Source organism: Martinezella sp. CNPSo 3957 (assembly GCF_057784395.1).
Genome location: NZ_JBXSOU010000001.1, coordinates 571,016 through 801,701, shown reverse-complemented (window position 1 = coordinate 801,701; position 230,686 = coordinate 571,016). Strand labels below are relative to the sequence as shown.

The window sequence follows — 230,686 nt, the reverse complement described above, 5'->3', positions numbered from 1 at the left end:
CAGAGCGAGATCGCCGCTGCCCCGTACTCTCCAATCAGTGACGAGCGGTCCTGACAGGCTGACGTCGAATTTGGAGTTGGACCAACCCGGATTGCAATCCATGCTCAGCCTTCCGCCCTCCAGTCGCACATGATTGAGCTGCGCTGGATCACCGCTCACGACGGCCTCCGCCTTTCCGCCCGGCTGATAGTGAACAGAGGCCGGGATATCGATCGTCAGGCTGCCATTGGAGCTGAAGGGCAGGATAACCTGCTGTCCGCCGGATGCCGCAGATCCGCAACTGGATTGCGTACCACCCCACCAATGCCCTGCGTTTGCCCAATCCGGCCCGGAAAGCCCGATGCCGAGGGCCAGAAAAACGAATGCACAAATCAGTCCGGTCGTCGCGATAGTCGCCAATTTCCCGTTCATTGTTCATTTCCTCCAACGATGCGGCCAGCGTTCAAGCGCGGCTTTCGTCTACCTGCGCCAAGCGGAAATGCAGGCGGGCATATTGCCCGAGCATGCGGATGCCCAAACTCAACCCCATCAGCAGCAAGGCCCCGCCGCCCACGAAGCAACTCACCAGCCCGGCGCCAACAAGCAGACGAGCCAGCATGCCGACGGAGGGCAAGCCGACGTGAAACAGCACGGTCGTCACGACAATCTTCAGACCGACGGCGCCAACGGCTACCAAAGCGATCGCAAGGCCGAACGTCACGAACATCGCCGCAAACAGCAAAGGTAGCAGGAAGAAGATATCGACGACGGCAAGACCCGCCAGCGCCATCATGGCGGCCAAGAGGTTCGGTACGCTCCACTGCGCCTCGAAACGACGCAGCCCGACATCTGCACGCAATTCCCTTGCGATCCTGGCGGGGTCGCCGAGAGCGGCGCAAACCTCCTCCTCGCTTCGGCCTGACGCCTCGGATTCGGAGAAATGGGCAGAATAGTCGGCCACGATATCATCGATCTCGTGCGGAGGCAGGCCTGCAAGCCCCAATCTCAGCGTGCGCAAAAAGGCTTCCCTGCTCATGGCAAATCCTCAAGTAGCTTGTCGACGGAGCCTGCTAACGTGCGCCAATCGCGGCGATGCGCTTCGAAAATCGAACGCCCCAACGGCGTGAGCCGATAATATTTACGCGGCGGCCCGTTGCTCGACTCGACGATGCGGGTCGCGACCAAGCCGTCATTCTGCATTCTGCGCATCAGCGGATAGATCGTTCCTTCACCCATGCCGACCGCCGCCACAAGTGTGCTCGCAATTTCATAGCCGTAGCTTTCACCCCGGGAGAGTACGGCCAGGACGCAAAGATCGAGCACGCCCTTCCGCAATTGAACTTGGATCGAGTCAGTCATGAACGCCTCAGCTTCAAGGGGAGGATATAACAAGCTATCTGTTTATACAAGATAGCTCGTGCGTCGGCTTCCCTCGCACTGCATTCCACAAGAATCTCAATGCCGCACTCACCACATTTTTTCGGCAGCATCTGATGCGCCGTAACGATGAACATTCCCGGGAGCGAGGCATGTCGCATGGCACCATGCGCGGACATCGTGGTTATTGAAATCCGTTTGCGAATCCGCTCAGATCACGACATGGCAAAAACGATACGCATAGCAGCGGCCCTGATGCTTCGCCTGGATGGAAAGACGCTGCTCGTACGCAAGCGCGGCACGATTGCCTTCATGCAACCGGGAGGCAAGATCGAGTCGCAGGAAACGGCAGAGGCAGCCCTTGTCAGAGAACTCTTGGAAGAGCTGGGCCTCACCGTAAACACAAGCGATTTGACTTTCCTCGGCCGCTTCCAGGCGCCGGCCGCCAACGAGCCGGAGCATATCGTCATCGCAGATATATTCGAGCTGCACGTGGACGATGCCGGGATCATGGCAACGGCCGAGATCGAGGAGATTCGCTGGATTTCACCACAAAATCCGCCTGATATCGTCATGGCGCCGCTTACCGAATATCATGTCCTGCCATTTCACCGACAATATAGTCTATCCGCCGGCAACTAACATTCGACTCCGGCAGAGCTAAAGCACGATATGGCTTACCTCGTGGAAATCTATCGATTTTCGGCCAAGCGGCAGAGATCGTGATTTCGAAAACGCGCATGCAGAGCAAATAACAATTTGTAGATCCTAAACCCCTCATATTTACTATAGCAATAACCTATGAAAATAATCTCCAAAATCGCTCAATCTTCTATTGAAAGCCGAAACCATATTGCATAAATAATTAAATAATCGTGGGAGGCGGGAAATGAAAACAGGAAATACTGTCGCTGGCGAAAGGTTTCTTGAGCTGACGGGCAAGATCGTCTCCGCCTACGTCCTTAACAATACGCTCGCGATGAAAGATTTGTCGAGGCTCATTGCGGAAACCTATTCCGCACTTGTAGGCTCTCAGCAACTTGTGCCGTCGGCAGCGCCGACGGAAAGATCTCAGAAGCCAGCAGTCCCGATCAAGAAATCCATCACGGATCATTATCTTGTGTGCCTGGAAGACGGTGGGAAATACAAATCCCTAAAACGGCACTTGAACAGCAAGTATGGTCTCACGCCCGAAGAATACAGAAGGAAATGGGGCTTGCCTGCGGACTATCCAATGGTGTGTGCTTCCTATGCCGCCGCGAGATCTACGCTGGCCAAGAAGGCTCTCCTTGGCCACGCCAAGGGCACGACCGAGATTCCTCCGGTGGTTGAGCCGCCCCGCCGGCAACGCAAGATCGGATAACCCCAGTCGCTTCCTCACCCATCGCTCTGCAAACGACCAGCACTCATTCCATCATGGGGTTTCGATTGTCCTCGCATTGACGGTGATCGCGCGGCCGGCAAACCAGCCGTTGATCGCAGCCCCGAGACCGAGCAGCACGAACAACACTGCGCACCAGGCAAAGCTTCCCGTCCAGCCATGAATCATGCCGACGACGAGCGGGCCAATTGCAGCGAGCAAATAACCGACGAATTGCGCCATGCCGGAGAGATGCGCCGCCACATGTGCATCAGGCGAACGCAACACAATGACCGTCAGCGCCACCGCGATCAATCCACCCTGACCGATGCCCTGAAGCACGGCCCAGAACCAGACCGTCCAAAGCGGAGCGAAAAGCAGGCCCAGCAAGGCGATGACGGCGATCGCGCACAGGCTGACATTGATGGCGCGCTGATCCTTACCCTTAACGGCGATATGTGGGGCCACCAGGCAGGCGGCGGCCTGCACCATGACCGAGACCGACACGATGACGCCAGCCGTCACGCCGTCGAGACCACGCTCGCGCAGAATGGGCACGAGCCAGCCGAAGACGCAGTAGGCGAGCGCCGATTGCAGCCCCATGAAAAGCGTCACCTGCCAGGCGATGCGGTCACTCCATAAGCCCGAGACACGAAAGCCGGTACGCCGCGCCTGGCTGTGCGCTCTGATCACCTGCGGCAACCAGAGAAGTCCGACTGCGAAGGCAGGCACGGCCCAGATGGCGAGCGCGCCGCCCAGCGAACCGCCGAGAGCATGCTCGACGGGAAGCGTGAACCCGGCCGCACTCGCAGCTCCCGCGCATAGCGCCATCGTATAGCAACCCGTCATGAGCGCCGCCCTGTCGGGGAAATCCCGCTTGACCACGCCCGGCAGCAGCACATTGCCGATCGCAATGCAGGCACCGGCCAAGCCCGTTCCCAAGAACAGCAGCGTTATCGAGGAAACGCCCCGCAGCGCCGTACCGAGCGCAAGAAGGAAAACGACGCCGAGCAGAACACGCTCGGTGCCCATGCGTTGTGCGAGCCTTGGTGCAAGTGGTGAAAACAGTCCCATGCAGATGACGGGCAAGGTCGTGAGAATGCTGGTGCCGAAGGCGGAGAGACCAAGTCCGGCCCGTATTTCCGGCAAGAGCGTCGATGCGCTGGAAAAGACCGGCCTCAGATTAAAAGCGATGAGAACAAGGCTCGCACCCAGCAGAAACCTGCCGATCGGCGATTTGCCCCCATGCGGCAACGGTGCCGGAATTTCATCGGCCTCGGCATCGATCAATTCGACCGAGGCGGGATTTTGCGAGGGCATGGTCATGACATAAGCAACCGATCGAGAGTAGCGACGATGGGGGCCATGAAGTGGCGCACGGCTCCGTCGGCCGCTTCGGGACTGCCGCTTTCGATGGCATCGACGATGGCGATATGCGCCTGCATATCAGGCTCGGGAATATCCTCACCGAGCGTCGCCTCAATGGTTTCGGCGATCGAGAAAGAGAAGAACTCGTAGATTTCGATCATGGCCCTGTTCTGCGAAGCTGCGACGACCGCCCTGTGAAAGGCAAGATCGCGCTCGACGAATGCAGCCTTATCGCCGCCCGTATAATTGCCGCGGGCAACCAGCAAGGCGCGCAACTGTGAAACGACGTCCGGTGAGTGGCGCAGCGCGGCAAGCCGTGCGGCCTCGACCTCCAGCGCAAGCCGGGCCTCGAACTGATCCCTCAATCCAGCGCGGCGCGCCATATCCAGGGGGAGACTGACATCCTTGTTCGACCGAACATAGGTCCCGGATCCCTGCCTGGTTTCGAGATAGCCCTGGGAGACGAGCACCCTCACGGCCTCGCGGATCGTGCCGCGGCTGACCGACAGTATGGATGAGAGAGAGGCTTCGTTCGGCAGCTTTTCCCCCACCAGCCAACGTCGGGCGGTGATTTCGCTGCGGATTGCTTCAACGGCTGTATCCGCAAGCGTCGTTTTTGTCAGAGCGCGCATGGCTGAACTTTCATCAAGTCATCGGATGACTTTATCACTTAGGCAATACTCGATGCCTCGTCAATGATTTTCACCAGACGAACGACCGCCTAGCTATGCCGTCTCACCCTTTCGAAGAAGAGCAGCAAGCCGAGCCCCAGCAAACCGGCAGCGGCCCCGATAAGCGCCGTTCCGGAATAATTGCTGACGGCCGTGCCGATCGCGAAAAGAAGGGCGCTGAGACCTGCGCTCAGAAAGATATTGACCGAGATCAGGGCGCTGCCCAAACCCGGGCGCTCGGCAATCAGATCCTGCAGGTAGGTGATCGGAATACTGATCAGGGCAGCCGCCCCGACCCCGCTGATGAGGGTCAGCGCATAGACATGCCAGGGCGCAGACGCCAATCCGAGCAGGACCAGATAGACGATATAGATCACCGTACCGATCGCCAGCGCCACGACGTGGCTCATAATCCGCTGCGCACGTCCCCAAACGACGATGAAGATGATTTCGAGAAGGGCAACGATCCCAACCAAAATGCCGATATCAGTCACGGTTCCGTGTGCCGCACCAGTGACGATGAGCGGCAGGATGGCGCCGTTGACATGCAGCGTGCTGCTGATCAGCGCGACGGCGATCAGGCGCAGGAAGACCGGTGGCGAAATGACCTCACCCAGCGCCGCAAGATAGGAAAGGTGATGGGCAGCCGCCTTGTCTATGCCATCCTGGCGCGGCAGGAAAATCGCGATCAATCCGAAACAGGCGACGCAGGCGAGACCTGCGAACAGATAGGCCGGCAGCATGGTCGCCGAGTTTGCAAGCAGCGCTCCGGTTATCCCAGGCACCAGCACCCAGGAAAGGGAGATCATCGCCCGCACGCCGGAATTGACCGTGGCGATATCGTTGCGCTCCATTCCCCTCGTCGCAACGCGGACATTGGCAAAGAGCAGCGAGTTGAGCGAGCCATAGACCGGCAGGATGAACAAGGCGCTGAGCATGAAAGTCGCCTGTGCCGGCACGATATAGACGGCGCCATAGCCCAGCACGCCGAAAGTGGCGACCGTCAGCATCATCACTCTATATTGGCCGAGCCTGTCCGCCAGATTTCCAAGTAGAATACTGACGACGACATTCACCGCCGCCGCGCAGAAGATCAGCGTCGAATAGAGCCCGTTGCTGAGGCCGAGCTCGCGGATGCCGACGACCGATTGATAGGGCGACGTCGCAGCTCCGGCAAAACCAAAGGCAAAGATCGCAAGCATGCTCACCCGTATGGTCGGGTCGCGGAAAACGTCGGGAAGAAGGCGGGTCATTGGCGGGATCGAGGATGTTGCAAATCACGCCTTCATCCGAGGCGCGGGATATCCTTCCGTCAAAGCTGATCGAGACGCAAATGGTTGCATTGCGCTTGCCTCCGTCGGACGTCGATTGTCCACATCATTCATCATATCAATGGCAGAAACTGGGTGTTCAGCCAGGCATCGCTCGCGAATAGGCAGCCAGAATGAAGCGTTCGGCCTGGAACAGGTATTTTTCCAGTGCGTCGGCGGCGCTCGCCGGCGCCCCCTCCTCCAGATGCGCAAGAATGGTCGCGTTCTGGCCGACATAGGGAGCGTGCAGATATTCGGGATCGCGGATTAGCCCAAAGACGAGGCGCAGCTCCAGCGAGATCTGCGCATAGAAGGCCGAAAGCCTGGGACTATCGGAAAGCTCGACGATCGCCGCATGAAACGCGATATCGGCGCTGCCGACCTCCAGCCATTCGCCACGCTCACGATGCTGGACGGCGGCATCGATGGCAGCCCGCATCTTGTCGACGCTTGGGTGGCGGTGATGTGCGTTGGCGAGTGCCGAACACTCGATCAGGCGACGAATCTGGAAGATGTCCATGATCGTCGAAATGCTCGGCGTGGAGACGAAAACGCCGCGATTGGCTTCATGACGTAGTACGCCCTCTTTCGTCAGCAGCCGGAAGACTTCGCGCAGCGTATTGCGCGAGACCTGCAACTCCTCGCAAAGAGCCGCCTCCGATAAATGGCTGCCGGGCGAGAGCGTGCCGCTGATCACGCGCTCTCGGATGCGGGCGGCGGTCAGTTCTGCAACCGTCTGCCCCGTCTCCGCGACGGTCGCCGGCTCGATGCTGGCAAGATTTGTCTGCTTCATTCGCTCTCCCGGCATCTGCATTCAATCGTCTCGAACGCCCGCAATATCAGGCGCCGGCTGGAAAGCGAGCGGGTATTCCGCTTGCCTGGGGCTGGCGGCCTGTCGACGGCCAGATCCGGTGGAAGATTTTGCGCAGATTTGTCCCCATTTTTGATTGGCAACACGAAAATTGTTGAACAATATAGACCAGATTGTCGTTTGATGCTATCTCACGCCCTAACAAATATAATGGGAACGCAGATACAGATGTTCATGAGACGCCCGTCTTGTAGAAAAACATCGCCTGATTTTGTCAGGATGCAACAGGTGCCGGCATGAGCATGCTGCGGTCCGAACTTGGTGGCGATCCCAGCGAGTGCGCCTGCATCATCGATGCAAGGAACAACACGGCTATCATCCCGGATGCCATGAACGACGACCTGCCCAATACCGAGGTAAGCGCATGACCAAGGCCGCTGGCGACAACAAACCGCTTCTGTCCGTAACGGATCTGACTGTGCGGTTCGGCGAAAACCGCGTGGTCGAAGGGCTTTCCTTTTCGGTCGAGCCAGGCAGAACGCTCGCAGTCGTCGGCGAATCCGGCTCCGGCAAATCGGTGACCTCGCTTTCGGTCATGCGCCTTGCCGACATGATGGGCGCGCGCTTCGAGACCGGTAGCATCCTTTTTAACGGCAAGGACCTGCTGAAGCTCTCGCAGAAGGACATGCGCGCAGCTCGCGGCAAGGAGATCGCCATGATCTTCCAGGAGCCGATGACCTCGCTCAATCCCGTCTTCACCATCGGCGACCAGATCTGCGAGGTCCTTCTCCTGCATGAGAAACTCGGCAAATCCGCCGCCATGGCGGAAGCCCGTCGCCTTCTGGAGATGGTACGCCTACCGGATGCGGCGGCCCTTTTGAACCGCTATCCGCATCAGCTTTCCGGCGGCATGCGCCAGCGCGTGATGATCGCCATGGCGCTTGCCTGCCGCCCGAAGCTCTTGATTGCCGATGAGCCGACGACGGCGCTTGATGTGACGATCCAGGCGCAGATTCTCAACATCATGCGGGACCTGCAGAAGGATCTCGGCATGGGTATGATCTTCATCACCCACGACATGGGCGTGGTTGCCGAAATGGCAGATGATGTCGTGGTCATGTGGAAGGGCAAGAAGGTCGAAGAGGGTCCGGTTCGCGAGATATTCGCCAATCCTAGGCACCCTTATACGAAGGCGCTCCTCGCCGCAGTTCCCAAACTTGGCAGCATGACCGGTGAAGATTTTCCGAAACGCATGCCTTTGACCGTGCTGGACGGCGGCACGCCGAAAGTCGTCGGCGAGGAGCGGGTGCAGAATACCGCCCGCTACGACCAGCAACCGCTCCTGTCGGTGCGCGATCTCTTTGTGCGCTTCGATATCAAGAAGAACATATTCGGCCAGGTCACGCATCGCTGCAGTGCCGTCCAGAAGGTCGCTTTCGACATACATCCCGGCGAGACGCTGGCCCTCGTCGGCGAATCCGGCTCCGGCAAGTCGACGATCGGACGCACGATCCAGCAGTTGCAGAAGGCACGCTCGGGCGAAATCACCTTCAATGGCAAGAGCTTTGCCGGCATGTCGGCGCTGGAGAGGTTCCGCCTGCGCCGCGACGTGCAGTATATCTTCCAGGATCCCTTCGCCTCGCTCGACCCTCGCAAGACTGTGGGATTCTCGATTGCGGAACCGATCAATACCCACGGCATCATTTCCGGATCGAAAGAGGTTCGCCGCCGGGTGGACGAGCTACTGGAACGCGTCGGGCTGACGTCTGTCCATGCCGGTCGCTATCCGCACGAGTTCTCCGGCGGCCAACGCCAGCGCGTCTGCATCGCCCGCGCCCTTGCCTCCGATCCGAAACTCATCATTGCCGATGAGGCGCTTTCCGCTCTCGATGTTTCGATCCAGGCCCAGATCATCAATCTCTTGATGGATCTCCAGGCCGAACGGGGGCTCGCCTATCTGTTCATCAGCCATGACATGGCTGTCGTGGAGAAGATCAGCCACCGCGTCGCCGTCCTTTATCTCGGCCAGATCATGGAGATCGGCAGCCGGCGCCAGGTCTTCGAAACACCGATGCACGCCTATACGCAGCGCCTGATCTCGGCCGTGCCAATCGCCGATCCGACGCAGCAGCGCCGAACCGCGCTCATCGAGGGCGAGATCCCCAATCCCGTTCGCCGCGTCGGCGACGAGCCGCCGATCCTGGCTCACGAGGAAATCACCGCAGGCCACTTCATCGCCAAGAGCGCCTGAACGACCACCAACCATCGCATCGATCTGAAGAGGAAACAGGTTCAATGAAAAGAATGAAATGGGGATTGAAGACCGCTCTGACCGCACTCGTCATGTCGAGCGTCGCGGTCACCGCCGCTCCCGCTTTCGCGGCCGGCAAGCTGACCGTGTCGTCGTCGCAGGATCCCGGCAGCTGGGACCCGATCGACACCTTCCTGGTGGCATGGGCCGCCGTTTCGACCAACATCTTCGACGGCCTCACCTATCGCGGCCCCGATCTCAAGCTGGTGCCGGGCCTTGCCGAATCCTGGGAAGAACTGGACCAGGGCAAGCGCATCCGCTTCAAGCTGCGTCACAACGTGAAGTTCCATGACGGTGAGCCCTTCAATGCCGAAGCAGTGAAGTTCACCTTCGATCGCCTGCTCGGCGAGCAGGGCGCCAAGGGACCGCAGCGCTCGAACTACACCGCGATCGAAAGCGTCGATATCATCGACGACTACACGGTCGACATGAAGTTGAAGACGCCTGACCCCGTGCTCCTGACGAAGCTTGCCGGCTATGGCGCGATGATCGTTCCGCCGAAATACATCAAGGAAAAGGGCGAGGATTATTTCAATCTCAACCCGGTCGGCACCGGCGCCTTCAAGTTCGTTTCTTATACGCCGAAGGTGAACATCAAGCTCGAGGCCAATCCGGATTACTGGGGCGGCGCACCGAAACTCTCCGAGCTTGAATACCGCTTCATCAGCGAGCCGGCGACGGCCGTTGCCGAGCTTCAGGCAGGCCGCGTCGATCTCGTCATCCCCCCGACCATACCGATCGGTATGCTGCCGGTCATCCAGGGCGATTCCAAGCTGGAAGTCGCCAGCGTTCCCGGTCCGACGGTCGATGCGCTGCGCTTCAACACCCGCGACGGCATCACCGCCGATCCGCGCGTGCGCAAGGCGATCATCATGGCCGTCGACCGCGACACGATCGTCAAGTCGATCCTCGCTGGACAGGGAACCGAAATCGTCAGCTTCCAGAATTCTCTGTCCTTCGGCTACGATGCCGATCTGAAGCCACTTCCCTATGATCCGGCAGGCGCCAAGAAGCTGCTTGCCGAGGCCGGCGTGAAGCCGGGCGCGGCATTGCAGATCGACATTCGTGGCAATGATGCGACGATGAACGAGGTGGCGCAGGTCGTCGCAAGCTATCTGCAGATGGTCGGCCTCACCGCCACCATCAAGCCGTATGAAACCAACGTTCTGCTGAACGACATCATCCCGCAGGGCAAGACCGGCGCGATGTTCCAGCAGAAATGGGGCGGCTGGACCTTCGACTACGACAACACCGCCTATTCGATGTACCACTCCGGCGAAAAGTGGAATCCCTACGAAAAGGATGCGACGCTGGACAAGCTGTTGGAATCGCAGCGCCCGCTCACCGATCGCGCCGAGCGCGAAAAGGTGCTGAAGGACATCGGCAAGTATGTCGCCGACAAGGCGCTCGAACTGCCCCTCTACAACAGCAACGCGATCTACGGCGTCAGCAAGCGGGTCAAGGGCTTCGTGCCTGCACCCGATACCCGCATCAAGCTGAACGAAGTCACCGTCGACTAATCATCCAGCAGGACGCCGCCGGCTCGGTCGGCGGCGTCGTCCGAAAGCTCCCGGGGTAAGAACGTGGCCGGTTTTCTCATCAAGCGATTGCTGCAGGCGATTTTCGTCGTGATCGCCATCACTCTTCTCGTCTCATTTGCCATCCGCCTCACCGGCGACCCTGCCGTGATGATGTTTCAGGGCGGCGGCAGCATGACGGAAGACGATCTTGCGCGTATCCGCACAGCCCTCGGCACGGATCAGCCCTTCCTCGTGCAGTATTTCAGCTTCCTGAAGGGACTGCTGACGCTCAATTTCGGCCGCAGCTTCACTGGCGGTACGCCAGTCTCGCAACTGATCGCCAATGCCTTGCCCGCCACGCTGCTGCTTGCTTTCATTTCCATGGTGGTCTCGATTGCGCTCTCCATCCCGCTCGGTATCAAGGCGGCGACGGCGCGTGGAAAGACGGCAGACCAGGTCATCCGCGTTCTCTCGCTGCTCGGCCTTTCCTTCCCAAATTTCTGGCTGGCACTGATGATGGTGCTGTTGTTTTCCATCACGCTCGGCTGGCTGCCGCCGAGCGGCATGGTCGGGATTTCGAGCTACGTCATGCCGGCAGTGACGATGGGCGTCATCCTGACGGCGACGAATGTTCGCCTGGTGCGCACCGCCATGCTGGAGACGCTGCAATCGCAATATATCATGGTCGCGCGGGCGAAGGGCCTCAGCGAGAGCAAGGTGCTCTACAAGCACGCACTGCGCAATTGCGCGATACCGCTCATCACCTATTTCGGCATCCAGTTCGGAGGCCTGCTCGGCGGCATCGTCGTCATCGAGCGTGTCTTCAACTGGCCCGGCCTCGGCACCCTCGCATTCGACGCCGTCGGCGCCCGCGACTACCCGGTCTTGCAGGGCGTGATCACCGTGCTGGCGCTATTCATCGTCGGCGTCAACCTCCTCGTCGATATCGCCTATGGCCTCGTCGATCCCCGCATTCGCACGGAGTAATGCTGATGGCCGCCACGATTTCACGCCGTTCGCGTTTCTACAGCTTCGAATTCATCGCTGGAGCCCTGATCACCGTCATCATCTGCCTCGCCGTGCTTCTCTCCGATGTGCTCTTTCCGGGCGGCGCCGAAAAAATCGATCTGATGGCAAGGCTTGCAAAACCCTTCGCCAGCCTCGCCCATCCCTTCGGCACAGACCCGCTCGGGCGCGATGTGCTGGCCCGCGTCGTCGCAGGTGGCAAGATATCGCTGACGGTCGGCCTCACCTCCGTGATCGGCGGCGTGGTGCTCGGCGTGCTGGTCGGCCTTGCCGCGGGTTACTATCGCGGCATCTGGGACATGCTGCTTATGCGCTTTGCCGATATTCAGCTCGCCATGCCCTTCATTCTGCTGGCAATTACCTTCATCGCCATCGTCGGCGGCAGTCTCACCAATACGATCATCCTCTTGATCGTCTCGCAATGGGTGCAATATGCACGCCTCGTGCGCGGTTCCGTGCTGAGCCTGCGCGAGCGGGAATTCATTCTCTCGGCACGCGCGATCGGCGTCAAAGACTGGCGCATTATCTTCCAGCATCTGCTGCCGAACCTCATCGGCCCGGTGATCGTGCTGATGACGCTGAACATTGCCAACAACATCCTTCTGGAAAGCAGCCTCACCTTCCTTGGCATGGGTGTCGACCCGACAATTCCGAGCTGGGGCGGCATGCTGGCCGATGGCCGCACCTATCTGCAGACGGCGTGGTGGGTGAGCCTCTTCCCTGGCCTTGCAATCCTTTTGACGGTGCTCGGTCTCAATCTCCTCGGCGATTGGCTGCGCGACAGCCTCGATCCGACCGGCAGAACGACAAGGTAAGACATCATGACTCTGATTTTCGAAAGAAGCTTCGAACGGACGCTTTCACAGCTCGTCGTGAATGCCAATGCCGGCCAGAATTTCGAGGCATGGACCTTCGATGACCGAGAAAGCCGCCAGCAGACCGAACGCATGCTCGCGGAAAAGGGCATAAAGGCCCGTATTCGCAGCGCCTACAAGCCGCTGGTCAATGCCTTCATCGAGGAAATCGACCTGCAGGATGTGAATGCGATCGAAATCCGCTATCCGGTTCATCCCAACGCACCGGAAAACCGCTTTCGCCTTGAAGCATATCCGCTCGCTGCAATGGTGGGAAATCGCGAGATCACCTTTGTCGCAAGAGCCGACAGCGACTTTCATTATGACGTTCTGCTGAAAGGCAATACCGGCCAGGGACGCCGATTGCAGGTGTTGGCGCCCAATCGCGTCCATATTGATGCCGCCGGCGAAACGAGCGTTTCCCCGACCGGTTGGCTCATGAGGAACGGCAATGCGACGGGCGAACGGCTCGCCACGGACTATGAACAGCTGTTCGAAGAGAGCATCAATGCGGTCACGCACTTCGACTGGGGCGCAAGCGAACCCTATTTCGAGGAACTGAACATTCGCGTTGCCCTGCCGGCGTTGGATGAGGCCTTGCCTATCGGCGACGAAGTCATGAGCCTTCGCGAGGCGCTGCATGAGGATTTCTATTTTTCCTTGCTCGAATTCTTCCAGAAAAAGTCAGGCCGCCCGCTCGGCGACCGCGGCTTGAAGCCGGGGCAGATCGTTCCGCAGATTCTGCCCTCCTCCGGCGATATTTTCGTCCGAGTGGAAACGCAGCCGCTGACGTCTCGCTATTGGGATGGAGCCGAACAGCAGATCGAGACAGCAACAGAACCTCTGGCCGTGCAGCAGATCGAGGCCGAGCTTGACAAGATTGGCGGCGAAGCATTTGAGGCCCTTACTCGCTCCGGCCGCACCGTCAGAGCCCGCTATATCAAGGGCCGCGATGCAGCCGTGATGATCAGCGGCGGACAGCACGCCAACGAGACGACCGGCGGCGCGGGAGCTCTGCGTGCCGCGCGTCGGCTTGCCAAGCTCGAAGGCGCGCATTTCACTATTTCGCCCCTCGAAAATCCCGACGGTTACGCCCTTCATCAGCGCCTGCGCAACGACAGCCCGCGGCACATGTATCATGCCGCCCGCTACACCGCGCTCGGCGACGATCTCGAATATCGGACCGAAGAGACTGCAGGCTCATATCTCTTTGAAAAGAAAATCCGCTTCCAGGCGGAAAAGCTGAGCGGCGCACGGCTGCACATCAACCTACATGGCTATCCCGCGCATGAGTGGACGCGCCCGCTCTCCGGCTATGTCCCGCGCAATTTCGCCATGTGGACACTGCCCAAGGGCTTTTTCCTGATTGCTCGCTATCATTCCGGCTGGGCCGCTCAGGCGGAGCGGCTTCTCGACAAGGTCACCCGGCACCTCGGCGCCATACCGGGTCTACTGGATTACAACGACCGTCAGATCGCACTCTACGAAATCCATGCCGGCGAAACAGGCTTCAGCATCATCAACGGCTTCCCCTGCCTCGCCAATATCGATGATCGCCATACGGTGCCTATGACCTTGATCACCGAATATCCGGACGAGACCATTTATGGCGACGCATTCATCGCCGGCCATACCGCGCAGATGGAAACAGTGCTTTCCGCCTATAGCGCCTGGCAGGAAATCATGGCTTCGAGCTAGGCCGTACGCGTCAAACCGAGCATATCGAGAAGCGCGGTCATGGCGCTCGTCGTATAGGCGTCCGATCGGCGTATGAAGAGCGTATCCACCAGCGACCGTTCCGGCGAGAGCTCGTGGATTGCAACCCTGCCCTCCCGGACAGCGGCAGCGACGACGCCTCTCGGCAGAAGAGTGATGCCGACGCCGGCCGCTACGCAGCTTATGATCGTGTCGAGAGAACCGAATTCCAGCGGCTTCGACGTGACGATACCCATATCGGCAAGAAGCGACTCCAGCCGCTGCCGATAAGAACATCCGATCTGGAAGACGATAGTCTTCAGATCGACAATGCCGGCCAGATCTTCCACTCCACGAATGGCAGGCGTCGTAACGAGAACAAGCTCTTCCTGAAAGATCACCTCGTGATCGAGATCGGGGTGGTTGACGGGACCCGCCACGAAGGCCCCCTCGACCCGGCATGAAACGACATCGTCGATCAGCCGGCGGGTCGTGCCTGTTGTCACGACAAGACGCACCTGCGGATAGGTCTTGGCAAATTGGCCCAAAAGCGGTGACAATCGCAACGCCGTGGTTGTTTCCAGGCTGCCGAGTGAAAGCGTCCCGCCCGGCTCGCCATCATCCTTGGCGGCGGTGCGGGCATCGGCCAGAAGCCTGGTGATGCGACCGACAAATGGCAGAATTCGTTGTCCTGCCGGCGTGGTCGACACGCCTCTTGCATGCCGCTGGAACAGGCTGACGCCCAGCTCTTCTTCCAGTGCCCGGATCCGCGCCGTCACATTCGATTGAACAGTGTGCAGCTCCTGCGCCGCCCGGTTCATGCTGCCATGCCGCGATACCGCTTCGAATACCCTAAGATCGGATACGTCCATCTTCGTCTTATCTCCAATAGAGATAACTGCTCTCATAATAATTCAGTTTTTATGATATAATACGCGGCGTACTCTCTCAAGCACAGATCGCTGAGAGAGTTCCCATGACCGACACCGCCGCGCATGAAACTGACCGGAACCATCAGAATGCCCGGATGGCATGGCGTGCCATCCTGTCGGCATTCTGCGCTTGCCTGATCGGCATTGGCCTTGCCCGCTTCGCCTATACGCCGCTTCTGCCTGCTATCGTCGATGCCCACTGGTTCGAAGCCCCGGCAGCCGCCTATCTCGGTGCCGCAAATCTTTCCGGTTATCTGGTCGGCGCATTGCTCGGGCGAACGATCGCCGCACGTGCTTCCACCGTCCTGACGGTCAGGGTCATGATGCTTGCCGCAACGGCAGCCTTCTTTGCCTGCGCCTTTCCCATCAGCTTTCTATGGTTCTTCGCATGGCGTTTCGCAGCCGGCCTTGCCGGTGGCGCCCTGATGGTACTCGCGGCGCCGACCGTCCTGCCACTGATCGCACCGTCTCGCCGAGGGCTTGCTAGCGGTATAATCTTTATGGGCATCGGCGCTGGCGTCGCACTATCGGGCACATTGGTTCCCCTGCTGCTGCAACAGGGGCTGGGCGAGACATGGCTTGGCCTCGGCGCCCTATCGCTACTGCTCACGACCATTGCCTGGGCCGGATGGCCGCGTGATGTCGTCGGCCACACCGCCACAAGCCATAATCCCATGCGTGTCCCGAAACGCTGGACGCTGCGTGCGCTCTACATCGAATATGCGCTGAATGCCGCCGGCTGGGTTCCGCACATGATCTTCCTCGTGGATTTCGTTGCCCGCGGATTGGGAGAGGGCTTGCAGGTCGGCGCGGAATACTGGGTGCTGTTTGGCCTCGGCGCCACCATCGGCCCGATCCTTGCCGGTCATCTGGCTGATCGCACCGGTTTTGCCGCAGCGCTGCGGTTCGCCTTTCTTCTCGAGGCAGTCGCAGTCGCCATTCCCGCCTCTGACCTCGGGCAGGCGTGGCTCGTCGCCTCGAGCCTGATCGTCGGCGCCTTCGTAACCGGCACGGTTCCCTTGATGCTCGGCAGGATCTCAGAACTACTGCCACACCATCAGGCGCAACAGAAAGTCGCCTGGAGCCTGGCAACCGTATTCTTCGCCCTGTTTCAGGCGGCAGCCGCCTACGGACTTTCCTTCGTCTTTGCCCGAACCGGCGGAAACTACGGCATGCTCTTCTTGATCGGGGCCGGTGCCATGGTTCTTGCCCTGGCGATCGACCTCTCCATCGCAGTGTTTATCCGCTCGGAAGCACGCCCAGGATCATGATTCATAACAGCAGGAGAATTGGACATGGCAGAACTTTTGACTGAGATTACCGGCAGCGAAAACATGTTTGGCGAAGGCGACGCACTCGATGCCCTTATCGGCTTCTATCGCGCCTTCAATGCCGGCGACCTGGAAGCACTCGCTGCCAACTGGGCCGATGGCGACAAGCCAAGCATGGACAATCCGATCGGAGGCATCCGGCGCGGATGGCCGTCGATCCGTGAGGGCTATGCGAAGCTGTTTGGTGGAAAGGCGAAAGTCCAGGTCGCATTCCACGATTTTACCAGCCAGGGCGGCGATGACTGGCACCTGTTCGTCGGGCGTGAGAGGGGAAGTTGCGTCACGGCCGGCAGGAGTATCGAGCTTCGCATTCGAACGACACGCTGGTTCACCCGGATCGACGGCGTCTGGCGTCAGCTTCACCATCACGGCTCCATCGAGGAACCTGCCCTGCTTGCTGCCTATCAGGAAATCATCTTCGGCGCACCATTGGAGCAACCGACGTAGATGTTGTCACGAGACTTTGGCCCTCTGCGCGCTACCTTGCCCACATGGCGCCAAAGTTTCACGCGAGTTGGGATTCATGAGGCATTTTCTGCTGTTGCTCGCCGGCCTGTCCATTATCTGCCTGGGGTCATTTGCACCGCCGGCATATGCCGAGGGATTCGTTCGCGCCGATCATCAGCGGATCGTCGACGGCAAGGGCAATCCGCTGATCCTGCGCGGTATCGGCCTCGGCGGCTGGATGGTGCAGGAAGGCTACATGATGGGCCTTGCCAATCTCAAGGCGCAGCACATCATTCGCCGCCGCATTTCCGAAATCATCGGCGAGAAAAGGACCGAGCAATTCTATCGATCCTGGCTCGATAATGCCGTGACGAAAGCCGATATCGACGCGATGGCCAAATGGGGCTTCAACAGTGTGCGCCTGCCAATGCACTGGAACCTGTTCATCGAGGACAAGCACGGCAGGAACACGTCCAAGAACATTGTCTGGAACGAAGAGGGCTTTCGGCGGATCGATCTTCTGATTCGCTGGCTGAAAGCCAAGGACATGTACTTGATCCTCGACCTGCATGCGGCACCTGGCGGCCAGGGTCACGACATCGCCATTTCCGATCGCAATCCGAACAAGCCGTCGCTCTGGCACAGCGATGAGAACCAGGCAATGATGATCGCGCTGTGGAGCGAGATCGCGCGCCGCTACAAGGACGAACCGACAATCGCGGGTTACGATCTCCTCAATGAGCCGAACTGGGGCTTTCAGGACAAGAAGGACAAAGGCGGCTGCCGCGAGACCGAAAACCGGCCACTGCGTGACATCTATCAGAGCACCATCCGCGCCATCCGCGCGATCGACACCAACCACATGCTTATTATCGAGGGCAATTGCTGGGGCAACAATTATGCCGGCGTGCTGCCGATCGATGACCGCAACACGACGCTCAGCTTTCACAAATACTGGACACCGACGACGCAGGAATCGATCGAGCCTTTCCTGAAGCTGCGCGAACAATATGACATGCCGCTATGGAATGGCGAATCCGGCGAAAACAATACTGAATGGTATGCCCGCGCCGCCGCATTGCAGGAAAAAAACGGCATCGGCTGGTCATGGTGGCCACTGAAGAAAATGGGCGCTGGCAATCCGCTGGAGATCAAGACGAATGCAAATTATCGCCGCCTGATTGCCTATCTCAACGGCGAGGGCAAGAAACCTTCCGCCAGGAGCGCCTTTTCCGGATTGATGCAGCTTGCGACAGACAGCCGCTATGACAGGAATATCCATCATCAAGCCGTGGTCGACGCCTTGATGGGACCATCACGCAAGTCAGGCAAGGCCGAATAGGATCAATGCCATTCTTTCGCGCGACGCACTCTAGGTCTCCCGGACCCGCTATCCCATCGCATGTCTTATGGTCTTCGAGAGACGCAAAAGGAACCGAGGCCTCGATGAGGCAACGAGCTTCCATGACAGAATAGTCCTTGCCATATCCCTGGGCAGGACACCGACGGAAAGAAACCATCCGGCCAGCATCAGCCGGCGCTTTCGCGACGCATTCATCTTGAGACTGGCAGCCGCGCCGGCCGCGGCTAGGGAGAGTCTGGAATCATTCGCGACAGGATGCTGGTCCCTGTCGATGCAAAGTGATGCCAGCCGCTCTTCCAGATGCACGGGATCGTGGAGGCCGGCATTGTCACGCATGTTCAGTCCGATCTCGCTTGCCCGATCCGACAGGGCCTCCAGCCGGCGGAAATCATGTTTTATCCGCCAGCGCGCGCGCTGTCCGAGCTTTTCGGCGAAGACAGAATGATTTGCACCATGAATACGATAGGCACCGAGGCAATCTTCGATGGAGGTTACCTCACCATGAAGCGGCGCAACCGTGGCAAGATATCCATCCGCTCCCTGCCGAAACTCCGGCTCGGGCACCGGCATGACCTTGTCCAGCACCGAACGCTTGAATGCCAAACCGCTGGTGACCGTCGTCTGATAGCGGCCTTTCCGCAGTAGTTCCGGAGTGACGTCGCCGGAATCGAAGGGCAATTCGACAGGCGGGAATACATCCTTCACCTGCATTTGCTCGTCAACGATATGCAGTCTGAACTGCACCTGTGCTGTCCTGTCCTCCCAGGCTTCGACAACTTCCGATACTGCATTCGGATAAAGATAATCATCTGCATCGAGAAACAGCACGATCTCGCCGTGGCTGGATGCGAAGCCTGTGTTGAACGCGGCAGCATGTCCACCGTTCACCTCACGCAGACATGTCTTTATTCGAGAGCCATAGGAGGCAATGACATCAGCGGTCGCATCGGTCGATGCATCATCGACGACGATGACCTCAGCATCGTCGTAATCCTGCTCCAAGGCGCTGTCGATACTACGCCTCAGAAAGTGCCCGTAGTTATAGTTCGCAATGACGATGGAAACGGGAACGCGGTCTTGGATGGAATGCATCGCATTGAACCTCGCAGATTTGCTTTGGTTGCGGCGAACCTTCTCACTCAGGTCCTTTGGATGAGCACGCTGCAAACAGGGATATGCGGTGATGCAGGCTGATGCCTCACGAACATATCAAGCAACGGCTATTGGATCATACCGATCCATCTTGCCGTTCCAAGCCTCACCAGTTTTATGGCTTTTGAATGACCGCCACACATGATGGAAATTTCATCGATCCACTCATGCGATAAAGACCGAAGTGCCAGCTATGCCTATCGCGATCCGAGTATTCTTTCTTGTCCGTGAAACGGCATCTGCAACATAGATGCTGCGTCTCACCTCAACTGACGCATAATCCTCCATGCAGAAGGAAGACAAAATGAAGCCCGCACGAGGCGGGCTTCTTCAACTTTATTCTGCTGCGCCGGCAGCCTTCGTCCTGCGAGTGCGCTTCGGCTTTGCCGCTTCTGCGGCAGCCGGTGCGGGAGCTGCCACAGCAGCCTTTGCCCGGGTAGCTCTCGTCGACGTCTTGGCGGCAGCGGGCTTGGCGGCAGCCGGTTTTGCCGCTGCGGGCTTTGCCTTGGCTTTCGCTTTGGACGTTGTTGCCTTGCCTCCCGTCTTTGCCGCGTTCAGGAGTGCGACACGACGCTGGCGGTTCTGCTCGAGAGCCTGCTGGAAACCAGCATCGTGTTCCGCATGATAGGCGAGATCATCGAGAAACTCAGCCACGTCCTTGATGGTATCGACGACGACATAGCTCAAGCCGCGGCCGGCATTGATCGAGTCACGACCGACCGTTACACCATATCCGCCTGGAACGCGCTGGAACCAGGTGGAGCGCCACTTCCTGAAACCAGCCGCGTCGCGCTCGTACTCCTCCAGATATGCCTTCTGCTCCGCTACTCTGGCACGAAATGTATCAACCACGTTCCGCGCACCAGCCTTCGGCTTGTCAGCCTTTTTGGAAGTCCATTTCTCAAGAAAGTTTGCCATTGATCCGATCTCTTCAGGTTAGCGTTCCTTGTCACGCCGCCATCGCTTCAAAAAGCTGACGGAGCTCCTCCACAGGGATGCCCGCATATATGTAAAGGATAGATGTATAATGGCAACATAATCCGTTATTATCGCGGGGAAAATCGCCATTTCGGCCGTTCTATTGCCGCCTTTTCGACCCCGAAGCGCAAATTTCTTATCTTTTCCTTCGCTGAGACAGGCCACTCTCGTTCCGATCTGGAACTTCGACACCCTCGTGCTGCTGCGCATACTCGCTTCGAAGTAACCCGCGACAGTATAAAACTTGTGCCGTATCGACAATTTATTGATAGCAGCTAGCGCTGACCGCTATTTTGTTGTCCGGCAAATTCATAGGTGTTCATCGATGCGACCACCTTCGTCAGGTCGCCATGCCGATCGAACAAGAACTTTGTTGCAGCATCTTGATCGAAGCTATCATGTCCGTATGCCGCATCTTCAATGCGAATATGATTGAGCAGACGTTCTGGAAACAATCGACGAAGACGTCATGGACGCGAGTACCGGCAGCGCCGTCGCGCTGCCTCAATGAAGGCTACGCGCACGGCCTCAGCGGTCGGCGGGAAGACGCGGCGATAAAGGACCGGACCGCGAAAGGGGGTTCGCCCCTCGTAAACGGAACGCTCTCACGGCCGGTCCCACATCCCCGCAGGCCAGGCCCGCAAGAGGCGGCGCTTTTGCGCGCCCATTGCGGCAATATATTGGCTAAAACTAAAAAACGGCAGCCTAACAAAATTGCTTCCCATCGTCATCTCGCGCAGAGATGGTAAACTCAGGAGCCCTCACCGCACATCGCCATCTTTCTACGGGCAAGACACTTCCATGATGACAGCAAAATCAATCCAGCGCTCTTCCATCGAGACGGCGCGCCTCCGCTTGCGCCCTACGTCGGCCATCGACGCTACACGCGCATTCGAAATCCAGAGCGACTGGGCCGTGACACGTATGCTGAGCAACGCCTCATACCCTCCGGACGAAAGCGATATCAGAAATTGGTTTTCCAGCCATGAGCGCGAATGGGCAGAAGGCTCCGCTTATCGTTTCGCCATCGAACAAAAGGAAAGAATGATCGGCATCGTCGACGTCGATGGCATTACCGGGAGTGAGGGCAGCCTTGGCTATTGGCTGGAAAGGCAAGCCTGGGGAAAGGGCTATGCCTTCGAGGCAGCGCGAGCACTGATCGGCTTTGCCTTCCAAACGATCGGCTTGTCCAGGCTCGAATCCGGTCACGCATCCGACAACCCCGCCTCGGGACGGGTGCTGACCAAACTAGGCTTCCGCCAAGCCAGCTACAGGGAGCTCTTTTCGCGGGCACGTCGCGAAATCATCGTCCAGTGCTGCTATATGCTTGAGCGTTAGGTACCGCGATCCATAGAAGACGCAGCGCCGCATCTTCATGCGGCAGTAGTCGTTGGTCGTTTATGACTGACGCCCCTCGGCTGGCTTCTGCTCAGGCGAGTGTTTTGGCGGAACATTGCCGTTCTGCTCGGCACGATCGCGATGCAGAGCCGCGCGGGCGAGCAGCATGAAGGTGATCGGCGTCGTCACCGTGATGAAAACACCGATCAGCAGTTCATGAATGACGAGGGACCGCGTCGCGGTCGAAAAGAAGATCATCGACGCGATCATGATCGCGCCGATGCCGCCGCTCGTTCCCAATGTCGGCGCGTGAATGCGCTCGTAGAATGTTCCAAGCCTTAAGAACCCGATGGCGCCGACGAGCGCCAGGAAAGCGCCGATCACGAGAAGGCCGCCGACGGGGATCGCGGCCCACAGAGGTATGTTTTCAAATGGCGCGCTCATTCGATCACCTCCCCGCGCATCAGGAATTTCGCCAAGGCAACCGTTGCGACAAAGCCCAGCATGCCGATGACGAGTGCCGCCTCGAAATAGACGACGCGGCCGGTTCCAATGCCGAAAGTCAACAGGAGCAGCATGGCGTTCACATAAAGCGTGTCGAGTGCAATGATGCGATCCTGCGCGCGCGGTCCTCGGAACATACGAATGGAGGCGATCGCCATTGCCGCGACGATCATCAGCTGCGCGGCCGCCACGGATATCTGGATGATCATGGCGCTCATGCAAATATCTCCATCAGCAGACTCTCGTAGCGATTGGCGACCGTATCGCGCCATTGCGCCTCGTTTTCGAGATCGAGGACATGCAGCAGCACAGTGTTGTCGTTAGAATCATATTCCAGCCACGCGGATCCCGGCGTGCTGGTCAGGATAACCGCAAGCAGCGCCAGCGGGATCTGGTCCCGCACCCTGAGCTCAAGAACCACAAAACCCGGCGTCGTCTTGCGCGAGCGCCCTCTCAGGATGATCCAGGCCACCTGTCCATTCGATTTCACCACATCGAAAACGACCCGGAAGAAGAGTTTGGGCAGCAGATACCATTTCCGGAGCCGCGGCTTTTCAGGCCGTAGCGATGCCATCCCCCAGGAGGCAAAGACCGCGACGATGATGCCGAGGATAAGCTGACCGAGCGTGAAGCCGTTCAGCAGCAGCCACATCAGGATCAGGCTCAGCGCGAGGAACGGATAAGGCAGCATCACAGGCCTCCCGTCTTTGCCGGCGCGACCACGGCATTGCGGACCGCATCGACATAGAGATTGGGATCGCTGAGCGTGCGGATGGTCGCATCCATGTACTGCATGACGGGGCCGGCCCAGATGGTCAATGCAAGAGTCAAGGCGAGCAGGCCCATGACCGGGAATATCTCGATGACAAGCACGCGGGGAACCGTGCCCTCCAGCGAACTCCAGAACGTGCGTATGCCGGCCCGCGTCATGGCGATCAAAGCGGCAATGCCGGAGAGAATGACCAGCAGGATCAACGCCCATACCGCAGTGCTCGGCGGAATGCCGATCGCGCCGGTCCCCATCATGGCCGAGAGCATGGCGAACTTGGAGACGAAGCCGGAAAGCGGCGGCAGGCCGGCCAACAGGATGCCGCAGGCGGCAAAGCAGATGCCGAGCATAGCCATCGTGCCCGGCATCGTCACGCCATCGCCTTCTGCCGGCTCCTTCTCCTCGGCATCGCCATAGGCCTCCATCGTGACCGCGAGAACGCTGGCACCCGCGTCTTGTCCGCGCTCCACGAGTTCGATCAGCATGAAGAATGCGCTGATCGTCAGCGTCGAGCTGACGAGATACATCAGCGCGCCGGACGAGATCGAACCATCATTGATACCGATCACCATCAGCAGCGTACCGGAGGAGACCAGCACCGAGAAGCCGGCCAGCCGGCCAAGTGCCTGCGACGCCAGCACACCGACCGTTCCGAAGATCAGGGTTGCCATCCCGCCATAGAGAAGCACGGTCGCGCCGAAGCCGGCGGACGGGCCGGCGCTGAACAGGAGCATGGTCAGCCGTAGGATGACATAGATGCCAAGCTTGCTGAGGATCGCGAATATGCCGGCAACCGGCGCCGACGCCGCGCTATAGGCCGTCGGCAGCCAGAAGCAGAGCGGCCACATGCCGGCCTTGATGAGGAATGCGATGCCGAGCACGCCGGCGCCAGCCTGCATCAACATGCGGCGATCTGCCGACATTTCCGGGATGCGCATGGCAAGATCCGCCATGTTCAGCGTTCCCGCCGTGCCATAGATCAGGCTGACGCCGATAAGGAAGAGCAGCGCGGCTGCGAGATTGACGGCAATGTAATGCATGCCCGCCTTGACGCGCAGCGGCCCAGAGCCATGCAGCAGAAGGCCGTAGGACGCAGCCAGCATGACCTCAAAGAAGACGAAGAGATTGAAGAGATCACCCGTCAGGAAAGCACCGTTGACCCCCATCAGCAGCAACTGGAACATGGTGTGGAAATGCGCACCGACCGCATGCCAACGCGCCAACGAAAATATCAATGCGGCGGCGGCGACAATGGATGTCAGCAGAAGCATGAGTGCCGACAAACCATCGAGCACAAGCACGGTACCAAAGGGCGCGCTCCAGTTTCCCAGCAGATAGGCACGTTCCTGACCAGGCGATCCACCTTCTGCACCGAAGAGCGCAAGTGCAATGCCCACCAGCAACAGCGTTGCAACGAGGCTGATGAGCGCCTTGAGCGCGCGCGAACGCTCATCGATGAAGACAAGCAACGCACCAGCGACAAGGGGAATTAGGATCGGGGCGATGATAAGATGATGCAACCAACCCGTCATTTGCGGTCACTCCTGCCATCGACATGGTCCGTACCGGTCAGGCCGCGCGAGGCAAGCAATACGACCAGGAACAGAGCCGTTGTGGCAAAACCGATAACGATCGCAGTCAGCACCAGAGCCTGCGGTACCGGATCTGCCAAGGCGTGCGTTGCCGTGCCATCGCCAAGCAGCGGCGGCACATTCGTTTTCACACCGCCGACGCCGAAGATGAAGAGATTGACCGCATAGGAGAGCAAGGACAGGCCGATGATGACCTGATAGGTGCGCGGGCGCAGGATCAGCCAGACCCCGCAAGCCGTCATTACACCGATTGCAATGGACAAGATGAGTTCCATCAGTCCCCCTTTGCCTTGTCGGCGTCGAGCGCACGCAGGCGGTTTATACGGATCGACTGGTGCGCAAGCGCGACGAGGATCAGAACAGTGGAGCCGACAACCAATAGGAAAACGCCGAGATCGAAGAGCAGCGCGCTTGCCGCCGGAACCTTACCGAGCAACGGCAGGTCCAGATACTGGAAATGAGAGGTGAGGAATGGATAGCCGAAGAACCAGGCGCCGATGCCCGTCGCCGTCGCGATCAGAAGCCCGGCCCCCATCCACCGCAGCGGCAGGATGCGGATGCGATCCTCCGCCCAACGCGTACCGCCGGCAAGATATTGCAGCAGGAAGGCGATCGAGAGTGTGAGGCCGGCCGAGAAGCCGCCGCCCGGCGCGTCGTGCCCCCGCATGAAGATATAGACCGAAAGGGCGATCACGAAGGGGAACATCCATTGCATGATGACGGATGGCACGAGCAGATAGTCGCGCACGGTATCGCCGGCCGAGCGCTCCGGCCGTTCCTCGTCGAAACGGTTCTGTATCCGCTGCTGTTCCGGCATTTCCATGCTGTCGGGCGCCGGGCGGAAACGACGCAGCAACGCATAGACGGTCAAGGCGACGACACCGAGGACGGCGATTTCGCCAAGCGTATCGAAGCCACGGAAATCGACCAGGATGACGTTGACGACATTGCGGCCGCCGCCCTTCGAATAGGCGTTTTCCAGGAAGTAATTCGCGATGGCGTCAGGCACCGGCATGGTCATGACGGCATAGGAAATGAACATCATGCCGACGCCGCAGATGACGGCGAGCGCCAGATCGCGGAAGCGTCGGAAACGGGCGCGCAAATTTACCGTATCGTCAATCCCTTCCGTTCGCTTCGGCAGCCAGCGCAAGCCCAGCAGGATGAGCACCGTCGTGACGATCTCGACGAGAAGCTGGGTAATCGCAAGATCCGGTGCCGACAGCCAGATGAACGTCATGCAGACGATCAATCCGACCCCGCCCAGCATCACGAGCGCGACAAGCCGGTGATATTTTGCAAAGAAGGCAGTGCCGATCGCCAGGCAAATCCCGATCGCCCAAATGGAGGCAAAGACCGGATCGGCGCCTGAAAAGGCAAAATGCTTCGCCTCGAAGCCCGACAGATAGAGCGGCAGCAGGCCGGCTGCAAACCCTGTCACAACGACCCAGCGAAGCTGCGGCTGCAGCTTGCGCGTGCCGATCCGCTTTTCAGCTATTCGCGCCCAGTGCCAGGAAACCTCGACCAGCACCCGCTCGAAGATGCGCTGCCCCTTCAGGCGGCGAAAGAGGGGCGGACCGTCGTCACATCGCGAAAAATAGTCCTTGAAGGCGAAATAGAACACCGTCCCGCCGACCAATGCGACAATGCTCATGATAACAGGCAGATTGAAGCCGTGCCAGAGCGAGAGGCTGTATTGCGGCGTATCGGCGTTGAGAACGCTGACGACAGCCGCATGCAGGAAAGGCGCCACCGAAAGCGCCGGAACGATGCCGACGACCAAGCATACCACGACCAGAAGCTCGATAGGGAAGCGCATCCAGCGCGGCGGCTCATGCGGCTTGGCGATCGGCAGATCGGTCGGCGCCGGCCCGAAAAACACCGTCTGAATGAAGCGCAGCGAATAGGCGACGCTGAAGGCGCTTGCGAGCGTCGCCACATAGGGAAGCATACGATCGAGGATGGAATCCGCATGGGTTTCGATCGCTTCGGCGAAGAACATTTCCTTGGATAGAAAGCCATTGAGCAGCGGCACGCCGGCCATGGCGGCACTCGCGACGATCGCAAGCGCCCCGGTGAACGGCATATAGCGGAACAGGCCACTCAAACGGCGCATATCACGCGTGCCGGTCTCGTGATCGATGATGCCGGCCGCCATGAACAGCGACGCCTTGAAGGTCGCGTGGTTCAGCATGTGGAAGATGGCAGCAACCGTCGCAAGTGGGCTGCCGAGGCTGAGCAAGGTGGTGATGAGACCAAGATGACTGATCGTCGAATAGGCCAGCAACCCTTTGAGATCCTGCTGGAACATCGCGAAATAGGCGCCGAGCAGCAGCGTGATGATACCGGCGGCCCCGACGATGTAGAACCACTCATTCGTACCGGAGAGAACCGGCCAGAAGCGCGCCAGCAAGAAGACACCGGCCTTCACCAGCGTGGCGGAATGCAGATAGGCGGAGACGGGCGTCGGCGCCGCCATCGCATTCGGAAGCCAGAAATGGAAGGGAAACTGCGCACTCTTCGTCAGCGCGCCGAGCAGGATGAGGATCAGCGCGGGCAGATAGAGCGGATGATTGCGGATGATATCGCCCGATGCCAGGATCTTATCCAGATCATAGCTCCCGACGATATGGCCGAGCAGGATCAGCCCGACCAGCAGGCAGAACCCGCCAATCCCGGTGATCGTCAGCGCCATGCGGGCACCATCGCGCGCCGCGGCGGTATTGTGCCAATAGCTGATCAGCAGGAAGGAGAAGATGCTGGTCAGCTCCCAGAATATCGAGAGCAGGATGACATTGCCCGACAGCACAATGCCGAGCATCGCGCCCATGAAGGCAAGCAGGAAAGAGAAGAAGCGCGGAACCGGGTCCTCCTCCGACATGTAGTAACGAGCATAGACAATGACAAGAAAACCGATGGCGGTGATGACAAGCGAAAACAGCCACGCAAAACCATCCAGCCTGAGACTGAAATCAAGCCCCAACTGCGGCAGCCATTCTATGCTGTAACGGACAACGCCGCCGTTTTTGACGGCAGGATAGAAGCTTGCGGAAATCAACAGCGCCAGAAATGTAACGATGCCGGCAATCCAGGCCGGGCCACGCCGTGACTGCGTGCGCAAGAGGCATACGGAAAGAAGACTTCCGATAAACGGCAGAGCCAAAAGTGCTAAAATAAAAATAGGCCCGCTCGTTATCCCAAAACGTTGCTCCTTCGCTTGGCCGGATCATGCCAGTCGGCAAAACCCCTGGAAATCCGCTATATTATGCCCTATATGATAGATATCGCCCAATATGGGCAGCTTGAAACCCTGCGTCAAGGTAAGATGGCGATGATTTTGACACCAGCGCTCTGCCGGGCGGCCCGCGGCTTCCTCGATTGGACGCAGATGGACCTTGCCGACCGTTCGGGCGTGTCGCGTAGCACGATCCGCGATTACGAGGGCAATCGCCATAGCCTGCATCGGGCGACGGAAGCGCAACTGCGACTGGCGCTCGAGACCGGAGGCATCGCCTTCTTCCGGATCCAGGGGCACGAGATCGGCATCTGTACCAAGGCTCTCGCCACGGAAGGCCAAGCGCCGTCCCATACCGAGAGCTGCGAGATCCTGTCTACCGCCGGCGACAGGGGCCAAATCCTCCCTCCGAAGGCAGACCGATAGGATCGGCGACCGGCACTAGCACGAGCAAAGCGCCGGGCGGCAGGCCTGTTCTATATGACGCAACGGACAACCCATTTAGCCGCCTTGGGAAGCCTTGCCGGCTGTCGATCCGACTCTGCTCGCAAGAAGGTGAATGAATAGGCCCTCAAATCAGCCACATTCGCGCCGATCACCGCATCCGCGCCGTACCCCAGGACGACCGGAGAAACATATGTCCATCACTAACGAAGCATCAACCGCGGTTCCAACAGCCCGCTACCGGCCATCGCAACGGCTCCTGCATTGGCTAATGGCTGTCATCATCATTTCCGCGCTCCTCATCGGTCTCTATTGTTCTTATCTCACACCCGGCACGCCTCTGCGCCGCGCCCTCCTCGATGTACATAAATCGCTCGGCATGACGGCGCTTGTCCTCATCGCCATCCGACTGCCGCTGAGACTTTCGTTTGGCGAACCCGCCCATCGGCGTCCGCTGGACGTCTTCAACCACTACGCGGCGCGCGGCGCGCATATCCTGCTGTACGCCCTGATGATCTTGATGCCGCTTGCCGGCTACACCACCTCCGCTGCTGGGGGGCATGATCTGCCATGGTTCGGTCTCTTCCAATGGCCCAACCTGCTGTCGCCCGATAGGGGCTTGGAAAGAATCGCCGCTCAGATCCACGAATACGGTGCTTACTGCCTCTATGTTCTTGTCAGCCTGCATATACTGGCAGCCCTCTGGCACCATTTCATTCGAAGGGATGAGGTGTTGCAGAGAATGCTTGGATTTTGACGTATCGATAGTGTCGATATCCATTGTCTCGACCACGGTGGGCGGCGGCAGCCGTTTTGGGTGGGAGATTTGGCACAGCATTCTCAAATCTGTCATATCGTGTCACTAGAAGCACGTGCTGGAAATCAGCCGCCACATGGCTGCGATTCCCGCCCTCGTCACGTTGCGAAACAGGCCGCCCATGCACCACAATTCTCCCATTCTCATCGAGGGCGCCACCGTTGTCTTCGGCGACCGTCTGCAACCAGCATCGATACGGATCGAAGAGGGACGTATCACTGATATCGACGGTGCGCGCGACGGAGCCGCCGTTATCGACGGGCGCGGTCATCTTCTCGGGCCAGCTTTCGTGGATGTCCACGGCGACGCTTTCGAGCGACAGCTCATGCCGCGTCCGGGCACGATGTTGCCTGTTGCGCCGGCGCTGCTCGAAACGGATCGACAGCTTGCTGCCAATGGCATTGCCACAGCCTTCCACGCACTGACGTTGAGTTGGGAGCCGGGGCTGCGTTCGGTCGACAACGGCCGCGCGGTGGTTTCCTCCCTCGATACGCTGGCTTCCAGGTTGATGGTCGACAACCGGGTCCAATTGCGCTGGGAAACATTTTGTTTTGAGGCGATCGATCTTATTCGCGATGCGTTATCAGGTCCTCGCCGGCCCTCCATTGCCTTCAACGATCACACATCGATGCTGCTGCTTGATCCCTCGATATCGCTGCAGGAACGGCCGTTCGATCTCGACCCGAATTTCCCAGCTCTCGATCCGGGCTCACCGGTTTTTGCGGACAAGATGGCCGAACGGGCGAGGAGAGCGAAGCTGCCTGTCTCAGACATGATCGCCATGGCACGCGCCATGTGGGAGCGCCGGCCGCAAGTGCTGGCGGCTATCAACGAGGTCTCAGCGCTTGGCAAGGCTGCCGGCGCTCCGATGCTTTCACATGACGACAGCCAGATTGAGACGCGTGATTTCTATCGCGCACGCGGCGCACGTATCTGCGAATTCCCCATGAACCGCCGCGTGGCGCGTGCCGCCCGAGACGCGGGTGATTTTATTGTCTTCGGCGCGCCGAATGCGACGCGCGGTGGCAGTCATCTCGCCTCGATCGGGGCCGCCGACATGATCCGCGAGGGCCTCTGCGATATCCTTGCCTCGGATTATTATTATCCCGCCATGCTGCTCGGACTCGCGCGCCTGAAGGCGGATGGCGTGGGATCGCTGCAAGATCTGTGGCCGCTGGTCTCCGGCAATCCCGCACGCGCATCGGGCCTTCACGATCGCGGTACGATCAAGGTGGGCAGCCGAGCCGACCTCATCCTGGTCGAATGGCCCGAGGGCGATGTACCCGTCGTCCGGCGCACCTGGGTCGCCGGCCGCGAGGCCTATCGAACCATTGCCGCTGGGCACTAGCGGCGCATCAAAGCACGGCGTCACAGGCCGTATTTTGTGGTCCGGGATGGTCCCATTCATTGCAGGAGGGAGGCTAAACCGACACCGATCATGCAAGTCAGCAATCCCGCGCAGATGAAAAAAAGCGCCAGAGGCGTGTATCTGGACATGCGGCCTCCCTTCAACATGACTCCAGGGATCGTCGTACAATGAAATTCGCCCTTTCTGGGCACGACACGAAGCACCGCGCTGCGCGCTCGCCAGGACCCAGCAAAGCTTGTCACATAAGTCTACGCAGACGTGGGCCACTGGTTCCGAAAAATATCGAGGTGTTCGCGCAAATGGATCCCGGCCGAAAGCCTGCCCGTGGCCGAAGACCTCGAATTATCTGAGCCGCTATTGCTTATGGAGGCGCTGTGCTGAACACCGGTAAGGCAGCGCCAAACGCGGCTCTCTCCCTTAAAAGAGACGCTATATCCATCAAAGCATCGGCAGCGGTTGCTCCCACCGATTGCGGAAAATCGCGATCTATTTGGATCCAAGATCAATCAGCAGTGGCTGGATTGTGCAAAGTTTGAGTTGACCGTTTCCAATGGTGAGGCGACACTTCCAACCTGGAGCGAGACAGGAGGAATAATGATGCACGAGCCAGATCGCTGGCGCCAAATGGCAAGCGCGCCGAAAGACGGCAGCAGAATTCTCGTTACGATCCGGCCCTCCGAGCAAGGGCCGGCAGAAGTCGACCTTGCCTATTGGTCGAGTGGGGACCGCTTCGGGTCGGAAGGGTGGCGCGCTTCCGATTCTGCGCCGGGGTGTATCATCGAATATGCCGAGCCGGAATTGAAGTGCTGGATGCCGCTTCCCTCGGCCAATCTCAATCGGACCTCGATGCCCTCCCCCTGGGAGGGCGACGACGCTGAACAGCTTGACGGAGCAGGAATTTAACAGCTCCAGCCGGCAATCGAGGCGTTCGACAATAAAAACGGTATCTCTATAGATGCAGGGCGCCATCGGATGCCCAATTCAGCTCGCGCCATAGTCCTCCTGGCGATTTCTGCCGATCGGCTTGTCGGGATTTGCAGGCGCTTCCAAATCTGCCGCAATATCTTCATTATCGACTGTATCTAGCACCTGACTGTGAGACTTTCAGCCGTTTTGCCACAATTACGCCCGCCGTTTCCGGAATTGTCGGCGCAAGCTGCCCACCCTCGCGGGGCACAATTTCGGGAAATATGGTTGTGACATGAAGACTATGAGACTGATTCTTTTGCCCGCTGTGGCAGTGCTGATGACAAGCGTCGCCGCACATGCACAGGAATGGAGATACTTGCCGGATTATGGCGACGACTACGCTGCTCCACGGTATTTCCGTGAAGCGCCACCGCGCTATCGCGACGATCGGCGTCTCGACGATGGCTATTACTATCGCGGCGACGCCTATGACTATTATGATGACGAGGACGGCGACTTCCCGCCTCCTCCCCGGCGGCTACCGCGGCAGGCTTCGATCGATCCGCGCGAGACTTCCCCGCAGTTCAACCCGGGCATCAAGGATGACCAGCGTGCGGCCATGGCGCGATCACCGATCCCGCGCACGGTGGTCCCCTTCTCCGGCTACGAACCGGGCACGATCGTGATCTCCACGAAGGAAAAACGCCTCTATCTGGTTCAGGATGACGGAACCGCACTCAAATACGGCATCGGCGTCGGCAAGCAGGGGTTTTCCTGGAAGGGCACGGAAACGGTCAGCCGCAAGGCGGAGTGGCCGGATTGGACACCGCCTAAGGAAATGATCGCTCGTCGGCCGGAACTACCCGATCACATGGAGGGCGGTCTCAATAATCCCCTTGGGGCACGCGCGCTCTATCTCGGTTCCACCCTCTATCGCATCCATGGCACCAATGAGCCCAATTCGATCGGCAAGGCCGTATCTTCCGGCTGCATCCGCATGGCAAATCCGGATGTAATGGATCTTTACAGCCGGGTCAGCGTAGGAGCGAAGGTCGTGGTGCTCTGATTACGACCTCAACGATCGCCGATCTCTTCATCTCAACCCAAGGGAAACTGCGTAAACGACGGTATGGGAGAGTGCGGCGCCGAAGCGAGTTTCTCCGGCGCCGATCAGATTTGGTTCACGAAATCGCCGTCATTGGCACCGATGCGTCAGCTGAAGGCAAGTTCATCCGCCTCCCGCCATCTGCGCAGCAAAGAGAACAATTCTTCGCGATCCTTCTCGTCAAGGCGTGGCACGCCCGGAACGCGGACAGGGCCGACATCGAGGCCGGAATAGGTCACGGCCTCCTTGACGACGGTAACATTTGTTCCGTTGCGGAACTTGGTGCGCATGCGTTCGAAGGGCTCAAGCTTGTTGACGATGGCGCGGGCAGCGGCGAAATCGCCTTTCCCCAAGGCAGCATGAACGGCAAGCGACAGCTTCGGCGCAACATTGACGAGGCCTGAGGTGAAGCCTCTTGCGCCGGCCGCCGCAAATGTCGGAGCCCAGCTTTCGGCCAGGCCGCAGACGAAGAGCGCGCCTTTTGGGTCGGAACTCGCAATCGCTCGCGAAAGCAGCATCAGATCCGTCGTCGCAAACTTGATGCCGACAATGTTGCCGTGACCGGCCAGGCGGACCATGTCGTCGACGCTGAAGCCCTCGGCACGGACATAGGCGACGAGCGGCAGGGGCGAAGCTTCCGCAAGATCGCGAAAATAGTCGATCTGCGAGCCGGGCGCGGCGAAAGGATCCACCGGTTGATGGGACATGACGGCGGAGGCGCCGATCGAGGCAGCATCCTTCGCCATCTGGATCGCCTCGCGCAATGAACGGCCAATCGCCGCCGTCACCGGCGCCTTGCTGTCGACGCCCTTGATCGCAGCTTCGTGGACGCGGCGGATTTCCCCCGGCGTCAGCGCATAGAATTCGCCCGTATTGCCCGCTGCGACGATGTTATGAATCCCGGCAGCCGCTACCCGCTGATAGATCTGGGCGGTGACGCGCGGTTCCACCTCGCCACTTCCATCATAGGCCGTGACCGGAACACCGGAGACGCCGTTCAGCACCTGCCGCATGGTTTCAATGCTCATCTTCCTACCCTGACCCTTTATCATCCATCGAGACGCAAACGAGGAGACGTAAAGAAGCCATCACCTCGCCTTCACCTCATCCAATTCTCTATACGCCCTGGAACATGCGGGCGCGTGCATTCAAGATATGTCGCTTCATGGCATCGTGAGCCTCGGTCTCCTGCCGCTCGAAGATCGCCTGTACGATCGCCGCGTGCTCATCCTGAACGCTGCGGATCTGCTTCGGAGTACGCTTGAGGCTGAGGCTGCGGGTCACGGAATGACCGATGGCGAAATGCGGCCGGAACAATTCGCGGACAGTGACATGGAACTGGTTGTTGGTCGCGATCGCGATCGCATCGTGCAATTCCTGATCCTCTTCAGCGCCGAGCCGGTCCTCACGAAGACATTGCTCGATCTTCTGAAGCGCTAGTGTGATCCGCTCCTTGTCATCAGCCTGCCAGTTGCGCGCAGCAAGCTCGGCTGCCTCCGCCTCAAGTCCAGCGCGAAATTCGAAAAAGCGCTGGACGTCGGCCAGCGATCCTACAGGCACCATTTTCAGGACCGAGGAATCCGGCCTTTGCCTGACATAGGAACCCGACCCCTTGCTCGAAATGACCAAACCATCTGCACGCAGCCGCTCCAGAGCGTCGCGCACAACAGGCCGTGACGCGCCGAACATTTCCGCGAGCTTGGCTTCCGCAGGCAGGCGCTCGTTCACCGGAAAGGTTCCATCCGCAATCATCGCGACGATCCTCTCATAGATGATGTCGCCGAAGCGCGTCGCGCCCACACCGGAATCGTTGGCGACAGAGAGCTTCATCATCGTCCTTCATGAAGGCTGGCCAGCGACAGCCACAGCGCATTTCCTACGCGACAGAGCTACTAAATCTGTAAAAATCTGTCAACTCTTGTAATTATCTGGGAACATAATAAAGTTTCGACGCTGCGCCAGACAAGTGCATCAGACGGGTTGGAAGCCGGTCGCATCGACCTTGAGCAAAGCCCCACGGCGTGAGCAGACGCGTCGTCCTCGGCGGCATGGTGAGAATGGCGGCCCTGTCTCTGGCAGGCCGCGTCGCTGGAAGCTCGAATTTATCGAGGTACTGTAGAACCTCGCCGAGCGTTGGGACGTCAATGCCGACGCCTTCCAGGAACGGCCGTCAGGCCGCCCCTATCATCCGAAGAATGTTCTCAGATGAGCGCAATCATTTGACTCGGGCTGCGCCTGAGTTGCCGAGATCTTCCGGGCGTGGCGTGCGCGGCACCATGCGCCCCACCACTAGAACCAAAAGTGCCGCTGCCAGAAGGCAGGCCGCTAGGAAGAACATGGGCGCGATCGTGCTCCCCGTGGAATCCTTGATCCAGGGGACGACGTTCTGGGCGATAAAGCCGCCGAGATTGCCAACGGAGTTTATCGCGGCAAGACCCGCGGCAGCCCCTGCCCCCTGCAGGAAGCGCGACGGCAGGCTCCAGAACACCGGCTGCCCCGCAAAAATGCCGGCTGCCGCAATGGAGAGGAAAACAAACTGTAGTGTATGGTCCGGAATAACGGCTGATAAAACCAGGCTTGCGGCACCGATAAGCGCCGGAATGACGATATAGGGCGTCTTGGTCTCCGCCTTGTCCGCTGCCGCGGGCACGGCATAAAGAGCGATGGCGACGAGAATCCAAGGAATGATGTTCAGGAAGCCGTTGGTCGTGTTGCTGACGCCGAAATTCTTGACGATGGTCGGCAGCCAATAGCTGAGACCGTAAGCGGCGAGCGGGAAACCGATATAGCAAAGCGCCATCAGCAGTACACGCGGATTGATCAGCGCCTTGAAGCCATCGGCGGCGTTCTGCTCCATGCCCGAATTTTCCACCGCGAGCCGGTCCTTCAGCCATTTCTTTTCCGTATCGTCAAGAAACGGCGCCTTGGACGGCAGGTCCGGTAGATAAAACAGGGTGATGAAGCCGGCAAGGATGGCGGGAACACCCGTCACCAGGAAGACCCATTGCCAGCCGGCAATACCATAGAGCCCGTTCAAATCCAGCAGCACGCCGCCGAGCGGCGCACCGATCGCGTTGGCAAAGGCGCTGAAGATCATGAAAAGCCCGACCATCCTGCCGCGATAGGCAGACGGATACCAGAGGGTCAGCAGATAGAGAACGCCTGGAAAGAAGCCGGCTTCACAGGCGCCGAGCAGGAAACGGAGAATGTAGAACATGGTCGCATTCTGCGTATAGGCGAGCGCGACCGTGACTGCGCCCCAGGATATCAGAATGCGCGCAAACCACCTGCTGGCGCCGAATCTGTCGAGAAGCAGGTTGCTCGGCACCTCGAAGATGAAATAACCGATGAAGAACAGCGACGCGCCGAGACCATAGGCATATTCGCTCATGCCGAGATCGCCGACCATCTGCAGCTTTGCGTAACTGACGTTCTGGCGATCGATATAGGCGATCAGATAAAGGATCCCCAGGAAGGGCATAATCCTCCAGGTGATCTTGGATATAAGCTGCTTTTCATCAATCACGCCGCGTCCTCCCTGAGAGATGGTTCTGATCGATGTAGATAGCGCAACTCAGCGTTTATCAATGCGCTGAGACGTAAAGCTCGTTCGACTTCGTGACGGAAGACGAACGAGCTGGCACTTTCAAAGCGAAAATGCCAGTCAGCGTGTAGGCTGCGTTTCAGGCGACGCGTTCGAATTTCGTGCGAATATGCTCGATATAGTGCTGGCCGGGCGACGGCGCCTTTACCATGGCAATCGCTGCCTTTTGCGGAACGCCGGTGAATTGACGTTCCTCACCATTTTTAAAGCGAATATAAAGCCGTCCGTCATCCGGACGGAAATAGACTGATTTGATGATTTTTGACGAAACCGGAAGCTCTTGCATGGGTCACCTTACCTCTGCCGGCTTTGTCGCATGAAAAGCGAAATATTGGGTGAAGCGACCTAGTTAATCAAAGATAGAGTTGTATTGCTCGATTTTATCGATTGGGCTCAACACCTTACTGGCCCGGCGGCAAGGCACTCTCGGCATAAAGAGCTGCGAACTCGGCGCGTGGCGGTATCGGCTTGATGATGTCGATCAGGACGCCATTCGGATCGGACGTTATGAAATGTCGCTGACCGAAATCTTCGTCGCGGATCGCTAGCAAAATAGGCAATCCAGCTTCCCGTACGTGGTCGTAGACCATATCGACGTCTTCCACTTCGAAGTTGAGCAACAGCCCGGCTACCCGGCCACGCCCTTGCGACGGGATCGTCTCATGCCGGCCATCCAGAATGGCGAGATTGATACTGCTGTCTTCAGCCCATTGCAGATGGACATACCAATCGCTCGCGAAGTTTTCCCGAAACCCAAAATGCGCGATGTAGAAAGCGGCCGTCTCCTCCACCCGCTCGGTCATGATGACAGGATAATAGCTTGTCACCTTCATGCTTCACATCTCCCCAAAAAAGACATACAATCTGCCTGTATTTTTCAAATAACATACAGGCTGCATGCATGCAAGATTCGCGCACCAATCGCGAAAGAACCGAGAAGACCAAGGCTGCCCTCATCGCCGCGGCACGAGCCCTGTTCGTGGAGAAAGGCTATGCTGAAACATCGACGCCGGAGATCGTAGCAGCAGCCGGCATCACCCGCGGCGCACTTTATCATCACTATGAAGACAAACGCGCGCTCTTTCGCGCCGTCGTCAGAGAGGAGGCACTGGCAGTCACCCGCGCCATCGAGCAAGCGACGCCGGAGCAGCTTCCCGCTCACGACGCGTTGATTGCCGGCAGCAACGCCTATCTCGATGCCATGCGGGTTAATGGTCGCACTCGACTTCTGCTGATTGAAGGACCGACGGTGCTGGGCTTTACGGAGATGAAAAAACTGGACGAGGAGACGACTAGCCTCACTCTCAAACAGGGATTGCAAGCAGCCCTCCGTCACGGCCGCAAATCTGGCATTCCGGTCGACGCGCTCGCCGATATTCTATCGGCCGCCTTCGATCGGGCCGCCCTTGCGATCGATGCCTGCGGTGATGCTGACCGCTACCGTCAGGCGATCAGCCATATGATCGAACGGATCGCCAACTGACGCGCTACTCGTCAAGCCCTGTCAGACCATCAGGCGTAAAGCGATGAAATGACGATTCCACCGGCGGCTTGGAGCCACTGGCAACAGGCGGATAACGACTACCAGCATATTATTTGAGCACCCGGATCGCTTGACACATTTTTAGCCTCCCCATATGATTTTTACCAATTGATCAAAAAGCTGGGGAACTAAAAATGACCAATGAAATCATACTGTCACGCCGTGCCGTCATTGCATCGGGCATCGCTCTCGGCGTCAGCGCTCTTGCGCCGGCTGCCCGCGCGGCCGCGCCGCTCAAAGTGGCAGGCATTCACGCCTCGCCAGTCGAAAACGCCTGGAATTCCTGCCTTCACAAGGCACTTCAAGATGCGGCCAAGGAAGGCGTTATCGAATACGTCTTTTCCGAAGGCGTTTCCGGCACGGACTATCCCCGCGCGATGCGCGAATATGCCGAACAGGGCAACAAGCTGATCATTGGTGAAGCCTATGCCGTGGAAAAGGAAGCACGTCAGGTCGCTGCGGACTACCCGGATACAGCCTTCGTTCTCGGCTCCAGCGGCGAGGCTGCCGGCAACAATTTCGGCGTCTTCGGCACCTGGAACTATGACGGCGCCTATCTCGCCGGCATGCTGGCGGGCAAGATGACCAAGTCGAATGTCGTCGGCTCGGTCGGTGCCATCCCGATCCCGGAAGTCAACATGCTGATCAACGCCTTTGTTGCCGGCGTCAAAGCGGTCAATCCTGATTGCAAGCATCTCGTCTCCTTCATCGGCACCTTCTTCGACCCGCCGAAGGCACGCGAAGCCGGTCTCGCGCAGATCGACGCCGGCGCCGACATTCTCTTCGGTGAGCGCATCGGCACCGCGGATGCCGCCAAGGAGCGGCATATCAAATCGGTGGGATCGCTGATCGACTACACGCCACGCTATCCCGATACCGTCTTTGCCAATGCCATGTGGTACTTCCGTCCCATTCTCAATGCCGCAATCGCCGATGTCGCCGCCGGCAAGCCGGTCGGCCGCAACTACACGGCCTATGGCCTTATGAAGGAAGGCGGCAGCGACATCGTCTATGTGAAGGGCACAGCACCAGCAGAGGCCGAAGCTGCAATGGAGAAGGTCCGCGCCGACATCAAGGCTGGCACCTTCGAAGTGCCGAAGATAGCGGATCAGCCGAAGTAGCCCTCCGGCTCGATCATGGGCAGCCCGTCATTCGCCGATGCCACGGAGCTGGCCGGCGCCATCAAATCCGGCACGCTTACCTGCGTGGATGCCATGCAGGCCGCGCTTGATGCTTGCGCCAAGCAAGATGAGCTTGGCGCCATTACCTATGTCAATCCTGAAGCCGGGCTTGCGGCAGCGCGCGCCCTGGATCAGGAGGCATCCGTACATCCAGACCGCTTTGCGGAGCGCGCCTTTGCCGGTGTGCCGACGGTCGCCAAGGATCTCGGCGGCCCCTTCGCGGGGCTGCCGGTGACCGCTGGCTCTCGCTTGTTCGCCCGCGCCGGCAAAGGCGCGGACAGCGATTTAGCAGAGCGCTTTCGCGATGCCGGCCTCTGCGCCTTCGGCTTAAGCACCAGCCCGGAATTCGGCTTCTCACTCGCATCCGAACCTGCGATCGGCCCGATCAGCCGAAATCCGTTGGATCCAAACAGAACCGCCGGCGGCTCGTCGGGTGGTGCCGCGGCCGCAGTCTCCGCCGGTATCGTGGCGATCGCGCATGCGACAGACGCGGGCGGCTCGATCCGGGTGCCGGCCGCCTGCTGCGGCCTTGTCGGATTGAAGCCGACGCGCGGAGCGGTGCCCGCCGGGCCTTCCTTCGGAAATCATCTTGGCGGCATCGCCAGCGAACTTGCGGTCACCCGCTCCGTGCGCGACACCGCAGCGATCTTCGATGTTGTCCGGGGAAAGACAAGGGGGCCGTACGCGGACATTGCTCAACACCCGGCCAAGACGGGCAAACTTCGCGTCGGCCTTCTTACCGATACCGGACGGCAGTACGCTACCGAGTCGGATCGGGCCCAAGCGGTGGAGGCAGCGGCCAGGTTCCTGGAAAGCCAAGGAAACGAGCTGATATCCATCCGTTGGGATGAGATGGAGAGTGCCATCCAGGCCAGCGCCCATGCCTTTGGCGATATCATCTCCGTGAATATCGCCGGCCTCATTGACGATCTCAAACTGGACGTGCGCCTCGTGGAGACGATGACGCAAGCCTTCATCATGCGTGGACGCGCCATGCCGGCAACAGTCCTTTGGCGCTCCCTTAATGGTGCCGTCAGGGCAAGCCGCACTCTTTGGGAAATCTTCGACAGGGTCGATGTCATCGTCATGCCCATGCTTGCCGCGGCGCCACCGCCGATTGGCTCTTTCCCCACGGATCATTCGGACACGGAATTGCACCTCGAGCGCATGGCCTCCTTTGCGCCTCTTGCCTCGCTCGCCAACATATCCGGCTTTCCGGCAATCACGCTTCCCTTCGGTGAAGATACGCACGGATTGCCGCTGCCGATCCAGATGATGGCGCCCATGAGCGAGGATAAGCTGTTGCTGCGGCTTGCATCTGCGCTCGAGGCCGAGCAACGGTGGCAACACCGCTTCCCGATTGCAGGCTTCGCGACATGACCACAGCCGTTCTCACCATCGAAGGTGTCAGCAAGCGCTTCGGCAGCACCCTCGCCAATGACAATATCTCGCTATCCTTGGCAAAGGGCGAGATCGTTGCTCTGCTCGGAGAAAACGGCGCCGGCAAGACGACGCTGATGAGCATCCTCTTCGGCCATTATGTGCCCGATACCGGCCGCATCCTGATCGATAATGTGGAGTTGCCACAGGGCAAGCCGCGCGCCGCAATTCGGGCTGGCGTCGGTATGGTGCATCAGCATTTCTCGCTGGCGCCGAACCTGACAGTGCTCGAAAACATCATGACGGGGACTGAGAGGTTGTGGTCGCTCACATCTCAAATGACGGCGGCCCGCAATAAGCTTCTGGCGATCTCCGAGCGTTTCGGCCTGAAGGTCGACCCCGATGCCCGCCTCGGCGATCTCTCGGTCGGCGAGCAGCAGCGGGTGGAAATCCTGAAAGCGCTCTACAACGACGCGCGCATCCTGATCCTCGACGAGCCGACCGCCGTTCTCACCCAGATCGAGGCAGAAAAGCTCTTCTCGACGCTGAAACAGATGGCCGCACAAGGTCTATCCTTGATCTTCATCTCCCATAAGCTCGATGAAGTCATGGCCACGGCCGACCGTATCGTCGTCCTGCGCGGCGGCAAGGTTGCAGCCGAAAGACAGGCATCTCAGACCAGCAAGGCCGAGCTTGCGGAACTTATGGTCGGACATCGCGTCACGCGCCCAATCCGCGAAGCGTCAACGCCGGGCGACATCGTGCTCGAAGCTCGCGATATCACCGTCAGGACCGGTGGCGTCGAGCGCTTGAAGAAGATCAGCTTTCATGTCCGCGCCGGTGAAGTTCTGGGCATTATCGGCGTGTCGGGCAACGGCCAGGCGAGCCTGGGGCAAATCCTGTCCGGCACCGCAAGCCGTTCCTCCGGTGAGCTTCTTCTGTTCGGCAAGCCCGTCGGCGATCTTGATGTGGCTGCGGTCATCGATGCAGGCATCGGTCGCATTCCGGAAGACCGAAATCGTGATGGTGCGATCGGCGAAATGGCGATCTGGGAGAATGCCGTGCTCGAGCGCCTGTCTTCCTATTCGAAGCATGGTCTGGTCGACCGCAGTGCCGGCATGGCCTTCGCGCAGGAGATCATCGAAGCATTCGATGTGCGCGGCGGCATTGCGGCAAGCCGCACCCGGCTGCTGTCTGGCGGCAACATGCAGAAGCTGATCCTTGGCCGCAATCTCCATGAACGCCCGCGTATCCTCATCGCCGCCCAGCCGGCGCGCGGACTGGATGAAGGGGCCGTGGCCGCCGTTCACGGACGCATTCTAGAAGCGCGCCGACAGGGCACCGCCGTTCTATTGATCTCGGAGGATTTGGACGAAGTGATCGCCTTGGCCGATCGCATCCAGGCCATCGTCGGCGGTCACCTTTCGGCACCGATCGATGCCGGTGAGGCCGATGCACGCCTGCTGGGATTGATGATGGCTGGTGAGTGGAAGGAAAGAAGCGGGGCCGAACATGCGATTTGAACGGCGCGAACACCGCCCCCTGTCTATGATGATCTTTGCTCCGGTGCTTGCGGTCGTCGCGGCCCTGGCGCTCGCCGGCATCCTGATCGCGATTGCCGGCGCGCCGGTCTTCGAAGCCTATCGGCGGATCCTGCTCGGTGCCTTCGGCTCCAGGCTTTCGGCAACGGAGACGCTGACCCGCGCAACACCGCTGATCCTGACGGGATTGGCCGCCGCGGTCGCCTTTCGTGCCCGCCTCTGGAACATCGGCGCCGAGGGACAATTCTATTTCGGCGCCATTGCCGTTGCGGCCTTCGGGTCGAAGATGCTTGCCGGGCTGCCCGGCCCGATCCTCATTCCGCTGTTGATGATCGTCGGCGCCCTCGCCGGGATGATATTGATCCTCGTGCCGCTATGGCTGCGGCTGCGCTTCTCCGTCGACGAGGTTGTGACGAGCCTTATCCTGAATTTCATCGCCGTTCTCTTCGTTTCCATGCTGATCGATGGCGCGCTGAAGGACCCGACGGCATTCGGCTGGCCGCAATCCCAGGCTCTTGGCGATCACGCCATGCTGCCGAAGCTGATCGCCCGATCGCGCCTTCATATCGGTTTTGCAATTGCGATCGTCATTGCGGCGATCGTCTACTTCGTCCAGTCGCGCACGGTCTTCGGCATGCAGTCGCGAGCAGCCGGCCTCAATCCGTCAGGCGCCGTCTTCGCCGGTGTTCGCCTCGGCTCGACGCTCGTCAAAGTCGCCTGTCTCTCCGGCGGGCTTGCCGGCCTTGCCGGCGCGATCGAAGTGATGGGCGTTAAAGGCTATGTCACGACAGATCTGTCGCCCGGCTTCGGCTATGCCGGCATCGTCGTTGCCATGCTTGCAAACCTCAACCCGCTCGGCGTCGTTCTTGCGGCGATCTTCACCGCAACCATGTTCGTCGGCGCCGACGGTATGAGCCGCAGCCTCGGCATCCCCACGTACATCGCCGACGTCACGGTCGCCCTGTCGCTGTTGACCATGCTGATCGCCTTGTTCTTCACGCAGTACAGGATCCGCCGATGAGCACGCTGGTCGATATCATTGCTTCAGCCGGACTTTGGGCTGCCGTGCTGCGGATTGCGACGCCCTTGATCTTCGGCACGCTTGGCGCGTTGCTTTGCGAACGGGCCGGCGTCCTCAATCTCGGCATTGAGGGCATCATGACGTTCGGTGCAATGATCGGCTGGCTCTCTGTCTATCACGGCGCCGATTTATGGACCGGCCTACTGATCGCGGCAATCACCGGCGGCATTTTCGGACTTCTGCATTCGGCCCTGACGGTGACGCTCGGGCTGTCGCAGCATGTTTCAGGTCTCGGTGTGACGTTGTTTGCATCCAGTTTCAGTTACTACGTCTTCCGGCTGATCGTTCCCGTCGCCGGGACGCCGCCGACCATCACGCCGTTCCAGCCGATCGCCATTCCCGGGCTTTCCACCCTGCCTTTCATCGGCCCTGCTCTCTTCACGCAGACGACGCCGACCTATCTCGCAATCCTGGTCGCGCTGGTCATGGCCTACCTCATCTTCCGCACACCGGTTGGGCTTGCGATCCGCATGACGGGTGAGAACCCGCATGCAGCCGAGGCTCAAGGCCTCAACCCGATGAAGATCCGCTATGGCGCCATCATTGCCGGCAGCGCGCTGATGGGCATGGGCGGCGCTTTCCTGACGCTTTCCGCCTTCAACAGCTTCTTTCCGACGATGGTGCAGGGCCGCGGCTGGATCTGCATCGCGCTTGTCGTCTTTTCGTCCTGGCGGCCGGGCCGGGCGCTGTTCGGCGCCCTGCTCTTCGCCTTCTTCGACGCATTCCAGCTGCGCTTGCAGACGGCGGTGCAGGGTGTGCCCTATCAGATCTTCCTGATGACGCCTTATATTCTATCCATCGTCGCCCTTGCCGTCATGAGCCGGCGTGCCCGCGTGCCGCAGGCGCTGATGCAACCCTATCGCCGTGGCGAAAGATAATCCGAGGAGCCTTCCATGTTCGATCTGATCATTCGCAATGCCAATCTGCCTGATGGCCGCAAGGGCATCGACATTGCGGTCAAGGACGGCAAGATCGCAGCAATCGAGGCCTCGATCGCGGCCGAGGCAAGGGAAGAAATCGATGCAACCAACCGGCTGGTGAGCCCGCCCTTCGTGGATCCGCATTTCCATATGGACGCGACGCTTTCGCTTGGCCTGCCGCGCATGAATATTTCCGGCACGCTTCTGGAAGGCATCGCGCTTTGGGGGGAGCTGCGCCCGATCGTGACGAAGGAGGAGCTTGTCGATCGCGCATTGCGCTACTGCGATCTCGCAGTCACCCAAGGCTTGCTCTTCATCCGCAGCCATGTCGACACTTCCGATCCGAAGCTGGTGACGGCCGAGGCGCTTCTGGAGGTGAAGGACAGGGTCAAGCCCTATATCGACCTGCAGCTCGTCGCCTTCCCGCAGGATGGATACTACCGCGCCAAGGACGGTGTTGCCTCCCTCTCACGCGCACTCGATATGGGCGTCGATATCGTCGGCGGCATTCCGCATTTCGAGCGCACGATGGATGAGGGCAGAGCCTCGGTCGAAGCGCTTTGCAGGATCGCCGCAGATCGCGGTCTTCCCGTCGACATGCATTGCGACGAAACCGACGACCCGATGTCGCGTCACATCGAGACGCTGGCGGCAGAAACCATCCGCTTCGGGCTACAGGGCCGCGTCGCCGGCTCGCACCTGACCTCGATGCATTCGATGGACAATTACTATGTCTCCAAGCTTATCCCATTGATGGCAGAGGCGAAGATCAACGTCATCCCCAACCCGCTCATCAATATCATGCTGCAAGGCCGGCATGACACCTATCCCAAACGGCGCGGCATGACGCGCGTGCGCGAACTGATGGATGCCGGCCTCAATGTTTCCTTCGGCCATGATTGCGTGATGGACCCCTGGTATTCGATGGGCTCGGGCGACATGCTCGAGGTCGGCCATATGGCCATCCACGTCGCACAGATGGCCGGCATCGAAGACAAGAAGAAGATCTTCGACGCGCTCACCGTCAACTCCGCCAAGACGCTCGGCCTTAAAGGCTACGGCCTGGAAAAGGGCTGCAATGCCGATTTCGTCGTGCTGCAGGCCGTCGATACGCCGGAAGCGCTGCGGCTGAAACCCAACCGCCTTGCCGTCATCAAGCGCGGCAAGGTCATCGCCCGCTCCGCGCCGCGCATCGGCGAGCTTTTCCTCGATGGCAGGCCTTCAAAAATCGATGGCGGGCTCGATTACGTGCCTATGCGGAAATAGCTCTGGCTGTTTACAGTCGGAACCATTGCGAACGAACAGGCGGTCGTCATAACGCCCATCGCATCGGCAAATGACGCCTCTCCACACTCATAACATCAGTTATCCACGACTGAATAAAACTGTACTTTACAACTAACATGTCAGTATGATACGCACTCATCCCATAAGATCGGGAGGATCGGATGAGTGAGAATTTTGGCCTGTCGGCCGCCCTGGCAACACCCTTCGATGCGGATGGCGAGATTGCGATCCCGGGAGTGATCGAGCAGGCGAAGCATTGCCTTGCCAATGGCTGCAAGAGCGTCACCCTTTTCGGCACCACGGGCGAAGGCGCGTCGATCGGCATGCAGGAGCGCAAACAGGTTCTGGCCGCTATGCTCGCCGCCGGTATCGCGCCCAAACAGATCGTCATGGGCGTACTGGTCGATGCCGCCGAGGACGCCGCTGCCCAGGCTGGACAGGCGCTGGCGCAAGGTGTCCGCAACATTCTCCTCGCCCCACCCTCCTACTTCAAGAATGTCAGCGACGACGGCCTCTTCAAATGGTTTTCCGCCGTTTTCACCATGCTCGGCACCCATGCGCGCGACGTGATCGTCTATAATATTCCATCGGTGACGATGGTGCCGCTCTCGATCTCGCTGGTCGGCCGCTTGCGCGCCGCATTTCCGGATGTCGTTGTCGGCGTCAAGGACTCCTCCGGCGATTGGCCCTATACCGAGGAGTTGCTGAAGACGCATGGCGATCTCATCATTCTGATCGGCGACGAGCGGCATCTGGCCCGCGGCGTTCGGCTCGGCGGACAGGGAGCAATCTCCGGCATGGCAAATCTCCTTCCTCGCGAAGTTCAGGCCATGGCGGAAAAGGGCATCGACGACGCCAATGTGGAGCGCTTCGTCGGGCAACTGCTGAACTATCCGGTCATCCCCTCGATCAAGGCCATTCTCGCCCGTTTGACTGACAATGGTAGCTGGCTCGCCGTACGTCCGCCGCTCGTGGCATTGAACAGCCAAGATACCGACACGCTCTTTGCTGCTTTCGGCGCACTGTTTCGCGCCAAGGCAGCCTAACCGACCAGCCCGGAGCTGCCGATGGACGGACCAGGCGAACAGACGACGTTGAGAGAGAAAGCCTATGAGAGCTTCACGCGCCATCTCCTGGCGCGCGACGTTCGCCCCGGGCAGTTCATCTCGCAGCGGCGGCTCGTCGAATTGACGGGACTGACGCTCGGCGCGATCCGCGAATTGATCCCGCGCCTGGAGGCCGAAGGGCTGATCAAGACGGTGCCGCAGCGCGGATTGCAGATCGCCCATATCGATCTGGACCTGATCCGCGAGGCCTTCCAACTGCGCCTCTTTCTGGAAAAGGAAGCCGTCGCGTTGTTCACCTATTCGGCATCCGACGAGACGATTGCCAAGCTTTTGAAGGATCATCGCGATATCGCGGATGCCATCCGAGCCGGCGACGGCTCGCAGGAGCTCGAACTTCACGCGCAGTCGGTGGACTGGGGCATGCACGATGCCTTCATCGATGCGCTCGGCAACACGATCATTTCGAATGCCTATCGCGTCAATTCGATCAAGATGCGGCTGATCAGCCAGGACAGGTTCCGCATCAACGGCCATGTCGGGCCGGTCATGGAAGAGCATTTGAAGGTGCTTGAAGCAATCGAGCGACGATCGGCCGATGAGGCCGTTGCCGCTCTCGTATCGCACATTGGCGGAGCACGGGATCGCGCGCTGAAGATGTGAAGAGGTTCGAATAACAAGGCCGCGAATGAGGAGATTTTCGGCCACAGGAGGAGGAACGCAATGTCATCGTCATTTTTCAATCCGACACGTCGCGGCTTCATGGCCGGCACGGCCGCACTAGGCGCAACGAGCCTTCTGGGTGTGCGCACCGCCTCGGCCGCGGTAGACTGGAAGCGCTTTGCCGGCACGACGCTCGAGGTCAATCTGGTCAAGAGCCCGCGCAGCGAGACGATCCTCAAATACTTAAGCGAGTTCGAAGCCCTGACCGGCATCAAGGTCAATGCCGAGGCGACGCCCGAGCAGCAGCAGCGCCAGAAGACCACGATCGAGCTCAGCTCCGGCAAGCCAAGCTTCGACGTCGTCCATCTGAGCTATCACGTCCAGAAACGTCAATTCGAAAAAGGTGGCTGGCTCGCTGATATCAGCGGCTTCATGAAGGATCCGTCGCTCACCGATCCCTCGTTGACGGAGAGCGATTTCGCCGAGGCAGGCCTGAAGTTCGCCAAGGATTCCGCAGGCGTCATGCGCTCGCTGCCCTTCTCGGTGGACTACTGGATCGTCTACTGGAACAAGGCCCTGTTCGAGAAGAAGGGCCTCGCCTATCCGCAAACCTTCGAAGATATGGCAAAAGCCGCCGAGGCGCTGACGGATAAATCGACCAATACCTATGGGTTCGTCGCCCGCGGCCTGAAGAATGCCAACGCGCCGGTGTGGACGACCTTCATGCTCGGCTATGGCACGACGCCGCTTTCGGCTGACGGCAAGCTGCAGACGGAATCGCAGGGGGCAGTAGATGCCGCCAAGCTCTACCAGCGCCTGATGACGAAATCGGCACCTCCCGGTGTTTCCGGCTTCAACTGGGCGGAAGCACAATCGGCCTTCCTGCAGGGCAAGATCGGCATGTGGGTCGATGGCGTCGGCTTTGCGCCGCCGATCGAAAATCCGGAAAAATCCCGCGTCGTCGGCCAGGTCGGCTACGGCGTCATGCCGAAAGGACCGAATGCGCAGGCAGCGGCGACGACCGGCGACGGCCTAGGCGTGACGGCGGCCAGCCAGAAAAAGGAAGCCGCCTATCTCTTCTGCCAATGGGCGATCTCGCACGACATGGGCGCGCGCCTCCTGCAGGCCGGCGCCGGTGTTCCCTTCCGCCAGTCCATCTTGGAGGATCAGAAGGTGCGCGAGGGCGTGAAAATGCCGGGTGCCTGGCTCGATGCCGTCGCCGGCTCCGCCAAGGTCTCTCAGCTCGCTCTGCCCGTCATCATCCCGGTCACCGAGTTCCGCGACATCTATGGTGTCGCGCTGACGAACATGATCGGCGGCGCAGATCCTGCAGCCGAACTGAAGACGGCAACCGCCCAATTCGAGCCGGTTCTGGCACGAAGCGAGGGATAATGGCCTCCGTGAGCATCGAAGATACCGCCGCGAAGGCAACCAAAGGAAGGAGCAAGCCGCAACGGCTTGCTCCCAACTACTGGCCCTTCGTCATCCCCGCGCTGATCGTGATTGCCGCTGTCATCGTATTCCCCTGGGTCTTCACCGTGTGGATGAGCGTGAACAAGTGGACGCTCGGTCAATCGCAGAGTTTCGTCGGCTGGGACAACTATGTCCGTCTTGCGACCGATATGCGTTTCTGGGAATCGCTATGGCACACGGTTCTCTATACCGTGCTCTCCGTCGTCGGCCCCTTGATCTTCGGAACGCTGGCGGCACTGATCTTCGATGCGAACTTTCCGCTGCGCGGGTTCCTGCGCGGCATCTTCGTCATGCCGATGATGGCGACGCCTGTTGCCGTCGCGCTCGTCTGGACGATGATGTTCCATCCGCAACTCGGTGTGCTCAACTACCTGCTATCGTTTGTGGACATCGGACCGCAGGAGTGGATCTACAATCAGGCGAGCGTCATCCCCTCCCTCGTGCTGGTCGAGGTGTGGCAATGGACGCCGCTGGTCATGCTGATCGTGCTCGGCGGCCTCGCCTCCGTGCCGCGCGAACCTTATGAGAGCGCCGAAATCGACGGCGCCAACGCCTGGCAGAAGTTCCGCTACCTGACGCTGCCGATGATCTCGCCTTTCCTGATGATCGCCGTCATTATCCGTGGCATCGATGCGATCAAGAGCTTCGACATCATCTATGCGATGACGCAAGGCGGCCCGGGAACGGCGTCCGAGACCATCAACATCTATCTCTACAACACCGCCTTTTCCTATTACGACATCGGCTACGGCTCGGCCATGGCGGTGGTGTTCTTCATCATCATCGTCGCGCTTTCCTTCATCCTCCTGATGATGCGGCAGCGGACGAGATGGACCGACGCGGAGGGACATTGAGATGAAACGCTCGACACTCAACCGTATCGGCCTGTTCTTCGTGGCCCTGGTCATCGTCTCGCCCGTTATTCTGTTCTTCCTCTGGATGATCTCGCTGTCGCTGAAATACGAGATCGATAACGGCGCCTACCCGCCGATCCTCATTCCGGATCGCATAGCCTGGGCGAACTACCTCAATGTCTTCCAGGAAAACAATTTCTTCCTCTATTTCTGGAACTCCATTCTCGTGACCGGGGCAGCGACCCTGCTCGCCCTCGTTATCGGTGTGCCGGCAGGCTATGGCATCGCGCGGCTGAAGGCAGAGAAGTCAGCCATCGTCATCATGATCGCTCGCATGACGCCGGGCCTTTCCTTCCTCATCCCGCTATTTCTGCTGTTCCAATGGCTCAATCTGCTCGGAACGCTCTGGCCGCAGATCATCATTCATCTCGTCGTCACCGTGCCGATCGTCGTCTGGATCATGATCGGTTATTTCGAGACGACGCCGATGGAACTGGAGGAGGCGGCAAGCATAGATGGCGCAACGCCATGGCAGGTTTTCCGCCTTGTCGCCCTACCGATCGCCCGGCCCGGCATCGTCGTCGCCTTCATTCTCTCGGTGATCTTCTCGTGGAACAATTTCGTCTTCGGCATCGTGCTTGCGAGCCGCGAAACCCGCACGCTGCCAGTGGCCGTCTATAACATGCTCTCCTTCGAGCAGGTGAGCTGGGGACCGCTTGCAGCGGCTGCCTTGATCGTGACGCTGCCGGTGCTCGTGCTGACGATGTTCGCGCAACGGCAGATCATCGCCGGTCTGACGGCCGGCGCCGTCAAGTGACGCAGCCTTTATCTTTTGGATAGGATCACATTCATGGCACCCGTCAATATACAGAGCATCCAGAAGCGCTACGGCCAGGTGAAGGTCATTCATGACATCAGCGTCGATATCGCCGATGGCGAATTCGTCGTCCTTGTCGGCCCTTCGGGCTGCGGCAAGTCCACGCTGCTGCGCATGATCGCCGGGCTCGAAGAGGTGAGCGACGGCGAGATCCACATCGGCCGGCGCGAAGTCAGCCATTTGCCGGCGCGCGACCGCGACATCGCCATGGTCTTCCAGAACTACGCGCTCTATCCGCATATGACGGTCGCTGAAAACATGGGCTTTGCGCTGAAACTGAAAAAGGCAAACGCTTCGGAAATCGCAGCCAAGGTACAGAAGGCGGCATCCATCCTCGGCCTGGAAAATCTGCTGGATCGCCTGCCTCGTCAGCTTTCCGGCGGCCAGCGCCAGCGCGTCGCCATGGGCCGCGCACTGGTGCGCGATCCTCAGGTCTTCCTGTTCGACGAGCCGCTCTCCAATCTCGATGCAAAGCTGCGCGTGCAGATGCGCGGCGAAATCAAGTCCATGCATCAGCGCATCGGCACGACGACGATCTACGTGACGCATGACCAGGTCGAGGCGATGACCATGGCCGACAAGATCGTCGTGCTGCATGGTGGCTTTATCGAACAGGTCGGCGCGCCGCTCGATCTTTACGACCGGCCAGCCAATCTCTTTGTCGCCGGGTTCATCGGCTCGCCCTCGATGAATTTCATCGACGGCAGGATCGAGGAAGGCGTCTTCCGCAGCGACAAGGGCCTCATCCTACCCTTGCCGAAAAACTTTGCCATCGCAGAGCACGGTGGACGTCCGCTTGTCTATGGCATCCGGCCCGAACATATCCGCGCAGCGGCAAGTGGCCTGCCGGCCCGGGTCGGCATTGTCGAAGGCACGGGATCTGAGATCTACGCCAAGCTCGATTGCGGCGGCGAGGAAATCTCCTGCCTGTTCCGCGAACGTCTGAACATTCGCTTCGGCGACAAGATCGAAATCGGCATCGATCCGGCCAGCATCCATCTTTTCGACAAGGCGAGCGGAAAGCGCCTTTGACCGTTCCATCCGTCTTCGATCCGCCCTTCGGCACGCCCAGGCATATTCTTTGCGTCGGCGCTGCCGTTCTGGATACGCTCTTCCGCGTCCGCACCCTTCCGCAGGGTCAGGGAAAGGTTCTGCCCTATGACATGCTGCAGATCGCGGAAGGCATGGCCTCCAGCGCGGCCTATGCCGTTACGCGCCTCGGTGGCGAGGCGAGCCTATGGGGTGCCGTTGGCGGCGACGATACCGGCGAGCGCATTATCCGCGATCTCGGTGCTTCCGGCATCGATGTGGACGGCATGCTGCGCGTGGATGGCGCACGCTCTGCCGTCTCGACCATTCTTGTGGACGATGACGGCGAAAGGCTGATCGTTCCCTTCTACGATCCGAAGCTGCATCATACGGTGAAGAAATTCACCGCGGAGGATATCGCCGTATTCGATGCCGTTCTCGTCGATGTTCGCTGGCCGGCGCTGGCGCTGCAGGTTCTCAAAACTATCAGAGCGATGGGCAAGCCTGCCATTCTCGACGGCGATGTGGCGCCAGATGGCGTCATCGAACAACTGGCATCGGAAGCAACCCATATCGTTTTCTCCGAACCGGCCGCGCAGCGTCTGACGGGAACAAGCGATGTGTCCGCGATGACGCAGCTTCTGAAACAGCGCTTTGATCATGCTTTCGTCTGCGTGACAGCAGGAGCGGACGGCAGCTACTGGTTCGACGAGCAAAACAACGCCATCGCGCATTGCCCGACCATTTCCGTCAAGGCTGTAGATACGCTCGCCGCCGGCGACATCTTCCACGGCGCCTTCGCTCTCGCAATGGCAGAAGGCATGCCGCCGGCAGACGCAATCCGCTTTTCCTCTATCGCCGCCGCCATCAAATGCGAGTCCTTTGGGGGACGATCCGGGGCACCGACGCGGGCCGAGGTGATCCGCCGATCCCATTTGGGTTGAAAGCTCGGACGAGCTGGATTCCTATCAGTACATGCAGCGAGTTTATGGTTGCCGGCCGAGACTTATCGTTGAGCGGCTCACCACGTCTTTTCGGCTCCAAACCACAGTCCTCCCCACGGCAGCGATTGCTTACCATTTTGGAGGTGACAAGACTGCACGCGCCGGTTATACCAATCGCGCGACTCAAGCAGGAGGATCGCCAGATGAGAAATTTCAGCACAAATTGACGCTGAACGGCAACGCCGAATGTGGCTGCTGACCGGCCCATTCTCATCTATCGACATCCTCTTCGATGCCCATGGAGGGCATTCATGCTACGTCGCTTCTTTTCCTATTACGCCCGCTATAAGACGTTGTTCTTCCTCGATTTCGGCTGTGCCGTGCTTGCCGGCCTTCTCGAGCTTGGCTTTCCGCTGGCAGTCAAGATCTTCGTCGACCAGCTGCTGCCCGGCCGGGACTGGGGTCTGATCTTTGCAACGGCTGCTCTCCTGCTCGTCGTCTATGCCGTGGCGACGGGCCTGTCAGCGATCGTCAACTATTGGGGCCACGCGCTTGGAATCTCGATCGAGTCCGACATGCGCCGCCAGGCCTTCGATCATATCCAGAAGCTCTCCTTCCGGTATTTCGACAATAACCGCACCGGTCATCTGATTACCCACGTCACCAAGGATCTCGAGGAAGTGGGCGAGATCGCCCACCATGGCCCTGAGGACCTGTTCATCGCGATCATGACCTTCATCGGCGCTTTCCTGCTGATGTTCAGCGTTCATTGGAAGCTGGCGCTACTGACGACGACCATCGTGCCGTTCATGACCTGGCTCGTCAGCCGCTACGGCTCGAAGATGACGCTGAACTCACGCAGCTTGTTCGGTAAGGTCGGCAACTTCAACACGCGCATGCAAGAAACGGTCGGCGGCATCCGTGTGGTCAAGGCTTTCGCCAACGAGACATACGAAAGCCAGCTGTTTGCCAGCGACAACGAGGACTACAAGGCGACCAAGCTCGATGGCTATGCCTATATGACGGCAAGCATCGCGCTCAGCTATTTCAGCACGCGTCTGGTACAGCTGATCGTGATGATGGCGGGAACGTGGTTCGTCATATCGGGCGAGTTGAGCTATGGCGGCTTCATCAGCTTCCTGCTGCTCATCAATGTCTTCTTCCGCCCGATCGACAAGATCACCTCTGTCATCGAGACCTATCCGAAGGGCATTGCCGGCTTCAAACGCTTCCTGTCGCTGATCGATATGGAACCCGATCTTGCCGACCGGCCGAATGCGATCGCGGTCGATCATCTGAAAGGTAATATCGCCTACAACCATGTCGGTTTCGGCTATTCCGACCAAGTTGCGATCTTTAGCGATCTTTCTCTCACGATCGCGCCCGGCGAGACCGTCGCTTTCGTCGGCGCTTCAGGTACCGGCAAGACGACGATCTGCTCGCTGCTACCCCGCTTCTATGACGTAACCGCCGGCAGCATCACGATCGACGGCATCGATATCCGCGACATGACCCAAGCGTCGCTGCGCAGTCAGATCGGTATCGTGCAACAGGACGTCTTCCTGTTCGGTTCGACCATCCGCGAGAACATCGGCTATGGAAAGCTCGGCGCGACGGACGACGACATCATGAAAGCGCTGCAGCGCGCTTCGCTCGACGAATTCGTCCGCTCCCTGCCCGCCGGCCTCGATACGCCAACGGGCGAGCGCGGCGTCAAGCTGTCGGGCGGGCAGAAGCAGCGCCTAGCGATCGCCCGCATCTTCCTGAAAGATCCGCCGATCCTCATTCTCGATGAGGCCACGTCCGCGCTCGATACCGCGACCGAATACGCAATCCAGCAGGCTCTATTGGAGCTTGCGAAAGGGCGCACAACCCTGGTCGTCGCTCATAGGCTATCGACGATCCGCAATGCGGACCGTATCATCGTCATGGGCAATAATGGCATTGTCGAACAGGGCTCGCATGACGAGCTGCTTGCCCGTCGCGGCCCTTATGCGCGGCTGCATAATGCACAGTTCGGGCTTTATGCCTGATTTGGCTGCAAGATCAGAGAAAAGAGGAGCTAGGCTCGGCATCCCGGCCTTCTTTCGAGCGGTGACAATCAATGCAGTCACTGAAAATCAAACACACTGAGACCGGCCGCCACTTCATCGAGGCCAAGGGGACGCGTGACCGGCGGTTCTGCTCTCGCCAGGCAGCCCTGACGCTCGCATAGGCGACAAGCAGGACCGATCATGACGTGATTGGTGCCGAGCGCCTTGCCATAGACCACCTCGTCGCGATGGGCGATATCGCAACCGATGAGAAGTGCCGTGCGGCGCACTCTTTCTCCGAAGTCGGCCCGCGGTCCCTCGATCGTTCTCGATACGGTCAGAAAACCAGCACCGTCAGGCATCTGGGTAGCGTCCACCAATATCTGTCCGGGCTGAGCGAAGGCGGCGTGGATATTGAGCTTCGGACAGGCGCCGCCGAAGCGCGCCTGCGGAAAGCCTTGTGCCCCCGCCTTGCGCAGGCGATGGCCGGCATTGTCGATCTCCATCAGGAAAAACGGGATGCCGGATGCACCCGGACGCTGCAGGCTGCTCAGCCGCGTGGCGGCTTGCTCATAGGAGACGCCGAAGCGAGCGCCAAGACCTTCGATATCATAATGCAGTCGCTGCGCTGCCGAGAGATAGGCGCCATAGGGCATCAGAAGCGCATGGGACGCGTAGCGCGCTAGCTCGAAACGAGCGATGCGGTTGGCTTCTGGTGTCGAAAGCGTGAGGGAGCTCAGCTCGGCGGCGATTTCCTCGCGCAGGGCCAAAAGAGAGACTTCTGTCGCAATCTCACGGATCTGATCGAAGGGCGACAGACGCTCCGACAGGAAAAGCCGCATCGAATGCCGGTCATAGCGCCGACGCAAGCCAGGCATGGCGTGCACCGGCAACAGGCGTACCGCGATGCCATGCTCAGCTTTCAGCCGTGCCTTCAACGCGCCCGCCAGGTCGTCCCCGGGCGACAGGCGTTCATGGAAGGTCTCCGCAGCATCTTCGATGCGGGCAAAGAAATTCGGACGCGACTGCAGGCGATCGTGAACCTCGTCGAGCGGCAGGCGCGGTCCGGCGACCTCGGCAACCCTCCCCTCGCGGCCTAGAAGCTCGGCGAGATCGGACAGTCTTGCGGCCTGCTCGCGATAGGCGCGATAAAGCCGGATCATGCCATTTGCCGCATTCGGCGCTGCTTCGGCGAGCTCGATCAGTTCCTGATCGCCGGGGATCTCGCCTGCCAGCAACGGATCGGCAAAGATTTCACGCAATTGCCCTGCGCTGCCGCCCTGCTCGCCCTGCAATTCGTCGAGATCAACCTTGTAGACCGCCGACAGCTTCAACAACAGCTGCACGGTTAGTGGCCGCTGATTGCGCTCGATGAGATTGAGATAGGACGGCGAGATATCAAGCGCCTGCGCCATCGTCGTCTGCGTCAAACCGAGGCCCATGCGGATGCGTCGAACCTTCGGTCCGGCAAAGATTTTGCGCTCAACCATGAGTCATACCTTTTACAATTCTCGAGTCGGCAATATTTTACAAGATTTACAACTTTACTGAAGCCCAATGTCAACAATAACACATCATAACCCTTTTATCTAACGGCGCTTTCTAGTTTTCCTCGCTCTTGCAGCATCGATGTTGTAAAAATAGTCGTGCAATCGAGATCGATCGGAGGATCGAGAGGAAGTATCGGGAGAATCGCATGACAGATTTTTACAAACTGGTTCCCAACGCACCCGCCGGCCGTTTCGACGGTATCGAGCGCCCCTATCAGGCCGCGGATGTGAAGCGGTTGCGCGGCTCGATTACCATCCGGCATTCATTGGCCGAGATGGGCGCGAACCGCCTCTGGCAGCTCATTCACGAGGAGGATTTCGTCAATGCGCTCGGCGCGCTCTCGGGCAACCAGGCCATGCAGATGGTTCGCGCCGGTCTGAAGGCGATCTATCTCTCGGGATGGCAGGTTGCCGCCGACGCCAATACGGCCTCGGCCATGTACCCCGACCAATCGCTCTATCCTGCCAATGCAGGACCGGAGCTGGCCAAGCGCATCAATCGCACGCTGCAACGCGCCGACCAGATCGAGACTGCCGAAGGCAAAGGGCTTTCCGTCGACACCTGGTTCGCACCGATTGTCGCCGATGCTGAGGCAGGCTTCGGAGGTCCGCTGAACGCCTTCGAGATCATGAAGGCCTATATCGAGGCGGGTGCCGCGGGCGTCCATTTCGAGGACCAACTGGCATCGGAGAAGAAATGCGGTCACCTTGGCGGCAAGGTCCTCATTCCGACGGCGGCGCATATCCGCAATCTCAACGCGGCACGGCTTGCTGCCGACGTCATGGGTGTGCCGACCCTCGTGGTTGCGCGTACCGACGCCGAGGCCGCCAAACTTCTGACCTCGGACATCGATGAACGCGACCAGCCCTTCGTCGATTGCGACGCCGGCCGGACGGTCGAAGGCTTCTATCAGGTCAGGAACGGCATCGAGCCCTGCATCGCCCGTGCCGTCGCCTATGCGCCGCATTGCGACCTCATCTGGTGCGAGACATCGAAGCCGGATCTGGAGCAGGCGCGTAAATTTGCCGAGGGCGTGCATCGGGTCCATCCCGGCAAGCTGCTGGCTTACAATTGCTCGCCGTCCTTCAACTGGAAAAAGAACCTAGATGACGCGACGATCGCGAAGTTCCAGCGCGAGCTGGGTGCGATGGGCTACAAGTTCCAGTTCATAACGCTTGCCGGCTTCCACCAGCTGAATTTCGGCATGTTCGAGCTCGCCCGCGGTTACAAGGCTCGCCAGATGGCGGCTTACTCCGAGCTGCAGCAAGTCGAATTCGCAGCCGAGGCCAATGGCTACACCGCCACCAAGCATCAGCGCGAAGTGGGCACCGGCTATTTCGATGCGGTCTCGCTGGCGATCACCGGCGGCCAGTCATCGACAACGGCCATGCACGGATCGACCGAGCACGCCCAATTCAAACCGGCAGCAGAGTGATATCAGGATCTTAGGAGGAGAATGACATGGCATCGATAGCACGCGTTCGCGAGAGAGCCGAGGAGCAATCTCTCACCATGAATGCCGATCAGCAGGCGGTCATCCGCATGCTGGCCAATGAGCTGCATCGCCTCAACCAGACCGTCATGAATGCGGTCGAGGCTGGCGTTTCGGTCGAACTGGTTCGCTCGGCCCGCCACCACGGCGGCAACGGCAACTGGGGCGATCTCCTGATCCCTGTCGTCGTCGCCAAGGCAACGCAAACGGCATAACGGAGACAGATTCAGCGAATAATCGGGCCGCGCCGTCAATCGAGGGGGCGGCCCGTTTTCGTGACTGCAATCAGGGCGTCGCGTCGCTGACGAAATCTGCAAACGCGCGTTCGATCGCCTCCTCACTCGCGCCGGACGCGACGAGGGCTGCCAGCAAAATTCTCGCCTGCCCCGGGCGTAGCGTCGAGGAATGGATTGCACCGGCCGCAGCAAGATCATGTCCGCCACCGCCACCGCCATAGCTGGAAACGAGCAATCCATCCGGTACGCGGCTGGAAACCACGACGGGTACACCGACATCGGCACACCGCCTGACGGCTTCGACCAGACGCGAATTGGCATTGCCGGAACCGAGGGCAGCCAGAACGATGCCATGGGCGTCGGCCCTGAGGCTCGCATCCACATGTACGGAGTCACAGCCAGGGTAGATTGCAACGACATCAATCCGCACGTTATCAAGTGCCGCCGCAAGGCGCGGGCTTGGCGGATTTTCAAGCGGCCTCGCTTGCCGGAAAGCGTCGGCAACATCAGAAGAGTGCTTATAAAGTCCCCAGGCAGGCAGCAGACGGCCGCCAAAACAGACGAGCACGCCGCGGCCCGCATTGGTCGGATCGATGGCGGCGGCAACGGCAGCGGCAAGATTGCCAGGCCCGTCGGCCTTGGGATGATCAGCGGTAAATTGCGCGCCGGTAAACACAACGGGCTTATTCAGGCCATGCTGCAGATGGACGAGCAGCGCCGTCTCTTCCATAGCGTCCGTGCCGTGCAGGATGACGATGCCGTTGATGACATCATCCGCAAGCAACTCGCCAACCTTGTCGCTGATCTCCTGCATGTGGGCAAGCGTCAGGCTCGCCGAATCCTTTGCCATCAGCTCGATGGGTTTGAGATCGACAGGCATCTCCGGGAGCAGTGCCAGCAGGCTCTCCCCCGTCAGTGAAGGGATGCTGGCGCCGCTCTCGGTGCGTTCGCTTGCAATGGTGCCGCCGGTGGCAATGACTGCCACCAGCGGGTTGGCTTGCCCTGCCGTCACGACTGACCCCGCTCGGCCGCCAGCGAATAGATGCGGTCACGCAGCAGATACCAGCCGATGACCAGAGCCGGTGCGATCAGGATGAGGGAGGCAATCGTCCACGTGCCGACGGGATAGTCGAGCGCCATCAGCACCAGCACCGCGAAGAGGAAAACGAGCGTCAGGATACCGGTGTAGGGCGCGCCGAACATGCGGAAATCCGGGCGGGCCATCTCGCCGCGCTGCGACAACTTCCAGAGCTTCAGCTGGCACAATACGATCACGCCCCAGGCGGAGATGATACCGAGCGCCGAGATATTGAGGGCAATCTCAAAAGCGGCCGACGGCACGACCGCGTTCAACGCCACACCGATGACGGTCACGACAGCCGTCACGGCGATACCGACATAGGGCACGCCGGCCTTGTTCATCTTGGCGAGCGCTGCCGGTGCCGAGCCCGAAACCGCCATCGAATGCAAGATACGACCCGTCGAATAAAGGCCGGCATTGAGCGAGGACAGAACGGCCGTCAGCACGACGAGGTTCATGATGATATCGGCACCTTGGATACCGATCGTCCCGAAGAAGGTGACGAACGGGCTCTCACCGGCCTTGTAGGCCGTATAGGGCAGAAGCAGCGACAGTAGCAGCACCGAGCCGACATAGAAGATCAGCAGACGGGCGACTACTGTGCGGATCGCACCCGGCATCACCTTGCGCGGATCTTCGGTTTCGCCGGCGGTCGTGCCGATCAGCTCGATCGATGCATAGGCAAAGACCACGCCTTGTATGATGACGAAGGCCGGCAAGATGCCATTGGGGAAGAAACCGCCGCTATCGCTGATAATGCTGAAACCAGCGGAATGACCGGCAATCGGCGTACCTGACACGACGAAATAGATACCGATGGCGAGGAAGCTGACCAACGCCAGGACCTTGATCAGGCTGAACCAGAATTCGAGCTCGCCGAAGACCTTCACCGACAGAAGGTTCATGGCGAGCACCACCATCAGCGCGATCAGCGCGAAGACCCACTGGTCGATGCCGGCAAGCCAGGGAACGTAGTGCTTGAAGAAGTTCATATAGAGGGCAACAGCCGTCACATCTGCAACCGATGTCATGGCCCAGTTCAGCCAGTACATCCAGCCGACAGCAAAGGCCATCTTCTCGCCGTAGAACTCGCGGGCGTAAGAAACGAAGGAGCCGGAACTCGGGCGGTGCATGATGAGCTCGCCAAGCGCGCGCAGCACCAAAAAGGCAAAGAAACCGCAGAGCGCATAGACGAAGATGAGAGCCGGGCCTGCCGCGGCAAGGCGTCCGCCTGCGCCAAGGAAGAGACCTGTGCCGATCGCGCCGCCAATGGCGATCATCTGGATCTGCCGCGGCTTCAAAGCCTTGTGATAGCCAAGGTCCTCATTGACCGGCGGCCGGCGATCTGCCGGAATATTCTGAATAGGTTCGACTGACATTGCTCCTCCCTCGAGCCGTTTGTCCATGAGCGGATCCGGGGTGCTGATGTTGCACCCGACCGGATGCCGTTGCCTTAATCTGGCCGTCGATCGAGCTTAACGATCGCCGGTCATGCTGTAATGCTGTATGACAGATTTCCTCTTAGACACAGAAATAACGACGGGTCAAGCCAAACGACACTTATTGACGGGGCGTGAGCGAAGGGATAACAGATTTCTAAATCTGTCATACAGCTTGACAGATTTAGCTTGATTTCCATGTAGGAGGATAATGTGGTCAAGACGCGAAGCGAGTATGACCTGCTGGGCGAGAAGGATATTCCCGCCGAGGTTTATTGGGGGGTGCACACGGCAAGAGCCGTGGAGAATTTCCAGGTCACGGGAACACCGATCGGCCGCTATGCGCATCTCATCCGAGGCTTGGCCTTCGTCAAGGAAGCAGCCGCTCTTGCCAATCACGAGCTGGGTTTGCTGAGCGAAGACAAACTCGATGCAATCGTGCGCGCCTGCCACGAAATCCGCGCCGGCGAGCTTCACGACCAGTTCGTCGTCGACGTTATTCAAGGCGGCGCCGGCACCTCCACCAATATGAATGCCAATGAGGTCATCGCCAACCGCGCGCTCGAATTGCTCGGCCATGCCAAAGGCGACTATGCTCACCTTCATCCGAACGATCACGTCAATCTCAGCCAATCCACCAACGACGCCTACCCGACAGCCGTCAATGTCGCGCTCATCGAAGCGATCGACAATCTCGCGGCGGCAATGGAAACGCTGCAGGAAGCCTTCGAGCGCAAGGCCAAGGGATTCGACGGCATTCTAAAGATCGGCCGCACGCAGCTGCAGGACGCCGTGCCGATGACGCTTGGTCAGGAATTCAGAACCTTTGCCGTCATGCTCGGGGAAGATCGATCCCGCCTGATCGAATCGGCCGCCCTTCTGCATGAGGTCAACCTCGGCGCTACTGCCATCGGCACCGGCCTCAATGCGCCTGTCGGCTATGCCGCCCTTGCCTGCACCCATCTTGCCCGGCTGACGGGCCGCCCGCTGGTCACCGCAAGCGACCTCATCGAAGCAACGCAGGACCCTGGCGCCTTCGTCCATCTTTCCGGCGTACTGAAGCGCGTCGCGGTCAAGCTGTCGAAGACCTGCAACGATCTGCGCCTGCTCTCTTCCGGTCCTCGCGCCGGCATCGGCGAGATCACGCTGCCGGCGATGCAGGCGGGCTCGAGCATCATGCCCGGCAAAGTCAATCCCGTGATCCCGGAAATGGTCAATCAGGTGGCCTTCTCGGTCATCGGCAACGACATCACCGTGACGATGGCGGCGGAAGCGGGACAGCTGCAGCTCAATGCCTTCGAACCGATCATCGTGCGCTCACTGTCGGAAAGCATCATGCATCTGACCGCCGCCTGCCATATCCTCGCCGAGCGCTGCGTTGACGGCATCACGGCCAATCCGGCTCTCATGGCGCAGCGCCTGCAGGAGTCAATCGGCCTTGCGACGGCACTCAATCCGCTGATCGGCTATCAGGCGGCAACCAAGGTTGCTCGGGAGGCGCTGGCAACCGGACGCACAGTGCCGGAAATCGTGCTGGACCATGGATACCTGACCGCAGAGGAGCTCTTCGAGGCACTACGGCCGGAGCGCCTCGCCAACTTGCCCGCTGTTCTCAACGATGCGGCTGATCCTCGCCGATGATCGTGGTCACCACGCGTTTGACCTGACCGAGATGGGCCTCCATGGCCGCGATGGCCCCCTCCTCCGATGCCGCCGCAATCGCCTCGACGATGCGGCGGTGCTCGACATTCGAGGCCACGCGGCGCTGCGCCATCATGTTGACCAGCTCCGATTGGCGCATCAGTGCATCGCGGGCGTCGGAAACGATCTTGGCAAAGACGGCGTTTCCGGAAGATTCGGCAATCATCGAATGGAATTCCGAGTCCAGAGTTACCCACTTCAAAGGGTCTTCTTCCCGGTCCATCTCATCGCAAAGTTCAAGCAATCGCGCCAATTGCTGCTCTGTGCGCCGCAGCGCCGCCCAGCCGGCGGCAGGAACTTCGATGAAGGGACGCGCTTCGATCAAGTCGCGCGCGGAATAGCCGCCATAGCGGAGCTCCGGACCTGGCGTCGCGGTGACGACATAGGTGCCGCTGCCGGTACGTGTCTGGGTTAGGCCGAGCGTTTGAAGCGACCGGAGTGCTTCGCGGATGATCGGGCGGCTGACACCATAACGCGTGGCAAGCTGCGACTCGGCGGGCAGCCGCATCCCTACCGCCAACCGTCCCGATGTTATCGCCGAACGAATATCATCAAACACTGCTTCGGCAGCGTTTTTCCGACTGATCGGACTTGTATAAGATAACCAATCAGCCACCTCACTCATGACAGTCAAACTTCACAAACATTCCGCGCTTGTCAAGGATCGGCTCACGAAATGGCGCTTGCTCGCCGGGCAGCAACACAATTCGAAAAGCCGACTTTATGTTGATAACGCCATCGGCAACAACTTGCACTTGATACCGCTTTCGCCGGCGATATAAAGAAATCCCTATTCCTTTATGTGGAACGTCATCGTGCCCTTACCCCTCTTCGCTTTGTTTCTGGCCGCCTTTGCTTTCGGCACGACCGAGTTCGTCATCGCGGGTATTCTTCCGGACGTGGCGCAGGGTCTCGATGTCTCGATCCCTTTTGCCGGCTATCTGGTATCGGGTTACGCACTGGGAATCGCACTCGGCGGACCACTCCTAACGATGGCGACACGACAGGTTTCGCGCCGGACCATTCTGGTCGCTCTGATGATCGCCTTTTGCCTGGGTCAGATCGCCTGCGCGCTTGCGCCCGATTTCGCCGCCATGCTCCTCTTCCGCGTCGCGACCGCAATTGCCCACGGCGCTTATTTCGGGATTGCCATGGTGGTCGCGGTCGGCCTCGTCCCACCGGAATTTCGAGGACGTGCGGTTTCCGTGATCCTGGCAGGACTGACGGTCTCCAATATTGTCGGCGTTCCTCTGGGCGCGGCGATCGGTGGACTTTGGGGATGGCGAACCACGTTTTGGGCGATGACCTTGGTTGGCGTCCTCGCATTGGTCGCAATATGGGTCTTGATCCCACAGACGAAGGCAGAAACTCAGCAATCCGGCCATTTGAGCGGAGAGGTGCGTGTTCTCGGCCGCCAGCAGGTCTGGACATCTCTCATCATGATGCTCGCATTGATGATCGGCCAGATGGTGCCGTTCACCTACATAACGCCGCTGCTGCGTGAAGTGACCGGCCTTGATGCCATGCTTATTCCCTGGGTTCTCCTGCTCAATGGCGTCGGGGCGACATTGGGAGTTGTGATCGGTGGCAGACTTTCGGATTGGAAGCTGATGCCCTCGCTTATCGCGATGCTCGCCATTCAATCCGCGATACTCGTCGTCCTTTATCTGGTCAGCCCCTACCCCTTGCCGATGAGTGTGGCGATCTTCGTTTGGGGCGCGCTTAATTTTGCCATCGGCACCCCTATCCAGGCTCGCATCCTGATGTGGACCGCCGATGCACCAGGCCTTGCTTCCTCGCTCATTCCGTCCGGGTTCAATATCGGGATCGCGATCGCAGCAAGCGTCGGTGCTGTACTGCTCGAGAGCGGATATGGCTATCGCAGTTTGCCGGTGCTCGGCGCGATCACCCTTGCCTTGGCCTGCGTGGTTGCCATCCTCTCGGCTACGAGCGAAAGGCGAAGCGGCGCCGTTCCTCCAAATGCCGCTCTCACGTAATTTCTATTGGAAGGCCGCGGTCCTTAACAACGACCGCCGGCATACAAGTCAGGCGATCAGCCCTTTCATGGGCAGGACGTGATCGGAGCCCGGGAAAACATCGCGCGTCAATAGCGCCGGTGACGCGCCAAGCAGATCGACCGCGATACCCTTGACGACAGCGCGCAGATCCGTCGTGGCGGCAAGATCGCGGCCATCACGCAATTGCGCCGGCTTGAGACCGGGCCAATCGGCGATGACCCGACCACCCCTGATCGCGCCGCCGGCGAGGAAGGCGGCCGTTCCAGTGCCGTGGTCGGTGCCCTGTGTACCGTTGACCTGCGCCGTTCGCCCGAATTCGGTTGCGACAAGAATGGCCGTATCCTTCCAGGCCGGACCAAGCTCCTGCTGGAAAGCGGCAAAGGAATTGTCGAGCCCGACGAGCAATTTGTTCAGCCGATCGACCTCTCCGGCATGGGTATCCCATCCTTCGAAGGCCAGTGCTGCGACGCGAGGGCCATCGTCTTGGGCCAACAGGCGCGCGGCCCCTCTCGCCATCTGTGCCATGCCAGTGGGATCGCCGGGCCCTCCCTTCGCCTTGACATCGAGGCCGGCGGCGATCTTGCCGGTCGAAATGCCCTCAGTGAGGATTTTCGCAAAGAGCGGGTCGGTGTGGTTGTAGAGATCCATCAGCCGCGGCGGTAGATCATCGCTCACCGGCTGGAGGGTCGACGGCGACCAGCCGAGTACCGGCGCCCTGCCGCGAATGACGAGCGGTGCATTGGCACCAACCGAGAGACCTCGGATCTCCGAAGCTCCCGGTGAAACCTTGTCGCCCTTCGGAAGGCCCTCCAGCATCCGGTTCAGCCATCCGGATTCGACGCGGCCGGGCATTTCGTAACCGGACTCCAGCACGTCCTGACCGTCGAAATGGGACCGATCGCGATAGGGCGTCGCACTGGCATGCACGACGGCCGCCTGCCCCGCGCGATAGAGCCTGTTGAAATTCGGCATCGACGGGTGCAAGGCAAAGAAGCTATCCAGCGGCAACGCCGCGTCTGGGCCGCTCGTCGTCAGGGCGATCGCTTGCCGCAATGCCGCGTAGTCCGGATCGCCGACGGGCGGGACAGCTGTCAGACCATCGAGCGCGCCGCGCAGGATAATGGTGATGAAACGCGGGTCGCGTCCGCCGGCGGCATGGGCGAAGCGCGGGATGAAAGCCCAGGCAAACAAGGCGCCGGAAGCGCCAAGCACGGCACGACGGGTGGGGGTCATGAGTTCGCAGGTCATGGTCAGCGCCTTTGAAATTCGGGAGAAAGATAAGCGATCGTCAGGCCCTGCTTGCGGGTTTCCGCACGCGATACCGCCTGCAGCGTTTCGCTCGAAAGAAGCGGTCCCAGGCTGTCGGATACGAAACTCCGGGGATCGATCTGGGGTGGCACCGCATTCGCGATCATGTTGGCAACATCCATGCGCATGCTCAGGCTCTCGCTGGAAGCCCAGACATCGGCGGTGTCGGCAAAGCCGTTAGGGCCGGCTGGCGCCCAGAAAGGCTGGCCCATGGCGGTCAACGCGCCGAGGATGACATTCGGCTTCGGTGTCTCGCCGCTTGCCCGCAAAAGTGCGGTCATGAATTCGAGCGGAGAGCGAACCTTCGACAGTGTCGGGTTCCATGCATCCTCGGAGCCGACGAGCGCCCGATAGACGGCGGAAAGATCACCATCCGTCTTGCTGAAGGTCGCCGTAACAGTCTGGACAAGTCCTGGCGGCGGGGTATCGGCGACGAAATGGCGAACGAGCTTGGTGGCGATATGCTGTGCCGTTGCCGGGTGGCGGGAAAGATCGCGCAGCGCCTCCCGCCCCTGCCCCACGCCGTTGTCCGCATAGGTGAGACCGAGCAGCGTCTGATCGCCAGGCTCGTGCGCGCCGGCATTGAAGACGAAGGTGCCCGGCGTCCCGAGTTTGCCGTCGGCGCGTGCCACCGTCCAGCCGGTGATGATCCTGGCAAGCGTCGTCACATCGGCCTGCGTGTAGCCGCCATTGACGCCGAGTGTGTGGAGTTCCAGCGTCTCGCGGGCGAGATTCTCGTTCAAGCCACGCTTCTTGTTGGCATTGGCTTTCGAGTTCGGCCCGATCGATTGCTGATTATCGAGATAGGCAAGCATGGCCGGGTGGGTCTCGACGGCAAATAGCATATCAGCGAAACGACCGAAGACGTGCGGCCGGATCGCTTCCCGCTCGAAGGCGCCGGCAACGATATGAACTTCCTCGCTCTTCGAGACGGCCACAGCGAAGTGATTTGCCCAGAACATGGCAAGCCGCTCGCCAAAACCGATCAATGGCTGCCGGATCGTGCCGTTGAAGCGGGCATCCACTTCCGCCAGTAGGACCTGCTGTGGAAGGTAAGGCGTTGCGGGTTTTTCCAGCTTCTCGACTGCCTTGCCGATGGCAGCCCCCATAGCTTGGGTATTCCGCTGGGCCTGATTATTCGGTTGAGTGGCCATTGCCTGATTGTTCTGCTGCCCTGGCATGGCACCCGGAGGCTGCACCGATGGCTTCTGCGGCGGCGGGCCTTGCATCTGCTTGTCCTGCGGCACAGCGGCTGCCGCCTGCTGCCTGGCCTGCTTGCGCTCTTCCTGGAACGCATAGAGAGAAACGAGAAGATCGGCCGTGGATTGCAGCTGCGGCCCGACTGGAACCGGGACGTAACGCTCGGTGATTTCTTCCAGCAATGCACCGCGCGGATCGGCTGCGATCGAAGCGGTGCCGTTGTGGTCTGCCCCTAACCCGAAACGGGAAAGAGCGAGCGCGGCGTAAACATCATTGGACTGCTGTGCCATGGCCTTGCCAACTCCTGCTTCAGACATGCTCCTTTAACGCAGGCTTGGTTTCGATCCGTCGCTCGGCAAGTGTGATCATTTTGTGGCAGCGGCAGCCTTGGGCATGCTGCGGCGGACCAGACTTTCCGATAGCGCCCGACGCTCGTCGTAGGAAAGCGTTGCCGCAAAATCGACGGCACGTTGTTCGACCTTCGCCCTCAGGGCCATATCGGCATCGCGCGCCCTTGCCAGCGCCGCCGAAAGCGCCGCCGTATCGAGCGTGGGTTGACCGAGGATGGAGGCTGCATCGATCTTTGCCTGCTGCGCCTCGAGAATGGTCTGGCGCTCGCCCTTGCGTGCCTCGCTGAGCGCGGCACGCAAGGCCTTCTTCTGGGCCGATGGCAATTGCTCGCCGGCGAGCGGCATCATTTCGGAACGCGCCTGTGTCTTGCGGATCCATGTCAGGCCGCCACCGGCCAACGCTCCGATCAGGAACGTATTCAGCACCAGCAGAGAGATAACCACTATTCGAAAGCTTCGGTCCGTCATTGGCTATCCTGCTGCGCTACGCCTGCGTCGGGGCCGATATCCCCGAACATCGTCGCGGTTCCATCGGAGACGATCGAGGTATCGGATGTCAGACTCGGAACCAAGACGGCGATTGCAATGCTGCCGGCAAGCGCGCCGGCGATACCGATCCCCACAAGGCCGATCCCGGCCGACCCGAAGCGGAACCAGTTTCGTATCGTCAGGCGCCGCACGAGCTTTGCGAGGATTCGCTCTTCCAGGCCGGTGTGACGGGGTCTTACGACGTAGGTGTCAAGCAGCGCATCCAGATCGGCGGCGCGCGCAAGTGTTTGCGCGGCGGCGGTACCCTTGGCAAAATCCCGCGCGGCCGCGCGCTCGGCCTGCGGCCATCGGCCGATATCACCGCCATAGGCCGCAGTCAGCGCTTCGAACCGCTCGGCATTCATCGGACCCGCGATATTTTCAACCATCGCCCTCATCCTTCAACAAAAGTCCCTGCAAGGAGCGCCTTCCACGCGCAAGCAGGCTTTCCAGTGCATCGACACTGACATCCATGACCTCAGCCGCCTCGACATTCGACAGCGCCTGATAATAAACCAGAATGATCGCCTCGCGCTGCCGGGGCGCAATCATCTGCAAGGCCCGTTCGACGCGTCTCGACGGATCGTCCTCGCTCATCAAGTCCGCATCCGGCGCCGGCCCTTCATATTCGATGTCAGGCGGATGTTCGGCAAGAACGTCCTTGCGGCGGCGCAGGCGATCATAGCAAAGGTTGATCGCCACACGATGCACCCAGGTGCTGAAGCGCGCATTGCGCTGGCGCCAGCCGCCGGCATTTCGCCAGATGCGCAAAAACGTCTCCTGCGCCACATCTTCGGCCTCGGCCGCATCGCCAAGCATGCGGGTCGCGACGGCGACGATGCGCGGTAATTGCCGCGCGACCATCATGCGCATTGCCGAAACATCGCCCGCAGCGATTCGGCCAAGCAGATCCTCATCCTGGTCGCCACTCTTGGGCGCGCGATCCCACTTCATCGACAATCGCCACCGCTCCAGTTCACTGCGATAGTTGCATGGCACCTCGGCCTCAGCCTTATAGCCGGCAAACAGTGCCACTTGGATCGCAGCATCTCGGTCAGCGTATCATCCTTCGACATCAAACGCGGGTTCACGAGAATTGAACGCGGCGCTTATGCAAATCCGTCGCTCTTATCCCAGGAATTTTCGAATTCTCTTTCCACGCTGAAAGACGATTTGCGCTCGAGCTATCGTCAGCTTGCAAGAAGACAGACGAAAGCTCAAGCTAGGTCGGAACAGCAGCGGATCGCTTGACGATCGGTCCACCAGTGTTCGACCAAAGCCATGGCGATCAGACCCGCCGCATGACGGGGGGATCAAGACCTCGATGATCGATATGAGCTGACGGATCTGCGGACGCCGCAGGCTAAATGCATCATAGGTTTCACCTTGAATACCACATCGCTTCCGGAACAAGCGGACCGGGGATCGCCGGCCAATATATTTCGCATCAGGGCTATATCAGCACCTACACTTTCCGATTCTCACTTCACAAGATGGGGGAAATTGCTCACGCAAACTTGCGCATGGCTTATAGCGCTTGACAGGATATATTCTGTTACGATTTGCTTGCTCAATTTTTGAGGATAGATAAATACCTCCACTCCGTTGAGCATCGCTGGTATATGGGCTCCAGCACTGAACGGTATGATGGAAGAAGAATATCAATAAGAGGGGCGCAGCTTGAACATCGGTTTCTGTGGAGAGGTGAATGAGGCGAACTAAGGAGGAGGCGGCAGAAACGAGGAACGAGATTTTGCAATCCGCAAAAGCTCTGTTTCTCGACAAGGGCTACGAGAATGTCAGCCTGGAAGAGATAGCCGTAGCCGCCGGTGTCACGCGGGGGGCAGTGCATTGGCATTTCAAGAACAAGCAAGGGCTGATGTTTGCGATTCGCGACGAGGCCCAGCAGCCGTTCAAGGATCTCGCGGAGCGGATGTCGAAGGAACTGCCGCCCAACCCGCTTGATCTCATCGCCGATACCATTGCCGCGATATTTGACGATATTCATAGCGACCCGCGCAAGCGCAGCATGCTGAAAGTTATGATGCATCTCGACATGGCGTTTTGCGACGGCACCACGAGCCGGGCGAGTTCGTTTCGGCACGACATGCATGAAAATTTCGAACGCATATTCACCCTTATGGATGAAAAGACGAAACTTCCGGCTCCCTGGACGCCGGATACCGCCTCTTCCGCATTGACAGCGGTCATCGGCGGCCTGATCACCGAATGGACCCTCGACCGAGGCAGCTTCGAATTGGTCCCGTGTGGACAGATGTTCATAAAGATGGTGCTGAAGACCTGGTTCCCGCTGGCACAGGCGCAGGAGCTGGCGATTGCCGCGATGATACCGGAAAAAGCCTAGAACGGTTTTCCCTTCGGAATTGAAGAGAACCAACGATGGCGGTTTTAAGCCTCTGCCGGGAGCTGAACCGATTTCCCAAAGCTGGAAATAAAAAAGGATCCGGAGGGAAAGCCAGATCCTTTGCTTTGATCGGAGGTCAACCGATCGATGAAAGAAGCCTGACGGATTGGAACGTCAGGCTTCTCTTACCCGGCATTGAGCCGGGTAATTCAATATTAGAAGCTACGCTCGAAGCGCAGGATACCAGCCCACTGATCCTGGTTCACAGAATCGAAGTTGGTGTAGGAGACTTCCGGCTCGATGAGCAGGTTCTTGACCGGGTTCCACTTGACGTTGGTGGTTGCGGCAAAGATCTTCGAGTCGGTGTAGGCGAGCTGCAGGTTCCACTTCAGCTTTTCGTTGATCGGAACGCCAACGCCGCCCCAAACAGCCCAGTCACCCCAGCCGCACTTCGATGCATCGTTAACCGGGCAAGCCGAACGATCGAGGTTGGTGCCGGCATACTTGTTCAGCTTGTCGCCGTCGGTGTTCCAGCCGCCCATCAAGAAGGCCGAGAAGGTACCGAAGTCAGCATCGACACGAGCCTTGATGGCGCCTTCTTCGACGATCGAGTCGTAACCGCCAACGACCTTGAAGCCCCATGCACCGGACTTGAAGCCAGCACCGGCAACGACGTCGGGAGCGTAGTGGTTGCCCTTGTCGTCAGACCACCAGCTGGAGCCATAGGAAGCGCCAGAACCGCTGGAGTTCGAGTCTTCGACCGAGATCACAGCCGTGAAGCCGTTGCCGGCGTCGTAGTTGTAGGTCAACTGGTTGAGTTCGTACGGACCGTCATAGATCACGTCGTCGTTGATGACGTCGCCGGCATAACCGATGTACGAGTTGTACTGCGAGTCAGCCTTACCGACGAGGAAACCGCCGAGGCTGATGTTTGCGAACAGCAGCTTCGTGGAGGTTGAGTTGCCGTCATTCCAATCCCAACGGATGACCGTGTTGGTCTTCAGCGGGCCGTATTCGGTGTCGGTTGCCGTGTCGACGCTCAGCTCCGCACGGGTGTGCCACAGCGTACCGTTATGGCTGTTCGGGTTGTAGGCATCGTACCACTCGCCTTCGGTACGGACGCGGCCGCCGATCTTGAGGCAGGTTTCAGTGCCTGGAATGAAGAAGTAGCCAGCGCCGTAGGCGTCGCAGATGCGAACGTATTCCAGCGGCTCGGGCTCAGCAGCGACGATCGCGTCAGCCGCATGGGCGCCAGAAACTGCTGCCAGTGCAGCAGCGGAGCCGATAAGGAGGCTCTTGATGTTCATTTTAAACTCCTGGTTGCAATATGCATTCCAATTTACCGCGAGTACAAAGCTGGAATACCACCCTGAGGATTACGTCGGCTTGAACGCAACCGGGCAGTCCGGCAGATACGCACCTGATGTCGGCTTGAGTCCCCTCTAACCTCCATAATTCACCCCGCGGCAAAGGTTTTGAAATGCCTCTACCGATCCGGCCGATTGCTCGTCCGTAAGACAGTTTATGTCCTATATTTTGTTTACAAACAGCCCGTATGTTTGTCAATTCTGTGAAACCTGCCCCGGCATTAGACTTGATTGCTGTTGCTTAAATGCAACTGGCGACTGGCTGGGCCTTTTACTGCCGGAATAGTCAGCGTCGCCAAGGTTCAAGAATTCGCCCCAAATCGAGACAGCCTTCCCCAATCGGGCTCGCGATCCAGAGTTTTCATGGGTACCATTTATGCGCGAACGGGCATGGATCAAGAGCAGCGTCATCGAAGATAATGATCGCGCCTATCGGAGGCTCGCCCCATATAGAATCCACGCGCCACACTGGTCAATCGATTGAGAAAACGCGACCAGTGTGGCGCGGGGTTGACAGAGAACAAGGGTAAGGCATAGCCTTTCCGTATTCACCAGGGGGGTCCCGGCAAGGGGCTGAGATACTGCTGGACAATGAGGCTTTGCCTCCTGTGGCGCAGTGACCCGTTGAACCTGATCCAGTTCATACTGGCGTAGGGACGGTGCGAGCGCTTGAAGGCTTCGGATTCCCGCGTGGATTCCATGCCGGCGTCTTTCCATCATTCCGGCTGATTGACTGGGTCTCCAACTGCAACTTGGAGCCTCAAACCATGAATATTGCCGCAAAGAACCTCACTCCGACCGTCACCACTGGGCCGCTGCCGGCATCCACGAAAATCTATGTTCCCGGAGAGATCCACCCGGACATCCGCGTGCCGATGCGCGAAATCAGCGTCCATCCGACCTCGGGCGAGCCGCCTGTCATTGTCTATGATTCTTCCGGCCCCTATACGATCGAGGGCGCAGATATCCGCATCGAGGAGGGTCTATCTCAGCTGCGCCGCGACTGGGTTCTCGGCCGCGGCGATGTCGAGGCTTATGAAGGCCGGCATGTGCGCCCTGAAGACAACGGTTTCGTCACCGGCGAACGGCTGACACCGGAGTTTCCGGCCAAGCGCCAGCCCCTGCGGGCAAAAGACGGCAAGGCGGTCACCCAACTCGCCTATGCGCGCGCCGGCATCATCACGCCGGAAATGGAATTCATCGCCATCCGCGAAAATCTCGGCCGCAAGGCGAAGGCAGAAGCCCTGATTCGCGATGGCGAAAGCTTCGGCGCCCATATTCCGGATCATGTCACCCCCGAATTCGTCCGCCAGGAAGTCGCCACCGGCCGGGCGATCATTCCGGCCAACATCAATCACTCCGAAAGCGAGCCGATGATCATCGGCCGGAATTTCCTGGTGAAGATCAACGCCAATATCGGCAATTCCGCCGTCACCTCCTCCATGGCGGAGGAAGTCGAGAAGATGGTCTGGGCCGCGCGCTGGGGCGCCGATACCGTCATGGACCTTTCGACCGGCCGCAACATCCACAACATCCGCGAATGGATCATCCGCAATTCGCCGCTGCCGATCGGCACTGTGCCGCTCTATCAGGCGCTGGAAAAGGTCGGCGGCATTGCCGAGGAACTGACCTGGGAAATCTATCGCGACACGCTGATCGAGCAGGCCGAACAGGGCGTCGATTATTTCACCATCCATGCCGGTGTGCGGCTGCATTACATCCCGCTTACCGTCAATCGCGTCACCGGCATCGTCTCGCGCGGCGGCTCGATCATGGCCAAGTGGTGTCTGCATCACCATCGCGAGAGCTTCCTTTACGAGCATTTCGAGGAAATCTGCGATATCTGCCGTGCCTATGACGTCTCCTTCTCGCTCGGCGACGGCCTGCGCCCCGGCTCGATAGCTGACGCCAACGACGCCGCGCAGTTCGCCGAACTGGAGACACTCGGCGAGTTGACGAAGATCGCCTGGGCTAAGGATTGCCAGGTGATGATCGAAGGCCCCGGCCATGTGCCGATGCACAAGATCAAGGAAAACATGGACAAGCAGCTTTCCGTCTGCGGCGAGGCGCCCTTTTACACGCTCGGGCCGCTGACGACGGATATCGCGCCCGGCTATGACCACATCACATCGGGCATCGGCGCTGCCATGATCGGCTGGTTCGGGACGGCGATGCTCTGCTACGTCACGCCGAAGGAGCACCTTGGTCTGCCCGATCGCAACGACGTCAAAACAGGCGTCATCACCTACAAGATCGCGGCGCATGCGGCGGATCTCGCCAAAGGTCATCCGGCCGCGCAGGTTCGTGACGATGCTCTGTCGCGCGCCCGGTTCGAATTCCGCTGGGAGGATCAGTTCAACCTGTCGCTCGACCCGGACACGGCTCGCAGCTTCCACGACGAAACCTTGCCGAAGGAAGCTCATAAGGTGGCCCATTTCTGCTCGATGTGCGGCCCGAAATTCTGCTCGATGCGGATTTCGCACGACATCCGCGCCGAAGCACAGAAGGAAGGGCTGGAAGCCATGGCGGCCAAGTATCGAGAGGGCGGAGACCTTTATATGCCGATCGAAACCCCTGCACAGCCGGCCGAGTAACATGCGCATCCTCGTTAAAGGGGCCGGCGTTGCCGGCCTCACTGTCGCTCACGAGCTGATCCGGCGCGGAGCGGAGGTCACGATCTCAGATCCAGGCCGGAATTTTCATCGCGCCGCCTCCTGGCTTGCCGGCGGCATGCTGGCGCCATGGTGCGAGCGGGAAAGCGCCGATGAGGCTGTACTGACGCTCGGCCGTGATTCCGCCGATCGATGGGACGCGATTCTGCCGGGCAAGATCGTCCGCAATGGAACGCTCGTCGTTGCGCCCAACCGCGATCAAAACGAGCTGAAGCGATTCGCCAGCCGCACGACGGATTACCGCTGGGTAGACGAAGACGAAATCGCCATCCTTGAGCCTTCGCTTGCCGGCCGATTCCGCCAGGGCCTGTTCTTTCGGCGGGAAGCGCATCTCGATCCCCGCGAGGTCCTGCAATCGTTGAAGGACGATCTATCTGCAAAAGGCGTCACCTTTATCGACGTGCTCGTGGATGATGGTGGCTTCTCTGAAATCGTCGACTGTACCGGGGCCGCTCCTATCGGCCAAATCCGAGACTTGCGTGGGGTTCGCGGCGAAATGCTCTATCTGCAGAGCGATGAAATCGCGCTTTCGCGGCCCGTCCGCCTGCTGCATCCACGTTTTCCGGTCTATATCGTGCCGCGCGGCGAAGGCCTGTTCATGGTCGGCGCGACGATGATCGAGACCGACTTCAAAGGGCCGATCACCGCCCGTTCGCTGATGGAACTCTTGAACGCAGCCTATTCGCTGCACCCGGCCTTTGCCGAAGCTGCCGTGGTCGAAACCGGCGCCGGCATCCGCCCTGCCTTTCCCGACAACCTTCCGCGCGTGACGCGGCAGGGCAAAGCCATCCTTGTCAACGGTCTCTATCGCCATGGCTTCCTGCTCGCACCCGCCATGGCCGAGAAAGCCGCCGATCTCGTCTTTTCTGGACACGACGAAAGGAGCCGCCAATGCGCCTGATCATCAATGGCGAAGCGCAGATTGTCGAAGCAACGACGCTTTCGCAACTTCTCACGGCTCTCGAATATGAGGGCGAGTGGCTGGCAACCGCCGTCAACGGCGAACTCGTCCATAGCGAGGAACGCGGCGACCATATCCTAACCGACGATGACAGGATCGAGATCCTGACGCCAATGCAGGGAGGCTGACCATGCTTGAACTCTACGGAACCCAAATTACATCGCGCCTTCTTCTCGGCACGGCGCGCTACCCCTCCCCAGCCGTACTGGCGGAAGCCGTCAAACGTTCGCAAACCGGGATCGTGACCGTATCCCTGCGCCGGGAAACGGCAGGCGGGCGTAATGGCGGCGCATTCTTCGAGATGATTCGCGAACTCGGCGTTCGCGTCCTTCCCAATACAGCAGGCTGCCACGGCGTATCCGAAGCGGTTCTGACCGCGAAAATGGCGCGCGAGGTCTTTCAGACCAACTGGATCAAGCTCGAGGTGATCGGCAATCACGATACGCTGCAGCCCGACGTCTTCGCGCTGGTGGAGGCGGCGAGAATCCTCACCGATGACGGCTTCGAGGTCTTTCCCTACACGACGGACGATCTCATCGTCGCCGAGCGGCTGCTGGAAGCCGGATGCAAGATGCTGATGCCCTGGTGCGCGCCGATTGGAACGGCGGCCGGACCGCTCAATCTCTCCGCTCTGCGATCGATGCGGGCACATTTTCCTGAGGTTCCGCTGATCGTGGATGCCGGCATCGGCAGACCTTCGCATGCAGCAACCGTCATGGAGCTCGGCTTCGATGCCGTGCTACTCAACACGGCGGTTGCCGGGGCCGGCGATCCGGTCGCGATGGCGGAAGCCTTCGCCAAGGCCATCGATGCCGGCAGGCAGGCATACGGCGCCGGCATGCTGGAGCCGCGCGATATGGCGGTGCCATCGACACCAGTGATCGGAAAGGCGGTGTTCGCATGACGCTCGATCCCTTCTACCTCATCGTCGATAGCGCCGCCTGGATCAGGCGGTTGGTGCCGCTCGGCGTCAAGCTGGTACAGTTGCGCATCAAGGATCGCTCAACGCCTGAGATCCGCGCCGAAATTCGCGAAGCGAAGGCAATTTGCGCCGCGCATGAGTGCCAAATGATCGTCAACGACTATTGGCAGCTGGCAATCGAGGAGGGTTGCGATTTCATCCATCTCGGCCAGGAGGATCTTGCTTCTGCCGATCTCTCCGCCATACGGGATGCCGGATTGAAGTTGGGGCTTTCGACACATGACGAGGCGGAGCTGGAGACGGCACTTGCTGCCGAACCCGATTATATAGCGCTGGGGCCGATCTATCCGACCGTCCTCAAGGTTATGCCCTGGGCACCCCAAGGCCTCGATCGGATCGGCGCGTGGAAGGCGCGCATCGGCAATCGGCCTCTCGTTGCGATCGGCGGCCTGACAGTCGAACGCCTTGCGGGTGTATTCGAGCATGGCGCCGATATCGCCGCGGTCGTAACGGATATCACCCGCAATCTTGACCCCGAATCGCGAACGCTCGAATGGGTGGCGGCGACCCGGCAGATGCCTCCAAATTGACAAGATAGCCCCTCAGGAGCCCATGCAAGGGGCTATTTTCAGCCGCTATTGCCCGATGAACGGGCCATTCATTGAATATTCAGCTGAACATAATCATGCTGAAGGCGTTAATTAGATGACTCGCGTATTCGCTGAGCACAAAGACTGCTTTGGAGGTAGTCATGATAAAGAAGACGGTTCTTACGGTTTTGCTGGCCGCTACGGTCGTAGGCGGCGCATTGGCGCCCGTCAGCAGCGCACAGGCACAGTATTACGACGGCCATCGCGGTGATTGGCGCGGCCATGACGATTGGCGTCGTCATCACCACCATGGCAATGGAGGCGCGATCGCCGGCGGCGTTGCTGCCGGTCTTCTCGGCGGCCTGCTTGTTGGCGGCGCTCTTGGCAACAGGGGTCCGGTTTACGAAGTCGCCCCGCCGCCGCCCAGATGCTGGTACGAGGATCGCCGCGTCCAGAACGAGTATGACTATGGCTGGCATTACGAGCGCATTCGCGTTTGTAACTAGGCAATTGTAACTAGGCAATAAACGATGCGTCCGCCCGAATGGACGCATCGTTTGATGGATGATTCGGATTCGCCGGCGGCCGGAACCGCCGGCAAATTTATTTTATGCGGCAAATTATAGTCCGTGCGTCCTCGGATAGGCAGTGCGCTCCGGGAATGTTCGCCCGACGAGGCTTTCTGGCTCAGGCCGCCAGATTTCGACCAGCAACGGATAACAGGGCTCCGTATCGCTCGAATGTTCGCTGCCACAGTCGCCACCGGGGCAGGCCGAGAGCGCACCGAGCAGATCGATCTCCGCGAAGAACTCGAGGAAGTCGCCCGGCCGAACGGGGCTCGCCTTCATGAAATACTGGTGGGTATCGCGCGTAAATCCGGTACACATGAACACGTTCAGCACGTCGTGAACGTGAAACTCGGCCTCCTGGACAGGGATGTTCATTTCCCTGGCGAGCGCGCGTGACAGGTTCGAATGGCAGCAATGGTGATAGTCGTTGCCTTTCAGCAGCCGGTTCGTATAGGGATCGCAGCGCGTGCCGATGACATCGTGGACGCCGGCTCCATCCCTGTCCCAACCATACCAGCCAAGCGTATCATGTGTGATCGTCGCCATTGGCCGCAGATAGGGCAGCGTGCTCCACAGTCGATCGCCGACACCGACATGGGTGGCGTGCAAAGCCCTCGTCTTGCCGCTGAAAAAGCGCTCGGAAAGATCGGCAGCATTCCATAGATTGAGATCGCCCACCTGCGCGCCCTCGACGCTGACAATCCGGAAGAAATGTCCCTTCGGCACGCGAAAACTGCCGCCTTCACGCGGGGGCACGACGGTTTCGCCAATCTTGGTCATTGTTTGCCTTGCCGCGCGCAGCACATCCATATCGACCGGCGGCAGCGTTCCGTTCGGGTAGACGACAACGGGGGGCTTGCCGCGCCGCTCCTCGGCATCGGCGGGTGCGGGCATATCGAAAATACTGTTCATGGCGGCTTTCATTCCTTACCGACTGACAAAAAGACATTCGTTTCGGCAGCACTGTAAGGATACCGGCTCCTTGCGCAACGGTGATCGCGCTTGCGCTTTGGCTAAGTTTTACTTAGCCTGGCGGAATGCAACATGTCCCGCTTGCCTCCCTTCGCGCCTTCGAGGCAGCCATTCGCCATGAGAGCTTTGCCAAGGCGGCAGCTGAGCTCAATCTCACGGCCGCGGGCGTTAGCCAGCATGTGCGTACCTTGGAGGAATGGCTCGGCATCAAGCTCTTTACGCGCCATGCCCGTGGTGTCACGGCGACGATGGCCGGCCGTGAATTCGGGGCTGCCGTGGCAAACGGCCTCGGACATATCGATATCGCCGCCCGGCAGCTGCGGTTTGCCACCAACAGTCGGCCGGTCAGCGTGGCCTGTATTGCTTCTGTCGCCACGCGTTGGCTGATACCCCGGCTGACCGCATTTAAGAAAGAATACCCCGAAATCCAGATCAATATCGTCTACGCGCTCGATGCGAGGACGCCGGAGGAGGCAAGCGTCGATCTTCTGATCCGTCACGGACCAAGACCTTCGACGCATGCCACCTCGCTATTGACGGCCGAAACGCGGCCGACCTGTTCGAGAGAATATGAGCGCCGTCACGGACCGATCAGGACGCCAGCCGATCTCCTTAATCTCGACCTCCTGCACGATGAAACGACGGCCGCATGGACACGCTGGTTCGCCCTCGAAGGTAGCCACCAGCCTCCAAGAGCCGGCCCGATCTTTGCCGATTTCGGCTTGATGATCGGGTCGGTCATCGGCGGTCAAGGTGTGGGCCTCTGCCCCTCGGCCTTGATCTCGGATGAATTGGCCAATGGAACGTTGATCACCCTGTTCGACACGCCGTCGGATATGGACAAATTCTATTGGTTGCTGCCGGCGGGCCGACTTTCCAGCGAAGCGGAGACATTTCGCGACTGGCTGGTTTCCATTAGCAAGTAGAATACGGAGAAGCGATGGCTAAGGTCATTTGCAAACCGATATTCGCAGCCTGGCACGTCTCGATACACACATGCCCTGATCACCTTTACCCAATTGCAACCAGAGGGAGTTAAACCCTAACGTTTACCGGCGCGGAGATTTCAACATGCAAGATATCACTCGTTCCCGAGTTCTATTAACGGTGGGTACCGCGTCATCTTACTGTCTTGTCCCATTATTGGCATACATCACCACCCTCAAGCTCAAATTAGATGGAGCCTGGAACGCGATTCTGCTCGTAGCGTTCTTCACCTGCGTACTAAGCGTCGTTGCGTCACGATTCAAATGGGTGACCCTTCGTGCCACCATTGAATGTCTGGGCTGCGGATTTCTGCTCATTATACCAATTACGATTTCAACCTACATAGCCGCGAAGCTTAACTTCCCGCTTGCAGATGCGCAGCTAGCGCGATGGGACAGCATGCTCGGCGTCGATTGGCCTTTCATAATGAGATGGGTGGATGAGCACAGCCTTGCGGCCGATGTCTTTAATCGCGCCTATAGAACCTTCAGCTATCAGCTGATTTTATACCCAATTGTGCTGATTGTGTTTAACAAGATCAACCAGGCATACCAGATGGTATCTGTCTATGGTTTGCTCTGCTTCCTGGCTAGCGCCATTTCTATCTTTTGGCCAGCTCTTGGCACGTATACATTTTATCAGTTCGATGCCAGCACGCTGAAGAACCTGGATGCGACCTACGGATACTTCTTTCTTGAACAATTCCAAGCCGTCCGGGATAATCCAGATTTCATCTGGAGCATTGAGCAAAGCGCGGGAATCGTGACCTTTCCCTCAGTTCATGCAGCAGTCGCGATACTATGTGCATGGGCGATATGGCCTATGCGCCTGTTACGCTATCCCGTCTTGGTTTTGAACATCGCTATGGCTTTATCGGCTGTACCCGCTGCCAATCACTACTTTATCGACGTGATTGCCGGCTGTTTGGTGGCACTTGTCTCCATCATCCTCGTCAGGTTCGTCACCCAATCTCGCGAGGGGATCTTCCCTGAATTAATGAGACTTCGGCTTAGCACGAAGAAGGTCAACCTTTCACCTGAGTAATTCTGAAAGCGATCGCACCTCGTTGCCGCAATGCGCAATGAAGGAATATAGACCGCATTGAATTGGCCTATACTGCTGACATTCCGAAAGAAAGATCCTGAGATTCAAATTAATATCGTCTGCGCGCCCAATACGGAAAAGCGGCCGCGACATGCCTTCCTCAGAGGCCTTCGGCCGTAACGGTCAGAAAACGCACCGGCTCGAGATCGACGTCGGTATCGATCAGGCCCAACCGCTTCAGCGTCAGATCGATGGCACGCCGGGCCTGAACTTCCGGAGCCTGATCGAGAACGATCGTCATCAAACCCTCCCTCAGATAGCCGCGCGTCGCATCGGACAATTCATGCCCGACCCAGAATACCGGCCGCTGGCGATACCGGCGCAGAACCGTCGCAATCGCGGCATTGTCGCCGCCGGCGCTATAAAGGCCGATAATATCGGGATACCGTGCGAAGGCGTCGGTCAGCAGCTCGATCGTCTTCATTTCATCGTCCTCATCGAACATGACTTCAACGAAGCGATGCGAGGGGTTTGCATGATCAAGCAGATAGTTGGAAAAGCCGCGGATACGCGCCTTATGGTTCTCATAAGCGCCGCTGTGGCAGAGCGCGACGAAAGTGCCCGGGATATTTGCCTGCATACGCGCCATGTAGAAGGCGGCGGTGCGGCCGGCCGCCTCGTTGTCGATGCCGACGTAAGGCAGCTCCAGTGCTGGCCGCGTCATGATCTGCACGACAGGAATGCCGCCGCTGGCAGCCTTGCGGATGCTGCCGACCACATCGGGATGATCGGGCGCAACGACGATCAGGGCGGAGCGCCGTGCCTGTGGATTGGCGATATGACGCGAAAAATCGGCAGGATCGTCTTCTCTGGCGAAAGTCCGCTGGATCTGGATATCCTTGTCGAGCAAGGCGGCGATGCGCTCGAAGGCGCGATTGAGCCTTGAATAGAAATAGGTTTCAGGCCGGAGCAGCACGACCTCGATGCGCACCAGACCGTGCCTGATCCCCGCAGGCGGCGTGCGGTAACCGAGCCGCTTGGCGGCGATGAAGATCTTTTCCGCCGTTTCCGGCAAAACATTGCCGCGGCCATTGAGCGCACGCTCGACGGTGGCTGCTCCCACACCCGCGGCCGCCGCCACATCCTTCAACGTAACCTTGGCCACGCTTTCCTCATTTTCCAAACCGATGATCAGATTTGATCATGGATTCGCAGCAGATGAAAGAGGGAGAATCTCAACCGAAGCGAGCGACAAGAAAATCGATGACGCTGCGCAGCATGGCCGTCGGACGCCGGTCCGGCGCATAGACAAGGTGCATCGGCGTCGGCTGGTACGACCATAGAGGTAGTACCGGCTCAAGCCGGCCGGCATCCAGGTCGGCCGCCAAAAGCAGTTCCGGCTGCAGCACGATGCCGGCTCCGTGCAGAGCGGCAACGCGCAAAGCCCCGCCCTGATTGGTGGCGAACCTGCCCTTGATGGCGATCTCTCGCGTTTCCCCACCTGGACCGACGAGATGCCAGCGCCCCTGCAGCCGCCAGTAGGAATGGCCGAGGCACATATGATTGGCGAGGTCCTCGGGGCTTTGCGGCCTGCCGCACCGATCCAGATAATCCGGCGACGCCGCAAGAATGCGCCGATAGGGTTTTAACGGACGCGCCACGAGATTGGTGTCCGTCAGATCGCCGATATGAATGCCGAGTTCGTAGCCTTCGCCGATCATATCATGCGGATTGTTGTCGAGCGCCAGATCGACGCTGACCTCAAGATTCTCATGCAGATAGTCGACAAGCGCCGGCACGAGGCTTTGCGTTCCGAAACTGACGGGGGCGACGAGCCGCAGGCGCCCGCGCGGCGCCGATTGCAGTTCGGAGGCCGATTGCTCGGCGAGCTCCACCTCCGCCAGCGCCGTCTTGCAGCGCTCGAAATAAAGCTTGCCGACCTCGGTCAGCTGATGACGGCGTGTGGTGCGGTGGAGGAGGCGCGCACCGAGCCGCTGTTCGATCGTCCTCACATGTTTAGCAACCATGGCCGGCGACACCTGGCTTATATCGGCAGCGGCGGCAAAACTGCCCTGTTCGACCACTCTGACGAACATCGCCATTCCCGCCAACTTGTCCATGATTGCATACCCACAGGTTCGGAATGAAGCAAATGGAAGCGTATTTATCGCCAAATGGTTTTGCAAGATAGTCCGTGGGCGCCGAACATCCGGCGATAATTGCTCAAGGAGTTGCCATGCCCATCCTGCGCTTGGAAATGCATCCCGGCCGCACGCAAGACCAGAAGCGCGCTTTCGTTCGCGAAGCGACCAAAGCCGCTGTGGAAACACTCGTCTGCCCGCCGGAATCGGTGGAAATCATCATTACCGAGATTTCGAAAGAGTCCTGGGCGACAGCAGGAAAGCTGAAATCGGATAGCTGAAACGACTCGATTTCGTGATCGCGGCCTGGCGGTTTTTATTCGACCGTCAGGCCTCGTTTGGCGCCAGGCTCTGCCGCCCCCAGGCTTCGGCCCAATCCATAAGACGCGCCATCTCCTGCTTGAGAGCATGCGAACGGATAATATCGGCGGCGTGGCTCAGATTGCTGCGCGGATTGTAGAATGCGTCGATCTCTTTGCCGCTCTCTCGCCTTGCCGCCTCCAGACGAAGCTTCATTTCCTCGACTTCGGCCTTCACCGCAAAATACCGTTTCATGACCTCGACAAGGTCACGGTCGCCTGCACTGGTCTCCATGCGTACTCCATCCTACTTATTTTAGCGTCTCGCAATGATCCGATTCGAATGGCGAAATCTAGGTCATTGTTTAGCCGGCAAGATAGATCGGGTGGCGAAGCCCTACGCGGCGGATGGAAAGGCGGATGAAATGAGAAACGGAATTACGACCAGTTTTCCTTGACCGACTGCATCACCACATTGGTCGAAGTGCTTGCGACGAAAGGCAGGCTGGAAATTTTCTCGCCAAGAACGATGCGGTAGCGGCGAATATCCGAGGTTCGCACCTTGAGGAGATAATCGAAGCGGCCGGCGATCATGTGGCACTCTTCGATCTCCTTGATTTTCTTGATGGCATTGTTGAAGCTGAGCAAGGCCTCCTCACGGGTATCCGTGAGTTTCACTTCGGCAAAGGCGACGTGATCGAGACCAAGCTTGATCGGGTTGAGGATGGCCTTGAAGCCGTCGATATAACCGGAATCGATCAGTTTCTTGAGGCGTGCCTGGCAGGGAGTCTTGGAAAGGCCGACCCGCTCGGAAAGCTCCGTGATCGACATGCGGCCGTCTTCGACGAGGGCGTCGAGGATCTTTTGGTCGAACTGGTCAATTTCACTGGATTTGGTCATTTTCGCAGGCATTCCTATTTGAAATAAGTGCTATTGAAGTTCAATATGACTGGAAAGCCGCAGTTTCAAGGCGGAACGCTTTTTTGGAATGAAGTATGTTCTCGTCGAAGCAACGGGAGGGCTACGGGTGGCGATATCGCTGACCTCAGCTCAAACCATTGGGTCCCTTGCACCTTGAGGTTATCATGACTGTCTCTGCCAAGCTTGCCACTGAAGAACCAGCTCCAGATGCTGCCCCATTTTCGCATTTTGCACCGCCCATTCGTGAGCAGAGCCCGCTTCGCCAGGCGATCACTGCCGCCTACCGGCGTCCCGAAACCGAATGCCTGCCTGCCCTGCTCGAGGCGGCCACCCTGCCGGAAACGACTCGCGAGGCGACAAGGAAAACGGCCAAGAAACTGATCGAAGCGCTGCGCGCCAAGCACAAGGGCGACGGCGTCGAAGGACTAGTGCACGAATATTCGCTGTCGAGCCAGGAAGGTGTGGCGCTGATGTGCCTTGCCGAGGCACTGCTGCGAATCCCGGACACCGCAACGCGCGATGCGCTGATCCGTGACAAGATCGCCGGCGGCGACTGGAAGTCGCATATCGGCGGTGGCCGCTCGATGTTCGTCAATGCCGCGACCTGGGGCCTCGTCGTGACAGGCAAATTGACCTCGACGGTCAACGAAGGCGGCCTTTCCGCCGCATTGACAAAGCTGATCGCCCGCGCCGGCGAGCCGGTCATCCGGCGTGGCGTCGACATGGCCATGCGCATGATGGGCGAGCAATTCGTCACCGGCGAGACCATCGATGAAGCATTGAAGCGAGCACGTGCGCTCGAAGCAAAGGGCTTCCGCTATTCTTACGACATGCTCGGCGAAGCCGCGACGACCCACGCCGATGCCGAGCGCTATTATCGCGACTATGAAAACGCCATCCATGCGATCGGCAAGGCCTCGGCTGGCCGCGGCATCTATGAAGGCCCCGGCATCTCCATCAAGCTCTCCGCACTGCACCCGCGCTATTCGCGTTCGCAGGCCGACAGGGTGATGGGCGAACTTCTGCCGAAGGTGAAGGCGTTGGCGCTGCTCTCCAAGCGTTATGATATCGGCCTGAACATCGACGCCGAGGAAGCCGACAGGCTGGAGCTGTCGCTCGACCTTCTGGAAGAACTGTGCCTCGATCCGGATCTGTCCGGCTGGGATGGCATCGGCTTCGTGGTGCAGGCCTACGGCAAGCGCTGCCCCTTCGTCCTCGATTTCATCATCAATCTTGCCCGCCGCTCCGGGCATCGCCTCATGGTCCGTCTCGTCAAGGGCGCTTATTGGGACGCCGAGATCAAGCGCGCGCAGTTGGACGGCCTGGAAGGTTTCCCCGTCTATACCCGCAAGATCTACACCGACGTTTCCTATGTCGCCTGCGCCAAGAAGCTCCTGGCCGCGACGGACGTGGTCTTCCCGCAATTTGCCACCCACAACGCCCAGAGCCTGGCCACCATCTACCATATGGCTGGCGACGACTTTGCGGTCGGCAAATACGAATTCCAGTGCCTGCACGGCATGGGCGAGCCGCTCTATGAAGAGGTCGTGGGAGCCGAAAATCTCAATCGCCCCTGCCGGATCTACGCGCCAGTCGGCACCCATGAAACGTTGCTCGCCTATCTTGTCCGCCGCCTGCTCGAAAACGGCGCCAACTCCTCGTTCGTCAACAAGATCGCCGACCCTGCCGTCCCGGTATCCGAGCTGATCGCCGATCCCGCCGAGATCGTGCGCACCATGACCGTTGTCGGCGCGCAGCACGAGAAGATCGCTCTCCCGGCCGATTTGTTCGGCGGCGCGCGACGGAATTCCGCTGGTGTCGATCTCTCAAATGAAACGGCGCTCAACGATCTCTCTGCGCAGCTGCAAGCCTCCGCAGCCAAAGACTGGACCGCCAAGCCACTTCTCGCCGACCGCTCCGAACGTGGCGTGACCCGTGCAGTTCTCAATCCTGCCGACCATGCGGACCTCGTTGGCCATGTCACCGAACTGGAGCCGGAAGATGCGCCCGACGTCATGCGGCTTGCCGCCGCGGCAGCCGAGGGTTGGGCCGCGGTGAGCCCCGCAGAGCGGGCCGCCATCCTTGAACGCGCCGCCGAGCTCATGCAGAGCGAGATGCCTGCTCTCGTCGGCCTGACCATCCGCGAAGCCGGCAAATCGGCCGCAAACGCCGTCGGTGAAATCCGGGAAGCTATCGACTTCCTTCGCTATTATGCCGCGCAGGCACGCCAGGTGCTGAAGCCGAAGAGCGTGCCGCTCGGCCCTGTCGTCTGCATCAGCCCATGGAACTTCCCGCTGGCGATCTTCACCGGTCAGGTTGCGGCCGCGCTGGTCGCCGGCAATCCGGTCGTCGCCAAGCCGGCCGGCAATACGCCGCTGATTGCGGCGCAGGGCGGCCGCATCCTGCACGAGGCCGGCATCCCGCGCGATGTCCTGCAATTTGTCCCCGGCGGCGGCAGAACGGGCGCAGCCCTCGTCGGCTCACCCGAAACGGCCGGCGTGATGTTCACGGGCTCGACCGAGGTCGCCCGCCTGATCCAGGCACAGCTTGCCGAGCGCCTCTCCAAATTCGGCAAACCGATCCCTTTGATCGCTGAAACCGGCGGCCAGAATGGCATGATCGTCGACTCCTCCGCCCTTGCCGAACAGGTCGTCGGCGATGTCATCGCCTCGGCCTTCGACAGTGCGGGCCAGCGCTGCTCGGCCCTGCGCGTCCTTTGCCTGCAGGAGGAAGTGGCCGATCGTACGCTGACCATGCTGCGCGGCGCCCTTCGCGAGCTCTCGGTCGGCCGGACCGATCGGCTTGCCGTCGATATCGGCCCCGTCATCGACGACAACGCCAAGCGCGGCATCGATGAGCATATCGAACGCATGCGCAAGCTCGGCTGCAATGTCGAACAGCTCGACCTTCCCGAAAGCGCTGCCAAGGGTACCTTCGTCGCTCCCACCATCATCGAGCTGAAGAAGCTGAGCGATCTGAAGCGCGAGGTGTTCGGCCCGGTCCTTCACATCATGCGCTATCAGCGCAAGGGGCTGGATAAGCTCATCGCCGACATCAACGCCTCCGGCTACGGCCTGACCTTCGGCCTGCATACCCGGCTTGACGATACGATCGCCTATGTGACCGAGCGCGTGCGGGCTGGCAACCTCTATGTCAACCGCAACATCATCGGCGCCGTCGTCGGCGTCCAGCCCTTCGGCGGGCGCGGCCTTTCCGGCACGGGCCCGAAGGCAGGCGGCCCGATGTATCTGCGTCGTCTCGTCGCTTCCTCCACCGAAGCGCTGCGCGATGCCTCGGTGCAAACTGATCCGGCTGCGCAGCTGTTCATCGCGTGGCTCGAAAGCAAGCGTGCTGTGGACGCAGCCAAACAGGCCCGTGCCGTCGCCAGCCAGTCGTCGCTCGGCTTCAATACCGAACTGCAAGGCCCAGTCGGCGAGCTGAATCTCTATGCTCTGCATCCGCGCGGAAGAATCCTGCTTGCTCCGCAGACAGCACTTGGCTTGCATGTCCAAATCGCCGCAGCGCTAGCGACAGGCAATTCGATGGTCATCGATGCGGCATCGGACCTGCAGGAAGAGCTTCATGGCCTGCCTGCGCAGGTCGCAAATCGCATTTCCTGGACGAAAGACTGGGCGGCGGATGGACCATTTGCCGGCGCCTTGATCGAGGGCGATGCCGAGCGGATACAGCAGGCGATCAAGGTGATTTCGGCAATTCCAGGTCCGCTGGTTCTCGCCCAGGCGGCCTCGAGCGAAGAAATCGCTAAAAACGCCGACGCCTATTGCCTCAACTGGCTGCTTGAAGAGGTGACGACATCGATCAACACCGCGGCTGCCGGCGGCAATGCCAGCCTGATGACGATCGGCTGAAACCAATGGCGATCTAGAACGCGGCGGCCGGACCGGCAGGTCTCGGCCGCCGCTTCGTTTCATGGCGTGCATTCGATGTGCATTCTGCAGTGACCCGCCAATTCGCTGCGGCCCTCGCCCAGCTTCTCGGCCTCCTTCTTTTCCGTGCAGAAATTTTTGAGAAAAGCTTTTCTCTAGTTGACTCCTGCGCTGAGAAAAGCTTTTCTCATGAAAATTGATTGGGAGAAGACATCTGGAAAATCAGCGTGCGAAAAGCGGACGCGCAACGATTCACGACGTTGCAGCGGCTGCAGGCGTGAGCATTTCAACGGCATCCAAGGCCTTGAACAATACCGGCCGCATGGGCGACGACACACGCGAAAGGGTCAAGCGCGCCGCCGCCGAAATCGGCTTCCGTCCGAATGCCTTGGCCAAGGGATTGCTCAGCAATCGCACCTTCACGATCGGTCTTCTGACCAACGATACATATGGTCGCTTCACGCTGCCGGTCATGGCCGGCATCACAGAGGCGCTCGTCGATCACGGCGTCTCGGTCTTTCTTTGCACGATCGAGGACGATCCGGCACTTGGAAAGGTTCATGTGGACGCCATGTTGGACAAGCATGTGGATGGTATCATCGCGTCGGGGAAGCGGATCGACCGCCGTCTGCCGGTGGATCTGTCCAATCTACCGGTCCCGGTCATCTATGCCTTCACTGAAGGCGCACCGGGAAGCGTCACCTTCTGCGCCGACGACTATCAGGGGGCGGCCCTTGCGGTCGAATGGTTGCAGGGACTCGGCCGATACCGGATCGCCCATGTGACCGGCCCGGAAAGCTTCGTTTCGGTGCGTGAGCGCGCCAAGGCCTATCGCGACCTCGCCGGAGACGAGCTGCCGGTCATGTACGGTACATGGTCCGAGGCCTGGGGACACGACGCCGTCGCACAGCTTTGGAGCGTGGCTGGAGCGAAGCCGGATGCGATCTTCTGCGGCAACGACCAGATTGCCCGCGCGGTCGTCGATGCGCTGCGTGAGCGCGGCATAAGGGTGCCTGAGGATGTGTCGGTGGTTGGTTTCGACAATTGGGAGATTGTCGCTGCCCAGACCCGGCCGCCGCTGACGACGGTCGACATGAATCTCAAGGCGCTTGGCCGCGAGGCCGGGCTGACGGTTCTCGCGCTTGCGGAGGGACGCAGCGTCGAACCGGGTATCAAAACTTTGCCGTGCGAACTTATCGTCCGGCAATCATGCGGGGGAAGCCCCGGTCGTTGATTAAAGGAAAAGGGGCTGACGGGAGTAGCCCCATGGGAGGAGAACATGATGAAGCGATTTCTGGCCGCAACTGGCCTTATATCCTTGTGCCTTGCATCCGCCGCATCCGCCGAAAACATCTCCATGTGGGTTCGAAGCGGCATCGGCGATTCCTTCAAGAAGGTCGTCGAGGCCTATAATGCCGGCCATGAAGACAAGGTCACGCTGACCGAAGTGCCCTTTGCCGAACTCGTGCAGAAATATGCGACGGCCATTGCCGGCGGCCAGGCGCCCGACGCTCTGTCGATGGACCTCATCTATACGCCGGCTTTCGCCGCCGCCGGTCAGCTCGAGGATCTGACGGACTGGGCAAAGAGCCTGCCCTATTTCAATTCGCTGTCGCCCTCGCATGTGAAGCTCGGCACCTATGACGGTCACATCTATGGCCTGCCCCTATCCGTCGAAACCTCGGTTTTCGCCTGGAACAAGGATCTCTACAAGAAGGCCGGCCTCGACCCTGAAAAGGCTCCGACCACATGGGAGGAGATTACGAACAACGCCGAAAAGATCCGCGCGCTCGGTGGCGATACCTATGGGTTCTATTTCTCCGGCGGCGGCTGTGGCGGCTGCATGATCTTCACCTTCACGCCGCTCGTCTGGGGTGCCGGCGCCAACATTCTCTCGGAAGACGGCAAGAAGGCGACGCTCGACACGCCGCAGATGCGCAAGGCGGTCGACATCTACCGCAACATGGTCAAGAAGGATCTGGTGCCGGCGGGTGCCGCAAGCGACACAGGCGCCAATTTCCTCAGCATCAGCAACGGCAAGATCGGCCAGCAGAGCATCGGCGCCTTTTCGATCGGCACGCTGATTACGCAATATCCCGATATCCATTTCGGCGTGACGCTGATCCCCGGCGTCGACGGCAAGCCGTCCTCTTTTGCCGGCGGCGACAATTTCGTCATCTCCAAGGGCACGAAGAAGCTCGATGCCGTGAAGAAGTTCCTCGAATACACCTATTCGCTCGACGGACAGAAGATCATGGCGAAGTACGGCAGCCTGCCGACGCGCGGCGATATCGCCGACCAGGTGCTTCAGGGCCTGGATCCGCGTATGCAGGTCGGGCTGAAGGCGATCGCCGTCGCCAAGACGCCCTATACGCTGCAGTTCAACGACCTGATCAACAGCGCCAACGGACCATGGGCCGGTTTTACCAACGCAGCCATCTTCGGAAGCGACGTCGATGGCGCATTCTCCAATGCCCAATCGGAGATGCAGTCGATCATCGACAATGCCCAACAATAGTAAACTCACCCGCGCCGGGGAGCTTTGACGCTCCCCGGTTCCTCCATCGCAATATCGGGAGCATTCCATGGCTGGCCCTGGAGCTATCGCAACCGCACGTCCCCGAAAACGACGACGGCGTGCCGGCTGGCACGGGTTTCTCTATATCGCGCCGGCCATGGCGCTCGTGATCGTCTTCTTCGTGCTACCCGTGGTCTTTACCTTCTGGATGAGCTTCCACAACTGGCCGTTGCTCGGCAATCCCCGCTGGATCGGCTTCGGTAATTATATCCGCATGGTCTCGGACGTGCGCTTCATGGCGGCGTTGCGCTTCACCGCCTATTACACCGTCATCGTCACCATCGCGATCTTCGCAGTCGCCTTCCCGCTCGCCTTCTTCGTCGAGAAGCATCGGCCGTTCGTCGGCTTCTACCGCACGATCATCTTCCTTCCCGTCGTCGTCGGACTTGCAACGGCATCGCTGCTCTGGGTCTGGCTCGCCAATGTCGACGCCGGCTTCTTCGCACCGGTCGCTCTGGCGCTCGGTCTCGTCGACAAGAGGCCGAACCTCCTTGCCGATTTCGACATGGCATTCGCGACCATCATCGTCATGGTGGTGTGGAAGATCGCCGGCTTCACCATGATCATCCTGCTGACAGGCCTGCAGGCAATCCCCTCCGAACTGACCGAGGCCGCCCGGATCGATGGTGCGAAGCGCTGGCAGCGCTTCCGGCATCTGACCCTGCCGCTGATGCGCCGCACGATCGCACTCGCGCTGATCATCTCCATCACCGGCTCGGTGCTTGCCTTCGATCAGTTCTACATCATGACATCAGGCGGCCCGCAGAACCGCATGATTTCGGTGGTCTATTACATCTTCAACCAGTCCTTTGTGTCCTTCAACCTCGGCTATGGCGCGGCGCTCTCGATCGCGCTCCTCGTCATCCTGGTACTGATCAGCATCGTCCAGCTCTGGCTGCTGCGTGTCGGGGAGGACAAGCCATGACCCAAACCATAACTACGGCAAAAGAGCGCCGCGCAAGGCGCAAGCTCTGGGGCGGCATCGGCTATCACGGCATCGGCGTCATCATTGTCATCTTCTTCTTCGCGCCGTTCGCCATCGCGCTGCTATCGTCGTTCCGGCACGGAACCGAGGCGAGCCTTCCGCCGCTGCCGCCATGGCCGACGACTGGCTTCAGCTTCGACGCCTATCGCTCGCTCGACGGCTTTGGCGCCGGGGTCATCCAGCATACGCTGAACTCACTCTTCGTCTCGGTCGCGACCGTGCTTCTGACCGTCATCGTCAGCTTGCTCGCCGGCTACGGCTTCTCGCGCTACCATTTCCCCTTCAAGGGCGCGCTCTTCATTCTCATCATCGCGACGCTGATGATCCCGTTCCAGTCGATCCTGACGCCGCTCTTCATCATCCTGGCAAGGCTCGGCCTCAACAATTCGCTGATCGGGCTGACGCTCGTCTATGTGACGCTGCAGCTTCCCTTTTCGGTCTTCATGATGCGCAACGCCTTCGACGCCGTGCCGAAGGAAATCGAGGAAGCGGCACGCATCGACGGCGCACGCGATTTGAAACTTCTCTTTCGCGTCCTCTTCCCATTGGTGCTGCCTGGCGTTGCGACCGTCGCGATCTTCGCCTTCCTTAATGCCTGGAACGAGTTCCTGGCCGCATTGGTGCTCCTGTCGAGCAACGAGAAATTCACCCTGCCGGTGCTGATGATCGCCGTCAGGACGGGTCGCCTCGGCGCCGTCAACTGGGGCGCAGTCCAGGCCGGCATCGCCGTCATGACTATCCCCTGCGTCATCGTCTTCCTGCTTCTGCAACGCTACTACATGCGCGGGCTGATGGCCGGCGCGGTGAAATAACCCTTGCAACAACGGATCAAAGCCATGTCTGACAAAGAAAACCGCCAGTTCCGCCCCCTGCCCGTTCCGAATGTCGAGCTCGCAGGCCTCTTCGGCGCTCGCCAGGATGCCATCTGCAACTCCACTGCAGCGACCCTTCTCGACCGCTGCGTCGAAGCGGGCATGATCCAGGCGATCGACGTCAGCCAGCCAAGCCCCGGCATCGTCATCCCCTTGCAGACCTGGTCGGGCTCGACGCAGATGTTCTGGGACAGCGATCTCGGCAAGTCGATCGAAACCATCGCCTATTCCCTCTATCGCCGCCCCAATGCCGAACTGGAGGCGCGCGCGGACGCCATCATCGACATGTATGAAAAGCTGCAGCAGGAAGACGGCTACCTGAACGCCTGGTTCCAGCGCGTCCAGCCCGGCCGTCGCTGGACCAACCTGCGCGACCATCACGAACTTTATTGCGCCGGTCATCTGATCGAGGCGGCCGTCGCCTACTATCAGGCAACGGGCAAGCGCAAACTGCTCGACATCATGAGCCGTTTTGCCGATTACATGATCACCGTATTCGGCCATGGCGAAGGCCAGCTGCGCGGCTATTGCGGCCATGAAGAGGTGGAACTCGCGCTCGTCAAGCTCGGTCGCGTCACCGGCGAGAAGAAATATCTCGATCTCGCGAAATACTTCATCGACGAGCGCGGCCAGGAACCGCATTTCTTCACTGAGGAAGCCATTCGCGACGGCCGCGACCCGAAGAATTTCGTACAGAAGACCTATGAATACAGTCAATCGCATCTGCCGGTGCGCAAACAGACCAAGGTCGTCGGCCATGCCGTGCGCGCCATGTACCTCTATTCCGGCATGGCCGATATCGCCACGGAATATAACGACGATACGCTGACCTCGGCCCTCGAGACGCTCTGGGACGACCTGACGACGAAGCAGATGTATGTGACCGGCGGTATCGGACCGGCTGCCTCCAACGAGGGCTTTACCGACTATTACGACCTGCCGAACGAGAGCGCCTATGCCGAGACTTGCGCCTCCGTCGGTCTGGTCTTCTGGGCCAACCGCATGCTCGGCCGCGGTCCGAACCGTCGCTATGCCGATATCATGGAAGTAGCGCTCTATAACAGTGCAATGGCGGGCCTGTCGCAAGACGGCAAGACCTTCTTCTATGAAAATCCTCTGGAAAGCGCCGGCAAGCATCACCGCTGGACCTGGCACCATTGCCCCTGCTGCCCGCCCAACATCGCGCGCCTGCTCGCCTCGGTCGGCTCCTATATGTATGCCGCAGCCGACAACGAGATCGCCGTTCATCTCTACGGCGAGAGCAAAGCCCGCGTGCCACTCGCCGGTGGCGCGACCGTGCAGCTTTCCCAGGAGACACGCTATCCCTGGGACGGTGCAATCCGCTTCGAGGTCAATCCCGATCGCGCAGCGAAATTTGTGCTGTCACTGCGCATTCCCGAATGGGCCGGGGGCGCGACGCTCGCAGTCAATGGCGCACCGGTCGATCTGGCAACGATCACCGTCGACGGCTATGCCCGCATCGAGCGGGAATGGAAGGCAGGCGATAGCGTCGACGTTACCCTTCCGCTGATCCCCCGCACGCTGTTTGCCAACCCAAAGGTCCGCCAGGATGCCGGGCGTGCGGCCCTGATGCGCGGCCCGCTCGTCTATTGCGTCGAAACTACCGACAATGGTCACGACCTCAACAGCATTTCGCTTTCCAGCGATCCGGCCTCCGCCAAGGCGACGGAAATTGCCGCATTGGAGGGAGCAGTGGCGCTCGATGTTTCAGTCACGCGAGATGAGGCGGACTGGGGCTCCGACCTTTACCGGACCACACCGCCGAAAAGCACTGCCTCCACCGCGCGTTTCGTGCCCTACCATCTCTGGGACAATCGCGATCCGGGCGAGATGCTCGTCTGGATCCGCGCCGATCAGATGCAGCGCGGAGCCTGACATGACGAAGAACGGCATGCGCCTGACCGGCGTCCGCAAGAGTTTTGGCGGACTGGAGGTCATTCACGGCATCGATCTTGACATACCGGAAGGCGCCTTTGTCGTCTTCGTCGGCCCCTCCGGCTGCGGCAAGTCCACGCTGCTGCGCATGATTGCCGGGCTGGAGGAAGTCACCGACGGCGAGATCGCCATCAAGGGCCGAGACGTCACCGATCTCGATCCGTCCGAGCGCGGCATCGCCATGGTCTTCCAGTCCTATGCGCTCTATCCGCATATGAGCGTTCGCGACAATCTTGGTTTCGGGCTGAAAATGGCGCGGATCGAGGCGTCAGAAATCGAAAGACGCGTGCGCTCCGCCGCCTCGATCCTCAAGATCGATCATCTCCTGGACCGCCGGCCGGGGCAGCTTTCCGGCGGCCAGCGCCAGCGTGTCGCCATCGGCCGTGCTATCGTTCGCGAACCGGATGTCTTCCTCTTCGACGAGCCCCTTTCCAACCTCGACGCGGAGCTGCGCGTCTCGATGCGGATCGAAATTGCCCGGCTGCATCGCGAACTCGGCAATACGATGATCTATGTCACCCATGATCAGACCGAGGCCATGACGCTCGCCGACAGGATCGTCGTGCTGAGGGACGGCCGGATCGAGCAGGTCGGCAGCCCGCGCGAGGTCTATGAAGATCCGGCCAACAGTTTCGTCGCCGGCTTCATCGGCTCGCCGAGGATGAACATGATCGAAGCGACATGGTCCGGCGACGGGACGGCAAAGGTCGGAAACGGCAGTATCAAGGTCGACCTTTCACAGACCAAGCCATCAGCGGGCGAAAAGATCCTGCTTGGCATGCGCCCCGAACATTTCGTCGTCGTTTCAAATGCGGAGGATGCCGTGCGGGTAACAGTCGACGTCACCGAATATCTGGGCGGCACCCGCTATCTCTATTGCCAGACAGAGGATGGTCAATCCGTTATTGCCGAGTATCGTGATGGGCCGGAGATCGAGCGCGGCGACACGCTCCATCTGCATTGCCCACCCGAACGGCGACGCTATTTCGACAAACAAGGAGAGCGGTTGCGGTAGACGCTTTACCCAGCCAACGCGGTAGCAAACGGTGGCTGGATGATCGCGTGAAAATCAAGCCGCCTTGCTGACCCGTACCGGAACGGACTTATACGAAGGAGTGCCACTTTCCTTGTCCTGGTAGTCGATCGGGATCAGACAATTTGCCTCGGGATAGTAGGCTGCGACGGAGCCCTCGGAAATATCGTAGGAAATAGCCGTCAGCTTCAAGAGTCGCTTACCACCGGATGGAAGTGCGGTCTCGATCTCGACGAGATCGCCGTGTTCCAGCCCCTTTGCCTTCAAATCCTTATCGTTCATGAACAGCACGTCACGGCGGCCGAAGACGCCGCGATAACGGTCGTCGAGACCGTAGATCGTCGTGTTGTACTGATCATGGCTGCGGATCGTAGCGAGCTTGAGAATAGTCCCGTCCGAAAGCGCGATGTCCTCGTTGAGGCCGGAAAACAGCTTGAACTCCGCCTTGCCGGAAGGCGTCTTCCAGACGCGCTCCGTCGGTCCGATCGGCAGGCGGAAGCCGCCCGGCACGCGGATGCGCTCATTGTAATCGGCAAAATCCGGATAGACGATTTCGATCTTGTCGCGGATCAGATCGTAGTCCGTGACGAGCTCCATCCAGGCGACCTTGCTGTTCGGCAGGGTGGCCTGCGCCATAGCGGCAACGATGGCCGGCTCCGAACGCAGCTGGTCGGAGGCCGGCTTCAGCCGCCCGCGCGACGCATGCACCATCGACATCGAATCCTCGATCGTCACCGATTGCGCACCGGTTGCCTGAACGTCCTGCTCGGTACGGCCGAGCACGGGGAACAGGAAGGATTCCTTGCCGATCAGCAGATTGGAGCGATTGAGCTTGGTGTTCATATGGACGGCGAGATCGAGCTTACGCATCGCCTGCGCGCAGAGTTCCGGATCGGGAAGCGCAATCGAGAAATTGCCGCCGAGGCAAAGCAGCACCTTGGAGCGCCCCTCCGCCATCGCCTGCATGGCGGCAACGGCATCGTGACCATGATGAGCCGGCGAGGTGAAACCGAAGGCCCGTTCGATGCCTTCGATCAGCGCAGGAGTGGGCTTCTCGGTAATCCCGACGGTACGATTGCCTTGCACGTTGGAATGGCCGCGCAGCGGGCAGATGCCGGCACCTGGCTTGCCGAAATTGCCGCGCAATAGCAAGAGATTGGCGATCTGCTGGACATTAGCCGTTCCCTTGGCATGCTGGGTGATGCCCATGCCATAGGCGACGATCGTTGCCTTCGACTTGGCATAGATCTCTGCTACCTGCTCCAGATCAGCGCGGGCAAGACCAGAGACACGCTCGATATCGGCCCACTCCGTCTGATTGATATCGGCAACAAGCGCGTCGAAGCCGGTGGTGTGTTCGGCAATGAAGGCGTGATCGAGAACATCTGACGAGATCTCGGCCAGTGCGAGAACCGCCTTCATGATGCCCTTGAGCGCGGCGGCATCGCCGCCGATCTTCACCTGATAATAGGACGAGGCGATCGGGGTCGAGCTGAAGGTTCCCATCTCGATCGGATCCTGCGGATCGGCAAAACGCTCCAGCGCCCGCTCCTTCAGCGGGTTGAAGACGATGATCGGCACGCCTCGGCGCGAGCACTCATGCAGCGTACCCATCATGCGCGGATGATTCGTGCCGGGATTGTGCCCCATGGAGATGATCAGATCGCATTCGTCGAAGTCATCGAGCGAGACGGTGCCCTTGCCGATGCCGATCGATTGCGGCAGGCCGACGCTGGTCGCCTCGTGGCACATGTTCGAGCAATCGGGGAAATTGTTGGTGCCGTATTCGCGGGCAAAGATCTGGAATAGGAAGGCAGCTTCATTGGAAGCACGGCCCGAGGTGTAGAACTCGACCATATCCGGATCGGGCTGGCTGCGCATGACCTCGCCGATGCGGGCAAAGGCGTCTTCCCAGGCAATCGGCCGGTAGGTGTCGGATGCCCGGTCGTAGACCATCGGATGCGTCAACCGTCCGGAATTTTCCAGCTCGTAGTCGCTCCAGGTCAGAAGTTCGCTGACCGTGTGCTCGGCGAAGAATTCCGGCGTTACGCGCTTGTTCGTCGCCTCCCAGGTAACGGCCTTGGCGCCGTTTTCGCAGAATTGGAAGGTGGAGGTATGCTCCTTGTCTGGCCATGCGCAGCCGGGACAATCAAAACCCGTGGGCTTGTTGGTGCGCAGGAGAAGACCAGGCGCCTCAGTGACATCCATCTGGTCGCGGACAGCCTTTGCCGTAGCTTTCAACGCGCCCCAACCGCCGGCCGGGCTGTTATAGGGACGAATACCGGGGACTTCACGCTTTTGCGCCATCATACGCTCCTTTAGCAACCCAAACGGCTTCCTCCCAAAGGTCGGGCTTGCAAGAAATAAGCTTGCGACATCAGGGAGTAAAGCACAATCAAGCGCCAGAGAATCAAACAATCACCAAGCATGCCGGAGCTATGCGCTTGCATTAGTTCTTGAAGACCAGGCAGGAGCCGCCCTGCTGCCGGACTTGCGTGCAAACGGCGTCCGCTTCCTCCCGCGTTTGCCGCGGAATGCGCGCCGCATAGCGGACACGGCGGCCAAAGTCGGCATTGCGCTGCCGCACGATCAACGGCTTCTCCGTATTCAGCGGAGTCGGCAGTTTTCTTATGTTTGTGGTAAACAGACGCCGGGCGGCATCCACCTGAAAATGTTCGGCGAGTTGCGCGCCCCAGGGCGCCCAGGGCCGCTCCTGCTCCAAGGGAATGGGCTTCAGGCGACGGCTCTGCGCAAGCGCGACACAGGAATCAACGAACGGCTTGCTCTTATCCAGCACGGGCGCTGCGATATCGGGCGGATCGTCGCGCCATTCCTCAACGCTGTGCGCGGTGATCGCGCTCACATAATTGCGCGTCTCATAGGGAAGCCCGCCGGAATTCAGGAAATTGGCAAGACCGGCTTCACCCGCATTATAGGCAGCGGCAGCCAATCCCAAATTGCCGAAGCGGTCCCGCAATTCATCAAGATAAGTCGCCGCCTTGCCAAGTGCTTCCAGCGCATCGTAGCTGTCGCGCACGCCACGCAGCTTCGCAGTTCCCGGCATGAACTGCGCGATGCCGCGAGCGCCCTTGGGGCTGACGGCATCGGAGCGAAACAGGCTTTCGCGCCAGACCAGCCGTGCGAGATAGTCCGGCGGCAGATGGTTGGCATGTGCGAAATATTCGATGGCGGTGCAAAGATCGCGATTGTAGCTGTCCTTGCGCAGGCAAAGCGTCTGGCCCGTCTGCGTCGTCAGCGGTCCGGAAACGCAGACAAGTGGTGCGACACTCCATTCCGGTTGAGCTCGCGCGGGTCTGGCAGCAGAGCCGTCAATGGCAAATGCGATCGCAAAAGCAACGATGATGCCGACGAAGCCTGCCCGGTAATGCCTGCCTGCCATATAAGCGATATCCGTCCGAGACCAACCGATCGCAAATTCGCGGCTCCTTCATATCATCGATGGACGGAAGCGAAAACCTCTCACGCGACAGCTGGTTCGCGGGCGGCTACTGCGCGAGGCGGCCACCGCGCATCGGCGCCGGCACGCCCGTCGTGCCGGGAAAGCTGATCGGCAGGCCCCGCAGCACGCGCACCGCGAGAAACGCAAAGCACTCCGCCTCCACCGCATCGCCGCGCCAGCCGAGATCTTCGGCAAAGATCGGTTCGACGCCAGCCCGGCTCTTCAGCATCGACATGATCGTCGGATTGTGCCGGCCGCCGCCGCTGACGACGACCTTGGTGGGCCGGCGAGGAAGGAGATCCAGCGCCTTGCCGACGGCGCTTGCCGTGAAGGCCGAAAGTGTTGCGGCACCATCCTCGGGGCTGAGGCCATCCGCCATCGAGGCGCCGAAATCGAAACGATCCAGCGATTTCGGATAGGGTGCCGTGAGATAGGGATGCTGCAGCAGCCGCTCGAGCCGCGCCTCATCGACCTTGCCGGCAGCCCCAAGCGCACCGTCGCGGTCCATCTCGCCAAGCCCGCAGGACTTGATGAAGTCGTTGAGCGGCGCATTGGCCGGGCCGGTATCGAAAGCAACGAAATTGCCTTCTCCGTCCCACCAGGTGACATTGGCAACGCCGCCGAGATTGAGAATAGCCGCCTCGCCCGCAGCACCCGCACCGCGCAACAGCGCGGTATGGTAGGCGGCAGCAAGCGGTGCGCCCTGCCCGCCGGCGCGCATGTCGGCCGAGCGGAAATCATAGGCGACCTTCGTGCCGAGAATGGAGCGCATCAGCTCGCCATCGCCAAGCTGGCGTGTCTGGCCGAGACGATCCTTCTGTGGCGCGCGATGCAGGACGGTCTGGCCGTGGAAGCCGACGACGCCGATATCGGCCATCGTCATGCCGTTCCCTTCAACCAGTTCCCTCACCGCCTCCGACTGGGCTCGCGTCAAAGCCTCTTCGGCCGCCTTGAAGATCGCCGGTTCCGGCCCTTCGAAATTCCATACGCGCGCCTGCCGCAGCGTCTCTTCCAGCAACTCCCGAATCCAGCTGGGATAGGGAGCCAGAACATAGGGGCCGAACTCCTCGATCCGCTCGCCGTCCGTCTTCAGCATGGCAACATCGATATTGCCGTCGAGGACGGTCCCGGTCATCAGACCGACTGCCCAGATTGGTTCCATGGTCAGGCTCCTATGCTGCGTTGACGAGATCGCTGACGGACTGACGAAGCGCCAGAATGCCACTGTCGAAGTGGCGCGTCGGATGAATGCGGTTGGTGAGGAGGGTCCAGGCACGGCCCTGGTCGAAATCGATCCAGAGGGCCACGCCTGTAAACCCCGTATGGCCGATCGTGCCGGGCGAGCAGAGAGTGCCGCCATGCCAACCGTCATGAGGCCGCTCCCAGCCATGCGTGCGAGTGGCGGAAAGCGGTGTTCGCATCAGGGCGATCGAGCGGGCCGGTGCGCCGCTACCGTCAAGCAATCCCTTAGCAAAATCGAGAATCGCGTCCGCTGTTCCGAACAGGCCAGCATGACCGGCACCCTGCAATGCCGAACAATTGTCGTCATGAACCTCGCCCGATAGAACGCGGTGGCGCCAGGTGCAGTCTTCCGTTGCAGCGGCCAATTCCGGCGGCGCAGAAAAGGCAAATCCCGGCCCCGGATCCATGGCGCGGATTGTCTTTCTGTTCAGCCGCTCCAGCGCGAAGCCGAGCAGGATGAAGTTGATATCGGAATAGACGGGCGGGCCGGCGCGCCATTCGCGTTGCAGGATGAAGGTGCGGAGAAGATCGGGGTCACGGCCATAGGTGTAGATCGGCTCGACCGCCGGAAATGGTGTCTGATGACCGAGACATTGGCGGAACGTCACATTCCGTTCCCAGGCCTCGGCGCTGTATTGGCGCAGATCGGGCAGGAGTTCGATCAAGGGAGCATCGAGGTCGATCGTGCCGGCCTCGGCCAGGGCCAGGATGCGCGGCGTGGTGAAAATGACCTTGGTAAGCGACGCAAGATCGAACCAGGTATCGGCCAGCATCGGCCTGATATCAGGCATCTTCTGTGCCGAGCCGACGGCGCGGACCTGCCTGATGCCGTCGAGATCGACCATGCCAAGCACGCCGCCGGGGATGCGCGCCGCCGAAACCGATTGCTCGATCGGCGCGAAAGCTCGATCAAAACGCTCTTGAAACTGCATGCTCCCCCTGCTCGCCATCTCGCCTCTCCTCGGCCTCGCTCAAGCTTCCGCCAGCGCGATGTGATCCGGCGCAAAGCGGCGCCACTCGGGAACGGCGGGCTCGAAGCCCAAAGGACGCACCAGGGACGGAACCTGGCGAGTATCGAGCGTGAAGTTTTCCTTGCGCCGCGCAACCGTCGGAACCGCCGCGATCAACCGCCTGGTATAGGAATGCTTGGGCTCCGACAAGACCGAGGCGGCATCGCCGATCTCGACGATCTGCCCGGCATAGATCACCGCGATGCGATGGGCGATACGCTCCACGACCGCCATGTCATGCGAGATGAAGAGATAGGCAAGACCGTATTCGCGCTGCAGTTCGATCAGCAATTCCAGGACCTGCGCCTGAACGGAGACGTCGAGCGCGGACACCGCTTCGTCCAGCACCAGCACGGACGGATTGAGCATCAGGGCGCGCGCGATGCAAAGCCGCTGACGCTGGCCGCCGGAAAATTCGTGCGGATAGCGATCCAGCGCATTTTCCGGCAAACCCACGCGATTCAAAAGCATGACCATCCGGTCTCGTGTCTCAGCTGAGACGCGGCCGCCCGCGGCGATCACCGGCTCGGCAAGGATGTTATCGATGCGCAGTCTCGGATTGAGCGAAGCGTATGGATTCTGAAAGACCATCTGCACCGCGCTCGTACGATCAGCGGCCTTGCCGTCATTGGTCGTAAACGTGCCGCGGATCGCCTTCACCAATCCGAGGATCGCGCGGGCGGTGGTGGATTTGCCTGAGCCGCTTTCGCCTACAATCGCCAGCGTCTCGCCGGGCATCAGGTCGAACCCGACGCCTTCGACGGCATGAACGGCACCGGTCGATCGACGCAGGAAACTCCCCTTGACCGGAAAGCGGACCGTCAAGCCATCAACCTTTAATGCCGGCTTGGACGACGCCTCATCCCTTTGAAAATCGGTGCGTGCAGCCTGTCCCGAGGCAAAATGCGGAACGGAATGCAATAGATGCTGGGTATAGGGATGGGTTGGATGATCGAGTATCCGATTAAGCTCGCCCTGCTCGACTGCTTGGCCAGCCTGCATCACCATCACCTTGTCGGCAATGCCGGCGACAAGCCCGATATCGTGCGTGATGAAGATCATCGACATGCCGGTCTCGCGCTTCAGCTCTGCAAGCAGAGCCATGATCTGCGCTTGCACAGTGACATCGAGCGCCGTCGTCGGCTCATCGGCAATCAATAGACGAGGATTGCAGGCAAGCGCCGTTGCGATCATCACGCGCTGCAGCATGCCGCCGGAAAGCTGGTTCGGGCAATAGGTCAGCCGCCGCGCCGCATCGGGAATACGCACGCGATCCAGCGCATCCTTGGCCGCCGCTTTCGCCTGCTTGCCGGTCAGGCCACGATGCAGCCGGAAGGATTCTTCAATCTGCGTGCCGATGGTCAAAACGGGATTGAGCGAGGTCATCGGCTCCTGGAAGATCATGCCGATCTCCGCGCCGCGGATCTTTGTCAGCTCCGCTTCGCTGGCCTTGGTAAGATCAAGGATGCTGTTGTCGGCACGCTTGAGCCGGATCGAGCCGCCGGTAATGCGACCGCCGCCGAAATCGACCAGGCGATTGATCGAAAGTGCGGTGACGGATTTGCCCGAGCCACTCTCGCCGACGATGGCCAGCGTTTCGCCGGCGTCGAGGTCGAAGCTGACGCCGCGCACGATGGGGTTCGCATCGGGATTGCGGCCGAAGCCGACACGCAGATCGGAGACAGAAAGCAGCGGTGTCATACCGTCGCCCTCCGCATCTTCGGATCAAGGATATCGCGCAGGGCATCGCCGAGCAGGTTGAAGCCGAGAATGGAGATCATGATGGTTACGCCAGGGAAGATCAGCAGCCAGGGTGCCGTCTCCATGAGATTGCGGCTGTCACTCAGCATCAAGCCTAGTGAGGAGGCCGGCGGCTGCGTTCCCAGGCCGAGGAAGCTGAGACCCGCCTCGGTCAGCAACGACCAGGCAAGCGCCAGCGTCACCTGCACGGTCAGGGGTGCGACGAGATTGAGCAGGAGATGCCGCGTCAGGATGTAGGAGCGGCTGCTGCCGAAGGTGCGGGCGGCATCGACGAAATCGCGTGCCTTCAGCGAAAGGGCCGGGCCTCGCACCACGCGGGTAAAAATCGGCGTATAGACGATAGCGATTGCGGCAACGCTGGTCCAGGTGCCAGGCCCGACAATGGCGATGATCAGGAGTGCCAGCAGGATCGCCGGGAAGGCTAAAAGCACATCCATCAAACGCATGATGACGCCATCCCAGCGCTTGCCGGACCATGCCGCCGTCAAGCCAAGCAACGTACCGAGCAAGGTCGCAAAGGCAACGGAGAAGAAGGCTACGGTGAAGGATTCGCCGATGCCATGCATCAGGCGGCTCGCGACATCGCGGCCAAAAAGATCGGTGCCCATCCAATAGGTGAGGCTCGGAGCGTGCAAGCGGTCGATGCGGTTCTGCGTCAGGGGATCATGCGGCGTGACACCGAGCGTACCGAGAATGGCAAGCAGGATATAAATGAGAACGATGATACCGCCGATCCGGCCGCTCATATGTCCGAAGATGGCTTTGACGATGCCCATCAGCCTTCTCCGAGCCGAACGCGCGGATCGAGCGCGACATAGGCGAGATCGACCAGCAGATTGACGATCATGAAGTTGAAGGCAATGAACAGCACGCTGCCCTGCACCAGCGCATAATCGCGCTGCAGGATGGCATCGAGCACCATGCGACCGAGCCCCGGCAGGGCATAGATCTGTTCGACTAATACGGCGCCGCCGAGCAGGTAGCCGAATTCGACGCCGCTCAGCGTCACCACCGGGATCAACGCGTTCGGCAGGGCATGCCGCCAGATGACGCCACGCGCCGGCACGCCGCGGCTGCGGGCTGTGCGCACATAATCATCGCTCAGGACATCGAGCATGGCGGAACGCACCACGCGCGTCACCGAGGCAGCGAAGGCAAAACCAAGCGTCAGTGCTGGCAGGATCATCTGGCCGAGATTCTCGAGTGGATTCTGCCAAAGAGGTGTAAATGCACCCATGGTCGGCAGCACGCCGAAACCGGCCGACAAGGCATAGATGAGCAGAAGCCCGAGAACGAAGTTCGGCGTTGACTGCCCGATCATGGCGACGATGCGCACGGCAAGATCGGACAGTTTTTCGTTGCGCGTGGCGGCAAACACGCCGGCCGGCAGGCCAATGGCAAGCGCGATCACCATGGAAAGCAAGGCAAGCTCGAGCGTCAACGGAAAGCGCTCCAAGATGATATCGAGCACCGGCTTGCCATAGGTGACTGATATGCCGAGATTGCCCTGGAATACGCCGAGCAGCCAATGCCAGTATTGGATGGGCCAGGACTGGTCGATGCCGAAATAGGCGGCAAGGGCCTGCCGTTGCTCCGGCGTCAGCAGGCCCGCATTGGTTCCGAGCATCGCCGTGATAGCATCGCCCGGCACGAGCCGGATGGCGACGAAGACGAAGACGGATACGCCCAGCATGATCAGCGGGAATGTCATCAGCCGGCGCGTCAAGTATGCCATTGCAATTCCTCTTGAGCAATTTCAGCTAAACCAAGATGTGATCTTTCCGCTGAAATTGCGTAGAAACAAAGAGATAGAGCGCTTCCGTGATGTGAGCTGGAAGGACGCGCCCTAGATCCTGGTCATCGCTACTTGATCGTCACCTTGCTCAGACCGAACAGCGAGCCGGTCGGCGTCGGTACGAAGCCCTCCACGTTCTTTTGCTCGGCCGTGTAGCCATAAGCCGTATAGAGCCAGATCCAGGGCGACACTTCGGCAAGATGCTTTTCGAACTCGGCGAAGATCTCCTTGCGCTTGGCAGGATCGGTTTCGGCGCGGCCCTTCTGCATCAGGCTGTCGAGCGTGTCGTCGATATAGTTGGCGACCTTCTGCAGGTTGCCCGTCTTGGTCCAATAACGGTTGTACATGGAATAGGGATCGGCACTGCCGCCGTTCAGCGCAACGGCCATGTCGAAATTACCCTTCAGCCAGGTGTCGACATAGACGTTGAGTTCCATCACCTTGATATCGAGCTTGATGCCGATTTCGGCAAGCTGCGACTGGATGACCTGCGCCTCGGCCGTGGCGGTCGGCGGCTCACCGGTTGCGGCAATCACCGTCGCCGAGAAGCCGTTGGCAAAGCCGGCATCGGCCATCAGCTTCTTCGCCTTGGCAACATCGCGCGTGTAACAGAAGAGCTTGCTGGGATCGGTCGCATAGAGCGGCATCGTCAGCGGCCCGGTCACCTTGCCTTCGCCGAGGGCTGCCGTATCCATCACGTCCTTGCGGTCGATGGCGCAAGAGATTGCCTGGCGCACGGCCAGCTGATCCATCGGCTTGCGAGAGGGATTGAGCTGCAGGACGTTGTAGGAGAGGACTGGCGTGCGGGTGAGCTGCAGTTTCGGCTCCTTCGGCACCAGCGTTGCGACAAGCGGATCGTTGAGCAGCGCGAAATCGATCTGACCGGTGCGGAGCGACGCAAGGATCGCGGTTTCATCCGGCAGCACGCTGATATTGATGCCCTCGACGCCGGTGGCGCCGCCTGCCCAATCCTTATTCGCGCTCAAGACTTCCTTGGAATTCGGAACCCAGCTGTCGAGCTTGAAGGGGCCGGAACCGATCGCTTTGGTGCCGATGGTGCCGGCGGTGATTTCGCTGGCCGACACGACGGCAGCATTGAGGCTGGTCATCGCCGTCAAAAGGGGAACGTCGGGCTGCGACAGATTGAAGACAACGGTATTGGCATCGGGCGTGTCGATGCTTGCGATCGACAGGAAGTTGGCGCGGGCAACCGCGCCGGTCGCCTGGTCGAGAATACGCTGGAAGGAGGCCTTGACGTCAGCCGAAGTCACCGGCGCGCCGTTCTGGAATTTGGCCTTGGCATTGAGCTTAAAGGTCAGCTGCTTGCCGTCGGCGGAGAATTGCCAGCTCTCGGCCACACCGGGCGCGATCTGCAGATTGCTGTCGAGGCGAACGAGCGGCTCATAGATCAGTTCCAGCAGGCGAATGGACGAGAAGGCCGTCTGCTTATGCGGATCAAGCCCGGTCGCGTCCTGCGACCATGCCATACGCAGCGTCGCTGCCTGCGCCGGAATCGCGACGGTCGCCAAACCAACCCCAACGGCCAGCGCTATTCCCGAAATCAGCGTCTTTGCAAAATTCCCTTTCACTTTCAGTCCTCCAAATTTTTTTAAATGTCCCCGGCCGATTTTAGCCTATTGATTGTCTCAAGCAGTCCTGGCGTTGATGGCCTTACGCAGGAATCCATCAGCGTTTTGCAATGCCGTGCGGGCTTCTTCAATGCCCATCCCGGTAATTTCGATCAGAATGGCAAGCTTGACGTCATTGCCGGTCAGATCAAGCACGCGGCGCGCTTCCTGCTGGGTACAGCCGGTCGCCTGCATGACGATGCGCGAGGCGCGCGCCACGAGCTTCTTGTTGCTGGCACTGACATCGACCATCAGGTTCTGATAGCTCTTGCCGATGCGGATCATGCTTGCCGTCGTCAGCATGTTGAGAATGAGTTTCTGCGCGGTGCCCGACTTTAGCCTAGTCGAACCGGTCAGGATTTCCGGACCAACGACCGGCGAGATCGCCAGATCCGCAATACCGGCGATGATGGAGTTCGGGTTACAGGAGAGCGCAACCGTAAAGGCACCGATGCTCTTGGCGTAATTCAGGCCACCGATCACATAGGGCGTGCGGCCGCTGACGGCGATGCCGACGACCACGTCATCCTTGCTCAGCTTGATCCCCTCCAGCGCCTGGCGCCCCTGCGCCGGATCGTCCTCCGCCCCCTCGATCGAGCGCCGTAGCGCATCCGGACCACCGGCAATAAGGCCGACGACCATGTCCGGCGGCACGCTGAAAGTCGGTGGGCATTCGGAAGCGTCGAGAACGCCGAGACGACCGCTCGTGCCGGCACCCATATAGATCAGCCGTCCGCCCTTCTGGAAGGCGGCGACGATCTGATTGACGGCGGCGGCGATCGCCGGAATGACCTTCTCGACGGCGAGCGGCACCGTCTGATCCTCATAGTTCATTTCACGCAGGATATCGAAGGTCGGCAGCAGATCGATATGCATCGTATTCGGATTGCGCCCTTCGGAAACCAACTGCTCCAGTTCGGATATCAACGTCTGCTCTGTCATGGGCCTGCTCGCGAAATAACGCTTCGATATCAATAGGTCACAGTGGCAAGCTCGATCACTTCAAGATCGAGTTCACGGCCGCAAAATCGGTTTCAGTCAGCGGGACGCAGGATGGCCTTTTCGGCTTCGTTCCCCGTCCATTCCCTGTTTACCTTGGTTAACACTATGTCTGTTTATTCCTTTCGTCAATCTAAAAAGGAATAAAATATTCCATTTCGATCGTGCGAAATTCAGCCTCCACAGATCCCTCTTCAGCTTTTGCGAATGGCTCTCTTGGCCAGAATGATCGCACCTGACACCGCATCGCCGTCGATCGGCTTCAGGCGCCGCCGCACATCGGGCGAGAGCCAAGGCTCGAGCGGACTTGCGAGACCGCCAAGCAGGCAGACGCGCGGCGCACCTTTTTCGAACAGGGTACGAACCAGCGTATCGATATGGGCGGCTGCACTTTGCACAATCCGCCGCGCGGCGGCATCGCCCTGATCGGCATGGCGGAGGACCATCGGTGCAAGGGCCGCATAATCCGTGGCCGAAGCCCGGTCCATCCAGGCGACCGCCTCCATCGGATCATTCTGGAAGCGCTGTATGATTTCAGCCAGCAGCGCCGTCTTCTGTTCGCGGCCATCATGGGCGCGTAGCGCAAGCTGGACTGCCTTCAGCCCGAGATAGGCACCGCTGCCCTCATCCGAAATCGGAAAACCATAGCCGCCGACCCGCAACTGCCGTCCTTCGACGAGGCCGAGACCGATCGAGCCCGTCCCGGCAATGACGATGGCACCATCGCGACCGGAATGCGCGCCGAGGCAGGCGCCCTCCCCGTCGCTAATGAACTCGATGCTGGCAAATGGATGCTCTATCGCCTTCAACGCATCGAGCGCGCCCTTGCGGCCGATGCCTGCCAGCCCGACGCCGACGTGGATGCGCCCGATATCGTCGGCACTCAACCCGGCTTCTTCTATTGCTGCGTCAAAGGCACGCGAAATCGACGCCCATGCTTCGGCGATCCCGAGCCTGGTCGTTGCCGGGCCGGACAATCCCTGCCCTAAAATCGTGCCTTCAGCATCCTCAATGCGGGCCCGGCAGCCAGTACCGCCGCCATCGATGCCGAGGAAATAAGGAGCGTTTTCCGATACGGCGGTCATGACGTCAGCCGTTCAATATCGGCGCCGCAGAGACGCAATTTGCGATCGAGCTGCTCGTAGCCGCGGTCGAGATGATAGACGCGGTTGACGATGGTTTCGCCCTTGGACACGAGGGCGGCGAGAACTAGCGACACCGAGGCGCGCAGATCCGTCGCCATCACCTGCGCGCCCTTGAGCGGCGCTCCGCCGCGCACCAGTGCCGTCGTACCCTGCAGGGTGATATTGGCGCCGAGGCGCGTCAGCTCCGGCACATGCATGAAGCGATTTTCGAATACCGTCTCACGGATCAGCGACGCGCCTTCCGCACAGCAGGCCAGAGCCATGAACTGTGCCTGCAGATCCGTCGGGAAGCCGGGATAGGGTTCGGTGGTGATATCGGCTCCCCTAAGCGGACCGTCCCTGGAGACGACCAGTCCGCGATCGCTCGGCCAGACGCTGACGCCCATGGCCTCGAGCGCCTGGACGACGGAAGCGAGATTTTCCAGCCTAGCATGAATAAGCTCGAGCTGACCGCCGGTGATCGCCGCCGCCACGGCATAGGTGCCGGCTTCTATGCGGTCAGGGATGCCGTGATGCTTGGCCGGACGCCAGTCGGTGTCACCATCGATGAGGATGCGATGGGTTCCGGCCCCTTCGATCCGAGCACCCATAGCGCTAAGGCAGGCCGCGAGATCCGCCACCTCCGGCTCGCGGGCGGCATTCAAGATCTCGGTTTCTCCCTTGGCGGCGCAGGCGGCCATCACGGCCGTTTCCGTCGCACCTACGGATGGCGAACTCAGCACGATCCGCGCGCCCTTCAGCCCATTTGACGCCGATGCGACGATCAGGCCGCTTTCGATCGCAATATCGGCGCCCAGCGTCGCAAGGGCCTTGATGTGCATATCGACGGGCCGCGCCCCGATGGCGCAGCCGCCGGGAAGGGAAACACGTGCGTGACCGAAGCGGGCGAGCAGCGGCGCAAGCACCAGCACGGTCGCCCGCATGCGGCGGACCGTATCGTAAGACGTCTCCTTCGAGACGATGTTATTCGCATCGATCGTGGTGCCATGCGGCCTGCGCTCAACTCTGGCACCGTGAAGGACAATGACATCGAGCATGTTCTCGACATCGCTGACTGCGGGCAGGTTCGTCAGTTCCAGCGGATGCGGGCTCAAGAGCGCCGCTGCGATTTGCGGCAAGGCGGCATTCTTGGCGCCGGCGATGGTCACCGCGCCCTGCAACCGTCTGCCGCCGGAGATGCGAAGTCTGTCCATGATGAGTATCCGTCGAGGAAAGGTGAGGACACCGCGAGTCCTTCACGCATTTCTTCCAAAGACTAATCGGCCATTCCAGAGTGTCAACCAGATTTGGAATTTTTTATTCCAATTTGCTGTGATAATGTCCGATCGCACGAAGCGAGATTGCCGAGCTTGAATCGAATGCTATTTTCGGTGCGCTCGTGTCGGCGGGAGAAGCGGCCTCGATGGCTCGAAGGGACAAATGTCGATCTTAAAGAAAATCAGCGCGCAGCTCGAAACCATGGCGCCCGCCGATCGCCAGATCGGACAGTTCATCATCGACAATCCCGACCAGATGCTGCGCCTGTCTTCAGCTGCGCTCGCGGTCGAAACGGGCCGCAGCCAGTCGAGCGTCGTCAAGTTCAGCCAGAAGCTCGGCTATGCCGGCTATCAGGAACTGAAACTTGCCGTCAGCGAGGCGAAAGCGCAGGAATGGCAGGCGCCGGCCGGTATGATCCACGGCACGATCGAGGTAGGCGACAGCTATCTCACGATCCTGCAGAAGCTGCTCGGCAGCAAGATGCAGGCGATGCAGCAAACGATCTCGGTCAACAACGAAGCGGATATCGAAAAGGCTCTCGAGGCGCTTCATGACGCGCGGCGCATCCATCTGGCAGGTGTCGGCGCCTCGTCGCTGGTCGCACGCGACTTTTCCTACAAGCTGATGAAGCTCGGCCGCAATGTGCTGCATGACAGCGACAGCCATGTGCAGATGGCCAATGCATCGACGCTTGGGCCGGACGACCTGCTCTTTGCGCTTTCCTATTCCGGCGCCAGTATTGAAACCCTCAGGATCGCTGAACTGGCTAGCCAGCGCCAGGCGACGGTCATTGCCGTCACCGGGCTGCAGGACAATCCGCTCGCCCGCGTCGCCGATATCTGCCTTCATACCGTCGGCGATGAGGATCGCGTCCGCTCCTCGGCAATCACCGCCCGCGATGCGCAGCTGATGCTGACCGATCTGCTGTTCATTCTGCTGGTGCAACGTCAGCCTGACGCCAATGACTATGTCCACAATAGCGAGACGGCCGTTTCCGTGCTGAAGGCAAAGCGTCTCTCATAAGATCGCGCTCCAGTAACCAAGCTGTGACGACCGCGACCCTGTACGGTGATGATTTCGGGACGTAGCTTGGCGATCCAAGCAAATCATACCGGAGATATTCCATGGACCTTGGCCTCAAGGATAAAGTCGTTCTGATCACCGGCGGCTCGAAGGGCATCGGCTATGCCTGTGCCGAACTCTTCCTGCAGGAAGGCGCACGGGTCGCGATCTGCTCGCGCTCACAGTCCAATATCGATGCCGCCCTCTCCAGGCTTCCCGGCACACGCGGCTACGCCGCCGACCTGATTTCCGACGAGCAGGCACTTGCCGTGGTGAACAAGGTCGAGTCCGACGTCGGCCCGATCGATATCCTCGTCAACAGCGCCGGTGCAGCGGCCCGCACGCCGGCGGATGAGTTGACCCCTGCCATCTGGCGGGCTGCAATGGACGCGAAATACTTTTCCTACATCAACGTGATCGATCCCGTCATCAAGCGCATGGGCACACGCGGCTCAGGTGTCGTCATCAATATCATCGGCAACGGCGGCAAGGTCGCCTCCCCCGTCCATTTGGCGGGCGGATCGGCCAATGCCGCCCTGATGCTCGCAAGTGTTGGGCTCGCCAATGCCTATGCCGGCAAGGGCGTGCGTGTCGTCGGCCTCAATCCCGGCCTCACCGAGACGGATCGCGTTGCTGAAGGCCTGAAGGCGGCGGCGAAGATCTCAGGCTCGACCGAAGAGGAAGCGCTCGCCGACGCCGTGAAGCGCATCCCGATCGGCCGCATGGCCGATCCAGCCGACATCGCCAATGTCGTCGCTTTCCTGAGTTCGGCCAAAGCAAGCTATGTCACCGGCGTCGTGATCAGCATGGATGGCGCGCAGGTGCCGGTGGTCGTTTGACCCGGGATCGGCGGCTCTAAGCCGCCGCCTTCCAGTCCAACCCGATATCGAGCGTCGGCGCGCTATGCGTCAGCCAGCCGACGGAGATGAGATCGACGCCGGAGGCGGCGATTGCGACAGCCGTTGCCGGCGTGATGCGGCCCGACGCCTCGGTGATGGCTCGGCCGCCGACGATATCGACCGCCTCGCTCAGCTGATCCGGCGTCATGTTGTCGAGCAGCACGGCGTCGACGCCTTCCTGCATCGCTTCGCGAAGCTGCGCCAGCGTATCCACCTCGACTTCGATCTTGACCATATGACCCACACCCGCCTTGGCTCGGCGGATGGCTTCGGCGATGCCCCCGGCAATTGCGACATGATTGTCCTTGATCAACACCGCATCATAAAGCGCGAAGCGATGGTTCATACCGCCGCCGGCGCGCACCGCATATTTTTCCAGAGCCCTGAGACCCGGCGTCGTCTTGCGCGTGCAGACGATCGAAGCCTTCGTGCCGGCGATCGCCTCGACGATGCCGGCGGTCACGGAGGCAATACCGGAGAGATGGCCGAGGAAATTGAGCGCGGTGCGCTCTGCTGTCAGCAGGCCGCGAGACGGTCCTTCGATTGTCGCGATGACATCGCCTGCTTCTACCTTCGTGCCGTCGGGCACGTGACGGGTTATGGCGATGGCAGAATCCACGAGCTGGAAAGCCAGCTTGGAGGCATCGAGGCCCGCGACCACGCCCGGCTGGCGGGTGACCATAGCAACGCGGGACCGATGATCCGCCGGGATGACGGCCGTGGATGTGACATCGCCGGCAAGGCCGAGATCTTCGACCAGCGCATTGCGCACCAGCGGCTCGACGATCAGGCGCGGGAGGGGAGCAAGTGTCATATCAGGCACTCCTTGCCATGGAATAGGGGACGACGGACCGGGCGATATCCAGCGCATCGGAGAGATGCATCATGCGGCGTTGCTCATGTTGCAGTTTCAGCGGAAAATCCGTGCGGGCATGGGCGCCGCGCGATTCCATCCGGAGACTTGCGAAGACGGCGATCAGCAAGGCCACCAGCGCAGGGTCGGTTGCCGTGCTTTCGTTCTCGCAAAGCGGCAGGAGGGCGGCAATGGCGCCATGGATAGCGCCGGCATTGCGCAGCACGCCGAGATGCCGCGAGACGATCGGCCGAACGAGCGTCAGGTCTGGCACGAATGTCTCGGGGAAATGTTTCGGCAAGCTTGCAGGGCTCGCACCGCTACTTGCAATATCGTGCGCCGCCCGCATGCCCATGACAGCCGCCTCCAGCAACGAATTGCTGGCAAGACGGTTGGCGCCGTGCAGGCCGGTGGAAGCCGCCTCGCCCACGACCCAAAGGCCAGGAACGGAACTGCGGCCGTTCTCGTCGGTGGCAACGCCGCCCATGTGATAGTGAACGGCAGGACGTACTGGAATGAGGTCGCTCGCCGGATCGACGCCTGCCTCGTTGCAAAGCGCTTCGATCACCGGAAAGCGGCTGGCGAAACGGTTGCCGAGCGCAGCTCGCGCATCGAGAAAAACCCGTCCGCCGCGGGCAATTTGCGCGCTAATGGCGCGCGCGACGACATCGCGCGGCGCAAGCTCGGCACCTTCGACGTCAGCCATGAAGCGCTCACCGCTTTCATTGATGAGAAGCGCGCCTTCCCCACGGACGGCTTCGCTGACAAGCGCCAGCGGGCGCCTGCGGCTGTCGAGCGCCGTCGGATGAAATTGCACGAACTCCATATCGGCAAGCCGCGCGCCGGCCCGTGCCGCAAGCGCAATCCCCTGCCCGAAATTGCCGACCGGATTGGTCGTGGCATCGAACAGGCCGCCGATACCGCCCGTAGCGATAACGACGCGCGACGACTGTAGAACGACACTGCCCTTGCCGGTGAGACACAGAAGGCCGGCGACACGATCGCCGTCCAGCAACAGGCGTTGCGCCTGACTGCCCTCAAGCACCGTGATCGACGGCGTACGGGCAACCGCCTCGGCAAGCGCGCGTACGATGGCGGCCCCCGAACCATCACCCTTGGAATGCACGATGCGCCGAAACGAATGTGCAGCTTCGAGGCCGAGGGACAATTCGCCGGCATCGTTGCGGTCGAACTCAACACCGAAGCACTCCAGTGCCGCGATGGCGGCAGGTGCTTCGGCGACGATCCTTGCCGCCACCTTCGCGTCGCAGAGCCCGTCACCGGCGGCAAGCGTATCCGCGAGATGCAGGGCGGCACTATCGCCCTTGCCGATGCTGGCGGCGATACCGCCCTGAGCCCAGGCGCTCGACGTTTCCGCGCCGATCAGAGCACGGGTGACGATCACGGTCGGCTCAGGCGCCAGCGTCAGCGCCGTTATTAATCCGGCAAGGCCGCTGCCAACGATGACGATGCGGCCGCTTAGCTCTTCGAGGGTCTCGCTCATATCGCCAGCATCCTTTCAACCGCCCGACGGGCATCGGCCGCAATCGCCGGGTCGACTGTCACCTCATGCCGTCCCTCTTCCAAAGCCTTGCGGATATTGCCGAGGGTAATGCGTTTCATATGCGGGCAAAGATTGCAGGGCCGGATGAACTCGACGTCCGGAAGATGCACGGCGACATTGTCGCTCATCGAACATTCGGTCAGGAGAACGACGCGCGACGGGCGCTTCTTGCCGACATAATCGGACATCACGGCGGTCGAGCCGGCGAAGTCTGCTGCGGCAACGACGTCGGGCGGGCATTCCGGATGCGCAAGCACGGTTACGCCAGGATAATTCTCGCGAAGCTGTCGTATATCGTCTGCCGTGAAGAGTTCATGAACCTCGCAATGCCCATGCCAGGCAATGAGCTCGACATTGGTTTCGCGCGCGACATTGCGCGCCAGATATTCGTCCGGCAGCATCAGCACCTTCGGCACGCCGAGCGACTCCACCACCTGCCGCGCATTGCCCGAAGTGCAGCAGATATCGGAAGCCGCCTTCACGGCCGCCGACGTATTGACGTAGGTGACGACGGGAACGCCGGGATGAGCCTGACGTAGCAAGGCGATATCCTCCGGCGTAATGGATTCCGCGAGGGAGCATCCAGCTTCCATGTCGGGGATCAGAACCGTCTTTTCCGGGTTCAGCAATTTGGCGGTCTCCGCCATGAAATGCACGCCGGCAAGGACGATGATGTCCGCATCCACTTCCACGGCCTTGCGGGCGAGCGCGAGACTGTCGCCGACGATATCGGCAACGCCATGGAATATCTCCGGCGTCTGATAGTTGTGGGCCAGAATAACGGCGTTGCGGCGTCGCTTCAATTCGAGGATCGCCTCGACGTCATCCTGGAACGACAGCCATTCGGCTTTGGGGATAACGCGGCTGACACGATCGTAGAGGGAGGATGCGGATATGGGAAGATTCATGGCCGGCTCCTTATTATACTCATCTTGAGTATATTGTGAGCAAATAGATATTCTCAATATGAGTATATGTCAATTGCGGGAGAGCGGTAATTTCGTTCCGGCGAATTCGCGTTCTTCGAGGACTGCGCGGCGGAAGCGGAAGAGCTTGGCTGGACGGCCGCCGGTCTCGCTTTCGGTGCCGCCGGTTTCCTCCACCAGCTCCTGCTGCTCGATCAGCCGGCGAAAATTCTGCTTATGTAGCGTCAGGCCGGCCAGCGCCTCGACGGTTTTCTGCAATTGCAGCAGCGTGAAATTTTCCGGCATGAGTTCGAAGACGACGGGCCGATATTTGATCTTGGCCCTAAGCCGCGCCATGCCGGTCGCAAGGATGCGGCGATGATCGGCAAACATCGATCGGCCAAAATTGTGCTTGAGATCGCAGCCTGCCTCGGCGACGAGACGCGCCTCATAGAGCAATTCATAACGCTGCAGGACGAGATCCTCGTTCCAGGCCGCACCATTCAGCCCGAAGTCGAAATCGGCACGCCGCCGGCGCTGATCGCGGCGCATCGCATCCTCCTCGATCCATGGCGCAAGCCGGGCGGCGATATCGTCGAGAATAGCTGGAGGACCGTTTCGGTGATCCTCCCAAGGGAGATATTCGTACCAACCATGCCAGCCCGGCATGCCGCCGCCGGGTGCAGCCTGCTCGCGCACGAGCCCGAGATAGCTGATCGAAATCGTGCGACCGCCGAGAATGTCATTGTTTCGATCGCGATCGGCAAACGTATAAAGCTGCTCCAGATAGCCGACGGGATGGGCAGTCTGATCCTGAACCCATTCGCGCAATCCGCTCTGCAAGGTGCGATGTCCGAGCTCAAACGGACCGGACGGCAAGGCATCGCCCGACCGCACCGTCATTACTCTCGGATCACTACCCGTAACGGCCGTCAGAACCGCGATCAGCTCCGCATGCGCAAGCCCGATGGTCAAGCGAACTCCATGATTTGTTTCCCTATAACTTTGTCGCATGAAGCGAGGCGCAAGCCAATGCGGGTGCTGGCACGCTCCACATCTACTGGCAAAATGAAGCGTATCGAATCAATCGTGGAAACAGCGATCTTTACTGACGAGATTCCAACAGGTTTCTCCCCGCATCGGTCAGCACGATAAAACCTTGGCCCCGCTCAACGAGACCAAGATCCATTGCATCCTCCCAGATGGGCAATCGGGGACAACTCGTCCGCCACGCATCCATGACCTCGCGATAAGGTCGCGGACCAGCTTTCAAAAAAACCAGGAGATCAATGACAAGGCTATTGGGCGCTTCCAATATCACCTCCCTAAGTGGTGAAGCGAAAACATAAACCCTCAGGCCATCATTGTCATGATGCGCTCGATGAGTTTTGGAGGCAGTTAGATTGCCGGCGACATCGATCCTTTGTCGGTGCCACCGCAACCCTACCGGGCAGTCAAGCAAATTTCGGGTCTAGCGGCTCACATAATCCGGATATTGCTCACAAATGAGATCGACGATCGACAAGGTGCCCGACAAATGCCGGCGCAAAGCGGCGACGGCGGCCTCCGCATCGGCCGAGCGGACGGCATCGACCACGGCTTGATGATCGACAATGATCTGCTCCAGCTTGCCGGGCATCGGCAGGTTGAGCATGCGCAGCCGGTCGAGATGCACGCTCTGGCGCCGGACCGTCGACCACAGGCCGAGAATGCCGGCCCGCTCATAGAGAACGCGATGGAAATCCTTATCGAGCATATCGAAGAGATCATAGGTTTCCTGTGACATCACATGCTTCTGGCGAGCCAGGATGCCTTCGAGGATCGCTGCCGTTTCTACAGGTGATTCAACAGCCAGCCTGCGGACCGCCTCGAGTTCGATCGACAATCGCAGAAAATGCGCCTCTGTCGCGTTACGGATATCGATCCTCGCAACAACCGTCGCATATTGCGGATAGACCTCCACTAACCCCTCCTCCTCAAGCCGGATCAGGGCATCGCGCACGGGGGTTTGGCTGACATTGAATTCGCTTTGCAGCGAGATGCGCGACAGGACCGTCGTTGGCGGCAGGCTCATCGAAAGAATGCGCGATCGCAGGATCTCCAGGATCTGAGGCCCCACCTGACGGGAGCGATCGAGGGCAAATTCCTTCGGATTGAGCTTCACTGGCGGCCTTTCTGATCAAGAGCATCTGCTCATTAAACACAGTTCGGGGCTTGATGCACTGATACATTAGTGCTTTAGTGAACCGGCGCCAACCTCTTTCTCAAAGGGTTGGATCAATTGGGAGGAGCAAATGAGAGGATTTCTTCACTGTCTGACTGCGGTCGGCATGGTGATTGCCGGCACCTTTTCAGCCGGTGCTGCCGAAAAGACCGACATCTCGATCACGCGTCAGCCGGGCATTCTTTATCTCGCCAGCCACGTGATGGAGACGCAGAAACTGATCGAGAAACATGCCGCCGCCGATGGCCTTCAGGGCGTCAAGGTCGAATGGCGCACCTTCAGTGGCGGTGGCGCGCAGACTGACGCGCTGCTCTCCGGCAACGTCGACATCGTCAATACCGGCACCGGCAATCTGCTGCTGCTTTGGGACCGCACCCGAGGCAAGGTGAAGGGTATCGTCACCAATTCGGCCCAGCCGGTTATCATGGTCTCGCGCGATGCGCGCATCCAGTCGCTGAAGGATATTCAGCCAGGCGACAAGATCGCCGTGCCGACGGTCGGCGTCTCGACGCAGGCAATCCTGCTGCAAATGGCGGCCGCACAAATGTATGGCGACGACCAGGTGCACAAGTTCGACACCAACACGGTGCAGCTCGGTCACCCCGACGCGATGGCAGCACTTGCGAACCAGACCCATGAGGTCAAGAACCACTTCTCCGCCCCACCCTTCCAATATCTCGAGCTGAAGCAGCCGGACGTTCACAAGGTCATCGATTCCCGCGACATCATCGGCGGCGATTTGACCCAGGGCACCTTTTTCACCACGACGCAGTTCGCAGCCGCCAATCCAACCATCATCAAGGCCGTGCGCGAGGCGACGGCTGAGGCCATTGATTTCATCAAGAAGGATCCGAAATCGGCCGTGGAAGCCTACAAGACCGTCAGCGGCGACAAGACCAGCGTCGAGGATCTCGTGGCGATCCTGAACGAGCCGCACATGATGGAATTCCGCATGGATCCGCAGGGAACCATGAAGTTCGCGACCCATCTCCATAAAATCGGCACGCTGAAGACCATGCCCAAGGCCTGGACCGACTATTACCTGCCGGAAGCAGCCGATCTTAATGGCAACTGACGCCTGTCGGCGGCGCGAATGCCGCCTTCAGGCCACCCCTCGGAGAAGGCTCATGCTTCAGGCAAAAACGCACGCCGATATGCCGGTAACGGAAACAATGACCGCAAAACCGCTCCTGAATGTCGACAGGGTAACGCTTCGCTACAAGACGCCGAACCTGCTCATCACCGCGACGGAAAACGTCAGCTTCTCGGTTGCCCAGTCTGACCGCTTCGTCCTCCTTGGTCCCTCTGGTTGCGGAAAATCGACGCTGCTGAAGGCCATCGGCGGCTACATGACGCCGACGACGGGCCGGATCGAGATCAAGGGGCAAGCGGTCAAGAAGCCGGGCGCCGACCGCATGATGGTCTTTCAGGAATTCGACCAGCTGCTGCCCTGGAAGACGGTGCTGGAAAACGTCATGTTCCCGCTGACAACGGCTCGTCGCCTGCCGCGCGGCGAAGCCGAGGCCATCGCCCGCGATTATATCGACAAGGTCAAGCTCACCCGCGCGGTCGACACTTACCCACACATGCTGTCAGGCGGCATGAAACAGCGTGTCGCGATTGCCCGCGGCATGGCGATGCAGCCCGATATCCTCTTGATGGACGAGCCTTTCGCAGCGCTCGATGCGCTCACCCGCCGACAGATGCAGGACGAACTCCTGCAGCTCTGGGAAGATACGCGATTCACCGTCATCTTCGTGACGCACTCGATCGCCGAGGCGATCAAGATCTCCAACCGCATCCTGCTGCTGTCGCCGCATCCCGGCCGCGTCAAGGCCGAGGTGCGCGATGTGGAAGCCGTCCGTGACGATCCCACTGCTGCCGCCAAGCTGGAACAGGAGATCCACCACATGCTGTTTGCCGAGCAGGGACACAGGGAGTAAACCATGAGCGCGCCACAGATCATCCTTGCACCGCAGACAACGGAAGCCGCCGGCCATATCGCAGCCGTCGAGCAGAAGCTCGGCACAACGGAACTCCTCTGGCAGTCGGGCCTGTTCCGCAAATCATTGCTGATCGTTATCCTCGCCGTCATATGGGAGGCCTATGCCCGGCATCTCGACAATCCGCTGCTATTCCCGACGCTGAGCGACACGCTGACCGCGCTTTATGACCGGTTCGCCGATGGCGTCCTGCCGGCCCGCATCTGGACCACGCTGAAGATACTGGTGACGGGTTACATCTCGGGAACGGTGCTCGCCGCCGTCCTGACGGTCGTTGCGATCAACACCCGCATCGGCACCGATTTTCTCGAGACCATGACGGCGATGTTCAATCCGCTGCCGGCCATCTCGCTCTTGCCGCTCGCCCTCATCTGGTTCGGGCTGGGACCGGCAAGTCTCGTCTTCGTGCTTATCCATTCCGTTCTCTGGGCCGTCGCTCTGAACACGCACGCAGGTTTTCTCGGCGTTTCCCGCACTTTGCGCATGGTCGGCGCCAATTATGGGCTGACGGGTCTTTCCTATGTCTTCCGCATCCTGATCCCCGCCGCCTTCCCATCGATCCTCACGGGCCTGAAAATCGGCTGGGCCTTTTCCTGGCGCACGCTGATCGCCGCCGAACTCGTCTTTGGCGTCTCCTCCGGCCAGGGCGGCCTCGGCTGGTTCATCTTCGAAAACCGCAATCTTCTCGACATTCCCTCAGTCTTTGCCGGCCTGCTGACTGTGATCGTCATCGGGCTTATTGTCGAAAACCTGGTTTTCCAAACGATCGAGCGCCGCACCCTGCTAAAATGGGGCATGAAGGAATGATGCGGCGCATGCTTTTATCCCTTCGACCAACATTCGAATACAAGGCGCAATTACAATGAACAGCAGGAAGAAGCCCCAGGACTTACGCAGTGCCCGATGGTTCGCACCGGATGACCTCAGAAGTTCGGGACACCGCTCCCGCACCATGCAGATGGGCTACGCGCCCGAAGAATGGACGGATAAGCCCGTCATCGCCATCCTCAACACCTGGTCCGACGCCAATCCGTGCCATGCACATTTCAAGCATCGCGTCGAGGACGTGAAGCGCGGCATCTTGCAGGCCGGCGGCTTTCCGCTGGAGCTGCCGGCACTGTCGCTGTCGGAAAGCTACGTCAAGCCAACGACTATGCTCTATCGCAACATGCTCGCGATGGAGGCCGAAGAGCTTTTGCGTTCGCACCCGGTCGATGGCGCCGTCTTGATGGGCGGCTGCGACAAGACCACACCTGGCCTCGTTATGGGCGCGCTCTCCATGGGGCTGCCGATGATCTACCTGCCGGCCGGTCCGATGCTGCGCGGCAATTATCGCGGCGAATATCTGGGCTCTGGTTCCGATGCCTGGAAGTTCTGGGACGAGCGCCGCGCCGGCACCATTTCGGAGCAGGAATGGGTCGATGTCGAGGCCGGCATCGCCCGCTCCTATGGTCACTGCATGACCATGGGCACGGCAAGCACGATGACGGCAATCGCCGAGGCACTGGGGCTAACGCTGCCGGGTGCAAGCTCGATACCCGCCCCAGATGCCAATCATATCCGCATGTCATCAGCTGTCGGCCGGCGTATCGTCGAGATGGTGTGGGAAGATCTCGTTCCCTCCAAGATCGTCACGCAGGCCGCGGTCAACAATGCCGTCGCTGTCGCGATGGCGACGGGCTGTTCCACCAATGCCGTCGTGCATCTGATCGCGATGGCGCGGCGCGCCGGCATCAATCTCTCGCTCGACGATCTCGACAAGGCCGGGCGCACGACGCCGGTGCTCGCTAATATCAGGCCCACCGGCAAAACCTATCTGATGGAAGATTTCTACTATGCCGGCGGCCTGCGCGCCCTGATGGCGAAGCTTTCTTCCAAGCTCGACCTCTCGGCGCTCACCGTCTCCGGCGTCACCCTCGGCGAAACGCTAGAGGGAGCGAAATGTTACAATGACGATGTCATCCGCTCGCTCGACAATCCGGTCTATCATGAGGGGTCGCTTGCGGTGCTGAAGGGCAATCTTGCGCCGACCGGCGCTGTCATCAAGCCGGCCGCCTGCGATCCGCGCTTTCACAAGCACCAGGGACCGGCGCTGGTCTTCGACAGCTATCCGGAGATGAAGGCAGCGGTGGACGACGAAAATCTCGACATCACGCCTGATCACGTCATGGTGCTACGCGGTGCTGGTCCGCAGGGCGGCCCCGGCATGCCGGAATGGGGCATGCTGCCGATCCCGAAGGCGCTCCTGAAGAAGGGCCATAGGGACATGCTGCGCCTCTCCGACGCCCGCATGAGTGGCACCAGCTACGGCGCCTGCATTCTGCACGTCTCACCCGAGTCCCATGTCGGGGGACCGCTGGCGCTGCTGCGCAATGGCGATATCGTCAGCCTCGATCTCGAGGCGCGGCGCATCGACATGCTGGTCGATGAGGATGAGTTGCAACGCCGGCGCGACGCCTGGGTCAAGCCTCCGGAAAAATTCGGCCGCGGTTATGGCTGGATGTTCTCGCGCCATGTGGCGCAGGCCGATACCGGCTGCGACTTCGATTTCCTGGAAAACAGCTTCGGCCCGACGCCGGGCGAACCCGACATCTACTAATCACGAGGATTATATCGCATGAGCAATTATGTGCTGAGCAACGAGACGCGCGACAAGCTGATGGGCGTCGCAACACCGACGATCGCCACCGCGCTTTTCCGGCGCGGCCTGCGCAACCAGTTCATTCAGGATGTGCGGCCGCTCTCGCCGAAGAAGGCGAACATGGTCGGCCAGGCTTTCACGCTGCGCTATATTCCCGCGCGCGAGGACCTGAACACGCTCGAAGTCTTCCGCAACCCGGAACATCCGCAACGTGCCGCTGTCGAGCAATGCCCGCCCGGTTTCGTGCTGGTCATGGATAGCCGCAAGGACGCGCGCGCCGCCTCCGCCGGCTCCATCCTGGTCTCGCGTCTGCAGGTGCGTGGCGTGGCCGGCGTCGTCACCGACGGCGGATTCCGCGACAGCCCGGAAATCGCCGCCCTCAATATCCCCTCCTATCATCACCGCCCCTCCGCCCCGACGAACCTGACGCTGCACCAGGCTATCGAAATCAACGGTCCGATCGGCTGCGGCGATGTGGCGGTTTTCCCCGGCGACGTTCTCGTCGGCGACAATGAGGGCGTCATCGTCATTCCCGCACATCTCGCCGATGAGATTGCCACTGAGACCGTGGAAATGACGGCCTATGAGGATTTCGTCACCGAGGAAGTCATGAACGGCGCCACTATCATCGGCCTCTATCCGGCAACCAGCGACGCGCCGAAGCAGAAGTTCGCGGAATGGCGGAAACAAAAAGGTCGATAAGACCACATTAGGTCACGCAGCCGGCGGATACATCCGGCTGCGGTTCTCTTAATTACTCTTCCTTGACCAGCTTCAGAACAAGCTGCTGGAGATTGCCGCCATCGCTGAATTCGACCTTGTCGAAATCGCTGTTGCGCTGCCGTTCCCTGTTGGAAATCTCCCCGAGCCGTTTCGTCAGCTCCACGCGGATTTTGCTGCATTTCGGGTCGTCCGGGATGGAGAAGCCAACGCTCACAGCTTCGATCTCTTTGACCATATCCTTGATGAAGCCGCCATGCACGCGCTCATGCGCCTCGACCCCGGCGATGAACTTCTGCCAGCTTTTGCGGGTCGATGGCGGCAATTGCGCCGAAGGCTTTGGCAATGTGTACGTGATGATCAGTTTCGGTATGTTGACCGTGATCATGCAGGCGCCGTCCGGCTGCGGCTCGTATTTGCGCGTCCAAGTCAGCTTGAAATCGGTATGCGCAATCGCCCTCACCTTGGGTCCGAGCAAGGGGCCGCGCTCGCCGATGGAATCGTAGAGTTCGCGCCCCGAGGTTCCGGTAATCGCATAGGTCTTGACCTTCTCGACCGCCTGCCACTCGGCGCGGGCCGTCATCGGCAAGGAAGCGATGCACATCGCCACTGCGAGCAATCGAAAATTCACTGTCACCAACATCCTCATATTCACGGCCTCGAGCGCCGCGACGCTATCCGTTGGTCCCGGCTATTTCAACGAGCATGGCGCTTCAAAATGCCGAGTTCTCCTCAAGCACTTCCTCGGCATCCTCTCGCTCCATCTCGAAGACCCTTTTTCCAATTGCGAAGCTGAAACCGTTGCGGGCGAAGGCAGACAATTCCTTTGCCTTGCGCTTCTCGTCGAGATCACCGCGCCGGAAAGGCCCGAAACCGCGTTTCCTAGCAAAGATGACGGCGGAATGGAGATCATCGACCTCTTCCACTGCCGCGACGACCGTTTCACCACTGATGCCTTTGGACGCGAGCTTGAAGGCAATGGCTTTCTTCGACTTGCCGGAGCGGACCGCCGAGCGTGTGCTGATCTCGGCGAAGGCGACGTCATCAAGCACCTTCAGCTCATAGGCGAATTTCACCGCAAAATCGGCAAGCGCCTTGATCTGTGCGCCGCTGATATCCTCGAATTTCTGCTTCGCCTTCCTGGAAATCGCATCGAACAGCTGCTTCTCGGTCATCATCCGACGTTCTAAACGATAGATGGTCGAGTTGCGTGCCCAGGAAAGCATGCGGCTTGTCGGCGTTTCATCCATGCAGGAAAGCATTCGGCGAGAGAAGAATCATCACGGAGAATTTTACGCAAGCCGGGCGGCTCAGGCAATGAATGCGCTTGGTAATCATGGGATGATTGGTTATGCTCCTCTCGCGGCCAAGGCGGTCAAACGCCGAGCGTCGAACCCCATCGACGGTGGAGGCCGTCTCAAACACCACATTATTGCTATGGATCACGGAGCCTGCAGCTCTCCCGATCGCTTTGCCGATTGGGCAGCAGAGCTTCGTTCAGAGGAGGCAGGAATGGATTATCGCAAGCTCGGCCCAAGCGGGGCCGTCGTCACGGCCTATTGCCTTGGCACCATGACGTTCGGCGCGGAGGCAGACGAAGCCGCGTCGCACAGGCTTCTCGGCGATTACTTCGCGTGGGGCGGCAACTTCATCGACACCGCCGATGTCTATAGCGCCGGCAAGTCAGAGGAGATCATTGGCCGCTGGCTGAAGGCGCGTCCGACAGAAGCACGCCAGGCCGTGATCGCCACCAAGGGCCGCTTTCCGATGGGCAACGGACCGAACGATATCGGTCTGTCGCGCCGCCATCTCGGCCAGGCGTTGAACGATTCGCTGCGCCGTCTCGGCGTCGAGCATATCGATCTCTATCAGATGCATGCCTGGGACGCTTTAACGCCGATCGAGGAGACATTGCGATTTCTGGATGACGCCGTGCGTGCCGGCAAGATCGGCTATTACGGCTTCTCCAACTATGTCGGCTGGCATATCGCCAAGGCCGTCGAGATCGCCAGGGCACAGGGCTATACGCGGCCGGTGACGCTGCAGCCGCAATATAATCTGCTCGTTCGCGATATCGAACTCGAGATCGTCGATGCCTGCCTGGATGCCGGCATGGGCCTGCTGCCATGGTCGCCGCTCGGCGGTGGATGGCTGACCGGCAAATACAAGCGCGACGAAATGCCGACCGGCGCCACAAGACTTGGCGAAAACCCCAATCGTGGCAGCGAATCCTTTGCGCCACGCAATGCGCAGGAGCGGACCTGGGCAATCATTGCCACCGTCGAGGAAATTGCTAGGGCACGAGACGTGACTATGGCGCAGGTGGCGCTTGCTTGGACGGCCGCACGTCCAGCCGTAACATCCGTCATTCTGGGCGCCCGCACGCGTGAGCAGCTTGCCGACAATCTGGGCGCAGCCAAACTGAAACTTACGGAGGCGGAGATGGATCGGCTGAACGAGATCAGCGCGCCGCAACCCGCCGCCTATCCCTACGGCGAAAGCGGCCGGAACCAGCGCCATCGCAAGATCGAGGGTGGCCGTTAAGTTTCATCCGGCGGCGAAGCGTTTGCCTGCTTCGCCGCTGCCGTTGGGATCGCCTGCCGTGTCAAACGAGCGGCGGGTTGAGTCTCGCAAAGCCTTCCTGACGCCGATAGGGAAAATAGGGATAGGGAGCCGTCGTCTCACTGACCTTATCCAGCCTCTCGATCTGCTCTTTCGAAAGAGTCCAGCCGACCGCGCCGAGATTCTGCCGCAGCTGCTCTTCGTTGCGCGCGCCGATGATGACGCTTGCGACCGTCGGCCGGCTGAGCAGCCAGTTGAGGGCGATTTGCGGCACGCTCTTCCCGGTCTCGCCGGCAATCTCATCCAGCACATCGACGATATCGAACAGCTTCTCGTCATCGACGGGCGGCCCGAATGATGCCGTCTCATGAAGCCGGCTCTTTTCGGGCAATGGCTGACCGCGGCGGATTTTGCCTGTCAGCCTGCCCCATGCCAGCGGGCTCCAGACGAGGGCACCGACATTCTGATCGTGGCCCAACGGCATTAGCTCCCATTCGTAATCGCGGCCGGCGAGCGAATAATAGACCTGATGGGCGACATGGCGCGCGTAGCCGTGCTTGTCGGAGATCGCGAGCGATTTCATCAGCTCCCAGCCGGCGAAGTTGGAAGCGCCGATGTAGCGGATCTTTCCCGCCTTCACGAGGTTATCGAGAGTGGAGAGCACTTCTTCGATTGGCGTCGAGGCGTCGAAAGCGTGCAGTTGCAAGAGGTCGATGTAATCGGTGCCGAGACGCTGCAAGGCAGCATCGACGGATTTGATCAAGCGCGAGCGCGAGCTGCCCCAATCGGCCGGTCCATCGCCCATCGGCAGTGCTGTCTTGGTCGAGATCAGCACGGCATCCCGCCTGCCCCGGATCGCCTGACCAAGCACTTCCTCCGATGCGCCTGCCGAATAGACATCGGCCGTGTCAAAGAGATTGACGCCCGCCTCCAGGCAGATATCGACCAGACGGCGCGCTTCCATCGCGTCCGTCGAGCCCCAGGCGCTGAAGAGCGGTCCATTGCCGGCAAAGGTGCCGGCGCCGAAACTGAGCACGGGAACGCGCAAGCCCGAAGCACCAAGATTTCTATATTCCATCATCCGTCTCCTGTTGGTTCTTCAGTTAGATAGACGCGATGAGAGAGATGATATAGATTGCCGAAAAGAAACTCATTTATGACTTCAATTCATCATGAGCCGCCAAGAGATCAACCGTTCCGGTGAAATGGAAGTCTTCGTGCGCGCCGTGGAACTCGGCGGCTTCACCGCTGCGGCCATAGCCTGCCGGATGACGCCTTCAGCCGTCAGCAAACTCGTCACGAGACTTGAAAAGCGCCTCGGCGCGCGGCTCATCCACCGCTCGACGCGGCGATTGCAGCTCACACCCGAGGGCTGCGCTTTCTTTGAGCGCAGTGTCGCCATTCTTGCCGATATTGCCGAAGCCGAACGCCATGCATCGGCGGGAGAGCAGGTAGTCGGCCATATCCGCATCAACACCAGCGGCTCCTTCGGCAATCATGTGCTGGCTCCGCTCGTTCCAAGCTTCATGGCGTTGCACCCGAATGTCTCGCTCGAGATCTTCCATACGGACCAGGTCATCGACCTGATGGAGGAGCGCGCCGATGTTGCAATCCGCGCCGGGCCGCTGAAGAGCTCCAGCCTCATGGCCCGCAAGCTTGGAACCACACAAAGTATCATTGTCGCCTCGCCGGACTATCTGCACAGGCATGGGACACCGCGCTCTGCCGCGGAATTGGCAAGACATTGCCGCATCAGCTTTAGCTATTCCCGGGCGATCGAAGGCTGGCCGCTGCTCATTGACGGTGAGGTTGCGACGGTACCGGCGGCGCGCAGCCTGCAGGTGGGCGACGGCGAAGCCATGCGGCACCTTGCGCTTGCCGGCGCAGGCCTGGCGCGGCTTGCTGCCTTCACCGTGAAATCGGATATCGCGGCTGGGCGACTGCAGCCCGTGCTGGAAGAATTCAATCCCGGAGATATCGAGGAATTCCACGCCGTCTATATTGGCCAGGGCGGCCCTCTGCCGGCGCGCGTGCGCGCCTTGCTGGATTTCTTGCGCGAAAACGTTCACCTGTAAAAGCGACGCGGCCGTCAGGGCCGCATCGTGTCAGCTAAAACTCCCAGTCACCAGGCCGATCAGGCGGATGGCTGCCGGGTCTTGCGCAGATAGGGCAATACCGTGTCGAACGAGCCGAAGCGAGTGATGGCATCTTCGTTGGAGACAGCGGCGGTGATGATAACGTCCTCGCCTTGCTGCCAGTTTGCCGGCGTTGCGACCTGATGCTTGGATGTCAGCTGGATCGAGTCGATCGCGCGCAGGATTTCGCCGAAGTTGCGGCCTGTCGTCATCGGATAGGTGAGGATCAGCTTGATCTTCTTGTCAGGGCCAATGACGAAAACGGAACGGACGGTAGCATTGTCGGCTGGCGTGCGGCCTTCCGAGCTTTCGCCGGCGCCTGCCGGCAGCATGTCATAGAGCTTGGCAACCTTCAGGTCCTTGTCGCCGATCAGCGGATAGTCGACATCGAAACCGGTCGCCGTCTTGATATCGTTCTTCCAGCGACCATGGCTCTCGACCGGATCGACCGAGATGCCGATAATCTTGACGCCGCGCTTGCGGAATTCGCCTTCGAGGCCAGCCATCGCGCCGAGTTCCGTCGTGCAGACCGGCGTGAAGTTCTTCGGATGCGAGAAGAGCACGGCCCAGCCGTTACCGATCCAGTCATGAAACTTAATCTCGCCCTGCGTCGTCTCGGCCGTAAAATCCGGCGCGATATCGTTGATGCGCAAACTCATTGTCTTACCTCCAAAATCTACCCCGGCGCGCTTGTGATGGCCGAGGGAACGAGAAAAAATCCGTCGCACAATGGCGTCGAATGTCGGATATGAAAAGCTCTTGTTTCAAATGGACGCCGCGATTGCCGCAGAAATCCCTTGCGGCCTGCGATGCCGGCTGCGCATCTTCAACATGTCCAGAAAGCGATAACCACCCACCCAGCGCCCATAACCGCTTGCTATATTGATATGTCCTGCAAGGCCGATATTGCGAACATCCGAATTCCAGAGCCGTCCGAACATGCCGAGCCGGTCGAGGCTCATATAGATATCATTCAAGCTCCCGATCGTCATGCTTGGGAAAGGCAGTGCTTCTGTCGGCATGGTGCCGAAGGATAGATGTCCGGCATGCAGGGTTTCCGTCACGGGAATATCGCAGGGCGCTACGAGCAGCGCGCCTTTGACCCTTCGTGCGGCCTGGCGGCCAGCCAATCTCGCCGTCAACACGCAGCCCAAGCTGTGGGCGACGACATAGGCTTCTCCGGCCTCTTCCAGCGCAGCTTCCAATTTCTCCATCCAGCTGCCGAGATTGGGAAAGTCCCAGTTATCCTGCTCGACGAGCCGAACGTCGGATTGATCCTGCAGCCAATAGCGCTGCCAATGCCCCTCGGCGGAGCCGAAAAGGCCGGGCACGATCAGTACTCTGGTCATGGAAGCCTCACGAGGAAAAGCGATCGAATGCAAAGCTTGCGACAGGAAATCAAAAATGCATCCCTTCAATGCCAAGGCGCGGGGGATGTACACCAATAGTAGATCTCGTAGTCGCGCGCGGAGAGTTCTCGCTCGCCGAGCTCGGGCCGATCGACGGATTGGATTCGTTCATTCGCATCCTGCAACGCACGCCCAGCGAAAATCGTCTTCAGGCGGCTAATGACATTCCATTTCATGTAACCCTCCATTTGATTGATAAATCCCAGGGGCTGCTGCAAATCGTCCTCAGCCATCATTCGGCCGCGGCAAGCACCGTTACCGGATGCGGGAAGAAGGCGGAGAGCTCACCGACGACCTCATTGATACGGCCGGCGAGCGGTTCCGAGGAAACCTTGTAATCGGTAAAGTCACGATCCGACGCGTATATGGCGGTTGGCAGGGTATGTGCCATGAAGAAGCCGAAGAGCGGCCGCAGCTGATGCTCCACCATCAGCGCATGCCGGTCGCCGCCGCCGGTCGCCGTGATGATGATCGGCTTGGCGCGCAGCTCGTGTGGATCGATAAGGTCGATCAGATGCTTGAACAGCCCGGGATAGGAGCCCTTGAACGTCGGCGAGCCGATAACCAATGCATCTGCCGAGACGATTTCATCGATCACACCTTTTGCCTGATCGTCGAGATCCTTGCGCCACTGGGCCGCGCCGAGAGAGGGGCCAACATCATGCAGATCGTAGATCCTGCTTGAGAAGCCATATCGCCCGCTTGCCAGATCCGCGACGGTCTGGACCAGCGCGTAGCTCTTCGACGGCCTGTTGAAGCTGCCGACGATGCCGACAAGTTTGGGCGCACTCATTCTTATCCCTTCCGAAGATCGCATGCATTTTCGATAATCCAAATATTGTCCATAAAATTAGTGGATTAAAAGGAACAGCGATCTCTGAAGGCACGGGAATTGGAAAATCTCTTTCTATGCTGCAGCCGGCTGGGCGAAGTGCACAAATGCCCCGAAAGGAAATGGCAGCGGTCCCGGCTCTCTCCAGGAGGGGATCGATTGATGCCGTAGCTTTCTCAATAAGATCCAACGTGCGCCCCGCCAACGCACCAGCTCAGTCCCGGAGACTACAAGGCAATGCGCGATCAGGAGGCCCATTTCGCTGCCACGCCGGCTGCCGGCGCGCTCCCCGCCAAGCCGGGAAGCGCGACTGGAGATTGCATGCTTTCCTACATATTCATCTTTCGACGACGACCTTCAAAACGTCTCGGTTCTTGTCCCAAAAGGGTAACGCGCTCTCGGCATCGGCAAAGGGTATGACCTTGGAAATAAGGGAAGCGGCACGATCGCCGATCGTCTCCAGATAGGCGATGACCGCATCGAAATCAGACTTGGTCGCGTTGCGCGATCCCATGATATCAAGCTCCTTGAGATTGAACATCTGCGTCTGATAGCTAACGGGCGCCTTGGCGTAACCGACATAGACGACGCGGCCGCAAAAACCGGCCAGATCGATCGCCTGACGAAAAGTTTCCGGAAGGCCGACTGCCTCGAAGGCCACATCGACGCCTTGATCATCCGTCAGCTCGACAATGCGCGCAACGACATCTTCCGTGCCGGCATCGATTGTGTGACGGGCTCCGAACTGTTTTGCCAGCGCGGTCTTTTCCGGGCTCAGATCGACGGCAATCACCTCGGCTCCGCGAGCAACGGCTCCGATCACGACGCCCATGCCGATCATCCCGCAGCCCAGCACAACGATGCGATCGCTCGCCGACACGCGGCCGCGCGCCACTGCGTGGAAGCCTACCGACAGCGGCTCGACCAAGGCGAGAAAGCGCGGCTCAAGAGTATCATTGAGGATCAGCTTCTCTGCCGGAAGAACGATCTCTTCGGCAAGCCCGCCATCCTGCTGGACACCGAGCGTGCGATTGTAGCGGCAGGCATTCACGCGCCCCTTGCGGCAGGAGGAGCACGTGCCGCAACTGGTATAGGGAAGCACGATAACGCGCTGCCCCGGTCGATAGGTGGGCGGAACACCCGCCCCGGTCTCGACAATCTCGCCGCCGATCTCGTGCCCAGGAATGCGCGGCAATTGCACCAGGGGATTGAGGCCTCGAAACGTGTTGAGATCACTCCCGCAGATGCCGACATGGCGGATGGAAATACGGACATCGCCTTCCCCGAGCTGCGGGCGAGCGACATCGGTGAAACGGCTGATGCCTTCACTTTCGATCAACAGGGCTTTCACGTGACGAAACCTTTCCTGGATTGGGGAGTAAACCGAGCGCTTGCGCACGGTTTACTAAACATAGATCAGTTCAGGGCGGCGATGTCGACAGGTAGATCGAACCGGTTTCAGAGCAGCTTCGCCCTTGCGCACGCCGATGGCGTACAGGAATAACTTGAGCACCATCTTCACCTCGAACTTTGACACTGGATTGCGCTCGTTCACCGCCTGCTTGCGCTGATTTTACACGGTTGAGATAAGCGATTTAAAGTGGTATTTTATGTTTAAAAAACCAGCAAGAGCGGGTGGTATGCGTTCTGAAAATCTCTTCAAACGGCAGTTCAACGAATTCCTGCGCCACGTGCAATCAGTCGGCCATGGACACCCACTTGGCTCGGAACGCGAGATCGCTCGAACGCTTGGCACCAGCAGAACGACTGTCCGCAAGTGCCTTGCTGCGGCTAAGGAGAGCGGCCTGATTTCCAGGGACGGAGCAGTCCTGCGGCAGGTAGAACCATCAGAGCTCTATTGCGAAGCCGAAACCATTCCGCCGACATTGATGGTCGAACGCGCTTTCCTGACATGGATTCTCCAATCCGATAGCGGGCCGGGTCAGACCATCAACGCGCTTCAGCTTGCACGGCAATTCGGCGTGTCGTCGACAACGATCCGCGAATTTCTGCAGAGTTTCCGGCATTTTGGCCTGATGGAGCGCGAGGCCAACGGCAAATGGGTCTTCCGCGGCATGACGCTGGAATTCGCCAACGAGCTTTCCGATATCCGCGAAATTTTCGAACTGCGATCCGTGATGCGCTTTGCGGAACTCGATGACGGCGATCCGAGCTGGAGCGAACTGCGCAGACTGCGCAGCGAGCATCTCAAATTGCTGGAGACGATCGAGACCGACTATCACCGCTTCTCGCTTCTGGACGAGCAGTTGCATCGCCTGATCAACAGTGCTTCCAGCAACCGCTTCGTCACCGAATTTTATCACGTCATCTCGCTGATTTTCTTCTATCATTATCAATGGAACAAGAAAGACGAGCGCAGCCGTAACGAAGCGGCGGTGTATCAGCATCTAGATTATATCGACGCGATCCTCTCAAGGGATCAGAAGAAAATCAACCAGACGTGTACGGCACATCTCAGCGAGGCACGCCGGACATTGCTTGCAAGCACCCGAGAAGCTCGACTTGAGAATTCGAGCACGCCGCCAGATCCGGCCTACTGAAGGGTCATACCTAGCCCGGTGTCTGCCCTCGCTGCGTAAGGATCGACGATGGAGAGCGCCCGGTTGAGAGCTTCGGCGAACCCATGAAGCGAGATGACGTAGCTCACATCGCGATCGGTATCGGCTGCAGCCAATGTCACAGTGAGATTGCGCCGGCGCCGCAGACCGGCAAGCATGGCTTTATTTAGGTTCAGCTCGACAAGACAGCCACGTGGGAAAGCGGTAGCGAATGGCGAGGCCAGACCGGGAGCAGTTTTGCCGCCTGCTGGTAGCCCGACGCTCCGCAGATAGAGTCCCTGCGGTAGAGCCAACATGCCCCGGAGACTCCCGCCCCCTGGAGTAAGTTCAATCGACAGTACCGGCGTGTTCGTCTGCAGATCATACAGCGTGTATGAAATAGCATAAGATAGCCGGGCAAGATCGGCAGTACCCTGATTGACGATGGTAAGGATCCAGTCGCCGTAACGCTCCTGCAACGCGCCTGAACTTGGGGCGCCGATGGTCGCCTTGCCAGCCATCACAATCCACTATCTGGTCGATTTATCGATATTGACCAGCCCTCCTCAACACGCATCATCACCTTGAATGGTGTTATCTCGTCCATCTTCGACCCCCTCGCGTGGCGTATCGCAATAATATTGCACGTCGCATCTCAAATTCCGGTCTTCAGAGACTGAGTGCTTGCGATCTCATATTGGCAATTTTACGCCAATGCATCCCCCATTTGGTGTAATGTTAAGCACTATTTTTGGTTATACTCAATAATTATGTCGACTATTTACTATAGTAATAATTCCCTTATTATAAGCAATACATTAATGAGCCCCATGTAATATATATCTATATATTACACACAATAAAATTTACTTTGACTTGAATTCTATTAAGGGAAATACCACCGATGTGGATTGCACGACGCGTCAAAAGCCCCTCGTCTATAAAGGAATGACGCGCGAAAGCGGATCGCTAGATAGGCGCATGATGCCTCCACTGCTGAAAACAGCGGCGCATCCTACAGGCGACAATGGCGATAGGATCTGAATCAAAGCAACCAGGAACAGCGAGCGGGCCGCTTCCATTCCTCGGAGTTCTTCAGGCATTTCAGCTTTTTGGCATCGGCCAGATTGCGCAATGTCTCGCCACGGCCACGCCCCGGCCAGGAGAAATGAACGCGATGATTGGGCCTTGCCAACCAGCAGATTTGGATAGCGCGACAAAAAAACTTGGCTGCGGGGGTGGGCAGAAAAACAATGCACGCTATGTGATGCATATGAGCGGGGAGAAATATTAGGTCTGTGGAGGAGGTCGTCCGGCACAAAGGAAGAGGATTCTGATGCCCAATTCAGTTTTGAATGCCCTGGGACAGCCACTTTACTATAGCGGCACGTCGACAGCCTACTTTTCCGCCACCGGCTCCGGCCCAGTGCTTTACGGCACCGCGGGCAATGATTCCATATGGGGCGACAACACCGTCAACGTGACGCTGATGGGCGGCACAGGCGACGACATCTATTATATCTACTCGAGCAACAATCGGGTCTCTGAAGGCCCCAATGCCGGCGTCGATACCATCAACACCTGGATGGATTACACGCTGCCCGCCAATGTCGAAAATCTTACCGTTACGGGCGACAATCGCCATGCCTATGGCAACGACGCCGACAACATCATCACCGGCGGCAGCGGCAGCCAGACCATCGATGGACGCGGCGGAAACGATGTGCTCATTGGCGGCGGCGGGGCCGATACCTTCATCATCAGCAAGGGCAACGGCAGCGATCTCATTACCGATTTCAGCGATGACGACAAGGTCAGGCTCAACCAGTATGGCCTGTCGTCCTTCGATCAGGTTGTCAGCCATTCCACGCAGGAAGGCGCCAATGTCCGGCTCGATCTCGGCAATGGCGAAAGCCTGGTCTTCGCCAACAAGACCATCTCCGACCTGCATGAAGACCAGTTTCAGCTCGGGCTCGACAGATCGTCGCTGACGCAGACCTTTTCGGATGATTTCAACACGCTCTCGCTGCACGAGGGAACGCAGGGCACCTGGGATGCTAAATACTTTTGGGCGCCGGACAAGGGCAGCAGCCTGAACGATGAGCTGCAATGGTACATCAACCCCTCTTACGCGCCGACCGCCTCGGCAAACCCGTTTTCCGTCTCCAACGGCGTTCTGACGATCACGGCAAAGCAGACGCCGGATGCGTTGAAATCGATCGTCGAGAACCATGATTACACATCCGGGCTTCTGACCACCCACTCCACCTTCTCGCAGACCTATGGATATTTTGAAATGCGGGCGGAGATGCCGCACAATCAGGGCGTCTGGCCTGCCTTCTGGCTGCTGCCGGAGGATGGCTCCTGGCCACCGGAACTCGATGTGGTGGAGATGCGGGGGCAGAACCCCACCACGGTGAATGTCACGGTCCATTCGAATGCCACCGGCGAGCACACGAAGACGTCCATTCCGGTGGAAGTGCCGAGTACGAACGGCTTCCATAATTACGGCGTGCTCTGGGACAAGGATCAGATCGTCTGGTATTTCGACGACGTTGCCGTCGCCCATGCCGATACGCCGGCCGATATGCATGGTCCGATGTACATGCTGGTCGACCTCGCAGTGGGCGGCGTAGCGGGCACTCCGACGGATGGACTCCCGAACGGATCCGAGATGAAGATCGACTATATCAAGGCCTATTCGCTGGACGATCACGCCGCCCAGCTGGCCACCTCGGCGCAATCCGCCCATACGACGGACTGGCATATCTGACGGGGATCAAGGTCCCCTGAATATCCGAGCGGCAGGCATCCGGGTTGGGCCGGGCTGCCGTTCCACGCTATTGCTGCCGCGCGGCTCAATCCGCCGATCAATCGTGACAGCGAGATGAATTTCTTAAGTCACGACCTGGATTTGCGTCTTGACGGAATTGGCGATGAAGCATTGCTCATGCGCCAGGTGATGCAGTTCCGCTTGCATTGCGGCGGTTGGCGGCTCCCCGGCATAGACGACGGTCGGACTGAGCTCGACACGGCTAACGATCAATTTTCCGTCGACCTTCTCCATCACGCCGGTCACCTTGTCGGTATAGCTCTCGACGACAATCCGTTTGGGCGCGGCGAGCGAGAGAAAAGTCAACATGTGGCAGCTGGAGATCGCCGCGATATAGGCCTCCTCCGGATCGACGTTGGCTTCCACAGAATAGGGAAGCGGAACGATATGCGGCGAAGCCGACGCCGGCACGACCTGGCCGCCATCGAAGCGCCAGATGTGGGCGCGGCTGTAGCGTTTGTCGGTAAATACAGCTCCATCTCGCGCCCAATGTACCTCGACGGTCATTTTCATGATCAATCATCCTTTGTCGGCATGGAAAGAAGTCTTGCAGTCGTTTGAGTAAGATGGCGGCGAAGATGCTCCACAGCTGCCGAGATATCGTGCCTCGTACAAGCGGCAACGATTGCAGCATGCTCCTCGAAAAACTCTGTACGCTCCTGGGCGCCCGCCTTTTGATGAAGGCACGCACGCCGGGATTCCCGCCGAAGCGCTTCTATGGTTCCAAGCAATCGAGTATTTTTACAACCGCTATACAGGGCGCTATGGAATTGATGGTCGAGCTCTTCAATCCGCAATGGATCGTATTCTGCGAATAGCTCATCGTTGAGCTTTTCAGCCTTCCGCAGGGTGGCGGGCGAGAGCAATGGGGCCGACTGCTCCATGGCAGCGGCCTCAAGGATAGCACGAAGTTCGGTAAGTTCAGTCGCCTCACGTTCCGAAAGAACCGCCACCGCAAGACTGCGGTCAGGACGCCGCACGACCAAGCCGCCCCCAAGCAACCTGTTCAAAGCTTGCCTGACGGGCTGACGGCTGACGCCGAACCGCTCAGCAATCAATTCTTGTTTGAGAACTGACCCCGGCGCCAATTGGCCCGACTCGATCTCGTCCTGCAGCTCACTGAAAATCGACTTTGGATCCATGGATCCAAAGTAGGATATTCCCACGAAGTTAGTCAAGCATCTGCTATCGATATTCTCTTTGAGCGCGGCTTCTCTTGTCGCTCCACCCCGGCTAAAAGCATAATCCGAGCCTGCGACGCTGCATGCTGCCGTCCCTTCATAGGCTACGAATTGGACCTCAGCCCTAATCCTCCCTGAACGCCCGCCTAATCTGGTCGGTCATCGGCTTTGTCAGATAGGCAAGAACGCTTCTCTCGCCCGTCTGCAGAAAGGCTTCCACCGGCATGCCCGGCAATGGCGTCAGGGCTCCGAGCCTTTCCCATTCAGGCTTTGCCACCTTGACCCGCACGACATAGTAGCTTTGTCCCGAACGCTGATCCGTCGTCAGATCCGCCGAGATCGTATCGACATGCCCATTCAGCTCCGGGGTGATCCGCTGATTGAAGGCGGGAAAGCGCAGGGATACCGCCTGGCCCACGGCAATCTGGTCGATATCCTGCGGCGCAAGTTTAAGCTCCGCCACCAGCGCATCCTTATCCGGGACTATCTGCAGGATCGCTTCTGCAGGCGAGATGACGGCCCCTGCGGCATGGATGCTTAGCTGGTCGATGATACCAGCCTGAGGCGCCTTGATGTCGATCCGCTTCAAGTCATCTTCAGCCGCTACCAGACGCTCGGAAAACTGGCCGCTGTCGCTCTCGGCCTGACGCAATTGCTCGGACACTTCCGAACTGCGGTCTGCATCGATCTGCAGGATCTGCAGTTCGGTTTCCGCAATCTTGCCCCGGGTCTGGGCGATGGACGAGACGAGGTTTCCGAGATCGCCGTTCAGCGAAGCACTTTCCCGCTGCAGGGAGTAGACTTTTGTCGCCGAGATGATGCCCTGGTTGAGCAGGCCTTCGAGACTTCCGAGCTCCTTCGCAATGAGCGCGATTTCCCGCCGTTTGCCCTCTTCCTGTGCTATGAGCCCTTCGATCTCCCGGTTGAGCTGTTGAATGCGCTCGTGCAGCTGCGATTTCTGCCCTTCGCGCGATGCCTGCCGATCGAAAAAGAGCCGCCGCTCGCCGGCCAGAATGGCCGCGACATCCGCGTTTCCGGCAGATGAAAGGAGATCTGCTGGAAAGGGGATCTCCTGCTTGCCGTCGCGCTCCGCCGTTAAACGCGCCGTGCGGGCTGAAAGCTCGTTGAGCCGCTTGCGGATGATGGAGAGATTGGCTCGGGTCTGAGTGTCGTCCAGCCGGACGAGCACCTGACCCGCGGCAACATGCTCGCCGTTCTTCACGAGGATTGCGCGGACAATGCCCCCCTTCAGGTGCTTTATCGGCTTTACATAGCTGTCGACGACAAGCGTGCCGGACGCGATCACCGCGCCGGCGATCTTGGTGGCGGCGGCAAGGCCGCCCATGACACCAAACAATAGAAGGATGACCGCTACCACCAGCAGCGACAGGCGGCGGATCATACGTTCGTTCGATGACGACGAGGCCTTGCCGATCATCCGTGCGTCTCCCCACCGGCTATGGCCAGATGCGTTGTTCCGAGCTGTTTGGGCGATGGACCAAGGATATCCTTCTTTGGCCCGAATGCCTGAACCTGACCGCCGGCAATGATCAACACCGTATCGGCAGCGGCGAGAGCGCTTGGCCTGTGGGCAATGACGATTGCAATGCCGCCCCTGTCCTTCACAACTGCAAGCGCCGCCGTCAGTGCAGCCTCGCCTTCCGCATCCAGATTGGAATTCGGCTCGTCGAGAACCACCAGAAATGGATCGCCGTAAAGCGCTCTCGCCAAGGCTATACGCTGCCTCTGCCCCGCCGAAAGGCGCGATCCGCCTTCGCCGATCTTCGTATCGAAGCCGTCCGGGAGCTTGACGATCATGTCGTAGACACCGGCCGCCTTCGCCGCCGCGATGATCGGCTCCGTCGGCATGTCCTCGGCAAAACGCGAAATATTCTCGGCGATCGTGCCATCGAAGAGGTCTACATCCTGCGGCAGATAGCCGATATGCTGCCCAAGCTCGTCGGTATCCCATTGCGAAAGCGCGGCACGATCGAGCCGCACGGAGCCGATTGCAACCGGCCATAAGCCAGCAATCGCACGTGCCAGCGAAGACTTGCCCGATGCGCTCGGGCCGATGACGCCGAGTATGGTTCCCGCCGATATCTTGAACGAGACATTGCGCAGGATAAAATCGCGGCTGCCGGGCGACGTCACGGTGATATTCTCGACGCTGAGCTCGCGTGACGGCGTGGGCAAGGCGAAGGCCTGCGGCGCGGGCGGCGCGGCGTCGAGGAGTGCGGCAAGCCGCGTCCAGCCCTGGCGTGCAGCCACAAAACCCTTCCATTGGCCGATCGCAAGCTCGACGGGCGCCAGCGCCCGCGTGACCAGGATCGAACTCGCAATGATGATGCCTCCCGTTGCTTCATGGCGAATGACGAGGATCGCGCCGACGGCAAGCACACCGGATTGCAGCATCATGCGCGCGATCTTTGCGGCGATGGTCAGAGCGCCAACGCGGGTGCTCGCTATCGCCTGGTGCCTGAGGTAATCCTCATTCATAACAGCCCATTTATCGGTGAGCCGGCCGGAAAATCCCATGGCAATGGCAGCCTCCCAATTCCGCCGCGCGGCCTGGGCGAAGCCGAGACGCGCCGCGGAAGACCTGGCCGCCTCCAGGGCCGGTCGACGCGACAGCATTTCGGCAGCCACGGTAATGCCGACGAGCAGCAAGGCACCGCAAAGAGCGGTGAAACCGATCCAGAAGTGGAACAGAAAGCAAAGGAGCAGATAGAACGGCACCCAGGGCAGATCGAACAGCGCCGTCGAACCGCTGCCGGAAAGGAAGGAGCGGATCTGCTCGAGATCACGCACCGATTGCAGCCCATCGTCCGACGTCTGTTTTTTGCTCGGCAGGAACAGAAGCGCGCCGAAAACCTTCCTGTTTAGGCGCTCGTCGAGCGACATGCCGATGCGCACAAGTAGCATGGAGCGCAGGAATTCGATGAGGCCCTGAAACAGGTAGAGGGTCACGACGATGATGACGAGACCGGACAATGTCGGCAGGCTATGGCTCGGAATGACCCGATCATAAACCTGCAGCATGAAAAAGGAGCCGGTCAGCGTCAGCACATTGATGGCAGCGCTCGCCAGAGCGATGCCGATGAAGGCCTTGCGAAGCGTCGACAACATCAGCATAGCGAATGTTTGCGGCGGGTCTTTCGGGACGGCAAGCACCTTGCGTCGATCCTCAACATTGGCCGTCGCGTACGGCAGGGCTTCTGATCAAGTTCATGACGCCGCCTCCCGTTCGGCACCATAAACCTATGAGGCGATCGTCAACGGCATCAGCCGCCACTCTCGCTTCGTACCTAACCTTCGGTGATCCCATATAATTTAGGAAGTCGAAATCTGCTCGAAATGCAGTTTCGGTGAACCCAATCTTAGCATAGGACACCCTGTCCATTTGCGGGACAATTGCGCCATGAAATGGGGCAGTCGCCGGTTCCGGCAAGATGCCTTGAGCTCACATCGGCCGAAGCGGGCGACATCCCGCCGCCCGCGTGCCTGCATTCAGTCGAATTTCTCCGTCGTATCGGCCTTGCCCTTGACCCAATAGCCGGATGCCTTGATCCAGCTCAGCGGATAGCCGCGTTCTTCGACTAGGTAGGAGCGCAAGGCACGGGTGACGGAGGCTTCGGCGGCGATCCAGACGAAAGTACCCGGGGCCACATCGATCGACTGAAGTATCTTCAGAAGCGAGGACGGATCCGCTGCCTCCGAGAGAGGCCGATATGCCCAGCGCATATCCAGCTGCGCATCGGTCTGAAATGCCTGATGTTCGCCTGCATCGGCAACCGCGACGATCGCCGTTATACGCGCACCCGCTCGCGCCTCTTCAATCCGGCGGCCGATGGCCGGCAGCGCCGTCTCGTCGCCGATCAGCAGCCAATTCTCGATATCCGCGGACACGACGGCCGAGCCGCGAGGACCGCCGATCTCCAGCCTGTCGCCGACGCGAGCGTCGAGCGCCCATTGCGTGGCGGGGCCTGCCTCGTGGACGGCAAAATCGAGGACGAGCGTTCGCGCCTCGGTGTCGTATTGGCGAGGCGTATAGTCGCGCCGCTCCATCTCCGCGCCGGCACCCGGCACCATCACCTTGATGTGGTCGTCGGGCGCAAGGCTTACGAAATCGGCGAGATCTTCGCCGCCCAGCCGGATGCGCAGCATGCCGGGAGTGATCCTGTCGATGGCCGTTACCGTCAGGGAGCGCCGCTTCAGTTCATGGCGCACGCGCTCGATCTTCGGGGCAGAGATGGCCGTGTTGGAATTATGGGGGGTATCCATTGGTGTCCTTTCGAGGCGCTTCGATCTCGATCCGCAGGACACAGTCGCGCAGACCGAAGCCGCAGAGCCGTTCGATCATACGCGTTGAGTGACGTTAACGCTTACGTGGCCGAGCGATCCGGCCAGTGTGCACGTCCTCTATAGAAGAGGACGTCTTCTTGCGCAACGAAAAGATGATAATTAGAGACAAGTTTTTTGCATCAACCGCCCAGGCGGACGCCAGCTCTGCCGAGCAGGTCGGCACGACTTTTCAGAGCCGTGCCGACCTGATTGATCACTGCAGCGCCTTCTCCATCAGTCGCGCCAGGCGCTCGGCAAAAGCGCGCGGATCGGCCGGCTTGTCGCCGTCAAGAACGCGGGCCTGATCGAGCAGCAGGAAGGCCGCATCGTCGCGCAGGGACGGCGCATCCGCCTTGGCGGCAATCGCCTTGACGACCGGATGATCCATGTTGATTTCAAGGATCGGCTTGGCGCCGGACTGCAGGCGGCCAGCCCCCTGCAAGATTTTTTCCAGCTGGCGGTCATAACCCTGCTCGGACGCGACGAGGCAGACGGCGCTTTCGATCAGGCGATCGGATGCGCGGACATCGGATACTTCATCGGCAAGCTTTTGCTTGGCATAGTCGAGGAAAGCCTGGACTTCGGCGGGTGCGCTTTCGCTTTCCGGCTTATCCTCATCCTGCTTCTTGAACTGGGCGAGATCCGCGGACCCTTGCGTGATCGACTTGAAGCTTTTGCCCTCGAATTCCGGGGCATTGGTCACCCAGAAGCTGTCGACGGAATCGGTGAGCAACAGAACTTCGATGCCGCGGGCACGGAAGCCTTCGAGCTGCGGCGAAGCTTTCAGCTGCTCAAGGCTGCCACCGACGAGATAGTAGATCGACTGCAGGCCTTCCTTGGCATCCCTAATGTAGTCGGCAAGTGAACGATAGCCCTCGCCCGAAGTCGTGGTGCGGAAGCGCGAAAGCGCCAGAAGCTGAGAGCGACGCTCGAAATCTTCGTAGAGGCCTTCCTTGATAAGACTGCCGAAATTCTCCCAGATCTTCAGGAAGGCGTCGTGATCGCTCTCCGCCTGCTTCTCGATCGCCGTAATGATGCGGTTGGTGACACCCTTGCGGATCGCCGTCAGGATAGGGCTTTCCTGGATCATCTCGCGCGAGACGTTAAGCGGCAGGTCGGACGTATCGACCAGACCGCGTACGAAACGGAGATAGCGCGGCAGCAATTCCGCCTCGTCGGTGATGAAGACGCGCTTCACATAGAGCTTCATGCGACCCTTGCGATCCGGGTCGAAGAGATCGAAAGGTTGCGAGCCGGGCACGAAGGCAAGTGCCGAATATTCGTGACGACCCTCGGCGCGGAAATGCACCGTCAGCGCCGGCTCGTCATACTGGCCGGAAACGCCGCGATAGAAATCGGTATATTCTTCAGACGTGATGTCGTTCTTCGACTTCGTCCAGAGCGCGGTGCCGTCGGTCAGCTGAGTTGCTTCCTCACCCGGCTTCTCGGCGATCTTGATCGGCACCGGGACATGACCGGACTGCTCCTTGACGATGCGCTCGACGCTCCAGCGCGAGGCATAGCTTTTAGCGTCTTCCATCAGATGCAGCGTGATGCGGGTGCCGCGCGCCGGCACCTCACTGACGTCGACGGGCGCAATGCTGTAGCCGCCCTTGCCGTCCGAAGACCAAAGCCAGGCATCCTCGGCGCCGGCCCGGCGGGAGATGACGTCGACGCGATCGGCCACCATGAAACAGGAATAAAAGCCGACGCCGAACTGGCCGATGAGCTGCGCGCCCTCGCCCTGCTTGTTGGCCTCGATGCGCTCCATGAAAGCGCGTGTGCCGGAGCGGGCGATCGTGCCGAGCGCCTCGATCATCTCGTCGCGGCTCATGCCGATGCCGTTATCTTCCACGATGAGCTTGCCGCCATCGGCGTCGAGCGTCAGCAGGATGCGGCTGTCGGGATCGTTCGCAAGCAGGCCGGGCTGCGCAATCGCCTCGTAACGCAGCTTCTCGCAGGCATCGGCCGCGTTCGAGATCAGCTCGCGCAGGAAGACATCTTTATCCGAATAAACCGAGTGAACCATCATATGCAGAAGGCGGGCAACGTCGGCCTCGAAGACGTGGCTCTCGGCGGTCATTTCTGCGGTGGTGGTTGTCATATGCGTCTAATCTCCTGGGAATGTTGAAAGTCGCGCCGAACAGGTGGCGGAAGACGAGGGAAATTTCAAGCTTGAGCTGCCAATAAGGTTGGCCTTCGGCCGCGATAGAAGGTGCCGCTCCAGCTTTCCAGCCATCATGAAACGCGCGGGCGGAATATCGGAGACCTAACGGCACAAAGCCCGAAGCTTGACTTTATGAGATCAATATGAGAACATAAAGTGAACATATGGAGATATCCATGACCAAAGCCGAGCAAGTCATCGAACGTGCAATGACCTTTGTCGCTGTCTCGAAGGCCCTTCGGGAGCGCGAACAGGAACGGCGCGCCACATGGACGCGCCGTGTCGAAATCAGCCGGCCGCTACCGCCCTTGCCGCGCGCCGTTCAGCTTTCGTTGAAACTCGACAGCTGAAATGGTGGGGGTGGTAACAGCACCCGGCAGGCTGTGAAGCGCCCGCCTTTCGGCGGGCGCATGATCTTCGGATTGCTTAGGCCTTGAAGAAGGCGAGCAGGTCCGCGTTGATCACGTCCGCATGCGTCGTCGCCATGCCGTGCGGGAAGCCCTTGTAGACCTTGAGCGTGCCGTTCTTCAGCAGCTTCGAGGACAGAAGGGCCGAGTCCGCGATCGGCACGATCTGGTCGTCGTCGCCATGCATGACCAGCGTCGGCACTTCGATCTTCTTCAAGTCTTCGGTGAAGTCCGTTTCAGAGAAAGCCTTGATGCAATCATAATGGGCCTTTGTGCCGCCCATCATGCCCTGACGCCACCAATTGTCGATGACACCTTGAGAAACGGCGGCACCGGGACGATTGAAGCCATAGAACGGGCCTGAAGGAATATCACGGAAGAATTGAGCCCGGTTGGCTGCAAGCGCAGCGCGGAAGCCGTCAAAAACTTCCAGCGGCAGGCCGCCGGGGTTCTTATCGGACTTGACCATGATCGGCGGTACAGCGCCGATCAACACAGCCTTGGAAACGCGGCCATGGCCGCCATACTGGGCGACATAGCGTGCAACTTCGCCGCCGCCTGTCGAATGGCCGACATGAATGGCGCCCTTGAGATCGAGATGCTCGGCAAGGGCCGCGACATCGGCGGCATAGGTATCCATTTCATTTCCGGTCGCCGTCTGGCTGGAGCGGCCATGGCCGCGGCGGTCGTGAGCGATGACGCGGTAGCCCTGGTGAAGGAAGAAGAGCATCTGGGCGTCCCAATCGTCGGAACTCAGGGGCCATCCGTGATGGAAGACGATCGGCTGGCCCGTCCCCCAGTCCTTGTAGAAGATCTGCGTCCCGTCCTTGGTGGTGATCGTGCTGCTGCTCATTGTGTCCTTACCTTTCGAAGTTGATTGCTTTGTAGAGGCTTGTGCAGGTTGAGCGAAGGGGCTGACAGCTGCAGCGGCGGCAAGGCCAAGCCCGGCTGTCATAACGCCCCGACGAGTAGCTTGAGGGATCGACTGGCTCATTTCAATCTCCACTTAAATTTATCGTGCGATTTATTATCGCGGCATCTATATGCCTAGTGCATTTCGACTCTTATGTCCATAAGAGAATTATCTAGCGATTATTTATTGCGATAATTAATCGAAGAGCGGCGATCTGGGCTCGCGGACTTGTGAAGCCACATCGGTCTTTTGAACGAGAGTTTCGAAATCAGCCCCTGCTTAACTGCTCATAACTGCACAACAATTATTGCATGGGCTTATCGACAAAATGCGCGATCGCGAACTGTGCAACGCGTTCGTTCGACTTCCTCGCATCGTCGAGCCAGAACGGGAAAATCTGCCATTGATGGATCATTCCCGGCCAAACTTCCAGGCTCACATTGCCGCCCGCCTGGCGTACCTTGTCCGCAAACCGCGAGATATCATCGAGCAGTGCCTCACGCCCGCCGACCTGGATCAACAGTGGGGGAAACCCCGAGACATTGCCATAGAACGGCGACATGTCGGGATCGGCAGCGGGGCGATCACGCGCGGACGCATCATGGATGAGGGTCAGCTCGGCCTTGTTCATGAAAGGGTCACTGGCGGCGTTGGCGGCCAGGGACGCCCCCGTTGCGGCGAAGTCGGTGATCGGGCTCATAGCAACCACAGCAGCGGGAAGCGGACCACTCAGCCTAAGCTGGTTCAAAACGACTTCGATGGCCAGAGTTGCGCCAACCGACTCGCCGGCGATAACGATGTTGCCGGCCTTGTATCCCGATGTCAGAAGCCAGCGATAAGCCGCAATGGCATCATCTCTTTGCGCGGGGAAGCGATTTTCGGGAGCAAGGCGATAGTCGACCAACAGCACATCGGCCGAGGTCGCCTTGGCGAACGAACCCGCTATGTTGGCATGCGTCCGAAGCGAGCCGCTATAGAAACCGCCGCCATGCAGATAAAGAATGGCGCGTCGGCCGATTGGATGATGCAACCGAGCCGGCCAGATGAGATCACCATCCACACCGTTGGCGTCGACACGCCGTATCTGGACACGCGCCGGGCCTGGCGTCGATGCCATGAGCTTCTCGAAGCCGGAGCGGCGCTGCAACAGATCGGTTCCGGACACCGCACCGCTATCGCGCAAAGTGCCGATCAGCTTCTCGATCTGCTCGCTTGAAGCCTTAGTCTGTGGGGCGATCTCGGAGGTTTCGGCGGCTGCAGCTTGCGATATCAACCATGGGCCTGCGCCTATCAGAACGGCCATTGCCATGATGAAGCAACATATCCAGCGCAGTGATCGGAACTCGTTCATCAAATAAGCCTTTTCCCCGCAAGGCCGTGGACGCCATCGTGATGCCACGGTCGCAGAAAAGCTATTTGTGTCAAGTATGATGGGCGAGATGAGACTGGAATTCCATTCATCCGCCTGCCCATCATTCATCGCCTCGACATGATCAACCGATGATCACTTCCCTATCGGCGCTCCGTTTCATTGAGGTGACAGCGCCGGTGGACAAGTCCTTTCATTCAGCCCCATGTCTGGCCGCCGCGAGGCGAGCGATGATCGCCTGCCGTGCCATTCTCGAGCCCGCAAGGCGCTGCCTGGTTCTGGCCAACACCTCAACGCTGGCCTTCTCGGGCAATCCGGAATGAAATGGCGGCTCGGGCGCGTATTCCAGCGACAACTGGATCGCTGCGGCCTCCTCCCGACCGCGCAAGGCGGCAACGATCGTCAGTCCGAAATCGATACCGGCCGTAACGCCGCCCGCGGTGAAGAGATTGCCATCCTGTACGACGCGCCCCGGCGTGGCAACGGCTCCGAAACTCTCGAGGAAATCAAGCGCATTCCAATGGCTCGTGGCTTTCTTTCCCTTGAGCAGGCCGGCCGCTCCAAGGACGAGAGAACCGGTGCACACCGATGTCGTGAAGCGCGCTTGGGTCGCTTGTTCCCGGACGAAGCCCAGGACGGCCGCATCCTCCAGCAATGCATTGACGCCCACGCCGCCTGGCACGCAGATCACATCGAGCGGCGGGCATTCCGCAAACGTCGTTGTCGGCTGCAACACCAGCTTCGTTGCCGACACGATGGGCGACGTGTCCTTCCACAAGAGATGCACCTCCGCATCATCCATCGAGGCGAAGACTTCGTAGGGTGCAGTCAGATCGAGTTGCTGGACACCTGGAAAGGCAAGCAGGCCGAAGCGGATGGTCATGGCATGTCTCCGATGATTGACTTTTCCAAGCCTATGCGACAATGCTCTGGCACATTTGCCAAACCACCGTCATTTTTTGCCAATCATGCGCCGCATCGAAATTCTTGCCTTCGACAACGCCCAACTGCTTGATATCACCGGTCCGCTGCAGGTTTTCACCAGCGCCAACGAGGCGGCGCGTGAGCTCGATCAGCAGAAACCCTACGAAGCCATCGTGGTCGCGGAAAACCCACAGACCCGAACCAGCTCAGGTCTGGCGCTGATGACCGCGCCATTCGGCAGTAGCGATATTCCGCTCGACACCTTGATCATCGCCGGCGGCTGGGGCGTCAATAAAGCCTGTGAGAACCTCGGCCTGATCGAATGGGTACGCCGGCGAGCCGCAAATGCTCGTCGGATAGCCTCCGTGTGCAGCGGCGCCTTTCTGCTTGCGGAAGCCGGTCTTCTGGATGGGCGGCGGGCAGCGACCCATTGGAATCGTTGCGAAGAATTTGCCAAGCGTTTTCCGCAGGTGAAGCTCGAGCCCGATCCGATCTTTGTCCAGGACGGGCAGATCTGGAGTTCCGCCGGCGTGACTGCCGGCATCGATCTTTCACTTGCTTTGGTCGAGGCCGATCTCGGCCGTTCGCTGGCGCTTTCCGTGGCTCGCGAACTCGTCGTCTTCCTCAAGCGACCGGGCGGTCAGGCGCAGTTCAGTGTGGCGCTGAAGCTCCAGGACGGCGGCGAACGCTTCGACCGTCTGCATGGCTGGATCATGGACAATCTGCGCTCCGATCTTTCCCTGCCGGCGCTTGCCGAGCAGGCGAATATGAGCGCACGCAGCTTCTCTCGCCATTATCTGAAAGCGACCGGACGGACGCCTGCGCGCGCGGTGGAGGAAATCCGCATCGAGGCAGCCCGCCGCCTTCTGGAAGAAGGCCTGAGCGTCCATCAGGCGCGCATGCGCTGCGGCTTCAGTTCTGAAGAAACCATGCGGCGCAATTTCATGCGGAAATTCGGGACCACGCCGCAGGCATTTCGCGATCATTTTGCTTGAAGCCAGTCTGCGACTGGCAAACATTTGCTCACACCCTCAAGCGAAATGGCCTTTATGCATAAATATGGTCGCTGCGCTCTTTCCCAGACATTCGGGTTCATCATAGGCTGCCGCAACCGGATTCCACACGAGGCTTAAGTAAGATGGCGGTACACCGTTTCGCCCCCACCCATTATCACAATGTCATCGGCTCGCTGCCACCGGCCTTGCATGTTGCCGATGGCGATACCGTTGTTACCGAAACCCTTGATGCCGCCGGCTACGACAAACATGACATCAACCGCATATCGGGGCCGAACCCGATGAACGGGCCGATCTTCGTCGAAGGCGCGGAACCGGGAGATTCTCTCAAGGTCGAGATCCTCGCAATGGTGCCGACGCGCGATACGGGCTTCACCCGCAGTGTGGTGGCGAGCAACGTCGTCGACCCGCATGACGTGCGCGACTTGCCGGCGAGCAAGAAGGTGTACTGGCAGATCGACCGCCAGAATCTTACGGCGCGACTGGCCGAACCGGTGGCAGGTCTCGAAACTCTTACTCTGCCGCTTGCTCCGATGATCGGCTGCTTCGGGGTCGCGCCGTCTCTCGGTCAGGCCATATCGACGGCCACCAGCGGCGAATTCGGCGGCAACATGGATTATCGTCTGCTCGGGCCAGGGACGACCATCTGGTTTCCAGTAGCGGCACCTGGCGCGCTTTTCTTTCTCGGCGACTGCCATGCCGTGCAAGGAGACGGCGAGATCGTCGGCACCGGTATCGAGACTACTTTCGAAGTGACGGTGCGCCTCAGCGTCGAAAAGAAAAAGACGATCGTCTGGCCGCGCGGCGAGACGGCAGAGGATATTTTCACCATTGGCAATGCCCGGCCGCTCGATCAGGCTCTGCAACACGCCACCAGCGAAATGCTACGCTGGCTCGGCTCAGATTACGGTCTCGACAAGACTCCGGCCAGCCACCTGCTCGGTCAGGTCGTGCGCTACGATGTCGGCAACGTCTTCGACCCCGCCTACACGATGGCCTGCCGCGTTTCTAAATCCTGGCTGAAACGCCGATAGAATATCAGCTTGCGTCTTGGGAAAGGTCGCGCCGCTGGCGCGACACATTGCTTTCCTGCCGCTCCCGCGCCATGCGGCTGACGGCGGCACGCAGCTGTGGATGCCGCGACATGAACAGATTGAAGTCGCGGCGATCCAGCACGAAGAGCTGACAGAAATCGACAGCAACGACATCGGCCGTGCGGCGCGCGCCCGTCAATAGCGCCATTTCGCCGAAAAAGGCGCCGGCGCCGAGCCGAATCTCGTCATCCTCCAGCTGTACCTCAACAGCGCCCGAAGCGATGAAGAACATGCTGTCGCCGCGATCGCCGGTTCTGATCACCCGGTCGCCGGGCGACGCCGATCTCGGGCGGAAGAGCAGCAGAAGCTCCTCATGCTCGTTATCATCAAGTTCGGCAAACATCGGGAAGGTTTCGATGAGCTGCTCGATCTCGAGATGATGCTGGCGATCCCGCTCCTCGCGCTGCTTGTTGATGACGGCCAACTGGCGGCGAAGAGCCTCCTGCTTGGCCATGCCATATTTGTTCGCCAAGAAGGGCCAGCGCGCAAAGGCCCAGTTTTCCAGCTTTTCCGTGGCATAGAAAGCCAGCGGATTGAGCGTGATCGACAGGATCGCACCGGCAAGGATGAGATCCTGCCCTTCCCGCGTCAGCAGCCCGAGCGAGACGCCGAGGCCGGCCAGAATGAAGGAGAACTCACCGATCTGCGCAAGTCCGGCCGCAACTGCAAAGCCGATGCTGGCGGGATAGCGCAGCAGCAGCACGACACAGAAAGCAATCAACGCCTTGCCGAGCATGATCAGAGCAAGCACGCCGATAATCATCAGCGGTTCGCGGATCAAAACCGACGGATCGAAGAGCATGCCGACGGACACGAAGAACAGCACCGAAAAGGCATTCTGCAATGGCAGGGAGTCGGCCGCCGCCCTGTGGCTGAGATGCGATTCACTCATCACGAGGCCGGCAAAGAAGGCGCCGAGCGCAAAGGATACGCCGAAGATTTCTGCTGCACCGAAAGCAATGCCGAGCGCAATTGCCAGCACCGACAGCGTGAAAAGTTCGCGCGAACCGGTGCGTGCAACCGAGGTCAGGAGCCATGGCACCACACGCGGGCCAATGAAGATCGCGACAGCCGCGAAGGCTGCGACTTTGAGCAGCGTCATGCCGATCGTCAGCCAGATCGAACCGGAAGCGGCGTGGCCACCGGCATCCGCATGACCGCCCAAAACACCGGCAAAGGCCGGCAAGAGCACGAGCGCAAGCACCATGGCCAGATCTTCGACAATCAGCCAGCCGACGGCGACACGGCCATTGGTCGAACTCACGAGATTGCGTTCTTCCAATGCCTTCAAAAGCACGACGGTACTGGCAACGGCCAGGCTCAGGCCGAAGACCACGCCGGCGCCGACGCTCCAGCCCCATAGCGACGTCAAACCCACACCGAGCAGCGTCGCAATCGCAATCTGGCCGATGGCTCCGGGAATGGCGACGCCGCGTACCGCCAGCAAATCAGCGGCCGAGAAATGCAGGCCGACGCCGAACATCAGCAGGATGACGCCGATCTCGGCCAATTGCGATGCGAGGGAAACATCGGCGACGAAACCAGGGGTGGACGAGCCTATGATGACGCCAGCCACCAGATAGCCGACCAGCGGCGGCAGATGCAGCCTGTCGGCCAGATAGCCGAAAATGGCCGCGAATACGAAGCCCGCGGCAATCAATGCGATCAATGCAACGTCGTGCGGCACGGCTGTCCTTCCCGTTTCACGGCGTTAAAGCCTGTTTCCCTCTTTGAAAGGCTACCTAGCATCGCTTTTGCCAGGCCGTCTACGGGAGATATAAAACCTAAGGGAAAACATCGCCTTGCCGATGCACGAAGCCTGTAGTGGGCTTGCGACAAGGCGATGGGACAGTGAAAGCCTACTGCTTGAGAACGATCTGCAATTTGACGTCGGTCGGACGGGCTTCGACAGCGCGATCGAAAGCCTTGATCGAGTCCTCGAAGTCGAATGTTTCGGAGATCAAGGGCTTCAGATCGACTCGACCGGAGGCGATCAGCGCGATCGAACGCTCATACTGATGCGCGTAGCGGAAGACCGTTTCGATGCGGATCTCCTTGGTTGACGCCGTCGAGACGTCGAAGCCGACCGGATTGACCGGCAGGCCGACAGCGACGATGACACCGCCGGGGCGCGGCAGCGCCATCACCGTTTCCCACGCCTTCGGCGAGCCCGAGCATTCGAAGATGGCATCCGCACCCCAGCCATCGGTCAGGCGGTCGACCTCTTCGACGAGGCTCTTCTCGCGAATATTAACCGGAATGACGCCCTGATACTGCGCGGCGATATCGAGTTTCGGCTGGGCGAGATCGGCGACGATCGCCCGCGCGCAGCCGCCGGCAAGGGCTGCAACCGCAACCATGATACCGATCGGGCCGGCGCCGAGTACGACGGCGGTGTCGCCAGGCGTGATGCGCGCCTTGGTAGCAGCCTGCATGCCGACAGCGAAGGGCTCGACCATCGCTCCTTCCGCAAAGCTGACGTTATCGGGCAGCTTGAAGGTGTAGTTGGCCGGGTGCACGACGAAGGGGGTCAGCACGCCATGGATCGGCGGTGTCGCCCAGAAGGTGACGGCCGGATCGACATTGTACATGCCGAGACGGCTGGCTTTGGAATTGGCATCGGGAATGCCGGGCTCCATGCAGACACGGTCGCCGATCTTCAGATGCGTCACGCCTGCGCCCACTTCCACCACCGTTCCTGCCGCTTCGTGTCCAAGCACCATCGGCTCGTTGACGATGAAGGGGCCGATTTTTCCGTGGGTGTAATAATGCACATCCGATCCGCAGACGCCGACCGTATGGATCTTGATCTTCACCTGGTCCGGCCCGACCTCCTGCGGCAGATCGATATCGCGGATCGCCAGCTCATGCTGACGTTCCAAAACCAGGGCGCGCATCTTGCTCATTTGCCTTTTCCTCTTCCAAAGCAACCAATGTCCCGCTGATACGGGGCACGAAATCCTTGTTCGTTATATCGTCTGAGCCCGCATCATAAAACGCTCTTTAGGCTCTTGCAGATGAAGTTCGACGGCTCTCTTCGGCCCTCAAAGTATGCCTCATCTTCAAAATATTAGAGAATACTTATTATTTAGCTCGCTATTGCCGATATTGACTGGCGTTCCATTTCTTGTCTTTCTAATCACCAATGAGAAGGAGGGGCTCATTATGGCAGTATATGATTGGACCGGTCAGCGCGCCCGCCGGAGGAAGATGATGCGCATGGCAAGCGTCGCAATGCTTCTGATCATCCTGATGGCGATTCCAGCAATATTGCTGCATTATAATCTCATCCAATTCCCATACTAACCACTTCGAATATTGACATCGCTACGCCGCCTTCCTTGAGTTCTGCTTTGCCTTGCGCGAGACATTGTCGCCGGCCTTGCGGTCAAGCGGCAAACAATCCAGCACGGCCAGAAGCGCGATGATGCCGAGTAGTACGAAGGCCAGACGGAACTCGATGGCGACGACACCGTCGACGCCCAATGGCGCACTGATTGCCTGGCCGATACGTATGCCGATAGCGCCAACAGCAATGCCCATGCCCATCGTCAGCTGAAAGACGGTGCTGAACAGCGTGTTGGCACCCGTCATCTGCCCCGGTGGGATATCGGCAAAAGCGATCGTGTTGAGTGCCGTAAAGTGCATCGACCGGCACATGCCTCCGATGAACAGCACCGGCACGATGAACCAGAGCGGCGTATCGGGCGAAAACAGCCCACAGGCGGCAATGAAGATGGCGTTCAACAGGCCGTTGACGATGAGCACCGGCTTGAAGCCGAAGCGGCGCAGAATGGGCGTCGTTGCTGGCTTCATCGCCAGATTGCCGGCAAAGACGGCAAGCGTCAGCACGCCGGCATGGAAGGCGCTGAGGCCGAAACCGACCTGGAACATCAAAGGCAGCAGAAAGGGAACGGCGCCTATCGCCGTGCGGAACAACGATCCGCCTGAGATGGTGATGGCGAACGTCGGGAGCTTCAGCCCGGAGAGATCGATGAGTGGATGCTCCGTCCGGAGAAAATGAAAAACGGCGATGGCCAGCAGAACGAAGCCGACGATCACATAGGCCCAGGCCTCCAGCCAGACGGGATCAGGGCGTCCGATCAGTTCCAGCCCATACATCAGGCTCGCAAGCCCGATGCCGCTAACGACAAAGCCGATCCAATCGAATGGCGGGCGCGCTGTGCTTTTCGTTTCCGGAATGAGCATGAGCGCGAAGATGAAAGCCAATATGCCGAGCGGCAGATTGAGGAAGAAGATCCAACGCCAGCTTGCATGGTCGGTGATGAAGCCGCCGAGCGGCGGCCCGAGGATCGGCGCCACCAGCGCCGGCCAGGTGATTGTCGCAATGGCCGAGATCAGCTTGTCCTTCGGCGTATTGTTCAAGACGACAAGACGGCCCACCGGCACCATCATCGCGCCGCCGATGCCTTGCAGGATACGCATGGCAACAAAGGAGCCGACGCCATTGGCAAAACCGCAGAGGACGGAGGCGAGCGTGAAAATGACGACGGCTGTCGTGAACACCAGACGCGCGCCGAAGCGATCACTGATCCAGCCGCTGATTGGAATGAAGACGCCAAGCGTCAGCAGATAGGCGCTCATGCCGATATTGAGATCGACGGGGCGGGCGCCGAAGGAAATAGCCATCTGCGGCAAGGCGGTCGCGATGACCGTACCGTCCAGATTCTCCATGAAGAAGGCACCGGCCACGAGCAGCGCTATCGACAGCGAACGCGAGCCCGCCTCCCGCACCTCCTCCCTGTGCCCAGGTGTGGACATATCATTCATGGATCAGCAACTCCGAATCCGCCTCGCATCCCGCCTGCATTTAACCGGTTCGGGAACATTTACGATAGGTCGAAATCGTCCCATCAATCGATTGAGCGATCACGTTTCGCTTAGCGGATGGTACGCAATTTGATCTCCACGCCGATATCGTTGCCGATCCAAACAGGCCCGAGGCTAAGTGCGGAAACCTGTTCAAAGCGGTGAACAGATCGGTCAATTCGGAGCCAGTAGGCATGTGCATGGAAGACATGCTAGGGTTTTCATCGGAAAATGCCGCGGGAAGTACAATGGGATCGATACCACAACACTATGGAGCAGCCCCAAGCCGGCCGAGATGCTGGCAAGAAGCCTCCGCATCGACATAGGCCGACGATTGTTCTTACCAACGGCGCATCAATAAGGAACGAGAGCCCCGCATAATGAAACATGGCCAGGACGCAATGACCTCCAGGGCTACCCCGGAATCGAAACTGATCGTAACGCAGTCGCCCTTCGATGCCTTTGTGCGAAAATACGGTACGATCCCGCGGCGCGGCGTCTTCGGCTATTTCGTCCACGAACTCGGTCGCCGCATCGTCGGCGGAGATTATCCCGTCGGCACGACACTGCCGAACGAGCCAGATCTCGTCGAACAATTCGGTATCAGCCGCACGGTCATCCGCGAAGCGATGAAGTGCCTGGCCGGCAAGGGATTGGTCGAGATCAAGACCCGCGTCGGCACCCGCGTCAAGGAGCGTTCCAACTGGCATCATCTCGATACGGATGTCATGGTGTGGTATTACGAGACCGGCCCATCGGTCGAAATCATGCGATCGATCAAGGATTTGCGATTGGCGCTCGAACCGGAGGCGACTGCGCGCGCAGCGCTGCGCCGCACCGAAAGCGACATTGCGGCCATCAAATCCGCTTACGAAGAGATGGCGTCCACCATCGGCGATGTCAACAGCAATGCCGACGCCGACCTGCGCTTCCATACGGCGATCTTCGCCGCTACGCACAATATGATTTATTCGCAGCTGATCGATCTGATCGCGGTCGGGATCTACGCCAACCGCACGCTTTCGGGCCATGAGGACATCGCCGAAGGACAAAAGCGCGCCCTGCCCCTCCACAAGGCGATTCTCGACGCCATTCTCGCACAGGATACGGACGCCGCGATCAAGGCATCGCGAAACCTGCTGGAAGCCTGGCTCGCGCGTGACTACGGCTTCTGACAGATCACAACCCTGCCCTCGGTGCCTTGGCGATGCGCTGATGGGTCATGGCTTTTACGAACGCAACTTCCCGGTCAACAATGTACTCGCAAAAAGATGATGCCGATGTCTGGACACGGGATACCGCCAGCATTGCCGCCCATAATTTCCTGATTGGTCCCAACCCCTATTGAGGTTCCCATGCGCATCGCCGTTGGAGGCATTCACATCGAGTGCAGCACCTATAACCCCGTCCTGAACGAAGAGAAGGATTTTCGCGTTCTGCGCGGTCCGGAGCTAACTGCCTCGCCCTACTTCGCCTTCCTTAGGGATTATGACGGCGAGTTCCTGCCAACCATTCATGCCAGAGCGATCGCCGGCGGCCCGGCCGCCCGTCATACATACGAAGCCTTCAAGACAGAGTTTCTGGAAGGATTGAAGTCATTACTGCCGCTCGATGGGCTCTATCTCGCCATGCATGGCGCCATGTATGTCGAAGGCATGGAAGACGCCGAAGGCGACTGGATCAGTGCGGCTCGCGCCGTCGTCGGCGACGATTGCATGGTCTCGGCAAGCTACGACCTGCACGGCAATGTCACCCAGCGCATCATCGATGCGCTCGACATGTATTCCACCTATCGCACGGCTCCGCATATCGATGTCGAAGAAACCATGCGCCGCGCCGTCAAGATGTTGACGGAAAGCCTGAAGACCGGTGTAAAACCCATCCTGCTCTGGGCGCCGATCCCCGTGGTGCTGCCGGGCGAACGCACCAGCACCGTCGATGAACCGGCCAAGAGCCTTTACGACATGCTGCCCGGCGTCGATGCCATCGACGGCGTCTGGGACGCCTCTCTCATGGTCGGTTACGTCTGGGCCGACGAGCCGCGCGCAACGGCCGCCGCCATCATGACCGGCACGGATCGCGCCCTGCTCGAGCGGGAAGCAAAACGACTGGCGCAGGCCTATTGGGACGTGCGGAAGGATTTCGTTTTCGGCGCGGAGACCGGCTCGATCGAAGAATGTGTCGCCAAGGCAATCGCCAGCACGACTGCGCCCGTGGTTCTGGCGGAATCCGGCGACAATCCAACGGGTGGCGGCGTCGGTGATCGCGCCGATGTGCTGGCGGAACTGATTGCCAAGGGAGCACAAGGCGTCATCTTTGCCGGCATCGCCGACCGGGCCGCGACGGAAGCCTGCTATGCCGCCGGCATCGGCGCCACGCTCAATCTTTCCGTCGGTGCATCGCTCGACACCAAAGGCAGCAAGCCGGTGACGGGCAGCTTCGCCGTCAAGTATCTGCTGGAGACTAAAGAAGCGACCGACAGGCAGGCCGTGGTTTCCATCGGCGGCATTCACCTTGTGCTGTCGACCAAGCGTCGCCCCTATCATAATATCGCCGATTTCACCCGCCTCGGCCTCGATCCGCATAAGGCGAGGATCATCGTCGTCAAATCAGGCTATCTCTCGCCGGAACTGGCGCCGATCGCCAACCCGAACCTGATGGCTCTGTCCCCCGGTGTCGTCGATCAGTTCGTCGAACGCCTGCCGCGCCGGCGCAAGACCAAGCCGACCTACCCGTTCGACAAGGATTTCGACTTCACGCCGGAGACGGCGATTTCTGCGCGCGCCATCGGGCGCTGAAGCTCCGGTCCCAGAACCGCAAGAGCGGACATCGTTAATCCGTCGTCTCAAGAAGGCGACTCTTTTTGCGAGTCGCCTTTCCGCGTCGCGCACAAACATTGTGCATCGCGGAAATTGCACAAAAAAGCGCTTGACGAGGCGGGCGAGTTCAACTTCTATTGAACCAATTTCAAATTGGTTCACCTCTCAATATGGCAATCGACAGCCTTCCGGAAAATTCGGTCCATGCCCTGGAAAGGCTCCGTGGGCTTTTGAATTCGGCAGATCTCCCGGCTGACGGAAAGCTGCCGACGGAGCGGGCTCTTTCGGAAAACCTCGGCGTCAGCCAGCGTGCGATCCGGCGAGCACTCGAGGTGCTGGAAGCGGAAGGCCGCGTCTGGCGCCGGCAGGGTTCGGGAACCTATGTCGGGCAGCGCCCGGACGATTGGAGCCAGCATGTCAGCACGCTTGTGGCCGGCACGGATCTCATGGAGGTCATGGAAGTCCGGCTGCGCATCGAGCCGCAACTGGCCCAGCTCGCCGCCATGCGCGCCAAACCCGACGACATCGACCGCATGTATGAACTGGCGAAGAAGATCACCGCCAGCGACGATGCCGACAGCCGAGAGCTTTGGGATGGCGCATTGCACCGGCTGATTGCACAAAGCGCCGGCAACCAGTTCTTCCTGACCATTTTCGACGTCATCAATCATGTCCGTCAGGATGAAGCCTGGCAAACCATTCGCGAATTGGCCCGCAGCATCAACAAGACCCGCCCGGTCTCCTATGCGCAGCATAGGACGATCATCGATGCGATTGCTGCACGCAATCCGATGAAGGCGGCCGAAGCCATGCGCGAACATTTGCTGATGCTGCAGGAAAGCTTGATCCGCATCACCTCGCTGGATGCACGCCAAGCCGAGGAACCGCTGACTGAGGAGGTGGGCTGACCCAAAAGCCTGCCTGCCCGCCACGACCGGAGAGGAAACCGGTCGAGACTGCAAAGAACGAAAACGATAAACAGGAGAACAGAATGAAGATCGCCAAATTTATGGCATCGCTTGCCGCCGGCGCGCTGATCGCGCTGCCATCGCTAGCCGTCGAGCTCAAGATAGGCCTGCAGGACGATGCCGACGCACTGGACCCTGCGCAATCGCGCACTTTCGTCGGCCGCATCGTCTATACAGCACTTTGCGACAAGCTCGTCGACGTAACGCCGGACCTGCAGTTCGTGCCGCAACTTGCCACGTCCTGGAAATGGTCCGCCGATGGCAAGCAGCTTGTTATGGAGCTGCGCCAAGGCGTGAAATTCCAGGACGGGACGTCGTTCAATGCGCAAGCCGTCGTCGACAACATCCAGCGCTATCAGACCATGCCGGAGTCGCGCCGCAAGAGCGAGCTTTCCTCCGTCGCCAAGGTCGAGGCGACAGGCGAATACGAAGCCACCTTCACCTTGAAGGCGCCTGACGTCACGCTGCTTGCCCAGCTTTCCGACCGCTCCGGCATGATGGTCTCACCGACCGCGGCAAAGGCTGCCGGCGCCAAATTCGGCGATCATCCCGTTTGCTCCGGCCCGTTCAAATTCGTCGAGCGCGTGCAGCAGGACCGTATCGTGCTGGAAAAATTCCAGGATTACTGGAACAAGGACAAGATCTTCATCGACAAGGTGACCTACCTGCCGATCCCCGACACGACCGTTCGCCTCGCTAACCTGCGCTCCGGCGATCTCGACATGATCGAGCGCGTGGCGGCATCCGATGTCGGTACGGTCAAAGGCGACTCCAATCTCGTCTATGCCGATGCGATCGGCACCGGCTGGCTTGGCGTCTACGCCAATGTCGGCAATGGTGCGCGCGCCGACAATCCGATGGGCAAGGACAAGCGCCTGCGCCAGGCTTTCTCGCTGGCGATCGACCGCGAAGCCGCCATGCAGATCGTCTTCGACGGCACCGGACTTGCCGGCAATCAGCCGTTCGCACCTACCAGCCCGTGGTACGATAAGGATATTCCGGTGCCTGCCCGCGACGTCGACAAGGCCAAAGCGCTGGTGAAAGAAGCCGGCTTCGATCGCATTCCGGTCGAACTTGCCGTCGCCAACAATCCGGTTTCGATGCAGATGATGCAGATCATCCAGTCGATGGCTGCCGAAGCCGGCTTCGACGTGACGCTGAAGACGACGGAATTCGCAACCCTGCTCGACGCGCAGTCGAGCGGCAACTATCAGCTCAGCCGCTCCGATTGGTCCGGCCGCTCCGATCCCGACGGCAACATCCAGCAGTTCGTGACGACCGGTGCCGGCCTCAACGATTCCAAATACAGCAATCCGGAAGTCGACAAGCTGCTGCTGGAGGCCCGCCAGTCGCAGGACAATGCCGTGCGCAAGCAGAAGTACGATGCGGCCGAGGCGATCCTCAGCCAGGATCTGCCGATCATCTTCCTCGGACATCAGGCCTGGATCTGGGCCTACAACAAAAAGGTATCCGGCTTCGTGCCTTCTCCGGACGGCATGATCCGTCTCGTGGGCGTCAAGAAGGGCAGTTGAGCAACCAAAGCCATGCGGGCTCCCTCCCGCATGGCGCTTTCACATTCGACATCGCGGCAAGGATCTGCCCATGTATAGCTATATCGGAAAGAGGCTGCTGGTCGCGATACCGACGCTGCTGATCATTTCGATCTTCGTCTTCTCGCTGCAGAAGCTTCTGCCCGGCGATCCGGTGCTTGCCATGGCCGGCGAAGAGCGCGACCCGCAAGTGCTCGAACTGCTACGCGAGAAATATCGCCTGAACGACCCGGTCATCTATCAATATGGCTACTGGCTGCAGGGCGTCGCCAAGGGCGATCTCGGCGTTTCGCTGCGCACCAATCAGCCGGTTCTGACCCTCGTTGCCGAAAAGCTGCCGGTCACCATTCAGCTCGCTGTGATGTCCATGATCTTTGCCTTCGCCATCGGCATTCCCATGGGCATATTGGCGGCGGTGAAGAAGAATACCTTCATCGATTTTCTCGCCAATATCGTTGCCTTGTGCGGCCTGTCGGTGCCAAATTTCTGGCTCGGCATCATGCTGATCCTGCTGATCTCGGTGAAGCTGCATTGGCTGCCGGCTTCGGGATACCAACCTTTCTTCGAGGACCCCTGGCGTTCGATCCAAACGATGCTGATGCCGTCCTTCGTGCTCGGCAATGCACTGGCAGCCACCTTGATGCGCCACACGCGGTCTTCGATGCTGAGCGTGCTCAGCGCCGACTATATCCGCACAGCTCGCGCCAAGGGCCTTCCGGAGGCAGCCGTCGTGCTGCAGCACAGCTTCCGCAACGCCATCCTGCCTGTCGTCACCGTCAGCGCCCTGCTGTTCGGAGAGCTCCTAGCCGGAGCAGTGCTCACCGAGCAGATCTTCACCATTCCCGGCTTCGGCAAACTGATCGTCGATGCCGTCTTCAACCGGGACTACGCCGTCGTCCAGGGCGTGGTGCTCTGCACGGCCGTCGGCTTCATCGCCATGAACCTCATTGCCGATATTCTCTATGTCGTCCTCAATCCACGCATGAGGGCGGCCCTATGAGCACAATCGTTCAGGTGACTGCCGCAAGTGCCTCGGTCAAGCGTGCTCCCAACCGGGCCTGGCGCAAGCTGCGCGCCAACAAGGGGGCACTAGTCGGGCTTGCGATCATCCTGTTCTTTACCGTGCTCGCTGCACTTGCACCATTGCTGCCGATCCCGGATCCGGTCGCAACCAGCTGGTCTGCGATCCGCAAAGCACCATCGGCCGCGCACTGGCTCGGCACCGACGATCTCGGCCGGGACATTCTTTCCCGCATGATCTGGGGCGCGCGAGCGTCCTTGATGGCCGGCGTCTTCTCGGTTGCCATCGCCGTTGCGATCGGCGTGCCTTTGGGCCTGATCTCGGGCTACTATGGCGGCTGGATCGATCAGATCATTTCGCGCGTCACCGAGGCCTTCCTGGCGATGCCTTTCCTCATCACCGCCATTGCGCTTGCCGCCTTCCTCGGCCCGAGCCTCACCAATGCGATGATCGCGATCGGGCTTTCGGCAACGCCCGTTTTCGTGCGGTTGACGCGCGGCCAGGTGCTGGCGGTCAAGACGGAGGATTATGTGGAAGGCGCCCGCTCGATCGGCCTGCGCCACTTCAGCATCATCACCCGCTATATCCTGCCGAACGTCTTTGCTCCGATCCTCGTGCAGGCAACGCTCACCATCGCGACCGCGATCATCGCCGAGGCCAGCCTCTCCTTCCTCGGCCTCGGCCAACAGCCCCCTGCCCCGAGCTGGGGTTCGATGCTCAATGTCGCCAAGAATTATCTCGAACAGGCGCCCTGGATGGCCATGTGGCCGGGTGCCGCCATTTTTCTCGTCGTGATCGGCTTCAATCTCCTCGGCGACGGCCTGCGCGATGCGCTCGACCCGCGCGAAGCATGAATAAACTCAAAAGGATGCCCCAATGACCGCATTCACCACCCGCCCCGAAATCCTCGGCACCTTCGGCGTCGTCACGTCTACGCACTGGATCGCATCCGCCGTCGGCATGAGCATTCTCGAAAAGGGCGGCAATGCCTTCGACGCCGCCGTTGCCACGGGCTTCGTGCTGCAGATCGTCGAGCCGCATCTCTGCGGGCCGGGCGGCGATATGCCGGCCATCCTCTATTCGAAGAAGAAGGATAAGATCGAGGTCATCTGCGCCCAGGCGCCAGCGCCGGCCGGCGCAACGATCGAACATTACACGCGCGAGGGGCTTAAGCTCATTCCCGGCGATGGCCTGCTCGCCACCGTCATTCCCGGCTCCTTCGACGGCTGGATGCTGATGCTGCGCGATTACGGCCGGCTGACCGTCCGCGACGTGCTGGAACCGGCGATCCACTATGCCGAAAAGGGGCACCCCGTCCTGCCGCGCGTTTCCGCGACCATTGCAGGACTTGCCGATTTCTACCGCAAGGAATGGCCGACATCCTACGAGACCTGGCTCCCGGGCGGTGCCGCTCCCGAACCCTGGTCCAATTTCAAGAACCCGGTGCTTGCCGAGACCTGGAAGCGGGTCGTCGCCGAGGCGGAAAGCAAGAGCGATCGCGAAGCGCAGATCGAAGCCGCTCGCGATGCCTATTACCGCGGCTTCGTCGCTGAAGCGATCGACAGCTATGTCGGCAAGACCGAGGTCATGGATGCGAGCGGCGCCCGCCACAAGGGCGTGCTGACTGCGGATGACATGGCCAACTGGCGCGCCGCCATCGAGGAGCCGCAGACCTACGACTATCACGGCTGGACGGTCGCCAAGATCGGCCCCTGGGGTCAAGGGCCCGTCTTCCTGCAGACGCTGGCGCTGCTCAAGGGTTTCGATCTGGCCGGCATGGACCCCGCCGGAGCCGACTTCGTCCATACGGTCACGGAAGCGATGAAACTCGCCTTTGCCGATCGCGAGGTCTATTACGGCGACCCCAATTTCACGAATGTACCGCTCGAGATCCTGATTTCGGACGCCTATGCCGAGGAGCGCCGCCGGCTGATTTCGCCTGAGGCGTCGCTTGCCTTGCGCCCCGGTAAGCTTGCCGGTTTCGAAGACCAGTACGATCTCACCATGCAGATGCTCGATGCGCCGGAAGCCAAAAGCGGCGCGGTCTACGAGCCGACAATGTCCCATCTGACCGAGAAGCGCGGCGACACCGTGCATATCGATGTTATCGACCGCGAAGGCAATATGGTGTCGGTGACGCCATCCGGCGGGTGGCTGCAATCCTCGCCGATCATTCCCGGTCTCGGCTTCTGCCTGAACTCGCGCGCGCAGATGTTCTGGCTGCAGCCGGGCCTGCCTTCCTCACTCGCACCGGGCAAGCGGCCGCGCACGACACTAACCCCGACAATGGCGCTGCATGAAGGACGCCCGACGCTCGCCTTCGGCACGCCCGGCGGCGATCAGCAGGAGCAATGGCAGCTCTCCTTCTTCCTGCGCTACGTCCATCACGCACTGAACCTGCAGGAAGCGATCGACAAGCCGCTATTCCACAGCACCCATTTCCCGAGCTCCTTCTATCCGCGCACGCGCGAACCCGGCGGCCTGACTGCAGAGGCGAATTTCAGCGCCGATGTGCTGGATACGCTCCGCAAGAAGGGCCACCAGCTGACCGTCGCGCCGGAGTGGACCGTGGGCCGGCTGACCGCCGCACGGCGTGACGCCGACGGCCTCTTGCGCGCTGCAGCGACTCCGCGTTTGATGCAAGCCTACGCCGTTGGGAGATAGAGCCGATGACCTGGTCGATCGTTGCACGAGAGCCGGAAACCGGAAATCTTGCCATCGCCGTCGCCACCCGCTTCTTTGCCGTCGGCAGCATCGTGCCGCATATTCGCGGCGGCATCGGCGCGGTTGCGACGCAGGCCTTTGCCAGCCCGCTTTACGGCATCGACGGACTTGCGATGCTGGCATCCGGTCATGCGCCGAGCGAGATCCTGGAAACGCTGAGAGCCCGTGACAAAGGCCGCGAGCAACGGCAGTTTCACCTGATCGACAGCAAAGGCAACAATGCCGCCTTTACCGGCGCCAAGTGCATCGATTGGGCGGGGCATCTGGTCGATGACAATGTGTCGGTCGCCGGCAACATGCTGGCCGGCCCGCAGGTGATTTCTGCAACGCTTGCGACCTTCAAGAAGACTGTCGGCAAACCGCTCGCAGAGCGACTGCTCGAAGCCATGCGGGCGGGCGAAGATGCAGGCGGCGATAAGCGTGGCAAGCAATCGGCAGCACTCGTCATCCACCGCGACCAGGATTACGCCTGGCTGAACATCCGTGTCGACGATAGTGCCGATCCGCTTGCCGAACTGGAGCGGCTTTATGCCGTCGCTCAGGAGCGTTATCTTCATGTCGCCGAGACCATGCCGACGCGGCAGAACCCCAGCGGCATGATCGACCGCCGCGAGATCGACGAGAAGATTGCCGCGCTTGAGGCCAAAAGGGTGGCCGAAGGCCGACCCTCGGCTTCCCATGCGACGATGGCAGCTCCGTCGTGAGCAACCTCACTTGAAGTCTGACCAATGGTAAAATCATAAAAGGGAACCTCCATGCCGACCATTGCAGCTCGAACGACCAACCCAGGCACCCAGCCTGTTCTTTCCGTCTCCAACCTGACCACGTCATTTCTCGTCGATGGCGAGTGGCGCAAGGTCGTGAAGGACATTTCCTTCGATGTCATGCCGGGAGAGACGGTCGCGATCGTCGGCGAAAGCGGTTCCGGCAAGAGCGTGACCTCGCTCTCGATCATGCGCCTGCTCGCCAGGGCCAGCAGCCGCATCGAGGGTGAAGTCAGGCTCAACGGCCGCGATCTCCTGACATTGCCGGAGGCGGAGATGCGCAAGGTGCGCGGCAAGGATGTCGCGATGATCTTTCAGGAGCCGATGACGTCTCTCAATCCGATCTTCACCATCGGCCGGCAGATTTCCGAGGCGCTGACCTGCCACGGCAATATTTCCAAGGCTGAAGCGAAGGCCGAAACGATCCGCCTCCTGGAAAAGGTGCGCATCCCCAACGCGTCCTCTCGCTTCGACGAATATCCGCACCAGTTTTCCGGCGGCATGCGCCAGCGCGTGATGATCGCGATGGCACTTGCCAGCCGGCCGAAACTGCTGATCGCCGACGAGCCGACGACCGCGCTCGATGTGACGATCCAGGGCCAGATCCTCGATCTCATCAAGGTGCTGCAGGAAGAGGAAGGCATGTCCGTCCTCTTCATCACCCACGACATGGGCGTCGTCGCCGAGATATCCGACCGCACCATCGTCATGTATCGCGGCGAGGCGGTGGAAACGGGCAAGACCGACGATATTTTTCATCGAGGCCAGCATCCCTATACCCGAGCCCTGCTGTCAGCCGTGCCGCGGCTCGGTTCGATGAAGAACCAGCCGCAACCGCTGCGCTTCCCGGTCGTTGACGCAAGCACTGGCGAGCGTAGCGAGCCAAAGGCGCTCACGGATACCGTCGATCACCGCAAGACACCGGTGCTCGAGGTGAAGAACCTCGTCACCCGCTTCGATCTTCGCGGTGGCCTGCTTGCCCGCCCGACGGGTGCGATCCATGCGGTCGAAAATGTCTCCTTTGATCTCGCTCAGGGGGAAACCCTGTCGCTGGTCGGAGAATCCGGCTGCGGCAAGTCGACGACGGGGCGCTCTATCATGCGCCTCATCACCCCGAAATCCGGCGAAGTACGGCTTGACGGCTATGATGTGATGAAGCTGGGCGCGCTCGATCTGCGCCGGATGCGACGCAGTATCCAGATGATCTTCCAGGACCCGTTCGCAAGTCTCAATCCGCGCATGACGATCGGAGCTGCCGTTGCCGAACCCTTCATCGAGCATCGCCTGGGCACGCGCGCCGAAGCCCGCGAAAAGGCCGCCGATCTTCTGGAACGTGTCGGGCTGAAAGCCGACATGATGAGCCGCTATCCGCACGAATTCTCAGGCGGCCAGCGCCAGCGCATCTGCATCGCCCGCGCACTCGCCCTCGATCCGAAAGTGATCGTCGCCGACGAAAGCGTGTCGGCGCTGGACGTGTCGATCAAGGCGCAGGTCTGCAATCTGCTGATGGATCTGCAGCAGAGCCTCAATCTCTCCTATCTCTTCATCTCGCACGACATGGCCGTGGTCGAGCGCGTCAGCCACCGCGTCGCAGTCATGTATCTCGGCGAGATCGTCGAAATCGGACCGCGTGCATCCGTGTTCGAAAATCCGCAGCATCCCTACACGAGGAAGCTGATGGCGGCCGTCCCGGTGCCGGATCCGTCCCGACGCGGCATCAAGCGCAATCTGGCCGTCGATGAATTGAAGAGCCCGGTGCGCCCCGTCGGCTATCAGCCGCCCGCGCGACACTACCGCGAAGTCTCGCAGGGCCATCTGGTTCGAATGGAAGAGGCCGCCTGAGGCGCGTTCTGACCTTGACGCCACCGAATTCCGGGCAAATATCGGCATCCTGTTTTCCATCTCATCTGGAGTGAATGATATGACCGATAACGTGCTCGATATTCCGGTAAAGAAGATCGACGGCAGCGATACGACGCTTGCCGACTATCGCGGCAAGGTCATCATGGTCGTCAATGTCGCGTCCAAATGCGGACTGACGGTGCAGTATGAAGGGCTGGAAAAGCTCTATGAGGAAAAGCGCGAAGAAGGTCTGGTGATCGCCGGCTTTCCGGCCAACGATTTCAAGGGCCAGGAGCCGGGTAGCGATAAGGAGATTCTGGAGTTCTGCACCCTAACCTACGATGTGCAGTTCCCTATGTTTTCCAAGATCGCCGTGACGGGTGAAAACCGCCATCCGCTTTATGACAGCCTGATCGCCTCCGGCGTCAAGACGGTCGGAGACGGGCCGATGCGCGAACGGCTCGCCAAACATGGCCTCGAGACCGGGCAGAACGGGGGCATCGTCTGGAATTTCGAAAAGTTCCTGATCGGTCGCGACGGCGACGTTGTTGCCCGCTTTGCGCCTGATGTAACTGCGGACGATCCGCGCCTGCTCTCCGTTCTGGAAAAAGAACTGGCTCGCGCTGGCTGAAGTCCGCGGCAAATCGGATAAAAGCCGAATTAATTCAGAATAATAATGTCTATTTTTGCAAGCAGGGCGAGTATTACTTCGCCCTGCTATGTCGTTGCTTACGACTACGCTCAGGAGTATTTTCAGGTCTTCGAATATATTCGAAGAAACGCCACATCAATCTGGGAGGAAGATGTCATGCGTGAACCTGATATGCAGAAACTTGATGCCCTGGTCGGACGCCTGGTCGGCGATCTCGGTGCGGCGGTCTCCGGTGTGCTGGTCACGCTTGGAGACCATCTGGGCCTCTTCAGGGCCATGGCGGATGGAACGCCGATGACGTCAGCAGAATTGGCAGACAAAGTCGGCGTGAAAGAGCGCTACGTGCGCGAGTGGCTGTCGGCTCAAGCTGCCGCCGACTATGTCAGCTATGACGACGAGACCGAGCGCTTCTACCTGACGCCGGAACAGGCCATGGTATTTGCCGAGGAAAACAGCCCCGCCTTCTTCACTGGCGCCTTCGATGTCGTGCAATCCATGTGGCTCGACGAGCCGAAGATCGCCAATGCTTTCAAGACCGGCAACGGTTTTGGCTGGCATGAGCACAGCGCCTGCCTGTTCCGCGGCACGGAGCGCTTTTTCCGGCCAGGCTACAACAGCCATCTCATTGCGGAATGGATACCAGCGCTGAACGGCATGCATGAAAAGCTTCAAGCCGGCGCTGCGGTTGCCGATGTCGGCTGCGGCCACGGTGCTTCGACCATCCTGATGGCGCAGGCCTATCCGAACTCGACCTTCTTCGGCTTCGACTATCACCTGCCATCGATCGAGCGGGCACGAGCTGCCGCGAAACAGGCGGGCGTCGATGGACGCATCACGTTCGAGCAGGCAAGCGCCAAGGATTTCCCGGCTGCCGGTTATGATCTTGTCGCCATGTTCGATTGCCTGCATGACATGGGCGATCCGGTCGGCGCCGGTAAACACGTCAAGGAAAGCCTTGCCGACGACGGCACCTGGATGATCGTCGAACCCTTTGCGCATGACTGCCTGAAGGATAACCTCAACCCGGTCGGCCGTGTCTTCTACGGCGCCTCGACGATGATCTGTACACCGGCCTCCCTCTCACAGGAAGTCGGACTGGGTTTGGGAGCGCAAGCCGGCGAATTGAAGCTGCGCAAGGTTGCCATGGATGCGGGCTATTCGCATTTCCGCAAGGCGACCGAAACGCCGTTCAACATGGTCTTCGAAGTCAGGGCATGACCGGTTGGAGGACGCCGGGCCGCGTTAGACCCGGCGCCTTTCGTGTGATTAGGCCTTCACAACGCTCGCCTGATAGATCTCGTCAATGGTTTTTGCGAGGCTGGCGTCGAATTCAGCATCGCTCATCGTCACGCGCAGATCCTCGGTCAAAGCTCGGGAGAAGCTTGCGATCATTCCATGATTGTGGCTGAGCTTTTCGCAGGCATCCGCACGGCTGTAGCCGCCGGAAAGCGCCACCACGCGCGCCACGGCCTTGTGATCGACGAGAGGCTTGTAGAAATCCGGAACAGTCGGGATCGTCAGCTTGAGCATGACCTTCTGGCCGGCCGGCACTGCGTCGAGCCTGTGCGCGATCTCGTCCCGCAGAATAGCCTCGGCCTCCTGCTTGGTCGGGCTCTTGATGGAGACTTCCGGTTCGATGATCGGCACGAGACCATGGCCGAGGATCTGGTGTCCAATCTCGAACTGCTGCTTGACCACTGCGGCGATGCCTGTCTTGTCGGCGTTGGCAATGACCGAACGCATCTTGGTGCCGAAGATTCCCTTCTTCACCGCACGGGCGAGCAGAGCGTCGAGATCCGGCATCGGCTTCATCACCTGCGCGCCGTTCTCCTCGGCAGCCAGACCCTTGTCGACCTTGAGGAACGGGACGACACCGCGATCGGCCCAGAGATAGGTGGGAACCGGCTTGCCTTGCGCCTCCCCATCCATGGTCTTCTCGAAAAGAATGGCGCCAATCACCTTATCTCCGGAAAATGAGGGAGCCGTCATGATGCGCACGCGCATTTCATGCATCAGGCGGAACATTTCCTCATCGCCATTATAGTCGGAATCGGCGATCCCATAGAGACGCAGAGCGCCCGGGGTCGAGCCTCCGCTTTGATCGAGGGCAGCGATGAAGCCACCCTTGCCGGACATCTGTGACATCATCTTTTCGTCAGCCATACTATTCTCCCTTATTGCGTAACGCCGTGCGGCGCATACGGACTTTCTGGACCGGACAAGCCTTTTGGCATCTCCGGCCGGTTGCAAATATCGACCCCGGCGAACGCTTTCGCCCGTGATCCGGCCCTGCAAGCGACCAATATCTGAGAAACCTAACGGAATTCCGATGGTTATCCAGTCGAAATGCACAGCATTTTCGAGAAATCAATGACCGTGAACTGCTGAGTTTTGGGTGTGACAGCTCATCAAAACGGCTCTTTCCGCGCCAACTCGCCGAATAAACCGATTAAGGCGGCTATTACTGGAAGATCGCGCGCCGGAACCGGTCGAGCAATATTTTAACTTCAGCTTTTCACCATCCGTGTGATTGAGCCGGTTTTGAGCTGGTTGGCTTTTGGTTGGGGTTTTGCAGCCCGTTTTCTGGCGCAAAAAGGGGAAAGGGCAAACTACATGGCATTAGCGATTCCGCTCAACTCTCCTCGCGCCTTCATGTAGCGCGAGGCGCCCTCGATCAGCGAGGCGACGACGATATTCATCTCACGCTGGCGTCAGAAGGGTAACACGAGCCAATGGCGTAGGTCTTGCCGGTGCGAAGATTGATGCCGCCGAGATTGGGGCGATAACCGAGCTCGCCAGTGACGCGCTGACCTACTTCGCGACACAAGCCGCGTCCTACCACCAACCCCTGCACCTTCGACAAATCATTCCGCTCCGCCATGTCGACGCGAGAATGCCCGCAGGCGGGTAACGATGAAGCGCAGGCTGCGATCAAGGACGACGAGGGGTGCATGTTTGGGCTGCCGATCCGATAGTGTCGCATGACATCAGGACACAACCGTAAGCATAGATATTCAGCCGGCATTCAGAAAGGCAATTTTAAGATGCATATCGTCAGCCATTCCATTATTAGGGGAAACTCATGGACAAATATACCAAAACTGTTTTGACAATCATCGCCGTCGCGCTCGCGGCAATCGCCATCCAAACCACGATTACGCCGGCGCAGGCCGTCGGTGGCGGCTGCGGTACGGAGACCTACCGGCCCTGCTATGTAAAGCTGGTGAACTAGCGCAATCAACGCTGCCCGTGGGATACCCCGGGCAGCTTTTATCTCAGCCGATTATGAATCAGCACCTTTTCGCGCAATCTGAATAGCCGCGCGGGCGCCGTTACGCAGCTGAGCCGTCTCCGTGCCGGCGATGACCAGATCAAGACCAAGCTTCAGATATTGGCCAGCACGATCGCCATCGCTGCCAAAAGCGCAGATCACCTTGCCATGGGCACGGCAGCGTGCGAGCGCCGTTGAAAGCGCCTGATCGATCGCGGCGCTGTCGGGCGCAAGCCGAGCGCCATTCGAAAGCGCGATCGAAAGATCGGATGGGCCGACAAAGATGCCGTCGATGCCGTCAACGGCCAGGATCTCGTCGATGGCGTCGAGCGCCGTGCGGGTCTCCACCATGGCGATGGTAGCGGTCAGGCTGTTGGCGCTCTGCAGATAATCTTCAGCTGGCAGGCCGAAATGATTGAGGGCCAGCGACGGCCCCCAGCTGCGCTCGCCGAGCGGCGGATACTTCGTCGCCTGCACCAAGGCGCGCGCATCATCGGCGGAGTTGATCATCGGTGCGATGATGGCAGAGGCACCGGCATCGAGAAGCCGCGAGGCGGAGGCGAAATCGCCGACGGGAATACGCGCAATCGCCGGCTTGCCCGCCAAGCGCACATGGGCGATGCCGTTGGCGGCGGACTCCATGTTCCACATGCCGTGCTGCATATCGAGTACGATGGTATCGAAGTCTTCCTGCGCCAGATGATTGACGAGCATCGGATCGGGTATGCCGACCCAGCCGGAGACCATGCCGCCATTCTCGCGGCGTTTCAGGCGTCCGGCAAATCCGTTCATGTCAGTCGTCATCGTTTTTCCTCACCTATCAACAGCAGGGGCTCTGTCTTTTTTGCCAGCATCAACCGCCAAATCACGGCGAGCCGTTGCAATCGACAATACTCAATTCCCATTGCCGAGCCACTCGAAAGTGCGTAGGCGACGGACACAAATCGACAAAGCACGGCTCCGACCGTGGTCGGCCGACGTGCAGGAAGATGATTTCAAATCTGCCAGACGACCATAACAAATCTGCAGCTATCTGGATCGGTTAGCTGTGCCCACAAGGCGACTAAGGCGTGACTTAAGACGAGCGATACCGCCAGGCAAAAGGCATTGCCCGATCATAGGATTTCGGCGGCCCCTTACCGCTCAACGCCCGGCAAAGCGCTGCTTCGCAAAATCCGTGACAGGCGTGTAAAGGCTGATAAGCGTTCCTTCGGGATCGCGGATTTGCCCTGCCCGGTTTCCCCACGGCATCAGCTTCGGTTCGTGCACGACCTCTACCTTGTCCTTCAACCTTGCGAATTCGGCATCGACATCGTCGACCTGGAACTCGATAACAAGCGATCGGTTGATGCCGGGTTCGGCACTGCCCTCGCGAAACAGGGCGACAGTCTCGGCACTTCCAATCGCAAGTGTTGCCGCGGGGGTGATGATCTCGGCAAAGACGGGCGCCAGCCACTCCGCAGCCTGACCGGTGACCATCTCATAAAACGTAGCCATCTTCTTGATGTCGGCAACGATCAGACGTGTGGATGCCAGTTTCATCGCATACTCCTCCAAAATGCCCGCCAACTCCGTTGTTGGCGGCTCGAAGGCTCTTGTTGCATAAGGCTGTTGCCACCATACTGGCAGCAGGAGTCAGCAGGAATGCGTCGCGCCGACCGTTTGTTTCAGATCATACAGATATTGCGCCGGTCGAGCCGGCCGGTAACGGCTGCCGCGCTGGCGGATGAGCTCGAAGTCTCCAAGCGCACGGTCTATCGCGACATCGCCGATCTGACGAGCCAGCGGGTTCCGATCGAAGGTGAGGCAGGCTTTGGATATCTTTTGTCGCCCGGTTACGACATGCCGCCGCTGATGCTGACGCCCGAGGAGATCGAGGCCGTCGTCCTCGGGGCGCAATGGGTTGCGGGTCGTGCCGACAAGGCCCTTGCCAATGCCGCACGCGATGTGGTTGCCAAGATCACCGCGATCGTGCCCGGGCACCTGCGTCCCTTCATCCTTGAGCCGAGCGTCGGCGCCAAACCGCTTCTTCAGGAAGGCCAAGAGGAAAACATCGACCTGTCGTTGTTGCGGGCGGCAATCCGCGAAGGACGAAAACTTCGGCTGCGCTATCGGTCCGATGCGGGTGCGGAAAGCACAAGGATCGTCTGGCCCGTTATCCTCGGCTATTCCGATACGAGCCGCATTCTGGTGGCATGGTGCGAGCTGCGCCAGGGCTTCCGGCATTTCCGCACGGAACGGATTACCGAAGCCGATATGCTCGACGAAAACTATGCCCTGCGGCCAGGAGAATTGCGGCGTCGCTGGTCCGCCTGGCGAGAGGCCGAACTCCAGCAATTCGGGCAGGCGCAATAGGCATCGGGCGCCGGCACGATTGTCCGCCTGCACCCGATAATCTCAGATGATCCCGCCGCCACCGGCAACGGAAACCGGACGCTCGGCGGCCACCTTGCGGCGATAGCCGCTCGCCCTGTAGGTCGCGACCGGATCGATCGCGCCGCCCGCACGGCGGCGAGCTTCGGCGAGGATCGGCTCGACATCGGCGCGATAGGCGCGCTTCAGCGTTTCCGATGCCATCAGCGCGTCGTTCGCATCCTGATACTCGCCAAGTGCATTGCGATCGACGATCAGCGCCTGGGCGTACGCACGGCGGATCTCGTTGGCGCTGGAAATCAGGCTTTCGATCGGGTCCGTGACGTTATGCGACTGGTCGATCATATGCGCCGGATTGAAGTCGTTGACCCCGCGCCGCTCGGCATCGACCAGTTCGTTGAAAACGAGGAACAGGCGGTAGGGCTCAATGGCACCGGCATCGAGATCGTCGTCGCCATACTTCGAATCGTTGAAGTGAAAACCGCCGAGCTTGCCGAACTGGATAAGGCGCGCCACGATCATCTCGATATTGGTATTCGGTGCGTGATGGCCGAGATCGACAAGGCACTGCGCCTTGGGGCCGAGTGTCTGCGCGATCAGATAGTTGGTGCCCCAGTCCTGAACGACGGTCGAATAGAAGGCCGGCTCATACATCTTGTGCTCGGAAAACAGCCGCCAGTCATCCGGAAGCGCCTTGTAGATATCGGCCATGGCGGCGAGATAGCGCTCGAATGCCTTGGTGAAATTGGTCTGACCGGGGAAGTTCGAGCCGTCGCCGATCCATACGGTCAGCGCCTTCGAGCCAATGGCCTTGCCGATTTCGATGCACTCGATGTTGTGCTCGACGGCCTGCGCGCGGGTTGCCGCATCGACATGGCTCAGCGAACCGAATTTGTAGGAATGCGCCTGGCTGGGTGCATCGGAGAAGGTGTTGGAGTTCATGGCGTCGAAGCCGAGGCCAAGCGCCTCGGCCTTGGCCTTGAGCTCGCGCGGGTCTGCCTTGTCCCAGGGAATATGCAGCGAGACCTTGGGCGTTGCCCGCGTCAGCTGCTGGATGACGGCGCAATCATCGAGCTTGTCGAAGATGCCGCGCGGTTCGCCGGTGCCGGGGAAGCGAGCAAAGCGCGTGCCGCCAGTGCCGACGCCCCAGGACGGAACCGCAACGAAGAATTCTGAAACCTTTTTAGCGACGGCTTCGATATCGATGCCGCGCCGGCCAAGCGTGGCTCCGAGCGCCTCATAATCGGATTTCAGCGCGGCGGCGCGCTTGTCGTTTTCTGCAGCAACCAGATCGGGCGCAATCCTATGTTCGGCCATTCTTTCCTCCCAAACGATGAAGGCCCGTGCCGGCAAAGGTAGCCGCGGCGCGGGCCGTTTGATATCAGCGCGTGAAGCTCTGCGCGTTGCCGGCGTCGACGTTGATGATATTGCCTGTTGATTTGGCGGAAAGATCCGACGCCAGGAAATAGATCGCTTCAGCAATGTCCTCCGGGAACACATTGAGCTTCAGCATCGAGCGCTTGCGGTAATGTTCCTCCAGCTCGTCCACCTCGATCTTCGAGGAGGCGGCGCGCTGCTCGCGCCATTCACCGTTCCAGATCTTCGAGCCGCGCAGGACGGCATCGGGATTGACCGTATTCACGCGGATGCCGGCTTCAGCACCCTCAAGAGCCAGGCAGCGGGCTAGATGGATTTCGGCGGCTTTGGCCGTGCAATAGGCGGCGGCATTCGGCGATGAGGCCAGACCGTTCTTCGACGCGACGAAGACGACATTGCCGCCGAGATTCTGGCGGCGGAACAGCCGGAAGGCTTCGCGCGAGACGAGGAAATAGCCGGTCGCGAGAATATCGATATTGCGGTTCCACATCGAAAGCTCGGTGCTTTCGATCGGTGCTGACGATGCGATCCCTGCATTCGATACCAGAATGTCGACGCCGCCGAATTCGACACAGGCCTCGGCAAAGGCGGCAATGACGGCATCTTCCTTCGTCACGTCAAGCTTGACGCTGCGGACCGCATCCGCACCATATCGCTTGGCGAAATCCGCCTGGGTGCCCTCAAGTGCCGCCTGGTCGATGTCAGCCAGAACCACGCAAGCACCCTCGCCCACCAAGCGTGCCGCCGTCGCACGACCAATGCCGCCGGCGCCGCCGGTGACGAAAGCGACGCGACCGGCAAGGCTCTTCGGCTTTGGCATACGCTGAAGCTTCGCCTCCTCCAGCAGCCAGTATTCGATATCGAAGGCTTCCTGCTCCGGTAGGCCCTGATATTCGGAGACGGTGGAGGCGCCGCGCATGACATTGATGGCGTTGACATAGAACTCGCCAGCAATACGGGCGGTCGCCTTGTCGCGGGCAAAGGATAGCATGCCGACGCCGGGTACGAGGAAGATCACCGGGTTCGGATCGCGCATGGCAGGCGAATTGTCGTGCTTGCAATCGTTATAATAGCGCGCGTAATCGGCGCGGTAATCTTCCAGCGCCTTGTCGAGACCGGCGATCACGGCATCGACATCGGGCTTAGCCGGATCGAAATCGACGATCAGCGGGCGGATCTTGGTGCGCAGGAAATGGTCCGGGCAGCTCGTGCCGAGCGCGCCGAGCGGGCGAAGGTTCTTCGAATTGACGAACTCGAGCACGGCATCCTGATCGTCGAAATCGCCGAGCTTGCGTTCGGCCTTGCCGATGCGGCCGCGGATCTCAGGCATCAGCCGGGCAGCGATGGCACGGCGCTCCGCCTGGGGCAGGCTCTGAACGACTGCGCCGCCGAAAATGGTCTTGCCTTCCGTCTTGGCGGCAAACCATTCGATCGCCTTGTTAATGATGGCAAGCGTCAGCTCATAGCATTCCTTGGCATCATTGGCCCAGGTGAACAGGCCATGGCTTTCGAGCACGACGCCCTTGGCATTCGGATGCGCCTTGACGAAGGCTTCGAGATCGAGACCCAGCTGGAAGCCGGGGCGGCGCCAGGGGAGCCAGCCGATATCGTCGCCGAAGATCTCGCGCGTCAGCTCGCGCGAGTTCTTCGAGGCGGCGATGGCGATGATGGCATCGGGATGCATGTGATCGACATGGGTAAACGGCACGAAACCATGCAGCGGCGTATCGATCGAAGCAGCGCGGGCATTGAGATTGAAGGTGCAATGCGGCAGGAAACCGACCATGCGGTCCTCGTCGGCAACGCCCTGATAGATATTCTTCAAACTATCGAGCTTGTCCTGGTAAAGCGTCGCGAAGCCATCGAGCTTGATGGTACCGACATCGCCACCGGAGCCCTTGACCCAGAGCACCCTAACCTTCTCGCCGGAGAGCGGATCGGTTTCCATGACTTTGGCCGACGTGTTGCCGCCGCCGTAGTTGGTGATACGCTTGTCGGCACCGAGCAGATTCGACCGATAAAGCAGCTTGCCCGGCTCATCCAAGCCTGCCGCGTACGCATCATCCCAACGGTTCTTCAGAAGCTGAACGCCAGCCGCCATGTCATCCTCCCTTGAAATCAAGTCTTTCGGGCGGACCGGATCATGATGGCGCCACCCTTTGTGAGGAGGGTATCGCTCACGTATAGTCACCTTGTCAATCGAAAACGATCAAATTCGATAATGCTGCGATGCAATATGAAAGTTTATGATCGTTTGTGATTGACACATTATCATATTTGCGAAATAACCGCCGACAAGGAGGAGCCAATGCACGAACGCGAACGCCATCGCATTATTCTGAGCGCGGTACAGGAAAAGTCTGTCGTGACGATTCAGGATATCTCCGAGCTGACCGAGGCTTCGGAAGCGACGATACGCCGTGATATCGCTGCCCTACACGTCCAGGGAAAGATCCGGCGCGTGCGCGGCGGCGCGGAATCGATCCATCCCCCACAGCTCGGCAATCTGGCAGCGCGACCGTTCCGTGTATCCGAGGCCGTCAATATCGATAGGAAACGCGCAATTGCGCGCAAGGCCGCCGAACTCTGCAATCCCGGCGATGCCATCATCATCAATGGCGGCACGACCACGTTCCAGCTGGTGCACTATATCTCGGCCTTCCGGCTGCAGGTGATGACCAACTCCTTCGCCATCGCCGAACATCTGGTCAAACATTCGAAGAACACCGTGACGGTGCCGGGCGGCGCGATCTATCGCGAGCAGAGCCTGATCCTCTCGCCCTTCGACAACGACACGATCCGAAATTTCTATGCGCGGCGCATGTTCGTTGGTGCACAGGGCGTAGGCCCGCTCGGCATCATGGAAGCCGACGCGCTGGTCATCCAGAGCGAGCAGAAGCTGATGCGCCAGGCCGACGAGCTCGTTGTCATGGTGGATTCGAGCAAGTTCCGCCAGCGCTCCAGCCTGATCCTTTGTCCGCTCGAACAGGTCTCAACCATCATTACCGATGACGGCGTAACCGCCGAAACCGTACGCATGATCGAGGATGCGGGTATTTCGCTCATTATTGCAAATGTTTCGGCCCAGGCCGAGGAGGAGGATTCCCCGTCGGTCGCGTGAGACGCGCGGCCGAAATGGGGTGAGCATGCCTATTAACTTTGGGAGGAAGTGACATGAATATAGCAAAGAAACTGGCGATCGGCGTCGCGCTCGCCGCGACACTGATGGCTGGCGCGGCAAGTGCAAAGGACGTCAAGATCGGTCTCGTAGTGAAGTCGTTGGGCAACGGCTTCTTCGAGGCCGCCAACAAGGGCGCCCAGGAAGCAGCCAAAGATCTCGGCGGCGTGCAGGTGATCTACACCGGCCCGACTTCGACCACGGCCGAAGGCCAGATCGAAGTGATCAACTCGCTGATCGCACAGGGTGTCGATGCCATCGCGATTTCGGCCAATGACCCCGATGCAGTCGTTCCTGCGCTTAAGAAGGCGACGCAGCGCGGCATCAAGGTCATCTCCTGGGATTCCGGCGTCGCAAAGGCCGGCCGCATCCTGCAGCTGAACCCCTCGTCCAACGAGCTGATCGGCAAGATGTGCCTGACGCTCGCCAAGGATCATCTCGACGGCGGCAAGGGCGACTTCGCCATCCTGTCGGCAACGACCACCTCGACCAACCAGAATATCTGGATCGGCGAGATGAAGAAGCAGCTCAAGGACTTCCCGGGCCTCAATCTGGTGACAACAGTCTATGGCGACGACCTCTCGGACAAGAGCTATCGTGAAGCCCAGGGCCTCCTGACCTCGCATCCGGAAGTCAAGGTCATCGTCGCCCCGACGACCGTCGGCGTGCTTGCCGCTTCGCAGGCCGTCAAGGACGCTGGCAAGATCGGTAAGGTCTATGTGACCGGTCTCGGCCTGCCGTCCGAAATGGCCGGCGCGATCAAATCAGGCGCGACGAAGGAATTCGCGATCTGGAACCCGATCGATCTCGGCTATTCCGCAACGCAGATCGCCTATCGCCTCGTCAAGGGCGAGACCGACGGCAAGCCGGGCAGCGAGATCAATGCCGGCCGCATGGGCAAGATCAAGGTTGGCGAAAACGGCGAAGCCGCCATGGCCGATCCGTTCGTCTACAACGCCTCGAACATCGATCAATTCTCCAAGGTTTTCTGATCGAAAATCGAACTCGCAGCTCTCCGGCGGCATCAGCCGCCGGACCTGGTTTCATTGATCCGGTACATTGCTGATGACCACAGTCCTTCAACGCTCCATCGCGGACGCACCAGCCGCGGACAATCAGGCCATTCTGGAGATGCGCGGCATTTCCCAGATCTTCCCCGGCGTGAAAGCGCTGGATGGCGTCAGCATTTCGCTTTATCCCGGTAAGGTCACCGCCCTCATCGGTGAGAACGGCGCCGGCAAATCGACACTCGTTAAAATCCTAACAGGTATCTATCGCCCGAACGAAGGCGAGATCCTTGTCGATGGCAAACCAACGGCTTTCGCCAGTGCGCAAGCGGCCATCGATGCCGGCGTCACGGCCATTCATCAGGAAACGGTGCTCTTCGACGAGCTGACTGTTGCCGAAAACATCTTTCTCGGTCATGCGCCGCGCACATCCTGGCGCACCATCGATTGGAAGAGGATGAACAGCCGATCGAAAGAGCTTCTCCAATCGCTGGAAAGCGCCATCGATCCCACGACCCGATTGAAAGACCTCTCCATCGCGCAGCGCCATCTTGTGGCAATCGCTCGCGCTCTGTCGATCGAGGCCCGCATCGTCATCATGGACGAGCCGACTGCCGCCCTTTCGCGCAAGGAGATCGACGATCTCTTCCGCATCGTCGAAGGGTTGAAGGCAAAGGGCAAGGCGATCTTGTTCATCAGCCACAAGTTCGACGAACTCTATGAAATCGCCGACAATTTCGTCGTCTTCCGCGACGGTCGCGCCGTCGGCCATGGCGAACTGAAGTCGACGCCGCAGGACGAGATCGTCCGCATGATGGTGGGCCGCGACGTCAAGGACGCCTTTCCGAAAGTGCCTGTCACAATTGGGATCACCGTTCTCGAAGTCGACAAATACTGTCACCGCACCGAATTTCGCGACATTTCCTTCAAGCTTCGGCGCGGCGAGATTCTCGGCGTCTATGGGCTGATCGGCGCCGGACGTTCCGAGCTTTGCCAATCGCTCTTCGGCATTACCAAGCCGCTGTCCGGACGCCTGACGCTCGACGGGCAGGAAATCCACGTGCGATCGCCGCAGGACGCCATTGCCGCCGGCATCGTCTATGTGCCGGAAGAACGCGGCCGCCACGGCCTGGCGCTGCCGATGCCGATCTATCAAAACATGTCGCTGCCATCGCTCGGACGCACCTCGCGCAAAGGCTTCCTGAAGGCGGCCAATGAGTTCGCTCTCGCCCGTAAATATGCCGAACGGCTCGATCTGCGCGCTGCCGCCCTGTCCGTGCCTGTGGGAACGCTCTCCGGCGGCAACCAGCAGAAAGTGGTCATCGGCAAGTGGCTGGCGACGCAGCCGAAGATCATCATTCTCGATGAACCCACCAAGGGGATCGATATCGGCTCGAAGGCCGCCGTCCATGGCTTCATCAGCGAGCTGGCGGCCGAAGGCCTCAGCATCATCATGATCTCCTCCGAACTGCCCGAGATTCTCGGCATGGCGGACCGCGTGCTGGTCATGAAAGAGGGCCTGTCCGCAGGCCTGTTCGAGCGTGAGGGGCTGACGCCGGAAACACTGGTGCGCGCCGCCACGGGAAATGCATAGGGAGGACGGGATGCCACGCATCCTTAAAAAGCGCGAAACACTGCTCGCCATCATCATCGCCGTGATGATCGCCGGCTTCGCAACGCGTGCGGCCGGCTTTGCCGAGCCTGCCAATCTCGCCAATATCTTCAACGACACATCGATCCTCATTATCCTGGCCCTTGCCCAGATGACGGTCATCCTGACCAAATCGATCGATCTGTCCGTTGCCGCCAATCTGGCGCTGACAGGCATGGCGGTCGCGATGCTGAATGCCGCCTATCCCGATATTCCGCTGATCGCCCTCGTCATCACGGCGATCCTGATGGGCGCGGTTCTCGGCGCCATCAATGGCTATCTCGTTTGGGCGCTCGAAATCCCGCCGATCGTTGTCACGCTCGGCACCCTGACGATCTATCGCGGCATGGCCTTCGTGCTGTCTGGCGGCGCCTGGGTCAATGCCCATCAGTTCACGCCGGTCTTCCTGAACGTGCCGCGCACGCCGCTTCTCGGCCTGCCGGTGCTCGCCTGGATCGGCATCGCCATCGTGCTGATGATGTTCCTGGTGCTGCGCTACACCCAGTTCGGCCGCTCGGCCTATGCCAGCGGCGGTAATCCAGTGGCCGCTGTCTATGCCGGTATTGATGTTGGCTGGACGCGCTTCCTCGCTTTCGTTCTATCGGGTGCACTCGCCGGTCTGAGCGGCTATCTCTGGGTCTCGCGCTATGCGGTCGCCTATGTCGATATCGCCAACGGCTTCGAACTCGATAGCGTGGCGGCCTGCGTCATCGGCGGCATTTCGATCGCAGGCGGCGTCGGTTCTGTCGCCGGCGCGGTGCTCGGCGCTCTCTTCCTCGGCGTCATCAAGAACGCACTTCCGGTCATCGGCATCTCACCGTTCACGCAAATGGCGATCTCAGGCACCGTCATCATCCTTGCCGTCGTCTTCAACGCCCGGCGCGAACGCAACCGCGGCCGCATCATCCTGCGCGATCAGGCCGCAAAGGACACCGCCAGCCAGGGAGCACATGCATGAGCAACGGTTCGCAAGCGGCAACGGCGGAAAAGCGCGCCATTCCGGATCGCCTCGGCACGCCCTTCAAGCGCATCTTGGCGAGCTGGGAAACGCTGCTTTTTGGCGTCGCGGTCGCGATCTTCATCTTCAATTCGCTGGCCTCGCCCTATTTCCTGGATCCCTTCAACCTTTCGGACGCCACCTTCAATTTCACCGAAAAGGCGATGATCGCCTTTGCCATGGCGCTGCTCGTCATCGCTGGCGAAATCGACCTCTCGGTCGCAGCCATCATCGCGCTCGCCTCGACCGCGATGGGCGCCGCCGCGCAACTGGGCGTCGATACGCCCGGCCTCGTTGCCATCGGTATCGGCGTCGGTCTCGTCTGCGGCATCTTCAACGGCTTTTTGGTTTCGGTGCTGAAGCTGCCGTCGATCGTCGTTACCATTGGCACGATGAGCCTGTTTCGCGGTATTTCCTATATCGTTCTCGGCGACCAGGCCTATGGCAACTATCCGGATAGTTTCGCCTATTTTGGCCAGGGCTATGTCGTCTGGGTCTTTTCTTTCGAATTCGTGCTCTTCATCGTGCTTGCGATCGCCTTCGCAATCCTGCTGCATGCGACGAATTTCGGCCGGCAGGTCTATACGATCGGCAACAATGATTTCGCCGCACGCTTTTCGGGCATCCCGGTCGAGCGGGTCAAGTTCATCCTCTTTCTGCTGACCGGAATCATGAGCGGCATCGCCGCCGTCTGCCTCACCTCGCGCCTCGGCTCCACGCGTCCGTCGATCGCGCTCGGCTGGGAGTTGGAAGTGGTCACCATGGTCGTGCTCGGCGGCGTGTCGATCCTCGGCGGCTCGGGTACGATCGGCGGTGTCGTCATCGCCGCCTTCGTCATGGGGCTTGTCACTTTCGGCCTCGGCCTGCTCAACGTACCGGGCATCGTCATGTCGATTTTCATCGGCCTCCTCCTCATCATCACCATCGCGCTGCCGATCGTCGCCCGCCGCATCAGAACCATGAGCTCCAAATGACCGCTGCTCTCGAACGCCACGCCTTCAAGATGACGCTCAATCCAGGCATGGAAGCAGAATACCGGAAGCGGCATGATGAAATCTGGCCCGAGCTGGTGGATCTGCTGCGTCAGGCCCGCGTCAGCGATTATTCTATCCATCTCGATCGCGACACGAACACGCTTTTCGGCGTGTTGACGCGGCCGAAGGATCATTCGATGGCAAGCCTGCCCGAGCATCCCGTCATGAAGAAATGGTGGGCGCACATGGCCGATATCATGGCGACCAATCCCGATAATTCGCCCATTCAGAGCGATCTCGTCACGGTCTTCCATCTGCCATGAACACCGAGACAGCCTACCGCCACATCGCCGTCATCGACATCGGCAAGACCAACGCCAAGGTGGTGGTGCTCGATGCTGGCACAGGCAGCGAGATCGCTGTCGTCAGAACCGCAAACGGCGTCCTGAAGTCGGGTCCTTATCCGCATTACGATATTGAAGGCCTATGGGATTTCATCATTACGGCTCTCAAAGGTTTTGCCCGCACGCCAGGATTCGATGCCATTTCGATCACGACGCATGGCGCATGTGTGGCCATGCTAGCGGACGATGGCAGCCTCGCCATGCCGGTTCTCGACTATGAGCACGGCTATCCGCAAGCCATGCAGAATGCCTACAGCCAGTTACGCCCCAAGTTTGCTGAGACGTTTTCGCCCGGATTGTCGGTTGGCCTCAATGTCGGCGCCCAAATCCACTATCTGAAAAGCACCTTTCCGGCCGATTTCGCCCGTGTCGCGACGATCCTGACCTATCCGCAATATTGGGCGTTTCGCCTAACCGGCGTTGTCGCCAACGAAGTGACGTCGCTTGGCTGCCATACCGATCTCTGGAACCCGACGACGCAAAGCTATTCGTCTCTCGTCGACGCGCTTGGCATTCGCGGGCTGATGGCGCCGGTCCGTTCGGCTTTCGACGCGCTCGGACCGGTCCTGCCGGCACTCGCTGCGGCGGTGGGTCTCACGAAACCGGTGCCGGTTTATTGCGGCATCCATGATTCCAACGCCTCGCTTCTGCCCCATCTGGTGGAAAACGAAGCCCCCTTTGCCGTCGTCTCGACGGGAACCTGGGTGATCAGTTTCGGCGTTGGCGGAGATTTGGAGCATCTCGATCCAAGGCGCGATGCGCTTGCCAATGTCGATGCCTTTGGCCGCACCGTGCCATCAGCCCGCTTCATGGGTGGCCGCGAATTCGAGATTCTGGCTGCCGAAATCGGCACGGCATCATCCGATGCGGTCGAAGCCGCTATCGAGGCGGTAATCGAGAAAGGCCTCATGCTGCTGCCCAACGTCGTTGAAGGATCGGGTCCCTTTCCCGGCAGGAGGCGGCGCTGGACAGCGGATCATGCCGCGAGCAATGCCGAGCGCCTTGCCGCCGTCAGCCTCTATCTCGCGCTGATGACGGAAGCCTGTCTCGACCTGATCGGCGCCAGAGGACCGATTTTCGTCGAAGGCCCCTTCGCGCTCAATCGCGCCTATCTCAAAGCCCTGTCCGCTTTGACGAATAGCGACGTTATTGCGCTGGCGGGCTCGACAGGCACCAGCCAGGGGGCAGCGTTACTGACGGGCATCCGCCCTGCGACAACAGCGGAAAACTCGCCGGTTCGCGCCGAACTGGCCGGGTTAATCCGCTATCGACAAGCCTGGCGCGACGCGTTAATCTCTTAAGCCTCGGTCCCGGATAGTTCGGCAGCCGCGATCTCGGCAACATGCAGCGTCGGCTGGACGTGCTCGTCCTCGCCATCTTCGATCAGCCAGGCAGCCGAGAGGCCGGCCCAGGCAATGATCCATTGCAGCAGTCGTCCGCGGTCCAGCCCCGCCACCTCGGCAACGACTGCCACCTGCTGCGCAAGGCGGCCGGGAGATGTGGCGACGGCATTATCCGGATTGCAGAAGAGATTGGCGTAGTCGAAGCCGCGTTCGCCTACGAGCCCCTTCGGATCGATCGCAAGCCAGCCTCGCTCCGCGAAATCCAGAATATTGCCGTGATGGATGTCGCCATGCAGAGGCACGACGTCCTGCGGCTCCGATAGCAGCATGCGGGCCGCGACTGCAGATCGCGCGAAAGTGCCACCTTCACAGTGGGCCATCACTTCGAGCGAACGAAACCGGTGGACAAGCGGAATCAATTGCGGCAAGGCGCCCCCGCGAGAGGCATGAAGCCCAGCGACGGCCTTGCAGATGATCCGGCTTGCCTCGTCGTCCTCGCCATTCCTTGCCATCTCGGCAAGTGAGCGGCTGCCTGTCGCCCGTTCGAGCAGGATAGCATGGTCCTGATGTTCGAGAACGCGCGCAGCACCAATGCCATTCCACCAGACCATGAGCTCGGCACCCGATTTCTCCTCCGGCGCGTCCGCGATCTTCAGCATCGCTGGCTCGCCGTCACGGCGCACGGGGAAAAGCCGGCTGGAATGCGTCACGATCGGATCGCCATCGGGGATCAGCCGCCAGATGTCAAAATAGACCTTCGAATCGTCATTCTCGTTCACGCTATGCTGATCTCCCTGGCCCGAGCCGCGCCATGACAGGCGCAGCTACTTATGTGGATCCGCGGCATGAAGATTTCCATTTTCAGATCCACCTCGCCTTGCCACTCTATCACCTAGGTCCTGTCGGCAGGCGGGCAACAACCATCCCTCGTCAAAATTTTCGAAAAAACGCTAAAATTGTCTTCGCGACGGTTATTTTCTTGCGGAATCGTCCCAATATTCCTACACAAAATACCCTTATGAGCGCGTTCGAGATCAAAAAATGTCCGAAAGCGCCCATCGGCTTCGATATCAGCTCTGTCTTCTCCAAAAGAACGCCTTACGGCAGTTTGCGCGTCGAGACAGGCGATTCCGGGCGGGTTCAAAGGGCGCTGCCGCGCCCATCCAAGGAGAGCTAACATGAGTCTGAAGACATTGACGGCCGCGACCTTCGTCGCTTCGCTGGCCTTCGCACCTCTCGCGCATGCGGACATCACCATCGGCCTCATCGCGCCGCTGACCGGCCCGGTCGCTGCCTATGGCGAGCAGGTCAAGAATGGCGCGCAGACCGCTATCGAAGAAATTAACAAGAGCGGCGGCGTTCTCGGCCAGAAGCTCGTTCTGAAGCTCGGCGACGACGCCGGCGATCCGAAGCAGGGCGTATCCGTCGCCAACAGCTTCGTCGGCGACGGCATCCGCTTCGTCGTCGGCCCGGTGACCTCGGGCGTCGCTATTCCGGTTTCCGACGCGCTTGCCGAAAATGGCATCCTGATGGTCACGCCGACGGCAACAGCTCCGGACCTGACCAATCGCGGCCTGACGAACGTCTTCCGCACTTGCGGCCGCGATGACCAACAGGCCGTCGTTGCCGGCGAATATGTGGTGAAGAACTTCAAGGACAAGAAGATCGCGATCCTCAACGACAAGGGCGCCTACGGCAAGGGCCTGGCCGATGCCTTCAAGGCAGCGATCAACAAGGGCGGTATCACCGAAGTCGTCAACGACTCGCTGACTCCAAGCGAAAAGGACTACAGCGCTCTGACGACAAAGCTGAAGCAGGCTGGCGTCGAAGTCATTTACTTCGGCGGTTATCATCCGGAAGCAGGTCTTCTGGCCCGCCAGCTGCACGACATCTCCGTCAAGGCGCAGATCATCGGCGGCGACGGCCTGTCCAACACGGAATATTGGGCGATCGCCAACGATTCCGCGGCCGGCACGCTCTTCACGAATGCGTCTGACGCGCTGAAGAACCCGGATTCGCAGAGCGCCGTCGCCGCCCTCAAGGCCCGCAACATCCCAGCTGAAGCCTTCACGCTGAATGCATATGCTGCCGTGCAGGTGCTGAAGGCCGGCATCGAGAAGCCCGGCAAGGCGGATGACGCCGAAGCTGTCGGCGCTGCGCTGAAGAAGGGCGAGCCAATCGACACCGTCATCGGCAAGGTTACCTACGGCGAAACCGGCGACCTGACCTCGCAGAGCTTCTCGCTCTACAAGTGGGAAGGCGGCAAGATCGTTTCGGCCGAATAAGCCGTTAGGTCATCGCTTTGGAATGGAACCGGGCCACTTGCTGGCCCGGTTTTTTGTTGCCGATCCTGGGGTACTGCCACTCAACAAACGGTGCGGAAGCGCTCGATGCAGGTGGAGAGAACCTCCTCACCGGGCCGCTTCCACCAATTATTCTGAGAGAATATTTCCACCTCCTGCAGGCCGAAAAAGCCGGCCTTCTCGATCTCGGCGCGGATGCGCTTCAAGTCGATGACGCCGTCACCCATCATGCCGCGATCGAGCAGCAGGTCCGTGGTCGGCACCAGCCAGTCGCAGATGTGGTGCGCAAGAATACGGCCGCCGGCGCCGGCGCGCGCGATCTGCTGATAAAGCTTCGGGTCCCACCAGACATGGTAGACATCAATCGCGACACCGATGCCTTCGCCCAGAAGATCGCAGATGTCGAGCGCCTGCTCCAGCGTGTTCACACAGGCGCGGTCGGCCGCATACATCGGATGCAGCGGCTCGATCGCGAGCGGAATTCCGGAGCTACGCGCATGCGGCAGGATCGCGGCGATACCATCGGCCACCATCTCGCGGGCGTGAACGATATCCTTCGATCCCTCTGGTACGCCCCCGACGACGAGAACCAGGCAATCGGCATTCAGCGCCGCCGCTTCGTCGATCGCCCGCTTGTTGTCGTCGATTGCCGCCGCCCTGCCCTCGGCATCTGCGGCAGGAAACATGCCGCCGCGGCAAAGCCCGGTGACTTTCAGCCTGTTGTCGGCAACGATGCGGGCGGCTTCGGAAAGGCCGATCTTATGCACCTGATCTCGCCAGGGAGCGATCGCGACGATATCCTGCTTCAGGCAGGCTTCCACGGCCTGGCGCATATCATATTGCTGGCGCACCGTCGCCAGGTTGATGGATAGACCCTCTATGGCCATCGTGATCTCCTCCCCGGTCCCTTTTCCGCTATTCAATGCCGACGGTGGCAAGGATCGTCTTCATGCGATAGGTCGCCAAATCCGGGTCGCGCAGCACGCGCGCCGCATCCGCCAAACGGAAAAGCTCTGAAAGATGCTGGATCGATCGGGCGCTCTGCTGGCCGCCGAGCATCTGAAAATGGTTCTGGAAACCATTGAGGTAAGCAAGAAAGACGACGCCTGTCTTATAGAAGCGCGTCGGCGCCTTGAAGATATGGCGCGATAGCGGGACGGTCGGCGCCAGGATCTCGTGGAAGGCGTCGAGGTCGTTCTGAGCGAGCTTTGCGAGCGCCGCACTTGCGGCCGGCGCGACGGCATCGAAGATACCGAGCAAGGCATGCGAATAGCCGTGGTCGTCGCCCGCGATCAGTTCAGCATAGTTGAAATCGTCGCCGGTATACATCTTGACCGACGGATCCAGCCGCCGGCGCATGACGATTTCCTTCTCTGCCGACAGCAGCGAAATCTTCACGCCATCCACCTTGGCCGCATTCTGGTTGATGATCGCGGTCGCGGTTTCCATGGCCCGCATGTCATCGGCCGATCCCCAGTAGCCCGCCAACGCCGGATCGAACATCGAGCCGAGCCAGTGAATGATGACAGGCTCTTTGACCTGACCGAGAATGCGGTCGTAAACACGGATATAATCATCCGGACTCTTGGCGGCGGCGGCAAGCGCCCGGCTCGCCATCAGGATGACACGGCCGCCCTGCCCTTCCACGTAGGCGATCTGTTCCTCATAGGCGCGAATGACGTCATCGATCGTGACATCGGCGCCGGGCTGCAGATGATCGGTGCCGGCGCCATAGGCGATCACCGCATCCGACCGGCCACGGGCGGCCGACTGCGCGTGCGCAATCAGTTCTTTTGCGCCGCTCCAGTCGAGCCCCATGCCGCGCTGGGCGGTATCCATCGCCTCCGCCACGCCGAGGCCGAGGCCCCAGAGATATTCGCGAAAGGCAATCGTGCGCTCCCAGTCGATATTGCGGTCAAGCCAGGGATCGTTGTCCGCAAGCGCATCGACCACGACATGCGCGGCAGCATAGGCCACGCGATTGAAGCGATGACCACCCGCCGGTTTTACGGGCGCGATCAACGGCTCATTGACGGGCGTGAAGGCGGCAATGGTGCCATCCGCCCTTGGCAAGTGAAGGCTTCTCTCCATGAGGCCAGCCTCCTAGCGGGCCGAAAGGGAAGGCACGTCGACCCAGCGACGCTCCGCCCAGCTCTTCTGTGCCAGCTCCGCCAGCTGCACGCCCTTAGCGCCCTCGCGAAGCGTGAACTTCCACGGCGCATCCTCGGCGACATGGCACAGAAACTGCTCCCATTGCGCTTTGAAACCATTGTCGAAAGCCTGGGTGTCCGGCACCTCTTCCCAGGTATCGAAGAAATTGATCGGCTGCGGCTGATCGGGGTTCCAGACCGGCTTCGGCGTGTTGACCCGATGCTGCGTCCAGCAGCGCATCAGCCCACAAACAGCCGATCCGTGGCTACCGTCGACCTGGAAAGTGACGAGATCGTCGCGACGGACGCGCACCGCCCAGGAGGAATTGATGTGGGCGATGACGCCACCTTCGAGCTCGAACGTGGCATAGGCGGCATCGTCGGCATCGGCGACATAGCTGTTGCCATTCTCGTCGACGCGGCTTGGAATATGGGTCGCGCCGAGGCAGCTGACCGACCTGACTTCACCAAAGAGATTGTCGAGTACGTAACGCCAATGCGGCAGCATATCGAGGATCATGCCGCCGCCGTCCTTTTTGCGGTAGTTCCAGGAGGGACGCTGTGCCTTCACGCCCCAGTCGCCTTCGAAAACCCAATAGCCGAACTCGCCGCGCACGGAGAGGATTTTGCCGAAGAAGCCGCTGTCGCGCAGCATGGCGATCTTGCGCAGCCCAGGCAGGAACAGCTTGTCCTGGACGACACCGTTCTTGACGCCGCGGCGCTCGGCAGAGGCTGCAACCGAGAGCGCCTCCTCCAGCGTCTCGGAAATTGGCTTTTCGCAATAGACATGCTTGCCGGCGGCAATCGCCTTCTCCAGAAGCTCGACGCGCATCTGCGTCGAACCGGCATCGAAGAAGATCGTATTGCTGGGATCGGCAAGAGCGGCATCGAGATCCGTCGTCGTCTTCGACAGGCCGTGCTTGCGGGCGATCGCCTCGATCTTTTCGGCATTGCGGCCAACAAGCAGCGGCTCGGGCATCAGCCGGTCGCCGTTCGACAGAAGAACGCCGCCCTGTTCGCGGATCGCCAGGATGGAGCGCACGAGATGCTGGTTATAGCCCATGCGGCCGGTAATGCCGTGCATGATGATGCCGATCGGCTTCGTTGCCATGAGTTTCTTCCTCCCGTAAATAACTATATAGTTACATAACTGACACGGCGAGCCGATGCTGTCAACGGCCATCGTCAATGGCCGCAGCGGCAATCATCCATCGTTGCCGAGCTTGTTACCTTAAGGATTTTAGGGACGCAGATAGGCGAAAATCACGTCGACGATATGCTCGCCCCAGGCATCGATTTCGCTTTTGTCCGAGAGGTTGCGGCGGAAGATCGTGGAAAGCGTCCAGCGGTTGGTCAGGAAAAATGAACCGAGGGCCGCAATGCTCATATAGATTTTCACCGGATCGCAATCGCTGCGGAATACGCCTGTCGCCGCGCCGCGATCGAGCAGGCCGGAGATCTCTGACACCAGCGGCGAGTGTAGCTCGAAAATGCGCGCCGAACGCTTGAGGAAGCGGGCCTTATGCATGTTTTCCGTGCTGAGAATCCCCAGAAACTCCGGATGATCCAGGAAATATTGCCAGGTGAAGACCACCAGCTCCCGCATGCCGTCGGCGGGCGAGCGATGCGAGAGATCGAGACGCGCCTCTGCCGAGCGAATAGCGATATAGCTGCCTTCCAAAACGGCGACGTAGAGCGCATCCTTACCACCGAAATAGTGATAGAGCATCCGCTTGTTGATTTTCGCCCGTTCGGCGATGGCATCGACGCGGGCACCGCCATAGCCGCGCTCGGCAAACTCTTTGGTTGCGGCCGCCAGAATAGCCTTGCTGGTGCGCTCCGCATCCCGAAGACGGGGTCGCTCCGAAGCCGCGCGCGAGGTGGTTTGCTTTGCATCCGCAGGGTCTGCACTCTTTGCGCTGCGCTTCACGGTCTTGGCTTCTAACATCATGGCTCCCGGCGGCATTTCATAAGGCTTATGCGGCCCATCCTCACGCCGATAAGTAACCGATCATCGCATAAGTTGACAGCCCCCAGTGAATCAGAGGCGATAGTAACCATATGGTTATATCGATTTAAAACCGATTGCGGCTGGGATACGACCTGAAACAGGCGATTGCCGCCGCTGTCGAACCATCCAGAGGAAGGCGCCGATTGAGCAAGCATATGGTGGCGATCTTGCTTTCAGGCCCGATCAGGCCTTAGAGAGCAACAGGAAAGCAGTATCGGGCGAGCATGACCAGAAACCAAATCGCAATCATTGGCGGTGGCCCTGCCGGGTTGATGGCGGCAGAGACCTTATCGCGGGTTGGCCATCGCATCGTGATCTACGACAGCATGCCGACGGTGGCACGCAAGTTTCTGCTGGCCGGAAAGTCCGGCCTCAATATCACGCATTCGGAAGACTACGGGGTCTTTGCCACCCGCTTCGGCGCGGCTTCGGCCCTATTACGTGCAGCACTGGACGATTTCCAGCCGGATGACATCAGAGCCTGGGCGGAAGGTCTGGGAACGGAGACCTTCGTCGGATCTTCCGGCCGCGTCTTCCCGAAAGTCATGAAGGCATCGCCGCTGCTGCGGGCCTGGCTGGCAAGGCTGGAAGCACGCGATGTCAGCATCATGACGCGGCATCGCTGGTGCGGCTTCGAGGATGGCAGTCTGGTCTTCGAGACGCCAAAGGGGCGCGAACTTGTGCGTCATGACGCCGTTCTGCTCGCGCTCGGTGGGGCAAGCTATGCCCGGCTGGGCTCGGATGCGGCATGGGTCAGCTGGCTCCGGGGCGAAGGCATCGATATCGCCGCGTTTCAACCGGCCAATTGCGGTTTCGACGTCACCTGGAGTGCGACGTTCCGCGAACGCTTCGCCGGTGAACCACTGAAAGCCGTAACGGCGACATCGCAGGCAGGGACTTTGCCCGGTGAATTCGTCATCTCGAAAACAGGGATCGAGGGCAGTCTGGTCTACGCCCATGCCGCCTCGCTGCGCGATCGGTTGGCAAAAAAAGGCGAGGCCTCGCTCATTGTCGATCTGGCGCCCGGACGCAACGAGGAGCGTTTGGCGCGCGATCTGGCGCGGCAGGATCCCAAGGCCAGTTTCTCCAATCGCCTGCGCAAGGGTATTGGCATCGAGGGCGTCAAGGCGGGTCTTTTGCGCGAGCTTGCCGAACCCGCAATTCTTTCGCACCCGGAAAGTCTTGCCCACCTGATCAAGGCCCTGCCGATTCCGTTGCTGAGGCCGAGACCCATTGCCGAGGCCATCTCGTCCGCCGGCGGCATCAGATGGGATGAGCTCGACGAAAGATATATGCTGAAGAAGCTCCCCGGCATGTTCGCCGCCGGAGAAATGATCGATTGGGAAGCGCCGACCGGCGGCTATCTTCTGACGGCCTGCTTTGCGACTGGGCATGCGGCAGCCAAGGGCATGGATTCCTGGCTCAAAGACCGGTGACCGAGCTTAAAGCCGGCGTTTCAGCCGACCCGGCCGTTCTCCATAAGCCAGGCGACCGCTTCCTGAACGGCCTGCAGCGACGTATAGCGCGGCCTGTATCCGAGTAGCCGTTCGGCTTTGACGATCGAGCAATTCGGGCTTCGGGCGACATGTTCCCAGGTCGCCTGCGCATCTTCCGCCGATTGGCTTTCCGCCCATTTTTCGTAAGGCAGAAATTCCAGCTTCGGCTCGTGTCCAAACCAGCGCGACATGGCTTCAGCATAGCCTCGGAGCGTCAGCGCGCCGCTTGAAACCGCATGGAAAGCCTCTCCTGTCGAAGCCCGCCAATTGGCGATGGCGCCCATGAACATCTGCGCGACATCATCGGCATGGACATGGTGAACCGTCTCCAAGCCGAAATTCGGTAGGACGAGGGTTTCACCGCGCGCCAATGTCGAAAACGCCGACAGGTTGAAATGCCCGGCGGGATTGAGAGGCTCCCAGCCTGGGCCGACAATATGGCCGGGATGGATCAGGGTTGCGGGAAATCCCCTGCGCCGCGCCTCCTCAAGCAGATGCGCTTCGATCGCCGCCTTCTGAATGCCATAATCGCCGAACGGCCGCTTCGGCGCCTCCTCCGGCGTCGGAACGACAGTTGAAAATCCATGCGTCCAGATCGTGCCCGTATGCAGGAAATGGCCGACATGATCGGTGAGCGCCTCTGTCAGATGCCTTGCGCCGTCGAGCGTGAAGCAGATCATGTCGATGACGATATCCGGCTTCAAGGCACGAATGGCCGGGCCGAAGCTGCCATCCTTCTCCATGGCAGCACGATCCATCGCCACCATTTCGACCTCGCTCCATGCCTTGTTCGGCGAATAGGGCTTGGCCTGGCCGCGGCTGATCGCCACCACCTCATGCCCGGCTTCGACCAGCCGCGGCACCAGATAGGTGCCGACATGGCCCGTTGCACCGATAATCACCGTGCGCGTCATGATATCCTCCCAATGGCCGAGATCGAACGCCGGCGGCGGCTGACGTTCCAGGCGTGATCTGGCGGTTGAGAATAGGAGAGCAAGCGGTTTTGTCATCCCCTGCGGGGATGCAAAAAGACATTCATTGCTGTCTTTGCGGCAATTTCAGGTGACGATGAGGAATGGACTGGGCGAAAGCGGCAAGGATCAACCGCCCATCATGTCCAACTGCGGCTCGCCGATCTCCACTGCATGGCCGTCCGGATCGTAGAAACGGAATACGCGCTGCCCCCATTCCTGCCTCTCGATGGGATGAATGAGATCGACATACGGTGCTATCGCTTCGAATGCCGCATCGACGTCCTCATGTTCGAAATAGAGGAGGATATTTCGCCGCCCATAGGGCTCGGATGCTTCACCATTCGCGCCCCAGACCGTTTTCGCCAGCGACTTTCCGTCATGGATCGCAAAGCCGGTCTCGAACAGCACGAAGTTGCCGAAGTCGTGCAGGATCCTGAGGCCCAGCAGATCGCCATAGAACGCCTTCGAGCGCCCGATATCACTGACAAAGGGGATTGGATTTACGAAACGCATCGCCGGGACCCGCTTGAATTAGAAAAATGGGCAGGAAACAACAACCTTTAGACTGCTTCGCTATATCTCGGAACCACGTGCAATTACCGCGGCAGGTGATTTTCCATTCGTCGCCCAATCGGAGGCCATCCATGGCAGAAACCGCCCGAACCATGATCGTTATAGATTCAGGAATATCCCGCTTTCAATTGCGTGCCGGCGCATTGATCCGCTCCAACGACCATATCCTCATTCACCGCGCGCTCACGGACAGTTTCTGGTCCTTGCCCGGTGGGCGGGTGGAGTTTCATGAAGCGGGTGCCGAAACGCTTGCCCGCGAGATCGAAGAGGAAATCGGCTGCAAGGCCACGGTCGGCCCCCTGCGCTTCATCATCGAGAATTTCTTCGAATTTGCCGGGCGACGCATTCACGAAGTCGGTTTCTATTATGAGGCGGAACTACTGCAGCCGCTACCGTTTCACGAAACGGACATTGTGCATCGGGTACGGGACGGCAGCGCCGAACTCGAATTTCGCTGGGCGCCCGCCACGCAAGCGGCGCTCGACCGGGTCGCCTTAGTGCCGCCAACCATACGCAAGCTGATTGATGTCAATCCTCCCGGTGTCCAGCATTTCGTCCGCCGTAACGCTGCCTGATCGCTAACTTTGGCATGGATTGCAATCGCAACGGATCAGCGTCATGAACTTGTAAGCATACTCGTCAGGTTTTCCGGCAGCTCCTATCTACAGGTCATTAGCTAATGTTGCGCATCGCCATCTTGGGAAATGCAGGAGGCGGAAAATCCACCCTCGCCCGCAAATTGGGCGAGCGCCACGCAATTCCCCATTTCGAGATCGACAGGCTGCTCTGGCAGGAAGGCTGGGTTCCGGCACCGCTTGAAACTTATGTCGCGCAGCACGAACGAATCCTTTCTGAAGACGATTGGGTCATCGACGGCCTGGGACACCGAAATTCCATTCCGGCCAGGATAGATCGCGCGACCAAGATCATTCTCGTCGACATGCCCCTCTGGATGCATTTCTGGCTCGCAGCCGAGCGGCAGATTGCCTGGCAGTCAGGCAATCTCGAGCATGCACCGGGTGGATTGTCAGCCATGCCGCCGACGCGGGATCTGTTTCGGACCATATGGGAAATCGAACAGGACTGGATGCCGGATATACGCCGCATGTGTATCGAAGCTGAAATCAGCGGAAAAAGGCTCACGCTCATCCGGAGCATCGACGAATTGGATGCGCTCGTGAAAGAATTGATCTAAATGGCCGCGAGGCTGTTCATGCAATCAATATGTTCAGAGCAACACACTCATTGTTCTCCTCTGTGCGTGCTCTCCTCTGTCGCGCCGCAATGCTCACCTCCTCGAATTGCTGAAGCACCGAGGCTTCGCGCGCCGACGACCATTTTGCGATGGAACTACGGCTCGGTTGATCCAATGTGAGCGAGCCAGCTCCCCATATCGCTGTCGAAGAACTCCCGTCTGGACTTTAGTCGGGCGCTCTTCCGACCGAAGCCTCAGCGCGGGAACACGGCAATTGCAGCTGTGTTCGTTTCATAGCGGCGGAAAAGCGCCGCCCTTTGATCGTAAATAGGAAAGAGCAAATCATGAAAACCAACGCACTCGCCTCCATGATAGCGGCTTTATCCATAAGCGTTTCGTTCATAGGCACAGCGCCCGCAAACGCACAGGATAACCCGATCGTCCCAAAGGGCGGGACGACGCACGATAGCAAACAGCCCGCCCAGCCAGACTCGGGAACTTCGAACGGCGGTTTGACGACGGGTACTTCGACAACAGGTACAAAGTCGGGAACCGGTAGCTCCGCTGATCAGCCTTCAGGGCAATCTACGCCGAATAGCCAAGGTTCGATGTCGAACGATACTCAAAATGGCAGTTCGACGAACAGCGGATCAACGGATCAATCGGGGACACTTAAGCAGCGCGACAATGAGACGAAAAGCAAAAAGGGTACCGAGAGCGGGTCAATGAACAATACGACCGCTCCTCAATCCAACGATACAAATCAGTCCGGCGAAAACCAGAATGGCGTCAATACAAAAGGCGGATCTGCAGGGAATTCGGGAAATACCGTTAAATCTCCCGACAAGCCGGCAAGTAACGGTGAGCAGGGTACAACCAGCAGCGAAACCACAACGACAGGCAAACAGTCGAATACCCAAGTGCAGGTGTCCGTCGAGCAGCAGACGCAGATTCGCCAAGTCGTCAAGGAAGTACACGTCGCGCCTATTCGCGAGACCGACTTCACGGTATCGGTCGGCACGAGAATTCCTCGGAAGATCGAGCTGCAGCCGTTACCGCCGAGAATTGTCGAAATCGTCCCTCAGTACAAGTCGTACCGCTTCTTTGTTCTTGCGGATGGCCGGATTGTGATTGTAGATCCTTCGACCTTTGAAATCGTCTACATCATCGATGCTTGAGTCTCTCTCTTGCCGGTACCGAGACGTCGCGATACCGGCAAGAGGCTCACTAGAATTAAAGCGGCGATGGGCCGAATACATCGCTTAAAAATTGGCCCGAACCAGAGCCGCAGGACTCTTCAAGCGAGTGGCTCCCTCAAGAGCGGCTGCCGCAAAAACCCATTCCAGCAAATCCGCGATCTTTGAGATTATCTTCTTTGCCTTCCTGCCTCATGGATTCTAGCCTCGATCTGAGGAACAGGGTTGCCCGTGAAAAGCCCCGACAAAATCACCTTGAAAGAGGAAACCGCCGTTGACAGTTCAGACCACGCCATCAGGCATAAAGATATCACTGCCCACGCTCGATCTCCAGCGCTTCTACGCCTCGCCCTCGGACCGCCAGGCATTCGTCGCGGAGCTTCGCAACGTGCTCTACGACCATGGTTTCTTCTATCTGACCGGCCATGGCGTCGCCCCCCAACTCATTGCCGATGTCGTTGCGACGGCGAAGCGTTTCTTTGCATTGCCGCTCGAAGAAAAACTCAAGATCGAGATGGTGAAGTCGCCCCATTTCCGCGGCTACAATCGTGCCGGGCAGGAGCGTACCCGCGGCGAACAGGATTGGCGCGAGCAGCTCGACATCAACACCGAAAGCGCACCCTTCGAGATCGGCCCTGATACGCCAGCATGGCGGCGGCTGCAGGGGCCGAACCAGTGGCCGGAAGCCTTGCCGGAACTCAAACCCCTGCTGCTGGCCTATCAAGCAGAGGTGACACGTATCGGCATCGATATTCTGAAGGCGATCGCGGCGGCTCTCGGCCAGGCGGAAAACGTCTTTGCCGATATCTATGAGCCGCAGGCCTCGCAGCTTCTGAAGATCATCCGCTATCCCGGCCGCGATGTCGCCGAAACGGATCAGGGCGTCGGCGCTCACAAGGATGGCGGCTTCGTCACCGTGCTGTTGCAGGACACCACGCCCGGTCTGCGGGTGCGCACGGAAGACGGCCTCTGGATCGATGCGCCGCCGGTTCCGGGCACCTTCGTCATCAATACGGGCGAATTGCTCGAGCTTGCGACAAACGGCTTCGTGCGCGCCGATGTGCATGACGTCGTCGCACCGCCTGCCGGTGTCGAGCGCTTCTCCGTCGCCTTCTTCCTAGGCTCCCGTCCGGATGCGACCATCCCGGTCATCGAACTGCCGGAAGAGTTGAAGCGATCGGAACGCGGCATCTCGGTCGATCCCCTGAACCCGATCTTCCGCGAAGTTGGCCAGAACCAGCTGAAGAGCCGGCTACGCTCCCATCCGGATGTGGCCCGAGCTCACTATGCCGATCTCCTGGCATCGGAGCAGTTGGTTTAGGCCGGATCCATCAAGATCGAGGTGAGGTCGCTATATCGGCCACCTCCTCTCGAAGCTGGTTCCTAGTGCTGGCTATCGGGCACGATCACCCGCATGCCATCGACGACATTGCTTGCGAGGATCTGACAGCTCAACCGGCTGTTCGGCATCGGCTCCATCACGAATTCGATCATCATCGCTTCCTCCTCGGAAGGCGATGGCAGACGATCGAGATGAGGCGGCTCGATGTAGCAGTGACAGGTGCCGCAGGCCAAGGCGCCGCCGCATTGCGCCACGATGCCGTCGATGCCGCTCCTGACGGCGACGGCCATCAGCGTCTCGCCCTCCTGTGCCTGGACGCGCGTCTCGCGGCCGGCGGAATCGATGAACACGATTTCACACATTGCATTCTCCATATTTTCGGCAAATCCGCTCATGCGGCGATGAGGCGAATGTCCAGACGTTTCGGTCCGCGCACCGACAGGCCACGCTTATAGGCGGGATTGTCGTCCAGCAGTTCGATCGAGCGAGTGCGCTGCAGAAGCGTCGAGAAAATGATCTCCATATCCAGCCGGGCCAGATGATTGCCCAGACAGAAATGTGCGCCACCGCCAAACGCCAGATGGCGATTGGGCGTGCGCCCGACGTCGAACTCGTCAGGCGACTCGAATTGTTCGGGATCGCGATTGGCCGCGCCATAGAGCAGACCGATCTTCGTACCCTTTGGCAACAGCTTGCCGGCAATCGTCCTTTCCTCGGTCAGATAGCGATGGAAGAATGGCAGCGGCGACTCGAAACGGAACATTTCCTGAATGGCGCTCGACATTACCGCCGGCGTTTCACGCAACGTCTTCAAAGCATGGGGATATTGCAACAAAGCATGCATGCCGCTGCCCAGCACATCGATCGTCGAGCCGTGCCCGGCCATGAGGATCAGCATGCAAGTGGAAACGAGTTCGTCTTCGGTAAGCTCGCCGGCGGCATGCGCCTCGGTCAGCCGACAGAGAAGATCGTCGCGCGGCGTGCTTAAGCGCTCGGTAATAAGTTCCTCGAGAAGTTCGTAAAACTCCGTCGTCGCACGTTCGGCGATCGCCTTGCGCTCCGCGCTGCGATCGACGTCGAAATATTGCACGACGTCTTCCGACCACTTGCGCAGTTGCCCGGCATATTCCTCCGGCACGCCCAGCACCGAACCGATGATGTGGCCCGGAACCTGCGAAGCAAGATCCTCGACGAAATCGATCGTATCTGCCTGCAGGAGACGGTCGAGCAGGCGGTCCACGAAATCCTGTATCATGCCGCGCTGGCGCGCGACGAGCGCAGGCGTAAATTCACGGAACACCTTGCGGCGCAACCGGTCGTGGGTTTCGCCATCGGAATCCAGCAGGCTGAATTGAACGAAACGCGAATGGTTCGGCATGTCATGCCAGTTCTGCCGAACCTTCTGCTCTCGTATTTCCTCGGGTGAGAGAAAGAATTCGAGAGACCGCACGAGCGTCTTGTCGGCGGCAGCGGCAGCCACATCCTGATAGCGCGACAGCAGCCATATGTCGAACTGCTCATAGTAGACCGGACCCGGGCTGGCGCGCAGCACGCGGTAAGACGCATAGGGATCGTCCGTAAACGCCTGCGAGAGCGGATCGAATAGTGGAGTTGCCATCGGCATGATGAGGACCTCATCCAATCTGGTTCATCGGCCATAGAATACAGCGTCAAACGACGAAAGGACATGGATGCGAGCCGCAGCCATATGGATAAAACTCTCATTCCGAAATAGAGATAAGTCGCCATGACCCATGAAGCGATTTTACCAGAGAGCCTCCCTGTCGACGACGTCTTCTTTCAGACTCCGGGCAAGTTGTCCCGGGCGTTCCCTTACACGCTTCTCGCCGCCGGGCGCCGGGTTTGCACGCCTGCTGAAATGCCGATCGCCCATCGCTTCAACCATCACACCCTGATCCTTACTCTCAGCGGAAAAGGCCTGCTGCAGGTCAATGGGGTTTCGAGCTTGCTGCATGAGGGGACGATCGCCTGGCTCGATTCCTCGATGCTCTATTCGCATCGCTGCGAGCCGCACCATTCGCACTGGTCCTACCTATGGCTGGGTTTCACAGGATATGGGCTCGATATCTTGTTCGACAGTCTCGGCGTGATCGGCAATCCGATCTTCAACACGGCCAACACCCGCGATCCAAAGGCGCTGTTCGAAGGCATCCTGCGGGAAGTAGAGACGGGCAGCTTTCTTGCTGACAACAGATGCTTTGCCCTGCTGGCACAGTTGATTTCATTCCTTATATCCGAGCGCGCCGAAAGCAGCGAACTCAGCGCCTCCGCACAACGATTGCAACGGGTCATGGAAATGGTTCGCGCCGACCTGACACGCCCCTGGGCGATAGAAGATCTCGCGACCGCCGCCAATCTAAGCCAGGCGCAATTGTTCCGCCGCTTTCGCCAGAGGATGGGAACGACGCCTCTGGATTGGCTGCGCCATGAGCGTGTGAATGCCGCAAAGCCGTTGCTGGTCGTAACGGACGAGCAGATCAGCCGGATAGCCGCCCGATGCGGCTATCCCGACCCCTTTCACTTTGCCCGCGACTTCAAGAAGCTGGTCGGCGTCACTCCCAGCGAGTTCAGGCGGCAGGGCCGGAGCGCGAGGCCATAGAGGCATGAGAGATCAAATACCTCTCGGTTTCTGAGCCAAAGCTCCTCGACATAGTTACCCGATTGGCGCGGCGCATATGACGGGCTAAGAGTTGCGACAGCTCACACCCGCGTCTTTCCGAAACGAACGCCGCGCCCTAGCCAGGGATTGAAAAATGACGACCGAACAAAGCGTTCTGCGCATTTCCATTATCGTGACGTTCGTTCTCGCCGTCGCCGGCATTGTCTTCGGCCTTCTCTCCGGCTCCTATGCGATCGTCTTCGACGGCATCTACGCACTCACGGATGCGAGCATGACGATCGTTGCGCTGGTCGTTTCCAATCTGATCGTATCTTCGGCGACAAACACAACCGCCGCCGGCAAATTCGCCAAGCATTTCACCATGGGTTTCTGGCATCTCGAGCCCATGGTGCTCGGCCTCAATGGCGTGCTGCTGACGGGAGCAGCCGTCTATGCCTTGATCAACGCCGTCGGCAGCATCATGAGCGGCGGACGGCATCTTTCTTTCGATCAGGCCATCATCTATGCCGTCCTGACCATGATCATCGCCTTCTTGATGGCCGCCTATGCAACGCGAGCGAACAAGACCATCGGATCCAACTTCATTGCACTGGATGCCAAGGCCTGGGTGATGACCGGCAGCCTCAGCGCCGCATTGCTCCTCGCCTTCATCTTCGGCTTCTTCATCCAAGGAACGAAGCTGCAGTGGATGTCGCCCTATGTCGATCCCGTCGCCCTGGCTCTCGTCTGCCTCATCGTCATTCCCATGCCGGTCGGAACGATCAAGCAGGCATTCGCCGATATCCTGCTCGTGACGCCCGCGGATCTTCGGGACCATGTCGACCGTGTGGCTGCAGAGATCGTTCAACGCTACAATTTCCTGTCCTACCGCTCCTACGTCGCGCGCGTCGGCCGCGGCAGGCAGATCGAGCTTTACTTCATCGTGCCGCCGGACGGACCGGCGAAGAAGCTGGAGGAATGGGACCATATCCGTGACGAGATCGGCGAAGCGATCGGTGGCGAAGGCCCGGACCGCTGGCTGACGATTGCATTTACGACCGATCCGGAATGGGCCGATTAAGCGCCGCCGCACCCGCCAGTCTACCGATACTACAGAGCGAAGATCGACCAAGCCGCGATGCGCAAATGCCGAGGCAATCTGGCAAGAGCACCCGCTGAAAAGATCAGGCGCTCTCAGTATCAGCTCGCGAAACAGGAGCGACCGCTGTCTGCTTGCTCCGTGGAGAGCGAAGCACAAGGCCCTGAACGCGGGTCGTAAGCGGCCTCTCGACATATCTGAAAAGCGCCTTGGCAAACATGGCGGCGACAAGCGTCGCAAAAACGACGAACAGTCCGAGAGGAAGCCCTGCCCCGATCACTTTCTCCCATAGCGCGCGCAGTGGCCGCAGGATGAAGGGATGGACAAGATAGAGGCTATAGGAGGCATCCCCGAGCGCGACACCCCAAAGGACGGGCCGCCTTTGAGGCAGGACGGGGCCGATCGCGGCCGCGAGGACGAACAAAGCCGCAGGCACACCGCTTCGCAGGAATTGCGGCAGGGCCGCATCGTTCCAAAGCGTCGAGACATGTACGAAGCCAAGGAGCCCGATGGCTGCCAGCCCAAGTGCCCAGCCGCCGCCGATCCTTGCTCCGCTGCGGAAAATCAAGGCGACATAGACGCCGAAGAGGAACTCCAGAATGATCGGGTTCGTCCAGAATGCTATCTGCACATGCTGGGGATCGATGAGCCTTCCGACGAGCGCCATTCCGACCATGAGAACCGACAGCCATAAGACGCCCAATCGTATCGGCAGCAGCAGCGCTGCGGCGAAAAAGACGTAAAACAGCATCTCGTAGTTCAGCGTCCAGCCGAGTGCGAGCACCGGCCTGATCTCATCGACGCCGCGCCCGGACGGAATGAAGAAATAGGATGCCAGGACATGGGATATGGAGCCGATAGGAACGGCAAGAAGCGAGGGGGCTGCAAGCGCGCCAAGCAACATGACGCTCGTCAGCAGCCAATAAAGCGGGATCACACGTGCACAGCGCCGCAGGAAGAAGCGGAGCGAAGCGCCGTTCTTGCCGAATTCCGACGCGCTCGTATGGGTCATGATGAAGCCGGAGAGGACGAAGAATATATCGACGCCGAAACCGAGATTCCATGCGGAGCCATCGACCACTGCACGTCCCGTTGCTGCCGCCAGCATACCCGTCTCGTGCAAGGCATGGGCAACAACCACGGAAGAGGCGGCGAGCGCACGCAATACCTGGAGATTCACGAGCGTGTGGGCGCATTTGCTGGCAGCGCGGCTAGCATCCCCATCCTCAAGTATTTTTCTATAAAACCTCACCGGAAATCTCGGCAAATATCGTCTTGGATCCCGCATTTTCTATCCAAAACGATATAATAACTCGTCGCTGCCTGCATAATTGCGCAGCGCTGCTTTAAATTATAGTTATTCTTCAGTTAAGCTTCACCCGCGGTCGCCAATATGACATGCGCCTGAATCTTGGCCGCAACTTCGCCGCTGCCATGTCTTGCTTCGATCGCGGCGGCTGCATAGTCGGTCGCGGCCTGCAGCTTCCCCGCTTCCCTGGCCTCGATTTCGTTGCGAAGCAGGGTTCCCTGACAATAGGCGACGGCTGGAATGCGCGGTGAGGACGCGCGGCTCTGCTCTGCCCTCGTTTCGATCACGATTTCAGAGAAACCGGCAGCCTCGAGATCGCTGCGGATCCGGTCTACATCGTGGTATCCGTGCGGCGTGCGCGCCAGAAAACGTGGCGGATCGTTCGGGAAAATCCGTGCCAGCGCCTTCGTCACGTCATCGGCGAAAACATTGTCCTCGATACGATCCCATACGTTGAACAGGAAATGTCCGCCTGATTTCAGAACGCGCTTTGCCTCGCGATAGGCCGAGATGCGATCGGGGAAGAACATCGCGCCGAACTGGCAGACGACGAGATCGAAGGCCGCACTTTCGAACGGCAGCGCCATCGCATCCGCTTGCCGCCAAGTGATGCGCCCGTCCGGTTGATGTCGCGAAGCGGCATAATCTAGCATCGGCTGGTTGAGGTCGGTGACGACGTAGCTTGCATCGGAGGATAGTTTCGGCGCCAAGGCGCGGGTGACAACTCCGGTGCCTGCGGCAATTTCCAACACTGCGCGCGGCCTAAGAGATCCGGCGCGTTGTGCAATGTCTGCCGCATAAGGCTCGAAAATCAACGGCACCATGTAGCGGTCGTAATTTTCCGGAATCGAGCCGGCGAATATCTTGTCTGCCTCCAACATTGCCATCACCCGGTGCGCACCTGATAGATCGCAACATTAGCATATCGCGGCAGACGCGTCATTCAGGCTCTGAAGAGCCCCCAAATACCGGAGAGGCTATTCGATCGCGATGATTTCTAGCTCGTCATTGCCAAGGCTCATGACGTCTCCCACCCTCTTCCCCATCAACAACCGTGCAACGGGCGACACATAGGAAATCGACCCTACCTTCGGATCGGCTTCATCTTCGCCGACGATACGGTACGTCTGCACACGGCCATCTTCGCGGCTGAATGTTACCTTGCTTCCGAAAGCGACGATCTCGGCTGAGCTAGGCGTCGCAACGACTTCGGCGGTTCGCAGCCTTTCCGCGAAATAACGGACATCGCGCAAGGGAATGGCCGTCTGCCGGCGGCGCTCGTTGATATCCTCGATGGCGCTTGCCGTTTCATAGGCTTTGCGCGCCTCCTGAAGCTGAAATTCCAGAGCCTTCAACCCCGCTTCCGTGACGAGGTTTGGATGTGGAGAAATCGGCCGGTCGGGCAGCACGGTTTCAGCGGCCGTCTCAGCGCTTTCTTCCTTCATGAACGCAGTGCTCAATTTCAAACTCCATTGCGAGCTACAACCTTGCAATCCCCCGGCGAAGTCCTTTCAATGGACAAGTTCGACGATCTGTCTTGAACGACGGGAAGCAAATCAGCCGCGTACTATAGACCAGATGACTATGCCGGAGGAATAGAACGACCGCTGGAACGCCAGCACGCCGAAAGAGGCCCGAACCCGACATGGCTGTTGCAAGGGTCTTCAGATCGATTAATCTTTAAACCAGCTAACAATAGCTGATATCAAGTTTTCATGTTGCCGAAGGGTTTTGCCGCGGCACGCAATTTCAGAGAGATCGATGGTCAGCCTCGGTGTTTTGACGACTTATATGGTGGTGGTACTGGGCCTGATGGTCATTCCCGGGCCTGCTACATTGCTCACGCTCGCCAGAGCGGTCAGCGGCGGCAAGCGCGTGGGATTGGCAACCGGCATCGGCATCGCTGCCGGCGATCTTTTCCATACGATGATGGCGACTTTCGGGTTGTCGGCCTTGCTCGCCACGTCCGCACTGGCCTTCGAGATCGTCAAATATGCCGGTGTCATCTATCTGATCTATCTGGGGTTCAAGGCTTTTGTCGAGAAAAGCGGCAGCATTGACCTGCCGACTGCGCAGGCCATTACCCCTATGCGTGCGTTTCGCCAGGGTTTCTTCACCGAGATCCTCAACCCGAAGACAGCGCTTTTCTTCCTGGCCTTCCTGCCGCAGTTCATTCATCCGGAAAGTGGGTCCGTCATCGGGCAATTCGCGCTGCTGGGAGCGATTTTCGTCATCCTCAGCATCGGCGTCACGTCGCTTCTGGCGGTCGGCGCCGGCTCGATCGGTGGCTGGCTGCGCCGTAACCGCACGATCGGCCGATGGCAGGGAAAGGTCATCGGCACGATCTATATGGCTTTGGGTCTGAGGCTCGCGCTGCAGCAGCAGTAACCCGCCTTTACGGCGGCTACCGGAAAATCAAACCGGCTGCCGCTTGATGACTGACAAGTTTATCTCCGAGCGGATGCGAAAATCCATCGCTTCATAAAGAGCGATGGCCGGCGCATTCGTAGTATAGGCATGCAGATAGGCAGTCTCGCCGCAGGCCGCGATCTCGCCAGCCGCGAAATGGAAGGGCAAGGCGCCGAGGCCGCGCCCCTGAAAATCGGGATGGCCGCCAAGCTCGGCAAATCCCGTCTGCCGCCTGCTGGAGGATGCACCCTGCAATCTCAATGATTGCACTCACAGGACGGCTCCAGCATCTGCGTCGTATCGCTGCCCAAAAATGCGCTAACGCCAAGGTCGTATTCCGTTTGGACCCGGCAGGCGGCGACAACGTCACTTTGACAGGAAGCTTTGCCGACCCGCTCCTTCGTACCCGCGAAAACGCTATCATCATTCCTACTACCCCCGAGCGAACAGAATCACTTGCGAGCAATCAAGCCTCTGAAATTATTTCAGAAATATCCGTTCCTTCCTAGGCAATCCAGCCCGGAAAGAAGTTCAGTTTATACGAATATTATTTATTTAGAAATTTACATATTAACTGAATACTAATAAACGCCTTAACTTTCCAACCAATATTAGCTAACCATTACGCAATCGGAGGTAATGGATGTGCAAGATATTGGTACAGACTCTCAAAATTATTCAGAAAGAGCTTACTCAATCAACAATAGCGCCGAGAAATCAGACCTCAGCGAGGCAGAGGCCACTCGTGCACATCTTGTTTCCGAAAAGCAGATTTCAAATCAGGAGAGCCAAATGCAGCCGGCCGACGCGCCCGAACACGCAGCCGCCATTCCCGCTCAAGATTATCCGCTTGTGCTTCCAAGCGTGCTGATCGGCGGATTGCCCATCACCGTCGTCGATCGGCGCAAGGCCGCTTCCTTCATGATCGATGTGGCGCGCCGCCGCCGCCGCGACAGCCGGCCCTATTACTTTACATCAGCCAATGGCGAGGTCGTCGCGCGTGTTCATGCCGATGCCAATATCGCCAAACTCTTCAAGGAAGCCGATCAGATCCTGGCTGACGGCCAACCTCTCGTCATGGCCTCTCGCCTGCTCTGCCGAGTACAGCTCCCCGAGCGCGTGGCAACGACCGACCTGTTCCATGATGTTGCCGAACTGGCCGAAAGGAAGGGCGTGAGCTTCTATCTCCTGGGAGCGAGCGAGACCGCAAACCATCAGGCCGTCGCCGCCGTGCAAACCCGTTATCCCGGCCTGCGCATCGTGGGTCATTGCCACGGCTACCTTGCGGGGGAAGCCCTGGAGCAGAAACTTGATGAAATCAACGCGCTTGCTCCCGACATATTATGGATCGGCCTTGGTGTTCCGCGCGAGCAGATATTCGTGCACGATTTTGCCGCACGGCTCGCCAATGTCGGCGTCATCAAGACCTCGGGCGGGCTCTTCGACCATCTGGCGGAGAAAACGAAGAGAGCGCCCATGTGGATCCAACGGGCCGGCTTCGAGTGGTTCTGGCGCATGCTGATGGAGCCCCGCCGCCTGTTCTGGCGCTATCTGACAACCAATCCTTACGCCATCTACGCGATCCTGAGGTATTCGAAATGATGAACAAGCGGTATCCCGAACCGTCGGCCACCGAAACGGACACCGACATAGCCATCGTCGGTGGCGGGCTTTCCGGCACGCTTACCGCCTGCCTGCTCGGCCGAGCGGGATATCGGGTGACACTCATCGACCGTCATCGCGTCTTTCCGCAAGAGTTCCGCGTTGAGAAAATCGGTCGTGAAGAGATCGAAAAACTCGAGCAGCTTCAATTGCTCGCGCCCCTGTTCAAGGTTGCTGCGCCCTTCGACGACATCGTCAATCTGCATAGGGGGCGCATATTGGATCGGACACGCGGCCAGCATTATGGCTTTTTCTACAACAGGCTCATTGGCGCGATGCGCGCGGCATTACCGGAGACGGTGAATTTCGTCGTCGGTCAGGTCACCGGCTTGCGGACGAGCGCCAAGCAACAGCGGATTTCAATTCTCGGCAAGGATGAACTGACTGCCCGGTTATTAGTGCTAGCAACCGGGATGGGGGATATGCTCCACAGGGATCTTGGCATTTCGCACAAATCGATCGGCGAAAGGCGCTCTCTCGCATTCGGCTTCAACATTCGCCCGCTGCAATCCAATAGATTTCGCCATACAGCCCTGAGCTATCATGGAGACGGTGACGGCATCGATCGTCTCGATCTATTTCCGGTCGCCGATGCAACACGAGCCAATCTTTTCCTCTTTCGCGATCCACGAGATTCCTGGGTCAGGTCACTGCATGACGATCCAAAGCAGGCGCTCATCGCCACCTTCCCATCACTCGTCGATCATTTTGGTGACTTCGAGATTGCCAGCAGGATCGACAGCTGGCTCACCGAGATTACTCTGGCCGAGAATTGCCGACAGGACGGTGTCGTGTTCATCGGAGACGCCTATCTGACCTCCTGCCCGGCGACCGGCCTCGGCGTCAGCCGGCTTCTGACCGATGTTGAGCGCCTATGCCGCACATATGTCCCGCAATGGATGACAGAAACCGCTATCGATCATACCAGGATCGCCGCCTATTACGACGACGCGGAAAAGGCTGATATGGATATCGGTTCGGCGCAAATGGCCGATCGCCACTTCAATCTGACCGCGAAAACCGATGTTGGGTGGCGTCTGCGCCGCCAGCTCCATTTCACGCGGCGACGCATCCTATACGGCATCGAAAGCATAAGTCCTGCTCTCGCCGCAAAGCTTCATCAGCTCAAGACGATACGCACCAGATCTGCGCTGCGATCCGCTGTGCTGAACTCTAAATCCGTGGCGTAGCTGGGATGACAAGCAAGAAACGCTGCTTCGAGAAATATTCACTAGAAAAATAGTTATAACGTGAACAACGCAGTTCTGTATCGATAATAGTACGGAGTTCATCATGGCAGTTTTAGGCGCATTTCCCCCTGGACTTACTTGCCGACCAATCGAGGAGAGCGATTGGGACGGTATCATCGATTGCCTTCGCAGAAATTTTCCGACCCGTGATCGAAGCTATTGGGAGCGGGCCGTCACACGGATGGAAAAGCGGCCTTTCGTGCCCGACCTACCGAAATACGGCTTCGTTCTGGATATGTCCGGACACATCGTGGGTGTCCTCTTGGCGCTTTATTTTCGGCATGAAGGCCTGGGAGGAGAGGAGCTCCGCTGCAATCTATCGAGCTGGGCTGTTGATCCGGAATACCGCGCTTTTGCGGGCAAGATGGTTATCGCGGCGCTCAGACGAAAGAATGTCACCTACATCAACGTTTCTCCGGCGCCGGGAACGATAAAGGTCAATGAAGCGCTCGGCTTTCGCCGCTATGCGGACGGACAACTGGCGTTTCTGCCGATGCTGAGTGCTGTGAGGCAGCCTTATCGGGTGCTCGAAGCAAGTCCCGGCCTTGCCGAAATGTCGATGCTCTCGGAGGGCGATAGGGGGATTCTTCTTCAGCATGCGGCGCTCGGATGTCTGTCGTTGATTTGCGTCGATGGCGACGAAGCCTTTCCCTTCGTTTTCAAGACACGCCGCATCTTCCATGGCATTGTCCCGAGTGCCCAGGTGATTTACAGCCGCACGCCCGAGGAGCTCAGCCGGTGTGCCGGCGCACTTGGTCGCCATCTCCTGCGAAAAGGCATATTTCTCTGTGTCGTCGACGCAAACGGGCCGGTGTCCGGTCTCGTCGGACGTTACTTTGCCGGAAGCGGAACGAAGTATTTCAAAGGTCCGAAACCGCCCTCGCTTGGAGATCTGACATTCACGGAGCTCGTCATCTTCGGCTCCTGATCCCTGATAAGGGGCTCTGGCCGGGTTTTTGAAGTTTGCGCACGCTCAGACCGATTTTAACCGCGTTACGGCGAGGGTGCCGACATGGGTTGGTCCGATCGACTGGACATGCCTCGCGAAATACCGAGCAAGCGCCATCGCGTTCCAAAGGAAACACCGACGAGCAGAAGACAGAAGCCAAGCGCAAGCGGTGAGAAGAATGCCTCTTCCTGCAATACCGCATTGGATGCAATCGTGATGATCGCGACGAAGGCAAAGAGGAAATCCGGCTCACCGGTGGCGAGCAGCTGCTTGCGGGCAGACATCGCCAATGCGGCAAGAAAGCCGAAGAAGACGAAACTGCCCACGCCCATCTGGTAGAGCATGACACCAACAGCGCTTTCAACGGGGACGGAGGCGACGCCCTCATCCTGCGCCCGGTCCCAATCCAGATTGAGGCTCGTACTCGAAAGATTGCCGCCGATCCCCAGGCCCTGCCCGAACGGATTGTGCAGGAATTCGCGAACGCCCGCGATCAGGCCGAGAACATGGTAATCGCCATGGGTGGCGCCGAAGAGGATGGCGGCGACCGTCCAGATGACGGCAAGCGCGACGACGGCAAGCAGCGTCAATTCCGCGCGCGATGGGCGATAGATCAGCCGGGCGCCGATCGCAACAAGCAGCATGAATGTCGCGCCTTTGGAGCCGATGACAAGCAATAGCGGCAAGGCCGCAATCGGCAGCAGCCAGCGCCCCTTGAAGAGAAGCCAGGCAGACATGATGCTCAAACCGTAGGCATAGCTGATCGGGTGAAAATTCGGGCCGCCATTGCGGAAGATCGGCGGAAACAAGTCGCTGAATAGCTTGATGTTGAAAAAGGTCGTCATCATCGTGTCTTCGATACCGCGAAGCACGAAACCGGTCTCTCTCAGCTTCTTTTCCCAGACACCGGCCTCGATCTGAGCCTTCAGACCACGGTGAATATAGAGATCGCCATGAAACAGGCTCAGGAAATCCATGCGGAAAATCTGTTCCAGATAACCGTAGATGATGGCAACGGCGCAGAGCCAAAAGATGCCCTTGCGCAGATCAACGGGATAGAGGCTGGCTGCGAGAATTGCGATGTGGAAGCACGCAAGCGGCGTGATCGTATTGCGGAAATAGATGACGGCATCCTTCGGCCCGCCATGAACAGCGCCGAGCGCAAGATAAAAGCTTACTATACCGCAGAGCACAAAGCTGAATGTCAGCCACGGCCGCAATTCGGTCAGAGCCCTCACCCGATACTGGAAAGAAGCCATCACGAAGGCGCCGAATGCAGTCATGAGAATGACGAAATTGGCACCGCGCAGCGCATCGAACGTATTGTGATCGGGCACGAAAGGCGTGAACCAGGCGACCACGAGATTTTGATAGAGAAAAGAGCAGGCAATGATGATCGGGATGCAGCCGGGTTGAGCAATCGACAAAACCAGCGTCAACGCGAATGTCGCGGCAACTCCGAACGGGGTCCAGACAGCGAAGGCAGAGACGGAAGCGATAACCGCGAGGATGGCGATGAAAAGATGGAAAAGGGCGTCCGAACGAAGTCCGCTCAGGCCTCCCGCCCCGAAGCCGGCGCGACCTCCGGTAATGCTCATCGCCAATCTCCATTTATCCGCATCAGTTGCCGTTCCACATGGCCATATTCCGCCGCTTTTCAGCCCCCATTGCTGTCATCCAGAAGTGCCGCGATCATGGCGTCATCGAAGCCTTCAATGCTGCCTCTGCTCCTGATGATGCCAAAACCTTGATCAAGCTCCCAATAGACCCAGCCGATCTTGTTGCTCTCGGCCGCCTGCCGCACGGCCCGAACCCAGAACCGACGGCTTTCAGCATCGACGCAGAAGTTGAGGACGCCAAATTCGTTCATCATGACAGGGCAGTCATAGGTCTCGGACCAGCGCCTCAACTTCACAAATTCGGCGGCGAGCGCAGCCTCCGTCCAGGGTGTCGCCAATTGTTCCTCGATAAGGCTTGCCGCCTGTTCGTCCCCGGCCGCTCGCAGCTTTTCGATGCTCTGCTGGACAAGCGGCGTCTCGATGGTCGCGGGAAAGGGTAAATTCGAAATCCGCGCCAGCGGCGACGCATCCCAGGTCTCGCATTGATGAGTGAAGGCCGTGGGTGAATAGAAATGAATGGCAGCAATCTGATTATCGTCGGCAAGCGGCGGCGTCTCGCCTATTTCCCAGATGCCCTGAGAGGGTGATGGCCCCCAGATGAGCGTGTGGTTGGGACATTTCGATCGCACGACCTCGGCAAGCCGTTGCCTTAGTTGGAGCCACGCGTCATTTCGCAGAGGCGGCTCGTTCAACAACTCTGCGTAGACCGTCTCATCCGAAAGGTTCGCAAGGACGCTGCCTAGCGCCATCCATGCCTCGGCCGCCCTTTGCGAACCGGCTTCGAAATCCTGACGGAGAGCCGTATGCAGACTTTCGGAAGGATGCATGTCGGCAAGGACCGAGAAGCCCAGCCGATTGAGGTCGGTCACACCAGTCTCGATGCGACGGAGGGTGGTCGTATCACCTGCCGACAGTAGATCGCCATTGATCGGCAAACGGACCGTTTGAAAGCCCAATTGACGAAGCTTTTCGAGCACAGGCTCGCTTGGCGCCACGCCATCGCCGCGATCGAACCATCCGGGCAGATTGATGCCGCGCGAAGGCACGATGGGCTTGGCCGCCGCACGCGCCGCGCCGGCAGCCGGAAGAGCAGCCAGAATGGAGCCGCCTGCCAGCTTGAGAGCGCTTCGGCGCGATAGCAACGTCGATCGCAAGCTGCGCCCCACGGTCACCCCCTCGCAGAGATTCGGCCGCCCTGCTCTCCATCGTCGGCCGATCGGATCGCTCGCACCACCTCGCCACCCTGCGTCTCTGTCTGCTCCGATGCAATTATCAACGTGGCGCTGCGCCCGATCTGATCTGCATCGAGGCGCTGACGAAGCAAGTTGGTGATTTCCCCCGCTTCCTCGGCCGGGTTGAGCGCAAAAAGCATGAGATCCGCTTCGGTAAAAAGCGCGGGATCCCAGCTGCCAACGATGGAAGGTCCCATCAGAAGCACGAAATCGAAGGAGCCGGAAGTGGCCAAAATATCGTCGAGGCCGAGGCCTCCCGGCGGCTTCCCATTCTCGGCAACTGGCCTGTTGTACACGACCGTTCGTAGACCGCTCGCACCGCTCACGAAGACACCGTTGCCGTTACGCGCCGATGCTCCCGGACCCGGCTGATCGCCAAACTCGACCACAAGCACATTCTGTTCGGCCTGCTGGAGACCGATGCCGACCATTGCCCCCGCAAGTCTCGCCGCAACCGGCGTATGAAGCGATGAGACAAGCAGCACGTAAGGCTTCGGATGCTCGGTCAGATGCAGAATGATGCGTCGCATGAGCTGCAACACATCCCGTGAAAAGGCTTCGTTTCCGGCCTGGAAAAAGCGTCTTCGCATCGCACGGATGCTGAGATAGGCGCCGGAGCCGGCAAGACCAGGCAGCCGATACTCTCCAAGATTGACCGGCGCCGGCACAGGCTCCGGCTTTACGGTCTCCTTCACGGCATCCCGATGAGGCTCGACGCCGAGGAGGCTGCCTCTTATGGGGCTTGTCGGATCTTGCTCCGGCTGATGTTTGGGGCCGCGCACCAGGGCAAGACCGCAGCCGATGATAAGACCAAGCGCAGCGCTGACCGGCAAGAGCAGCAACGGCTTGGGCCAGGTCGGCTGCACCGGCGGAGCGGCAGCGCTGATTACGCGCGCCTCCTGCAGCTGCAGGCCCTGCATCTGCGATGTTTCTTCGGCGCGCTTCAGGAAATCGTCAAGGACAGTGCGCGCCGCCTTCGTCTTCGCCTCCAGCTGCCGCAACTGCACCTGCGCAGCATTTGAGCTTTCCAGCTTCTGGCGGAGATCATCGAGCTTTGCCTGAAGTGCTGTGACGTTTTGCGCGGCGAGATCGGACTTTGCCTTCAATTCCCGCGTGATCCGCTGCGCCTCGATGGTCATGAGGCCCTGCATCCTGTCCAGTTCGGATCGCAGCCTTTTTATGATCGGATGGCGCGGCTGATACATGGCCTCGTAATTGGCGAGGTCGGCCGCCCGTTGATTATAATTTTCGCGGAGTTTGACCGTCGCCTCGGAAGACAGGATTTCCGAAAGCTTGGCAAGACCGGCCGGTGAGGTGCCTGCGGCAACCGCCTGAGCATATTTATCCTTGGCCTGGTCCGCCTCGCTCCGCGCGCCGATCAGCTGATCCGTAAGCTTGTCGATCTGGGACTGCAGCGTGCCTCCGGCGGAAGCATCCAGAATCTGATGCGAGACCTTGAAATCTCCGACCTCCTGCTCGGCATCGCTGACGTTCTTCTGGAGATTGCCGATCCGGCTCGCAAGCAGGGAGTTTACGTCGCTGTTTGCAGTTTCTCGCTCCCCCGACAGACCGGCCCTATAGCGATTGACAATCGCATTGGCGATCCGGGCCGCCTTGTCGGAATAGCGGGATGCGAAACTGACATCGATGACATAGGTAAGCCCGGCACGCTCCACGGTGACGGCACGCTGAAAATTCTTGAAGATCAAATCCTTCGTGGGATGCGAAGCCAGACCGATACGCGACAGCAGACCGCCGCTTGCAAATTCGGGATCGTTTTCGATGTTTTCGCTCTCAAAGACCTTCATCAGCAGGTCGCGCGATTCAATGACAAACACTTGGCTCGCGATGGCCGCGCTGTCACTGCCGATGCCGGGCAGAACATTGTTGAGATTCGTCGCGCGCGGATCGCGTGGATCGATCATGACGGAAGCTGTCGCGGTATAGCTCGGCTTTGCCACAACAAGGTAAGCCAGCGCCAGCAGGAGCACGGCCAAGGTGCTTGCCAGCACGGTCAGCCAGCGTTGCCACAAGATAGTCCACACGGCACCGACATCGAACAGCGGCGGAAGCGAGCGCTCGTCAATGTTAAACGGCTTCATCCAGTTCCTCTCCGCGGGCCGCGGGTCTCCGGCTCATCACACATCACTAATTTCAGTATTAGTGAATAATGTTAATCATCCGTTGAATTTACACCGGAGCGTGTGATCAACTTCAGATATCGCAAGTAACCATGTTGCGACTTCGTTCTGGCGCAAGCATGAGTACTTACGATATTAGAGATACATTCTATTTCAGGTGCTATGGGCCATTCGGTCGAGAGCAATCAACACGGGAACAGGTCGTTGAGTGAGAAAGCTGGCAGCAGCGATACTTTATCGGCCGAAACGCCGCCGCCCGCGAGCAACCTGCGCTTGTCGATCGGCGCTCTTGCCAGGAGCGGCGCCGTTGCCGGTGTGATCAAGCTTGCCAGTGCCGGCCTCTCGTTCCTGATGTTCGTCGCCGTCGCCATGACGACCGATGAGCGGCAGTTCGGCCTTTATAGTGCCGCCTATGCCGGAGCGAGCCTGGTCTCCTTCTTCGCCATAGTCGGCCAGCAAAGCGCCGTGCTCAGGTTCTGGCCGCAATATGCCGGCAACAACGACCTGAACTCCGCAAACGGCATGATGGCCCGCTCCATCCTTGTTGCGCTGATAGGGCTTGCGAGCTTCAGCCTTCTCATTCTCATCATCGGCTTCTTGCCATTCGCTGGCGCTCAGATGCCCGAATGGCTCCCGATCTGCGTGGCGACCATGGTGCTGGCTTTCGCGCTCGGCTGGTCGGAATTCGTCGCCTGTGCTCTTCGCGCCAAGAATGCGCTGATCTTCGCGCTGCTGCCGCGCGATGTCGTTTGGCGAGCAGTGGCAATCCCGGTTTTCGTGCTCGCACATTTCATGCAGCTGAAGATGAGCGCGGTTGCCGCAACCTATCTCACAGCCGGGTTGCTGCTCCTGATGATCGCACCACAGACATTTGTCCTCTTTCGCGATACGATCCGCGCGCAGCGCGGCCCGCTTACGACAGAACAGAAGACCGAATTCAAGACGGTGACACTCGGGCTATGGGGCGTTACCGCGCTACCGCCGGCGCTTAGCCAGGCAAGCACCTTGCTGGTCGCGGCCATTCTCGGCCCCGAGGCCGCCGGCGCGATTTTCGTCGCGGATCGAACGATGCGGCTGGTCGTATTGGCACTCAACGGCATCAACCAGGCGCTTGCGCCGCAGATCTCGGCTGCCTTCTACACCGGGGACAAGGCACATGTGCAGCGTATCACCAGTCTTGCCGCTCTGGGCGGCTTCATCATCGCCTTGTGCGTGCTGGTATCGTTCCTGATCTTCGGCGACCTGATCCTGTCGATCTTCAATCATGCCTATGCCACGCCGACGATGCAGGTAACGCTGATTATCTTCGGCATCGGCGCGACAATCGGCACTGCTTGCGGGCCGACCGAAATCCTGATGCAGCTCACGGGCCTTCAGCACGCGCTTTTCAAGCTGCTGGTTGTCGTCAACACCTTCGGGCTCTGTGCGACGGCGGTGCTGACCTATTGGCTCGGCCCGATCGGTGCGGCGCTCGCCATCGCCGGCACGATCATCGTTTGGTGCGTGACCGCCGTGTTCATCGCACGCCGCACCATCGGCATCAACCCGTCAATCCTCGGCTTCCTCGCCGGCGAAGACGCACTTGCCGCCCGCTCCTTCCTGAAAGGCCGTTCATGAAAATCATTCAGGTCCAAACCCAGGCGGAAGCGGGCGGAGCACAGCGAATTTCGGATATGGTCGGCGAGGGATTGCGTGCGCGCGGCCATGAGGTTCGCACCGTCTTCATGTATCGGAAGACCGAGGTCTACGACCGCGATCCGCACGCCGATTTCATCCTCACCAAGCCGCCGCGCGGCTTGCTAGGCCAGATACGGGCTGCCATTGGACTTGCGGGTTACCTGCGCAACGCCCGGCCGGATGCGGTCATCACTTTCCAGCACTATGGCAATATTTTTGGTACCGTAGGCGCGCGGCTCGCCAGCGTGGACTTGATCATCGCAAACCAGAGCGGTGCGCCGCAGACCAGAGGCGTCAGGGGGGGGCTGACGCAGATAGACAAGCTGATGGGCACTTTCGGCGCCTATCACGCCAACGTCGTCAATTCGAGCTGGACGAAAGCGCAGTTCGACAGCTTTCCGCAAGCCTACCGGCGCCGGATGTCACGCATCGACCACGGCGTTCCTGCGCCCTCGGTCGCCGTCGACAAGGCGGCGGCGCGCGCGGCCTTCGGTCTTCCTCAAGACGCCTGGCTCGCCGTCTCTTCGGGCCGCATGGCGCCATCGAAAAACCAGATCGCGCTCGTCGGCGCCCTCGTCCATCTGCCCGACATTCATATCGCCATCGCCGGCACCGGCCCCGAGCAGGATGCGATGGTCGCTTTTGCCAAAGCCAATGGCGTCACCGACAGGCTGCATCTCGTCGGCGAAGTACCTCCCTCGCGCATTTTCGACTTCCTCGCGGCGGGAGACGCCTATGCTTTTTCCTCGTTGACGGAAACCTTTGGTCTTGCCGCAGTCGAAGCGGCCATTTCCGGGCTGCCGGTGGTTGCAAGCAAGCTCGATGTCCTGCGGGAAGTCCTGACCACAGATGAGGGCGAAGCAGCCGCACTCTTCGTCGATGCCGATGCGAAGGGAATGGCCGAAGGACTTGCCGAACTCATCGCCAGGCCCGAGCTAGCCGCCCGACTGGCCGCCGCCGGACGGCAGCTGAAGGAACAATATTCGCCAGCGCGCATGTGCGCCGGCTATGAGGCACTGCTTCTGTCGCGCTCACTTCCGCACGGCTGCAATCCCGTCGATCACCTCCAGTCGGCCTGAACGATTGAGCGTATGGATTTTCGGATAGGGCCAGTCGCCACGCGCCGCAATCGGTCGGGGCGGCGACAGCCGAACCGTCTTTTCATCCAGCTCCAGCAGCTGTGAGATACCGAGCCCGCCGCCATAGCCGAGCGTTCCATCCTGGACCGGCAGATAGATACTGCCGCCCTCGCGGACGAAGGCGCCGCCCGGGCGTGCCATGCGACGATCGATGAGAACCGGGTTCAACACATGCGGCATCCAGGGGCCGGCAAGCCGTGGTGCGTGAAAGACTACGAGCGTATCGGACGTACTGCCGTGACCATCGCGATTGGTTGCGAACAACCAGAGTTGCCCGCCATGTTCGAGCAGGGTCGCATCGGAAATCTCGCCTTCGATGAGCACTGCCTCGGGAACCCAGCGATCCGGAAACTCTATCGAGCGATAGAGGACGAGTTTTCCGCCCGAACTTGCTTCAGGAAGCATCCAGATCGCGCCGTCGTACTCGAAGACCTGCGGGTAAGACAGATGGTAAGGCTCTTCCAGCACGCATCGCGGCTCTCCAGGCTTCCCCGTGGCATCGAACGCCACGACCGAGATGACTGCCTTGCCGGTCGCATGCGGATAATCTTCCACGAACAGGAAGAAGCGATCCTGCCATTGAAACGGAAAGGGATCGGCATAGAAGCGATCTCCGGCATCCGGCAGCACGGACCAGCCGCCGCCAAGCTCACAGCTGCTCGCGACACCCGGCCCATCTATGAAGCGATAGCCCACACGCCAATGCGCGTGGCGAAAGCGCGCCCGACGCATTGCTTCTCGGCCCAGGCGCGGCAAGGCGTCGGTCAGGCAAGCGGATGCAAAGCCCAGCGTTCTACTGACGGCATTCTCAGACACTTTGGACACCGGTTCGTTCATAACGAACCGGTTTTCGGCAAAGGCACGAACCGTGGAAACAGCAAGCGTGACGGCACGTGCGAGCACATCCTCCACGCCAAGCGACACGGTTTCCCGCCGATCGATCATCGGCCAGGCTCGACCCACCACCGTTTTTCCGTCCAGGACGGCATCGATAACAGGCAAGGCGCCAGCGGCGATCGACCTCGCGACCGACAGGTCCGACCGCGACCCGTCGAACCGCAATGTGATGGTCGGAACGTCCGATGGCGCAGCGTGGCCGGTAAGATCCAGCCGAAGAACGGCAGACCTATCGTGACTGCTGGCGGGGATCTCCGACAGAGGAGCGGCAAGCGCCGGATCGCGCCGACGGAAGATTTTTCGCTCGAGAGCCAAAGCTGTATTGATGGCGGCCGGCCACGCATTCGACCCGAATTCATGTACGACAGCGATATCGTGCCCCTCGGCCTGCAGACGCGCGACCACGAATTCCTGCCATCGGCGCGGAGCTGACTTCGGAACGATGATATCGATCGATGGCATGGCGTTCCCCATCCGCAGCGGCCTCGGTGAGCCTCGGAAACCTGGAAACTATATTTATTCGGGAAAGCTTACTTTCAGGTTATTCTGAAGTTGTATTGCAGAATGGAGCTTTACTGCTACCGTTCAGCCGCCTTTTGATCAGCCGGGCTTTTCGCCCGATGAGTTCCGAACAGTCTTCATTTGCAAACTGATCGTCACGCAAACGATCTCAGCTATCGGAGGTAGCCGCCGATTTTATCGGGAACGATGCCAAAATAGAGCAAGCTTCGGTGAAGGCGTCATCCAGAATGCGTAGTTTGCGGGCGTGCGCACGCGCATATTCCCGGTAGAAGCCAGACGAGATCCAGATGTGTGAACGCCCTCGCCTGCCGCTCCAGCCGACGGCACCGACCGATTCAGCTGTAGCAAGCTTATCGCTGATATGGGCGCGCGATAGGCCGAACGATGAGGCGAGAGAGGAAATCGAGCTGACATTCGTCAGGAGCCGTTCCTGTCCCACCACAGTTTCCGGATCTATTCCGGCGATGAGGCGATCCATCAGAAATCCCCCCGTATCGCCGCTGGCAAAGATGGCATGAAGCGGCCCGGGGCTGCGTACCTCCCGGCTTGTCAACAAGGCATGTGCCGCAAGCGGTTCGATGAGTATCAGCATGCGTTGCGGCTCTATAAGGAACCGAGCCGCCCTGCCTCCTCCGTCTATAAGGTCGAGCGCCTGGAAATGCAGGCTGTACCAACGGATCAGCATCGACAGTGTCGAGTGCGTAGGCCCGACCTCATCCGAAGGACCACCTCTGGAGCCTGCAACCGGACGAATGACATTGTATCGCAGCGCTTCGTCGAAAAATGCGTAGGCGGTATTGCGGCTGGCAATCCCATACTGCCGGGCGAGACTTCCAAAACCGCTTCTAGTCAATCCCGCCCCCACCCTGCGAACGGCCAGAAAGTAGTCGCTCAATGCGGCGTGGCACAAGAGCCGGCGTTGTTGGGTGGCAAAAAGCGCCGCAGTCCAAGGCAAGGATTCGTAAACAGCGGCGAAGCTGCGTGCCAATAAGAAAATGGCGGAAGAAAATTGCTCCGTTTCGATCAGTTCGCTCGGCTTGCCGGGAGGGTTTGTCCCAGTTGCGCGCCCCGAACATGTTGGTCGATGAGGGGGGAAATCGAGCACTCTTCCCATAAACAATTCTTTCAATGTTCTCGGGTGAGCGGTGTCCAACACATCGGTGCTCACTCCGAACCTGCGGGTGACGTCGCGTTTGCCGGTTCGAGAAAAACGGTGAGCAATCGAAAGAGTGCCTCGTTTCCTCATTTCCGGACACTGAGCATCTGCTCACCCGGCGGCTGCCGAAATATCCAAAATATCACTCGATGGTAGTTGGAGCGATATATGCTGTCCTGATGAGGCCACTGTAAGATTCTGATATTTTCTGATATTTTTCTGAATCATCGACCTCGCCGGCAGAATCGGCACTCGATCAACCGTCGCTGAGGCCGTCACGTTACTCATGCAAGTCACGATTTGTTTTGGCTTTGACCAATATCCGCGCGTTGACTGTCGAGTTAAGCCCTCTCTATACTCATCGCATTTTCGATACTTCAGATGGGGATCGGTAGCAGCAGGTGTTTTGTTTTGCGGGGTTCGTCCTCGATCCAGATCGCGCCGAGCTTCGCGGACCCGACGGCTCGGCAATCAAGCTGCGCCCTAAAGCTTTTGAATTACTGAAATTCCTCGTCGCAAACAACAGGCGTGCCGTCAGCAAGCAGGAACTGATGGATACTGTCTGGCCCGGGATTCATGTCGGGGAAGATAGCCTTTTTCAATGTATTCGCGAAATACGCACGGCATTGGGTGATACGGAACGGGACATGATCAAGCTTGTGTCGGGCCGCGGTTATCTGTTTACCGCTGAGGTATCCACGAGACAGGAAGGTCCGGACCCGCGACCGGCGTTGAGCGATACGCCGATTGCCGATGCTCCGGCAACTTACCCCATCGCACCGCGCCATTGGCTAGGCTTGCCTAAAGCCTTGGCTTTCGGCGGAGCCGCACTTCTTTGCATGCTTGCCATGATTTTCGGTGTGGCTGTCTTTTCTTCGGGATTTGGCGGCATTTCGGGAAACGGCCGACCTGTCATCGAAGTCCTGCCGATCGTCAATACTGTTGGCGATACCCAAAGCGTCGCTCTAGCACAAAGCGTCGCTGCGGAAATGATCAATGGCCTTGCCAGAATCGATGGTATCCGCCTCGTCCTTCCCAAGGAACGCGAGCCGGCGACATCAGGCAAGCCCACCTTCAATCGCTCCGATGGGGCGGATTTCCTTCTAGAGGGGGAACTGCAAAGAAGTCCGCAAGCATGGATCTTTCAAACACGCTTTATCAATGCGAGCAGCCGGGAGGTCGTATCGGTCGCCGAAGTCAAGCTGGATGCCAGCGAGCCCGACCAACAGCGTCTCGCATCTCGGCTTGCTGCCGGGGCGGGCTATGACCTTGCCGTTCGCCTGAACAAGTTCGGTCAAACCGACAGCGCCCCTCAGGCTGACGCAGCCAGTGTCGCGATAAAGCAGGCCTCCGCCTCGATCAATCAGACGACACATGAACGGTTTGCGACGGCTCGGTCGATACTGGAAAAATATCTTGCCGAACAACCGGATAATGTCGATCTCCAAATTGCTTTGGCGGCGCTGCACCTGCGCGGAATTCAGCTTGCCTGGTACAATCCCGCCGAAAGCAGGGCTGCGGAAAACGACGCGAGATCTCTGTTGGAACGTGCTTTGAAAGCCCGGCCAAACTTACTTCCGGTACTTGGAACCTATTGCCGTTTTCTGACGGTGACGAACCAATTTGCAGAAAGCCTTGTGGCTTGTGCAAGGGTGTTGAGCCTCAATCCGTGGGATGGGACGGCGCTGTTTCACCTCGGTTTGACGCAAGTTCAGTTGGGCCGGTTCGAGGATGCACTTGCTACATTCGAACAGGCCGATCGCTTCGATACGCCGGATGTCTCGCGCTGGACATGGTTGTTGGGAGCAGGTTTTGCAGATCTGCTTTTGGACCGCAATGAAGACGCCGTCAGATGGCTGCAGCGTTCGATTGCGATTACGCCCGGAACAGGACGCGCGCATATGCTTCTGGCAACCGCCTATCAACGACTGGGTCGGACCGATGAAGCAAAACAGGCTTTGGCGACGGCGCTGCAATTGAGGCCTGGTTCGACGGCCGCCAATGTTGGCTTGCCGTCTCGTAACACCGGTTCGGCCTATCTCGAAGCGCGCGAGAAAATCAGCCATACGCTGATTGAGATCGGATTGCCGCCCGGCGACGATGCTCAAAAGCCGGACGGCAAAGGTCAGTGAAAGCATATATCCGACGTTACAGCGCTCGTTCGCGAAACGCCCAGTACCAAGGGCACGCAGGCGCTCCGGGGAGGCGATCAACTCAACGGCGCGAACCGAATGGACGCAGCGCCATATGACGATTGACATCCTTGTAGAGCAGATAGCGGAACGGGCCTGGACCTCCCGCATAACAAGCCTGCGGGCAGAAGGCGCGCAACCACATGAAGTCGCCGGCCTCGACTTCGACCCAATCCTGGTTCAAGCGATAGACGGCCTTCCCTTCCAGCACATAGAGGCCATGTTCCATGACATGGGTTTCCGCGAAAGGAATGACGGCACCCGGCTGCAGGGTGACGATCGTCACGTGCATGTCGTGCCGCAGGTCGGACGGATCGACGAAGCGGGTCGTTGCCCAGCGGCCCTCCGTACCCGGCATGGCTGATGGCGTAATGTCCTTCTCGTTCAAGATAAGCGGCTCAGGATGGGCCAGCCCCTCGACGGCCTCATAGGCCTTGCGAACCCAATGGAAGCGGGCATGGGCGCCGGAGCGATTGTGCAACGACCATTTCAACCCCGGCGGCAGGAAGGCATAGCCGCCCGGCTGAAGAACATGCTTGCCGGATGGCAGCGTCAACTCGATCTCGCCATCGACGACGAACAGCACGCCCTCGGCCTCGGCATCCTGCTCCGGACGGTCACTGCCGCCACCTGGCGCCACCTCCATGACATATTGCGAAAAAGTCTCGGCAAAACCCGAAAGCGGCCGGGCGATCACCCAGCAGCGCGTCACGTTCCAAAAGGGCAGATAGCTGGTGACGATGTCCTGCATCACACCCTTCGGAATGACCGCATAGGCCTCCGTGAATACGGCGCGCCCCGTCAGCAGGTCGCTTTGCGGCGGATGGCCACCCAAAGAGGAGTAGTATTTTCTTTCCATTATCGAAGCCCTTCATTCTTATCGTTTCGGGAGGCTGAGACATGTACCTCCCTGTCGTATCGCATAGCATCGGAAGTCGGAATGCTGCGTTACGTTGCCCTCGCCGTCTCCAACAATTTCTCGATCTCAGCGTAACCTCAACTGCGCGCATGCTGCAGCGGCGTCACCGAGAATGACCTTATCCCGTTGGAAGCTCCCCGAGCCTATCAGGGAAGCCGGCTTCGGAAAATCGGATATCCGAGCCCTGACCGCTAAGAAAATGAAAACAGTTTCAGGTTTTTGCGCGGCAATACCCGGCATTGGTTTCAGCCCGGCACCTGCGGCTTCCGCCGCCAGCCCATGTCTGCGACTGGGACGGTGGGTGGGATGGAACCGATCTGCAGGCGCACGCAAAAACCGCAACCGGTGTCCAGGAACGAAACCCGTCCGCCGTGGAGCTCAGCCGCCTTCTTGACCAGGTTCAACCCCAGGCCAGCACCGGATGAACTGGTGTTGATGCGGCGAAACGGCTCGAAGACACGATCGCGCTCCTCCGGCGGTATGCCGGGACCTTCGTCGCAGACGTCGATCGTACCGCCAGCGCCTACACGAACGATGATCGAGCCCTTACCTCCGGCATGATCGATCGCATTCCGGATCAGGTTGACAACCGCCATTTCAATGGTCGAGGTCTGGATCACGAAGATCGCTTCCTCCGGGCTTGGCTCGAAGTCGAAATCATAGCCTGCATCCATCGCAATCGGCGCAAGGTCGGCAGCGATGTTTTCGACCAGCACATTCAGGTCCTTCTTCTCCGCCCGCAGTTCGGCCACCCCGATTGCCTGCATCTCCAGAAGCTGATGGGCGACGCGAGATAGGCGGTCGATATCATCGCGCACCTGCCGGCTAACTTCGGCCTCGGGGAGAAGGTCCGCTCGCGTCCGTGCGATCGCAATCGGCGTCCGCAGCTCATGCGCGGCATCGGCAAGAAAGCGATTGTGCCTGTTATATCCTTCATCCAGCTTCGAAAGGGCATGGTTGAAGGCATCCACCAGAGGGATGATCTCGGTCGGCACCTTGGAACGATCGAGACGGGCCGAGCGTGTATCGAAATCGATCGCTTGCGCCTGCGTTGCCGTTTCCACAAGCCCGCTCAACGACCGTCCGACGGCGCGCGGCGTGACGAGCAGCGTCGCCACGCCGGTTACCGCGAGAATTGGAAAGACGCCGATGAAGATGACGAATGCCAGAGCCGGCAAGACGTTGAGCCAATGGATCTCGCCGTTGGGACCTTTGGCAACGTCGACCCGCATATTGATCCAAACGTTCAAGCCGTCATTGTCAAAGCCGCGCTCGGTAGCAGCGACAATCTGCAGCTTGCCGACCGAAGTCTCGCGGTTCTCGACCGTAGCATGGGCTCCATTGCCAGCCTCCACCCTCGCCCGATCGATCGTCCACGGGAAGTTCTCATTGAGCGCGGCCGCCGGTATCTCTCCATATTGAAAGAGTATTCCCTTGTGATCCCGAATCATGAACCAGAGCTCGGGATAGCGCCGTTTCAGGTCTGCTACCTCCTGCGTCTCCGCCACCTGCAGTTGGCCGTCATCGTCTCTAGTTACCTGCTGAGCGACGACCCGGACGGCCTCTTCATTGGCATCTTCCAGTTCGGGATTTATGATCCAGATCCAGCCGACGAGAAGGACGAAGAAGAGAACGAGCAGGAAGGCCTGCAAGGCAATCAGGCGCCTTATAAGCCCCCAGCGCAACGATCGGCTGCGCTCCGGGTTCATGCCTTGGCCCGGATCAGATAGCCGATGTTGCGCACGGCTCTTATTTCAACCGTGGCCTCAGCTAGAAGCAGCTTCTTTCGAATGCGTGAAATATGCGCATCCAGGGCGTTCGAGCCGATCTCGTCTTCAAGGGCGTACACAGCCTCGACCAGGCTCGGCCGCGTGACGATGCGGTTCGGGCGGCGCATCAGCGTCTCCAGCACCAGATATTCACGGCGCGGGAATTCGACCAGCGAGCCGCCGACGAAAATGTCGTTGGTTGCCGGATCGACGCTCAGATTGCCGAAATTCAGATAACGATCGGATACCGTCGGGCCCCTCCTCTGGAGTGCTCTCAGCCGGGCAAGCAGCTCCTCGATCGCGAAAGGCTTGGCAAGATAGTCGTCGGCGCCGCTATCGAGCCCGTCGACGCGATGGTCGACGCTGCCGAGCGCAGTCAGCACCAGGATCGGTACAGGATGCTTGCGTTGGCGCAATGCCGCCACGAGGTCCAGCCCCTCGCCGTCAGGCAGCCGGCGGTCGAGCACAAGGACATCATAGCTTCCGACACGCGCCATGACGTCGGCATCCGCAATGGTGCGGACATGATCGGCGAGCACGTCGCGCCGCCGCAGCGCTTCAAGCAGCGCGCGCGCCATTTCTGGCTCATCTTCAAGAAGCAGAATTCGCAATGACCTTCCCCCAAAGGACGGCCATCGCCATCCCTCGCCCCACTGACAGCCAAAGATTGCAGCTACATTACATGCAGATTGCACAAGTGGCACCAGGAGGATGCCAATGGGTCGCAACCAATAAGACGATGTGTTGGCTCGAAGCCGGAAACCCCATTCGAACAGACAATTGAATCCTTATCGCTGCAGCATGCGCGCCAGCATCCGCCTGATATGATCCGGACCGCCAAAGAAGATCGCTGCAACGATGATCGTTTTGCGTTCCTCGATCGGCAGAAGCCAGACGGCCGCCTTGTCACGCCGCAGGAAGCGGATGCCAGGATAGATATCCGGCCGCAATGTTCCGATATATGGGGTTTCGACCAACCGATTGATTTCCAGGCGGAGCTCGCGAATACGGTTAGCCGCGCGCTCCAGAGCTTCTTCAGCCGAGTCTCCAAGATCGAGATAGGATGCAAACAGATGATCGAAGGTCAGTTCGAAATCGAGATCGGCATCCTTGGAATATTCAAGGCTCCACACGAAGAGCTCGCTGTTTGCGCTCGATCATGCTCTCGATCCGCTCTTCCATCTCCCGAGCGGGGATCTTCGGTCCATCAACGCGACGCTGGATGAGCCTGCGCAGCCCTTCCGTCTCGGCCCCTTCGGCTTCCGTTTTCTGTCGCAGCAGTTCCAGACCTTGCTGGAGAACGGAGCTCAGGCTGGAATAGCGGCCGGTCTCGACAAGCGAGCGTGCGAACGCATCCTGCTGATCGGTCAACGATATCGACGACTTGACGCTCACGAGACAATCTCCTTCAGGCGCTAAAGTGCTACTCAGTCGCACACATGTCAAGATTTCGTGCGGCGCTACACCGCCCCGAAACATCGGCGCCCCCGCGAGGAAGCCGATTTCGCTCAGGCGGAAGTTGCCTTGCTTTGAAGGGGCGACTGATGGACAACGATCCGAGCGTGGTACGGGATGCGCTCATAGAGGTCGATAACATCCTGATTGATCAGGCGAACGCAGCCTGACGAGGCTGCCTTGCCGATCGAGCGCCATTCCGGCGAGCCATGCAGACGGTAGAGCGTGTCCTTGCCGTTCTGGAAGATATAGAGCGCGCGGGCACCCAGTGGGTTCTTGATGCCCGGGTCCATACCACCATTGGCGACGGAATATTTCGCGAGTTCCGGTTTGCGGGCAATCATGTCGCCCGGCGGCTTCCAGCGCGGCCAATGCTGCCGCCAATGGATGTGATCCCTTCGCCCTGCCACGAGAAGCCGTCGCGGCCGATGCCGACACCATAGCGCATGGCCGTGCCGCCGCGCTCAACGACATAGAGAAATCTCGATGCCGTATCGACGACGACCGTGCCGGGTACCTCGCCGGTCGGATCGGGAACGCGCTGACGATAAAACTTCGGGTCCAGCTTTCGGTAGGGAACGGCCGGAATGACATGGCCGCTATCAACCACGGACGCATAACGCGCTTCGAGCTCGGGATCCGGTGTAATAATGCTCTGGGGTTCCGACGCCACAGGAACGACGGGCGGCGTGCGAACCGGGGCTGCAATCGGAGTCGGAACAGGGGCTGTGGTGGCACAGCCCGCAAGCGCGGCAGTCGCAGAGATCGACCCCAGCATAAAAGCCCGCCGGGAAAGAGTCTTTTCAGTCTTGGTTGATCGCATTCCTATCCTAACAAGCCCCGCACATTAATATCGCTTCTTCGATTGATGAGGCCGAAGAGGCGACATGTCTCATCATTAAGTGATGATGACCTCATAGCCACTCAGGGCCGATGATGACAAGTTTACCAATACCATGATCATACAAACTCAATCGGCGAGTGTGTGCCGGAAGCCACAGGGCCTTGCGCTTCCGCGGGCATGTCGAGCGCCCGCAGAGGTATCGACGTTTAAACGTTATGATTGCAGGCGCAGCACCTATTCGCCGCATGCTGCAATATGGACCGGCTAGCTACAGAAGAAATGGCCGGGCAGTATATCGTGCCCAGCCAAGTCCTTCATAACTGCCCGCAAGCAGGCTTTAGAGGTTCCGCGAGGACTCCGCGGCGGATTGATTTTGCTGACGGGATTTGCGCTCGTCATGCAAGGTCAGATCCCGTTTTGCCCGCGCGCTCGCGGCCTCGATTGGCCCCATCTTTCCCTGCTCGGCAATGGCCGCCCGGGCTCGCTCGATATCGACCATATAGTCTCGGGCCAGCGGCAGGGCGGAAACATTCTTCGTCAGCTGCAATTGCCAGTTCATGTGCCCCATGCGACGGAAGGCGAGTTCGGACCCGACGAGATAGAACTCGAACATCCGACAGAACCGCTCATCATAGAGTTTTGCCAGGGTGCTCCTGTTCTTCATGAAGCGGTCGCGCCATTGCTCGAGCGTCTTGGCATAATGGAGCCGCAGGATTTCGATGTCAGTCGTCCAGAGGCCGGATTTCTCGACCACGGACAGGACTTCGGACACCGCCGGCGAATAGCCGCCAGGGAAGATATATTTCGCAATCCACGGATTGGTGCTGCCGGGACCATCGGCCCGGCCGATCGCGTGGATCAGCGCGACGCCGTCCTCCTTGAGCACGGAGCGGATCTTGTCGAAGAAGGTCTTGTAGTGGTTGATCCCCACATGCTCGAACATGCCAACCGACACGACGCGGTCGACCGGGCGCGTCCAGGAGCGATAATCCAGCAGTTCGAACGTGACCATATGCTCGAGCCCGGCGTCCTTCGCACGGGCTTTCGCAGCCAGCAATTGCTCCTCCGAAAGGGTCAGGCCCGTGACGCGCGCGCCAAACTCCTTGGCAAGATAGAGCGCCATACCGCCCCATCCGCAGCCGATGTCCAGAACCTCCAGGCCGGGCCGATCGAGCATGAGTTTCGACGCGATATGCCGCTTCTTCTTGAGCTGCGCTTCCTCGAGCGTCTCGTCGCCAACCGGGAAATAGGCGCAGGAATATTGCCTGTCCTCATCCAGCATCAGAGAATAGAGCCGCGCATCGAGATCGTAGTGATGCGCGACATTGCGTTTAGACCGATCCGCAAAATTCAATTGGTCGAGATTTCGCCGCAGCCAACGGATCTTTTCCATCAGTTTCTCGAAAGGATGGGTCCCCCCTTCCATCAAGTTGAGGGCAAGCAGGTCTACCATTTCATAGAGATCGCCGGATCCCGGCTCGATTTCGCCGTCCATGTAGGCCTCACCCAGCGCCAGGGCAGGATTGAGGAGCAGACGCCGCTTGGCGCGGGCGGTATTTATTTTCATCGCTGCACGCGGTTCCGCTCCCGTACCGAAACTGCGCGTGGAACCGTCCGGAAAAGTGACCGTAAGCGTTCCGATTTTGATCAAACGGGAAAGAGCTGCTTCTAGAAACATGACAACTACCTGTTTATCGTTTCCTCGACGGTGATCTCCTGACCTGAGGGTCGCGAAGAATCCCCTATCGGTGTCGAAAGCGTACTACTTAATCTGGTAAAATATCCAGATCATTTGCGACATCAAGGTTGAGTAAACTCAATCGCGATTACAAAGGTGCCCGACACTCGCGGGATCAAGGCTCGACCAGATATAGTAGGCCGGCTCCGTGATTGTGAGACATCTTCCGGCGACAAATAAGAGCCTCCTCCCGGGCATCCACAGCGCCCAGCGCGCTCGCTATCGCCGGAATTTTCCTGATACCGTATGCTTCGCTCCTCAGATGTCGAAGGCACTCGGCAGAACCACAACATCGCGAATCGTCACGTTGCGCGGGCGCGTCAGCATGAAGATGATGGCGTCGGCAACCTCCTTGGGCTCGATCAGGGCGCCGGCTTCCTTGGCCTTGCGGAGGTTTTCCTCCGGCCAGTCGGCAAGCAGGGCGCTGATGACCGGACCTGGAGAAACGGAGCCGACTCGAACACCGCTCTTCAGAAGCTGGCGCCGCATAGCCTGAACGAAACTGGTCATAGCCCATTTCGAGGGCGAATAGACGGGCTCCCAAGGGATCGCCGAATGCCCTGCGACCGAGCTCGTGACGATGATATCGCCCGTCCCGCGCCCGATCATATGCGGCGCGACGGTGCGGACATTCTTGATGACGACATTGACGTTCAGGTTGAGCATCCGGTCTATGGCGTCGAGATTGGCGTCCACCAGGTCGCCGCCAATATAGGTGCCGGCATTCGCATGAAAAATGTCCAGATGCTCGACCTTGGCAAGAATGCCCTCCAGCAGCGCGGCGCACTGCTCCGGATCGAGCAGATCGACGACAAGCGGAATGGCAAGGTCGCCGAGGCGCTCGCACACCGATGCCAAGGCTCTCTCATCCCGATCGACAAGAACAACCTTCGCTCCCGCCGCAATCATGGCCTCAGTCGAGGCGAGCCCGATCCCCGATGCCGCGCCGGTTACCGCGGCGATCTTCCCTTTCAGTTCCTCCATGATCTCCTCCTTCGATCAGCTAGCTATCGTTTGATGGCTCCGCAGGCTGCGTGATAATCAGCAAGGCTGCGGGTGACACGCCATATCAAGACCTGCTCCGGCTCCAATGGCGCATCCGCGAAGTGCCGTGCAGCCGGCATGTGCTGCCAGAACAACGGAAGCGGCACGGTCTTACCACGCAACGCGTCGTATAATCTCTCGACAGCAGCTTGCGCGTCGGATGACGCCCAGTAATAGCGAATGCGATCGGACAGCGAATAATGTCGCAGCCAGCGCTTCTCCGCCTCCGTTCCGTGATAATGCTGGCTCCAGTTTTTCGGCTGCGCGAGCATCAGCTCTTCCATGGCCGCGTAGAGCGGCCGTTCGCCATAATCGGGCACGAGATCGGAAGCAATGAGATCCAGGCCGTAAAGGGCTTCGCGCAGTACGAATGTCAGTTCGGGACCGACCTTCAGAATGGGGAAGCCGTCCTCGACGAGAGCGGTCAAGGGTGTCGTACCTTGATAGTCGGTCGAATGGGCCTCGAAGACGAACTGAGGCTCGTCGACCAGGACCGACTTCAGTTCGGCGATCTTACTGCGATCGTAAAAGATGACATTGTGGTTGCCGAACTCGACACCGGGCTGGACGACCAATCCGATGGCGCGCATAAACGCCTCCCTCAATCCCGCCTGCTCGAACACGCGGCGATGAATGCCTATCGTCTTGCGGGCGGCGGCAGCCGCAGTCGGTTCAATTGTAGTCAAGGCGTGATCTGCGCCGCCCGGTGGCGGAACCTCGGTGCCGATCACATAGACCGGCATAGCCCCGCCGCTTCTCCTAGCCGAAGCCTCCGCCACAGCGGCAAGGCGTGCGGCGCGACGGGCTGTCGTCTCGTCGTCGAGCGCGATCGGTTCGTCCTTGCAGCCCATCGAGGCATCCAGATGTATCTTTCGGAAGCCGGCCTCGACATAGGCGGCTACCATTTTTTCCGCCTCGGCCATCGCTTCTTCGGCGGGGCGATCCCGCCAGGGATTTGGTCCCAGATGGTCGCCCCCCAGCACAACCAGCTCCGACGGACAATCCTCTTCCTCGGCGATATGTTGCACCAGCGCAGCAAAATCGGCCGGTGTCATGCCGGTATAACCGCCTAGATGATTGACCTGATTGCAGGTTGCTTCGATCAGCACCGTACTTGAATGCAGCCGGCCATGCCGGAGCGCAGCCCTGAGTACGAGCGGATGGGCCGAGCACACGGAGGTGATTCCCGTCGGGCGGCCTTCGGCCCTCAGCCTCGCCAGTTCGCCGAGATGGATCTGCATCAGGAACGCCTTTCAGTGGCTGCGATGAATGCATCGAGTTGCTCTTTGGTGCCGGCTCCCTCCATCGGGCCGACGACGGTGACATTGCGCGCGCCGGCAGCGGCGGCATAGGTCAAGGCGTCTTTCACGGACATGCCGATACGGCGGCAGGTAAGATAGGCACCACCGAAGCAATCGCCAGCGCCGGTCGGATCGACCTCCGTGACGACAAAGGCCGGTGCATCGATGCGCTCGCCGTTACGGCCATAATAGGTCGCGCCATTCGCTCCCCGCTTCAGCACGATCTCCTTGACGCCGATCTCGAACAGACGGCGGACCGCATTGGCTTCGCCCTCGACGCCGGCCGCACGCTCCAGTTCCTCTCCGGAGGGCAACAATAGATCGGCCGCGGCAACAAGCCTGGAAAACCGGCGTTCGGTGTCGTCGTCGAGTTTCAATTCCTTGCGGATGTTGGGATCGACGGACAGCGTGCCGCCGCGAGCCTTGACGATGTCGACGGCCTTGTCGATTACCTCGCGCGCACTCGGAACCGACAATGCCGAGCCCATGACGTGCAGATGCCCGGCGCGACCGATGAGATTGCTGACATCATCGCTCCAGCCGAAACGCGCAGCCGCCGAGGTCGCGATATTGTAGACGAAGTCGCGAGACCCGTCCTTGCGGTAGCGGACGAAGGCGCTGCCTGTCGGATAATCGGGATCGACCGAAATAGCCGAGATGTCGACACCGTCATCCTTGAGCCTTTCGAGATTCACGCGGCCGAAATCGTCCGTACCGACGGCGCCGATCATCGCCGCGCGGCCCCCGAGCCGCCCGCATTGAGAAATGAAGATTGCGGGAGCGCCGCTGGCGAAAGGACCGATGAGCGGCTGCGCCTCCCTGAAACCGTCACCGACCGTCGTGGCAACGATTTCCACGAGGATTTCGCCGACGCAGACCGTCGGGCCAAGCTGATCGGGAGCCAGTGCTGAACTCATTGCAATCCTGCTTTCGCCACCTGTTGCTCTCAAACCGCCGCAGCGAGTCGTCCGGCGCTATCCTCACCGCAAGGCTCATCGTTTTCCAGAAAAAGAAGTGCTGAAGCAACATATATGTTGCCTTTTCCGGCCTGACGAGGATCCTCCTTCCTCCAGAGTCAGCTTTAGAATTTGCGATGATTCAAGCACGATTCCCCGCACTTTCGCGCGCGCCGGGAATAGCCCGCTTCGTTGCCCATAGCCAGGCTCATGTCACGGCAAAACACCGGCATCAGCCGCCTTCGGCGGCTGGCTTACGGTCGGAGAGAAGAACGATCAGTGAATGGCAGCCGAAGTGGGCGCGTTGATTTTCGTCGACCAGATGCCGACATAGGTCCCGATCAACATAACGGCCAAGTCCTCTGCCGTGTGATGGCCGTCATGAAAGAAATCGAGAGCGGCTGAAACGAGAGTGCTCGAAGCCTTGTCATCTGGCGGCACCTCATAGAAGCTATACCATTGCAATACAGCTTCAGCGAGCATCCGGTATTCGCTTCCTGTGGGAGCGCGATGAGGCATGGCAATCTCCTCCTAATCTTATGCAGCCGGATGTAGCGGACCATCGCAGCAAATCAAGAAGCGGGCAGCTTCCGTCATCTGGCGGACAGAAATTCCTCGACGGTCATGGTTTCGGATTGAACGGAGAAGCGGCGTTCCAGCAGCGTGAGCGCCGCCTCGTGGGCATCATCGTCACCGCTGCAGACGGCGTCCTTCAAAACGATGATTCCATATCCAAGCTCGATTGCACCCAGGGCTGCGGCCAACACGCAGACATCCGTCTCACCGCCGCTGATCACCAGGGTATCGATGCCTTCCTGAGCCAGATTTCGGTGAAGGCGGCCATCGGTCCAGGGCGAATAAGTGAGCTTGTCGAAGATGCGGGCCGGCGGAACGAAACGCTGCAGCGGATCGATAAGCAGCATCAATTCGGGAGGAAGCCGACTGGCGGTCATCATCTCCCATTTCTCGTAGTAATCTTGCCATTTCCCCGGCATGGCGTCCGCCCTGACCGGTGGAATGAAGCGGGTAAAGAGCGTACGTTCGGGAAATCGCCCGGCGACCTCCACCACCTGATCCAGGGTGCGCGCCATCCAAGGCACATGCCATGGCGTCTGTTCGAAGAACATGCGTTGCATATCGATGCAAAGATGCAGCCAGGTCCTCATCCGGATACCGTTTTATCGATCCGCGGCGAACGCGCTTCAGCCGCGATACTAGCCCTCGTTCATGTCTCGCGGATCATAATCGAGATCCCAATCCTTATCGGGCTCGGTCTTTCCGGGCGGCTTTTGTTTATGGTTGCATCGTCCGATCCCGTGATGACCTTCGGCTTGGCGCTTGCCACACCGTTATTGCGGCTGCTTTTCACCAGCCGCCGGGTTTGGCCCTTTGCATCTTGAGCAGGATCGCCCCTGCTCCTTTCACCGGGATTGTTCGATTTAGGCATGGCGCTGCTCCCGTTTTCTCCGATATCGGATCCTGCGCCGAACAGCCGACATGCGGCAATGTTCCCAAAACACCGGAATTTGTCGATCGCATCAGGAAGTGGTGTGGATCGCGCGACCGCTCACGCAGGCGGGAACCTTGGGGCGCCGCCGATGTTGGGATGCGGACACGTAGATCGCAAAGGAAGAACGACAATGCCAGCGTCTGACAACGGCAAATACAATGCATTGACCGTGTACATTATCCTGATCGCGGTGGTGGCGTGTGCGCTGGTGATCGGCGGCATAGCCTTTTATGACGGCGAACCTCAAAGACCAGGCCAGACGTCCCCCCATGCTCTCGATCAAACTCAATGAAAGCCGAGACTTCGTTCAAGGCAACTCCGCGTCCGGAACCCGCTGCCGTCTATTGATCGGCTGGCTTGTCGTCAACGCGTGACTCCAAAAACAAATCCGATGGCCGCGGCCGCCAAGAGCGAAGCGATCGGCCTTTCGCGAATTCGCCGCTCGATTCCAAAGGCTGCAAGTTTGTTGTTCGATTGTTCTTGAGAGCCGGGCCGCTCCTCCTCAAGGCCGGCGCCGCCAGCGACGGCGGTATGCGTCAGGGAAGCAGGATCCGAGGCTGGAAACGTGCCCTCAAGCGCTTTGTCCAGTTCGTTTGCCGGCCTGCTTCTTTGCTGCTTCTGCTCCTTTCGCAAGGATTGAACCGCTGGTGACTGATTTTGCTCGGGCATTTTTCGCTCCGTTAACAACAGATCAAATCTGAATATGCTCAGTAAATGCAGGCCGCCGGTTAAAAGGCTCCCACCTGACGCAACGGCGATTCGGAAGATTTGTTCCAGCAGCTCGATCGCGCCACGGGATCTCCTTATATACGGCGAATGGCAAGTCCGTTTGCCGAGATCCGATGTAGTGCGACAACACACCGATCCTCATGGCGGGAGTAAAGGCATGCGCCGTTACCATCATCTTATCGAAGGCATTCTCCAGCCGGAGGAGATCGATCGGCTGCAACGGATTTTCGACGTTTTGATCGCTCAACCATGGTTCGATTTGAATGATTTCAACCGCGAGGCCTTTGCCCTGGAGCTTATCAAGCTTTATCGCAGCGGCGTGGTCGATTTCACCAATCTTCATCAGCTTGGCGCTTTAGCGGCCATTGCTTCCTTCAGCCGGGACATGCCGGAGGAAGAACGCCAGGCTCTTAATCTTCTATACCGCGAAAGCCGATTGGAAGATGGCCCGAAGCTGACGGAAGATACGCCGGGTTCAGCGCGCGGCCCTTTTCGCAACTCTCCGCCTCCCGGCTTCAGCGCGGATAATCAGCGGTCGACTTGCGTGGGAAGGATTGTGTCCACGGACACCTCGCCCTCCAGCAC

At 59.6% G+C, this 230,686-nt stretch carries 214 protein-coding genes, 3 pseudogenes and 1 riboswitch (3 of these 218 running past the window's edge); of the genes and pseudogenes, 105 read left to right on the top strand and 112 right to left on the bottom strand.

Annotation, left to right across the window (positions count from 1 at the left end):
- The 3 genes in view from AC13QE_RS03740 to AC13QE_RS03730 are tightly spaced (at most 31 nt apart) and all read right to left on the bottom strand, a layout consistent with a single transcriptional unit that may run on beyond the window.
- Positions 1–411: the 5' portion of a GIN domain-containing protein gene (locus AC13QE_RS03740; RefSeq protein ID WP_488482630.1), read on the bottom strand. 297 nt of this gene lie to the left of the window's left edge; only the first 411 of its 708 coding nucleotides appear in the window; its start codon is at positions 409–411; its stop codon lies beyond the left edge, outside the window.
- A 31-nt stretch (positions 412–442) separates the two neighbouring features.
- Positions 443–1,015 carry a DUF1700 domain-containing protein gene (locus AC13QE_RS03735; protein WP_488482629.1) on the bottom strand — a complete coding sequence of 191 codons (573 nt, stop codon included), beginning with the start codon at positions 1,013–1,015 and terminating at the stop codon, positions 443–445.
- A complete protein-coding gene (locus AC13QE_RS03730; protein ID WP_112337348.1) occupies positions 1,012–1,338 on the bottom strand; it encodes a PadR family transcriptional regulator in 327 nt (108 codons plus the stop codon). Before AC13QE_RS03730 ends, AC13QE_RS03735 begins: the two co-directional genes overlap by 4 nt.
- A 240-nt stretch (positions 1,339–1,578) precedes the next feature.
- Here AC13QE_RS03730 and AC13QE_RS03725 point away from each other — a divergent pair, with 240 nt between their 5' ends.
- Together AC13QE_RS03725 and AC13QE_RS03720 are read left to right on the top strand one after the other, a co-directional pair.
- Complete coding sequence (locus AC13QE_RS03725) at positions 1,579–1,998, top strand: NUDIX hydrolase (RefSeq protein WP_488482628.1); 420 nt, start codon at positions 1,579–1,581, stop codon at positions 1,996–1,998.
- A 247-nt stretch (positions 1,999–2,245) separates the two neighbouring features.
- Positions 2,246–2,719, top strand: coding sequence for a Ros/MucR family transcriptional regulator (locus AC13QE_RS03720; RefSeq protein ID WP_132718018.1), 474 nt, complete (start codon positions 2,246–2,248; stop codon positions 2,717–2,719).
- Positions 2,720–2,770: 51 nt separating this feature from the next.
- Here AC13QE_RS03720 and AC13QE_RS03715 read toward each other — a convergent pair whose 3' ends face one another.
- The 4 genes from AC13QE_RS03715 to AC13QE_RS03700 all read right to left on the bottom strand — a co-directional run bounded on the left by AC13QE_RS03715 (position 2,771) and on the right by AC13QE_RS03700 (position 6,858).
- Positions 2,771–4,042 (bottom strand): CynX/NimT family MFS transporter, encoded by a 1,272-nt coding sequence (locus AC13QE_RS03715; RefSeq protein ID WP_488482627.1) that lies wholly within the window; start codon positions 4,040–4,042, stop codon positions 2,771–2,773.
- Positions 4,039–4,716 (bottom strand): FadR/GntR family transcriptional regulator, encoded by a 678-nt coding sequence (locus AC13QE_RS03710; protein ID WP_488482626.1) that lies wholly within the window; start codon positions 4,714–4,716, stop codon positions 4,039–4,041. Before AC13QE_RS03710 ends, AC13QE_RS03715 begins: the two co-directional genes overlap by 4 nt.
- Positions 4,717–4,805: 89 nt before the next feature.
- The gene (locus tag AC13QE_RS03705; RefSeq protein WP_488482625.1) at positions 4,806–6,008 is read right to left on the bottom strand and encodes an MFS transporter; all 1,203 of its coding nucleotides are present in this window, start codon (positions 6,006–6,008) and stop codon (positions 4,806–4,808) included.
- Between the two features lie 157 nt (positions 6,009–6,165).
- Positions 6,166–6,858 carry a GntR family transcriptional regulator gene (locus tag AC13QE_RS03700; RefSeq protein WP_488482624.1) on the bottom strand — a complete coding sequence of 231 codons (693 nt, stop codon included), beginning with the start codon at positions 6,856–6,858 and terminating at the stop codon, positions 6,166–6,168.
- A gap of 314 nt (positions 6,859–7,172) precedes the next feature.
- Here AC13QE_RS03700 and AC13QE_RS03695 point away from each other — a divergent pair, with 314 nt between their 5' ends.
- The 6 genes from AC13QE_RS03695 (at position 7,173) to AC13QE_RS03670 (ending at position 14,285) form a co-directional block, all read left to right on the top strand.
- Positions 7,173–7,304 carry a hypothetical protein gene (locus tag AC13QE_RS03695; RefSeq protein ID WP_488482623.1) on the top strand — a complete coding sequence of 44 codons (132 nt, stop codon included), beginning with the start codon at positions 7,173–7,175 and terminating at the stop codon, positions 7,302–7,304.
- Entirely contained in the window at positions 7,301–9,127 is a 1,827-nt protein-coding gene (locus AC13QE_RS03690) for an ABC transporter ATP-binding protein (protein WP_488482622.1), read from the top strand. Before AC13QE_RS03695 ends, AC13QE_RS03690 begins: the two co-directional genes overlap by 4 nt.
- A 44-nt stretch (positions 9,128–9,171) precedes the next feature.
- Entirely contained in the window at positions 9,172–10,707 is a 1,536-nt protein-coding gene (locus AC13QE_RS03685; RefSeq protein WP_488482621.1) for an ABC transporter substrate-binding protein, read from the top strand.
- A 63-nt stretch (positions 10,708–10,770) separates the two neighbouring features.
- The gene (locus AC13QE_RS03680) at positions 10,771–11,694 is read left to right on the top strand and encodes an ABC transporter permease (protein ID WP_488482620.1); all 924 of its coding nucleotides are present in this window, start codon (positions 10,771–10,773) and stop codon (positions 11,692–11,694) included.
- A 5-nt stretch (positions 11,695–11,699) separates the two neighbouring features.
- Positions 11,700–12,548 carry an ABC transporter permease gene (locus AC13QE_RS03675; RefSeq protein ID WP_132718011.1) on the top strand — a complete coding sequence of 283 codons (849 nt, stop codon included), beginning with the start codon at positions 11,700–11,702 and terminating at the stop codon, positions 12,546–12,548.
- Positions 12,549–12,554: 6 nt separating this feature from the next.
- Complete coding sequence (locus tag AC13QE_RS03670) at positions 12,555–14,285, top strand: M14 family metallopeptidase (RefSeq protein ID WP_488482619.1); 1,731 nt, start codon at positions 12,555–12,557, stop codon at positions 14,283–14,285.
- Here AC13QE_RS03670 and AC13QE_RS03665 read toward each other — a convergent pair.
- Positions 14,282–15,154, bottom strand: coding sequence for a LysR family transcriptional regulator (locus tag AC13QE_RS03665; RefSeq protein ID WP_132718009.1), 873 nt, complete (start codon positions 15,152–15,154; stop codon positions 14,282–14,284). The two genes, AC13QE_RS03670 and AC13QE_RS03665, sit on opposite strands and share 4 nt — an antisense overlap.
- A 104-nt stretch (positions 15,155–15,258) precedes the next feature.
- Between AC13QE_RS03665 and AC13QE_RS03660 the strand changes: the two genes are divergently transcribed.
- From AC13QE_RS03660 to AC13QE_RS03650, 3 genes are all read left to right on the top strand, one after another.
- Entirely contained in the window at positions 15,259–16,485 is a 1,227-nt protein-coding gene (locus AC13QE_RS03660) for a YbfB/YjiJ family MFS transporter (RefSeq protein WP_488482618.1), read from the top strand.
- A gap of 24 nt (positions 16,486–16,509) precedes the next feature.
- The gene (locus AC13QE_RS03655) at positions 16,510–16,992 is read left to right on the top strand and encodes a YybH family protein (protein ID WP_488482617.1); all 483 of its coding nucleotides are present in this window, start codon (positions 16,510–16,512) and stop codon (positions 16,990–16,992) included.
- 76 nt (positions 16,993–17,068) lie between these two features.
- Positions 17,069–18,334: a glycoside hydrolase family 5 protein gene (locus AC13QE_RS03650; protein WP_488482616.1), complete on the top strand. Its 1,266-nt coding sequence runs from the start codon at positions 17,069–17,071 to the stop codon at positions 18,332–18,334.
- 48 nt (positions 18,335–18,382) lie between these two features.
- Here the strand turns inward: AC13QE_RS03650 and AC13QE_RS03645 are convergent, their stop codons facing one another.
- The 3 genes from AC13QE_RS03645 to AC13QE_RS03635 form a co-directional block, all read right to left on the bottom strand.
- A complete protein-coding gene (locus AC13QE_RS03645; protein WP_488482615.1) occupies positions 18,383–19,447 on the bottom strand; it encodes a glycosyltransferase family 2 protein in 1,065 nt (354 codons plus the stop codon).
- Positions 19,448–19,843: 396 nt separating this feature from the next.
- Entirely contained in the window at positions 19,844–20,425 is a 582-nt protein-coding gene (locus tag AC13QE_RS03640; protein ID WP_488482614.1) for a hypothetical protein, read from the bottom strand.
- Between the two features lie 335 nt (positions 20,426–20,760).
- Positions 20,761–20,940 (bottom strand): hypothetical protein, encoded by a 180-nt coding sequence (locus AC13QE_RS03635; protein ID WP_488482613.1) that lies wholly within the window; start codon positions 20,938–20,940, stop codon positions 20,761–20,763.
- A gap of 346 nt (positions 20,941–21,286) precedes the next feature.
- On the opposite strand from AC13QE_RS03635, the gene AC13QE_RS03630 reads away from it, so the two are divergent.
- Positions 21,287–21,823 (top strand): GNAT family N-acetyltransferase, encoded by a 537-nt coding sequence (locus AC13QE_RS03630; protein ID WP_488482612.1) that lies wholly within the window; start codon positions 21,287–21,289, stop codon positions 21,821–21,823.
- Positions 21,824–21,883: 60 nt separating this feature from the next.
- Here the strand turns inward: AC13QE_RS03630 and mnhG are convergent, their stop codons facing one another.
- Genes mnhG through AC13QE_RS03600 form a run of 6 tightly spaced genes read right to left on the bottom strand, consistent with a single transcriptional unit; the run spans position 21,884 to position 27,884 of the window.
- Positions 21,884–22,267, bottom strand: a complete 384-nt coding sequence (gene mnhG, locus AC13QE_RS03625) for a monovalent cation/H(+) antiporter subunit G (RefSeq protein ID WP_488482611.1) — start codon at positions 22,265–22,267, stop codon at positions 21,884–21,886.
- On the bottom strand, positions 22,264–22,545 hold the full coding sequence (locus AC13QE_RS03620) for a K+/H+ antiporter subunit F (protein WP_068393522.1): 282 nt from the start codon (positions 22,543–22,545) through the stop codon (positions 22,264–22,266). Before AC13QE_RS03620 ends, mnhG begins: the two co-directional genes overlap by 4 nt.
- The gene (locus tag AC13QE_RS03615) at positions 22,542–23,018 is read right to left on the bottom strand and encodes a Na+/H+ antiporter subunit E (protein WP_488482610.1); all 477 of its coding nucleotides are present in this window, start codon (positions 23,016–23,018) and stop codon (positions 22,542–22,544) included. Before AC13QE_RS03615 ends, AC13QE_RS03620 begins: the two co-directional genes overlap by 4 nt.
- Positions 23,018–24,628 carry a monovalent cation/H+ antiporter subunit D gene (locus tag AC13QE_RS03610; protein ID WP_488482609.1) on the bottom strand — a complete coding sequence of 537 codons (1,611 nt, stop codon included), beginning with the start codon at positions 24,626–24,628 and terminating at the stop codon, positions 23,018–23,020. Before AC13QE_RS03610 ends, AC13QE_RS03615 begins: the two co-directional genes overlap by 1 nt.
- Positions 24,625–24,963 (bottom strand): Na+/H+ antiporter subunit C, encoded by a 339-nt coding sequence (locus AC13QE_RS03605; RefSeq protein WP_015342763.1) that lies wholly within the window; start codon positions 24,961–24,963, stop codon positions 24,625–24,627. Before AC13QE_RS03605 ends, AC13QE_RS03610 begins: the two co-directional genes overlap by 4 nt.
- The gene (locus AC13QE_RS03600) at positions 24,963–27,884 is read right to left on the bottom strand and encodes a monovalent cation/H+ antiporter subunit A (protein WP_488482871.1); all 2,922 of its coding nucleotides are present in this window, start codon (positions 27,882–27,884) and stop codon (positions 24,963–24,965) included. Before AC13QE_RS03600 ends, AC13QE_RS03605 begins: the two co-directional genes overlap by 1 nt.
- 69 nt (positions 27,885–27,953) lie before the next feature.
- On the opposite strand from AC13QE_RS03600, the pseudogene AC13QE_RS03595 reads away from it, so the two are divergent.
- The 5 genes and pseudogenes from AC13QE_RS03595 to AC13QE_RS03575 form a co-directional block, all read left to right on the top strand.
- Positions 27,954–28,238: pseudogene (locus AC13QE_RS03595) on the top strand (helix-turn-helix transcriptional regulator); the annotation flags it as partial.
- A gap of 322 nt (positions 28,239–28,560) precedes the next feature.
- Positions 28,561–29,124 (top strand): cytochrome b, encoded by a 564-nt coding sequence (locus AC13QE_RS03590; RefSeq protein ID WP_488482608.1) that lies wholly within the window; start codon positions 28,561–28,563, stop codon positions 29,122–29,124.
- Between the two features lie 136 nt (positions 29,125–29,260).
- Complete coding sequence (locus AC13QE_RS03585; protein WP_488482607.1) at positions 29,261–30,532, top strand: alpha-D-ribose 1-methylphosphonate 5-triphosphate diphosphatase; 1,272 nt, start codon at positions 29,261–29,263, stop codon at positions 30,530–30,532.
- Between the two features lie 618 nt (positions 30,533–31,150).
- Complete coding sequence (locus AC13QE_RS03580; RefSeq protein ID WP_015342758.1) at positions 31,151–31,456, top strand: hypothetical protein; 306 nt, start codon at positions 31,151–31,153, stop codon at positions 31,454–31,456.
- 298 nt (positions 31,457–31,754) lie between these two features.
- Entirely contained in the window at positions 31,755–32,528 is a 774-nt protein-coding gene (locus AC13QE_RS03575; protein WP_488482606.1) for a L,D-transpeptidase, read from the top strand.
- 146 nt (positions 32,529–32,674) lie between these two features.
- Here AC13QE_RS03575 and AC13QE_RS03570 read toward each other — a convergent pair whose 3' ends face one another.
- From AC13QE_RS03570 to AC13QE_RS03550, 5 genes are all read right to left on the bottom strand, one after another.
- Positions 32,675–33,595 carry a dihydrodipicolinate synthase family protein gene (locus tag AC13QE_RS03570; RefSeq protein ID WP_488482605.1) on the bottom strand — a complete coding sequence of 307 codons (921 nt, stop codon included), beginning with the start codon at positions 33,593–33,595 and terminating at the stop codon, positions 32,675–32,677.
- Between the two features lie 88 nt (positions 33,596–33,683).
- Entirely contained in the window at positions 33,684–34,397 is a 714-nt protein-coding gene (locus tag AC13QE_RS03565; RefSeq protein WP_488482870.1) for a FadR/GntR family transcriptional regulator, read from the bottom strand.
- 385 nt (positions 34,398–34,782) lie between these two features.
- Positions 34,783–36,093: an MFS transporter gene (locus AC13QE_RS03560; RefSeq protein WP_488482604.1), complete on the bottom strand. Its 1,311-nt coding sequence runs from the start codon at positions 36,091–36,093 to the stop codon at positions 34,783–34,785.
- A gap of 157 nt (positions 36,094–36,250) precedes the next feature.
- Entirely contained in the window at positions 36,251–36,457 is a 207-nt protein-coding gene (locus AC13QE_RS03555; protein WP_015342748.1) for a KTSC domain-containing protein, read from the bottom strand.
- A 115-nt stretch (positions 36,458–36,572) separates the two neighbouring features.
- Positions 36,573–37,004, bottom strand: coding sequence for a VOC family protein (locus AC13QE_RS03550; RefSeq protein WP_488482603.1), 432 nt, complete (start codon positions 37,002–37,004; stop codon positions 36,573–36,575).
- A gap of 68 nt (positions 37,005–37,072) precedes the next feature.
- On the opposite strand from AC13QE_RS03550, the gene AC13QE_RS03545 reads away from it, so the two are divergent.
- From AC13QE_RS03545 to AC13QE_RS03475, 15 genes are all read left to right on the top strand, one after another.
- The gene (locus tag AC13QE_RS03545; RefSeq protein ID WP_488482602.1) at positions 37,073–37,654 is read left to right on the top strand and encodes a TetR/AcrR family transcriptional regulator; all 582 of its coding nucleotides are present in this window, start codon (positions 37,073–37,075) and stop codon (positions 37,652–37,654) included.
- A 194-nt stretch (positions 37,655–37,848) separates the two neighbouring features.
- Complete coding sequence (locus AC13QE_RS03540; RefSeq protein ID WP_488482601.1) at positions 37,849–38,835, top strand: BMP family protein; 987 nt, start codon at positions 37,849–37,851, stop codon at positions 38,833–38,835.
- 15 nt (positions 38,836–38,850) lie between these two features.
- Positions 38,851–40,275 (top strand): amidase, encoded by a 1,425-nt coding sequence (locus AC13QE_RS03535; protein WP_488482600.1) that lies wholly within the window; start codon positions 38,851–38,853, stop codon positions 40,273–40,275.
- A complete protein-coding gene (locus tag AC13QE_RS03530; RefSeq protein ID WP_488482599.1) occupies positions 40,272–41,798 on the top strand; it encodes an ABC transporter ATP-binding protein in 1,527 nt (508 codons plus the stop codon). Before AC13QE_RS03535 ends, AC13QE_RS03530 begins: the two co-directional genes overlap by 4 nt.
- Positions 41,788–42,837 carry an ABC transporter permease gene (locus tag AC13QE_RS03525; protein ID WP_488482598.1) on the top strand — a complete coding sequence of 350 codons (1,050 nt, stop codon included), beginning with the start codon at positions 41,788–41,790 and terminating at the stop codon, positions 42,835–42,837. Before AC13QE_RS03530 ends, AC13QE_RS03525 begins: the two co-directional genes overlap by 11 nt.
- Positions 42,834–43,775: an ABC transporter permease gene (locus tag AC13QE_RS03520; protein ID WP_488482597.1), complete on the top strand. Its 942-nt coding sequence runs from the start codon at positions 42,834–42,836 to the stop codon at positions 43,773–43,775. The genes AC13QE_RS03525 and AC13QE_RS03520 overlap by 4 nt, the downstream gene beginning before the upstream one ends.
- 15 nt (positions 43,776–43,790) lie before the next feature.
- Positions 43,791–45,083, top strand: coding sequence for an amidohydrolase family protein (locus AC13QE_RS03515; RefSeq protein WP_488482596.1), 1,293 nt, complete (start codon positions 43,791–43,793; stop codon positions 45,081–45,083).
- Positions 45,084–45,265: 182 nt separating this feature from the next.
- Positions 45,266–46,150 (top strand): dihydrodipicolinate synthase family protein, encoded by an 885-nt coding sequence (locus AC13QE_RS03510; protein ID WP_488482595.1) that lies wholly within the window; start codon positions 45,266–45,268, stop codon positions 46,148–46,150.
- Between the two features lie 21 nt (positions 46,151–46,171).
- Entirely contained in the window at positions 46,172–46,831 is a 660-nt protein-coding gene (locus AC13QE_RS03505; RefSeq protein WP_488482594.1) for a GntR family transcriptional regulator, read from the top strand.
- A 60-nt stretch (positions 46,832–46,891) separates the two neighbouring features.
- A complete protein-coding gene (locus AC13QE_RS03500; RefSeq protein WP_132717978.1) occupies positions 46,892–48,223 on the top strand; it encodes an ABC transporter substrate-binding protein in 1,332 nt (443 codons plus the stop codon).
- The gene (locus AC13QE_RS03495; protein WP_488482593.1) at positions 48,223–49,158 is read left to right on the top strand and encodes a carbohydrate ABC transporter permease; all 936 of its coding nucleotides are present in this window, start codon (positions 48,223–48,225) and stop codon (positions 49,156–49,158) included. The genes AC13QE_RS03500 and AC13QE_RS03495 overlap by 1 nt, the downstream gene beginning before the upstream one ends.
- 1 nt (position 49,159) lies before the next feature.
- Positions 49,160–49,975, top strand: coding sequence for a carbohydrate ABC transporter permease (locus AC13QE_RS03490; protein WP_488482592.1), 816 nt, complete (start codon positions 49,160–49,162; stop codon positions 49,973–49,975).
- A gap of 33 nt (positions 49,976–50,008) precedes the next feature.
- Positions 50,009–51,067 carry an ABC transporter ATP-binding protein gene (locus tag AC13QE_RS03485; RefSeq protein WP_488482591.1) on the top strand — a complete coding sequence of 353 codons (1,059 nt, stop codon included), beginning with the start codon at positions 50,009–50,011 and terminating at the stop codon, positions 51,065–51,067.
- Positions 51,064–52,008: a sugar kinase gene (locus AC13QE_RS03480; protein ID WP_488482590.1), complete on the top strand. Its 945-nt coding sequence runs from the start codon at positions 51,064–51,066 to the stop codon at positions 52,006–52,008. Before AC13QE_RS03485 ends, AC13QE_RS03480 begins: the two co-directional genes overlap by 4 nt.
- 311 nt (positions 52,009–52,319) lie before the next feature.
- Positions 52,320–54,041, top strand: a complete 1,722-nt coding sequence (locus tag AC13QE_RS03475; RefSeq protein ID WP_488482589.1) for an ABC transporter ATP-binding protein — start codon at positions 52,320–52,322, stop codon at positions 54,039–54,041.
- 77 nt (positions 54,042–54,118) lie between these two features.
- On the opposite strand, the gene AC13QE_RS03470 is transcribed toward AC13QE_RS03475, so the two are convergent.
- Positions 54,119–55,531: a helix-turn-helix domain-containing protein gene (locus AC13QE_RS03470; protein ID WP_488482588.1), complete on the bottom strand. Its 1,413-nt coding sequence runs from the start codon at positions 55,529–55,531 to the stop codon at positions 54,119–54,121.
- Between the two features lie 206 nt (positions 55,532–55,737).
- Between AC13QE_RS03470 and aceA the strand changes: the two genes are divergently transcribed.
- Positions 55,738–57,027, top strand: coding sequence for an isocitrate lyase (aceA, locus tag AC13QE_RS03465; protein ID WP_488482587.1), 1,290 nt, complete (start codon positions 55,738–55,740; stop codon positions 57,025–57,027).
- A 26-nt stretch (positions 57,028–57,053) separates the two neighbouring features.
- Complete coding sequence (locus tag AC13QE_RS03460) at positions 57,054–57,299, top strand: SMc00767 family acetate metabolism repressor (protein ID WP_015342730.1); 246 nt, start codon at positions 57,054–57,056, stop codon at positions 57,297–57,299.
- A 70-nt stretch (positions 57,300–57,369) separates the two neighbouring features.
- On the opposite strand, the gene AC13QE_RS03455 is transcribed toward AC13QE_RS03460, so the two are convergent.
- Positions 57,370–58,332 carry an asparaginase gene (locus AC13QE_RS03455; protein ID WP_488482586.1) on the bottom strand — a complete coding sequence of 321 codons (963 nt, stop codon included), beginning with the start codon at positions 58,330–58,332 and terminating at the stop codon, positions 57,370–57,372.
- Positions 58,329–59,780 carry an amino acid permease gene (locus AC13QE_RS03450; protein ID WP_488482585.1) on the bottom strand — a complete coding sequence of 484 codons (1,452 nt, stop codon included), beginning with the start codon at positions 59,778–59,780 and terminating at the stop codon, positions 58,329–58,331. The genes AC13QE_RS03455 and AC13QE_RS03450 overlap by 4 nt, the downstream gene beginning before the upstream one ends.
- Positions 59,781–60,053: 273 nt before the next feature.
- Between AC13QE_RS03450 and aspA the strand changes: the two genes are divergently transcribed.
- Positions 60,054–61,481 carry an aspartate ammonia-lyase gene (aspA, locus tag AC13QE_RS03445; RefSeq protein WP_488482584.1) on the top strand — a complete coding sequence of 476 codons (1,428 nt, stop codon included), beginning with the start codon at positions 60,054–60,056 and terminating at the stop codon, positions 61,479–61,481.
- Here the strand turns inward: aspA and AC13QE_RS03440 are convergent.
- Positions 61,453–62,166, bottom strand: coding sequence for a FadR/GntR family transcriptional regulator (locus tag AC13QE_RS03440; RefSeq protein WP_488482583.1), 714 nt, complete (start codon positions 62,164–62,166; stop codon positions 61,453–61,455). The two genes, aspA and AC13QE_RS03440, sit on opposite strands and share 29 nt — an antisense overlap.
- Positions 62,167–62,356: 190 nt before the next feature.
- Here AC13QE_RS03440 and AC13QE_RS03435 point away from each other — a divergent pair, with 190 nt between their 5' ends.
- Positions 62,357–63,538 (top strand): MFS transporter, encoded by a 1,182-nt coding sequence (locus AC13QE_RS03435; RefSeq protein WP_488482582.1) that lies wholly within the window; start codon positions 62,357–62,359, stop codon positions 63,536–63,538.
- A gap of 48 nt (positions 63,539–63,586) precedes the next feature.
- Here the strand turns inward: AC13QE_RS03435 and AC13QE_RS03430 are convergent, their stop codons facing one another.
- The 5 genes from AC13QE_RS03430 to AC13QE_RS03410 all read right to left on the bottom strand — a co-directional run bounded on the left by AC13QE_RS03430 (position 63,587) and on the right by AC13QE_RS03410 (position 67,899).
- Positions 63,587–64,807 (bottom strand): DUF1501 domain-containing protein, encoded by a 1,221-nt coding sequence (locus AC13QE_RS03430; protein ID WP_488482581.1) that lies wholly within the window; start codon positions 64,805–64,807, stop codon positions 63,587–63,589.
- A 2-nt stretch (positions 64,808–64,809) separates the two neighbouring features.
- Entirely contained in the window at positions 64,810–66,357 is a 1,548-nt protein-coding gene (locus AC13QE_RS03425) for a DUF1800 domain-containing protein (protein WP_488482869.1), read from the bottom strand.
- A gap of 75 nt (positions 66,358–66,432) precedes the next feature.
- Positions 66,433–66,885: a periplasmic heavy metal sensor gene (locus AC13QE_RS03420; RefSeq protein ID WP_488482580.1), complete on the bottom strand. Its 453-nt coding sequence runs from the start codon at positions 66,883–66,885 to the stop codon at positions 66,433–66,435.
- Positions 66,882–67,334 (bottom strand): hypothetical protein, encoded by a 453-nt coding sequence (locus tag AC13QE_RS03415; RefSeq protein ID WP_132717962.1) that lies wholly within the window; start codon positions 67,332–67,334, stop codon positions 66,882–66,884. The genes AC13QE_RS03420 and AC13QE_RS03415 overlap by 4 nt, the downstream gene beginning before the upstream one ends.
- Complete coding sequence (locus tag AC13QE_RS03410; RefSeq protein WP_112339527.1) at positions 67,327–67,899, bottom strand: RNA polymerase sigma factor; 573 nt, start codon at positions 67,897–67,899, stop codon at positions 67,327–67,329. Before AC13QE_RS03410 ends, AC13QE_RS03415 begins: the two co-directional genes overlap by 8 nt.
- 754 nt (positions 67,900–68,653) lie before the next feature.
- On the opposite strand from AC13QE_RS03410, the gene AC13QE_RS03405 reads away from it, so the two are divergent.
- Positions 68,654–69,310 carry a TetR family transcriptional regulator gene (locus tag AC13QE_RS03405; RefSeq protein ID WP_488482579.1) on the top strand — a complete coding sequence of 219 codons (657 nt, stop codon included), beginning with the start codon at positions 68,654–68,656 and terminating at the stop codon, positions 69,308–69,310.
- Between the two features lie 215 nt (positions 69,311–69,525).
- Here AC13QE_RS03405 and AC13QE_RS03400 read toward each other — a convergent pair whose 3' ends face one another.
- Positions 69,526–70,617, bottom strand: a complete 1,092-nt coding sequence (locus AC13QE_RS03400) for a porin (protein WP_488482578.1) — start codon at positions 70,615–70,617, stop codon at positions 69,526–69,528.
- Between the two features lie 603 nt (positions 70,618–71,220).
- A riboswitch (TPP riboswitch) is annotated at positions 71,221–71,352 on the top strand.
- Between the two features lie 92 nt (positions 71,353–71,444).
- Between AC13QE_RS03400 and thiC the strand changes: the two genes are divergently transcribed.
- The 6 genes from thiC (at position 71,445) to AC13QE_RS03370 (ending at position 76,328) form a co-directional block, all read left to right on the top strand.
- Positions 71,445–73,271: a phosphomethylpyrimidine synthase ThiC gene (gene thiC / locus AC13QE_RS03395; protein WP_488482577.1), complete on the top strand. Its 1,827-nt coding sequence runs from the start codon at positions 71,445–71,447 to the stop codon at positions 73,269–73,271.
- 1 nt (position 73,272) lies between these two features.
- Positions 73,273–74,250, top strand: a complete 978-nt coding sequence (gene thiO / locus AC13QE_RS03390) for a glycine oxidase ThiO (protein ID WP_488482576.1) — start codon at positions 73,273–73,275, stop codon at positions 74,248–74,250.
- The gene (gene thiS, locus AC13QE_RS03385; RefSeq protein WP_015342713.1) at positions 74,241–74,438 is read left to right on the top strand and encodes a sulfur carrier protein ThiS; all 198 of its coding nucleotides are present in this window, start codon (positions 74,241–74,243) and stop codon (positions 74,436–74,438) included. Before thiO ends, thiS begins: the two co-directional genes overlap by 10 nt.
- A 2-nt stretch (positions 74,439–74,440) precedes the next feature.
- Positions 74,441–75,214 (top strand): thiazole synthase, encoded by a 774-nt coding sequence (locus tag AC13QE_RS03380; RefSeq protein WP_488482575.1) that lies wholly within the window; start codon positions 74,441–74,443, stop codon positions 75,212–75,214.
- Complete coding sequence (locus AC13QE_RS03375) at positions 75,211–75,822, top strand: thiamine phosphate synthase (RefSeq protein WP_488482574.1); 612 nt, start codon at positions 75,211–75,213, stop codon at positions 75,820–75,822. Before AC13QE_RS03380 ends, AC13QE_RS03375 begins: the two co-directional genes overlap by 4 nt.
- A gap of 161 nt (positions 75,823–75,983) precedes the next feature.
- Positions 75,984–76,328 carry a hypothetical protein gene (locus AC13QE_RS03370; protein WP_132717953.1) on the top strand — a complete coding sequence of 115 codons (345 nt, stop codon included), beginning with the start codon at positions 75,984–75,986 and terminating at the stop codon, positions 76,326–76,328.
- Positions 76,329–76,442: 114 nt separating this feature from the next.
- Here the strand turns inward: AC13QE_RS03370 and AC13QE_RS03365 are convergent, their stop codons facing one another.
- Positions 76,443–77,303, bottom strand: coding sequence for an urea carboxylase-associated family protein (locus AC13QE_RS03365; RefSeq protein WP_488482573.1), 861 nt, complete (start codon positions 77,301–77,303; stop codon positions 76,443–76,445).
- A 125-nt stretch (positions 77,304–77,428) separates the two neighbouring features.
- Here AC13QE_RS03365 and AC13QE_RS03360 point away from each other — a divergent pair, with 125 nt between their 5' ends.
- Both AC13QE_RS03360 and AC13QE_RS03355 read left to right on the top strand, forming a co-directional pair.
- Positions 77,429–78,289, top strand: coding sequence for a LysR substrate-binding domain-containing protein (locus AC13QE_RS03360; protein ID WP_488482572.1), 861 nt, complete (start codon positions 77,429–77,431; stop codon positions 78,287–78,289).
- 145 nt (positions 78,290–78,434) lie between these two features.
- Positions 78,435–79,394: a phosphatase PAP2 family protein gene (locus tag AC13QE_RS03355; protein WP_488482571.1), complete on the top strand. Its 960-nt coding sequence runs from the start codon at positions 78,435–78,437 to the stop codon at positions 79,392–79,394.
- Positions 79,395–79,554: 160 nt separating this feature from the next.
- Here AC13QE_RS03355 and AC13QE_RS03350 read toward each other — a convergent pair whose 3' ends face one another.
- Both AC13QE_RS03350 and AC13QE_RS03345 read right to left on the bottom strand, forming a co-directional pair.
- The gene (locus AC13QE_RS03350) at positions 79,555–80,559 is read right to left on the bottom strand and encodes a LacI family DNA-binding transcriptional regulator (protein WP_488482570.1); all 1,005 of its coding nucleotides are present in this window, start codon (positions 80,557–80,559) and stop codon (positions 79,555–79,557) included.
- A gap of 70 nt (positions 80,560–80,629) precedes the next feature.
- Entirely contained in the window at positions 80,630–81,514 is an 885-nt protein-coding gene (locus tag AC13QE_RS03345) for a LysR family transcriptional regulator (protein WP_488482569.1), read from the bottom strand.
- A 116-nt stretch (positions 81,515–81,630) separates the two neighbouring features.
- Between AC13QE_RS03345 and AC13QE_RS03340 the strand changes: the two genes are divergently transcribed.
- Positions 81,631–81,816 (top strand): 4-oxalocrotonate tautomerase, encoded by a 186-nt coding sequence (locus AC13QE_RS03340; protein WP_112336872.1) that lies wholly within the window; start codon positions 81,631–81,633, stop codon positions 81,814–81,816.
- Between the two features lie 46 nt (positions 81,817–81,862).
- On the opposite strand, the gene AC13QE_RS03335 is transcribed toward AC13QE_RS03340, so the two are convergent.
- Complete coding sequence (locus tag AC13QE_RS03335) at positions 81,863–82,129, bottom strand: hypothetical protein (protein WP_488482568.1); 267 nt, start codon at positions 82,127–82,129, stop codon at positions 81,863–81,865.
- A gap of 143 nt (positions 82,130–82,272) precedes the next feature.
- Positions 82,273–82,734 (bottom strand): Lrp/AsnC family transcriptional regulator, encoded by a 462-nt coding sequence (locus tag AC13QE_RS03330; RefSeq protein ID WP_015342703.1) that lies wholly within the window; start codon positions 82,732–82,734, stop codon positions 82,273–82,275.
- Between the two features lie 185 nt (positions 82,735–82,919).
- Here AC13QE_RS03330 and putA point away from each other — a divergent pair, with 185 nt between their 5' ends.
- The 7 genes from putA to AC13QE_RS03295 all read left to right on the top strand — a co-directional run bounded on the left by putA (position 82,920) and on the right by AC13QE_RS03295 (position 94,048).
- Positions 82,920–86,624, top strand: coding sequence for a trifunctional transcriptional regulator/proline dehydrogenase/L-glutamate gamma-semialdehyde dehydrogenase (gene putA, locus AC13QE_RS03325; protein WP_488482567.1), 3,705 nt, complete (start codon positions 82,920–82,922; stop codon positions 86,622–86,624).
- Positions 86,625–86,919: 295 nt separating this feature from the next.
- Positions 86,920–87,876, top strand: a complete 957-nt coding sequence (locus AC13QE_RS03320; protein WP_488482566.1) for a LacI family DNA-binding transcriptional regulator — start codon at positions 86,920–86,922, stop codon at positions 87,874–87,876.
- Positions 87,877–87,921: 45 nt separating this feature from the next.
- Entirely contained in the window at positions 87,922–89,160 is a 1,239-nt protein-coding gene (locus AC13QE_RS03315; RefSeq protein WP_488482565.1) for an ABC transporter substrate-binding protein, read from the top strand.
- A 67-nt stretch (positions 89,161–89,227) separates the two neighbouring features.
- On the top strand, positions 89,228–90,145 hold the full coding sequence (locus tag AC13QE_RS03310) for a carbohydrate ABC transporter permease (protein ID WP_015342699.1): 918 nt from the start codon (positions 89,228–89,230) through the stop codon (positions 90,143–90,145).
- On the top strand, positions 90,142–91,017 hold the full coding sequence (locus AC13QE_RS03305; protein WP_165915238.1) for a carbohydrate ABC transporter permease: 876 nt from the start codon (positions 90,142–90,144) through the stop codon (positions 91,015–91,017). The genes AC13QE_RS03310 and AC13QE_RS03305 overlap by 4 nt, the downstream gene beginning before the upstream one ends.
- Before the next feature lie 24 nt (positions 91,018–91,041).
- Positions 91,042–92,973, top strand: coding sequence for a glycoside hydrolase family 127 protein (locus AC13QE_RS03300; RefSeq protein ID WP_488482564.1), 1,932 nt, complete (start codon positions 91,042–91,044; stop codon positions 92,971–92,973).
- Position 92,974: 1 nt separating this feature from the next.
- Positions 92,975–94,048, top strand: coding sequence for an ABC transporter ATP-binding protein (locus tag AC13QE_RS03295; RefSeq protein ID WP_488482563.1), 1,074 nt, complete (start codon positions 92,975–92,977; stop codon positions 94,046–94,048).
- A gap of 54 nt (positions 94,049–94,102) precedes the next feature.
- Here the strand turns inward: AC13QE_RS03295 and AC13QE_RS03290 are convergent, their stop codons facing one another.
- The 11 genes from AC13QE_RS03290 to murA all read right to left on the bottom strand — a co-directional run bounded on the left by AC13QE_RS03290 (position 94,103) and on the right by murA (position 108,299).
- A complete protein-coding gene (locus tag AC13QE_RS03290) occupies positions 94,103–96,373 on the bottom strand; it encodes an FdhF/YdeP family oxidoreductase (RefSeq protein WP_488482562.1) in 2,271 nt (756 codons plus the stop codon).
- Between the two features lie 142 nt (positions 96,374–96,515).
- Positions 96,516–97,466 carry a transglycosylase SLT domain-containing protein gene (locus AC13QE_RS03285; protein ID WP_488482561.1) on the bottom strand — a complete coding sequence of 317 codons (951 nt, stop codon included), beginning with the start codon at positions 97,464–97,466 and terminating at the stop codon, positions 96,516–96,518.
- A 106-nt stretch (positions 97,467–97,572) separates the two neighbouring features.
- Positions 97,573–98,688, bottom strand: a complete 1,116-nt coding sequence (locus tag AC13QE_RS03280; RefSeq protein ID WP_488482560.1) for an anhydro-N-acetylmuramic acid kinase — start codon at positions 98,686–98,688, stop codon at positions 97,573–97,575.
- 10 nt (positions 98,689–98,698) lie between these two features.
- A complete protein-coding gene (locus tag AC13QE_RS03275) occupies positions 98,699–99,718 on the bottom strand; it encodes a serine hydrolase domain-containing protein (protein ID WP_488482559.1) in 1,020 nt (339 codons plus the stop codon).
- Positions 99,719–99,739: 21 nt separating this feature from the next.
- Entirely contained in the window at positions 99,740–101,479 is a 1,740-nt protein-coding gene (locus AC13QE_RS03270) for an ABC transporter ATP-binding protein (RefSeq protein ID WP_488482558.1), read from the bottom strand.
- Complete coding sequence (locus AC13QE_RS03265) at positions 101,476–102,315, bottom strand: ABC transporter permease (protein WP_488482557.1); 840 nt, start codon at positions 102,313–102,315, stop codon at positions 101,476–101,478. The genes AC13QE_RS03270 and AC13QE_RS03265 overlap by 4 nt, the downstream gene beginning before the upstream one ends.
- Positions 102,315–103,274: an ABC transporter permease gene (locus tag AC13QE_RS03260; RefSeq protein ID WP_488482556.1), complete on the bottom strand. Its 960-nt coding sequence runs from the start codon at positions 103,272–103,274 to the stop codon at positions 102,315–102,317. The genes AC13QE_RS03265 and AC13QE_RS03260 overlap by 1 nt, the downstream gene beginning before the upstream one ends.
- Before the next feature lie 128 nt (positions 103,275–103,402).
- Positions 103,403–104,923, bottom strand: coding sequence for an ABC transporter substrate-binding protein (locus AC13QE_RS03255; RefSeq protein ID WP_488482555.1), 1,521 nt, complete (start codon positions 104,921–104,923; stop codon positions 103,403–103,405).
- Between the two features lie 57 nt (positions 104,924–104,980).
- Positions 104,981–105,904: an N-acetylmuramic acid 6-phosphate etherase gene (gene murQ / locus AC13QE_RS03250; protein WP_132717936.1), complete on the bottom strand. Its 924-nt coding sequence runs from the start codon at positions 105,902–105,904 to the stop codon at positions 104,981–104,983.
- A gap of 251 nt (positions 105,905–106,155) precedes the next feature.
- Positions 106,156–107,046 (bottom strand): glucosamine kinase nucleotide-binding domain-containing protein, encoded by an 891-nt coding sequence (locus AC13QE_RS03245; protein ID WP_488482554.1) that lies wholly within the window; start codon positions 107,044–107,046, stop codon positions 106,156–106,158.
- Entirely contained in the window at positions 107,043–108,299 is a 1,257-nt protein-coding gene (gene murA, locus AC13QE_RS03240) for a UDP-N-acetylglucosamine 1-carboxyvinyltransferase (RefSeq protein WP_488482553.1), read from the bottom strand. The genes AC13QE_RS03245 and murA overlap by 4 nt, the downstream gene beginning before the upstream one ends.
- A 226-nt stretch (positions 108,300–108,525) precedes the next feature.
- Between murA and AC13QE_RS03235 the strand changes: the two genes are divergently transcribed.
- Positions 108,526–109,386 carry a MurR/RpiR family transcriptional regulator gene (locus AC13QE_RS03235; protein ID WP_488482552.1) on the top strand — a complete coding sequence of 287 codons (861 nt, stop codon included), beginning with the start codon at positions 108,526–108,528 and terminating at the stop codon, positions 109,384–109,386.
- Positions 109,387–109,487: 101 nt separating this feature from the next.
- On the top strand, positions 109,488–110,264 hold the full coding sequence (locus AC13QE_RS03230; RefSeq protein WP_488482551.1) for an SDR family oxidoreductase: 777 nt from the start codon (positions 109,488–109,490) through the stop codon (positions 110,262–110,264).
- Between the two features lie 16 nt (positions 110,265–110,280).
- Here the strand turns inward: AC13QE_RS03230 and nadC are convergent, their stop codons facing one another.
- The 5 genes from nadC to AC13QE_RS03205 all read right to left on the bottom strand — a co-directional run bounded on the left by nadC (position 110,281) and on the right by AC13QE_RS03205 (position 115,810).
- On the bottom strand, positions 110,281–111,138 hold the full coding sequence (gene nadC, locus AC13QE_RS03225) for a carboxylating nicotinate-nucleotide diphosphorylase (protein WP_488482550.1): 858 nt from the start codon (positions 111,136–111,138) through the stop codon (positions 110,281–110,283).
- 1 nt (position 111,139) lies between these two features.
- Positions 111,140–112,681, bottom strand: coding sequence for an L-aspartate oxidase (locus AC13QE_RS03220; RefSeq protein WP_488482549.1), 1,542 nt, complete (start codon positions 112,679–112,681; stop codon positions 111,140–111,142).
- Positions 112,678–113,649, bottom strand: a complete 972-nt coding sequence (gene nadA, locus AC13QE_RS03215; RefSeq protein WP_488482548.1) for a quinolinate synthase NadA — start codon at positions 113,647–113,649, stop codon at positions 112,678–112,680. Before nadA ends, AC13QE_RS03220 begins: the two co-directional genes overlap by 4 nt.
- A 69-nt stretch (positions 113,650–113,718) precedes the next feature.
- The gene (locus AC13QE_RS03210; RefSeq protein ID WP_132717930.1) at positions 113,719–114,621 is read right to left on the bottom strand and encodes an NrtR DNA-binding winged helix domain-containing protein; all 903 of its coding nucleotides are present in this window, start codon (positions 114,619–114,621) and stop codon (positions 113,719–113,721) included.
- Between the two features lie 496 nt (positions 114,622–115,117).
- Positions 115,118–115,810, bottom strand: coding sequence for a GntR family transcriptional regulator (locus AC13QE_RS03205; protein WP_488482547.1), 693 nt, complete (start codon positions 115,808–115,810; stop codon positions 115,118–115,120).
- 130 nt (positions 115,811–115,940) lie between these two features.
- On the opposite strand from AC13QE_RS03205, the gene AC13QE_RS03200 reads away from it, so the two are divergent.
- Genes AC13QE_RS03200 through AC13QE_RS03180 form a run of 5 tightly spaced genes read left to right on the top strand, consistent with a single transcriptional unit; the run spans position 115,941 to position 121,216 of the window.
- Positions 115,941–116,945 (top strand): ABC transporter substrate-binding protein, encoded by a 1,005-nt coding sequence (locus AC13QE_RS03200; protein WP_488482546.1) that lies wholly within the window; start codon positions 115,941–115,943, stop codon positions 116,943–116,945.
- Positions 116,946–116,997: 52 nt separating this feature from the next.
- Positions 116,998–117,813 (top strand): ABC transporter ATP-binding protein, encoded by an 816-nt coding sequence (locus AC13QE_RS03195; protein WP_488482545.1) that lies wholly within the window; start codon positions 116,998–117,000, stop codon positions 117,811–117,813.
- Positions 117,814–117,816: 3 nt separating this feature from the next.
- A complete protein-coding gene (locus tag AC13QE_RS03190) occupies positions 117,817–118,680 on the top strand; it encodes an ABC transporter permease (protein ID WP_488482544.1) in 864 nt (287 codons plus the stop codon).
- Positions 118,681–118,735: 55 nt separating this feature from the next.
- Positions 118,736–120,472, top strand: coding sequence for an L-arabinonate dehydratase (gene araD / locus AC13QE_RS03185; protein ID WP_488482543.1), 1,737 nt, complete (start codon positions 118,736–118,738; stop codon positions 120,470–120,472).
- Positions 120,473–120,490: 18 nt separating this feature from the next.
- Entirely contained in the window at positions 120,491–121,216 is a 726-nt protein-coding gene (locus AC13QE_RS03180; RefSeq protein ID WP_132717925.1) for a ribonuclease activity regulator RraA, read from the top strand.
- 52 nt (positions 121,217–121,268) lie between these two features.
- On the opposite strand, the gene AC13QE_RS03175 is transcribed toward AC13QE_RS03180, so the two are convergent.
- Positions 121,269–121,877, bottom strand: coding sequence for a DUF922 domain-containing Zn-dependent protease (locus tag AC13QE_RS03175; protein ID WP_488482542.1), 609 nt, complete (start codon positions 121,875–121,877; stop codon positions 121,269–121,271).
- Between the two features lie 70 nt (positions 121,878–121,947).
- Entirely contained in the window at positions 121,948–122,484 is a 537-nt protein-coding gene (recX, locus tag AC13QE_RS03170) for a recombination regulator RecX (protein WP_488482541.1), read from the bottom strand.
- 262 nt (positions 122,485–122,746) lie between these two features.
- On the opposite strand from recX, the gene AC13QE_RS03165 reads away from it, so the two are divergent.
- Positions 122,747–123,778 carry an aldo/keto reductase gene (locus AC13QE_RS03165; RefSeq protein WP_488482540.1) on the top strand — a complete coding sequence of 344 codons (1,032 nt, stop codon included), beginning with the start codon at positions 122,747–122,749 and terminating at the stop codon, positions 123,776–123,778.
- Between the two features lie 61 nt (positions 123,779–123,839).
- On the opposite strand, the gene AC13QE_RS03160 is transcribed toward AC13QE_RS03165, so the two are convergent.
- A complete protein-coding gene (locus tag AC13QE_RS03160) occupies positions 123,840–124,874 on the bottom strand; it encodes an aldo/keto reductase (RefSeq protein WP_488482539.1) in 1,035 nt (344 codons plus the stop codon).
- A gap of 94 nt (positions 124,875–124,968) precedes the next feature.
- On the opposite strand from AC13QE_RS03160, the gene AC13QE_RS03155 reads away from it, so the two are divergent.
- Complete coding sequence (locus AC13QE_RS03155) at positions 124,969–125,871, top strand: LysR family transcriptional regulator (protein ID WP_488482538.1); 903 nt, start codon at positions 124,969–124,971, stop codon at positions 125,869–125,871.
- 59 nt (positions 125,872–125,930) lie between these two features.
- Here AC13QE_RS03155 and AC13QE_RS03150 read toward each other — a convergent pair whose 3' ends face one another.
- The 5 genes from AC13QE_RS03150 to AC13QE_RS03130 form a co-directional block, all read right to left on the bottom strand.
- Positions 125,931–126,590 carry a peroxiredoxin gene (locus tag AC13QE_RS03150; protein WP_069614590.1) on the bottom strand — a complete coding sequence of 220 codons (660 nt, stop codon included), beginning with the start codon at positions 126,588–126,590 and terminating at the stop codon, positions 125,931–125,933.
- A gap of 105 nt (positions 126,591–126,695) precedes the next feature.
- Positions 126,696–127,280, bottom strand: a complete 585-nt coding sequence (locus AC13QE_RS03145; protein WP_132717920.1) for an alpha/beta hydrolase — start codon at positions 127,278–127,280, stop codon at positions 126,696–126,698.
- A gap of 65 nt (positions 127,281–127,345) precedes the next feature.
- The gene (locus AC13QE_RS03140) at positions 127,346–127,516 is read right to left on the bottom strand and encodes a hypothetical protein (RefSeq protein WP_488482537.1); all 171 of its coding nucleotides are present in this window, start codon (positions 127,514–127,516) and stop codon (positions 127,346–127,348) included.
- Between the two features lie 56 nt (positions 127,517–127,572).
- Positions 127,573–128,133 carry an FMN reductase gene (gene msuE, locus AC13QE_RS03135; protein WP_488482536.1) on the bottom strand — a complete coding sequence of 187 codons (561 nt, stop codon included), beginning with the start codon at positions 128,131–128,133 and terminating at the stop codon, positions 127,573–127,575.
- Between the two features lie 376 nt (positions 128,134–128,509).
- Positions 128,510–129,523, bottom strand: coding sequence for a zinc-binding alcohol dehydrogenase family protein (locus AC13QE_RS03130; RefSeq protein ID WP_488482535.1), 1,014 nt, complete (start codon positions 129,521–129,523; stop codon positions 128,510–128,512).
- A gap of 289 nt (positions 129,524–129,812) precedes the next feature.
- Between AC13QE_RS03130 and AC13QE_RS03125 the strand changes: the two genes are divergently transcribed.
- Positions 129,813–130,733, top strand: coding sequence for a GntR family transcriptional regulator (locus AC13QE_RS03125; RefSeq protein ID WP_488482534.1), 921 nt, complete (start codon positions 129,813–129,815; stop codon positions 130,731–130,733).
- Here the strand turns inward: AC13QE_RS03125 and AC13QE_RS03120 are convergent.
- A complete protein-coding gene (locus tag AC13QE_RS03120; RefSeq protein ID WP_488482533.1) occupies positions 130,727–131,251 on the bottom strand; it encodes an invasion associated locus B family protein in 525 nt (174 codons plus the stop codon). The genes AC13QE_RS03125 and AC13QE_RS03120 overlap by 7 nt on opposite strands.
- 815 nt (positions 131,252–132,066) lie before the next feature.
- Here AC13QE_RS03120 and eglC point away from each other — a divergent pair.
- Entirely contained in the window at positions 132,067–133,503 is a 1,437-nt protein-coding gene (gene eglC, locus AC13QE_RS03115) for an endo-1,3-1,4-beta-glycanase EglC (protein ID WP_488482532.1), read from the top strand.
- Positions 133,504–133,626: 123 nt separating this feature from the next.
- On the opposite strand, the gene AC13QE_RS03110 is transcribed toward eglC, so the two are convergent.
- The 6 genes from AC13QE_RS03110 to htpG all read right to left on the bottom strand — a co-directional run bounded on the left by AC13QE_RS03110 (position 133,627) and on the right by htpG (position 141,192).
- Complete coding sequence (locus AC13QE_RS03110) at positions 133,627–134,076, bottom strand: OsmC family protein (RefSeq protein WP_488482531.1); 450 nt, start codon at positions 134,074–134,076, stop codon at positions 133,627–133,629.
- Positions 134,077–134,078: 2 nt separating this feature from the next.
- Positions 134,079–134,741, bottom strand: coding sequence for a GntR family transcriptional regulator (locus tag AC13QE_RS03105; protein ID WP_488482530.1), 663 nt, complete (start codon positions 134,739–134,741; stop codon positions 134,079–134,081).
- A 127-nt stretch (positions 134,742–134,868) separates the two neighbouring features.
- On the bottom strand, positions 134,869–136,182 hold the full coding sequence (locus tag AC13QE_RS03100; protein WP_488482529.1) for an HlyD family type I secretion periplasmic adaptor subunit: 1,314 nt from the start codon (positions 136,180–136,182) through the stop codon (positions 134,869–134,871).
- On the bottom strand, positions 136,179–137,918 hold the full coding sequence (locus AC13QE_RS03095; RefSeq protein WP_488482528.1) for a type I secretion system permease/ATPase: 1,740 nt from the start codon (positions 137,916–137,918) through the stop codon (positions 136,179–136,181). The genes AC13QE_RS03100 and AC13QE_RS03095 overlap by 4 nt, the downstream gene beginning before the upstream one ends.
- A gap of 336 nt (positions 137,919–138,254) precedes the next feature.
- A complete protein-coding gene (locus AC13QE_RS03090) occupies positions 138,255–139,028 on the bottom strand; it encodes a siderophore-interacting protein (RefSeq protein ID WP_488482527.1) in 774 nt (257 codons plus the stop codon).
- Between the two features lie 274 nt (positions 139,029–139,302).
- Positions 139,303–141,192 carry a molecular chaperone HtpG gene (gene htpG, locus AC13QE_RS03085; RefSeq protein ID WP_488482526.1) on the bottom strand — a complete coding sequence of 630 codons (1,890 nt, stop codon included), beginning with the start codon at positions 141,190–141,192 and terminating at the stop codon, positions 139,303–139,305.
- Between the two features lie 239 nt (positions 141,193–141,431).
- Here htpG and AC13QE_RS03080 point away from each other — a divergent pair, with 239 nt between their 5' ends.
- Positions 141,432–141,605, top strand: a complete 174-nt coding sequence (locus AC13QE_RS03080) for a hypothetical protein (protein WP_015342656.1) — start codon at positions 141,432–141,434, stop codon at positions 141,603–141,605.
- A 76-nt stretch (positions 141,606–141,681) separates the two neighbouring features.
- Here AC13QE_RS03080 and AC13QE_RS03075 read toward each other — a convergent pair whose 3' ends face one another.
- The 3 genes from AC13QE_RS03075 to AC13QE_RS03065 form a co-directional block, all read right to left on the bottom strand.
- Complete coding sequence (locus AC13QE_RS03075; protein ID WP_132717910.1) at positions 141,682–142,515, bottom strand: alpha/beta fold hydrolase; 834 nt, start codon at positions 142,513–142,515, stop codon at positions 141,682–141,684.
- Positions 142,516–142,879: 364 nt separating this feature from the next.
- The gene (locus tag AC13QE_RS03070) at positions 142,880–143,884 is read right to left on the bottom strand and encodes an alpha/beta hydrolase (RefSeq protein ID WP_488482525.1); all 1,005 of its coding nucleotides are present in this window, start codon (positions 143,882–143,884) and stop codon (positions 142,880–142,882) included.
- A 253-nt stretch (positions 143,885–144,137) separates the two neighbouring features.
- Positions 144,138–144,827, bottom strand: a complete 690-nt coding sequence (locus AC13QE_RS03065) for a DJ-1/PfpI family protein (RefSeq protein ID WP_488482524.1) — start codon at positions 144,825–144,827, stop codon at positions 144,138–144,140.
- 85 nt (positions 144,828–144,912) lie between these two features.
- Between AC13QE_RS03065 and AC13QE_RS03060 the strand changes: the two genes are divergently transcribed.
- Both AC13QE_RS03060 and AC13QE_RS03055 read left to right on the top strand, forming a co-directional pair.
- Entirely contained in the window at positions 144,913–145,863 is a 951-nt protein-coding gene (locus tag AC13QE_RS03060) for a GlxA family transcriptional regulator (protein WP_488482523.1), read from the top strand.
- Between the two features lie 143 nt (positions 145,864–146,006).
- Entirely contained in the window at positions 146,007–146,918 is a 912-nt protein-coding gene (locus AC13QE_RS03055) for an acetamidase/formamidase family protein (protein WP_488482522.1), read from the top strand.
- Between the two features lie 4 nt (positions 146,919–146,922).
- Here the strand turns inward: AC13QE_RS03055 and AC13QE_RS03050 are convergent, their stop codons facing one another.
- The 3 genes from AC13QE_RS03050 to AC13QE_RS03040 form a co-directional block, all read right to left on the bottom strand.
- Positions 146,923–148,665: a cation:proton antiporter domain-containing protein gene (locus AC13QE_RS03050; protein ID WP_112603396.1), complete on the bottom strand. Its 1,743-nt coding sequence runs from the start codon at positions 148,663–148,665 to the stop codon at positions 146,923–146,925.
- A gap of 172 nt (positions 148,666–148,837) precedes the next feature.
- Entirely contained in the window at positions 148,838–149,884 is a 1,047-nt protein-coding gene (locus AC13QE_RS03045) for an NAD(P)-dependent alcohol dehydrogenase (protein ID WP_488482521.1), read from the bottom strand.
- Positions 149,885–150,305: 421 nt separating this feature from the next.
- The gene (locus AC13QE_RS03040; protein WP_488482520.1) at positions 150,306–151,769 is read right to left on the bottom strand and encodes a DHA2 family efflux MFS transporter permease subunit; all 1,464 of its coding nucleotides are present in this window, start codon (positions 151,767–151,769) and stop codon (positions 150,306–150,308) included.
- Between the two features lie 440 nt (positions 151,770–152,209).
- Between AC13QE_RS03040 and AC13QE_RS03035 the strand changes: the two genes are divergently transcribed.
- From AC13QE_RS03035 to AC13QE_RS02985, 11 genes are all read left to right on the top strand, one after another.
- Entirely contained in the window at positions 152,210–152,983 is a 774-nt protein-coding gene (locus tag AC13QE_RS03035; protein ID WP_488482519.1) for a FadR/GntR family transcriptional regulator, read from the top strand.
- Between the two features lie 180 nt (positions 152,984–153,163).
- Complete coding sequence (locus tag AC13QE_RS03030; RefSeq protein ID WP_488482518.1) at positions 153,164–154,606, top strand: M81 family metallopeptidase; 1,443 nt, start codon at positions 153,164–153,166, stop codon at positions 154,604–154,606.
- A 191-nt stretch (positions 154,607–154,797) separates the two neighbouring features.
- Positions 154,798–155,535: a FadR/GntR family transcriptional regulator gene (locus AC13QE_RS03025; RefSeq protein ID WP_488482517.1), complete on the top strand. Its 738-nt coding sequence runs from the start codon at positions 154,798–154,800 to the stop codon at positions 155,533–155,535.
- Positions 155,536–155,618: 83 nt separating this feature from the next.
- Positions 155,619–157,127, top strand: coding sequence for an ABC transporter substrate-binding protein (locus AC13QE_RS03020; protein WP_488482516.1), 1,509 nt, complete (start codon positions 155,619–155,621; stop codon positions 157,125–157,127).
- A gap of 70 nt (positions 157,128–157,197) precedes the next feature.
- Positions 157,198–158,145: an ABC transporter permease gene (locus AC13QE_RS03015; protein WP_488482515.1), complete on the top strand. Its 948-nt coding sequence runs from the start codon at positions 157,198–157,200 to the stop codon at positions 158,143–158,145.
- On the top strand, positions 158,142–159,020 hold the full coding sequence (locus AC13QE_RS03010; protein WP_488482514.1) for an ABC transporter permease: 879 nt from the start codon (positions 158,142–158,144) through the stop codon (positions 159,018–159,020). The genes AC13QE_RS03015 and AC13QE_RS03010 overlap by 4 nt, the downstream gene beginning before the upstream one ends.
- 22 nt (positions 159,021–159,042) lie before the next feature.
- On the top strand, positions 159,043–160,830 hold the full coding sequence (locus tag AC13QE_RS03005; protein ID WP_488482513.1) for a gamma-glutamyltransferase family protein: 1,788 nt from the start codon (positions 159,043–159,045) through the stop codon (positions 160,828–160,830).
- 5 nt (positions 160,831–160,835) lie between these two features.
- On the top strand, positions 160,836–161,594 hold the full coding sequence (locus AC13QE_RS03000; protein WP_132717898.1) for a DUF1028 domain-containing protein: 759 nt from the start codon (positions 160,836–160,838) through the stop codon (positions 161,592–161,594).
- Between the two features lie 51 nt (positions 161,595–161,645).
- Positions 161,646–163,496: an ABC transporter ATP-binding protein gene (locus AC13QE_RS02995; RefSeq protein ID WP_488482512.1), complete on the top strand. Its 1,851-nt coding sequence runs from the start codon at positions 161,646–161,648 to the stop codon at positions 163,494–163,496.
- A 79-nt stretch (positions 163,497–163,575) separates the two neighbouring features.
- Positions 163,576–164,127, top strand: a complete 552-nt coding sequence (locus tag AC13QE_RS02990) for a glutathione peroxidase (protein ID WP_488482511.1) — start codon at positions 163,576–163,578, stop codon at positions 164,125–164,127.
- A 177-nt stretch (positions 164,128–164,304) separates the two neighbouring features.
- Positions 164,305–165,366: a class I SAM-dependent methyltransferase gene (locus AC13QE_RS02985; protein WP_488482510.1), complete on the top strand. Its 1,062-nt coding sequence runs from the start codon at positions 164,305–164,307 to the stop codon at positions 165,364–165,366.
- A 48-nt stretch (positions 165,367–165,414) separates the two neighbouring features.
- Here AC13QE_RS02985 and AC13QE_RS02980 read toward each other — a convergent pair whose 3' ends face one another.
- Positions 165,415–166,311: a fructose bisphosphate aldolase gene (locus AC13QE_RS02980; protein ID WP_488482509.1), complete on the bottom strand. Its 897-nt coding sequence runs from the start codon at positions 166,309–166,311 to the stop codon at positions 165,415–165,417.
- 919 nt (positions 166,312–167,230) lie between these two features.
- On the opposite strand from AC13QE_RS02980, the gene AC13QE_RS02975 reads away from it, so the two are divergent.
- The gene (locus AC13QE_RS02975; RefSeq protein WP_165915235.1) at positions 167,231–167,380 is read left to right on the top strand and encodes a hypothetical protein; all 150 of its coding nucleotides are present in this window, start codon (positions 167,231–167,233) and stop codon (positions 167,378–167,380) included.
- 51 nt (positions 167,381–167,431) lie between these two features.
- Here AC13QE_RS02975 and AC13QE_RS02970 read toward each other — a convergent pair whose 3' ends face one another.
- Complete coding sequence (locus AC13QE_RS02970; protein WP_488482508.1) at positions 167,432–168,223, bottom strand: HpcH/HpaI aldolase family protein; 792 nt, start codon at positions 168,221–168,223, stop codon at positions 167,432–167,434.
- A 339-nt stretch (positions 168,224–168,562) separates the two neighbouring features.
- On the bottom strand, positions 168,563–168,961 hold the full coding sequence (locus tag AC13QE_RS02965; RefSeq protein ID WP_488482507.1) for a VOC family protein: 399 nt from the start codon (positions 168,959–168,961) through the stop codon (positions 168,563–168,565).
- A gap of 102 nt (positions 168,962–169,063) precedes the next feature.
- On the opposite strand from AC13QE_RS02965, the gene AC13QE_RS02960 reads away from it, so the two are divergent.
- Positions 169,064–169,774, top strand: coding sequence for a helix-turn-helix transcriptional regulator (locus tag AC13QE_RS02960; RefSeq protein ID WP_488482506.1), 711 nt, complete (start codon positions 169,064–169,066; stop codon positions 169,772–169,774).
- A gap of 42 nt (positions 169,775–169,816) precedes the next feature.
- On the opposite strand, the gene rhaI is transcribed toward AC13QE_RS02960, so the two are convergent.
- Complete coding sequence (gene rhaI, locus AC13QE_RS02955) at positions 169,817–171,109, bottom strand: L-rhamnose catabolism isomerase (RefSeq protein ID WP_488482505.1); 1,293 nt, start codon at positions 171,107–171,109, stop codon at positions 169,817–169,819.
- A gap of 64 nt (positions 171,110–171,173) precedes the next feature.
- Positions 171,174–173,270, bottom strand: coding sequence for a bifunctional rhamnulose-1-phosphate aldolase/short-chain dehydrogenase (locus tag AC13QE_RS02950; protein ID WP_488482504.1), 2,097 nt, complete (start codon positions 173,268–173,270; stop codon positions 171,174–171,176).
- 207 nt (positions 173,271–173,477) lie between these two features.
- Here AC13QE_RS02950 and AC13QE_RS02945 point away from each other — a divergent pair, with 207 nt between their 5' ends.
- The 7 genes from AC13QE_RS02945 to AC13QE_RS02915 all read left to right on the top strand — a co-directional run bounded on the left by AC13QE_RS02945 (position 173,478) and on the right by AC13QE_RS02915 (position 180,681).
- Positions 173,478–174,290: a DeoR/GlpR family DNA-binding transcription regulator gene (locus tag AC13QE_RS02945; RefSeq protein WP_488482503.1), complete on the top strand. Its 813-nt coding sequence runs from the start codon at positions 173,478–173,480 to the stop codon at positions 174,288–174,290.
- Positions 174,291–174,343: 53 nt separating this feature from the next.
- Complete coding sequence (rhaS, locus tag AC13QE_RS02940) at positions 174,344–175,339, top strand: rhamnose ABC transporter substrate-binding protein (protein ID WP_112336941.1); 996 nt, start codon at positions 174,344–174,346, stop codon at positions 175,337–175,339.
- Positions 175,340–175,412: 73 nt separating this feature from the next.
- Complete coding sequence (locus tag AC13QE_RS02935) at positions 175,413–176,948, top strand: sugar ABC transporter ATP-binding protein (RefSeq protein WP_488482502.1); 1,536 nt, start codon at positions 175,413–175,415, stop codon at positions 176,946–176,948.
- A 10-nt stretch (positions 176,949–176,958) separates the two neighbouring features.
- Complete coding sequence (locus tag AC13QE_RS02930) at positions 176,959–177,963, top strand: ABC transporter permease (protein ID WP_488482501.1); 1,005 nt, start codon at positions 176,959–176,961, stop codon at positions 177,961–177,963.
- Positions 177,960–178,976, top strand: a complete 1,017-nt coding sequence (locus tag AC13QE_RS02925; protein ID WP_112603354.1) for an ABC transporter permease — start codon at positions 177,960–177,962, stop codon at positions 178,974–178,976. The genes AC13QE_RS02930 and AC13QE_RS02925 overlap by 4 nt, the downstream gene beginning before the upstream one ends.
- Positions 178,973–179,299, top strand: a complete 327-nt coding sequence (rhaM, locus tag AC13QE_RS02920; protein WP_488482500.1) for an L-rhamnose mutarotase — start codon at positions 178,973–178,975, stop codon at positions 179,297–179,299. Before AC13QE_RS02925 ends, rhaM begins: the two co-directional genes overlap by 4 nt.
- Positions 179,296–180,681 (top strand): FGGY-family carbohydrate kinase, encoded by a 1,386-nt coding sequence (locus tag AC13QE_RS02915; RefSeq protein ID WP_488482499.1) that lies wholly within the window; start codon positions 179,296–179,298, stop codon positions 180,679–180,681. Before rhaM ends, AC13QE_RS02915 begins: the two co-directional genes overlap by 4 nt.
- Here AC13QE_RS02915 and AC13QE_RS02910 read toward each other — a convergent pair.
- Positions 180,678–181,502: an aminoglycoside phosphotransferase family protein gene (locus tag AC13QE_RS02910; RefSeq protein ID WP_488482498.1), complete on the bottom strand. Its 825-nt coding sequence runs from the start codon at positions 181,500–181,502 to the stop codon at positions 180,678–180,680. The genes AC13QE_RS02915 and AC13QE_RS02910 overlap by 4 nt on opposite strands.
- Before the next feature lie 32 nt (positions 181,503–181,534).
- On the opposite strand from AC13QE_RS02910, the gene AC13QE_RS02905 reads away from it, so the two are divergent.
- Both AC13QE_RS02905 and AC13QE_RS02900 read left to right on the top strand, forming a co-directional pair.
- The gene (locus tag AC13QE_RS02905) at positions 181,535–181,900 is read left to right on the top strand and encodes a hypothetical protein (RefSeq protein WP_488482497.1); all 366 of its coding nucleotides are present in this window, start codon (positions 181,535–181,537) and stop codon (positions 181,898–181,900) included.
- 1 nt (position 181,901) lies between these two features.
- Positions 181,902–183,008, top strand: coding sequence for a branched-chain amino acid ABC transporter substrate-binding protein (locus AC13QE_RS02900; protein ID WP_488482496.1), 1,107 nt, complete (start codon positions 181,902–181,904; stop codon positions 183,006–183,008).
- Positions 183,009–183,088: 80 nt separating this feature from the next.
- Here the strand turns inward: AC13QE_RS02900 and AC13QE_RS02895 are convergent, their stop codons facing one another.
- The 4 genes from AC13QE_RS02895 to AC13QE_RS02880 form a co-directional block, all read right to left on the bottom strand.
- Positions 183,089–183,913, bottom strand: coding sequence for a sugar phosphate isomerase/epimerase family protein (locus AC13QE_RS02895; protein WP_132717878.1), 825 nt, complete (start codon positions 183,911–183,913; stop codon positions 183,089–183,091).
- A 28-nt stretch (positions 183,914–183,941) separates the two neighbouring features.
- The gene (locus AC13QE_RS02890) at positions 183,942–185,117 is read right to left on the bottom strand and encodes a dihydrodipicolinate synthase family protein (protein ID WP_132717877.1); all 1,176 of its coding nucleotides are present in this window, start codon (positions 185,115–185,117) and stop codon (positions 183,942–183,944) included.
- A 12-nt stretch (positions 185,118–185,129) separates the two neighbouring features.
- Positions 185,130–186,287, bottom strand: coding sequence for a Gfo/Idh/MocA family protein (locus AC13QE_RS02885; protein WP_132717876.1), 1,158 nt, complete (start codon positions 186,285–186,287; stop codon positions 185,130–185,132).
- A gap of 129 nt (positions 186,288–186,416) precedes the next feature.
- Complete coding sequence (locus AC13QE_RS02880; RefSeq protein WP_132718613.1) at positions 186,417–187,124, bottom strand: TetR/AcrR family transcriptional regulator; 708 nt, start codon at positions 187,122–187,124, stop codon at positions 186,417–186,419.
- 287 nt (positions 187,125–187,411) lie between these two features.
- Here AC13QE_RS02880 and AC13QE_RS02875 point away from each other — a divergent pair, with 287 nt between their 5' ends.
- Positions 187,412–188,623, top strand: a complete 1,212-nt coding sequence (locus tag AC13QE_RS02875) for a TIGR03862 family flavoprotein (protein ID WP_488482495.1) — start codon at positions 187,412–187,414, stop codon at positions 188,621–188,623.
- Between the two features lie 20 nt (positions 188,624–188,643).
- Here the strand turns inward: AC13QE_RS02875 and AC13QE_RS02870 are convergent, their stop codons facing one another.
- A complete protein-coding gene (locus AC13QE_RS02870; RefSeq protein WP_488482494.1) occupies positions 188,644–189,597 on the bottom strand; it encodes an NAD-dependent epimerase/dehydratase family protein in 954 nt (317 codons plus the stop codon).
- Between the two features lie 186 nt (positions 189,598–189,783).
- Positions 189,784–190,170, bottom strand: coding sequence for a VOC family protein (locus AC13QE_RS02865; RefSeq protein ID WP_488482493.1), 387 nt, complete (start codon positions 190,168–190,170; stop codon positions 189,784–189,786).
- 131 nt (positions 190,171–190,301) lie between these two features.
- Here AC13QE_RS02865 and AC13QE_RS02860 point away from each other — a divergent pair, with 131 nt between their 5' ends.
- From AC13QE_RS02860 to AC13QE_RS02845, 4 genes are all read left to right on the top strand, one after another.
- On the top strand, positions 190,302–190,805 hold the full coding sequence (locus AC13QE_RS02860; protein ID WP_488482492.1) for an NUDIX hydrolase: 504 nt from the start codon (positions 190,302–190,304) through the stop codon (positions 190,803–190,805).
- A 122-nt stretch (positions 190,806–190,927) separates the two neighbouring features.
- Positions 190,928–191,425 carry a P-loop NTPase family protein gene (locus AC13QE_RS02855; RefSeq protein WP_488482491.1) on the top strand — a complete coding sequence of 166 codons (498 nt, stop codon included), beginning with the start codon at positions 190,928–190,930 and terminating at the stop codon, positions 191,423–191,425.
- Positions 191,426–191,769: 344 nt separating this feature from the next.
- Positions 191,770–192,603 carry a DUF1236 domain-containing protein gene (locus AC13QE_RS02850; RefSeq protein ID WP_488482490.1) on the top strand — a complete coding sequence of 278 codons (834 nt, stop codon included), beginning with the start codon at positions 191,770–191,772 and terminating at the stop codon, positions 192,601–192,603.
- A gap of 292 nt (positions 192,604–192,895) precedes the next feature.
- Positions 192,896–193,942, top strand: coding sequence for an isopenicillin N synthase family dioxygenase (locus AC13QE_RS02845; protein WP_488482489.1), 1,047 nt, complete (start codon positions 192,896–192,898; stop codon positions 193,940–193,942).
- 62 nt (positions 193,943–194,004) lie between these two features.
- Here the strand turns inward: AC13QE_RS02845 and AC13QE_RS02840 are convergent, their stop codons facing one another.
- Together AC13QE_RS02840 and AC13QE_RS02835 are read right to left on the bottom strand one after the other, a co-directional pair.
- Positions 194,005–194,325, bottom strand: a complete 321-nt coding sequence (locus AC13QE_RS02840) for a 2Fe-2S iron-sulfur cluster-binding protein (RefSeq protein ID WP_488482488.1) — start codon at positions 194,323–194,325, stop codon at positions 194,005–194,007.
- Between the two features lie 29 nt (positions 194,326–194,354).
- The gene (locus tag AC13QE_RS02835) at positions 194,355–195,587 is read right to left on the bottom strand and encodes a cytochrome P450 (RefSeq protein ID WP_488482487.1); all 1,233 of its coding nucleotides are present in this window, start codon (positions 195,585–195,587) and stop codon (positions 194,355–194,357) included.
- A 123-nt stretch (positions 195,588–195,710) separates the two neighbouring features.
- On the opposite strand from AC13QE_RS02835, the gene AC13QE_RS02830 reads away from it, so the two are divergent.
- Both AC13QE_RS02830 and AC13QE_RS02825 read left to right on the top strand, forming a co-directional pair.
- Positions 195,711–196,583, top strand: a complete 873-nt coding sequence (locus tag AC13QE_RS02830; RefSeq protein WP_488482486.1) for a helix-turn-helix domain-containing protein — start codon at positions 195,711–195,713, stop codon at positions 196,581–196,583.
- 154 nt (positions 196,584–196,737) lie between these two features.
- Positions 196,738–197,664 (top strand): cation diffusion facilitator family transporter, encoded by a 927-nt coding sequence (locus AC13QE_RS02825; RefSeq protein WP_132717867.1) that lies wholly within the window; start codon positions 196,738–196,740, stop codon positions 197,662–197,664.
- A gap of 103 nt (positions 197,665–197,767) precedes the next feature.
- On the opposite strand, the gene AC13QE_RS02820 is transcribed toward AC13QE_RS02825, so the two are convergent.
- The 3 genes from AC13QE_RS02820 to greA all read right to left on the bottom strand — a co-directional run bounded on the left by AC13QE_RS02820 (position 197,768) and on the right by greA (position 200,451).
- On the bottom strand, positions 197,768–198,934 hold the full coding sequence (locus tag AC13QE_RS02820; RefSeq protein WP_488482485.1) for an acyltransferase family protein: 1,167 nt from the start codon (positions 198,932–198,934) through the stop codon (positions 197,768–197,770).
- Positions 198,935–199,050: 116 nt separating this feature from the next.
- Positions 199,051–199,872, bottom strand: coding sequence for a class I SAM-dependent methyltransferase (locus AC13QE_RS02815; protein ID WP_488482484.1), 822 nt, complete (start codon positions 199,870–199,872; stop codon positions 199,051–199,053).
- Between the two features lie 96 nt (positions 199,873–199,968).
- The gene (greA, locus tag AC13QE_RS02810) at positions 199,969–200,451 is read right to left on the bottom strand and encodes a transcription elongation factor GreA (protein ID WP_488482483.1); all 483 of its coding nucleotides are present in this window, start codon (positions 200,449–200,451) and stop codon (positions 199,969–199,971) included.
- A 301-nt stretch (positions 200,452–200,752) separates the two neighbouring features.
- Between greA and AC13QE_RS02805 the strand changes: the two genes are divergently transcribed.
- Complete coding sequence (locus AC13QE_RS02805) at positions 200,753–201,379, top strand: LysE family translocator (RefSeq protein WP_132717864.1); 627 nt, start codon at positions 200,753–200,755, stop codon at positions 201,377–201,379.
- 27 nt (positions 201,380–201,406) lie between these two features.
- Here the strand turns inward: AC13QE_RS02805 and AC13QE_RS02800 are convergent, their stop codons facing one another.
- Positions 201,407–201,670: a GNAT family N-acetyltransferase gene (locus AC13QE_RS02800; RefSeq protein ID WP_488482482.1), complete on the bottom strand. Its 264-nt coding sequence runs from the start codon at positions 201,668–201,670 to the stop codon at positions 201,407–201,409.
- Positions 201,671–202,192: 522 nt separating this feature from the next.
- Between AC13QE_RS02800 and AC13QE_RS02795 the strand changes: the two genes are divergently transcribed.
- From AC13QE_RS02795 to AC13QE_RS02785, 3 genes are all read left to right on the top strand, one after another.
- A complete protein-coding gene (locus AC13QE_RS02795) occupies positions 202,193–203,002 on the top strand; it encodes a WecB/TagA/CpsF family glycosyltransferase (RefSeq protein ID WP_488482481.1) in 810 nt (269 codons plus the stop codon).
- The gene (locus AC13QE_RS02790; protein ID WP_488482480.1) at positions 202,999–204,252 is read left to right on the top strand and encodes an FAD-dependent oxidoreductase; all 1,254 of its coding nucleotides are present in this window, start codon (positions 202,999–203,001) and stop codon (positions 204,250–204,252) included. Before AC13QE_RS02795 ends, AC13QE_RS02790 begins: the two co-directional genes overlap by 4 nt.
- Positions 204,253–204,511: 259 nt before the next feature.
- Positions 204,512–205,240, top strand: a complete 729-nt coding sequence (locus AC13QE_RS02785) for a hypothetical protein (RefSeq protein ID WP_488482479.1) — start codon at positions 204,512–204,514, stop codon at positions 205,238–205,240.
- A 65-nt stretch (positions 205,241–205,305) separates the two neighbouring features.
- On the opposite strand, the gene AC13QE_RS02780 is transcribed toward AC13QE_RS02785, so the two are convergent.
- From AC13QE_RS02780 to AC13QE_RS02770, 3 genes are read right to left on the bottom strand one after another with little or no spacing between them, the layout of a single operon-like run.
- A complete protein-coding gene (locus AC13QE_RS02780; RefSeq protein ID WP_488482478.1) occupies positions 205,306–206,859 on the bottom strand; it encodes a hypothetical protein in 1,554 nt (517 codons plus the stop codon).
- Between the two features lie 59 nt (positions 206,860–206,918).
- The gene (locus AC13QE_RS02775) at positions 206,919–208,046 is read right to left on the bottom strand and encodes a glycoside hydrolase family 5 protein (protein WP_488482477.1); all 1,128 of its coding nucleotides are present in this window, start codon (positions 208,044–208,046) and stop codon (positions 206,919–206,921) included.
- Positions 208,047–208,048: 2 nt separating this feature from the next.
- Positions 208,049–210,214 carry a GumC family protein gene (locus tag AC13QE_RS02770; RefSeq protein ID WP_488482476.1) on the bottom strand — a complete coding sequence of 722 codons (2,166 nt, stop codon included), beginning with the start codon at positions 210,212–210,214 and terminating at the stop codon, positions 208,049–208,051.
- A gap of 243 nt (positions 210,215–210,457) precedes the next feature.
- Between AC13QE_RS02770 and AC13QE_RS02765 the strand changes: the two genes are divergently transcribed.
- Together AC13QE_RS02765 and AC13QE_RS02760 are read left to right on the top strand one after the other, a co-directional pair.
- Positions 210,458–211,870, top strand: coding sequence for a lipopolysaccharide biosynthesis protein (locus AC13QE_RS02765; protein ID WP_488482475.1), 1,413 nt, complete (start codon positions 210,458–210,460; stop codon positions 211,868–211,870).
- The gene (locus AC13QE_RS02760; RefSeq protein ID WP_488482474.1) at positions 211,867–213,009 is read left to right on the top strand and encodes a glycosyltransferase family 4 protein; all 1,143 of its coding nucleotides are present in this window, start codon (positions 211,867–211,869) and stop codon (positions 213,007–213,009) included. The genes AC13QE_RS02765 and AC13QE_RS02760 overlap by 4 nt, the downstream gene beginning before the upstream one ends.
- On the opposite strand, the gene AC13QE_RS02755 is transcribed toward AC13QE_RS02760, so the two are convergent.
- Both AC13QE_RS02755 and AC13QE_RS02750 read right to left on the bottom strand, forming a co-directional pair.
- Entirely contained in the window at positions 212,962–214,428 is a 1,467-nt protein-coding gene (locus AC13QE_RS02755) for a glucosamine inositolphosphorylceramide transferase family protein (protein WP_488482473.1), read from the bottom strand. The genes AC13QE_RS02760 and AC13QE_RS02755 overlap by 48 nt on opposite strands.
- A gap of 208 nt (positions 214,429–214,636) precedes the next feature.
- On the bottom strand, positions 214,637–215,656 hold the full coding sequence (locus AC13QE_RS02750; RefSeq protein WP_488482472.1) for a hypothetical protein: 1,020 nt from the start codon (positions 215,654–215,656) through the stop codon (positions 214,637–214,639).
- Positions 215,657–216,045: 389 nt separating this feature from the next.
- Between AC13QE_RS02750 and AC13QE_RS02745 the strand changes: the two genes are divergently transcribed.
- On the top strand, positions 216,046–217,776 hold the full coding sequence (locus tag AC13QE_RS02745) for a tetratricopeptide repeat protein (RefSeq protein WP_488482471.1): 1,731 nt from the start codon (positions 216,046–216,048) through the stop codon (positions 217,774–217,776).
- Positions 217,777–217,858: 82 nt separating this feature from the next.
- Here AC13QE_RS02745 and AC13QE_RS02740 read toward each other — a convergent pair whose 3' ends face one another.
- From AC13QE_RS02740 to AC13QE_RS02680, 13 genes and pseudogenes are all read right to left on the bottom strand, one after another.
- Positions 217,859–218,695, bottom strand: a complete 837-nt coding sequence (locus AC13QE_RS02740; RefSeq protein WP_488482470.1) for a bifunctional allantoicase/(S)-ureidoglycine aminohydrolase — start codon at positions 218,693–218,695, stop codon at positions 217,859–217,861.
- Between the two features lie 305 nt (positions 218,696–219,000).
- Positions 219,001–220,464 (bottom strand): sensor histidine kinase, encoded by a 1,464-nt coding sequence (locus AC13QE_RS02735; RefSeq protein WP_488482469.1) that lies wholly within the window; start codon positions 220,462–220,464, stop codon positions 219,001–219,003.
- Positions 220,461–221,135 carry a response regulator transcription factor gene (locus AC13QE_RS02730; RefSeq protein ID WP_132717852.1) on the bottom strand — a complete coding sequence of 225 codons (675 nt, stop codon included), beginning with the start codon at positions 221,133–221,135 and terminating at the stop codon, positions 220,461–220,463. Before AC13QE_RS02730 ends, AC13QE_RS02735 begins: the two co-directional genes overlap by 4 nt.
- Positions 221,136–221,312: 177 nt before the next feature.
- On the bottom strand, positions 221,313–221,657 hold the full coding sequence (locus tag AC13QE_RS02725; RefSeq protein WP_488482468.1) for a type II toxin-antitoxin system RelE/ParE family toxin: 345 nt from the start codon (positions 221,655–221,657) through the stop codon (positions 221,313–221,315).
- On the bottom strand, positions 221,644–221,919 hold the full coding sequence (locus tag AC13QE_RS02720; protein ID WP_488482467.1) for a ribbon-helix-helix domain-containing protein: 276 nt from the start codon (positions 221,917–221,919) through the stop codon (positions 221,644–221,646). The genes AC13QE_RS02725 and AC13QE_RS02720 overlap by 14 nt, the downstream gene beginning before the upstream one ends.
- 113 nt (positions 221,920–222,032) lie before the next feature.
- Positions 222,033–222,802 (bottom strand): annotated as a pseudogene (locus AC13QE_RS02715) (L,D-transpeptidase).
- 358 nt (positions 222,803–223,160) lie between these two features.
- Positions 223,161–224,501 (bottom strand): SAM-dependent methyltransferase, encoded by a 1,341-nt coding sequence (locus AC13QE_RS02710; protein WP_132717848.1) that lies wholly within the window; start codon positions 224,499–224,501, stop codon positions 223,161–223,163.
- 318 nt (positions 224,502–224,819) lie between these two features.
- Positions 224,820–225,545 (bottom strand): SDR family oxidoreductase, encoded by a 726-nt coding sequence (locus AC13QE_RS02705; protein WP_488482466.1) that lies wholly within the window; start codon positions 225,543–225,545, stop codon positions 224,820–224,822.
- A 23-nt stretch (positions 225,546–225,568) separates the two neighbouring features.
- Positions 225,569–226,846 carry a D-tagatose-bisphosphate aldolase, class II, non-catalytic subunit gene (locus AC13QE_RS02700; RefSeq protein ID WP_488482465.1) on the bottom strand — a complete coding sequence of 426 codons (1,278 nt, stop codon included), beginning with the start codon at positions 226,844–226,846 and terminating at the stop codon, positions 225,569–225,571.
- On the bottom strand, positions 226,846–227,823 hold the full coding sequence (locus AC13QE_RS02695) for a tagatose kinase (RefSeq protein ID WP_488482464.1): 978 nt from the start codon (positions 227,821–227,823) through the stop codon (positions 226,846–226,848). The genes AC13QE_RS02700 and AC13QE_RS02695 overlap by 1 nt, the downstream gene beginning before the upstream one ends.
- 315 nt (positions 227,824–228,138) lie before the next feature.
- The gene (locus tag AC13QE_RS02690; protein WP_488482463.1) at positions 228,139–228,381 is read right to left on the bottom strand and encodes a hypothetical protein; all 243 of its coding nucleotides are present in this window, start codon (positions 228,379–228,381) and stop codon (positions 228,139–228,141) included.
- Positions 228,382–228,455: 74 nt separating this feature from the next.
- Positions 228,456–229,028, bottom strand: coding sequence for a cysteine hydrolase family protein (locus tag AC13QE_RS02685; protein WP_132717844.1), 573 nt, complete (start codon positions 229,026–229,028; stop codon positions 228,456–228,458).
- A gap of 48 nt (positions 229,029–229,076) precedes the next feature.
- Positions 229,077–229,309, bottom strand: a pseudogene (locus tag AC13QE_RS02680) (hypothetical protein).
- Positions 229,310–229,502: 193 nt separating this feature from the next.
- On the opposite strand from AC13QE_RS02680, the gene AC13QE_RS02675 reads away from it, so the two are divergent.
- Positions 229,503–229,664, top strand: coding sequence for a hypothetical protein (locus AC13QE_RS02675; protein ID WP_488482462.1), 162 nt, complete (start codon positions 229,503–229,505; stop codon positions 229,662–229,664).
- Positions 229,665–229,735: 71 nt separating this feature from the next.
- Here AC13QE_RS02675 and AC13QE_RS02670 read toward each other — a convergent pair whose 3' ends face one another.
- Entirely contained in the window at positions 229,736–230,041 is a 306-nt protein-coding gene (locus AC13QE_RS02670; RefSeq protein WP_132718595.1) for a hypothetical protein, read from the bottom strand.
- A 217-nt stretch (positions 230,042–230,258) separates the two neighbouring features.
- Between AC13QE_RS02670 and AC13QE_RS02665 the strand changes: the two genes are divergently transcribed.
- Positions 230,259–230,686 carry the 5' portion of a hypothetical protein gene (locus AC13QE_RS02665; protein WP_488482461.1) on the top strand. 49 nt of this gene lie beyond the right edge of the window, so 428 of the gene's 477 nt are visible here — the first part of the coding sequence; its start codon is at positions 230,259–230,261; its stop codon lies beyond the right edge, outside the window.
- Positions 230,630–230,686, bottom strand: partial view of a hypothetical protein gene (locus AC13QE_RS02660; RefSeq protein ID WP_488482460.1) — the 3' portion only. The gene runs 399 nt beyond the window's last position; 57 of the gene's 456 nt are visible here — the last part of the coding sequence; its start codon lies beyond the right edge, outside the window; it ends in the stop codon at positions 230,630–230,632. The two genes, AC13QE_RS02665 and AC13QE_RS02660, sit on opposite strands and share 106 nt — an antisense overlap.

Coding starts and splice junctions, on each gene's coding strand:
- AC13QE_RS03410 (WP_112339527.1), bottom strand. CDS start 67,899: ATGAAGTGGGATCGCGCGCCCAAGAGTGGCGACCAGGATGAGGATCTG.
- AC13QE_RS03655 (WP_488482617.1), top strand. CDS start 16,510: ATGGCAGAACTTTTGACTGAGATTACCGGCAGCGAAAACATGTTTGGC.
- AC13QE_RS03195 (WP_488482545.1), top strand. CDS start 116,998: ATGCTTCAGGCAAAAACGCACGCCGATATGCCGGTAACGGAAACAATG.
- AC13QE_RS02695 (WP_488482464.1), bottom strand. CDS start 227,823: ATGAGTTCAGCACTGGCTCCCGATCAGCTTGGCCCGACGGTCTGCGTC.
- eglC (WP_488482532.1), top strand. CDS start 132,067: ATGCCCAATTCAGTTTTGAATGCCCTGGGACAGCCACTTTACTATAGC.
- rhaM (WP_488482500.1), top strand. CDS start 178,973: ATGACCGCTGCTCTCGAACGCCACGCCTTCAAGATGACGCTCAATCCA.
- aceA (WP_488482587.1), top strand. CDS start 55,738: ATGACAGATTTTTACAAACTGGTTCCCAACGCACCCGCCGGCCGTTTC.
- AC13QE_RS03015 (WP_488482515.1), top strand. CDS start 157,198: ATGTATAGCTATATCGGAAAGAGGCTGCTGGTCGCGATACCGACGCTG.
- AC13QE_RS02960 (WP_488482506.1), top strand. CDS start 169,064: ATGCGTCGCGCCGACCGTTTGTTTCAGATCATACAGATATTGCGCCGG.
- AC13QE_RS02995 (WP_488482512.1), top strand. CDS start 161,646: ATGCCGACCATTGCAGCTCGAACGACCAACCCAGGCACCCAGCCTGTT.
- AC13QE_RS02860 (WP_488482492.1), top strand. CDS start 190,302: ATGGCAGAAACCGCCCGAACCATGATCGTTATAGATTCAGGAATATCC.
- AC13QE_RS03415 (WP_132717962.1), bottom strand. CDS start 67,334: ATGGTTGAAAATATCGCGGGTCCGATGAATGCCGAGCGGTTCGAAGCG.
- AC13QE_RS03620 (WP_068393522.1), bottom strand. CDS start 22,545: ATGAGCGCCATGATCATCCAGATATCCGTGGCGGCCGCGCAGCTGATG.
- AC13QE_RS03355 (WP_488482571.1), top strand. CDS start 78,435: ATGCAAGATATCACTCGTTCCCGAGTTCTATTAACGGTGGGTACCGCG.
- AC13QE_RS03720 (WP_132718018.1), top strand. CDS start 2,246: ATGAAAACAGGAAATACTGTCGCTGGCGAAAGGTTTCTTGAGCTGACG.
- AC13QE_RS03530 (WP_488482599.1), top strand. CDS start 40,272: ATGACCACAGCCGTTCTCACCATCGAAGGTGTCAGCAAGCGCTTCGGC.
- AC13QE_RS03710 (WP_488482626.1), bottom strand. CDS start 4,716: ATGCGCGCTCTGACAAAAACGACGCTTGCGGATACAGCCGTTGAAGCA.
- AC13QE_RS03160 (WP_488482539.1), bottom strand. CDS start 124,874: ATGGAATATAGAAATCTTGGTGCTTCGGGCTTGCGCGTTCCCGTGCTC.
- AC13QE_RS03545 (WP_488482602.1), top strand. CDS start 37,073: ATGCAAGATTCGCGCACCAATCGCGAAAGAACCGAGAAGACCAAGGCT.
- AC13QE_RS03550 (WP_488482603.1), bottom strand. CDS start 37,004: ATGAAGGTGACAAGCTATTATCCTGTCATCATGACCGAGCGGGTGGAG.
- AC13QE_RS03190 (WP_488482544.1), top strand. CDS start 117,817: ATGAGCGCGCCACAGATCATCCTTGCACCGCAGACAACGGAAGCCGCC.
- AC13QE_RS03430 (WP_488482581.1), bottom strand. CDS start 64,807: ATGACCTGCGAACTCATGACCCCCACCCGTCGTGCCGTGCTTGGCGCT.
- AC13QE_RS03020 (WP_488482516.1), top strand. CDS start 155,619: ATGAAGATCGCCAAATTTATGGCATCGCTTGCCGCCGGCGCGCTGATC.
- AC13QE_RS03305 (WP_165915238.1), top strand. CDS start 90,142: ATGACCCAAACCATAACTACGGCAAAAGAGCGCCGCGCAAGGCGCAAG.
- AC13QE_RS03660 (WP_488482618.1), top strand. CDS start 15,259: ATGACCGACACCGCCGCGCATGAAACTGACCGGAACCATCAGAATGCC.
- AC13QE_RS03630 (WP_488482612.1), top strand. CDS start 21,287: ATGATGACAGCAAAATCAATCCAGCGCTCTTCCATCGAGACGGCGCGC.
- AC13QE_RS03075 (WP_132717910.1), bottom strand. CDS start 142,515: ATGAGCAGCAGCACGATCACCACCAAGGACGGGACGCAGATCTTCTAC.
- AC13QE_RS02930 (WP_488482501.1), top strand. CDS start 176,959: ATGCCACGCATCCTTAAAAAGCGCGAAACACTGCTCGCCATCATCATC.
- AC13QE_RS03570 (WP_488482605.1), bottom strand. CDS start 33,595: ATGAGCATTGAAACCATGCGGCAGGTGCTGAACGGCGTCTCCGGTGTT.
- AC13QE_RS02710 (WP_132717848.1), bottom strand. CDS start 224,501: ATGTTTCTAGAAGCAGCTCTTTCCCGTTTGATCAAAATCGGAACGCTT.
- AC13QE_RS03615 (WP_488482610.1), bottom strand. CDS start 23,018: ATGCTGCCTTATCCGTTCCTCGCGCTGAGCCTGATCCTGATGTGGCTG.
- AC13QE_RS03035 (WP_488482519.1), top strand. CDS start 152,210: ATGACCTCCAGGGCTACCCCGGAATCGAAACTGATCGTAACGCAGTCG.
- AC13QE_RS03645 (WP_488482615.1), bottom strand. CDS start 19,447: ATGCATTCCATCCAAGACCGCGTTCCCGTTTCCATCGTCATTGCGAAC.
- AC13QE_RS03640 (WP_488482614.1), bottom strand. CDS start 20,425: ATGGCAAACTTTCTTGAGAAATGGACTTCCAAAAAGGCTGACAAGCCG.
- AC13QE_RS02885 (WP_132717876.1), bottom strand. CDS start 186,287: ATGGCAACGAAGCCGATCGGCATCATCATGCACGGCATTACCGGCCGC.
- AC13QE_RS03540 (WP_488482601.1), top strand. CDS start 37,849: ATGACCAATGAAATCATACTGTCACGCCGTGCCGTCATTGCATCGGGC.
- AC13QE_RS03070 (WP_488482525.1), bottom strand. CDS start 143,884: ATGGCAATGGCCGTTCTGATAGGCGCAGGCCCATGGTTGATATCGCAA.
- putA (WP_488482567.1), top strand. CDS start 82,920: ATGACTGTCTCTGCCAAGCTTGCCACTGAAGAACCAGCTCCAGATGCT.
- AC13QE_RS03120 (WP_488482533.1), bottom strand. CDS start 131,251: ATGGCTGGCAAGGCGACCATCGGCGCCCCAAGTTCAGGCGCGTTGCAG.
- AC13QE_RS02990 (WP_488482511.1), top strand. CDS start 163,576: ATGACCGATAACGTGCTCGATATTCCGGTAAAGAAGATCGACGGCAGC.
- AC13QE_RS03010 (WP_488482514.1), top strand. CDS start 158,142: ATGAGCACAATCGTTCAGGTGACTGCCGCAAGTGCCTCGGTCAAGCGT.
- AC13QE_RS02880 (WP_132718613.1), bottom strand. CDS start 187,124: ATGTTAGAAGCCAAGACCGTGAAGCGCAGCGCAAAGAGTGCAGACCCT.
- AC13QE_RS02875 (WP_488482495.1), top strand. CDS start 187,412: ATGACCAGAAACCAAATCGCAATCATTGGCGGTGGCCCTGCCGGGTTG.
- AC13QE_RS03235 (WP_488482552.1), top strand. CDS start 108,526: ATGTCGATCTTAAAGAAAATCAGCGCGCAGCTCGAAACCATGGCGCCC.
- AC13QE_RS03510 (WP_488482595.1), top strand. CDS start 45,266: ATGAGTGAGAATTTTGGCCTGTCGGCCGCCCTGGCAACACCCTTCGAT.
- AC13QE_RS02825 (WP_132717867.1), top strand. CDS start 196,738: ATGACGACCGAACAAAGCGTTCTGCGCATTTCCATTATCGTGACGTTC.
- AC13QE_RS03505 (WP_488482594.1), top strand. CDS start 46,172: ATGGACGGACCAGGCGAACAGACGACGTTGAGAGAGAAAGCCTATGAG.
- recX (WP_488482541.1), bottom strand. CDS start 122,484: ATGGATGAAACGCCGACAAGCCGCATGCTTTCCTGGGCACGCAACTCG.
- AC13QE_RS02865 (WP_488482493.1), bottom strand. CDS start 190,170: ATGCGTTTCGTAAATCCAATCCCCTTTGTCAGTGATATCGGGCGCTCG.
- AC13QE_RS03360 (WP_488482572.1), top strand. CDS start 77,429: ATGCAACATGTCCCGCTTGCCTCCCTTCGCGCCTTCGAGGCAGCCATT.
- AC13QE_RS03375 (WP_488482574.1), top strand. CDS start 75,211: ATGACGCTCGATCCCTTCTACCTCATCGTCGATAGCGCCGCCTGGATC.
- AC13QE_RS03610 (WP_488482609.1), bottom strand. CDS start 24,628: ATGACGGGTTGGTTGCATCATCTTATCATCGCCCCGATCCTAATTCCC.
- thiC (WP_488482577.1), top strand. CDS start 71,445: ATGAATATTGCCGCAAAGAACCTCACTCCGACCGTCACCACTGGGCCG.
- AC13QE_RS03155 (WP_488482538.1), top strand. CDS start 124,969: ATGAGCCGCCAAGAGATCAACCGTTCCGGTGAAATGGAAGTCTTCGTG.
- AC13QE_RS03675 (WP_132718011.1), top strand. CDS start 11,700: ATGGCCGCCACGATTTCACGCCGTTCGCGTTTCTACAGCTTCGAATTC.
- AC13QE_RS02795 (WP_488482481.1), top strand. CDS start 202,193: ATGCAGCCGGCCGACGCGCCCGAACACGCAGCCGCCATTCCCGCTCAA.
- AC13QE_RS03440 (WP_488482583.1), bottom strand. CDS start 62,166: ATGAGTGAGGTGGCTGATTGGTTATCTTATACAAGTCCGATCAGTCGG.
- AC13QE_RS02760 (WP_488482474.1), top strand. CDS start 211,867: ATGAAAATCATTCAGGTCCAAACCCAGGCGGAAGCGGGCGGAGCACAG.
- AC13QE_RS03285 (WP_488482561.1), bottom strand. CDS start 97,466: ATGGCAGGCAGGCATTACCGGGCAGGCTTCGTCGGCATCATCGTTGCT.
- AC13QE_RS02700 (WP_488482465.1), bottom strand. CDS start 226,846: ATGCAGATCCATCTCGGCGAACTGGCGAGGCTGAGGGCCGAAGGCCGC.
- AC13QE_RS03370 (WP_132717953.1), top strand. CDS start 75,984: ATGATAAAGAAGACGGTTCTTACGGTTTTGCTGGCCGCTACGGTCGTA.
- AC13QE_RS03180 (WP_132717925.1), top strand. CDS start 120,491: ATGAGCAATTATGTGCTGAGCAACGAGACGCGCGACAAGCTGATGGGC.
- AC13QE_RS03335 (WP_488482568.1), bottom strand. CDS start 82,129: ATGGAGACCAGTGCAGGCGACCGTGACCTTGTCGAGGTCATGAAACGG.
- AC13QE_RS03715 (WP_488482627.1), bottom strand. CDS start 4,042: ATGACCATGCCCTCGCAAAATCCCGCCTCGGTCGAATTGATCGATGCC.
- AC13QE_RS02980 (WP_488482509.1), bottom strand. CDS start 166,311: ATGGCTGACGAAAAGATGATGTCACAGATGTCCGGCAAGGGTGGCTTC.
- AC13QE_RS03400 (WP_488482578.1), bottom strand. CDS start 70,617: ATGAACATCAAGAGCCTCCTTATCGGCTCCGCTGCTGCACTGGCAGCA.
- AC13QE_RS02925 (WP_112603354.1), top strand. CDS start 177,960: ATGAGCAACGGTTCGCAAGCGGCAACGGCGGAAAAGCGCGCCATTCCG.
- AC13QE_RS03295 (WP_488482563.1), top strand. CDS start 92,975: ATGACGAAGAACGGCATGCGCCTGACCGGCGTCCGCAAGAGTTTTGGC.
- AC13QE_RS03425 (WP_488482869.1), bottom strand. CDS start 66,357: ATGGCACAGCAGTCCAATGATGTTTACGCCGCGCTCGCTCTTTCCCGT.
- AC13QE_RS02915 (WP_488482499.1), top strand. CDS start 179,296: ATGAACACCGAGACAGCCTACCGCCACATCGCCGTCATCGACATCGGC.
- AC13QE_RS03060 (WP_488482523.1), top strand. CDS start 144,913: ATGCGCCGCATCGAAATTCTTGCCTTCGACAACGCCCAACTGCTTGAT.
- AC13QE_RS03230 (WP_488482551.1), top strand. CDS start 109,488: ATGGACCTTGGCCTCAAGGATAAAGTCGTTCTGATCACCGGCGGCTCG.
- AC13QE_RS03735 (WP_488482629.1), bottom strand. CDS start 1,015: ATGAGCAGGGAAGCCTTTTTGCGCACGCTGAGATTGGGGCTTGCAGGC.
- AC13QE_RS03585 (WP_488482607.1), top strand. CDS start 29,261: ATGGCTGCGATTCCCGCCCTCGTCACGTTGCGAAACAGGCCGCCCATG.
- AC13QE_RS02675 (WP_488482462.1), top strand. CDS start 229,503: ATGCCAGCGTCTGACAACGGCAAATACAATGCATTGACCGTGTACATT.
- AC13QE_RS02905 (WP_488482497.1), top strand. CDS start 181,535: ATGACAGGCGCAGCTACTTATGTGGATCCGCGGCATGAAGATTTCCAT.
- murQ (WP_132717936.1), bottom strand. CDS start 105,904: ATGACAGAGCAGACGTTGATATCCGAACTGGAGCAGTTGGTTTCCGAA.
- AC13QE_RS02895 (WP_132717878.1), bottom strand. CDS start 183,913: ATGGCCATAGAGGGTCTATCCATCAACCTGGCGACGGTGCGCCAGCAA.
- AC13QE_RS03565 (WP_488482870.1), bottom strand. CDS start 34,397: ATGAAGCTCTCTGTCGCCAACGATTCCGGTGTGGGCGCGACGCGCTTC.
- AC13QE_RS03245 (WP_488482554.1), bottom strand. CDS start 107,046: ATGACCGCCGTATCGGAAAACGCTCCTTATTTCCTCGGCATCGATGGC.
- AC13QE_RS03260 (WP_488482556.1), bottom strand. CDS start 103,274: ATGGCATACTTGACGCGCCGGCTGATGACATTCCCGCTGATCATGCTG.
- AC13QE_RS03575 (WP_488482606.1), top strand. CDS start 31,755: ATGAAGACTATGAGACTGATTCTTTTGCCCGCTGTGGCAGTGCTGATG.
- AC13QE_RS03300 (WP_488482564.1), top strand. CDS start 91,042: ATGTCTGACAAAGAAAACCGCCAGTTCCGCCCCCTGCCCGTTCCGAAT.
- AC13QE_RS03520 (WP_488482597.1), top strand. CDS start 42,834: ATGAGCACGCTGGTCGATATCATTGCTTCAGCCGGACTTTGGGCTGCC.
- AC13QE_RS03725 (WP_488482628.1), top strand. CDS start 1,579: ATGGCAAAAACGATACGCATAGCAGCGGCCCTGATGCTTCGCCTGGAT.
- AC13QE_RS02890 (WP_132717877.1), bottom strand. CDS start 185,117: ATGGAGAGAAGCCTTCACTTGCCAAGGGCGGATGGCACCATTGCCGCC.
- AC13QE_RS03535 (WP_488482600.1), top strand. CDS start 38,851: ATGGGCAGCCCGTCATTCGCCGATGCCACGGAGCTGGCCGGCGCCATC.
- AC13QE_RS02670 (WP_132718595.1), bottom strand. CDS start 230,041: ATGCCCGAGCAAAATCAGTCACCAGCGGTTCAATCCTTGCGAAAGGAG.
- AC13QE_RS03380 (WP_488482575.1), top strand. CDS start 74,441: ATGCTTGAACTCTACGGAACCCAAATTACATCGCGCCTTCTTCTCGGC.
- AC13QE_RS02945 (WP_488482503.1), top strand. CDS start 173,478: ATGCACGAACGCGAACGCCATCGCATTATTCTGAGCGCGGTACAGGAA.
- AC13QE_RS02815 (WP_488482484.1), bottom strand. CDS start 199,872: ATGTTGGAGGCAGACAAGATATTCGCCGGCTCGATTCCGGAAAATTAC.
- AC13QE_RS02935 (WP_488482502.1), top strand. CDS start 175,413: ATGACCACAGTCCTTCAACGCTCCATCGCGGACGCACCAGCCGCGGAC.
- AC13QE_RS03265 (WP_488482557.1), bottom strand. CDS start 102,315: ATGGGCATCGTCAAAGCCATCTTCGGACATATGAGCGGCCGGATCGGC.
- AC13QE_RS02735 (WP_488482469.1), bottom strand. CDS start 220,464: ATGAACCCGGAGCGCAGCCGATCGTTGCGCTGGGGGCTTATAAGGCGC.
- AC13QE_RS03330 (WP_015342703.1), bottom strand. CDS start 82,734: ATGACCAAATCCAGTGAAATTGACCAGTTCGACCAAAAGATCCTCGAC.
- AC13QE_RS03165 (WP_488482540.1), top strand. CDS start 122,747: ATGGATTATCGCAAGCTCGGCCCAAGCGGGGCCGTCGTCACGGCCTAT.
- thiS (WP_015342713.1), top strand. CDS start 74,241: ATGCGCCTGATCATCAATGGCGAAGCGCAGATTGTCGAAGCAACGACG.
- AC13QE_RS03045 (WP_488482521.1), bottom strand. CDS start 149,884: ATGAGCAAGATGCGCGCCCTGGTTTTGGAACGTCAGCATGAGCTGGCG.
- AC13QE_RS03525 (WP_488482598.1), top strand. CDS start 41,788: ATGCGATTTGAACGGCGCGAACACCGCCCCCTGTCTATGATGATCTTT.
- AC13QE_RS03270 (WP_488482558.1), bottom strand. CDS start 101,479: ATGACACCGCTGCTTTCTGTCTCCGATCTGCGTGTCGGCTTCGGCCGC.
- AC13QE_RS03515 (WP_488482596.1), top strand. CDS start 43,791: ATGTTCGATCTGATCATTCGCAATGCCAATCTGCCTGATGGCCGCAAG.
- AC13QE_RS02870 (WP_488482494.1), bottom strand. CDS start 189,597: ATGACGCGCACGGTGATTATCGGTGCAACGGGCCATGTCGGCACCTAT.
- AC13QE_RS03040 (WP_488482520.1), bottom strand. CDS start 151,769: ATGAATGATATGTCCACACCTGGGCACAGGGAGGAGGTGCGGGAGGCG.
- AC13QE_RS03485 (WP_488482591.1), top strand. CDS start 50,009: ATGGCACCCGTCAATATACAGAGCATCCAGAAGCGCTACGGCCAGGTG.
- AC13QE_RS03055 (WP_488482522.1), top strand. CDS start 146,007: ATGGCGGTACACCGTTTCGCCCCCACCCATTATCACAATGTCATCGGC.
- AC13QE_RS03090 (WP_488482527.1), bottom strand. CDS start 139,028: ATGGATACCCCCCATAATTCCAACACGGCCATCTCTGCCCCGAAGATC.
- AC13QE_RS03005 (WP_488482513.1), top strand. CDS start 159,043: ATGACCGCATTCACCACCCGCCCCGAAATCCTCGGCACCTTCGGCGTC.
- AC13QE_RS02780 (WP_488482478.1), bottom strand. CDS start 206,859: ATGAGCATTACCGGAGGTCGCGCCGGCTTCGGGGCGGGAGGCCTGAGC.
- AC13QE_RS03405 (WP_488482579.1), top strand. CDS start 68,654: ATGAGGCGAACTAAGGAGGAGGCGGCAGAAACGAGGAACGAGATTTTG.
- AC13QE_RS02900 (WP_488482496.1), top strand. CDS start 181,902: ATGAGTCTGAAGACATTGACGGCCGCGACCTTCGTCGCTTCGCTGGCC.
- rhaI (WP_488482505.1), bottom strand. CDS start 171,109: ATGGCCGAACATAGGATTGCGCCCGATCTGGTTGCTGCAGAAAACGAC.
- AC13QE_RS03065 (WP_488482524.1), bottom strand. CDS start 144,827: ATGACCATCCGCTTCGGCCTGCTTGCCTTTCCAGGTGTCCAGCAACTC.
- AC13QE_RS02985 (WP_488482510.1), top strand. CDS start 164,305: ATGCGTGAACCTGATATGCAGAAACTTGATGCCCTGGTCGGACGCCTG.
- AC13QE_RS03110 (WP_488482531.1), bottom strand. CDS start 134,076: ATGAAAATGACCGTCGAGGTACATTGGGCGCGAGATGGAGCTGTATTT.
- AC13QE_RS03695 (WP_488482623.1), top strand. CDS start 7,173: ATGAGCATGCTGCGGTCCGAACTTGGTGGCGATCCCAGCGAGTGCGCC.
- AC13QE_RS03145 (WP_132717920.1), bottom strand. CDS start 127,280: ATGACCAGAGTACTGATCGTGCCCGGCCTTTTCGGCTCCGCCGAGGGG.
- AC13QE_RS02850 (WP_488482490.1), top strand. CDS start 191,770: ATGAAAACCAACGCACTCGCCTCCATGATAGCGGCTTTATCCATAAGC.
- AC13QE_RS03345 (WP_488482569.1), bottom strand. CDS start 81,514: ATGGACAAGTTGGCGGGAATGGCGATGTTCGTCAGAGTGGTCGAACAG.
- msuE (WP_488482536.1), bottom strand. CDS start 128,133: ATGAGTGCGCCCAAACTTGTCGGCATCGTCGGCAGCTTCAACAGGCCG.
- AC13QE_RS03555 (WP_015342748.1), bottom strand. CDS start 36,457: ATGCAAGAGCTTCCGGTTTCGTCAAAAATCATCAAATCAGTCTATTTC.
- AC13QE_RS03705 (WP_488482625.1), bottom strand. CDS start 6,008: ATGACCCGCCTTCTTCCCGACGTTTTCCGCGACCCGACCATACGGGTG.
- AC13QE_RS03690 (WP_488482622.1), top strand. CDS start 7,301: ATGACCAAGGCCGCTGGCGACAACAAACCGCTTCTGTCCGTAACGGAT.
- AC13QE_RS02965 (WP_488482507.1), bottom strand. CDS start 168,961: ATGAAACTGGCATCCACACGTCTGATCGTTGCCGACATCAAGAAGATG.
- AC13QE_RS02705 (WP_488482466.1), bottom strand. CDS start 225,545: ATGGAGGAACTGAAAGGGAAGATCGCCGCGGTAACCGGCGCGGCATCG.
- AC13QE_RS03450 (WP_488482585.1), bottom strand. CDS start 59,780: ATGTCAGTCGAACCTATTCAGAATATTCCGGCAGATCGCCGGCCGCCG.
- AC13QE_RS02690 (WP_488482463.1), bottom strand. CDS start 228,381: ATGCCTCATCGCGCTCCCACAGGAAGCGAATACCGGATGCTCGCTGAA.
- thiO (WP_488482576.1), top strand. CDS start 73,273: ATGCGCATCCTCGTTAAAGGGGCCGGCGTTGCCGGCCTCACTGTCGCT.
- AC13QE_RS03650 (WP_488482616.1), top strand. CDS start 17,069: ATGAGGCATTTTCTGCTGTTGCTCGCCGGCCTGTCCATTATCTGCCTG.
- nadA (WP_488482548.1), bottom strand. CDS start 113,649: ATGAATCTTCCCATATCCGCATCCTCCCTCTACGATCGTGTCAGCCGC.
- AC13QE_RS02840 (WP_488482488.1), bottom strand. CDS start 194,325: ATGTGTGAAATCGTGTTCATCGATTCCGCCGGCCGCGAGACGCGCGTC.
- AC13QE_RS03700 (WP_488482624.1), bottom strand. CDS start 6,858: ATGAAGCAGACAAATCTTGCCAGCATCGAGCCGGCGACCGTCGCGGAG.
- AC13QE_RS02835 (WP_488482487.1), bottom strand. CDS start 195,587: ATGCCGATGGCAACTCCACTATTCGATCCGCTCTCGCAGGCGTTTACG.
- AC13QE_RS03420 (WP_488482580.1), bottom strand. CDS start 66,885: ATGACGGACCGAAGCTTTCGAATAGTGGTTATCTCTCTGCTGGTGCTG.
- AC13QE_RS02740 (WP_488482470.1), bottom strand. CDS start 218,695: ATGGAAAGAAAATACTACTCCTCTTTGGGTGGCCATCCGCCGCAAAGC.
- AC13QE_RS03140 (WP_488482537.1), bottom strand. CDS start 127,516: ATGAAATGGAATGTCATTAGCCGCCTGAAGACGATTTTCGCTGGGCGT.
- AC13QE_RS03315 (WP_488482565.1), top strand. CDS start 87,922: ATGATGAAGCGATTTCTGGCCGCAACTGGCCTTATATCCTTGTGCCTT.
- murA (WP_488482553.1), bottom strand. CDS start 108,299: ATGGACAGACTTCGCATCTCCGGCGGCAGACGGTTGCAGGGCGCGGTG.
- AC13QE_RS02970 (WP_488482508.1), bottom strand. CDS start 168,223: ATGACGACTGACATGAACGGATTTGCCGGACGCCTGAAACGCCGCGAG.
- AC13QE_RS03080 (WP_015342656.1), top strand. CDS start 141,432: ATGACCAAAGCCGAGCAAGTCATCGAACGTGCAATGACCTTTGTCGCT.
- AC13QE_RS03500 (WP_132717978.1), top strand. CDS start 46,892: ATGTCATCGTCATTTTTCAATCCGACACGTCGCGGCTTCATGGCCGGC.
- AC13QE_RS03125 (WP_488482534.1), top strand. CDS start 129,813: ATGCGTTCTGAAAATCTCTTCAAACGGCAGTTCAACGAATTCCTGCGC.
- AC13QE_RS03670 (WP_488482619.1), top strand. CDS start 12,555: ATGACTCTGATTTTCGAAAGAAGCTTCGAACGGACGCTTTCACAGCTC.
- AC13QE_RS03025 (WP_488482517.1), top strand. CDS start 154,798: ATGGCAATCGACAGCCTTCCGGAAAATTCGGTCCATGCCCTGGAAAGG.
- AC13QE_RS03150 (WP_069614590.1), bottom strand. CDS start 126,590: ATGAGTTTGCGCATCAACGATATCGCGCCGGATTTTACGGCCGAGACG.
- AC13QE_RS03475 (WP_488482589.1), top strand. CDS start 52,320: ATGCTACGTCGCTTCTTTTCCTATTACGCCCGCTATAAGACGTTGTTC.
- AC13QE_RS03340 (WP_112336872.1), top strand. CDS start 81,631: ATGCCCATCCTGCGCTTGGAAATGCATCCCGGCCGCACGCAAGACCAG.
- AC13QE_RS03200 (WP_488482546.1), top strand. CDS start 115,941: ATGAGAGGATTTCTTCACTGTCTGACTGCGGTCGGCATGGTGATTGCC.
- AC13QE_RS02770 (WP_488482476.1), bottom strand. CDS start 210,214: ATGAAGCCGTTTAACATTGACGAGCGCTCGCTTCCGCCGCTGTTCGAT.
- AC13QE_RS03580 (WP_015342758.1), top strand. CDS start 31,151: ATGCACGAGCCAGATCGCTGGCGCCAAATGGCAAGCGCGCCGAAAGAC.
- AC13QE_RS02950 (WP_488482504.1), bottom strand. CDS start 173,270: ATGGCGGCTGGCGTTCAGCTTCTGAAGAACCGTTGGGATGATGCGTAC.
- AC13QE_RS03310 (WP_015342699.1), top strand. CDS start 89,228: ATGGCTGGCCCTGGAGCTATCGCAACCGCACGTCCCCGAAAACGACGA.
- AC13QE_RS03365 (WP_488482573.1), bottom strand. CDS start 77,303: ATGAACAGTATTTTCGATATGCCCGCACCCGCCGATGCCGAGGAGCGG.
- AC13QE_RS02830 (WP_488482486.1), top strand. CDS start 195,711: ATGACCCATGAAGCGATTTTACCAGAGAGCCTCCCTGTCGACGACGTC.
- AC13QE_RS03590 (WP_488482608.1), top strand. CDS start 28,561: ATGTCCATCACTAACGAAGCATCAACCGCGGTTCCAACAGCCCGCTAC.
- htpG (WP_488482526.1), bottom strand. CDS start 141,192: ATGACAACCACCACCGCAGAAATGACCGCCGAGAGCCACGTCTTCGAG.
- AC13QE_RS03730 (WP_112337348.1), bottom strand. CDS start 1,338: ATGACTGACTCGATCCAAGTTCAATTGCGGAAGGGCGTGCTCGATCTT.
- araD (WP_488482543.1), top strand. CDS start 118,736: ATGAACAGCAGGAAGAAGCCCCAGGACTTACGCAGTGCCCGATGGTTC.
- AC13QE_RS03490 (WP_488482592.1), top strand. CDS start 49,160: ATGAAACGCTCGACACTCAACCGTATCGGCCTGTTCTTCGTGGCCCTG.
- AC13QE_RS03460 (WP_015342730.1), top strand. CDS start 57,054: ATGGCATCGATAGCACGCGTTCGCGAGAGAGCCGAGGAGCAATCTCTC.
- rhaS (WP_112336941.1), top strand. CDS start 174,344: ATGAATATAGCAAAGAAACTGGCGATCGGCGTCGCGCTCGCCGCGACA.
- AC13QE_RS03290 (WP_488482562.1), bottom strand. CDS start 96,373: ATGGCGCAAAAGCGTGAAGTCCCCGGTATTCGTCCCTATAACAGCCCG.
- AC13QE_RS02975 (WP_165915235.1), top strand. CDS start 167,231: ATGGACAAATATACCAAAACTGTTTTGACAATCATCGCCGTCGCGCTC.
- AC13QE_RS02805 (WP_132717864.1), top strand. CDS start 200,753: ATGGTCAGCCTCGGTGTTTTGACGACTTATATGGTGGTGGTACTGGGC.
- AC13QE_RS03495 (WP_488482593.1), top strand. CDS start 48,223: ATGGCCTCCGTGAGCATCGAAGATACCGCCGCGAAGGCAACCAAAGGA.
- AC13QE_RS03275 (WP_488482559.1), bottom strand. CDS start 99,718: ATGGCGAGCAGGGGGAGCATGCAGTTTCAAGAGCGTTTTGATCGAGCT.
- AC13QE_RS03175 (WP_488482542.1), bottom strand. CDS start 121,877: ATGTTGGTGACAGTGAATTTTCGATTGCTCGCAGTGGCGATGTGCATC.
- AC13QE_RS03030 (WP_488482518.1), top strand. CDS start 153,164: ATGCGCATCGCCGTTGGAGGCATTCACATCGAGTGCAGCACCTATAAC.
- nadC (WP_488482550.1), bottom strand. CDS start 111,138: ATGACACTTGCTCCCCTCCCGCGCCTGATCGTCGAGCCGCTGGTGCGC.
- AC13QE_RS03685 (WP_488482621.1), top strand. CDS start 9,172: ATGAAAAGAATGAAATGGGGATTGAAGACCGCTCTGACCGCACTCGTC.
- AC13QE_RS03605 (WP_015342763.1), bottom strand. CDS start 24,963: ATGGAACTCATCTTGTCCATTGCAATCGGTGTAATGACGGCTTGCGGG.
- AC13QE_RS03470 (WP_488482588.1), bottom strand. CDS start 55,531: ATGGTTGAGCGCAAAATCTTTGCCGGACCGAAGGTTCGACGCATCCGC.
- AC13QE_RS02685 (WP_132717844.1), bottom strand. CDS start 229,028: ATGAGGACCTGGCTGCATCTTTGCATCGATATGCAACGCATGTTCTTC.
- AC13QE_RS03000 (WP_132717898.1), top strand. CDS start 160,836: ATGACCTGGTCGATCGTTGCACGAGAGCCGGAAACCGGAAATCTTGCC.
- AC13QE_RS02755 (WP_488482473.1), bottom strand. CDS start 214,428: ATGCCATCGATCGATATCATCGTTCCGAAGTCAGCTCCGCGCCGATGG.
- mnhG (WP_488482611.1), bottom strand. CDS start 22,267: ATGAGCGCGCCATTTGAAAACATACCTCTGTGGGCCGCGATCCCCGTC.
- AC13QE_RS03665 (WP_132718009.1), bottom strand. CDS start 15,154: ATGGACGTATCCGATCTTAGGGTATTCGAAGCGGTATCGCGGCATGGC.
- AC13QE_RS02790 (WP_488482480.1), top strand. CDS start 202,999: ATGATGAACAAGCGGTATCCCGAACCGTCGGCCACCGAAACGGACACC.
- AC13QE_RS03100 (WP_488482529.1), bottom strand. CDS start 136,182: ATGATCGGCAAGGCCTCGTCGTCATCGAACGAACGTATGATCCGCCGC.
- AC13QE_RS03280 (WP_488482560.1), bottom strand. CDS start 98,688: ATGGAACCAATCTGGGCAGTCGGTCTGATGACCGGGACCGTCCTCGAC.
- AC13QE_RS03220 (WP_488482549.1), bottom strand. CDS start 112,681: ATGAGCGAGACCCTCGAAGAGCTAAGCGGCCGCATCGTCATCGTTGGC.